Consider the following 226,251-nt stretch of genomic DNA (forward strand, 5'->3'; position numbering starts at 1 on the left):
GCCTGGCCATGGATGTTGGTGGCAACGCCGCCCATCATGTAGTGGCAGGTTGGAACGACCGGCACCGGCGCGACCACAGGGTCGACGTGGGCGAAGGTCTTGGACAGTTCGCAGATGCCTGGCAGGCGGCTGTGCAGGACTTCCTCGCCAAGGTGGTCGAGCTTCAGCATCACGTGGTCGCCGTTAGGGCCACAGCCGTTGCCGGCGATGATTTCCTTGACCATGGAACGGGCAACCACGTCGCGACCCGCGAGGTCTTTCGCGTTCGGAGCGTAACGCTCCATGAAACGCTCGCCGTGCTTGTTGATCAGGTAACCGCCTTCACCACGGCAGCCTTCGGTGACCAGTACACCTGCGCCGGCGATGCCGGTCGGGTGGAACTGCCACATCTCGATGTCCTGCACCGGAACGCCGGCACGCAGGGCCATGCCGACGCCGTCACCGGTGTTGATCAGGGCGTTGGTGGTCGAAGCGTAGATGCGACCGGCACCGCCGGTAGCCAGTACGGTGGCCTTCGAACGGATGTACTGGGTTTCGCCGGTTTCGATGCAGATCGCGATCACACCGACGAACGCGCCGTCCTGGTTCTTCACCAGGTCAACCGCGTAGTACTCGTTGAGGAAGGTGGTGCCTGCCTTCAGGTTGCCCTGGTACAGGGTGTGCAGCAGCGCGTGACCGGTACGGTCGGAAGCGGCGCAGGTACGGGCAGCCTGGCCACCCTTGCCGAAGTCCTTGGACTGGCCGCCGAACGGACGCTGGTAGATACGACCGGTTTCGGTACGGGAGAACGGCAGGCCCATGTGGTCCAGTTCGAAGACCGCGGCCGGACCTTCCTGACACATGTATTCGATAGCGTCCTGGTCACCGATGTAGTCGGAACCCTTGACGGTATCGTACATGTGCCAGCGCCAGTCATCGTTCGGGTCGGCCGAAGCGATGGCGCAGGTGATGCCGCCCTGTGCCGACACGGTGTGCGAACGGGTCGGGAAGACCTTGGTGATCACCGCGGTCTTGTGGCCGCCCTGTGCCAGCTGCAGCGCAGCGCGCATACCGGCACCGCCGCCGCCGACAATGATGGCGTCGAAAGAAATCGTTGGAATGATAGCCATGAATCAGATACCCCAGAGAATCTGCACACCCCAGACGAAGTACGCGAACATCGCGACACCACATACCGCCTGGAACAGGAAACGAATCGCAGTCGCCGACTTGCCGAACGCCATAGGGGTCAGGTAGTCGGTCGCAATGGTCCACATGCCGACCCAGGCGTGAGCGCCCAGGGCAACCAGTGCCAGCAGACTGAAGATACGCATCGCGTTATTGGAGAACAGAGCGTGCCACTGGGCATATTCGATGCCAGGGTGCGCTACCAGGTAGCCGATCAGGAAAATGAAATAAGCCGCGAGAACGACCGCAGAAACGCGCTGCGCCATCCAGTCATAGAGGCCCGAACGCGAGAGGTTCGTGACGTTGGTTACCATATCCAAACTCCTGCCAGCACGATCACCACCACGGAGATGACGATGACGATTTTCGAGCCCAGCTTACCGCCTTCCAGCGTCTCGCCGATGCCCATGTCCATGATCAGATGGCGCACACCGGCCACCAGGTGATACAGCAAGGCGGACAGCAGAGCCCAGAACACGAACTTGGCCAGCGGACTGGTCAGACACGCCTTCACCTCGCCAAAGCCTTCCTCGGAACCCAGGGATTTGCCCAATGCATAAAGCATGATGGCCAGGCCCAGGAACAGGATGACGCCGGAGATGCGGTGAAGAATGGACGTGTAAGCAGTGATCGGGAGTTTGATGGTCCTTAGGTCTAGGTTTACAGGTCGTTGGCTTTTCACGGCTTTTTTCACACTGAAGAGCCCCTAGCAAGCAGGGCAAAGTTGTTGGTAAGTGTACTGGTCAGGTACCCACCACCCAGGGAGCGGCGACCCCCAGTCAGACGGGCGCGGATGCCCCTGGCGGTCGGGTGCCGAGTATAGACAGTTAGGCTACTAATGACAACGTGAAGGGGTAGCCCAAATAGCGCATTGCCTTTATCGAACAAAAGGCGTAAACGGGCGACATTTTCGAGGAAAAACAGGGCCTAAACCCCATTACAACCGTGCTTTAGGCAAATTGACATTCGAATTTATCTCACTATAGTGGTGCGGGCCCTGCGTGGGGGGTCTGTCAGATGATTTCAAGCATTAATAGGAGGCCACATGGCTGACAAAAAAGCGCAGTTGGTCATCGAGGGCGCAGCCCCCGTCGAGCTGCCCATTTTAACCGGCACCGTTGGTCCAGATGTTATCGACGTCAGAGGGTTGGGGGCCACGGGTCACTTCACTTTCGACCCTGGTTTCATGGCGACCGCATCCTGCGAGTCGAAGATCACCTACATCGACGGCGACAAGGGCATCCTGCTGCATCGTGGCTACCCGATCGAACAGCTCGCCGAGCAATCCGACTACCTCGAAACCTGCTACCTGCTGCTCAACGGCGAACTGCCGAACGCCGAGCAGAAGGCCCAGTTCGTCAGCACCGTGAAGAACCACACCATGGTGCACGAGCAGTTGAAGTCCTTCTTCAACGGCTTCCGCCGCGACGCCCACCCGATGGCCGTAATGTGCGGCGTGGTCGGCGCCCTGTCGGCGTTCTACCACGACTCGCTGGACATCAATAACCCGCAGCACCGGGAAATCTCCGCCGTTCGCCTGGTCGCCAAGATGCCGACCCTGGCCGCGATGGTCTACAAGTACTCCATGGGCCAGCCCATGATGTACCCGCGCAACGACCTGTCGTATGCGGAAAACTTCCTGCACATGATGTTCAACACCCCGTGCGAGATCAAACCGATCAGCCCGGTGCTGGCCAAGGCAATGGACCGGATCTTCATCCTCCATGCCGACCACGAACAGAACGCCTCCACCTCCACCGTGCGCCTGGCCGGCTCCTCGGGCGCCAACCCGTTCGCCTGTATCGCCGCCGGTATCGCTGCACTGTGGGGCCCTGCCCACGGCGGTGCGAACGAGGCCGTGCTGACCATGCTGGACGAGATCGGCGATGTGTCCAACATCGACAAGTTCATCGCCAAGGCGAAGGACAAGAACGATCCGTTCAAGCTGATGGGCTTCGGTCACCGCGTCTACAAGAACCGTGACCCGCGCGCCACCGTGATGAAGCAGACCTGCGATGAAGTCCTGCGCGAGCTGGGCATCACCAACGATCCGCAACTGGAACTGGCGATGCGCCTGGAAGAGATCGCCCTGACCGATCCGTACTTCATCGAGCGCTCGCTGTACCCGAACGTCGACTTCTACTCGGGCATCATCCTCAAGGCGATCGGCATTCCGACCAGCATGTTCACCGTGATCTTCGCCCTGGCGCGGACCGTCGGCTGGATCTCGCACTGGAAGGAAATGCTCTCCAGCCCTTACAAGATCGGCCGCCCTCGCCAGCTGTACACCGGCTACGAGTCCCGCGACCTGGTCAAGCTGAAAGACCGCAAGTAAGCTTCGGCCGAACGCAAAAAGGCTGCCATCCGGCAGCCTTTTTTATTGCCCTGTGGGAGCGGGTTCACCCGCGATTGCTATGGGGAACTCACTACCGCAATCGCGGGTAAACCCGCTCCCACAGGGTCGCGGCACTTTCTAGCACCAGACAGTTGCCGGTCAGCGAAGAAAACCCAACAACTGTTACGCCTCACTTCGCCGCTTCGGCTTTCTCCTTCAACGCCTTCAAGGTGTTGAACGGCGCCTCGACGACGAATTTGTTCGACAACCAGGACGGCACGCTACCACCCGGATCGGTGTGCAGCTGGTAGGTCACTTCGGTGGCATCGCCCTTGGGCACCAGCTTCCAGAAACCGTTGGCCGCCGCTACCCGCACAAAGTCCTTGTCCTGCGGCCGGTAGGTCGGCGCCGCCTCGATCGTGCGCGTTAGGCTGCCATCGGCGCCCTGCTCGGTAGTGATATGCAGCACCGAGTCCCGGGGGGTCACTGGCCACGGTGTATTGAACTGCGCATAGGTCCAGCTCTGGTTGCCTTCATGCTTGAGCAGCTTCTGCATCTTGCACTCGTGGATCCAGGCACAGGACCCCGCCACATCCTCCTGCAGCCTGGCAATGGTCGCCACCGGCGCCTTGATCAGGGCGACACCGCGATAAGCCTTGTACTTGGAGCCCGCCACATCACTGAGGGAAACCTGGATGCCCTGCTCGTTCTTCACCTCTTGCCATTGCTCGGCAAAGGCTACGTTCGACAAGGCAGTCAAACCTACGATTACAGCTACATGCTTGAACGATCTCATCCGCTTGTTTTCCTTATTGTCGAAGATCCGGCTTTCAGGCCGCAGTCATTTGCTCCCACCAGCCGATGATCCTGATTGCCTCGTCGCGATCGCTGCCACACACCTCGATATCCGCCTTGAAACCGGAACAGACCGCCGGACGCTCCGGCTGTCCGAACAGATTGCACAGGTTGACCGCGGAGAGATGAATGCAGCGCACGCCAGCCGGCTTGCCATCAGGCATGCCGGGAATGAACGAGCTGATCGATGGCGCTATGCAGCACGCGCCGCAGCCTTCTCGGCATTTCATGAATCAGAACCTCGGGGACGCAAATGGTGCGGATGAAAGGATAGTAACGACTAAAACAGGCGTTTGAAATTCCCGACAGAATGAAATATCGCTGACCGGTCGGTTCTCGTTTTCAGAGCCTTACTGCTTGAATTCAAAGTCAATGGCGGCGCCTTCGATTTCCTGCTGGCGCATATCGTTGCGCAGCTGCAACTGCATTTCGTTGCTGAGAAGCCGCCCGTTGAGCTGGAACGGGCTGTCGGCCTGCGATTTCTCCCCGAACATCGCTGGCAGCAGTGGCTTGCGCACCTCCGCCTCGATCTCCTCCACCGGCTTCATGCCCTTCATCAGATCAGGCGGGAGGCTCAGGTCCAGCCTGGCCTTGGGCAAGGGCGCAGCAATGGCGTCGGCTTTCTTGCGTGCGGGAGTCTTGCTGACCTTCACCGGCTTTTTGGTCGCTGTAGCAGGCTTGGCCGGCGATGCTTTCCTGGCAGTGTCATCCGCGGTTTTCTGGACCTGCGGCCTGGCCTCGGAAGCTGCCATTACCGGGTCCACCGAAGACACCGCGAGCAACCCCGCCAACACCAGGCCGACACAACGCAAGAGAGTCATAGGCAACGACAGACTACCAGGGGAAAGTGCCTATGCTCCCCGTTCCAGACCTGCCTGACAAGGTGCAGATTACAGATAGCCAGCACTGGCCGTTTCCTGGCACAGCTGGCTGGCCAGCATGCCCAGGGTCATCAGCGCCCTCTCCGCCTCGCGATTCCAGGGGATCCCGCAGTTGAGGCGAATGCAGTGGTTGAACTGCTCGGTATTGCTGAAGATCAGCCCCGGCGCAATGCTGATGCCCTGCTGCAAGGCCCGCACGTGCAGTTCCTGGGTATTGACCCTGCCCGGCAAACTGACCCAAAGAATAAAGCCACCCGTTGGTCGGGTCATTTGCGTGCCTTCGGGGAAGTACTGCTGCACGGCCAACTGATAAGCGCTGAGATTTTTCCGATATTCCTGGCGGATGAAGCGCAGATGACGGTCGTAACCTCCATTTTCCAGGTAGGCGGCCACCCCCATCTGGGTCACGCTGCATGCCGAGTGGGTGCTGAAGGTCTGCAGCCGCTGGATTTCCTGCTGGTAGTTGCCGGCGATCATCCAGCCGATGCGCACCCCCGGCGACAGGGTCTTGGAGAAACTCGAACAGTAGATGACCCGCCCCAGGCGATCGAAGGCCTTGAGTGACTTGGTCTTGCCTTGCTCGAACATCAGCTCGCCGTAGATATCGTCCTCGATGATCTGGATATTGAAATCCGACGACAGGCGCAACAGTTGTTTCTGCCGCTCTTCCGGAATCGTCCCGCCCAGAGGGTTGCTCAGGCGCGCCGTCAGCACCAGCGCCTTTATCGACCATTGGTTTGCCGCCAGTTGCAGTGCCTCGAGGCTGATCCCGGTGGAGGGGTCGCTGGGAATCTCGATAACCTTCAGGCCCAGCAGATCCGCCAGTTGCAGCAACCCGTAGTAGGTTGGCGATTCAGCGGCGATCAGGTCACCCGGCCGGGTCAGCACCCGCAGCGACATCTGCAAGGCATCGACGCACCCATGGGTAACCACCACCTCGGACGGATCGACCACCACCCCGGCGTCGCGCATGCGAATGGCAATCTGCCGGCGCAGCGGCTCGAAGCCAGGGCTGAACATATAGCTGAACGCCCGCGGGCTCTGGAAACGGGTGACCTTGGCCAGTTGCTGGTGCAACGCCCTCACCGGCAGATAGTCCACATGAGGCACGGCCGCCCCGAGCGGGAATACGCCATCGCGGCGGGCTTCGGTCAATACCTGCTGGATGATGCTGGCCCGAGTGACCAGGCCAGGCCGCTCGACCCGCGCGATATCGGGGGTGGAAGCGGTCAGCGCAGGGGTCTGGTGGACGTAATAACCGGACTGCGGTCGGGCCCGGATCAGACCCTGGTCTTCGAGATTGGCATAGGCCTGGAGCACCGTGGCATGGCTCACATTCAGTTGCGAGCTCATCTTGCGCACGGACGGCACACGCTCGCCCGGCTGGTAAACACCGCGACGAATGTCTTCGGCGAGCTGCTGGGCGATACGCTGGTAAAGCAACAGGTTGGTCATGGATCCTTCTCTCGACACGCAGGCAGTCCGGTTGTTCTTGTGTGATCTGCTGCTGAGAATACCGTAACAGTTGGCAAGTGTACTGGGACAGATTGCAATTCAGCAGACAATACAGCTGTGTCGCGGGGAAGCAAAGCGGCGCTTGGGTATAAAGGAACCCGACAAACATAACCAATGGTCTTGCGCGGACAGTGTGGGAGCGGGTTCCGTGGTGCTCTTTAACAGGCATTAAAAAACCCGGGACCTGTCGATCACCGGGTTTTCTTTAACAGTGGAAGCCACTCACCGCTCGGCGCCGAGCCTACCCTTCTCGTCGGAGAACACGATCTCCACCCGACGGTTCTGCGCCCTGCCCCGCTCCGAGGCATTGGCCTCGACAGGATACTGATCACCGTAGCCGATCACCTTGATGCGCTTCTCGTCGACGCCCAGGTCCACCAGCATGTCGGCCACCGACTGCGCGCGATCCCGCGACAGCTTGAGGTTGTCATCGGGGTTGCCGGTGCTGTCGGTATAACCCTCGATACGCACCACGCGCCTGGGGTTCAACTGAAGAAACTGCACCAGCTTCAGCACGGTACGGCTGGCCGAACTCTTCAGCTCCGCCTCACCGGTATCGAACAGCACATCCCCCAGGGTCATCACCAGGCCACGATCGGTGTCGTTGGTGGCCAGGCTGACGATCTGTTCCTCCAGCCACTTGCCCTGCTGTTGCACACTGGCCAGCTTGGCTTCGCGCAAGGCCAGTTGCAGGCGCTGGCGCTCCAGCTCCAGCTTGGCCTGGCGCTCCTGGTTGAGCACCAGGTTGCTATGCTCGCGGGCGATCTGGCTGTAGCGCTGGCTCAGGTAGGCGTAGTGGCGCACATCGCTGCCCGTTCCCCAGTAGGTGGCCAGTCGCTCGGCCTTGGCCAGCGACTCGCCTGCCCGGATCACATCCCGTGGCGCGCTGCGCAACACGTTGGAATCGTCCTTCACCGACTGGAAGGCCGTGCTCGCCTGATCCAGTGCCTCTTCGCTGCGCTGGCTGGCGCAACCCTGCAAACCGAGAACGCCGGCAATCGCCAGCACCGCCAAAGGCTTGATCGAACTCACCGCTGCTCCCCCAATTGCTTGCGAAGACGGTCCACCCGGGATTGCAGCAGGGTCAGTTGCTCCTGGCTCTTCAGGGTCAGCACCTTGGCTTCGGCCAGGCGCGCATCCAGCTCGGACTGTTCGGCGCGCATCCGCGCATCGCGGAATGATTCGCTCAGCATGTTGGAACGGGCACGCTCCAGCTTTTCTTCGGCCAGCTTGAGCTCGGCGACGTCGTCGGTGGCACCGACGGCCTTGGCCTGCTCCAGCGCCTGCTCGGACAGGCGCATCTGCTCGTGGGGGGCCGGGTCACTGGCACAACCGACCAGGGCCAGCAGCGCCAGGGCGGCGAATAGCGATTGGATTCTCACAGGGTATTCCTACTGTTTTTGGGCATCGAGCGGCGCCTGCAACTGCGCCTGCCAGCGCTCGACATTACGTTGCACCGCCGCCTGGACTACGCCAGAAGCCGGCAATTCTGTCAGCTTTTTCGCCAACTGTCCGCGTAACCAGGCGTCGTTGCAGGCGGAATTGTGCGACAGCGCCAGGAACAACCCCGGATGATCGAGGGCCTGGCCACGAGCCACGAGGTCATCGGCCATGCCCAGGCTACGCGCCATGGCCATGCCCGAGTAGCGCCCGGCAAGCACGTAGTCCACCTGGCCAAGCAGGAGCTTCTGCATGGCCTGGGTCAGGTTGGGCACCTGCACCAGCTTCAGTTCGGCCTTGCTGAACGCCGCGAATTCCGGGGTCAGCCGGGACTTTTCGGAAATGGCGCCCTGGTGCTTGTGCAGGTCGGCCAGATTGTCATAGACCAGCGTGGAATCATGCCGGGTCCAGACCACGTACTCGTTCTGCAGCACAGGCGGATGAATGTAATCGACCGATGTCAGCTCGCTCACTGCCAGCGGCGCGTCGACCAACAGGTCGATGCGCCCGCTGCGCACCTCGTCCTGGGCCTCGCTGCGCTTGCCGGAATAGAGCACTTCGACCTTGAGGCCCAACTCGCCGGCGACCTGCTTGAGCAGATCGACGCTGGCACCCATCAAGTGGCGTGGGTCCTGCGGATCGCGCCACGAATACGGCGGCGCATCCGGGCTGCCCGTCGCCACCAGCCGCTCGCATTTGCCGGCTGCCATCGCCAGCGACGGCAGGCACGCCAATCCGAGCATTGCCAGCATTCCCGTTCGAGCAAACCGCACCATCACACGCCCCTTCTTCGACCGCAAAAAAACAAAAGCCCGGCTGCCCGGAGCGTAGCACCGTGGAAAAACCACCGTGCACGCCCCGCACAACCGGGCCCTTTATAAGTGAAGCGACTGGATTAAACCAGCTTCTCCAGCTCAGGAACGGCTTCGAACAGATCCGCCACCAGGCCGTAGTCGGCCACCTGGAAGATCGGCGCTTCTTCGTCCTTGTTGATCGCGACGATGACTTTCGAGTCCTTCATGCCGGCCAGGTGCTGGATCGCGCCGGAGATACCGACGGCGATGTACAGCTGTGGCGCAACGATCTTGCCGGTCTGGCCGACCTGCATGTCGTTCGGTACGAAACCTGCGTCGACTGCAGCGCGGGAAGCGCCGACTGCCGCGCCCAGCTTGTCGGCCAGGGCGTACAGGTGCTTGAAGTTGTCGCCGTTCTGCATGCCGCGGCCGCCGGAAACGACGATCTTGGCAGCGGTCAGCTCAGGACGGTCGGACTTGGCCAGCTCTTCGCCAACGAAGGACGACTTGCCCGCGTCGTGGGCAGTAGCAACGGCTTCCACGGCAGCCGAACCACCCTCGGCGGCAACGGCGTCGAAGCCGGTGGCGCGAACGGTGATGACCTTGACCGCAGCGGTCGATTGCACGGTGGCAATGGCGTTGCCGGCGTAGATCGGACGCTTGAAGGTGTCGGCGGACTCAACCGAGATGATCTCGGAGATCTGGTCGACGTCCAGCAGTGCGGCAACGCGTGGCAGTACGTTCTTGCCGTTGGAGGTGGCAGGTGCCAGCACGTGGCTGTAGCCCTTGCCAAGCTCAGCTACCAGTGGCGCTACGTTCTCTGGCAGGAAGTTGGCGTAGGCAGCGTTGTCGGCAACCAGCACCTTGGCCACGCCAGCGATTTTGGCAGCAGCTTCGGCTACGCCACCGACGTTCTGGCCAGCGACCAGGACGTGGATGTCGCCACCGATCTTGGCGGCAGCGGCAACGGTGTTCAGGGTAGCGGGTGCAATGGCACCGTTCTCGTGTTCAGCGATAACCAGGATAGTCATTTAGATTACCTTCGCCTCGTTCTTCAGTTTCTCGACCAGTTCAGCAACCGACTTGACCTTGATGCCCGCGCTGCGTGCAGCAGGCGCTTCGACTTTCAGGGTCTTGTTGGTCGAGGCGGTGGAAACGCCCAGCGCGTCCGGAGTGACGGTCTCCAGCGGCTTCTTCTTGGCCTTCATGATGTTCGGCAGCGACGCGTAGCGCGGCTCGTTCAAACGCAGGTCGGTGGTGACGATCGCCGGCAGGTTCAGGGCGACGGTCTGCAGGCCGCCGTCGATTTCACGGGTGACGTTGACCTTGTCGCCAGCGACTTCGACCTTGGAGGCGAAGGTGCCCTGGGCGAAGCCGGTCAGCGCAGCCAGCATCTGGCCGGTCTGGTTGTTGTCGCTGTCGATGGCCTGCTTGCCGAGGATGACCAGCTGAGGCTGTTCCTTGTCGACAACGGCCTTGAGCAGCTTGGCAACGGCCAGGGAAGTCAGTTCTTCGGCGGATTCGACCAGCACGGCGCGGTCGGCACCCAGCGCCAGGGCGGTACGCAGTTGTTCCTGGGCAGTGGCAGGACCGACGGTAACGACGACGATCTCGCTGGCCACGCCTTTTTCTTTCAGGCGTACGGCTTCTTCGACGGCGATCTCGCAGAAGGGGTTCATGGACATTTTGACGTTGGCGAGGTCGACGCCGGAGTTGTCCGCCTTGACGCGAACCTTGACGTTGTAGTCGACCACTCGTTTGACAGCTACAAGAACCTTCATGGATTCCTCGTTACTCTCCGGTGAAAAGAATATCGCCTGGGCCGGACCCGGCGATTGCACGGTACAAGGGCACCTCTAAAAACGCATCCGGAGGGACGAAGCCGGACTGACCGGGCAGTCCCGTTTCGACCCTTCATCGCAAAACCCGTGGGTCATTTCTTGTGGTGACGTGTAGACTTCACTACAAAACCCCGGTTTGGCGTAACTGCCCTGCGTTTAGCCAGGTCTTTAGGGGTGCTCCTGCATCCGACGGTAAGCCTACGGCGAGCGTAAAACCGCCCGTATCTTGACCGTAACGCCCAATCCGGTCAATACGGCAAAACCGCCAGCTTCAAGCCGCGCCACTTTGATTTTACTGGGCTTCGGCAAATTCAAACAAACGTTTGTATTGGACCGCGCAAGTGGTGTAGATATAATGCGCGGCCAAGAGAAAGTGGTGTAGTACGTCATCCCCCGAAGCTACAGAATCGCCCCTTCGATGTGACCGCCTTGCACCCCATTAGAAAAAACCGAGAGCCTTGAGTAGGAGAGAACCTGTGGAACGCGAATACATGGAATTCGACGTGGTCGTCGTCGGCGCAGGCCCGGCGGGCCTGTCCGCCGCCTGCCGACTGAAGCAGAAGGCCGCCGAAGCCGGTAGCGAAATCAGCGTCTGCGTGGTCGAGAAAGGCTCCGAGGTCGGTGCGCATATCCTCTCCGGCGCGGTATTCGAACCGCGCGCATTGAACGAATTGTTCCCGGACTGGAAAGAACTCGGCGCGCCGCTGAACACCGAGGTCAAGCGCGACGATATCTACGTGCTCAAGGACGGCAGCAGCTCGATCAAGGTCCCTGACCTGTTCGTGCCGAAAACCATGCACAACCAGGGCAACTACATCATTTCCCTGGGCAACCTGTGCCGCTGGCTGGCCCAGCAGGCCGAAAACCTGGGCGTCGAAATCTACCCGGGCTTCGCCGCCCAGGAAGTGCTGTTCGACGAGAACGGCGTAGTCCGCGGGATCATCACCGGCGACATGGGCGTCGATCGCGAAGGCAATCCCAAGGACGGCATGTACACCCCGGGCATGGAATTGCGCGGCAAGTACACCCTGTTCGCCGAAGGCTGCCGTGGCCACCTGGGCAAGCAACTGATCAAGCGCTTCAACCTCGACAGCGACGCTGATACCCAGCACTACGGCATCGGCCTCAAGGAAATCTGGGAAATCGATCCGGCCAAGCACGAGCAAGGCCTGGTGGTACACACCGCCGGCTGGCCGCTGGACGTGATGAAAAAGGAAAACACCGGCGGCTCCTTCCTCTATCACCTGGAAAACAACCAGGTGGTGGTCGGCCTGATCGTCGACCTGTCCTACAGCAACCCGTTCCTTTCGCCGTTCGACGAATTCCAGCGTCTCAAGCACCATCCGGTGATCAGCCAGTACCTCGAAGGCGGCAAGCGCATCAGCTACGGCGCCCGCGCCCTGGCCAAGGGCGGCATCAACTCGCTGCCGAAGATGGTGTTCAACGGCGGCGCCCTGATCGGTTGCGACCTGGGCACCATGAACGTGGCCAAGATCAAGGGCAGCCATACCGCGATGAAGTCCGGCATGCTCGCCGCCGAAGCGGTGGCCGACGCCCTGCTCGCCGGCAGCGAAGGCGGCGACCAGCTGAACAGCTATGTCGATGCCTTCAAGGCCAGCTGGCTGCATGAAGAACTGTTCGCCAGCCGCAACTTCGGCCCGGCCATGCACAAGTTCGGCCCGATGCTCGGTGCAGCGTTCAACTACATCGACCAGAACTGGTTCGGCGGCAAGCTGCCGTTCACCCTGCGCGACACCAAGCCGGACTACGCCTGCCTCAAGCTGGCCGCCGACTCGACCCGCATCGATTACCCGAAACCCGACGGCAAGCTGAGCTTCGACAAGCTCAGTTCGGTGTTCCTCTCCAGCACCAACCATGAAGAAGAACAGCCTTGCCACCTGAAGCTGGCTGACGCCGGCATCCCGATCGGCACCAACCTGCCGCTGTACGACGAACCGGCGCAGCGCTACTGCCCGGCCGGCGTGTACGAAGTGATCACCCAGGAAGACGGCAGCAAGCGCTTCCAGATCAACGCGCAGAACTGCGTACACTGCAAGACCTGCGATATCAAGGATCCCTCGCAGAACATCACCTGGGTTACCCCGGAAGGTGCTGGCGGGCCGACCTACCCGAACATGTAAGTCACCGGCCAGTAAAAAGCCCCTCTGCCGCAAGGCACGAGGGGCTTTTTACTAGCGACGCGTACCCTGTGGGAGCGGGTTCACCCGCGATTGCGTCGGTGAATTCACTACCGTAATCGCGGGTAAACCCGCTCCCACAGGGGCCGAGTCGCCTCAGCTATTGGCCAGGGCCAGGTCTTCCTCGGTACTCAGCTGTTCCCGCGCCCCGAAGTACATCGCCGTCAGCACCCCGACCAGGCCCATCGCCGCGCAGAACGCCACGCACACCCACGGGCTCCAGGGCATCAGCGCGATCAGCATCAGCGGCGTGGTACTCGCCCACAGCGCATAGGCGACGTTGTAGGTGAAGGAAATGCCCGACACGCGGATCCGCGCCGGGAACAACCCGACCATCACCGAGGGCACCACGCCGACCACACCACAGGCCAGGCCGGCCAGGGCATAAGCGATGCCGACGCTGTCCCAGCCCGCCACCAGGCTGCCATACAAGGCACCGATCCCCAACGGCAGCAACAGCGAATAGAGGATCAATGCCCGCCAGGCACCGATGCGATCCACCAGCATCCCGGCCAGCACGCAGCCGATATTGAGGAAGACGATGCCGATGCTGCTCAAGGCGAAGGTATGCCCCGCGCTCATGCCGAAACGTTGCTGCATAACGGTCGGGGTGATCACCACCAGCACCACCACCGCCGAGGTCAGCACGCAGGTCAGCAAGGCGGCGGGCACCAGCGCCCGGCGATGCTCGCGCAGCACCGCGCGCAGGGGAAACTCCACCGGCCTGTCGCTGCGCTGGCGTTCCAGGGCCAGGAAGATCGGCGTCTCGCTCAACCAGCGGCGCAACCACACGCCGATCACGCCGAACACCCCGCCGAGCAGGAACGGATAGCGCCAGGCGAAATCGAGGATCTCCTGCGGGGTAAAGACTTTTGCCAGCAGGGTCGCGGTCAGCGCGCCGAGCAGGTAGCCGAAGGTCAGCCCGGCCTGGAGGAAGCCCAGGGCGTAGCCGCGCCGGCCGACCGGCGCATGTTCGGCAACGAAGGTCCAGGCACTCGGCACCTCGCCGCCGACCGCCGCCCCCTGCAGGATGCGCAGCGCCAGCAGGATCAGCGGCGCGGCATAGCCGATGTCCGCATAGGTCGGCATTACCCCGATCAGCAGGCAAGGCAGTGCCATCATCAGGATGCTCAAGCTGAACACCTTCTTGCGTCCCAGGTGGTCGGCAAAATGCGCCATGAGGATGCCGCCCAGCGGACGCGCCAGGTAACCCGTAACGAAGATCCCGAAGCTTTGCAGCAGGCGCAGCCACTCGGGCATTTCCGGCGGGAAGAACAGCTGGCTCAGGGTCAGGGCGAAGAATACGAAAATGATGAAATCGTAGATTTCCAGCGCACCACCCAGGGCCGCCAGGCCGAGGGTCTTGTGATCGCCACGGGATAGCCGCGTGGAGTCGTTGGCAGTCATAGGGATTTCCGCAGCAATGGACAGGGTCGCGCGAACGAGCGGCAGAGCATATCAAAAATGCGCAGGCGTGCTGGCGTCTCAGGAGGATCGGGAAAACACCGTCTGCCCAAGGTTCTGCAAGCGCTTGGCCGGCCCGCGCAGGCCTGGCTTGCCCGGCGGTCGCAACTGGCCGATCACCCGCGGTGTGTCCACCAGCGCCATGAAGGCCTGCAGGGTCTCGTCATCGGGCACCCTGGGCAGGCTGATGTTCAGGGCCTGGCGCTGGCCCGGCGGCACTGCCGGTATCTTCAGGTGCTGGGACTCGTAGAGCAGCGCATGCTGGATCTGCACATTGACCCGGCAGAAGCGTTCCAGGTCCACCCCGGCATGGCTGGCAAGATCGATGTTGCCGATCAGCAGGTTGAAGGGCAGCAGCGCGTTGTGCACCAGATGCTGCAGGTCGTCGAAGGACTGCACCGGGGCGATGCGGAAATAGCCCATGCCATTGAGCATCTTCTCCAGTTGCAGAAGTTGCATCGGATGCGCGTCGGCGAGGAGGATTCGCAAGGACTTGTCGGGCATCGTCGGTGACCAAGGGCAGTGGTTGAGGGTGAACGATCCTTGGTCGATTCGCCGCAGGAAGCGGCTTTCCCTGGCAGCTTTCCTTGATAGTTGACGGGAAACCGTCGGAAATCAAGGAAGCGTCAATATATTGTTTAAACGGGGTCTGCGTTTCGACCGGCGTACTCGCCTGCACGGGGTAAATAAGCGCACAAGTGCTTCGTCTACCTGGGAGCCCCTCCCCGCGCTGTCGCCCCTGTGCGCGGGCCGAACCCTTCGGCTGGAACCCGCCATGAGACGTCCCGCATTCAAATACCGCCTGCTGCTCTGCGCCCTTGGCCTGGCCAGCCTCGGCGCTCTGGCCGCCTGGAAGACCCTGCCCGGCCAGGACACGCTGAACACCGTCACGGTCACCCGCAACACAATCGAAAGCAGCGTTACCGCCCTTGGTACCCTGCAACCGCGCCGCTACGTGGATGTCGGCGCCCAGGCCTCGGGACAAATCCGCAAGCTGCACGTCGAACCCGGGGACCAGGTCGAGGAAGGCCAACTGCTGGTGGAAATCGATCCCTCTACCCAGCAGGCCAAGCTCGACGCCGGGCGTTACTCCATCGACAACCTCAAGGCCCAACTGGCCGAGCAGCAGGCCGAGTACCGGCTTGCCGAACAGCAGCTCAAGCGCCAGCAAAGCCTCGCCACAGGCGGCGCTACCCGCGAGGAAGACGTGCAGACCGCGCAAGCGCGGCTCAAGGTGACCCAGGCACGCATCGACATGTACCGCGCGCAGATCCTCCAGGCCCAGGCCAGCCTGCGCAGCGATGAGGCGGAGCTGGGCTACACGCGGATCTATGCGCCGATGTCCGGCACCGTGGTCGCGGTGGACGCGCGCGAAGGCCAGACCCTCAACGCCCAGCAGCAGACGCCGCTGATCCTGCGTATCGCCAGGTTGTCGCCGATGACCGTCTGGGCCCAGGTATCGGAAGCCGATATAGGCCATGTCAAACCGGGCATGCAGGCCTGGTTCACCACCCTCGCCGGCGGCAAGCGACGCTGGGTCAGCACGGTACGGCAGATCCTGCCAATCCCGCCCAAGCCCCTCGATCCGTCGATGCAGAGCAGCGGCGGCAGCGTTACAGGCAGCAGCGGCAGCAGTGGTGGCAAGGTGGTGCTCTATACCGTGCTGCTCGACGTGGACAACCCGGACAACAGCCTGATGGCGGAAATGACCGCCCAGGTGTTCTTCGTGGCCGGCCAGGCCAGCAATGTTCTGACCGCGCCCCTGGCGGCACTTGAAGAAGACGGCGACCAGCCCGACCAGCGCCTGGCCCAGGTGCTGGGGCGCGACGGCCAGGTGCAGCAGCGCCATGTGCGTACCGGCATCAGCGACCGCCTGCGGGTGCAGATCCTCGACGGCCTGGCCGAAGGCGAGCGCCTGCTGATCGGCGCGCCTGTTGCCAGTGGGGGTTGAATGAGCATCCCGCTGATCGAACTGCGCGACATCCGCAAATCCTACGGCGGCGTCGACACCCCCAAGGTCGAGGTGGTGCGCGGCATCGACCTGGCCATCCACCCGGGTGAATTCGTCGCTATCGTCGGCGCCTCCGGTTCCGGTAAATCGACGCTGATGAACATCCTCGGCTGCCTCGACCGTCCCACCAGCGGCCAGTACCTGTTCGCCGGCCGGGATGTCGCCGGGCTGGACAGCGACGAACTGGCCTGGCTGCGCCGCGAGGCCTTCGGTTTCGTCTTCCAGGGCTACCACCTGATCGCCTCCGGCTCGGCCCGGGAGAACGTCGAAATGCCGGCAATCTACGCCGGCCTTCCGGCCGAGGAGCGCCATGCCCGTGCCACCGCCCTGCTGGAGCGCCTGGGCCTCGGCGAGCGCACCGGCAACCGCCCGCACCAGCTCTCGGGCGGCCAGCAGCAACGGGTGTCCATCGCCCGCGCGCTGATGAACGGCGGCCATATCATCCTCGCCGACGAACCCACCGGCGCCCTCGACAGCCAGAGCGGTGCCGAGGTCATGGGCTTGCTCGACGAACTGGCCAGCCAGGGCCACGTGATCATCCTCATCACCCACGACCGCCAGGTGGCTGCCCGCGCCCGGCGCGTGATCGAGATCCGCGACGGCCTGGTGATCAGCGACTCGATCAACCCGCAAGGCGAGCGCGAACCCGCCAGGGCCGGCGCCCAGGCCGAGGAGCTGCGCCAGCACCTGGACCGCGGCGCCACCCAGACCGGCGCCTGGAAGGGCGAGCTGCTGGAAGCCCTGCAGGCGGCCTGGCGAGTCATGTGGATCAACCGCTTCCGCACCGCCCTGACCCTGCTCGGCATCGTCATCGGCGTTGCCTCGGTGGTGGTCATGCTCGCCGTCGGCGAGGGCAGCAAGCGCCAGGTGGTGGCGCAGATGGCCGCCTTCGGCTCGAACATCCTGTACCTGAGCGCCAAGTCCGCCAGCCTTCACGAACCGGCAGGCATCGTCACCCTCGACGATGTCGAGGCGCTGTCCGGGCTGCCGCAGGTAAAGAAGATCATGCCGGTGATCGGCAGCGAGCTGACCGTGCGCTATGGCAATGCCAGCCATAGCTTCTATGTCGGCGGCAACAACACCTATTTCCCGGGGATCTTCAACTGGCCGGTGGTGGAAGGCAGCTTCTTCACCGACGCCGACGAACGCAGCGCTGCCGCCGTGGCGGTGATCGGGCAGAAGGTCCGGGAAAAGCTGTTCGCCGAGCGCAACCCCATCGGCCAGTACATCCTGATCGGCAAGGTGCCGTTCCAGGTGCTCGGCATCCTTGCCGCCAAGGGTGCCAGCTCCGGCGACACCGACAGCGACGGGCGCATCGTGGTGCCCTACTCCGCCGCCTCGATCCGCCTGTTCGGCAGCCGCGATCCGGAATACGTGACCATCGCCGCAGTCGATTCGGCCCGGGTCAAGGAAACCGAAGCGGCCATCGACCACCTGATGCGCAAGCTGCACCACGGCAAGCAGGACTACGAACTGACCAACTTCGCCGCGCTGATCCAGGCCGAAGCGCGTACGCAGAACACCCTGTCGCTGATGCTCGGCGCGATCGCCGCGATCTCCCTGTTGGTCGGTGGCATCGGGGTGATGAACATCATGCTCATGACCGTGCGCGAACGTACCCGTGAAATCGGCATACGCATGGCCACCGGCGCACGGCAACGCGACATCCTGCGCCAGTTCCTCACCGAGGCGGTGCTGCTGTCGATGGTCGGCGGGGTCACCGGCATCGTGCTTGCCGCACTGATCGGCGGTGGCCTGATGCTGGCGGACATCGCCGTGGCCTTCTCCCTCGGCGCCGTGCTCGGCGCCTTTACCTGCGCCGTGATGACCGGCGTGGTGTTCGGCTTCATGCCGGCCCGCAAGGCGGCCCGGCTCGATCCGGTCAAAGCCCTGACAAGCGAATAAACGATGAACGCCAGCCGCCTCAGTCTTCTCACCCTTGGTTTGCTCCTCGCCGCGTGCTCCAGCCCCCGGCCGGACAACGCACTGCCAGTGGTGCCGGCCCACTGGCAAGGCCCGGCGCAGGCCGGCCCGACGATCGCCGACGGCCCTTGGTGGCAGGCCTTCGCCAGCCCGCAGCTGGATGCCCTGATCGAACAGGCACGGGTCAACAGCTTCGATCTTGCCGCCGCCATGGCCCGGGTCCGCCAGGCCCAGGCCAGCGCGGTGATCGCCGGTGCTCCGCTGCTGCCGCAGGTGAAGTACGGTCTCGATGCCAGCCGCCAGCGCCTGCTGCACGGCAAGGGCTACAACGGCATCGACGCCAACGACGGCGATCGCACCTACAGCTCGTATGGCACGGCATTGAGCGCCAGCTATGAAGTGGACTTCTGGGGCGGCAAGGCAGCGGCCCGGGACAGTGCCCGCTACAGTCTCGATGCCAGCCGCTTCGACCGGCAGACCGTGGAGCTGACCCTGTTCAGCGGGGTCGCCGGCAGTTACCTGCAAAGCCTGGCCCTGGTCGAACAACTGCAGATCGCCCGGCTCAACCTGGCCAACGCCAAGGACGTGCTCAAGGTGGTGCAGACCCGTCATGCCGCAGGTTCGGCCACGGCCCTGGAACTGGCCCAGCAGCGCAGCCTGGTGGCGGCCCAGGAACGGCAGGTGCCGTTGCTGGAGCAGCAATTGCAGGAAACCCGCATCACCCTGGCGACCCTGCTTGGCGAGCCGGTGCAACGATTGCCGGCCACTGGCGAACGCTTCGAAGCCATTCGCTGGCCGGACATCGGCGCCGGCGTGCCCAGCGACCTGCTCGGCCGACGGCCCGACATCGCAGCAGCCGAGGCCAGGCTGGCAGCGGCGCAGGCCAACGTGCAGGTGGCCCGGGCGGCGATGCTGCCGAGCCTGACCCTGGGCGCCAATCTCGGCTCGGGGGCGCAGCTGTTCGATCAACTGCTGCGCAGCCCCTATTACAGCCTCACCGCCGGGCTGGCGGCGCCGATCTTCGACAATGGACGACTGGGTGCCGAGCGCGACAGGGCCGTGGCCCAGCGCGAAGAACTGCTGGCGACCTATCGCGGCAGCATCGTTTCGGCCTTCGCCGATGTGGAAAAGGCCCTGAACGGAATTGACGGGGTGGATCGCCAGCGCGAATGGCAGGATGAAGAGGTGCGTCAGGCACGCACGGCGTTCGAGCTGGCGCAGAGTCGCTACCGGGCCGGAGCAGAGACGCTGCTGACCGTGCTGGAGACCCAGCGGACCTTGTACCAGGCGCAGGATCAGCAGGTGCAGTTGCGGTTGGCGCGGGTGCAGGGGAGCGTGGCGCTGTACAAGGCTCTGGGGGGTGGCTGGCAGGTAGCTACCAGATAAAACGCGGACTCTGTGGGAGCGGGTTCACCCGCGATTGCGTCGGTGGATTCACTATCGTCATCGCGGGTAAACCCGCTCCCACAGGGTCCGTGCAAACTTCATAAACTTCAGGCAATCCCTTTCATCGACAGGTGCCGCGCATACCAAGGCCGCTGCGGTACCCGCTTGAACAGCGGCTCCAGCCCATCATCCTTGGCGAACACGATGCGCAGCGCCAGTTTCATGGTCTCGACATCCATTTCCACCGACTTGCCCGGGAACATCCCCGGCGTGGTACTGCAGCCATGGGTGTCGGGCCCCAGCCAAGGGTCTTCCACTTCGTTCCAGCGGCCCTTGGCGAACCACTCCACGCCGTTGACCTGCAAGCGTCGCACCTGCCCGGGATTGTGCCGCTCATGGGCGCGGTACCAGTCTTCGATACGGTCGTCGATCCAGCCGTGGAAGCCCCAGAACACCGGGTTCACATGGGAGGAAAACGGGTCGCCGAGGAAATCGTTTTCCGGCCCGTACCAGCGCGCGGCGAAGTCCGCGGGATCGCGGGCGAACGGCACCGGCGCGCCGTTGGAGGGATCACGCGGCACCGATGCCCAGCACATGTGCAGCCAGTCATGCAGGTTCATCTCAAGTTCCGAACCCAGCTCGCCCAAGGTCATTTTCGACAGGTACAGCGGGTCCTGGTATTGCGACTCCCAGACCTGGAAGTTGGAGCAGAAGGTTTCCTGCGCCTTGATCGCCGCGACCCATTGGGTGTAGTCGTTGTCCCCCGGCGCGCGCCAGGTCGGCGGGACGCTGTAGCCATCATGGTTGTCGAAGTAGCGGGCGAAGCCGTGGCGATCGTATTCCACGTTCGGCTGCGGCAAGGGGAAATGCGGCCAGGACGGCAATGGCTGGATGGCCCGGGCGGCATCGAGCATGTGCCGGTGCATGAACAGGAAGTCCACGCCCGAGCCGTTGCGGTGCTTTTTCGGCCCCCGGGCATCGCGCTCCTGGCCACGCGGGCCAGGTTGCCAGCCAAGGCCGCGCAGCGCGCCGTGGCGCTCTTCGGAAAGGCGATGCCATTTGTCCCGGGTCACATGCCAGAGCTGGTGGAACAGCCGGTGTTCGGGGCTGATCAGCCAGGCGCGCAGCTCGGGGGTATAGACGATGCGCTCGCGGGCTTCAGGGAACATCCGCTTGACCGCGACGAAATGGCTGTCCTGGACGGGCAGCGCCATGGAGCGGTCGAGGGGCTGCATGCGCCCGGAGAGGGTGCCGCTGCCGGCATTGCCGTACTCGCCCCAGACCTCGTCCAGGGTGGCGATGCACTCGAAGCCGGGACCGCCCTGGTTGCTCAACAGGCGCCAGCGCACCTGGGCGCTGGAGGCACCGACCAGATCGCCAAGCACGCGATACATGGCGGGGCCGGGCTGCTCGAGGTTTTCCCGAGTACCCAGCACACCACGCAGGCCTCGGCCCTTGGCGGCGATGTCGAGGTAGAGCTGGATGCCCTCGCGGGGCAAGCCTGGCAAACCGCCGTCGGCACCGGTGAAACGAATATCCCAGACGCCGCGCAGTTGGTTGGCCAGTTGCTGGCCGGCACTGTCGGCCAGCTCGACGCTAGCTTCGCCGGGGGTGACGATATCGTCCTCGGGGTCGTGGGTCAGCTTCTTGTGGGCGTAATACACCGCCGGCACCGCCGCGCCCGTCACCGCCAGACCTGCCAGGAACCCCCTGCGCGATATCGTCATTCCCCACCCGTGTCAGCCATGGAAACTGCTTATGTCCAAGCTAGAACGTTGGGTCAGGGAGAAAATTTAGGGCATGGGATGGATGTTGTTACGGAGGGCCTCATCGCCGGCAACGCCGGCTCCCACAAGTTATGCGGCGCACACAATTACCTGTGGGAGCCGGCGTTGCCGGCGATTAGGGCCTTGCGTGCAACTCAAGCAGAGGCCTTCAATGGCATCCTCAGCAACACCCGCAGCCCGTCGCTGCGGCTGTCGAAGTCGAGCGAACAGGCGCAGCGCTGCACGATGGCCTGGACGATCGCCAGCCCCAGCCCGCTGCCCTCGCTGTGCCCGTTGCGCCAGAAACGCTGGGTCAGATGTTGCAGGTCCTGCTCGGGAATCCCCGGTCCGTGATCGCGGACGAGGAAGCCGACGCCCGCTTCTTCCACCCGCACCTCAAGCTCCACCGGCGCTTCGCCGCTGCTATGGCGCAGGGCGTTGTCCAGCAGGTTGCGCAACGCCGCCACCGCCAGTGCACCGGGCATGTCCAGCTGTGCCTTGGCCGCCTGCAACGGAGCATTGAGCACGATCCGACGATCATCACCGGTGTCCTGGATCGCCTGGCGCGCCACCTGGTCGGCACTGCACTGCACGCCATCGTCGAACGACAGGCTACCCTCGACCCGCGCCAGCAGCAGCAATTGCTCCAGGGTCCGGTGAAGGCGGTCGGCGCCTTCCTCGGCGTGGGCCAGGGCGTGCTCGCGCACCTGGCCATCGGTCATCCGCGCCACCTGCAGATGGGTCTTGATCGCCGTCAGCGGGCTGCGCAGTTCGTGGGCGGCGTCGCCGGTCAGGCGGCGCTCGCGCTCGATGGTCTGGCCGATGCGCTGCAACAGCTGGTTCTGGGTATCCAGCAAGGGCTGCAGCTCGCTGGGCACCGCCTTGATCTGCAGCGGCTCGACCGAGTCCGGGCTGCGCCTGCGCAAGGCTTCGCGCATCCAGTTCAGCGGCGCCAGGCCCTTGCCGATACCGATCCACAGCAGCCCGAGACTGCCGAGCAGCGCCACCAGCACCGGCGCCGAGGCCGCCAGCAGGATCGAGCGGTTGAGCGCCTCGCGTTCCAGGTGGCGGTCCGCGGTGGTGATGCGAATATCGCCATGGGCGAAGGTGAAGCTGCGCCAGCGCGCACCGTCGATCATCTGGTCGTGGAAGCCGCCACGACCGTCGTCCAGGTGCTGGTCGGCATTCTGATGGCTGCGCGCAAGGATCTCGCCACGCAGGGAAGTGACCTGGCAGGCCATGCCGTCCGGTACGCTGAGCTGGTCGGCGCTGAGGTGGGTGCCCTCGCCCTTGCTGGTCAGGGGTTGCGGCAACTGGTCGATCAGGCCGGCGACCATGCGGGCCGAAGCCACCAGGCGCTGGTCCAGGGAGAACATCATCTGCTGGCGCAGGTCGCGCAGCATCCAGGCGGCGGCCAGCGCCCAGATCAGGACGAAGGCGGTGCCCAGGATCAGGCTCAGGCGCAGGCGCAGGCTCATTGCCCGGCCTCCTCGGGCAGGCGCGCCGGGCCAAGACGGTAGCCCAGGCCGCGCACGGTCTCGACGATGCCGTTGCCCAGCTTGCGCCGCAGGTGATGGATATGCACGTTGAGCGCGTTGCTCTCCACCTCGTCGCTGAAACCGTAGACGCTGTCCTTGAGCTGTTCGCTGGACAGCACCCGCCCCGGATTGTTGAGCAGTGCCTGCAGCAGCGCCTGTTCGCGACGGGAAAGATCGACCGGCTGCCCGCCAAGGCTGACCTCGCAGTTGCTCGGATCGAAACTCAGCGGCCCGTGCTCGATGATGTTCACGCAACGCCCGGCAGTACGCCGCACCAGGGTGTGCAGGCGTGCGGCCAGTTCACGCAGGTCGAAGGGCTTGAGCAGGTAATCGTCGGCCCCCGCCTGCAGGCCATCGACCCGGTCGGTCACCGCATCGCGGGCGGTCAGGATCAGCACCGGCAGGCTGTGGCCCTGCTGGCGCAGGCGCTGAAGGAGCTTGAGGCCGTCTTCGTCGGGCAGGCCGAGGTCGAGCACCATCACGTCGAAATGCGCGGCCTGGAGCATGGCCCGCGCCGCGCTGGCGTTGGCCACCCGGTCCACGTTCAGGCCCTGGGCACTGAGCCCGGCAATAATGCCGCTGGCGATCAGGTCGTCGTCTTCACAGAGCAGTACATGCATGGGTGCGATTCGGTCATGGGCGGGGAAGCCCGCATTGGGCCACGGCAGGATTAACCGAGGATTATGCCCTGCCCCACGGGCCCCGTCGCCTGCCGGCCGACGGCTTAACCTTGCTTTAATCCGCCCGGGTCAGCCTTGGCCGCTCATGACATCCAAGGCTTCGACATGCGTGCATTGATCCTGGCGTTTCTCTGCCTGTTCGGTTCCCTGAGCCAGGCGCAGGACTTCGCCAATCCCTTCGCCCAGGGCGACTTCCTCCCGGTGGAAAAGGCTTTCGTCTTTACCAGCGAGCGCCTGCCTTCGGGAGAAACCCGCCTGCACTGGGCAATCACCGAGGGTTACTACCTTTATCAGAAGCGCCTGAAATTCGATGGCCTGACGCCGGAACAGACGCCGCCGCTGCCTCCTGCTGTCGATCATCACGACGAATTCTTCGGCAACCAGCCGGTCTATCGCGGCGCCCTGGAGCTGATCCTGCCTGCCTCGGCCAGGGGGACGCTGCGCATGGGCTGGCAAGGCTGCGCCGATGCCGGGCTGTGCTACCCGCCGCAAACCTCCGTGGTCGACCTGGGCGGCGCGGCCGCGAGCGCGGCCCAGGCCGACGACCAGGTCCTGGCCGGCACCCTGCAACAGGGCCGACTGGCCTGGGGGCTGCTGGTGTTCTTCGGCCTCGGCCTGCTGCTGGCGTTCACCCCTTGTTCGCTTCCGATGTTGCCGATCCTCGCCGGGCTGGTGATGGGCAGTAACGTCAGCAGTCGCCGTGGCTGGGTTCTGGCCGGCACCTATGTGCTGAGCATGGCGCTGGTGTATGCCGCCCTCGGGGTGATCGCCGCACTGCTCGGTGCCAATCTCCAGGCCTGGCTGCAACAGCCATGGCTGCTCGGCAGCCTGGCGGCGCTGTTCATCTTGCTGGCGCTGCCGATGTTCGGCGCTTTCGAACTGCAATTGCCGATGGCCCTGCGTGATCGCCTGGAACGTGCCGGCAGCAAGACACGCGGCGGCAACCTGGCCGGTGCCGCCGTGCTCGGCGCGCTGTCCGGCCTGTTGATGGGCCCGTGCATGACCGCACCGCTGGCCGGCGCCCTGCTGTACATCGCCCAGAGCGGCAACGCCGTGCATGGCGGCCTGGTGCTGTTCAGCCTCGGCCTGGGCATGGGCCTGCCGCTGCTGTTGCTGGTCACCGTGGGCAATCGCTACCTGCCGCGCCCCGGCGCCTGGATGAACCTGGTCAAGGGCCTGTTCGGCTTCGTCTTCCTCGGCATGGCCCTGTACACCCTGCGCGTGGTCCTGGCGCCGAGCCTCTGGCTGGCGCTGGCCGGCGCCTGGCTGCTGGCCCTGGCGTGGAGCGCCTGGCCAGCCCTGAAGGGCTTGCGTGCGCTGCAGCCGGTGATGCTGGTCGCCGGTTTGTGGGGCGTGCTGGCACTGGTCGGTGCAGCGGGTGGCGGTAGCGATCCGTGGCGCCCGCTCGCGCCGTTCAGCGGCGCCGGCGCCAAGGTCGTGGCCGACGAAGAGGCCTTCACCACGGTGAGCACGCCGCAAGCCTTGCAGGCCGAACTGGACGCCGCGCGCAACCAGGGCCAGTGGGTGTTCCTCGACTACTATGCGGATTGGTGCGTGTCCTGCAAGGTCATGGAAAAGCAGGTGTTCGCCCGTCCTGACGTCCTTGCGGCACTGGCCGGGGTCCGCCTGGTGCGCCTGGATGTCACCGCCGACGCCGCCCCCGCCCGCGAGCTGCTCAAGCGCTACCAGGTCCCGGGCCCGCCGAGCATGCTGTGGATCGGCCCCGATGGCGAGGAACGCCGTGCCCGGCGCATCGTCGGCGAAGTGGACGCCACCACCTTCCTGCAACACTGGAACAGCACCCGGAGCGACGGCTGATGTTGACGGTGAATATCGGCCCGGTCGCCCTGGCCCTCGACCACCTGCTGCTGCTTCTGGCCCTGGGCCTGGCGACCCTGGTCGGCTGGCGCGTGGCCAGGCGCGGCGGCGACAACCCCGAGTCGTCGCTGTTCAACCTGTTCATCGCCGGGCTGCTCTGCGCGCGGATCGGTTTCGTCGCTGCCTACTGGCCGCTGTACCGTGACGACCTGCTGCAGATCGTCGATATCCGCGACGGCGGCTTCCGGCCCTGGACCGGCGCCCTCGCTGTGCTGATCGGTGCACTGTGGATCGCCTGGCGCAAGCCGGGCCGGCGCCGTCCGCTGGGCTGGGGCCTGGCCAGCGGAGCGCTGTTCTGGCTGCTGGCCAGCTGGGCCAGCCATCTTTACGAACAAGGCACGCAACTGCCGCACCTGAGCCTGAAGAACGCCCAGGGCCAGGAAGTGGCGCTGGACAGCCTGCGCGGCAAGCCGCTGGTGATCAATATCTGGGCGACCTGGTGCCCGCCGTGCCGGCGTGAAATGCCGGTGCTGCAACAGGCCCAGCACGAGTACCCGCAGGTCACCTTCCTGTTCGTCAACCAGGGCGAGACGCCGCAGATCGTCACCAACTTCCTCGCCACCACCGGGCTCAACCTGTCCCACGTGCTATTCGACGCCGGCGGCCACCTGGCCACCGCCGTCGGCTCGATGGCCCTGCCCACCACCCTGTTCTACGACGCCGACGGGCGCCTGGTGGGCAGCCACCTGGGCGAACTGTCCCGCGCCAGCCTGCATCACGCGCTGCAATCCCTCGATGAAGACTTGCGCCGCGCTCCCGCTCCCGCAACAAGGAATGCACCATGAGAATCCCGCTTTACCTGAGCCTGGCCGCGAGCCTGACGGTCAGCCCCCTGCTGGTGGCCGAAGAGCTGCCGCCGGCCGTGCGCCAGATCGAAGCCAAGGGTGCCGAGGTGGTCGGCCGCTTCGATGCACCCGATGGCCTCAAGGGCTATGCCGCACGCTTCCAGAATAGAGGTGTGGCCCTGTACCTGACCCCGGATGGCAAGCACGTACTGGTGGGCAGCCTGTTCGATGCCCAGGGCCGGGACCTCAGCGAGCCGCAACTGGAAAAGCTGGTGTATGCGCCAATGGCCAAGGAGGTCTGGGCGAAGATGGAGAAAGCCGCCTGGATCGCCGACGGCAAGGCCGATGCTCCGCGCATCGTCTACCTGTTCAGCGACCCGAATTGCCCGTACTGCAACATGTTCTGGGAGCAGGCGCGGCCGTGGGTCGAATCCGGCAAGGTGCAGTTGCGGCATATCATGGTCGGCATCATCCGCGCCGACAGCCCGGGCAAATCGGCGGCCCTGCTCGCCGCCAAGGACCCGCAGAAAGCCCTGCTGGAACATGAACGGGCCGGCAAGGCGAGCACGCTCAAGGCCCTGGAGCAGATTCCCGCCGAGGTCCAGGCCAGGCTCGACGCCAACCAGGCCCTGATGGACGAGCTTGGTCTGTCCGCCACCCCGGCGATCTTCTACCTCGACGAACAGCAGCGCCTGCAACAGCAGCAAGGGGCGCCGCGCCCGGAATTGCTGGGCAAGATCCTCGGCAAGCGCTGAGCCCTCCTCCCGTCCGGAGCGAGCCCAGCCCGCGCTCCGGTTCGTTTGACCGCCCCATGCAGGCGGTCTTTTTTTGCCCGTGACGCACTCGAACGCCAGCTAGCCAGGCTCTGCGTCGGGCTTAGATCTAAATCGCAGGATCTATTACCAACTTTCGCATTTGACAATAATTATCATTAATACTAGTTTGTCGCACGTCGCAGTGAACGGCCCCGTAAGGCCGTTCGCTATCCACTTAGAGAAAAGGTGATTTCCATGGCGGAACAACTATCCACAGGTAAGTGCGATTCACCGTTACTCCAAGCGTTCGTCGACAATCGCAACATCCTCGTCAAGATCGCGGCCCGCATCACCGGCTGCCGCTCTCGGGCCGAGGATGTCGTCCAGGACGCTTTCTTCCGTCTCAATTCCGCGCCGCAGATCACCTCGTCGTTCAAGGCGCAACTGAGCTATCTGTTCCAGATCGTGCGCAACCTGGCCATCGACCATTACCGCAAGCAGGCAATGGAAATGAAGTACTCGGGAAGCGAAGAGGAAGGCTTGAACGTGGTGGTCCAGGGCGCCTCGCCCGAGGCCGCGCATATCAACTTCGCCACCCTCGAACATATTGCCGATGCGTTGACCGAACTGCCGCCGCGCACCCGCTACGCCTTCGAGATGTACCGCTTGCACGGCGTTGCGCAAAAGGACATTGCCAAGGAACTCGGCGTGTCCCCGACCCTGGTCAACTTCATGATCCGCGACGCCCTGGTGCACTGCCGCAAGGTGTCCAGCGCGCGCAGTGCCGGCTCGACCCACTGAATCACCGGGCGGGCGTAGCGGTCACCTGGATCTGGTAGGGCTGGAAGATCCTCGTCAGCTCGCCGCTGGCCCGTAACTGCTCGAGCAGCGCGGCGAATTCCTCGCCGCTGATCTTCGCCTGCGGACGCAGCAACGCGTAGTGGTGATAGACCTGGTCGATGCGCTGCGAGGCGAGCAACTCATCGGCGCTGCCCGGGTTGCGCACCATGTAGTCGCTCAGGTACGAGCGGGTGACCAGGGCGATGTCGGCACGGCCGCGCTGCACCATCAGCAGGTTGCTGTCGTGGGAATAGGTGAGCGTGGCGTTGTAGGTGGTGGCCAGGTAGCGCGGATCGGGATTGAAATTGGCGAAAGCGTAGTGATAACCGCTGAACAGGGCCAGGCGCTTGCCCTTGAGGTCGTCGAAGTAACGCTGATCGCGTCCTTCGGTACGGTGGGTGACGAAGACCTCGGCATCCTCCAGGCCCATGTCCACGCTGACGTGGGCGATGTTCTGCCAGCCCCAGTCCGGGTTTTCGAAGATCGCCACGTCCACCCGCCCCTGTTCGAAATCACGAAAGCGCCGCGGAATCGAGGTGGGCACCAGGACAAAATGGAAGCGTTGCTGCGCCTTGTTCAGCGCTTCGGCCAGTTGCGGCAGCAAACCGGTATCCGCGCCCTGCTCGGGGCGCACGGTATAAGGCGGAAAATGCGCCGCGCCGATCTTGATATCGACGCTTTCCCCGGCGAAAACCGCCTCTGCCTGCCAGGTCAGGAAAAGACACGACAACGAAAGCAATACCCGTGGTATTGGCGCTGGGATCAAGGGCAACACTCTCAAGGATTTCCGGCCTGAATCCAACTAAGCTAGGGGTTTTCCCGAGGTAACACAACCCGCTGCTTGCGCCATTTTCGCGCACTGGGGGCAAAATGCCATGGGATACCGGCGACGGCCGGGTTTGGCTACGCTTGAGCCTTATCTTGTCAGGGAAACAGTTATGGGCCATTGGTTGGTGATCGACCTGGAAGCCACCACCGATGACGGCGGTTGGCCGATCACGGAAATGGAAATCATCGAAATCGGCGCGAGCCTGGTCAATCGCGAAGGCCGCGAGGTGGATCACTTCCAGCGCTTCGTCAAACCGCGGCGGCGTCCGCAATTGACGGCGTTCTGCCGCCAGTTGACCCATATCACCCAGGCCAACGTGGATGGCGCGGCGCCCTTCGCCGACGTCTGGGAACAGTTCGAGCGCTGGCTGGGCAACTACCAGCCACGCCTGGAGGGCTGGACCAGCTGGGGCGACTACGATCGCAAGCAACTGCTCCAGGAATGGCAGGCCAATGGCATCGACAGCCTGCTGGCCCGGGTTCCCCACCTCAACCTCAAGCAGCGCTTCGCCAAGGCCCGCCACCTGAGCCGGCCGCCGGGGCTCAACGGCGCGTTGCAACTCGCCGGATTGCAGTTCCAGGGGCAACAGCACCGGGCCCTGGAAGATGCGCGCAATACCGCGCGTTTGCTGCCGCTGACCCTGCCGTTGCAGGGCACCTGAAAGCGGATGACGAGACCAGCCGGCTTGGGCATACTGGCCGGCCTTTTTGGTCCCTTTCTTTTCAGGAGTCGCCCATGTTCAAAGTCAACGAGTACTTCGATGGCACGGTCAAATCCATCGCCTTCACCGGCGCTGAAGGTCCGGCCACTATCGGCGTCATGGCCCCGGGCGAATACGAGTTCGGCACTGCCCAGCGTGAAATCATGCACGTGGTCTCCGGCGCCCTGACCGTCAAGCTGCCAGACAGCGACAACTGGGAAACCTTTTCCGCCGGCAGCCAGTTCAATGTGCCGGCCAACGCCAAGTTCCAGCTGAAGGTCGCGGTGGATACCGCTTACCTCTGCGAGTACCGCGACTGAGCTATTCCTGAGGGTTGATGCTGTTGCTAATGGCCTCATCGCCGGCAACGCCGGCTCCCACAAGTCAGGCGGCGTACACCAACCTGTGGGAGCCGGCGTTGCCGGCGATGAGGCCCTGACAGCCACGAAAGATTCAGCCCAGGAACGCCGCGACCCGCTGCGCCGCCGTCTGCATATGATCGGCATGAGTAAAGCCTGAAGCCTTCAACGGCTTGAGGTCATGATCCCCCGCCTCCAGCCAGCACAGCTCGATCGCCGGCGACAGTTCGTAGTTTTCCACCGCCTCCCGGTTCCCCAGGGCATCCCGCGTCCCCTGGATGATCAAGGTCGGCGTCTTCAGCCCGGCCATATGCGCCACCCGCGGCTTCTCCGGCTTGCCCGGTGCATAGAAGGGATAGCCCAGGCACACCAGAGCGTCCGCCCCCAGCTCGTCCGCCAGTAGACTGGCCATGCGCCCGCCCATGGACTTGCCGCCAACCGCCAGCGGCCCAGCGACCAATGGTCGCACCTCGCGCCACACCTCACGCCAGCTCTCCAGCAAAACCGCCTGGGGATTCGGCGGCCTTTTGCCACCAGTGGCGCGGCGCTGCGCCATGTACGGGAACTCGAAGCGCAGCACGCCAACCCCTTGCCCGGCGAGCCTTTGCGCGATGTCGTCCATGAACCCGCTGTCCATCGGCGCACCCGCCCCATGGGCAAGCACCAGGCAGCCGCGAACCCCGCCATCTGCCTGATTTTGCGGGGCATTCCACAGCCACCCGCGCACGTTCGCCCTGTTCGCCAATTGATCCCCGTCAATACCGGCGACCTGCCCATTAATCATGCTTGCCTCGCTTTCTAGCCTGCCTATAACCGTGGATGGGAACCCATACATGAACACAACCAGCAGTACCGCCTACAACTACAAGGTGGTCCGCCAATTCGCCATTATGACGGTGATATGGGGAATCGTCGGGATGGGGCTCGGCGTTTTCATCGCCGCGCAACTCGTCTGGCCCGCCCTCAACTTCGACCTTCCCTGGACCAGCTTCGGGCGCCTGCGCCCGCTGCATACCAACGCGGTGATCTTCGCCTTCGGTGGGTGCGCGCTGTTCGCCAGCTCGTACTACGCGGTCCAGCGAACCTGCCAGACCACCCTGTTCGCGCCCGCGCTCGCCGCGTTCACGTTCTGGGGCTGGCAACTGGTGATCCTGCTCGCCGCCATCACCTTGCCGCTGGGCTACACCAGCTCCAAGGAATACGCCGAGCTGGAATGGCCGATCGACATCCTCATCACCGTCGTCTGGGTGGCCTATGCCGTGGTGTTCTTCGGTACGCTGATCAAGCGCAACACCAAGCACATCTACGTCGGCAACTGGTTCTTCGGCGCCTTCATCCTCACCGTGGCGATGCTGCACATCGTCAACAACCTGGAACTGCCGGTCAGCCTGACCAAGTCCTACTCGCTGTACAGCGGCGCCACCGACGCCATGGTCCAGTGGTGGTACGGCCACAACGCCGTGGGCTTCTTCCTGACCGCCGGCTTCCTGGGGATGATGTACTACTTCGTGCCGAAACAGGCCGAGCGTCCGGTGTATTCCTATCGCCTGTCCATCGTGCACTTCTGGGCGCTGATCACCCTGTACATCTGGGCAGGTCCGCACCACCTGCACTACACCGCCCTGCCCGACTGGGCCCAGTCCCTCGGCATGATCATGTCCCTGGTGCTGCTGGCGCCAAGCTGGGGCGGCATGATCAACGGCATGATGACCCTCTCGGGTGCCTGGCATAAGCTGCGCTCCGACCCGATCCTGCGCTTCCTGGTGGTGTCCCTGGCGTTCTACGGCATGTCGACCTTCGAAGGCCCGATGATGGCCATCAAGACCGTCAACGCCCTGTCCCACTACACCGACTGGACCATCGGCCACGTACACGCCGGTGCCCTCGGCTGGGTCGCGATGATCTCCATCGGCGCCCTGTACCACATGATCCCGAAAGTCTTCGGCCGTACCCAGATGCACAGCATCGGCCTGATCAACGCGCACTTCTGGCTCGCCACCATCGGCACCGTGCTCTACATCGCCTCGATGTGGGTCAACGGTATCGCCCAGGGCCTGATGTGGCGTGCGGTCAACGCCGACGGCACGCTGACCTACTCGTTCGTGGAAACCCTGGTGGCCAGCCACCCGGGCTTCATCGTGCGCTTCGTCGGCGGTGCGATCTTCCTGACCGGCATGCTGCTGATGGCCTGGAACACCTGGCGCACCGTGCGTGCCCCGGTTGCGGCCACCGCAGACGCTTCCGCGCAGCTGGCCTGAGGAGTACGAGATGAAACACGAAGCCATTGAAAAGAACGTCTTCCTGCTGGTTTTGCTGATGGTGTTCGCCGTGAGCATCGGCGGCCTGACCCAGATCGTTCCGCTGTTCTTCCAGGACGTCACCAACAAGCCGGTCGAAGGCATGAAGCCCTACACCGCGCTGCAACTGGAAGGCCGCGATATCTACATCCGCGAAGGCTGCGTCGGCTGCCACTCGCAGATGATCCGTCCGTTCCGCGCCGAAACCGAGCGCTATGGCCACTACTCGGTGGCCGGTGAAAGCGTCTGGGACCACCCGTTCCTCTGGGGCTCCAAGCGTACCGGCCCTGACCTGGCCCGCGTGGGCGGCCGCTACTCCGACGACTGGCACCGTGCGCACCTGTACAACCCGCGCAACGTCGTGCCCGAGTCGAAGATGCCGGCCTACCCATGGCTGGTCGCCCAGCAGGTGGATACCCGCCACACCGAAGCCAAGATCAAGGCCATGCGCACCCTCGGCGTGCCGTACAGCGACGACGACATCAGCGGTGCCGTCGCCTCGGTCAAGGGCAAGACCGAAATGGACGCCCTGGTCGCCTACCTGCAGGTGCTCGGCACCGCGATCAAGAACAAGAGGTAAGCGCCATGGATTTCAGTCTGGATATCGGCCAGTTGCGCGGCCTCGGCACCCTGGTGGTGGCGATCGCCTTCATCGGCCTGTCGCTCTGGGTCTTCAACCGCCGGCGTGACCGCGAGTTCGCCGAAGCGAGCCTGCTGCCCTTCGCCGACGACCGCCTGCCCAACGCCGAACAAGAAAACGCCACGAGGAGTAATCGGCAATGACCACCTTCTGGAGTACGTATATCAGCGTACTGACCATCGGTAGCCTGATCGGCCTGACCTGGTTGCTGCTGTCCACCCGCAAGGGCGAGACACCCGGCAGCACCGACCAGACCATGGGCCACGCCTTCGATGGCATCGAGGAGTACGACAACCCGCTGCCACGCTGGTGGTTCTGGCTGTTCGTCGGCACCCTGGTGTTCGCCGCCGGCTACCTGGTGCTCTACCCTGGCCTGGGCAACTGGAAAGGCATCCTGCCCGGCTATGAAAATGGCTGGACCGGCGCCAACGAGTGGCAGAAGGAGATGGAGCGCGCCGATGCCAAGTACGGGCCGATCTTCGCCAAGTTCGCCGCCATGCCGGTGGAAGAAGTGGCCAAGGACCCGCAAGCGCTGAAGATGGGCGGCCGCCTGTTCGCCTCCAACTGCGCCGTGTGCCACGGTTCCGACGCCAAGGGTTCCTACGGTTTCCCCAACCTGACCGACAAGGACTGGCGCTGGGGCGGCGAGCCGGAAACCATCAAGACCACCATCATGCTCGGTCGCCACGGTGTGATGCCGGCCTGGTCGGAAGTGATCGGCGAGCAGGGCGTGGCCGACGTGGCCGCCTTCGTGCTGACCAAGCTGGATGGCCGCAGCGTGCCGGAAGGCACCAAGGCCGACCCGGCCAACGGCGAGAAGATCTTCGCCGCCAACTGCGTGGCCTGCCACGGTGCGGAAGGCAAGGGTACGCCAGCGATGGGTGCGCCCAACCTGACTCACCCGCAGGCGTTCATCTACGGTTCGAGCTTCGCCCAGTTGCAGCAGACCATCCGTTATGGCCGCCAGGGCCAGATGCCTGCCCAGCAGGACATCCAGGGCAACGACAAGGTCCACTTGCTGGCCGCGTACGTCTACAGCCTTTCGCAGGAAGGCGACAAGACTTCTGCACAGTAAGACTTCGATCCATCTGAGGATTGACTGAAACCGCCGCACCCGAACCGGGAGCGGCGGTTTTTTTCGCGCCTGCGGCAGAGTGTCGCATCCCTTCCGCGTACCTCCTTGCACCCCCTCCGAACGGGACTAAGCTTGTTGCCACATGGGGCTTCAGGCGATGTCGACCCTACACCCCTGTCGGGTGATCTCACTTCGCCACAGCCGCGCAAACGCCGATGGCCCTTTGCTTTCCCCTAGTTTTCGCAGGGAGAAAGCGTGGCGTCTCGACGGGAATCGGTGCCTTGTTGGGCGTGCAATCCACAATAAAAATGGTGCACATAAATAATTGATTATTGTGTACAATTTGCGCGGTAGTTGGGTCGGAAGGGCCGCAGCAATGGCCCTGGAGAGCCGTGGGACGGTACCCCTTGCGTTGCAATACCCACACTCCCTGTAGATACTTGCGCCGATTTCTCTACCTACAAAAACACCTAAAAACCGTGGAACCTTAGAATGAGCACAGCAATCAGTCCGACTGCTTATAACTATAAGGTCGTCCGCCAGTTCGCCATCATGACGGTGGTCTGGGGGATCCTTGGCATGGGCCTCGGTGTCTTCATCGCCTCGCAACTGGTCTGGCCGCAGCTGAACCTTGACCTGCCATGGACGAGCTTTGGACGCCTGCGCCCCTTGCACACCAACCTGGTGATCTTCGCCTTCGGCGGGTGTGCGCTGTTCGCCACTTCCTACTATGTCGTGCAGCGAACCTGCCAGACCCGACTGATCTCCGACAGCCTCGCGGCCTTCACCTTCTGGGGTTGGCAAGCGGTGATCGTCAGCGCACTGATCACCCTGCCCATGGGCTACACCACCACCAAGGAATACGCCGAGCTGGAATGGCCGATCGCCATTTTGCTGGCCATCGTCTGGGTAACCTACGCGGTGGTGTTCTTCGGCACCATCGTCAAGCGCAAGACCAAGCACATCTATGTCGGCAACTGGTTCTACGGTGCCTTCATCCTGGTCACCGCGATGCTGCACATCGTCAACCACATCTCGCTGCCGGTGAGCTTCTTCAAGTCGTACTCGGCCTACGCCGGCGCCACCGACGCGATGATCCAGTGGTGGTACGGGCACAACGCCGTGGGCTTCTTCCTGACCACCGGCTTCCTCGGCATGATGTACTACTTCGTGCCCAAGCAGGCCGAGCGGCCGATCTACTCGTACCGCCTGTCCATCGTGCACTTCTGGGCGCTGATCACCCTGTACATCTGGGCAGGTCCGCACCACCTGCACTACACCGCCCTGCCCGACTGGGCCCAGTCCCTGGGCATGGTGATGTCGATCATCCTCCTGGCACCCAGCTGGGGCGGCATGATCAACGGCATGATGACCCTCTCGGGCGCCTGGCATAAGCTGCGCACCGACCCGATCCTGCGCTTCCTGGTGGTGTCCCTGGCGTTCTACGGCATGTCGACCTTCGAAGGCCCGATGATGGCCATCAAGACCGTCAACTCGCTGTCCCACTACACCGACTGGACCATCGGCCACGTGCACGCCGGTGCCCTCGGCTGGGTGGCGATGATCTCCATCGGCGCCGTGTACCACATGATCCCGAAACTCTACGGTCGCGCGCAGATGCACAGCATCGGCCTGATCAACGCGCACTTCTGGCTCGCCACCATCGGCACCGTGCTGTACATCGCCTCGATGTGGGTCAACGGCATCACCCAGGGCCTGATGTGGCGTGCGATCAACGATGACGGCACCCTCACCTACTCCTTCGTCGAAGCCCTGCAAGCCAGCCATCCGGGCTACATCGTCCGCGCCCTGGGCGGTGCGTTCTTCGCCTCGGGCATGCTGCTGATGGCCTGGAACGTCCTGCGCACCGTACGCGCGTCGAAACCGGCCGAGGCTGCGGCCGCCGAACAGATCGTCGTCGTGGGAGCGCACTGATGAAGCACGAAGTAGTCGAGAAGAATATCGGCCTGCTGGCCTTCTTCATGGTCATCGCCGTGAGCATCGGCGGCCTGACCCAGATCGTTCCGCTGTTCTTCCAGGACGTCACCAACAAGCCGGTCGAGGGCATGAAGCCGCGCACCGCGCTGGAACTGGAAGGCCGCGACGTGTACATCCGCGAAGGCTGCGTCGGCTGCCACTCGCAGATGATCCGTCCGTTCCGCGCCGAGACCGAGCGCTACGGCCACTACTCGGTGGCCGGCGAAAGCGTCTGGGACCACCCGTTCCTCTGGGGTTCCAAGCGCACCGGGCCGGACCTGGCCCGGGTCGGCGGTCGTTACTCCGATGACTGGCACCGCGCGCACCTGTACAACCCGCGCAACGTCGTGCCCGAGTCGAAGATGCCAGCCTACCCGTGGCTGGTGGAAAACAAGCTCGATGGCAAGGACACCGCGAAGAAGATGGAAGTCCTGCGCACCCTCGGCGTGCCGTACACCGACGCGGATATCGCCGGTGCCCGCGACGCGGTCAAGGGCAAGACCGAAATGGACGCGCTGGTCGCGTACCTCCAGGGCCTCGGCACCATCATCAAAAGCAAACGGTGACTGCGATGGATATCGGGATGATTCGTGGCCTGGGCACCGTCGTGGTGATGGTGGCCTTCGTGGGCCTGGCGTTGTGGGTGTTCAGTTCTCGGCGCAAATCCGAGTTCGACGAAGCGACCATGCTGCCCTTCGCGGATGATCCCGAGGCCAGCAAGCACGTCGAGCAAGCGCAAGAGAAAGCGTCTAGGAGTAACAACGAATGACTACCTTCTGGAGTCTGTACGTCACCGTTCTGAGTCTGGGCACCATCTTCGCCCTGACCTGGCTGCTGCTCTCCACCCGCAAGGGCCAGCGCAGCGAAACCACCGAAGAAACCGTCGGCCATTCCTTCGACGGCATCGAGGAATACGACAACCCGCTGCCGAAATGGTGGTTCATGCTGTTCGTCGGCACCATCATCTTCGCCCTCGGCTACCTGGCGCTGTACCCGGGCCTCGGCAACTGGAAGGGCATCCTGCCGGGCTACCAGTACCTGGATACCGAAAAGCAAGTGCAGTTCGCCAACGGCCAGGCCGGTTGGACCGGCGTGCACGAGTGGGAGAAGGAAATGGCCCGCGCCGATGCGAAGTTCGGGCCGATCTTCGCCAAATTCGCCGCCATGCCAATCGAAGAAGTGGCCAAGGATCCGCAAGCGCTGAAGATGGGCGGCCGCCTGTTCGCCTCGAACTGCTCGGTCTGCCACGGTTCCGACGCCAAGGGTTCCTACGGCTTCCCCAACCTCACCGACAACGACTGGCGCTGGGGCGGCGAACCGGAAACCATCAAGCAGACCATCATGGCCGGTCGCCATGGCGTGATGCCGGCCTGGGCCGAAGTCATCGGCGAGCAGGGCGTGGCAGACGTCGCCGCGTACGTGCTGACCAAGCTCGATGGCCGCACCCTGCCGGAAGGCACCAAGGCCGACCCGGCCAACGGGCAGAAGATCTTCGCCGCCAACTGCGTGGCCTGCCATGGTCCGGAAGGTAAAGGCACCCCGGCGATGGGCGCACCCAACCTGACCCACCCGCAGGCGTTCATCTACGGTTCGAGCTTCGCCCAGCTGCAGCAGACCATCCGTTATGGCCGCCAGGGCCAGATGCCGGCGCAGCAGGAAATCCAGGGCAACGACAAGGTCCACCTGCTGGCGGCCTACGTCTACAGCCTGTCGCACAAGGATGAAAAGCCGGCCGAGGCGCAGTAAGGCCCGGCGGTAGACAAGGCCCCGTCAGTGCAGGCTGGTGGGGCCTTTTTTCTTGGCAACGGATGCAAGGGTGTACGCGGACCCTGTGGGAGCGGGTTCACCCGCGATTGCGGTAGTGATGCCACCGACGTCATCGCGGGTGAACCCGCTCCCACAGGGCCCGCGTCAACCCGGCGAATTACGTGCGCTAACAGGCCACTTCATGACCTGCATCAATTGACATCGCCATTACACCATTGCCAGCTGCAAACCAACGCGACCTAAGGTCGCACCCGCGCCCCGGGCCCCCTGCACAGGCGTATGATGCGGGCCAGAGCAGCAACACTTCTGACTGCGGTCGGCATGCACTGGCCGCGGCATTTTTCCACTGCCGTGGGACTGTAGACGATGAGCAAGCAGATTCCTGTACAAGACATCACCCCGCCTGCCAAGAACAAGAAAGACACTGGCGTCGACCTCTACGCTGCCCGGGAGAAGATCTACACCCGGGCCTTCACCGGTATCTTCCGCAACCTGCGCATGGCGGGCGGGGCCCTGCTGTTCCTGCTCTACTTCGGCACCGTGTGGCTCGACTGGGGTGGACGCCAGGCCGTCTGGTGGGACCTGCCGGAGCGCAAGTTCTACATCTTCGGCGCGACCATCTGGCCCCAGGACTTCATCCTCCTCTCCGGCATCCTCATCGTCGCCGCCTTCGGCCTGTTCTTCATCACCGTGTTCGCCGGCCGTGTCTGGTGCGGCTACACCTGCCCGCAAAGCGTGTGGACCTGGATCTTCATGTGGTGCGAGAAGATCACCGAAGGCGACCGCAACCAGCGCATGAAACTGGACAAGGCGCCGATGAGCAGCAACAAGTTCCTGCGCAAGTTCGCCAAGCACAGCCTCTGGCTGCTGATCGGCTTCGTTACCGGCATCACCTTCGTCGGTTACTTCGCACCGATCCGCGAGCTGCTGGTGGACTTCTTCACCGGCCAGGCCGACGGCTGGTCCTATTTCTGGGTCGGGTTCTTCACCCTCGCCACCTACGGCAACGCCGGCTGGCTGCGCGAACAGGTGTGCGTGTACATGTGCCCCTACGCGCGCTTCCAGAGCGTGATGTTCGACAAGGACACCCTGATCGTCTCCTACGACCCGCGTCGCGGCGAGAACCGTGGCCCGCGTAAAAAGGACGTGGACTACAAAGCCAAGGGCCTCGGCGACTGCATCGACTGCACCATGTGCGTCCAGGTCTGCCCCACCGGCATCGACATCCGCGACGGCCTGCAGATCGAGTGCATCGGCTGTGCCGCCTGCATCGACGCCTGCGACAGCATCATGGACAAGATGAACTACCCGCGCGGGCTGATCAGCTACACCACCGAGCACAACCTGTCCGGGCAGAAGACCCACCTGCTGCGCCCGCGGCTGATCGGCTACTTCGTGGTCCTGCTGGCGATGATCGGCCTGCTGGCCACGGCCTTTCTCATGCGCCCGCTGGTCGGCTTCGACGTCAGCAAGGACCGCGTGCTGTACCGCGAGAACGCCCAGGGCTGGATCGAGAACGTGTACAGCCTGAAGGTCATGAACAAGGACCAGCGCGACCACGTCTACGTCCTCGAAGCCCAGGGCCTGCCGAACCTGCGCCTCGAAGGCGCCAGGGAAATCCGCGTCGCGGCCGGCGACATCGTCAGCCTGCCGGTGCAGCTGTCGGTCTCGCCCGAGCAGTTGCCGTCGACCACCAACGAAGTCACCTTCATTCTCCGGGACGCCGACGACAGCGCTTCGGAAGTCGAAGCCAAGAGCCGCTTCATCGGCCCGCAAATCCGTTAAGAGAGCACGCCAATGCCTGCAACGAACACCGTTCACAGCGTCTGGTACAAGAACCTCTGGCCCTGGATCATCATCGGCATCCTCGCCACCTCGGTGACCCTGAGCCTGACCATGGTCAGCATCGCGGTGAACAACCCGGACAACCTGGTCAACGACAACTACTACGAGGCCGGCAAGGGCATCAACCGCTCGCTGGACCGCGAGCTGCTGGGGCAGACCCTTAAGCTCAAGGCCAATGTGCACCTGGATGAAGTCACCGGTGAAGTGGAACTGCGCCTGACCGGCGACAGCCAGCCACAGGCCCTGGAACTGAACCTGATCTCGCCCACCCAGCCGGAGAAGGACCGCAAGATCGCCCTGGCCCTGAGCAGCGAGCCGGGACGGTACCTGGGGCAACTGGAAGACAAGGTGGAAGGCCGGCGCTTCGTTGAACTGCTGGGGACGGAAAAGGGGCAGACCTGGCGGTTGTTCGAGGAAGAGGATGTGGCCCATGGGGCGACCCTGGTGCTGGGTGATGAAGAGCTGAAGGGAGCCGAGCACCTGGATAAATAGACGCCTCGATCCCCTGTGGGAGCGGGTTCACCCGCGATTGCGGTAGTGCATTCACCACCGCCATCGCGGGTGAACCCGCTCCCACAGGGTCCGTGGCGAACCACCGAAAGACCTGCGATAAGACAGTCATGACCACCCCCACGCCTTGCTATCACTGCGCCCTGCCCGTCCCCGCCGACAGCCACTTCACTGCCATCGTGCTCGGCGAACCCCGGCCATTCTGCTGCCCCGGCTGCCAGGCGGTGGCCGAGGCCATCGTTGCCGGCAAGCTGGAGAGCTATTACCAGCACCGCAGCGAAGCCAGCGCCAACCCCGATGCCCTGCCCCGCCAGTTGGCCGATGAACTGGCCCTGTACGACCGCGCCGATGTCCAGCAACCCTTCGTCCGCCATGAAGGCGAGCTGGCCGAAGCCACCCTGCTGGTCGAAGGCATCAGCTGCGCCGCCTGTGGCTGGCTGATCGAGAAACGCCTGCGCAGCCTGCCCGGGGTCGCCGAAGCACGCCTGAACCTGTCCAATCACCGCTTGCTGGTGAGCTGGGCCGACAGTCAGTTACCACTGTCCAGCCTGCTCGCCGAACTGCGCCGGATCGGCTACGCCGCCCACCCCTACCAGCCCGACCGCGCCGCCGAGCAACTGGCCGAGGAAAACCGTACCGCCCTGCGCCAGCTCGGCGTGGCCGGCCTGCTGTGGTTCCAGGCGATGATGGCGACCATGGCCACCTGGCCCGAATTCAACATCGACCTCAGCCCCGAAATGCACACCATCCTGCGCTGGGTAGCGATGTTCCTGACCACGCCCATCGTTTTCTACAGTTGCGCGCCGTTCTTCCGTGGCGCCGCCCGCGACCTGCGCACCCGCCACCTGACCATGGACGTTTCGGTGTCGCTGGCCATCGGCCTGGCCTATGCCGCCGGGATCTGGACGGCCATCACCGGCAGCGGCGAGCTGTATTTCGATGCGGTGGGCATGTTCGCCCTGTTCCTGCTCGCTGGCCGCTACCTGGAGCGCCGCGCCCGCGAGCGCACTGCCGCGGCCACCGCGCAACTGGTCAACCTGCTGCCAGCCTCGTGCCTGCGCCTGGATGCCGCCGGCAACAGCGAGCGCATCCTCCTGCGCGAACTGCAGATCGGCGACCGCGTGCAGGTCCGGCCAGGCGCGGTGATACCGGCCGACGGGCGCATCGTCGACGGCCAGTCGAGCATCGACGAATCCCTGCTGACCGGCGAATACCTGCCCCGCCCGCGGCAGACCGGCGACAGCGTCACCGCCGGCACCCTCAATGTCGAAAGCGTACTGACCGTGGAGGTCCAGGCCCTGGGCCACGACACCCGGCTTTCCGCCATCGTCCGCCTGCTGGAGCGGGCGCAGTCGGAAAAACCGCGCCTGGCGGAAATCGCCGACCGCGCCTCGCAATGGTTCCTGCTGTTCAGCCTGCTCGCCGCCCTCGGCATCGGCCTGCTGTGGTGGCAGATCGACGCCGAGCGGGCCTTCTGGATCGTCCTGGCGATGCTGGTGGCGACCTGCCCTTGCGCCCTGTCCCTCGCCACCCCGACTGCCCTCACCGCGGCCACGGGCACCCTGCACCGCCTTGGCCTGCTGCTGACCCGCGGCCATGTGCTGGAAGGCCTGAACCAGATCGACACGGTCATCTTCGACAAGACCGGCACCCTCACCGAAGGTCGCCTGACCCTGCGCGCCATCCGCCCGCTGGCCGGGCTCGATGCCGATCACTGCCTGCGCCTTGCCGCTGCCCTGGAAAACCGCTCCGAACACCCGATCGCCCGCGCTTTCGGCCGCACCACCGCAGTGGCCGAAGCAGTGCAAAGCACCCCGGGCCTGGGCCTGGAAGGCCAGGTCGAAGGCCGCCTGCTGCGTATCGGCCAGGCTGCCTTCAGTTGCGAGCCAAGCGGCGCGCCAGTGCCGCCGATGCCCGACGAACCCGGCCAATGGCTGCTGCTCGGTGACCAGCAAGGCCCGCTGGCCTGGTTCGTCCTCGACGACCGCCTGCGCCACGACGCCGCCGACCTGCTCGACGCCTGTCGCGCCCGTGGCTGGAGAACCCTGCTGCTGTCCGGCGACAGCTCGCCAATGGTCGCCAGCGTCGCTGCCGAACTGAACATCGACCAGGCCATCGGCAGCCTGCGCCCGGACGACAAGCTGCAGCGCCTCAAGGCCCTGCAGGCCGAAGGGCGCAAGGTGCTGATGCTGGGCGACGGGGTCAACGACGTGCCGGTGCTGGCGGCGGCGGATATCAGCATCGCCATGGGCTCGGCCACCGACCTGGCCAAGACCAGCGCCGACGCGGTGCTGTTGTCCAACCGCCTCGACAGCCTGGTGCAGGCCTTCGTCCTGGCCCGCCGCACCCGGCGGATCATCATCGAGAATCTGTGCTGGGCCGCGCTCTACAATGGCCTTATGCTGCCGTTTGCCGCCCTTGGCTGGATTACCCCGGTGTGGGCGGCGGTCGGCATGTCGGTCAGTTCGCTGATCGTGGTGCTCAATGCCCTGCGCCTGACCCGGCTGCGCGGCAGCGTGGCGGCGCAGCCCGCACCCGCCGCGCCCCATGCCGCGCCCGCCTGAGGAACTGCCATGCCCGCACTCTACGTGATGATTCCCGCCGCCCTGGTCCTGGTCGGCATCGCCGTGTACATCTTCTTCTGGGCGGTGGACAGCGGCCAGTACGAGGACCTCGACGGCCCGGCCCACAGCATCCTGTTCGATGACCAGGACCCCAAGCACCAGGCCGCGGTAAAAGGCGAGCAAGCCGCTACGGACGACAAGCCGGAGCCGCCTGCCCGTGGTTGAACTGCTGCCCCTGCTCGGCTCTGCCCTGATCCTCGGCCTGCTCGGCGGCGGCCATTGCCTGGGCATGTGCGGCGGCCTGATGGGCGCCCTGACCCTGGCCATCCCGCCCGAACAGCGCGGCCGCCGCCTGCGCCTGCTGATCGCCTACAACCTGGGCCGCGTGCTCAGCTACGCCAGCGCCGGCCTGCTGCTGGGCCTGGCCGGCTGGGCCCTGGCCGGCAGCCCGCTGGCCACGGCGATGCGCGTGCTCGCCGCGCTGCTGTTGATCGCCATGGGCCTGTACCTGGCCGGCTGGTGGAGCGGCCTGACCCGCGTGGAAGCCCTGGGGCGTGGCCTATGGCGGCATATCCAGCCAGTGGCGACGCGCCTGCTGCCGGTGTCCAGCCTGCCCCGCGCCCTGCTGCTGGGCGCCCTGTGGGGCTGGCTGCCCTGCGGCCTGGTCTACAGCACCCTGCTCTGGGCCGCCAGCCAGGGCAGCGCCATCAACAGCGCCCTGCTGATGCTGGCGTTCGGCGTCGGCACCTGGCCGGTCCTGCTCGCCACCGGCCTGGTCGCCGAGCGTAGCAACGCCCTGTTGCGCCAGCGCGGGGTGCGCATCGCCGGTGGCCTGCTGGTGATCCTGTTCGGCCTGTGGACCCTGCCCGGCCCGCACCAGCACTGGCTCATGGGCCACTGAAGCGGGCTTGATGCAAATCAACACCGATGTACGTGGCGCTCCCTAGACTCCGGACACTGCCGTAATTCCTGGGACTGCCACCATGTACGACGCCCTCCAATGGGACTCTGACCTGATCCGCCGCTACGATCTGGCCGGCCCGCGCTACACCTCCTACCCGACCGCAGTGCAACTGCACAGCGAGATCGGCTCCTTCGACCTGCTCCATGCCCTGCGCGACAGCCGTCGCGCGGCGCGTCCGCTGTCCCTGTACGTTCATGTGCCGTTCTGCGCCAACATCTGCTACTACTGCGCCTGCAACAAGGTCATCACCAAGGACCGCGCCCGCGCCCAGCCCTACCTGCAACGCCTGGAGCAGGAAATCCAGCTGATCGCCTGCCACCTCGACCCGGGACAGACCGTGGAGCAGTTGCACTTCGGCGGTGGCACCCCGACCTTCCTCAGCCACGTTGAACTGCGCGAACTGATGGCCCACCTGCGCCAGCACTTCAACCTGCTGGACGATGATTCCGGCGACTACGGCATCGAGATCGACCCGCGCGAGGCCGACTGGTCGACCATGGGCCTGCTCCGCGAACTGGGCTTCAACCGTGTCAGCCTCGGCGTGCAGGACCTCGACCCGGCCGTGCAGCGAGCGATCAACCGCCTGCAGAGCCTGGAGCAGACCCGCACCATCATCGAAGCGGCACGCACCCTGCAATTCCGCTCGATCAACCTCGACCTGATCTACGGCCTGCCCAAGCAGACCCCGGAAGGCTTCGCCCGCACCGTAGAGGAAGTGATCAAGCTGCAGCCCGACCGCCTCTCGGTGTTCAACTACGCACACCTGCCGGAACGCTTCATGCCCCAGCGGCGCATCGACAGCAGCGACCTGCCGGCCCCTGCGGCCAAGCTGGAAATGCTCCACCGCACCATCGAGCAACTGACCGGCGCCGGCTACCGCTACATCGGCATGGACCACTTCGCCCTGCCCGACGACGAACTGGCCATCGCCCAGGAAGAAGGCACCCTGCAACGCAATTTCCAGGGCTACACCACCCACGGCCACTGCGACCTGATCGGCCTGGGCGTGTCGTCCATCAGCCAGATCGGCGACCTGTACTGCCAGAACAGCAGCGACCTGGCCGACTACCAGAACGCCCTCGACGCCGCGCAACTGGCAACCCGTCGCGGGCTGATCTGCAACCAGGACGACCGCGTGCGCCGGGCCGTGATCCAGGACCTGATCTGCCATTTCGAACTGGATTTCGAGCGTATCGAACAGGCCTTCACCATCGACTTCCACGGCTACTTCAAGGAGCTATGGCCGGCATTGAAAGTGATGGCCAAGGACGGTCTGATCGAACTGCGCAGCGACGGCATCAGCGTGCTGCCGGCCGGCCGCCTGCTGGTGCGCTCGGTGTGCATGGTGTTCGACGCGTATCTGGACCTGACCAACCGCCAGCGTTTCTCGCGGGTGATCTAGACCAGCAGCTTCATGGCCTTGCCGACCTGGTCCGGTGTCAGATCGGCCTGGCTCATGGCCCGGACCAGTCCGAAATTGACGGTGTTCAACGACGCGGACAAGGCGCTGACCCGGGCCTGCAAGGCGGCGGTCTTTTTCTGCATTTCAACCGGATCGAGGGAACGATCGCGCATCAACGCCTGGAGCTGGCGGTTGGCCTCGGCCAGTTCCCTTTGCAGTTTGCGGATCATCTTGAGCAACTGACGAACGGACTCGGGCAGCCCGCTTTCGTCGATATCGGCGTCGCCCTGCTGTTTGCTGGCGACTTCCAGGCCCTTGAGGGACAGGTCGACCTTGATCCCCTCGGACGGCGCGGAACCGCTCTGGCGCGCCTCTTCAGCCTGTTTGGCGGAGGTTTGCGCCTGATTGGCGAGGATTGCCTGGCGAGTGCTCTTGATATCGACGGTCAGCATGGCGCGGCCTGCCTGGGGAAAAAGATCCATGACGGTGTATCGGCGGCAAAGCCGCGAACTTGAGCGGAAGACGCACCAAAACAGAGCAAGCTGGCCTACAGTAGCCCGGCTGGGTTACCCTTGCATTCTATGTGTGCTTTCCCACAAGGATCGATGAAATGTCTGAGCCAGTTAAACTGCGCCCTCACAACCAGGCTCATTGCAAGGATTGCAGCCTGGCGCCCCTGTGCCTGCCGTTGTCGCTGAACCTGGAAGACATGGACGCACTGGATGAAATCGTCAAACGCGGGCGACCCCTGAAGAAAGGCGAGTTTCTGTTCCGGCAGGGTGACAACTTCGGCTCTGTCTACGCGGTGCGCTCCGGCGCCCTGAAAACCTTCAGCCTCAGCGATGGCGGCGAAGAGCAGATCACCGGCTTCCACCTGCCCAGCGAACTGGTCGGGCTGTCCGGCATGGACACCGAAGCCTATCCGGTCTCGGCCCAGGCCCAGGAAACCACCTCGGTGTGCGAGATTCCGTTCGAGCGCCTGGACGAGCTGTCGGTGCAACTGCCGCAATTGCGTCGCCAGTTGATGCGGGTGATGAGCCGGGAGATTCGCGACGACCAGCAGATGATGCTGCTGCTCTCGAAGAAAACCGCCGACGAACGCATCGCCACCTTCCTGGTCAACCTCTCCGCACGCTTCCGCGCCCGGGGTTATTCGGCCAACCAGTTCCGCCTGAGCATGTCGCGCAACGAAATCGGCAATTACCTGGGCCTGGCGGTGGAAACCGTATCCCGCGTGTTCACCCGCTTCCAGCAGAACGGCCTGATCGAGGCCGAAGGCAAGGAAGTGCGCATCCTCGACCCGATCCAGCTCTGCGCGCTGGCCGGTGGCGCACTGGAAGCCTGATTCCTCGCGCGAACGGGTATACTGGCGGGCGTTTTGCCCATCAGGATACCCGTTCCATGCCCAGCGACAGCTTTGACCTCAAATCCCTCATCCGCCCGGTCGTGGACTTCCCCAAGCCCGGCGTGATCTTCCGCGACATCACCCCGCTGTTCCAATCACCCCGCGGGCTGCGCCATGTCATGGACCAATTCATCGAGCGGTATGTCGAGGCCGACTTCAGCCATATCGGCGCCATGGACGCCCGTGGCTTCCTGATCGGCTCGATCATCGCCCATGAACTGAACAAGCCGCTGATCCTGTTCCGCAAGCAGGGCAAGCTGCCGGCCGACGTCATCAGCCAGGGCTACCAGACCGAATACGGCGAAGCCTTCCTGGAAGTGCATGCCGACAGCCTGTGCGAAGGCGACAAGGTACTGATCTTCGACGACCTGATTGCCACCGGCGGGACCTTGCTGGCGGCGGCGAGCCTGGTGCGGCGCATGGGCGCTGCGGTGTATGAAGCGGCGGCCATCATCGACCTGCCCGAGCTGGGCGGCTCGCAGAAACTGCGCGATGCGCAGGTGGAGACGTTCTGCCTGACCGAGTTTTCGCTTAGCGAATACTGACCGGCTTGAGGGCCCTATCGCCGGCAACGCCGGCTCCCACAGGTATCGAGGTTGACACTGAACCTTGTGGGAGCCGGCATTGCCGGCGATGGGGCCCTCAGCAACAACACAATGCTCAGAGGGAAATCGGTTTGCGCCCGGCAAACGAGTGAGCCAGCGTCCCACCATCCACCAGCTCCAGTTCCCCGCCCAGCGGCACCCCATGGGCGATCCGCGAGGCCACCAGGCCCTTGTCCGCCAGCAGCTGGGCGATGTAATGCGCCGTCGCCTCGCCTTCCACCGTCGGGTTGGTGGCCAGGATCACCTCGGTAAAGGTGCCCTGCTCCTCGATCCGCGCCATCAACTGCGGAATGCCGATCGCCTCCGGCCCCAGGCCATCCAGCGGCGACAGATGCCCCTTGAGCACGAAATAACGCCCGCGATAACCGGTCTGCTCCACCGCGTAGACGTCCATCGGCCCTTCCACCACGCACAGCAGCGTGTCGTCACGGCGCGGATCAGCGCATTGCGGGCACAACTCCTGCTCGGTCAGGGTGCGGCACTGACGGCAATGGCCGACCCCTTCCATGGCCTTGGTCAACGCCTCGGCCAGGCGCGTACCGCCGCTGCGGTCGCGCTCCAGCAGTTGCAAGGCCATGCGCTGGGCGGTTTTCTGGCCCACGCCCGGCAGGGTGCGCAAGGCGTCGATCAACTGGCGAATCAGGGGACTGAAGCTCATGGTAAAAGGCCCGGCAAATCATCGAATGGGAGAAACGACGGTGGGAGCGACGACCTCAAGGCCGTGCTCCCACCGTGGGTACAGCGGATGCCGCCTTAGAACGGCATCTTGAAACCAGGCGGCAACTGCATGCCTGCGGTCATGCCGCTCATCTTGTCCTGGCTGTTCTGCTCGACCTTGCGCACGGCGTCGTTCACGGCGGCGGCGATCAGGTCTTCCAGCACTTCCTTGTCTTCCTGCATCAGGCTGTCGTCCAGGCTGATGCGCTTGACGTCATGACGACCGGTCATGACCACGCTGACCAGGCCGGCGCCGGATTGACCGGTCACTTCGGCGTTGGCCAGTTCTTCCTGCATCTTGGCCATCTTTTCCTGCATCTGCTGCGCCTGCTTCATCAGGCCGGCCATGCCACCTTTCATCATGAGAAATCACCTCGGTAGTTGTATGACTCACCGCACACCGGGCGCGGCGCTGGATAGGGGTTATTCGCCTTGGGTCACCACGGCGTCGACAGGTTCAATAGTATCGTGGCGCACGCTGGCACCGAACTTCTGGATCATCTGCTGGATGAACGGGTCGTTCTCGATCGACTGCTCGGCCTCGCGCTGGCGGTTGGCCCGCTTGCGTGCCGCGGCCTGGGCCGGGGTTTCCTGCTCGGGGCGGATCAGCTCGATGCTCAGGTTCAGGGTGCGGCCCAGGTGCTGGTTCAGCGCCTCGTTCAGGCGGCGCTGCTGGGTGGCGTTGAACAGGGCACTGTGGTTCGGGTCCAGGTGCAGCAGCCAGTTGTCGCCTTCGGCGCTGACCAGGGTGCAGTTGGCCGCGATGCTCCCGGTCATGCCGGAAATCGGCAGGTGCGGGAACAGCTCCAGCCATTGCAAGGCCAGGCCCGTGGCCGGTTGCGCAGCGGGCTCGGGCTCCGGCTCCGGGGCCGGCTCGGCGCTGAGTTCGGCGGCGTGCTCGGTGGCCAGTTCGTCCAGGTAGCTGTAGCCGGCCGGGTCCACTTCGCCCATGTAGTAATCGTCGTCCGGCGGCGGCTCGTCGTCGCGGTCCATGCCGGCGGGGGCGTAGGCCTGGTCGTCGTGGGGCGGTTCTTCGCGCGGGGCGGCAGGCGGCGCGGCGGCGACAGGGGCCGGGGCTGGCTCGGGTTCAGGTGCAGCGACGGCCACGGGAATCGGGTCTTCCCAGGGCAGGTCGGTGACTTCCTCGATTTCCGGCTCGGGCTCGGCTGCGACAACGGGCTCGGGTTCCGGTTCGGGTTGCGGCGCTGGCTCGGGCGCGGGCTCAGGCACCGTCTCGACGACCGGAGCGGGAGCACTGACAGGCTCCGGGGCGGGTGCGGCGATCGCAACCGGGGCCACCGGTGCCGGGGAATCAGTCGTGGCCTGGCTGATCCCCACTGGCTTTAGCGTCGTGCCCGGGGCATCGCCGCTGTCCGCCGGACGGAACGCCAGCATGCGCAGCAACACCATCTCGAAGCCGCCACGCGGGTCCGGCGCCAGGGGCAGGTCACGCCGGCCGATCAGGCCCATCTGGTAGTAGAACTGCACATCCTCGGCCGGCAGGGCCTGGGCCAGCGCCAGTACCTTGTCGCGATCGCCCTGGCCGTTGTCCACCGCCTCGGGCAGCGCCTGGGCGATGGCCACGCGGTGCAGCACGTTGAGCATTTCCGACAACACACCGTTCCAGTCCGGCCCCTGCTCGGCCAGATGGCGCACGGCCTCCAGCAGCGCCCGGGCATCGCCTTCCAGCAAGGCCTGGAGCACGCCGTAGACCTGGCCATGGTCGAGGGTCCCGAGCATCGCCCGCACATCGGCGGCCAGGACCTTGCCCTCGCCAAAGGCGATGGCCTGGTCGGTCAGGCTCATGGCGTCGCGCATCGACCCGTCGGCAGCGCGGCCGAGCAACCACAGGGCATCGTCCTCGAACGGCACGTTCTCCACACCGAGCACATGACTCAGGTGCTCGACCACCCGCTCGGGGGTCATGTTCTTCAGGGAGAACTGCAGGCAGCGGGACAGGATGGTCGCCGGCAGCTTCTGCGGGTCGGTGGTGGCCAGGATGAACTTGACGTAGGGCGGCGGCTCTTCCAGGGTCTTCAGCAGGGCGTTGAAGGAATGGCTGGAAAGCATGTGCACTTCGTCGATCAGGTAGACCTTGAAGCGCCCGCGGCTCGGCGCGTACTGCACGTTATCCAGCAGTTCGCGGGTGTCCTCGACCTTGGTCCGGCTCGCGGCGTCGATCTCGATCAGGTCGACGAAGCGGCCCTCGTCGATCTCCCGGCACACCGAGCAGGTGCCGCAGGGGGTCGAGGTGATGCCGGTTTCGCAGTTCACGCACTTGGCGATGATCCGCGCGATGGTGGTCTTGCCGACCCCGCGGGTGCCGGTGAACAGATAGGCATGGTGCAGGCGCTGGTTATCGAGTGCGTTGATCAAGGCCTTGAGCACGTGGGTCTGGCCGACCATTTCGCGGAACGAGCGCGGACGCCATTTACGTGCAAGGACCTGATAACTCATGAAAAACGTCGCAACCTGAACGAGCGGGGAGAGACCGCTAATGCTAGCGGAGCGGGGGCAAAATTGCATCCTGCCATTCATTAGCGCCGCGAACCCTGTGGGAGTCCGCCCAGCCTTTCAGGCTGGGCTGTCGCGCAGAGAACAGTTTCCAAAGCACGACGCGTACTCTGTGGGAGCGGGTTCACCCGCGATTGCGGTAGTGGGTTCACAATAGCAATCGCGGGTGAACCCGCTCCCACAGGGTTCGCGGTGCTCTTTAGTTAGAGGAGGCCTGCAACCGCCCAAGCGGCCAGGAACAGCCCGCAGCCGAACACCACATGCGTCATCAAACTCCGCCCCCGGTTCCGCCACGGCGTCGGCGTTTTACTGGCAAAGAACCCCGCCCCCATCGCCGGCTGCATCACGCACCATGGCGCCAGCACCGTCGCAACTCCGAAGAGCAAGGCCGGAGCCAGTGTCGGCTGACGCAACCACCCTTCTCCCACCAGCCCCACCAACCCGGCCGCGAACAGCAGCCCTATCGCATAATGCAGCACCCAGCCCCAGGCCAGCTCGTGGGCCACCGGTTCACTCTTGGCAATCCCCTGATGATGCACGCGCCCCTTCAACAAATGCCCGGCCCAGCGCCCGAGCATGGCGTAATTCAGGGTGGCGACCCCAAGCCGCTTGAGCAACAGCGTCCACAGGTCCATGACCAGCGTGGCACCCACCCCGATCAACACAATGGAAAACATGGCAAATCCCCTCGGCACGTTGACGAAATCGAAACATGCCGCGCAGGATAGAAGTTGAAGTCAACTTCAAGTCAAGGGTTCGCCAATGGACATTGCCGACGTCGCCAAACGCACCGGAGTACCGGCCTCGACGCTGCGTTACTACCAGAAGATCGGCCTGCTCCAGTCCCTCGCCGGCCACGGCCAGCGGCGCCAGTTCGCGGCGGACGTGGAAGACCGCCTGGCCCTGATCGCCCTGGGCCAGACGGCGGGGTTTTCCCTGGATGAGGTGGGCGCGATGCTGGTGGACCTGCAGGTGGACCGGCACATGCTGGTGGCCAGGGCCGACGAGATCGATGCGCAGGTCAAGCGCTTGCAGGCGATGAGCAAGGGGCTGCGGCATGCGGCGCAGTGTCCGGAGAAGGATCACCTGGCGTGTCCGACGTTTCGGCGGTTGATGAAGGTGTCGTTGCTGAAACGCTAGTGGCTGGCGAGGTCGGTCAAAGCAGTCTTGCCAGAAACATATGGAAATACGTATATTCGATTTTCCATATGTATAGGCGCCCCCATGATTTCCCCGCCCGACGTCTTCAAGTGCCTCTCCGACGAAACCCGCGCTCGCGCGACCCTGTTGATCGCCAGCCTGGGCGAGCTTTGTGTGTGCGAGCTGATGTGCGCGCTGGACGATAGCCAACCCAAGATCAGCCGCCACCTCGCCCAGTTGCGTAGCAACGGCCTGTTGCTGGACCGCCGGCAAGGGCAATGGGTGTATTACCGCCTCAACCCGGAGCTTCCGGCCTGGGTGCACGAAATGCTGCAGGTGACCTTGCAGGCCAACACGTCGTGGCTCGCCGATAACGCCCTCCGACTCAAGAACATGGACGGTCGCCCCGTCCGTGATGCCGCCTGCTGCTGATCACCAAGCGAGAAACCTGGATGCTGGTCGCCATTGCTGTCTTCGTTTTTACCCTTGCGCTGGTCATCTGGCAGCCCAAAGGACTCGGTGTGGGCTGGAGCGCCTCGCTGGGGGCGATCATTGCCCTGGCGGCAGGGACGGTTTCCCTGCACGACATCCCGACTGTATGGGCCATCGTTTGGAACGCTACCGCCACGTTCATCGCGGTCATCGTCATCAGCCTGCTGCTGGACGAGGCCGGCTTCTTCGAATGGGCTGCGCTGCATGTCGCACGATGGGCGAAGGGCAGCGGCTACCGTCTGTTCGCCTTTTGCATACTGCTCGGCGCCGCCGTATCGGCACTGTTCGCCAACGATGGCGCGGCGCTGATACTGACGCCCATCGTCATGTCCATGCTCCTGGCACTGCGCTTCTCGCCTCCAGCCACCCTGGCGTTCGTGATGGCCGCCGGCTTCATTGCCGACACGGCAAGCCTGCCGCTGGTGGTTTCCAACCTGGTGAACATCGTCTCGGCCGACTACTTCAGCCTCGGTTTCGCAGAGTACGCCTCGGTCATGGTGCCGGTGAACCTGGCCAGCGTGGCCACCACCCTGCTGGTGCTGTTCCTGTTCTTCCGCCGCGATATCCCCAGGCATTACCCGCTTGCTGCCTTGAAACAGCCCAGCGAAGCCATCCACGACCACGACACCTTCAACATCGGTTGGTGGGTGCTGCTGGCGCTGCTGGCCGGCCTGTTTGTCCTTGAACCCTTGGGCATCCCCATCAGTGCCGTGGCTGCGCTCTGCGCACTGATCCTTTTCGCCGTCGCAGCACGTGGCCGGCGCATCTCCACCCGCCGGGTGCTGCGCGAAGCACCATGGCAGGTAGTGGTGTTCTCCCTCGGCATGTACCTGGTGGTGTACGGCCTGAAGAACGCCGGTCTCACCGATTTGCTCACCCATCTTCTGGACCGGCTTGCAGAACACGGGCTATGGAGCGCCACGCTCGGTACCGGCGTGATTTCCGCACTGCTGTCTTCGGTAATGAACAACATGCCCAGCGTGCTGGTCGGCGCCCTGTCGATCCAGGCCAGCGGTGCAGAAGGTGTGGTGCGTGAAGCGATGATCTACGCCAACGTCATCGGCTGCGACCTCGGCCCGAAAATCACCCCCATCGGCAGCCTCGCCACGCTGCTCTGGCTCCACGTGCTGGAGCGCAAGGGCATGCGCATCACCTGGGGTTACTACTTCAGGGTCGGCATTGTGCTGACACTGCCGGTATTGCTGGTCACCCTCTCGGCCCTGGCTCTGCGCCTGAGCCTCTGACGTCCGCCGCCAGGCGAAGGAGCTTCCCATGCGAGTCTTGTTCATGTGCACCGCCAACAGTTGTCGCAGCATCCTCTGCGAAGCGCTGTTCAACCACCTGGCGCCGCCGGGGTTCGAGGCGATCAGTTCGGGCAGCTTCCCCCGCGGGCAGGTATTGCCCCGCACGCTCGGTGCGCTGCGCCAGGCCGGTATTTCCACTGCGGGCCTGAGCAGCAAGGGCAACGACGCGTTCGAAGGCAACCCGCCGGACATCGTGATTACCGTCTGCGACAAGGCCGCCGGCGAAGCCTGCCCGGTGTATTTCGGGCCTGCCGTGAAGTCGCACTGGGGGCTGGAGGATCCTTCGGATATCAACGCGGACGAGGCGCTGATCGATGCCGCTTTCCGCGCCACGCTGGCCCGCATCGATGTTCGCTGCCGGGCCTTCTTCGGGTTGCCGTTCGACCGGCTTGACCGAGAGCAGCTCAAACGGGAGCTGGACCGGATTGGCGAGCTATGAGGAGCGAGAGTGCGCCGCCGGATTCGCCACGCCACTATTCATCCACATGCCAACAGCCTAAGGACCCCGCATGATCTTCAAGTCCGATGACGAAGCCATCGCCGAACGCTATTTCCGCTCTTCCCAGGACATCGGCTCGCTGTTCGCGATCAGTGCCGGCCTGACCTGCCTGCAATTCCAGGACCCACGACCTTTCGCCATGATCGTCACGGCCTTGTTCTTCCTTTGGGCGTTTCTCTCGGGCGGCGCTTATCGTCGAATCGCCAAGGCGTACCTGAAGCAGTATCCCGGTGTTCTCGGTGGGGTTCGGTTTGCTGTCACCAAGTTGCCACTGGTGCTGTGCAGCCTGACGTTTCTCACCCTGATCATGATGGGCGTGCTGACTGCGGAGCGTATTCTGCAATTCGGCAAGCTTCTACCGGTCTCTCCGTTCTGAAAAAGGGAACGGTTCGGCTCCATTCGGCAACGCTATCCAGCGGCGAAGGCTCAGGAGGTGGTCAGGGGCGATGCGTTCAGTTTGATGAGGCGAATCAGCTCAACCGAATAGCCCGCGAAGTAATAGTGGTCATCGGGGCCAGAGGCAGGAGTGGGAAAATCAGCCATCGATGCCGTAGCGGGCTTTCACGGCTGCTACGAGCTCTGCCGAAGAAATGCGCCCTTTCTCGTAGTCCACCATCTTGGAGGACATATAGGCACTCACGCGAACGCCCTCGAGGTTATTGGTGGCCTGGACGTGGGCTACGCGGGAGCTGCGCTGAGCTGCTTCGTGTGCTGTTGTCATGGATCCTCCAACTTCATTGGTCCGTTCGGATCACGTTATACGGCGGGACGCTTCAAAACCAGCCAAAAGCGACCGACACCCTTGAGAGTTATAGGGCGTCACGACGATTGAACCCCTTTTGCTTGGGTATCACCTCCCCGGCTGCTTGACCAAGAGGCGCTGGATTGATGTAGCGTTGGACACCCTCACAGCCAAGTGCCCCACCTCTTCTCGACGCAGGTTCAGCGAATGCCCCTGAGTTTTTACAAGATGCACGCCAACGGCGACGACTTTGTAATCGTCGACGCCAGAACCGCCCAAGTCCCGATCACCGAACACCTCGCCCGCAAAATGGGTGACCGCAACCGGGGTGTCGGCTTCAATCAACTGGCCCTACTGCGCGCCTGTGATGACGCCGATGCGCAGCTGCTGTTCTGGAATGCCGACGGCTCCCCCCTGGACACCTGCGGAAGCGCAACCCGCGGTGCCGCCGATATCCTCATGCGCGAAAGCGACACCTCGTCCGTAGTCTTGCGAACCAACCGTGGCCGCCTCACCTGCGCGCGAACCGCCACCGGCGAGATCTCGGTCAGCATGGGGCAACCGATGCTCGACTGGGCCGATATCCCTTTGGCGCGAGAACTGGATACCGCCTCCTTGCCCATTGCCGGCAATCCTGCCGCCGTGAGCATGGGCAACCCGCACTGCACCTATTTTGTGGACGACCTGGCGGCGGTGGACGTTGCCGCCGTTGGGCCTGCGCTGGAAAAGAACCTGCTGTTTCCCGCCAGGACAAATGTGCACTTCGTCCAGGTCATCAACCGACAGCACATCCGGTTGCGTATCTGGGAGCGAGGCGGAGGCGTGCCCCAGGGTTCAGGCTCGTGCTCATGTGGCGCTGCGGTGAATGGCATTCGCCGTGGGTTGCTGGATAACGTGGTCAGGGTCGAATGTGATGGCGGGAGTGTCACGGTTCAGTGGGATGGGGTCGGCGCCGTGGTGCTGACTGGCCCGGTGGAAATGTTGTTCTTCGGGAAACTGGCGGAGGGCTTCTTGAACCGCTGATACCCGGCTGATACACATCGCTAAAAAATGTCGCATTTAGCGGCAAAACTTCCTCGATTTCCGACTTTCTTGTAGGCAATTTCCCAAGCATACTCCCCGACCCGCTTATTAGTTGCTTCCCTTGGAATCACTGCCTAGTCTGCGTCGGTCGTTGAACACAACGACCGGTTGTGACAGGCCGGGTTTCTTGAGGATCGCTAGTCGTTATGGCGGCTGTGCGTGTGGGCGCATTCGTGCGCGCCAGGTTGTCCTCAAGTCCTGGTCTGTCAACCCGCGCACAGTTGCCACCCTCCTGTTTGACAGCAGGTTTTCAATCGCTTCACTACTTGAGGAAATACGATGAAAAAGCTTGTTCCCGATCCACCACCCACTCTTTGCGTAGGTCCTGGCCTCTCTCATGAAGAGGCCATCAAGCGGGCTTCAGAACATCTCAACAGAGCGATACTCAGGGCTGCCTATCTGCCCGATCCGCCCGATGCACGGCATCGGGAAATGCTCAGTGATGCGGTGCTGAACATGAGGATTTCTAAAGCGCTGCTGGCGCTTGCAGTGGCGGCGTCGCCGTTGACCGTGGCTGTATAAGTCAAGGCCGCGGAGCCCAGCTCCGCGGTCTTTTTTGTATCCCCGCCCACATCCAACCAAGGACCATGGTTGCTAGGGAGAATGGTTAATTTTCCAACTGAAAATAAGCCTGCCCCCGCTTCCCGGACGAAATCCAGAGCATGTCAAGCGATACTATTCAACCCACCCCCTTTTCCCGTTCCTGCAACAGCCGCATGATCGCCGAATTTTCAATTGAGATATAGAACAACCTCAGTTGCAAGATTGATAAACAGCAAAATATAGCGAAATAGAAACCCACTCTAACCGCCACCGCTACTATCAGCTAAGTATGCAAAAAATTTTGAACAACCCGCTCCAACGAAACCTGACAGCTTCTGACATGCTTATGGGACTTAACTTCCGCAGGCAAGGTCTTAATACGCGCCACAACATCCTCGCAAAAGCGAGAAATATCAGCCTTATGACCGTCTGAAAGCTCCGCAAGATGTACAGAAATAAAGTCAGAAATAGATGCTGCCACTCTATAAGGATAATGTTTCTTTTCGTGAAGCATCTGCTTCAACAAAATCCCCTTTGACTCTCGATACAATTCAATCGAGCTTGCCACATCCTTTTCCCTAGAGGCTTTAACCAAAAGGAATCGCGCATAATGGTTATCAATCTGATAAGTATCATAATTAATACTTTGCGCAAATTTATATGCCGATTGAAAATACGGCGAAATCTCGTCAACATTATCCTCAAACGACAGCCTTGCAATCGCATACTGCAGCCAATAATGTGGATTTTTACGCGTAAACTTTAAATTCTGGATTGATTCATAAAAGAATATAGTTGAATTTCGCAGACCTGTCCGGGGAAGCATTTTCTGAAGCGAAGAGAAGCTCATCAGGCTTCGCATAAAGGACTCAAACTCAGGACCAAGCTCTGTTTTATTATGAGCCTGCAAGAACATCTCAATAAGAATCTCTACAACCTCCGAAGCTTCCGAGAGATTAGTAAGATAGTACTCAGCAAGAACGGATGACTTGAGACGAATCCTCCCTGTTGTGTCATCCCAAAAAAGCTTAACGGCAGCTCTATCTGCATTCGACAGCTTAATCAAGGGAGCGCCAACAAGTAACTCATTAATCATTGTCCGATCGCTACTAAAACCAGCAGCACTGAGTATAAAAACGCCAATGATCACACGTCTTACATCGTCGCTCAACGAGCCAAATATTTCCGATATCCGCTCAGAGATCTGCGGGGAATTATAGATCTTCAACAACACTTGATGAAGCTGCGCATCGCAACCTTTAGATACCAGATGATACTTATCAGAATCTGAATACGCGGAGTACTCGCCCCACAACCCGTAACTGTCAATCAAAGATATTACTGAATTTATCTCAATACGAGAAAGCCGATTAATATCAACTTCTAAAATTTCAGTGGTGCCAAGCGCCACCTCGAGACGATCTCTAAATGCTTCGTGCACATGAGACCGAGCCGTTAGCAAAAACCTAATCGGCCTTCCAGTCCGCCTCATACTGACGAAGTCGATGAAGTCAAGGTATGGCACATAGTTATCGATAACAATGATTGTAGGTACATCATTCCTCAATAAAGTGCCAACTTCCTTGCGAGCCGCTTTATTGTCAGTACTAAAGCGATAAACCTTAGCACCTCTTGATGCAAGCTCATGAATAACCTGCTCCACTGCTACACTTTTACCATTCCCAAGGTCAGAAGTTAGCACGACATCATGTCTTGTCATGACGAATTCAGGTATATCAACCAACGACTGCCGCGCTGCGATATATGACCTACCCTCTACTGCCGAAAGGTGATAACCAATAAGAGAGCTTTCAACATCACCATACAAGAATAACTTTTCAACATCAGAGTTAGAGGGCTCTCTTACTGTCACAGACGGGTTAAACTCTTTGAGTGACAGAAACGTCGTTGGTGGAGGCAGTGGACTATGAGTATTCTTTAGCGAATTCAGAGCGCTCGCAGCAGCTTGCACCCCTATAGGAAATAATTCACCAAAAATTGGCAGCAACGCCTCGTCAACCTCATCAGGAGAAGGAGCAGTAATAAATATACATTTCGACCTTACATCTTCCGAATGAAGCACCCTCTGTATATCAAGATCATAAAGCGAGTAACCAATGAAGATGACCGCTTGCGCCATTATGATATCTTGACGGAAGACCGTACACCACTTCGAATTAGTGAAATTATCTGTGAGATAGCTTTCCGAAGTCAACTTGAAAGTCGACCTTAGATTATTTGGAGCAAGGGTATTAATGAAACCATTTAAGTGAACACAAGTGCGAGGATTAGGAGCATGATTTTCCGGAGCATCCTCAAGTGTAACTGACGTCAAAGCCCTTGAATTCTCAGCAGAGCTTTTCTCGATTAAATCATCATAGTTTGTTGTATAAATTCTTTGCCAAGGAATAGACAAAAAATCTATATGGTGAGATGCCGCCCTCTTTATCGTGAACGAATCACGACACAGCTCAGCCAAACTAGGCGCACCAAATTTTTTTATATAAAACTGGGATGCAATAGCAAGATTATCATTACTAGAACTCAGGCCACACAACGCATTAAGATGCTTTGCAAAACCAGTACCTGACAAAGGCGATTCATTTTTCAAGTTTTCCGACAAGTAGGAAAACCCAGAACCCGCAAAAAGAACAGCATTACCATTCAAAGCGTGAGTCAAAGCGGTATTCAAATCCATGAACAATACTCTAAACAATTATGAAATTGATAATACTTTGCTATAGAGGCTTTAGCAGGACCCTGCTGGCGGATTTTGGTTGATACCCGATAAGTCACACGCCGTCCGCTCTCAGCTCAGACGTCACATACTAGTAGCACTGAGCCATTATGGCAATTACCAACCCCTTCGAAAAATCAGGAAAAAACACAGTTCCGCAAAGTCCAGACGTAAAGGTCAATGCGTGCGGAGATGCGCAGGGGGAAGAAACTCTGGCGAGAAACCGCAATGGCACTAGAATTTGTGACTACATGCATAGCCTAGGTGATCCAGGCACTCTCACACTCAGAGATTTCTGAGCGAGAAATCCTCGAGAATTCAAGGACCTAAAATGGAGGCGGCCCCACCAGCCACACCCCGGCACACAATGTTCCCGCTATGGCTGCTCCCTTCCGGGCCTGACCAGGTTTACGGGTAATCGTTGCGGGGGGACCGATGGGGCCACCATTACGCAGCTCGCCATCTGGTGACGAGCCGCGCCATTGTACCGGTCTGAGGCAGAGTTACAACCTTTGGGTGAGAAAAAATCATCATTTCTCAAGGACTTGTCCGAAGCGAGGGGCTCGCTGCGTGACGCTGTCGGGGGGCCTGGGCGCCAGTTGTGCCAGGCATACCGGAATGGGGCTGGCTGTGAGGGCGGCGAGCCGCTGCGATCAGGAGGCTGAATTCATTGACGCAATCGCTGGCAAGCCAGCTCTCATAGAACAAAACATAACTCTTTGATTTGCAGGGCCCTTGTGGGAGCGGGTTCATCGGAGCGCCGAACCGCCGCGATTGCTATTGTGAATTCACTACCGCAATCGCGGCGGTTCGGCGCTCCGATGAACCCGCTCCCACAGGGTACGCGTCGTGCTTTGGAACTGTTCTCTGCGCGACAGCGCAGCCTGAAAGGCTGGGCGGACTCCCACAGGGTCCGCGAATCCTAGACGGCGATGCCCTGCCCAGCCAGAAATTCGATGAAGGCGTCCTCGTCCATTACCTTGACCCCCAGTTCGTTGGCCTTGGTGAGCTTGGAGCCGGCACCCGGCCCGGCCACTACGCAGTGGGTTTTGCCGGAGACGGATCCGGCGACCTTGGCGCCGAGGCTTTCCAGTTTGTCCTTGGCGATGTCGCGGTTCATGCGCTCCAGGGTGCCGGTGAGGACCCAGGTCTGGCCTGCCAGTGGCAAGCCTTCCGCCGTTTTCTTTTCGCTGGCCCAGTGCATGCCGAATTCCAGCAACTGCGCTTCGATGGCCCGGGCGAGGTCACGGTTGGCTTCGACCAGGAAGAATTCACGCACAGCATCCGCCTGCTTGGTGGCCAGGGCCTGGCGCAGGTCGATGCCGTCGGCTTCGATGATCTTGTCCAGGCTGCCGAGCTTGGCGACCAGCTTTTCGGCGCCGGTAGGCCCGACCGAGGAGATGTCGAGCTTGGCGATCATGCCGGCCAGGGTGGTGCTGGCGGCAAATTCTGGGCTGAGTTCGCCTTCGTCCTGCAGTTGCATGCCGCAGTCGAGCAGTTGCTGGATGACGTTGCGGTTGTGCTCGTCTTCGAAGAAGTTGTGAATCTCGTATGCCACTTCCAGGCCGATGTCCGGCAGGTAGGTGAGCACTTGCGGCAAGGCCTTCATCACCCGTTGCAGCGAGCCCAGCGAGCGGGCGAGGACCTTGGCGGTTTCTTCGCCGACATCCGGGATGCCGAGGGCGTAGATGAAGCGCGCCAGGCTCGGGCGCTTGCTGGCTTCGATGGCGGCGAGGAGCTTGTTGCTGGAGACTTCGGCGAAGCCTTCAAGCTCGACCACTTGCTCGTAGGTGAGGCGGTAGAGGTCCGCCGGGGAGGCGATCAGGCCTTCGTCCACCAGTTGCTCGACGCTCTTTTCACCCAGGCCGTCGATGTCCATGGCGCGGCGCGAGACGTAGTGGATGATCGCTTGCTTGAGCTGCGCGGCACAGGCCAGGCGGCCGACGCAGCGGTACACGGCACCCTCGCTGACGGTTTCCTTGCCCTTGCTGCGCTTGACCAGTTGGGTGCGTTCGACCTGCGAGCCGCATACCGGGCATTCGGTGGGGATCTGCACCGGGCGCACGATGTTCGGGTCGCGGCGTTCCAGTACCACTTGCATGACCTGCGGGATGACGTCGCCGGCGCGGCGGATGATCACGGTGTCGCCAATCATCACGCCCAGGCGCGCGACTTCGTCCATGTTGTGCAGGGTGGCGTTGGCGACGGTGACGCCGGCGACCTTGACCGGCTTGAGCCGCGCCACCGGGGTAACGGCGCCGGTGCGGCCGACCTGGAATTCGACGTCGAGGACTTCGGTGAGCTCTTCCATGGCCGGGAATTTGTGGGCGATGGCCCAGCGTGGTTCACGGGCGCGGAAGCCGAGTTCGCGCTGCGAGGCGAGGCTGTTGACCTTGAATACCACGCCGTCGATTTCGTACGGCAGGTCGTTACGCCGGGCGCCGATGTCGTGGTAGTAGGCCAGGCATTCTTCGATGCCGGCGGCGTGCTTGAGCTCGCGGCTGATGGGCATGCCCCAGGCCTTGAGCTGTTCGAGGATGCCGATATGGGTGTCGCCCACCGGTGCGGACACCTGGCCGATGCCGTAGCAGCAGAATTCCAGCGGGCGGCTGGCGGTGATCTTCGAGTCGAGCTGGCGCAGGCTGCCGGCGGCGGCGTTGCGCGGGTTGGCGAAGGTCTTGCCGCCGATCTCGGCCTGGGACGCGTTGAGCTTTTCGAAGCCGGCCTTGCTCATGAAGACTTCGCCGCGCACTTCCAGCACCTCCGGCCAGCCCTCGCCGTGCAGCTTGAGCGGGACGTTGCGGATGGTGCGGACGTTGACGCTGATGTCTTCGCCGGTGGTGCCGTCGCCACGGGTGGCGCCCTGGACCAGTTGGCCGTTGCGGTAGAGCAGGCTTACGGCCAGGCCGTCGAGCTTGGGTTCGCAGCTGTAGTCGATCGGGGCGCCGCCGCCGAAGAGGTCGCCGGCCGGCAGGTCGAGGCCTTCGACGACGCGGCGGTCGAACTCGCGCAGGTCGGTTTCCTCGAAGGCGTTGCCGAGGCTGAGCATGGGGATTTCATGGCGAACCTGGGTGAAGGCCGAGAGCGCGGCGCCACCGACGCGCCGGGTCGGGGAGTCCTCGGTGACCAGCTCCGGATGCTCGGCTTCCAGGGCCTGGAGCTCGCGGAACAGGCGGTCGTACTCGGCGTCGGGGATGCTGGGTTCGTCGAGCACGTAGTAGCGGTAGTTGTGCTGGTCGAGTTCGGCGCGCAGTTCGAGGATTCGGGTTTCGGCATTCATGGTTCTGGGTCTCTTGCTATGAAGAGCAGTCGGGCGATGGTCTGCTGGAAAGGAGAGCCTTGGGGCAGCGCGGACCCTGTGGGAGCGGGTTTACCCGCGATTGCGGTGGTGAATCCAGCATCGCAATCGCGGGTGAACCCGCTCCCACAGGGTTCAGTGGTGGCTTTACTATCGCTATCGCTGGCAAGCCAGCTCCCACAGGGTTCGCGTCGGGCTCTCGATCTCTGTAAGCACAAGGGCCGCTAAGCGGCCCCTGTGGTATCAACTGCGTGTTTCAGCGTTTCTGGGTCAGCGCGCGGCGCTCGAATTCGACGATGCGCTGGCGGTAGTGTTCGATGGTCTGCGCGGTCATGACGCTGCGCTGGTCATCCTTGAGTTCGCCATTGAGTTCGTGGGCCAGCTTGCGTGCGGCAGCCACCATGACGTCGAAGGCCTGCTTCGGATGACGCGGGCCCGGCAGGCCGAGGAAGAAGCTGACGGCGCGGGTGCTGAAGTGGTCGATGTCATCCAGGTCGAAGACGCCCGGCTTGACGGCGTTGGCCATGGAGAACAGGACCTCGCCGTTGCCGGCCATGCTTTCGTGACGGTGGAAGATGTCCATTTCGCCGAAGCGCAGGCCGCTTTCGAGGATGTTCTGCAGCAAGGCCGGGCCCTTGAAGCCGCTTTCGTCGCGGGAGATGACGCTGATCACCAGCACTTCCTCGACCGGTGGCAGTTCCTTGCCTTCCGCAGCAGTACCGTAGCCGGTGGTCGTGGTGGTGCGGGTGTTTTCCGCCGGGAAGTCGTCTTCGGCATCGGCGAACAGGTCAGGCTCGCGCGGTTCGGCGCTGAGGGCGAGGTCGCCCTGCAGCGGCTCGCCGCGCTTGCCACGCTTGCCGGCCTTGCCCGCCTTGGGCTCGCGCGCCGGGGCGCTCATCGAAGGCAGGTCGTCCTCGTCGAGTTGCGGTTCCTGGTGCGTGTCCAGCACGCGGGACGGGCCGAGCACTTCGGCGTTGCTGTCGTCGTCAGGAAGATTGGAGAAGCTGCGGTCCAGACGGAATTTCAACTTGCCCTTGCCACCGCGCATGCGGCGCCAGCCGTCGAAGAGAATACCGGCGATAACTATGATGCCGATGACGATCAGCCATTCGCGCAGACCGATTTCCATGTAATCCCGTGCCTCTGTAAAAAATGCTGAAAAATAAAAGGGTTAAAACCCTTTAAAACGTGGCGCCAACTCTATGTTCTGACTGACGTTTTACCCACGCACGAAAAATTGACATTAAGCTAGCACGACCAAAGATAACTTTACACCGTCTAGGCCACTTGACCGGCGCATTTGCCCAAAGATCGTGCATAAACTCCCGTTTCAGGCGTCGACCATGGCCATCGCCTCCTCCACATCCACAGCCACCAGCCGCGAACAGCCGGGTTCATGCATGGTCACCCCCATCAGTTGATCGGCCATTTCCATGGCGATCTTGTTGTGGGTGATATAGATGAACTGGACGGTCTGGCTCATCTCCTTGACCAGCCGCGCATAGCGGCCGACGTTGGCATCGTCCAGCGGCGCATCGACTTCATCGAGCATGCAGAACGGTGCCGGGTTCAATTTGAAAATGGCAAATACCAGGGCCAGGGCGGTCAGCGCCTTTTCACCGCCGGAGAGCAAATGAATGGTGCTGTTCTTCTTGCCTGGCGGCCGCGCCATGATCGTTACCCCTGTATCGAGTAAATCTTCGCCCGTCAGTTCCAAGTAAGCGCTGCCGCCACCGAAAACTTTCGGGAAAAGTGCCTGCAATCCGGCATTTATCTGATCGAAGGTATCCTTGAAGCGGTTGCGGGTTTCCTTGTCGATCTTGCGGATGACGTTCTCGAGGGTGTCCAGGGCTTCCACCAGGTCGGCGTCCTGGGCATCGAGGTAGCGTTTGCGCTCGGATTGCTGCTGGTATTCCTCGATGGCCGCGAGGTTGATCGCGCCCAGGCGCTGGATGCGGCCGTCGAGGCGCTCCAGTTCGGCTTCGGCCTCCTGCTCGCTGGCCTCCGGGGTCAGGGTGGCGATCACGCCGTCGAGGTCGTAGCCGTCGGCGTGCAGTTGTTCTTGCAGGGTCTTGCGCCGCACGCTGAGGCCCTGCCATTCCAGGCGGTGCTGTTCGAGCTGGCCGCGCAGCAGTTGCGATTGCTGCTCGGCCTGGCTGCGGCGTTTTTCGGCGTCGCGCAGCTGGCGGTCGGCGTCGTCCATGTGCAGGCGCGCCTGACGCATTTCCTCGTCGACGCTCATGCGTTTTTCCAGCAGCTCTTCCAGCTTCAGGCGCAGCTCTTCCAGCGGCGCCTCGCCCTCCTCCAGGTTGAGGCTGAGCTGTTCGCGCTTTTCAGTGAGGCGTTCGGATTGCAGCTCCAGGCGTTCCAGGGCCTGGCGCGTGGAATCGTGCTGGGCCCGCAGGGAGCCGAGGCGCACGGCCAACCGGTGGGCGTGGTCCTTGTGCTGGCGGGCTTCCTGGCGAACCCGGTCGAGGTGCTCGCGCAGGCCGTCGCGCTGGGCCAGCAGCAGCTCGCGCTGCTCGGTGTCCTGGGCCATGAGCTCCAGGGACTCCTGCAGGATCAACCGGGACTCACCCAGTTGCTCCTGTTCGATCGCGCGTTGCCCGGCAGCCTCGGCCAGTTCGTCTTCAAGACGCTGGCGGCGCAGGTTGAGCTGTTCGGCGCGGGCCTTGCCGGCGGACAACTTCGCTTTCAATTCACCTTGCTGGCGGGCTTCTTCCTGGGCACGACGGCGCAGTTGCTCGCGGCTGTCTTCCAGGTGACGCTGCTGCTCGCGCAGTTCCCCGAGCTGCTCGTCAAGCTGGGCCAGGCGCGCCTCCTGTTCCTCTTGCTCCAGCCCCAGGCGCTCCAGTTCCTGGCCACGGGCAAGCACACCGCCCTGGGCATCGCTGGCCCGGCTGACCCGCAGGAAGTGCCGCCCCACCCAGTAGCCGTCACGGCTGACCAGGCTTTCGCCCTCGCCCAGTTGCCCGCGCTGGGCCAGGGCCTGGTCCAGGGTTTCCACCGGGCGTACCCGGCCCAGCCATGGCGCCAGGTCCACCGCGCCTTCGACCTTGTCCAGCAGGCTGCCGGGCAGGCGGGTCGCGCCGGCCTGGGCGTCGAGCAGGCGCAGTTCGCCCTGGTCGAAGCCGTCGAAGGCCAGGGTGTCGAAACCGTCCACCAGCACCGCTTGCAGATCGGCGCCGAGCACGGTTTCCACCGCCAGCTCCCAACCGTTTTCGACCCGCAGGCCCTCGGCCAGGCGCGGACGCTGTTCCAGCCCCTGCTCACGCAGCCATTCGGCGGCGCCTTTGCCCGGTTCCAGGGCCGCCTGCTGCAAGGCCTCCAGCGAGGCCAGCCGGCCGCCGAGGCGCTGCAATTCGCCCTGGGCCTGCTGCTGGGCCTGGGTCGCCTGTTGCAGTTGCTCGCGCAGCGTGTCGAGACGCTCCGCAGCCTGTTGTTCTTCCAGTTGCAGGTCTTCCAGCGCCAGTTCGCTGGCGGCGACCTGTTCGGCCAGTTCGAGAATGGCCGCGTCTTCCGGGTCGGCGCTGAGCTGATCGCGCTCTTCGCCCAGCTTGCGCTGGCGCTCGGAGAGGCGTTCGATGCTGTGCTCCAGTTGCTGGATCCGCGACTGCTGCACCTCGGCCTGGCGCCGCGGCTCGGCGGAGCGGGCGTTGAAGGCGTCCCACTGTTCCTGCCAGCCGTGCATGGTGGTTTCCGCTTCCTCGAGGGTCGCGGCAGCTTCCTCGGCGGCGGCCAGGGTCATTTCCTGTTCCGGCTCGAGCATTTCCAGCTCTTCGCCGAGGGTCGCCAGCAAGGTGCGGTCGTGGCCGAGGTGGGATTCGGTTTCCTGGCGCGAGCGCTCGGCTTCCTTGAGGTCGTCCTGCAACTGGCGCAGGCGCTGCTGGCCGTGCTGGATGCTTTGCTCGATGCGCGCGATATCGCCGCCTACCGAATAGAAGCGCCCCTGCACCAGATTGAAGCGCTCGGACAGCTCATGGTGCCCGTCACGCAGCCTTTCGATGCTGGCGTCGGCGTTGCGCTGGTCCGCCACCAGCGCCTCGAAGGACACTTCCTGGTCGCCGATCACGCTTTCGCGCTGGCGTACCTGCTCGTCCAGCGCACGCCAGCGCAGGGCCGCCAACTGCGCCTTGAGCTGGCGTTCCTCGGCCTTGTATTCGGTGTATTTTTCCGCCGCCTGGGCCTGGCGATGCAGGCGCTCCAACTGGCGCTCCAGCTCTTCGCGCAGGTCGGTCAGGCGCTCGAGGTTTTCCTGGGTGCGGCGGATGCGGTTCTCGGTTTCGCGGCGGCGCTCCTTGTACTTGGAGATGCCCGCGGCTTCCTCGATGAAGTTGCGCAGCTCTTCCGGCTTGGCCTCGATCAGCTTGGAGATCATGCCCTGCTCGATGATCGAGTAGCTGCGCGGCCCCAGGCCGGTGCCGAGGAAGATGTCGGTGATGTCCCGGCGCCGGCATTTGGTGCCATTGAGGTAATAGGTGTTCTGCCCGTCGCGGGTCACCTTGCGGCGGATCGAGATCTCGGCATAGGCGGCGTATTCACCCACCAGGGTGTTGTCGCTGTTGTCGAAGACCAGCTCGATGCTCGCCTGGCTTACCGGCTTGCGGCTGGTGGAGCCATTGAAGATGACGTCGGTCATCGATTCGCCGCGCAGGTTCTTCGCCGAGCTTTCGCCCATCACCCAACGCACCGCGTCGATGATGTTGGACTTGCCGCAGCCGTTGGGCCCGACCACGGCGGCCATGTTGCTGGGGAAGTTGACCGTGGTCGGGTCGACGAACGACTTGAAGCCCGCCAGGCGGATGCACTTGAGGCGCATGGTCAGTCGGCCACCAGGGCCGAGAGCACCAGTTCGCAGCTGCGGCTGCAGTAGGTACTCAACACCTCGCGGACCTTGGCCAGGTCACGGGCGACCACGGCCTGCAGCAACTGGGCAAACAGCACCAGGAAGTCGTTCATCTGCGCCTTGCGCCGGTCCAGCGCCAGGTAATAGGCACGGCTCATGGCCGGCTGCAGGTTCTCGACGGTTTCCTGCAGGTAGGGGTTGTTGGCGAAGGGATAGGCGGCGCGCATCACCGCGAAGCTTTCCTCGACGAAGGTCTGGATGTCCTTGCGCGCGCAGGCCTCGGTGAGCCGTTGCTGGATGCCGAGGAACGGCGCCAGGTCGGCCTGGCTCTGGTGCCCGGTGGCGACCGAGTTGCCCAGCAGGATGTACAGCTCGCCCATCAGCGCGCAGAGGCTGCGCAGGTTGTGCTCGTTGAGTTCGGTCACGTGGGCGCCACGGCGCGGCAGGATGGTCACCAGGTGACGGCGTTCGAGGATCAGCAGCGCTTCGCGCACCGAACCGCGGCTGACATTCAGCGCCTGGGTGACCTTCTGTTCCTGGATGCGTTCGGCAGGCTTGAGTTCGCCCCGGATGATCCGCTCGGCCAGATAGTGGGCAATTTGCTCGGAGAGGCTGTCCGGCGCCTTGAACGTCATGGTTGTCCTTCGCAATCGTTGAACGGCTAAAAACCCGGAAGTGTACCGCAAATGCCCTTTGCCAGCATGAAAGACGCCGTCAACCTGCACGAGCTTTTCGTGCCTGGCGTACGACTTTTCATGGGTCCGAGGGCATTCCTCAGCGTACGCCCGACTCCCCGCGAAGAATTCAGTCAAGGCTAGTCGAGGATCGGGCATGCTGCTTGCAAACGTTCACTCATCCATCTCAGCGTTTTCCTACGTGATCGGTGCTTAACTGAAGACAGGGAAAAGTGCTGCGGATGACCGTGCGCGGAAAATTTCCTGACCCTTAAGTCAGAAAATCATTGACCGGAAAGTCAAGGCTGAATACATTCCGCCTCAGTCCGCTCAACAACAATAAATTCGCTTGTGAGGCCCTTCCGTGATCCAGTTTCTCTTGAACCAGGAATTGCGCAGTGAGCATGCCCTGGATCCCAACATGACGGTGCTCGACTACCTGCGCGTGCACCTGGGCAAAACCGGCACCAAGGAGGGCTGCGCCAGCGGTGACTGTGGTGCCTGCTCGGTGGTGGTGGCCGAGCTCGATACCGATGCCCAGGGCAAGGAAAGCCTGCGTTACCGCAGCCTGAACTCCTGCCTGACCTTCGTTTCCTCGCTGCACGGCAAGCAGTTGATCAGCGTCGAGGGCCTCAAGCACCAGGGCAAGCTGCACAGCGTGCAACAGGCCTTGGCCGACTGCCATGGCTCGCAGTGCGGCTTCTGCACCCCGGGCTTCGTCATGTCGCTGTTCGCCCTGCAGAAGAACAGCGACGCGCCGGACCTGCACAAGGCCCAGGAAGCCCTGGCCGGCAACCTCTGCCGCTGCACCGGCTACCGCCCTATCCTCGCCGCCGCCGAGCAATCCTGCTGCCAGGCCAAGCCTGACCAGTTCGATGCCGCCCAGGCGCAGACCATCGAGCGTCTGAAAGCCATCGCCCCGAGCGAAACCGGCGAACTGAACAGCGGCGACAAGCGCTGCCTGGTGCCGCTGACCGTGGCCGACCTGGCCGACCTCTATGGATCGCACCCGGAAGCCCGGCTGCTGGCCGGCGGTACCGACCTGGCGCTGGAAGTGACCCAGTTCCACAAGACCCTGCCGGTGATGATCTACGTGGGTAACGTCGCCGAACTCAAGCGCATCGAGCACTTCGACGACCGCATCGAGATCGGCGCCGCCACCCCGCTGACCGACTGCTACGACGCCCTCAGCGCCGAGTACCCGGACTTCGGCGAACTGCTGCACCGCTTCGCCTCGCTGCAGATCCGCAACCAGGGCACCCTGGGCGGCAACATCGGCAACGCTTCGCCGATCGGCGACTCGCCCCCCTTGCTGATCGCCCTCGGCGCGCAGCTGGTGCTGCGCAAGGGCGAGAGCACCCGCACCCTGAAGCTGGAAGACTATTTCATCGACTACCGCATCACCGCGCGCCAGGACAGCGAGTTCATCGAGCGCATCATCGTGCCCAAGGCGCGCAGCCACTGGGCGTTCCGCGCCTACAAGGTGTCCAAGCGCCTGGACGACGATATCTCGGCGGTGTGCGCGGCCTTCAACCTGCGCATCGAGAATGGCGTGATCGAGCAGGCCCGGGTGGCGTTCGGCGGCATGGCGGCGATCCCGAAACGCGCCCGTGCCTGCGAGGCGGCGCTGACCGACAAGCCGTTCAACCAGGCCACCCTGGAGAAGGCCTGCCAGGCCCTGGGCGAAGACTTCACCCCGCTCTCGGACTTCCGCGCCAGCAAGGAATACCGCCTGCTGGGCGCGCAGAACCTGCTGCGCAAGTACTTCATCGAACTGCAAACACCGCACATCGAGACCCGGGTGACCGCTTATGTCTAACCATCATCACGTGGCCAAGAGCCAGGCCGAACTGGCCGAACTGTTCAGCCAGGACCTGACCACCGGGGTCGGTCGCAGCGTCAAGCACGACAGCGCGGACAAGCAGGTGTCCGGTGAAGCGGTGTATATCGATGACCGCCTGGAATTCCCCAACCAGTTGCATGTGTACGCCCGTACCGCGGACCGCGCCCATGCGCGCATTCTGAAGATCGATACCAGCCCGTGCTACGCCTTCGAGGGCGTGCGCATCGCCATCACCCACGAGGACATTCCCGGCCTCAAGGACATCGGCCCGGTGGTGGCCGGCGACCCGCTGCTGGCCATCGACAAGGTGGAGTTCTTCGGCCAGCCGGTGATCGCCGTGGCCGCTCGCGACCTCGACACCGCGCGCCGTGCGGCAATGGCGGCAATCATCGAGTACGAGGACCTGGAGCCGGTGCTCGATGTGGTCGAGGCCCTGCGCAAGAAGCACTTCGTGCTCGATAGCCACACCCACCGGCGCGGCGACTCGGCCAGCGCCCTGGCCAGCGCCCCGCACCGCCTGCAGGGCACGCTGCACATCGGCGGCCAGGAACACTTCTACCTGGAAACCCAGGTGTCCTCGGTGATGCCCACCGAAGATGGCGGGATGATCGTCTACTGCTCCACCCAGAACCCCACCGAAGTGCAGAAGCTGGTGGCCGAGGTGCTGGACGTGCCGATGAACAAGATCGTCCTCGACATGCGCCGCATGGGCGGCGGTTTCGGCGGCAAGGAAACCCAGGCGGCCAGCCCGGCCTGCCTGTGCGCGGTGATCGCTCGCCTCACCGGCCAGCCGACCAAGATGCGCCTGCCGCGGGTCGAGGACATGACCATGACCGGCAAGCGCCACCCGTTCTATGTCGAGTACGACGTGGGCTTCGACGACAACGGCCGCCTGCACGGGATCAACTTCGACCTGGCCGGCAACTGCGGTTACTCGCCCGACCTGTCGGGCTCGATCGTCGACCGCGCGATGTTCCACTCCGACAACGCCTACTACCTGGGCGATGCCACGGTGCACGGCCATCGCTGCAAGACCAACACCGCGTCGAACACCGCCTACCGCGGCTTCGGCGGGCCGCAGGGGATGGTCGCCATCGAGGAAGTGATGGACCGCATCGCCCGGCACCTGGGGCTCGACCCGCTGGCGGTGCGCAAGGCCAACTACTACGGCAAGACCGAGCGCAACGTCACCCACTACTACCAGACCGTCGAGCACAACCTGCTCGAAGAAATGACCGCCGAGCTGGAGGCCAGCGCCGACTACGCCGAGCGCCGCGAATCGATCCGGCGCTTCAACGCCAACAGCCCGATCCTCAAGAAAGGCCTGGCGCTGACCCCGGTGAAGTTCGGCATTTCCTTCACCGCCAGCTTCCTCAACCAGGCCGGTGCGCTGATCCATATCTACACCGACGGCAGCATCCACCTGAACCATGGCGGCACCGAGATGGGCCAGGGCCTGAACACCAAGGTGGCGCAGGTGGTGGCCCAGGTGTTCCAGGTGGACATCGAGCGCATCCAGATCACCGCGACCAACACCGACAAGGTGCCCAACACCTCGCCGACCGCCGCCTCCAGCGGTGCCGACCTGAACGGCAAGGCGGCGCAGAACGCGGCCGAGACCATCAAGAAGCGCCTGGTGGAATTCGCCGCACGGCACTTCAAGGTTACCGAGGAAGACGTCGAGTTCCGCAACAACCATGTACGGGTGCGCGACGAGATCATCACCTTCGAAGCGCTGATCCAGCAGGCGTACTTCGCCCAGGTGTCGCTGTCCAGCACCGGTTTCTACCGCACGCCGAAGATCTTCTACGACCGCAACCAGGCACGTGGCCGGCCGTTCTACTACTTCGCCTTCGGCGCGGCGTGCTGCGAAGTGATCGTCGATACCCTGACCGGCGAGTACAAGATGCTGCGCACCGACATCCTGCATGACGTCGGCGCCTCGCTGAACCCGGCCATCGACATCGGCCAGGTCGAGGGCGGCTTCGTCCAGGGCATGGGCTGGCTGACCACCGAGGAACTGGTGTGGAACGCCAAGGGCAAGCTGATGACCAACGGCCCGGCCAGCTACAAGATCCCGGCGGTGGCGGACATGCCGATCGACCTGCGGGTGAAGCTGGTGGAAAACCGCAAGAACCCGGAGGACACGGTGTTCCACTCCAAGGCCGTGGGCGAGCCGCCGTTCATGCTGGGGATCGCCGCCTGGTGCGCGATCAAGGATGCGGTGGCGAGCCTGGCCGATTATCGCGAACAGCCGAATATCGACGCCCCGGCGACACCGGAGCGGGTGTTGTGGGGTTGCGAGCAGATGAGGAAGAAGATGGCGCAGCGACAGGCTTCGGTCGAGGTCGAGGCGGTCACCGAGTAACGGGCTGGCCTGTTTGTGAAGGCTGCCGGCCTCATCGCCGGCAACGCCGGCTCCCACAGGGTTCGGCGGTGTACGCGATACCTGTGGGAGCTGGCGTTGCCAGCGATGAGGCCGGCACAAGCACCACAAGATTCCTTGAGAGGACATCAATCATGCACCAATGGATCAACGCCCTCGCCGAGTTGCAGGCCCAGGGCGAGCCCTGTGTCCTGGTGACCATCATCGAGGAGCGCGGCTCCACCCCGCGCAACGCCGGTTCGAAAATGGTGGTCAGCGCCTTCCAGCTGTACGACACCATCGGCGGCGGCCATCTGGAGTTCAAGGCCATGCACATCGCCCGCCAGATGCTCGCCGAAGGCCGCGAAGCGCCCCACCTCGAACGCTTCAGCCTGGGCGCCAGCCTCGGCCAATGCTGTGGCGGCGCCACCGTGCTGCTGTTCGAACCCATGGGCGCGGTGCAGGCGCAGATTGCCGTGTTCGGCGCAGGCCATGTCGGCCGCGCTCTGGTACCCTTGCTCGCCGCCCTGCCCTGCCGGGTGCGCTGGATCGACTCGCGCGAGCAGGAATTCCCCGCGACCCTGCCCGCCGGGGTCAGCAAGATCGTCGCCGACGAGCCGGTGGACGAGGTCGATGAACTGCCCCCGGGCAGCTACTGCATCGTCATGACCCACAACCATCAGCTCGACCTGGAACTTACCGCCGCCATTCTCAAGCGCAACGACTTCACCTGGTTCGGCCTGATCGGCTCGAAGACCAAGCGCGCCAAATTCGAACACCGCCTGCGCGACCGCGGCTTCGATGCCCAGCGCCTGCAGCGCATGCGTTGCCCGATGGGCCTGGCCGAGGTCAAGGGCAAGCTGCCGATCGAGATCGCCGTGTCCATCGCCGCCGAGATCATCGCCACCTACAACGCCAGTTTCGGCCAGCACAACCCGGCCGCGAACGCCGAACCCATTGCTCAATTGCTGCCGCCCTCACGGCGCAGCCAAGCCATTTGACGAGACCGTTATGAGTGCAACCCGCAAAGCCTACCGTTCCGCCATTCTGCACAGCATCGCCGACCCTGCGGACGTCGGCATCGAGGCCTCCTTCGAGTATTTCGAGGATGGCCTGCTGGTGGTGGAAAACGGCAGGATCAGCCGTGTCGGCCATGCCGGCGACCTGCTGCCGACCCTGCCCGCCGATATCGAAGTGGTGCATTACCAGGACAAGCTGATCACCCCGGGCTTCATCGACACCCACATTCACTTCCCGCAGACCGGCATGATCGGCTCCTACGGCGAACAACTGCTGGACTGGCTGAACACCTACACCTTCCCGTGCGAGAAGCAGTTCGCCGACAAGGCCCATGCCGACAAGGTTGCCAGGATCTTCATCGAGGAACTGCTGCGCAACGGCACCACCACCGCCCTGGTGTTCGGCAGCGTGCACCCGGAGTCGGTGAACGCCTTCTTCGAAGAGGCCGAACGCCTCGACCTGCGCATGATCGCCGGCAAGGTGATGATGGACCGCAATGCCCCGGACTACCTGACCGACACCGCCGAATCCGGCTATGCCGAAAGCAAGGCGCTGATCGAACGCTGGCACGGCAAGGGCCGCCTGCACTACGCGGTCACCCCGCGCTTCGCCCCGACCAGCACCCCGGAACAGCTGCAACTGGCCGGGCAACTGCTGGGCGAATACGACGGCCTGTACATGCACACCCACCTGAGCGAAAACCTCAAGGAAATCGACTGGGTGAAGTCGCTGTTCCCCGAGCGCAGTGGCTACCTGGATGTGTACGACCACTTCAAGCTGCTCGGCGAGCGCTCGGTGTTCGCCCACGGTGTGCACCTGTGCGATGCCGAATGCCAGCGCCTGGCGGAGACCGGCTCGGCCGTGGCGTTCTGCCCGACATCCAACCTGTTCCTCGGCAGCGGCCTGTTCAACCTGCCGCAGGCGGAGCAGTTCAAGGTCAAGGTCGGGCTGGGTACCGACGTGGGAGCCGGCACCAGCTTCTCGCTGCTCAATACGCTGAACGAGGCGTACAAGGTGATGCAGTTGCAGGGTGCTCGCTTGCATCCGTTCAAGTCGCTGTACCTGGCGACCCTGGGTGGGGCGCGGGCGCTGAGCCTGGATGACCGGATTGGCAGCCTGAAGGCCGGCAACGATGCCGACTTCGTGGTGCTGGACTACAAGGCCACGCCGCTGCTGGATTACCGCCTGCAGCAGTCAAACAGCATCGAGGAGACGCTGTTCGTGCTGACCACCCTGGGCGATGACCGCACCATCAGCCAGACCTTTGCAGCGGGTGTTTGCGTACATCAGCGCTCGTAAGAGCACCGCAAAACAATGTGGGAGCGGGTTCACCCGCGATTGCGATAGTGAATTCACTATCGCAATCGCGGGTGAACCCGCTCCCACAGGGTCCTGCGGTGCCCACGAAAAAGGGGCTCTTGCTTGAGCCCCTTCTTGTTTGTCAGCCCTTGGCCGACACCGCCCCACCACGCTTCTTGCTCTGCAACAGATGCGAGAACACCGCATGCAGATCATCCGAAGCGCTTTCCTCGTCCAGGTTCAGCTTGCTGTCGATGTGGTCCATGTGGTGCATCATCAGGTCCACCGCCTTGGCCGCGTCGCGGGCCTCGATGGCGTCGATCAGTTGCATGTGCTCGTCATAGGAACAGTGCGAGCGGTTGCCGCTTTCGTACTGGGCGATGATCAGCGAGGTCTGCGACACCAGGCTGCGCTGGAAGCTGATCAGCGGCGCATTGCCGGCCGCCTCGGCGAGCTTGAGGTGGAATTCGCCGGAGAGACGGATACCGGCGCCACGGTCGCCACGGGAGAAGCTGTCGCGCTCCTCGCGCACCATCTCGCGCAGTTCATTCAATTGCTCGGCCGTGGCGTGCTGCACCGCCAACTCGGTGATCGCCCGCTCCACCATGCGCCGGGAGAAGAACACCTGGCGCGCTTCCTCGACGGTGGGGCTGGCCACCACCGCACCGCGGTTGGGCCGCAGCAGCACCACGCTTTCGTGGGCCAGGCGCGACAGGGCACGGCGGATGATGGTGCGGCTGACGCCGAAGATTTCGCCCAGTGCTTCCTCACTCAACTTGGTACCCGGGGCCAATCGCTGTTCGAGAATGGCTTCGAAGATATGCGCGTAGACAATATCGTCCTGGGTGCCGCTGCGACCGCCGGTCTTGCCGGCCCGCGGGGCTTTCTTGAGGGGTTGTAACTGTTCGTTCATGGGCACTCGCGCACGAAGATTCACCTATCGGGCCTCGACTGTAATACCAGCCAGTGGGGCGATGGCAAGTCCTGGGTAGAAAAATGACGGCATAAGGTATTGCCGCATTGTACACAGCAATTGGCATTTCCGCAGGTGCCATCATTCGTTATAGCCCTTGTGACAAACAAACTGCGCACATCAAATAAAACAGTATTTGCATTCTTTGTATACAAAAGCATAATCCAGCGGGCAACTTCCTGACCCAGAAGTCAACTCAGGATCCGGAGTCGCCGACACCTTCCCTCGCAGAGCCCCCAGTCAACGTGCAGGACCAGCTCTGAAAAACAAGAAAGACTTGAGGAGTACTCGCTGTGGAAAGCCGCAAATCCGACGCCCCTACGCTGGATCTTGCTCCACCGCTCGAAACGAGCTGGCTGGAACGGATTTTCAAACTCAAGCAACACGGCAGCACCGTCAAGACCGAGATGATCGCGGGCCTGACAACCTTCATCACCATGGCCTACATCATCTTCGTCAACCCCAACATCATGGCCGATGCCGGCATCGATCACGGTGCGGCGTTCGTCGCCACCTGCATCGCCGCCGCCCTCGGCTGCCTGCTGATGGGGCTGTACGCCAACTGGCCGGTGGGCCTGGCGCCGGGCATGGGGCTCAACGCCTTCTTCACCTACACCGTGGTCGGGACCATGGGCTACACCTGGGAGGCCGCGCTGGGCGCGGTGTTCGTGTCCGGGGTGCTGTTCATGTTCCTCACCCTGTCCCGCGTGCGCGAGTGGCTGCTCAACAGCATCCCGGTCAGCCTTCGCCACGCCATGGGCGCCGGCGTCGGATTGTTTCTCGGACTGATCGGCCTCAAGACCGCGGGCATCGTCGTCGATAGCCCGGCCACCCTGATCAAGCTCGGCCACCTCAACGAGCCCGGCCCGCTGCTGGCGGCGCTGTGCTTCCTGATGATCGCGGTGCTCAGCTATCACCGGGTGTTCGGCGCGATCCTCATCAGCATCATTACCGTGACCCTGGCCGGCTGGGGCCTGGGCCTGGTGGAGTACGGCGGGGTATTCTCGCTGCCGCCAAGCCTGGCGCCGACCTGGATGGCCATGGATGTGGCCGGGGTGTTCAACGTCAGCATGATCGCGGTGGTGCTGGCCTTCCTCTTCGTGCACATGTTCGACACCGCCGGCACCCTGATGGGCGTGGCCCAGCGCGCCAACCTGGTGAATGCCGACGGGCGCATCGAAAACCTGTCCCGCGCCCTCAAGGCCGATAGCGCCTCCAGCGTGTTCGGTGCAGTGGTGGGCGTGCCGCCGGTGACCAGCTACGTGGAAAGTGCCGCAGGCGTCGCTGCCGGCGGGCGTACTGGGCTGACCGCCGTGGTGGTGGGCGTACTGTTCATCGCGGCGATGTTCTTCGCTCCGCTGGCCGGCATGATCCCGGCCTATGCCACGGCCGGTGCGCTGATCTATGTGGCGATGCTGATGATGGGCAGCATGGCCCATATCGAATGGGACGAAGCCACCGACAGCATTCCGGCGATCGTCACCGTGATCATGATGCCGCTGACCTTCTCGGTGGCCGACGGCATCGCCCTGGGCTTCATTACCTATGTGGTGCTCAAGGCCTTCACCGGCAAGCACAAGGAGATCTCCGCCAGCCTGTGGGTGCTGTGCGCGATCTTCATTGCCAAGTTCATCTTCCTGTAAGGGTTGGATGCAGGGCAGAGAGCCTCACCTTCGGGTGGGGCTTTTTTGTGGGTGCTCTCCCGGGCCTCATCGCTGGCCAGCTCCCACAGGGCAATACAGACCCTGTGGGAGCTGGCTTGCCAGCGATGAGGCCCGGAAGAACACCACAAAAACAGCAGACGAAAAAAAGCCCGCCAGTGTGAGCGGGCCAAGGACCTACGAAGATTCTTCTAGCGACCAACTAGCTTCCACGATAGGTCGAGTAACTGTAGGGCGAGATCAGCAGCGGCACGTGGTAGTGATCCTGCTTGTCGTTGATGCCGAACCGCAGCACCACCACATCGAGGAACGCCGGCTCGGGCAGTTGCACGCCACGGGCGCGGTAGTAGTCGCCAGCGCTGAACTGCAGTTGGTAGACGCCACTGCGGTAGTCATCGCCCTGCAGCAGCGGCGCGTCGACACGGCCGTCGCTGTTGGTCAGCGCGGTGGTCACCAGCTCCAGTTGCTGGCCTTCGACGCGGTACAGCTCGACCTTGATCGAGCTGCCAGGGCAGCCATGTGCGGCATCCAGTACATGCGTGGTCAAACGTCCCATTGCTTGATCGCCTCGTGTTCACTCTATGGGCAAAAAATACCCGCCTGCACCAGAGGGAAACACAGTGGCAGGCGGCGGTGGAAGCATTAAGACATTTTATCGAAAAATTGTACACAATTTTTCTGGCAATTTTACGATTCAGCGCTACACACCCCCGGCAACCCTCCATTATTCGCCAGGCCACGCCCGATAAAGATGCCAGCGTCATTAGCTGACCAATCAGGCAGGTTTCTTGCTAGGCATATAGAGCAGGGTGCGACGAAGAAATGGGAAAAAACAGGCTTACAAATCGTAAATAAAGTTGTATACAATCACTCCATCGTCGTGGCCCGCCGCAAACCTGCGCATGCCACCACCCTCCGTTTTCACGTACAAGAAGGAAGACTGCAGTGAGCGCTGATTATCCTCGCGACCTGATCGGTTATGGCAATACCCCTCCTCATCCGCACTGGCCGGGGAATGCGCGCGTCGCGTTGTCTTTCGTGCTCAATTACGAAGAAGGTGGCGAGCGCAACGTCCTCCACGGCGACAAGGAATCCGAAGCCTTCCTCTCCGAGATGGTCGCCGCCCAGCCGCTGCAGGGCGTGCGCAACATGAGCATGGAGTCGCTCTACGAATACGGTAGCCGCGCCGGCGTGTGGCGCCTGCTCAAGCTGTTCAAGGACAGCGGCGTACCACTGACCATCTTCGCCGTGGCCATGGCCGCCCAGCGCCATCCGGACGTGATCCGCGCCATGGTCGAGGCCGGCCACGAGATCTGCAGCCACGGCTACCGCTGGATCGACTACCAATACATGGACGAGGCCCAGGAGCGCGAGCACATGCTCGAAGCCATCCGCATCCTCACCGAACTGACCGGCGAGCGTCCGCTGGGCTGGTACACCGGCCGCACCGGCCCGAACACCCGGCGCCTGGTGATGGAAGAAGGCGGTTTCCTCTACGACAGCGATACCTACGACGACGACCTGCCCTACTGGGAGCCGAACAACCCGACCGGCAAGCCGCACCTGGTAATCCCCTACACCCTGGACACCAACGACATGCGCTTCACCCAGGTCCAGGGTTTCAACTGCGGCGAGCAGTTCTTCCAGTACCTGAAGGACGCCTTCGACGTGCTCTACGAAGAAGGCGCAACCGCGCCGAAGATGCTCTCCATCGGCCTGCACTGCCGCCTGGTCGGCCGTCCGGCACGCCTGGCCTCGCTCAAGCGCTTCATCGACTACGCCAAGAGCCACGACCAGGTCTGGTTTGCCCGTCGCGTGGACATCGCCCGCCACTGGCACGCCACCCACCCTTTCAACGCCGAGATTTCGCAATGACCGCTTTCAAGACCCTGACTCCCTCGACCCTGGACCGCGCCGCGTTCGTCAAGGCGTTCGCCGACATCTACGAGCATTCGCCCTGGGTGGCCGAGAAGGCCTACGACCTCGGCCAACTCCAGGAGTTGGACCAGATCGAGAACCTGCACCAGCGCATGAGCGACATCCTTCTCAGCGCCGATCACGCCGCCCAGCTGGCGCTGATCAACGCTCACCCGGACCTCGCCGGCAAGGCCGCGATCCAGGGCGAGCTGACCGAGTCGAGCACCAACGAGCAGGCCGGCGCCGGCATCCACCAGTGCACCGCCGAAGAGTTCGCCCGCTTCACCGAGCTCAACGACGCCTACAAGGCCAAATTCAAGTTCCCCTTCATCATGGCGGTGAAAGGCAGCAACCGGCACCAGATCCTCGCCTCCTTCGAGACCCGCATCCATAACAATGCCGATACCGAATTCAAGGAAGCCCTGGCGCAGATCAACCTGATCGCCCTGTTCCGCCTGCTGCAACTGTAAGACCCGCGCCGCGGCGCCTGACGACATACAACACAGAATTCAGAGAATAAAAGCATGCGTACTCTAGTGATCGAGCCCCTGACCAAAGAAGCCTTCGCCCCCTTCGGTGACGTGATCGAAACCGACGGCAGCGACCACTTCATGATCAACAACGGCTCGACCATGCGCTTCCACAAGCTGGCCACGGTGGAAACCGCCCAGCCGGAAGACAAGGCGATCATCAGCATCTTCCGCGCCGACGCGCTGGACATGCCGCTGACCGTACGCATGCTGGAACGCCATCCGCTGGGCAGCCAGGCCTTCATTCCGCTGCTCGGCAACCCCTTTCTGATCGTGGTCGCGCCACTTGGCGATGCACCTGTATCAGGTCACGTCCGTGCCTTCGTCAGCAATGGCAGGCAAGGCGTCAATTACCATCGCGGCGTCTGGCACCACCCGGTGCTGACGATCGAAAAGCGGGATGACTTCCTGGTGGTTGATCGCAGTGGTTCCGGCAACAACTGCGACGAGCATTTCTTTACCGAGGATGAGCAACTGATCCTCAATCCCCACCAATAAGAGAAGGCCGAACACCGTATTTCGGTGGCCGGCAAGAGGTACGAGACTGTGGAAGCACATCTGTTGGAATGGCTGAACCTGAGCGTGCGCTGGGTTCACATGATCACTGGCGTGGCCTGGATCGGCGCGTCGTTCTACTTCGTCTGGCTGGAAAACAACCTGAACCGCGCCAACCCGCGGGACGGGCTGTCGGGTGACCTTTGGGCGATCCACGGTGGCGGTATCTACCACCTGGAGAAGTACAAGCTGGCACCGCCGAAAATGCCGGAGAACCTGCATTGGTTCAAATGGGAAGCCTACTTCACCTGGATGTCCGGCATCGCCCTGCTGTGCCTGGTGTTCTACTGGCAGCCGACCCTTTACCTGCTAGCTCCGGGCAGCACCCTGACCGGCTTCGAAGGCGTGGCCATCGGTGTCGGCTCGCTGATCGCCGCCTGGTTCATCTACGACTTCCTCTGCGACTCGCCACTGGGCAAGCAACCCGCCCTGCTCGGCCTGGTCCTGTTCGTGCTGATCATCGCGGCCTGCTACGGCTTCAGCCAGGTGTTCAGCGGTCGTGGTGCGTACCTGCACACCGGCGCCATCATCGGCACCATCATGGTCGGTAACGTGTTCCGCATCATCATGCCGGCCCAGCGCCAGCTGGTGGCGGCGATCGAAGCCAACCAGACCCCGGATCCGGTGCTGCCGGCCAAGGGCCTGCTGCGCTCGCGGCACAACAACTACTTCACCCTGCCGGTGCTGTTCATCATGATCAGCAACCACTTCCCGAGCACCTACGGCAGCAAGTACAACTGGGCGATCCTGGCCGGTATCGCGGTCGCGGCGGTGCTGATCCGTCACTACTTCAACACCCGCCACGACAGCAACAAGTACGCCTGGGCCCTGCCTGCCGGCGCACTGGCGATGATCTGCCTGGCCTATGTCACCGGTCCTGCCCGGGTACCGAGCACGGCGCCGGAGCAAGCTGCGGCGAAGATCGAATACCAGCCGCTGCCGGAAACCGCACTGGGTGGCAAGACCGCCGCCGAGCGTGCCGAGGAAGAAAAGGCCGCCGCCTGGCAAGCCGCACAGGCCAAGCCCGCCGAACCGGCCGCGCCAGCCGCCCCGGCCGAAGCCCCTGCGCAAGCCACCGCCGCTGCCGGCGGTGCCGGTTTCGACAAGATCCATAACGTCATCCAGCAACGCTGCACCGTGTGCCACTCGGCCAAGCCGACCAGCCCGCTGTTCAGCGCCGCACCTGCCGGCGTGATGCTCGACACCCCGCAACAGATCCAGGCCATGGCCCCGCGCATCCAGGCCCAGGCCGTCGCCAGCCAGATCATGCCGCTGGGCAACATCACCCAGATGACTGCCGAAGAACGCAAGCTGGTCGGTGACTGGATCGCCAACGGCGCCAAGGTCAACTGATCCACCCCGCAACACGCGTAACACCGCTGCAAGCTTCACGCGGCGCCCCGGACGGGAACCACGGGCCGAAAGGCCTGCCGCCCGGGCGCTGCGGCTCAAAAAAATAACAACAAAACTCGAGGTGCTGCATGTCCGAGTCTCGCCAGGCGTACATCCCCGATGCGCCGCCACGACAGCCGCTGCCCCTGCTGCAACTCATCCTCGTGGGTCTGCAGCACGTATTGCTGATGTACGGAGGCGCCATCGCGGTGCCGCTGATCATCGGACAGGCTGCCGGACTCTCCCGAGAAGAAGTCGCTTTCCTGATCAATGCCGATCTGCTGGTCGCCGGTGTCGCCACCATCGTCCAGTCGTTCGGCATTGGTGCTGTCGGCATCCGCATGCCGGTGATGATGGGTGCCAGCTTCGCCGCCGTGGGCAGCATGGTGGCCATGGCCGGGATGCCCGGCGTCGGTTTGCAGGGGATCTTCGGGGCGACCATCGCCGCCGGGTTCTTCGGCATGCTGATCGCGCCCTTCATGTCCAAGGTGGTGCGTTTCTTCCCGCCGCTGGTCACCGGTACGGTGATCACTTCCATCGGCCTGTCGCTGTTCCCGGTGGCGGTGAACTGGGCGGGTGGCGGCGTCGAGGCGTCCACCTTCGGCTCGCCGATCTACCTGACCGTCGCCGGCCTGGTGCTGGCCACCATCCTGCTGGTCAACCGCTTCATGCGGGGCTTCTGGGTCAATGTGTCGGTGTTGATCGGCATGGGCCTGGGCTACATCCTTGCCGGCTCCATCGGCATGGTCGATCTCACCGGCCTGGACCAGGCGCCCTGGCTGCAAGTGGTCACCCCGCTGCACTTCGGCATGCCGACCTTCAGCCTGGCGCCGATCCTGTCCATGTGCCTGGTGGTGGTGATCATCTTCGTCGAGTCCACCGGCATGTTCCTCGCCCTGGGCAAGGTCACCGACCGCGAAGTGACCCCGGGCATGCTGCGTCGCGGCCTGATGTGCGACGCCGGTGCGTCGTTCGTCGCCGGGTTCTTCAACACCTTCACCCACTCCTCGTTCGCCCAGAACATCGGCCTGGTGCAGATGACCGGCGTGCGCTGCCGTTACGTAACGGTGGTGGCCGGTGGCTTGCTGATCCTTCTGAGTCTGCTGCCGAAAGCGGCCTTCCTGATCGCCTCGATTCCTCCGGCGGTTCTGGGCGGTGCCTCGATCGCCATGTTCGGCATGGTGGCCGCTACCGGGATCAAGATTCTCCAGGAAGCCGATATCAGCGACCGGCGCAACCAGTTGCTGGTGGCCGTGAGCGTCGGCATGGGCCTGATTCCGGTGGTCCGTCCGGAGTTCTTCGCGCAGATGCCGCAATGGATGGAGCCCATCACCCATAGCGGCATTGCCATGGCGACGGTCAGCGCGCTGGTGCTGAACCTGCTGTTCAACATCCTCGGCGGCGCCGAACGCGCCTCGCACAACCAGGCCGCCGCGCACCATTGAGGCTTTAGGGGTGGCGCATGGCCACCCCGCACTCCCCGAGCAACACGCAGTACCGCCGACCCGTGGGAGCGGGCCGGTCGGGGCGCTTCGCGCCGAAGAAAGCGCAACGAACAACAATAATTAGCCGGGAATCACAACATGAAACGCACCACCACTTCCCTTCTCCTGGGCAGCAGTTTGCTGGCGAGCCTTCCAGCGGTAGCGGGGGATCTTCTGCTGTGGCAATCCAACAGCCTCAGCTATTTGTACGGCAAGGACTTCAAGGTCAACCCTGCGATCCAGCAGACCATCACCTTCGAACACGCCAACAAGTGGAAGTACGGCGACACCTTCCTGTTCGTCGACAAGATCTTCTACAACGGCCAGGCCGACCGCGGCAAAGGCTACCGCACCTACTACGGCGAGTTCACCGAGCGCTTCTCCTTCGGCAAGATCTTCGACCGCAAGATCGAGCTGGGCCCGATCAAGGATGTGCTGCTGGCCCTGAGCTACGAGTCCGGCGAAGGCGACAACGAGGCCTACCTGATCGGCCCCGGCTTCGACCTGGCGATTCCCGGCTTCAACTATTTCACCCTGAATTTCTACAACCGCCACACCGAAGGCAGCCGTGCCGGCGATAACGTCTGGCAGATCACCCCGACGTTCTCCTACACAATCCCCGTGGGTTCGTCCGACATCCTGATCGACGGCTACATGGACTGGGTGGTGGACAACGACGAGACCAAGCGCCGCGGCACCTACCACGCCAACCTGCAGTTCAACCCGCAGGTCAAGTACGACCTGGGCAAGGCCCTGAAACTCGGGGCCAAGCAGCTCTACGTGGGTATCGAATACAGCTACTGGAAAGACAAATACGGCATCGAGAACAGCGACCGGCTCGATACCAACCAGAGCGTGACCAGTGCGTTGATCAAAGTGCACTTCTAAAAAAACCTGATCTGCGTCAGGTGCTTCTGGAGAGGGGCACTTGAGGGCCAGCGCGCAAGCCAGTAATCTGCGCGCCCCCTCGACCCGGGCGGAGGGATTCCGCCCGCGTTTGCTGACCGTCCAGTCAATGAAAACGGGCGGTTGGCCAGCGCAAGCGCCAACAGTCGTAACCGTTGTGAACTGTTCAGAAAGACGTCGAGCAGGATTGCTGCACCCTTCCGGGAAGGTGGGACCAGCGCTTGCCCTTTTTTCGTGGGCGATCGCAAAAAGCTGACCCGAAAGACAACACGCTCAACCCGACGACGCCGACTCAAGAGCGTTGCTAACAGAATCGATCAAGGGAGCTACCCGATGCGCTTTACCAACCGCCTGATCCTCGCCGGGGGCCTGCTGGCCGCCAGTTCCGCGATGGCCGACGACCTGCTGCAGTGGCAGAACAACAGCCTGACCTACCTGTACGGCAAGGATTTCGCCGTCAACCCGGAAATCCAGCAGACCTTCACCTTCGAGCACGCCGATGCCTGGAAGTACGGTGACAACTTCCTGTTCATCGACAAGATCTTCTACAACGGCCAGAAAGACCCGAACAACGGCCCGAACAGCTACTACGGCGAGTTCAGCCCGCGCCTGTCGTTCGGCAAGATCCTCGGCCAGGACCTGTCCTTCGGCCCGGTCAAGGACGTGTTGCTGGCCATGACCTACGAGTTCGGCGAAGGCGATACCGAGGCCTACCTGATCGGTCCGGGCTTCGACCTGGACGTGCCGGGCTTCGACTACTTCCAGCTGAACTTCTACAACCGCCACACCGAAGGCAGCCGTGCCGGCGACAACGTCTGGCAGATCACGCCGGTCTGGGCCTACACCCTTCCCGTGGGCAAGTCCGACATCCTGATCGACGGCTTCATGGACTGGGTGGTGGATAACGACGAGAACAGCCAGGGCACCTACCACGCCAACCTGCACTTCAACCCGCAGATCAAGTACGACCTGGGCAAGGCCCTGAGCTTCGGCGAGAAGCAACTGTACGTCGGTATCGAGTACGACTACTGGTCGGACAAGTACGGCATCAAGGACAGCAAGTTCTTCGATACCAACCAGAACACCGCCAGCCTGCTGGTGAAAGTGCACTTCTAAGAGCATATGCGGGTCCGGACACGGACCCTTTGGGAGCGGGCTCAACCGCTCCCATCCAGCCCCGCCGACACAACATCGGTCACTCCTTCCGAGCCAACGAAACACGGACGAAACTTTCATCTTTCGTCCACGTGACATTTACGTTTCTTTCTCTTTTCCCTTGTTAATTTCCCGCGCCAAGCTTGCCAGTACCTGCCAAACAAGGCCGTTGCAGGTAATGGACTATTCAAATAAAGGGAATTCACGATGCACACCCCCAAAACAGCGCCCATGCGCTATCTCTTGCTGCTGTCCGCCGTCTGGCTCGGCGTTTTCCTGCTGACCCGCGCGGCCCTGATGTTCAGCCACCTGGATGAAGCCGGACATGCGTTCTTTTCGGTCTTCACCGTGGGCCTGCTCAACGACCTGGTGTTCCTGGTCTATGCCGCCCTGCCCCTGAGCCTGTTCGTCCTGCTCTGCCCGCGCCGGCTGTGGCAGGCGCGGGTGACCCGCTGGCTGCTGGTGGGCATCCTCGCGATCAGCCTCTACATCATGCTGTTCACCGCGGTGGCCGAATGGCTGTTCTGGGACGAGTTCGGGGTGCGCTTCAACTTCATCGCCGTGGATTACCTGGTGTACTCGGATGAAGTGCTGAACAACATCCTCGAGTCCTACCCGATCGCCCTTCTGCTGAGCATCCTTGGCCTGCTGACCCTGGCCCTGGTCCTGGCCTTGATCAAGCCGCTACGCTGGGTCTTCGAGGCGCCCTACCCGAGCCTGCGCCAGCGCGCCTTGCAAACTGCCGGCATCGCCGTCGCGGCCCTGCTGTGCGTGCAGTTCGCCGACCAGGACAGCCTGCGCAGCCAGGGCGGCAATACCTACCAGCGCGAGCTGGCGAGCAACGGCCCGTACCAGTTCTTCGCCGCCTTCCGCAACAACGAGCTGGACTACCAGCAGTTCTACAGCACCCTGCCCGAAGCGGTCACCGCCCGGCAGATGCGCGACGAACTGAACGAGCCGGGCGTGACCTTCATCGGCAATGAGCCGCTGGACATCCGCCGTACCGTGAGCAACCCGGGCACAGCACGTACGCCGAACATCATCCTGGTCACCATCGAAAGCCTCAGCGCCAAGTACCTGGGCAGCAACGGCGACCCGCGCAACCTGAGCCCCAACCTCGACGCCCTACGCAAGCAAAGCCTGTACTTCAACAACTTCTATGCCACCGGCACCCGCACCGACCGCGGCCTGGAAGCCATCACCCTGTCGATCCCACCAACGCCCGGGCGCTCCATCGTCAAGCGCATCGGCCGTGAAGGCGGCTTCGCCAGCCTTGGCCAGCAACTGAGCGAGGTGGGTTACGACGCCGTATTCGTCTACGGCGGGCGCGGTTACTTCGACAACATGAACGCCTTCTTCAGCGGCAACGGCTACCGCATCGTCGACCAAAGCAGCGTCGACGAGCAGGACATCAGCTTCAAGAACGCCTGGGGCATGTCCGACGAAGACCTGTACAAGCAGGCGATCAAGCTGGCCGATGCCGACCACGCCAACCAGGTGCCGTTCCTGCTGCAACTGATGACCACCTCCAACCACCGGCCCTACACCTACCCTGACGGGCGCATCGACATTCCGTCAGGCAACGGCCGCGACGGCGCGGTGAAGTACACCGACTACGCCATCGGCAAGTTCCTCGCCGAGGCGCGGACCAAGCCCTGGTTCGACAACACGATCTTCGTCTTCGTCGCCGACCACACTGCCGGCAGCGCGGGCAAGGAAGACCTGCCGGTGCAGAACTACCAGATCCCGCTGTTCGTCTACGCGCCGAAGCTGATCGAGCCGCGCGAAGAAGGCAAGCTGGCCAGCCAGATCGACCTGGCGCCGACCCTGCTCGGCCTGCTGAACATGAGCTACACCTCGACCTTCTACGGACGCAACCTGCTGCTGGAAGACGCGTTGCCGCCGCGGGTGCTGATCGGCAACTACCAGCACCTGGGGCTGTTCGATGGCCAGGACCTGGCGATTCTCAGCCCACGCGGCGGCCTGCGCCTGCACCAGCAGGCACTGGGGGAAAGCCGGGAGATTCCGGGCGAGGTGGAGAATCCGCTGATTACCCGGGCGATCGCCTATTACGAAAGCGCCAGCTACGGGTTCAAGCAGCGGCTGCTGGAGTGGGTGCCGGAGAGCCATGAGGCGCCGCGGGAGCAGGCGGGGCTGGGGCAGTAACAATCAACAAGGATTGAGCCTCGACGCGGTCAATGTGGGAGCGGGTTCACCCGCGATTACTGTAGTGAATTCACCGTCGTAATCGCGGGTGAACCCGCTCCCACATTGACCGCGTCCGACCAGAAAGGACTCGACGGTCTTACGCTCCCCGCACTGCCTTCCACAACCTGCCGACCACGCTGACCAGCGCCAGCACCACGGCGCCGGCGACGATGCCGAGCACACCATTGACCAGGGCGCTGGTCAGCGCTCCGCCATTGCCCTGGCTGAACGCCTCGACCGCATAATGCAGCGGCGCGACGCCATGCACGAGGATCCCGCCGCCGACCAGGAACATCGCCGCCGTGCCCACCACCGACAGGGTCTTCATCAGGTACGGCGCGGCGCGCAGGATGCCGTGGCCGATGCGCTTGCCGATGCCCTTGCGGGTTTCGGTCATCCACAGGCCCAGGTCGTCCAGCTTGACGATCCCCGCCACCAGGCCATACACGCCGATGGTCATGACCAGGGCGATGCCCGAGAGCACGATGATCTGCTGGGTCAGCGGTGCATCGGCGACCGTGCCGAGGGTGATGGCGATGATTTCCGCAGAGAGAATGAAGTCGGTGCGGATCGCGCCCTTGATCTTGTCCTTCTCGAAGGCCACCAGGTCTATTGCCGGATTGGCGGCGGCTTCGCTCAGCGCGGCATGGTTCGCCTGCTTTTCCTCGGTGCCATGCAGAAACCTGTGCGCCAGCTTTTCGAAGCCCTCGAAACACAGGTATGCGCCGCCGAGCATCAGCAACGGCGTCACCGCCCAGGGGATGAACGCGCTGATCAGCAGCGCCGCCGGCACCAGGATCAGCTTGTTCAGCAACGACCCCTTGCACACCGCCCACACCACCGGGATCTCCCGCTCGGCGCGTACCCCGGTGACCTGCTGCGCGTTGAGCGCCAGGTCATCGCCCAGGACGCCGGCGGTTTTCTTGGCCGCCACCTTGGTCATTACGGAAACGTCATCGAGTACCGTGGCGATATCGTCGATCAATACCAGAAGGCTGCTTCCTGCCATGTGTCCTGTCTCGCGCAAAGGATAGTTACAAAAGGATAGCGGGTTGACCATGCAAATACCCATTGGTGCCATCGCGAGCAGCGCCGGGCCGCTGCCTTGAGCCCCTCGCGAGCCCGGTGCTACCATGCGCCACCGCCTGCCCGGCCTGCCCGGGACGAGACCAAGGAACAGCGCCAACCATGAGCAGCATTCGCGAGCGCAACAAAGAACTGATCCTGCGCGCGGCCAGTGAAGAATTCGCCGACAAGGGTTTCGCCGCCACCAAGACCAGCGATATCGCGGCCAAGGCCGGCCTGCCCAAGCCCAACGTCTACTACTACTTCAAGTCCAAGGAAAACCTCTACCGCGAGGTCCTTGAAAGCATCATCGAGCCCATCATGCAGGCCTCGACGCCGTTCAATGCCGAGGGCGACCCGGAAGAAGTATTGAGCGCCTATATCCGCTCCAAGGTGCGCATCTCCCGCGACCTGCCGTTCGCCTCCAAGGTATTCGCCAGCGAGATCATGCACGGCGCCCCGCACCTGAGCCCGCGCCAGGTCGAGCAATTGAACGCCCAGGCCCGGCACAATATCGCCTGCATCCAGCGCTGGATCGACAAGGGCCGGATCGCCCCGGTCGACCCGCACCACCTGATGTTCAGCATCTGGGCCGCGACCCAGACCTACGCCGATTTCGACTGGCAGATCTCGGTGGTGACCGGGAAGGCGAAGCTGGACGAGAGCGATTACGAGGCGGCCACGCAAACGATTATTCGCCTGGTGCTGAAAGGTTGTGCTCCGGATGCCTGAGGGCGGCTGGCTGATGTTAACCGTTTTTTGACCCCTCCCCCCTCCTGATGTAGGCTCAACTCAATTTTCGACAAATTGAGTTGAGCATGGCCAGCATCAAGGTTCCCAAGCCCTACAAGGAAATTCTCGAGCTGCACGGCAGGGAGATTTTGGAGCTCATTCCTCGATTTTCTGCCGTTGATGAGAAGGGACGTTATCTGCACTGGCACGATTTCCGTCACCGGGTGCCTGCCGGCATCAATGCGAATGCTGCATGGGGCGCCGTCAAGCTTTCAAGAAGCGTGATTCTGAAGTCCATTGGCCTATACGCCGAAGACGGGCAGCCGTTCAAATATTGTCTTCCTGACTATGCCCATACGGTCATTCACGATATAGAGCACATCAATGCCAAGCTAGGTCTTGGCGTATCGAACACCTCTACGAACAACGAGAGCAATCTGTTTCTGGTCGAGTCGCTGATGATGGAAGAAGCAATTTCCAGTGCTCAACTGGAGGGCGCGGCGACCATCAGAAGGGTGGCCAAGGAAATGCTCGAAAAAGAACGCGAACCGGTCAATGACGACGAGCGGATGATCTTCAACAACTTCATGCTGATGAAGCTGGCGAAACACAGCAAGGAACTGCCGCTGTCGATCGAATTGGTCCGGCGCTTTCACGCCGAGGCCACGAGAGACATTCAGGTAGACCACGCCTGCCCGGGTGAAATTAGAAGAACCAATGACATCTACGTCAAAGGCCGTGACGAAGAAATCGTTCACCAACCTCCGGACGCAGGGCTACTGCTGGAACGCCTGGAAAAACTCTGTGAATTTGCTAACGAAAGCCATGACGGCCACGATGGCAGGATATTCATCCACCCTGCGGTAAAGGCGATCATCCTGCACTTCATGATCGGCTATGAGCACCCCTTCAATGATGGCAACGGCAGGACGGCAAGGTGCCTGTTCTACTGGTACATGCTGAAAAGCGGCTATTGGGCGTTCGAGTACATCTCGATCAGTGCGCTGTTGAAGCAAGCGCCGATGCAATATGGCGAGTCGTATCTATTCACTGAGACCGATGATTTCGACCTGACGTACTTCATCTGCTATCAGCTCAGAATCATCGAACGGGCTATGGCCGGGTTCCTTTCTCATATCGAGAACAAAAGGAAAGAGTTCTATGACGTCATGGGCCTGATTGCAGAGTCTGGTTTCAACAAGGATCTGAATTTCAGGCAGATTCACCTGCTGAAAAAAGTGCTGCGCAACCCCGGTCGGCTGTTCGTCGCGAAGGAAGTGAAGAATGACTTCGATGTCTCGGAGGGGACTGCGCGGGCTGATCTTGAGAAGCTGGTGAAGCTGAAGCTGCTGGCCAAGGTCAGGGAGGGCAAGACCTGGTGCTATGTGGCTAGAGGGGACGCAGCGGACCAGATCAGAAAAAAGTGAGGGCCCCATCGCTGGCAAGCCAGCTCCCACAGGGTCTGCGGCGCCGCTAACCCTGTGGGGGCTTGCCAGCGATGGGGCCATCAGTTACAGCACAGGCATCAGATCAAGCCGCAACCCCCGCATCCGCCCGCAGCCCCGCCTCCTCGATCGCACTGATCGCGCACTGTTCGTCGATATCCGACGTATCCCCGCTGATCCCGATCGCGCCCAGCACCACGCCCGCCTCATTGCGGATCAGCACGCCGCCCGGCGCAGGCACCACCGGGCTCTGGCCCAGGCCATTCAACGCGGCAAAGAATGCCGGGCGCTGCTGTGCGTCCAGCGCCAGCAAACGCGAGCCCTTGCCCAGGGCGATAGCTCCCCAGGCCTTGCCCATCGCCACCTGCGGACGCAGCAGGCTGGCGCCATCTTCCCGTTGCAGGGCCAGCAGGTGACCACCGGCGTCCAGCACCACCACGGTCAGCGGCGCGGCGGCGATCTTGCGCCCCGCGGCCAGCGCGCCATTCACCAGGCCGACGGCGACTTTCAAGCTCAATGCGTTCATGAAACGGTCCTCTTGTTGTTATGAAGCCCTGTGGGCAAGTGAAAATTGATAGACCAAATAGAACACAATGGTAAATGTTTTTGTATACAATAATTCGCACGCTGCGACCTTATGCCGCGCCAGGCCCGTTTCTACGGCGTTTCGACGAAAGCACAGGTCACGGACGAAAATGGATTGACCAGAGCCGCGTCCCGTGAATACACTCTGGCGCAAAGCATCTTGTATACAATTACAACATCAATGAGGCACAAAGCCATGAGCAAAATGAGAGCAATCGATGCAGCCGTTCTGGTGATGCGCCGCGAAGGTGTGGAAACCGCGTTTGGCATTCCTGGTGCAGCGATCAACCCGCTGTACTCGGCCCTGAAGAAAGTCGGCGGTATCGATCACGTCCTCGCTCGCCACGTTGAAGGCGCCTCGCACATGGCCGAGGGTTACACCCGTACCAAGGCCGGCAATATCGGCGTGTGCATCGGCACCTCGGGCCCTGCCGGCACCGACATGGTCACCGGCCTGTACAGCGCTTCCGCCGACTCCATCCCGATTCTCTGCATCACCGGCCAGGCCCCGCGTGCCCGCCTGCACAAGGAAGACTTCCAGGCCGTGGACATCACCAGCATCGTCAAGCCGGTGACCAAGTGGGCAACCACCGTCCTGGAGCCGGGCCAGGTGCCTTACGCCTTCCAGAAAGCCTTCTACGAAATGCGTACCGGCCGTCCGGGCCCGGTGCTGATCGACCTGCCGTTCGACGTGCAGATGGCCGAGATCGAGTTCGATATCGATGCCTACGAGCCGCTGCCTGTCACCAGGCCAGCCGCTACCCGCAAGCAAGCGGAAAAAGCCCTGGCCCTGCTCAATGAAGCCGAACGTCCGCTGCTGGTCGCCGGTGGTGGCATCATCAACGCCGACGCCAGCGACAAGCTGGTCGAATTCGCCGAACTGACCGGCGTGCCGGTGGTACCGACCCTGATGGGCTGGGGCACCATCCCCGATGACCACGAGCTGATGGTCGGCATGGTCGGCCTGCAGACCTCGCACCGCTACGGCAACGCCACCCTGCTCAAGTCCGACCTGGTGTTCGGCATCGGCAACCGCTGGGCCAACCGTCACACCGGTTCCGTCGACGTCTACACCGAAGGCCGTACCTTCATCCATGTCGATATCGAACCGACCCAGATCGGACGTGTGTTCACCCCGGACCTGGGCATCGTGTCCGACGCCGGCGCTGCCCTGGACGCCTTCCTCGAAGTGGCCCGCGAGTGGAAAGCCGCCGGCAAGCTGAAGTGCCGCGGCGAATGGCTGAAAGACTGCCAGGCCCGCAAGTCGAGCCTGCAGCGCAAGACCAACTTCGACAACGTGCCGGTCAAGCCACAGCGCGTGTACCAGGAAATGAACGAGGTGTTCGGCAAGGACACCACCTACGTCAGCACCATCGGTCTGTCGCAGATCGCCGGCGCCCAGTTCCTCCACGTCTACAAGCCGCGCCACTGGATCAACTGCGGCCAGGCCGGCCCGCTGGGCTGGACCATCCCGGCGGCCCTGGGCGTGGTCAAGGCCGACCCGAGCCGCAAGGTCGTCGCGCTGTCGGGCGACTATGACTTCCAGTTCATGATCGAAGAACTGGCGGTGGGCGCGCAGTTCAACCTGCCGTACGTCCACGTGCTGGTGAACAACGCCTACCTCGGCCTGATCCGCCAGGCGCAGCGTGGTTTCGAGATGGATTACTGTGTACAACTGGCGTTCGAGAACATCAACGCGCCGGACGTCAACGGCTACGGCGTCGATCACGTGGCCGTGGTCGAAGGCCTGGGTTGCAAGGCCCTGCGCGTGTTCACCCCGTCCGAGATCGCCCCGGCGCTGCTCAAGGCCCAGAAAATGGCCGAGGAGTTCCGCGTTCCGGTGGTGGTCGAGGTGATTCTCGAGCGCGTTACCAACATTTCCATGGGTACCGAAATCAACGCGGTCAACGAGTTCGAAGACCTGGCGCTGGTCGGCAACGACGCGCCAACCGCGATTTCGCTGCTCGACTGATCGTCTGCGAGGCCCCGCCCTTCAGGGTACGGGGCCCAACCCAGCAAGGAGACCACCATGCCACGCTTTGCCGCCAACCTGTCCATGCTGTTCACCGAACAGGACTTCCTGGCCCGCTTCAAGGCTGCTGCCGACGCCGGCTTCAGCGGTGTCGAGTACCTTTTCCCGTACGACTACGCCGCCACCGAGATCAAGCAGCAGCTCGACGCCCATGGCCTGACCCAGGTGCTGTTCAACCTGCCGGCCGGCGACTGGGCCAAGGGTGACCGCGGCATCGCCTGCGACCCGGCGCGGGTCGAGGAATTCCGCAGCGGTGTCGACCTGGCCATCGCCTACGCCCAGGTGCTGGGCAATACCCAGGTCAACTGCCTGGCCGGGATTCGTCCACAGGGCCCGGACTGCGCCACCGTGCGCAAGACCTTCGTCGACAACCTGCGTTTCGCCGCCGACAAGCTCAAGGCTGCCGGGATCAAGCTGGTCATGGAAATGATCAACACCCGCGACATCCCGGGCTTCTACCTGAACACCACCCAGCAAGCGCTGGAGATCCAGGCCGAAGTGGGCAGCGACAACCTGTTCCTGCAGTACGACATCTACCACATGCAGATCATGGAAGGTGACCTGGCGCGTACCGTGGAAAGCAACCTGGCGAAGATCAACCACATCCAGCTGGCCGACAACCCGGGCCGTCACGAACCGGGCACCGGCGAGATCAACTACCGCTTCCTGTTCGAGCACCTGGACCGCATCGGCTACCAGGGCTGGGTGGGCGCGGAGTACAAGCCCAGGACCACCACTGAAGAAGGTCTGGGCTGGTTGAAGACTCATAACGCGATCTGAGATCCCGTCTCGCCGGAACGGCTGGACACCGAACCTGTGGGAGCGGGTTCACCCGCGATGACGGCAGTGAAGCCACCATCGCAATCGTGGCGGTTCGGCGCTCCGATAAACCCGCTCCCACAGGGTCCGGCGGCGCTTTCGAGACCCAATAAATAAAAGAGGCACATTCTCATGGCTAAAATCGGATTCATCGGCACCGGCATCATGGGCCGCCCAATGGCGCAGAACCTGCAGAAGGCGGGTCACAGCCTGTTCGTTTCCACCCACCACGACGCCGCTCCGGCCGACCTGATCGCCGCTGGCGCCGTGGCCCTGGCCAATCCGAAGGAAGTGGCCCAGGAAGCCGAATTCATCATCGTCATGGTCCCCGACACCCCGCAGGTGGAAAGCGTCCTGTTCGGTGAAAACGGCGTCGCCGAAGGCGTCGGCCCGAACAAGATCGTGATCGACATGAGCTCGATCTCCCCCACCGCCACCAAGGCCTTCGCCGAGAAGATCAAGGCCACCGGCGCCGCCTACCTGGACGCCCCGGTGTCCGGCGGCGAAGTCGGGGCCAAGGCCGCGACCCTGAGCATCATGGTCGGTGGCTGCCCGAAAGCCTTCGAGCGCACCCTGCCGCTGTTCCAGGCCATGGGCAAGAACATCACCCGCGTCGGCGGCAACGGTGACGGCCAGACCGCCAAGGTCGCCAACCAGATCATCGTCGCCCTGAACATCCAGGCCGTCGCCGAGGCCCTGCTGTTCGCCGCGAAGAATGGCGCCGATCCGGCCAAGGTCCGCGAAGCACTGATGGGCGGCTTCGCCTCGTCGAAGATCCTCGAAGTGCACGGCGAGCGCATGATCAAGGGCACCTTCGATCCGGGCTTCCGCATCAGCCTGCACCAGAAGGACCTGAACCTGGCCCTGCAAGGCGCCAAGGAGCTGAACATCAACCTGCCCAACACCTCCAACGCCCAGCAGGTGTTCAGCACTTGCGCGGCCATCGGTGGTGCCAACTGGGACCACTCGGCGCTGATCAAGGGCCTGGAACACATGGCCAACTTCTCGATCCGCGACGACAAATAAGCAACACCTGCCAGCCCGCGGATCGAAGGGACCGCGCATCGTTTCCTTCAGCCCCTGAGGCTGGCAGTTGCACTAGAGCAACACCGCCCCTGGTTCAGCCTGCACGGAGGCCGTTCCAGGGGCGTTTTTGATTCTGCAGAACAATAAGATTTGGAGGCCTGAGATGTCGGTCGATCCGCAACACTTTCTCCGCGACCTGTTCGCCACGGCCATCGACGCCGCGCACCCGCGTCAGGTGCTTGAAGCCCATCTGCCTGCCGACCGCAGTGGTCGGGTGATCGTCATCGGCGCCGGCAAGGCCGCCGCCGCCATGGCCGAAGTGGTCGAGCGCGCCTGGCAGGGCGAGGTCCGCGGTCTCGTAGTGACCCGCTACGGCCACGGCGCCAGCTGCTCGAAAATCGAAGTGGTGGAAGCCGCCCACCCCGTCCCCGACGCCGCCGGCCTGGCCGTGGCCAGGCGCGTGCTGGACATGGTCAGCGACCTGAGCGCCGACGACCGAGTGATCTTCCTGCTCTCCGGCGGTGGCTCCGCCTTGCTGGCCCTGCCCGCCGAAGGCCTGACCCTGGCCGACAAGCAGCAGATCAACAAGGCCCTGCTCAAGTCCGGCGCCACCATCGGCGAGATGAACTGCGTACGCAAGCACCTCTCGGCGATCAAGGGCGGCCGCCTGGCCAAGGCCTGCTGGCCGGCCACCGTGTACACCTATGCGATTTCCGACGTGCCTGGCGACCTGGCCACGGTCATCGCTTCCGGCCCGACCGTGGCCGACCCGAGCACCTCGGCCGATGCCCTGGCGATCCTCAAGCGCTACAACATCGAAGCGCCGAAAGCCGTCATCGACTGGCTCAACAACCCCGCTTCGGAGACCGTCAAGGCCGACGACCCGGCCCTGGCCCGCAGCCATTTCCAGTTGATCGCCCGGCCCCAGCAGTCGCTGGAAGCCGCTGCGGTGAAAGCCCGCCAGGCCGGCTTCAGCCCGCTGATCCTCGGCGACCTGGAAGGTGAATCGCGGGAAGTGGCCAAGGTCCATGCCGGCATCGCCCGCCAGGTGGTCCTGCATGGCCAGCCACTGGCCGCGCCCTGCGTGATCCTTTCCGGTGGTGAAACCACCGTGACCGTGCGCGGCAACGGCCGTGGCGGGCGCAACGCGGAATTCCTCCTCAGCCTGACCGAAAGCCTCAAGGGCCTGCCGGGCGTGTACGCCATCGCCGGCGACACCGACGGCATCGATGGCTCGGAGGACAACGCCGGCGCCATCATGACCCCGGACAGCTACGCCCGCGCCGCCGCCCTGGGCCTGTCGGCCACCGACGAGTTGGACAACAACAATGGCTACGGCTACTTCGCCGCGCTCGGCGCGCTGATCGTCACCGAGCCGACCCGCACCAACGTCAACGATTTCCGCGCCATCCTCATTCTTGAGACTGCCCACCATGACGCCTGACAAGAAAGTCAAAATCCTCGCCACCCTCGGCCCCGCGACCAAGGGCATCGACGATGTCCGCCAGCTGGTGGAAGCCGGGGTGAACATCTTCCGCCTCAACTTCAGCCACGGCGAGCATGCCGACCACGCCATGCGCTACCAGTGGATCCGCGAAGTCGAGGCCCAGTTGAACTACCCGCTGGGCATCCTCATGGACCTGCAAGGGCCGAAGCTGCGCGTCGGCCGCCTGGCCGAAGGCAAGGCCATGCTCAAGCGTGGCCAGGCCCTGCGCCTGGACCTCGACCCGACCCCGGGCGACGCCACGCGGGTCAACCTGCCGCACCCGGAGATCATCGCCGCACTGGAACCGGGCATGGACCTGCTGGTGGATGACGGTCGCCTGCGCCTGCGAGTGACCGCCAAGCATGCCGACGCCATCGACACCGAGGTGCTCAACGGTGGCGAGCTGTCCGATCGCAAGGGCGTGAACGTACCGCAGGCCGTGCTCGACCTCAGCCCGCTGACCGCCAAGGACCGCCGCGACCTGGCCTTCGGCCTGGAACTGGGCGTTGACTGGGTGGCGCTGTCGTTCGTCCAGCGTCCCGAAGACATCGCCGAAGCCCGCGAGCTGATCGGTGACCGTGCGTTCCTGATGGCCAAGATCGAGAAGCCATCGGCCGTCACCCAACTGCGCGAGATCGCCGAGCTGAGCGACGCGATCATGGTCGCCCGTGGCGACCTGGGCGTGGAAGTGCCGGCCGAGGCCGTACCGCAGATCCAGAAGAACATCATCGCTACCTGCCGCCAACTGGGTCGGCCGGTTGTCGTAGCGACACAGATGCTGGAGTCGATGCGCTTCTCCCCTGCCCCGACCCGCGCCGAGGTGACCGACGTCGCCAACGCCGTGGCCGAAGGCGCCGATGCGGTCATGCTGTCGGCGGAAACCGCCTCCGGCGACTACCCGCTGGAAGCGGTGCAGATGATGAGCAAGATCATTCGCCAGGTCGAAGCAGGCCCGGATTACCAGACCCAGCTCGACGTCGGCCGGCCGAAGGCCGAGGCGACCGTCTCCGATGCCATCAGCTGCGCGATCCGCCGCATCAGCGGGATCCTGCCGGTGGCAGTGCTGGTCAACTACAGCGAGTCGGGCAACTCGACCCTGCGCGCCTCCCGCGAGCGGCCACGGGCACCGATCCTCAACCTGACTCCAAACCTGGGCACCGCGCGGCGCCTGAGCGTGGTGTGGGGTGTGCACTCGGTGGTCAACGACCGCCTGCGCCAGGTCGATGAGGTTTGCTCCACCGCGCTGGAAATCGCCCAGGCCCAGGGCATGGCCAACCGTGGCGACACCCTGCTGATCACGGCCGGCGTGCCTTTTGGCCAGCCGGGATCGACTAACTCGCTGCGTATCGAAACACTGCTTTGACGTCTTCGCGAGGCAGGTTGGCGGCCACCGATTCATCCGCGTGAATCCGTGATCGCCGGCCTGCTTCGCGATCAATAACCGTGGGACAAGACCCGCCCAAAGAGGCGACCCGCTTAATCCAGACCTACTGCCATGTACACGAAAAACCTAGTCAATCCGTGCCCGGATTGGGCCACCGCGTTGCTCAACGGCTTCAGCCAGGTGCTGCTGCAGCGTAATCCGCTGTGCGGCCTGTGTTGCCTGCTGGCCATTCTTCTCACCGCGCCCCACCTGCTCGGCGGCGCACTGCTGGGCGCCCTCGCCGGCCTGCTCACTGCCCAGCGGCGCGGCTACAACCGCGCCGATCGCCAGGCCGGGCTGTACAGCTACAACGGCGTGCTGATCGGCCTGCTGTTCAGCTACCTGCTGCCCTGGTCGCCGCTCCTCCTGCCGCTGATCATCGCCGTCGCCGGGCTGAGCAGCATGCTGGTGCATCAATGGCTCAAGCGTGGCGGGTCGGTGCTGTTGCCGGCCTACACCCTGCCCTTCGTGCTGGCCGGCTGGGCGCTGTTGCTGATCACCGAACCGACGGCGCAGGCCAGCGGGCCGGTGCAGGCCAACCCGCTGGATGCCCTCGCCCGGGGACTGGGGCAGATCTTCCTGCTCGACCAGCCGCTGGCCGGGCTGCTGATCGCCCTGGGGCTGCTGCTAGCGGACCGCTATGCGGCGGCCTGGGCCTTCGTCGGCGCAGCGATCGGCGGCAGTGTTGCGCTGATCGGCGGGGAAGCCACGGCCGCGTACCTGGGGCTGTACGGCTTCAATGCAGCGCTGGCGGCCCTGGCCTTCAGCGGCACGCGCTCGCAGCCGTGGAAACCCTTGCTGGCGATCGTCCTGGCGATCGCGGTGCAGCCGCTGTTCAACCTGCTGCCGATCCCGGGGCTGACCGCACCGTTCATCGTGGCGTGCTGGATGGTGCGGCTGGGCGTGCAAAACCGCTATATCCAAGGCTGACGCAATGCCCCGTGGGAGCGGGGTCACCCGCGATTGCGATAGTGGACTCACCATCGTAATCGCGGGTAAACCCGCTCCCACAGGGTCCGCTGTCGTCTTTGCCGACTTGCATAGTTCCCGGAACCCACCCTAGGCTTCCCAGCATCACCCCCGCTCTTGGAACCACCACCTTTATGAACACCCCCCAGAGCCTGCGCCAGCGGCTCTTCGTCATCGTCTTCCAGACCGACACCGTTGCCGGACGCCGCTTCGACACCATCCTGCTGCTGATCATCCTGGCCAGCCTGGTTACCGTGATCCTCGACAGCATCGACGAAGTCCACCAGGGCTACGCCGGCCTGCTCGCCGCCATCGAGTGGGGCTTCACCGCCGTCTTCCTGGTCGAGTACCTGCTGCGCCTGTACTGCTCGCCCAGGCCCCTGCGCTACGCCTTCAGCTTCTATGGCCTGGTCGACCTGCTGGCGATCGTGCCCGGGATCATCGCCCTGTACTACAGCGACGCCCAGTACCTGCTGATCGTCCGGGTCATCCGCATGCTGCGGATTTTCCGCGTGCTCAAGCTCAGCCCCTACCTGAAACAGGCCCACTACCTGCTCGACGCCCTGCGCGGCAGCAAGCAGAAGATCATCGTGTTCCTGGTCAGCGTCTCGACCCTGGTCACGGTGTTCGGCACCCTGATGTATGTGGTCGAGGGTCCGGAACACGGTTTCACCAGCATTCCCAAGGGCATCTACTGGGCCATCGTGACCCTCACCACCGTGGGCTTCGGCGATATCGTGCCCAAGACGCCGCTGGGCCAGGTGATCTCGTCGATGGTGATGATCACCGGTTACTCGATCATCGCCGTGCCTACGGGTATCTTTACTGCCGAACTGGCCAATGCCATGCGCGGCGAGCAACTGCGCCACGATTGCCCGGTGTGCCGCAAGAACAGCCATGAACACGGCGCCGCCTTCTGCTCGCGCTGTGGCAACGCGCTGTTCCGGAAGGTGGAATAAGCAAAGTCGTTTTTAATCTTTTTGTGCCTAAGGGCCATTGGCTATAGTCGCTGGCACAATGCTGTTATCCCAACCAACTCCAACAAGGAATGCACAGTGAAAAAACTCTTTGGCGCCTCGCTCCTCGCCGCGAGCCTGGTCGTGGGCGGCCTCGCCCAGGCCGCTCCCGCACCGCTGCTGAACGTCTCCTACGACGTGATGCGCGACTTCTACAAGGACTACAACCTTGCCTTCCAGAAGCACTGGGAAGCCGAGCACAAAGAGAAGATCAACATCCAGATGTCCTTCGGCGGCTCCAGCAAGCAGGCGCGCTCGGTGATCGACGGCCTGCCGGCGGATGTCATTACCATGAACATGGCCACCGACATCAATGCCCTGGCCGACAACGGCCAATTGGTCCCGGACAACTGGGTCACCCGCCTGCCGAACAACAGCGCGCCCTTCACCTCGGCCACGGTGTTCATCGTGCGCAAGGGCAACCCCAAGGCCCTGAAGGACTGGCCGGACCTGCTCAAGGACGGCGTGCAGGTGATCGTGCCGAACCCGAAGACCTCGGGTAACGGCCGCTACACCTACCTGTCGGCCTGGGGCTACGTGCTCAAGACCGGCGGCGACGAAGCCAAGGCCAAGGACTTCGTCGGCAAGCTGTTCAAGCAGGCGCCGGTGCTCGATACCGGTGGCCGCGCCGCTACTACCACCTTCATGACCAACCAGATCGGCGACGTGCTGGTGACCTTCGAGAACGAAGCGGAAATGATCGCCCGGGAATTCGGCCGCGATCAGTTCGAGGTGATCTACCCGAGCGTCTCCGCCGAGGCCGAGCCGCCGGTGAGCGTGGTGGACAAGGTGGTCGACAAGAAAGGCAGCCGGGCGACCGCCGAGGAATACCTGAAGTACCTGTGGTCGCCTGAAGCCCAGGAAATCGCCGCCAGCAACTACCTGCGTCCGCGGGACGAGAAGGTCCTGGCCAAGTACACCGACCGCTTCCCGAAAGTGCAATTCCTCTCGGTGGAGAAGACCTTCGGCGACTGGCGCACCGTGCAGAAGACCCACTTCAATGATGGTGGGATCTTCGACCAGATCTATAGCGGCAAGTAAGCCCCGGCCTCGGGGTCTGACCCCAGGGCCTCATCGCCGGCAACGCCGGCTCCCACAAGGTTCAGCGGAGCACACGAACCTGTGGGAGCCGGCGTTGCCGGCGAAAGGGCCGCGAAGCGGCCTCAAAATCCCGAATCCAGCTCAGCAATCCCCGCCCGATCATTGTCTACCCTTTCCGTCACCCCACGGCTGAAGGAGTATCCCGTGATCCGCCCCCTGCTCACCGTTCTCTTCTGTACCCTGCTGAGCCTGCAGGCGCTGGCCGGCCCCCTGGCGGCCGTCACCGAGGAACAACCGGCCAAGGAACCGGAACCGGTCGTCCAGGGCGGTCTGCTCGGCACCCTCGCCAGCGGCCTCGACGATGTTTCCCAGGAACTGGACATCGATCACCACCTGCTCGACAACTGGCGGCTGCGCACCGACCGGGCGGCAAAGGAGGTCAACCAATTGGTCGACCGCCACGATGCCGACGACCTGATGGCGATGACCTGGGATTTCCTCATCCTCAGCGCCAGCTGGGCCGCGACCTTCGCCCTGCTGTGCTACCTCGGCCGTCTGGCCGCCCGCGCCAGCCAGCGTACCCGCCTGCTGCGCAGCCATCCGCGGCCGCAAAAGCTGCTGGCCTACCTGCTGCCCTACACCCTGCCGGCCATCGTCAGCCTGCCTGCGGCGCTGTTCGTCAGCCGTCAGCTCGATCCGTCGGTGGGCCGCGCGCTGGGCATGAGCCTGGCCTACGCCACCAGCAGCGGGATCTTCTCCACCACCCTGATCCTGTGCCTGATTACCCTGTTCGATGTCGGCCACAAGCGCACAGCGGTGCAGATCATCCGTGAGGCAGCGCCGCGGCCGCTGTTCCTGATCGGCTTCCTCGCCGCCTGGAGCGACGCCCTGACCAGCCCGCAGATTTCCCGCCAACTGGGCGGCAACCTGACCAGCAGCATCGCGGTGGTCACCGGCCTGCTGGCGACCCTGATCTTCGCCGTGGTGGTGTTGCGCTCGCGTCGTCCGATGGCGCACCTGATCCGCAACCGCAGCCTCAAGGACCGCCTGCAGCACCGCGCCGTGCAGGAAACCCTGCGGATCTTCTCGGCCATCTGGTACCTGCCGATCCTGATGATGATCCTGGTCTCGGGGATCAACCTGATCGGCGCCGGCGAGGAAAGCCAGCGCGCCCTGCAGAAGGCGTTGCTGACCACCGTGCTGCTGATCGGCACGGTATTCCTCAGCATCACCCTGCAGCACTTTCTCAACCCGCCGCGCAATCCGGAACAGCGCCTGCGTCCCTACAAGGAGCTGCTCTACAGCCTGGCCCATGCCCTGCTGCGCGTCGCCATGGCAGTAGCCTTTATCGAATTGCTCGGACGCATCTGGGGTTTCTCGGTGCTGGACTTTGCCCTGCGCAACAGCTTCGGCCGGGCGATCAGCGATTCGCTGAGCAGCATCGGCCTGATCCTGCTGGTGACCTGGCTGCTCTGGGTAGTGATCGACACGGCCATCCAGGAAGCGTTGAAGCCGACCCCGGGGCGGCGCAATACCCGCCAGCCCAGCACCCGCACGCGGACTATCCTGCCGATGCTGCGCAACGCCACCAAGGTGGTGCTGGTGGTGATCTGCACCATCACCACCATGGCCAACCTGGGGATCAACGTCGCGCCGTTCCTCGCCGGCGCCGGGGTAGTCGGCCTGGCCATCGGCTTCGGCTCGCAGCAATTGGTGCAGGATGTCATCACCGGCTTGTTCATCCTGATCGAGGACACCATCGCCATCGGCGACTGGGTGGTGCTCGACTCCGGGCATGCCGGCACCGTGGAAAGCCTGACCATCCGCACCCTGCGCCTGCGCGACGGCAAGGGCTTCGTGCACTCGGTACCGTTCGGGCAGATCAAGGCGGTCACCAACCAGTCGCGGCAGTTCGCCTATGCCTTCTTCTCGGTGCAGTTCAGCTATGACTCGGACGTGGACGTGGCGTTGAAGCTGATCCGCGAGGCGGGGCAGTCGATCAGCGAGGATCCGATCCTGCGCCACAACCTGCAGGGGCCGCTGCAGGTATTCGGCGTAGACAGCATGAACCTCAACGGGATGACCCTGACCGCACAATTCAGGACCACGTCGGGTGGGCAGTATGCGGTGAACCGGGCGTTCAACGAGCGGTTGAAGAAGCTGGTGGATCAAACCGATGAGGTGAGCTTCGCACAGTACAATCCGCTGCCGCAGAGAGTCGGAGATACCAGCGTCTGACTGAACGCGGACCCTGTGGGAGCGGGTTTACCCGCGATTGCGGTAGTGCGGCCACCATCGCAATCGCGGGTGAACCCGCTCCCACAGAGTCCGCGCTGAGTCCGCAAGTTATGCGATCTGTCGGAAAACCAAAGCCTTGAGCCCCCCGGCCACATCCACATCCGCAAACTCCGGCGGGTTTTCCAGGCGCTCGATGAACGTCAGGCCCGGCGCCTGCTCCGCCATGCCCTGGATCAGGAACTCCGGCCCGATCCCCGGATCGTTGACGCAGGCCAGTACCGTGCCGCCCTCGCTGAGCAGCTCCGGCAAGCGGCGCAGGATCTTCGCGTAGTCCTGGGTCAGGGCAAAGCTGCCCTTCTGGAAGCTCGGCGGGTCGATGATGATCAGGTCATAAGGCGCCGACTTGCGCACCTTGCCCCACGACTTGAACAACTCGTGCCCAAGAAACCCGACGCGGCCCAGGTCATGCCCGTTCAGCCGGTGATTATCACGCCCGCGGGACAGCGCGGCCTTCGACATGTCGAGGTTGACCACCTGCTGCGCCCCACCGGCAATCGCTGCCACCGAGAAGCCGCAGGTATAGGCGAACAGGTTGAGCACCCGCTTGTCCGCCGCGTGCTCGCGTACCCAGCGCCGGCCATAGCGCATATCGAGGAACAGGCCGTTGTTCTGTTTCAGGCCGAGGTCGAGCTGGTAGCGCAGCCCGTCCTCGTCGATGACCTTGTGCGTGCAGGGCTCGCCCAGCAGCCAGTAGCCCGGGCTGTCCGGCAGGTAGCGATGCTGGATCAGCACCGCCATGTCGCCCGTCGCCAACACGCGCAGCATGTCTTGCAGCGCCTCGAGCTGCCCCTCGGGCGGCTCGCGGAACAGCGCCACCAGCAGCACACCCTGCAGCCAATCCACGGTGATCTGCTCCAGTCCCGGCCAGCAACGCCCGCGACCGTGGAACAGCCGCCGGGTTTCACTCGGCGGCGGGTTCAGGGCGGTACGCAGGTGTTGATGCAGGGTGTCGATGGCAGCGGTCATGGCAGGTGTTCAGCAGGCTAAAGCGGCGCATTCTACGCCTTTGCGCTGCTGGCGCGGGCGGCGGATTTGAACCACCAGCCGCGCTGCATGCCGGCGGCCGCCAGCAGGATCGCCGACACACCCAGCCATTGCAGGGGTTCCAGGCGATGACCGAAAGCCACCCAGTCCACCAGGATCGCCGCGATGGGGTAGATGAACGACAGCGCGCCGGTCAGCGCCGTCGGCAGTTTCTGGATCGCCCCGTAGAGCAGCACGTACATCACGCCGGTGTGCACGATGCCCAGGGTGACCAGGCTGCCCAGCTCACCCGGAACCGTGGGCAGGCCACCGATATTGGCGAACGGCGCCAGCATGAGCACACCGGTGCTGACCTGGATCAGCGCGATCAGGTGCGGCGGCGTCCCGCTCAGGCGCTTGATGATCAGTGCCGCCACCGCATACAGAAACGCCGCGCCCAGGGCCAGGACGATGCCCAGCAGGTACTGGTCGCCGCTCTCGCCCTGGCTGCCATGGGCACTGACGATAGCCAGCATCCCGGCGAAGGACACACCGAGCCAGAACAGCTTGGGCAGGGTGATCTTCTCGCCGAGGAACAGCGCCGCCAGCCCCACCAGCATGAACGGCTGGACGTTGTACACCGCCGTTCCGATGGCGATGGACGCCCGCGAGTAGGAAGCGAACAACAGCACCCAGTTACCAACGATGGCCACGCCGCTGAGCACGGCCAGGGCGAAGGTCATGCGGGTCAGGATGCCCGGGCGCAGGAAACCCATGGCCGCGCAGATTGCCAGCAAGGTGACGGCACCGAACAGGCAGCGCCAGAACACAACGTCCAGCACCGGCTGCCCCGATACCAGGACGAACCAGCCGATGGTGCCGGAGATCAGCATGGCGCCGATCATTTCAAGGGAACCGCGACGTATCGAATTGTCCATGTCACACCTCCGAGAACTTTGTGACAAAGTATGCCGAGGGTGCTCCAGGCCGATCCAGTGGATAAATTAGGCCGGAATCCGCGCCTGCCTTTTTTATTTAGGCCATTCGCCTGATTCGCCTGACAGGAGCTTTTTCATGACCGATGCCATCGACCAGTTGCTGCTCAATGCCTTGATGGAAGATTCGCGGCGCTCGCTCAAGGCGCTGGCCAGCCTGACCGGACTGTCCTCGCCCAGCGTCAGCGAACGCCTGCGCCGCCTGGAGGAACGCGGGGTACTCAAGGGCTACACGGTGGAAGTGGACGCCCGCAGCTTCGGCTACCAGTTGCAGGCCATCGTGCGCATCCGCCCGTTGCCGGGGCAGTTACACGAGGTGGAACGGCAGATCATCGCCATTCCCGAATTCACCGAGTGCGACAAGGTCACCGGGGACGACTGCTTTATCGCGCGCCTGCATGTGCGCTCGATGGAACAACTGGACACCTTGCTGGACAAGCTCAACAGCCATGCCGAGACGAGTACGGCAATCGTCAAGAAGACCCCGGTGAAGCGGCGGTTGCCGCCGATGGATTGAGATTTGGAAGCTGGACGCGGACCCTGTGGGAGCGGGTTTACCCGCGATTGCGATGGTGGGAGCGCTACCGCAATCGCGGGTAAACCCGCTCCCACAGGGTCCGCGCCAGCATTCACCATTGTGTCCAATACAATATCCATATGAACAAGAAGTGTACACAAGCATGTAACCGAAAGTGCCTTTTTTGTGTGCAATCACCTCAACTGGCGCCCCATAGGGTTACATCGCTCCGCTCTAATAAGTTGACCAATTAATCAGAATTCTACTAACCAAAAAAATAAAACCTGTTTAATCGGTCAATTTATAAATTCAAATTTTCAGTAACTTATAAAAAATCCTAGAAACTTCAAAAATATAACGGCTCTTCCCTGCGACTTCCCGTGGCATGGATCTGGCTTTAGTGCATTCGTGCTTTGTATACAACTCAGCACGATCAAGAGCACACCCCAGATCCGCCCACCTGCCGTCGCCGGGTAGCGGAATGCCCCTAACCAATTGGTTCTCGTGGTTCACGACCAGGCGTCCCCACGCCACGAGTATCAGGAGCACGCCGGAATGAGCATGAGTCTCTACGACAAGACAGAACTGGACTTTTCCTCGTCTACCCCCGAACCGACGACGCACCCGCAACACCCCGTGACCCTGAGCCCGCGCCTGCACAACCACGACCTCGCCCCGACCAAGGCCGAGGGCCGCCGCTGGGGGCGCTACAGCATCTTTGCCCTGTGGACCAACGACGTGCACAACATCGCCAACTACTCCTTCGCCATGGGGCTCTACGCCATGGGCCTGGGCGGCTGGCAGATCCTCCTGTCGCTGGGGATAGGCGCGGCGCTGGTGTACTTCTTCATGAACCTGTCCGGCTACATGGGCCAGAAGACCGGGGTACCCTTCCCGGTGATGAGCCGGATCGCCTTCGGCATCCATGGCGCACAGATCCCGGCGCTGATCCGCGCGGTGATTGCCATCGCCTGGTTCGGCATCCAGACCTACCTGGCCTCGGTGGTCCTGCGCGTGCTCCTTAGCGCCATCGCCCCTGGCCTTGCGGCCTACGACCAGGACTCGATCCTCGGCCTGTCGAGCCTCGGCTGGGTGTGCTTCGTTGCCATCTGGCTGGTGCAGCTGGTGATCCTGGCCTACGGCATGGAAATGGTGCGACGCTACGAGGCCTTCGCCGGCCCGGTGATCCTGCTCACCGTGACCTGCCTGGCGGCGTGGATGTACATCCAGGCGGGCTTCGAGATCGCCTGGTCGGTGCGCGAACCGCTGACCGGCGCAGCCATGTGGCACAACATCCTGGCCGGCGGCGCGCTGTGGCTGGCGATCTACGGCACGCTGGTGCTGAATTTCTGCGACTTCGCCCGTTCCTCGCCGTGCCGCAAGACCATCCGTTCGGGCAACTTCTGGGGCCTGCCGGTGAATATCCTGGCCTTCGCGGTGATCACCGTGCTGCTGTGCGGCGCGCAGTTCAAGATCAACGGCCAGATCATCGACAGCCCGACCCAGATCATCGCCAGCATCCCCAATACGTTCTTCCTCGTGCTCGGCTGCCTGGCCTTCCTGATCGTCACCGTGGCGGTGAACATCATGGCCAACTTCGTCGCCCCGGCCTTCGTCCTCAGCAACCTGGCGCCGCGCCTGCTCAACTTCCGCCGCGCCGGCCTGATCAGCGCCACCCTCGCCGTGCTGATCCTGCCGTGGAACCTCTACAACAGTCCGCTGGTGATCATGTACTTCCTGTCCGGCCTCGGCGCCCTGCTCGGCCCGCTGTACGGGGTGATCATGGTCGATTACTGGCTGTTGCGCCGTGGCCGCATCAACGTGCCCGAGCTGTACAGCGAAGACCCCAAGGCCGCCTACCACTACCGTCGCGGGGTCAATCCCCGTGCCCTGGTCGCCTTCGTGCCGGCGGCGCTGCTGGCGATCGTCCTGGCCCTGGTGCCCAACTTCGAAACCATCGCGCCTTTCTCCTGGATGATCGGTGCCGGTATCGCCGGCCTGCTCTACCTGCTGTGCGCGCCGCGCAACCAGCAATACCTGGACGTGAGCGGCGAATCCATCGCCGTCGACAGCGCCAGCCACTGATTGCCTCTTGCGGCCCGGCACTGCCGGGCCGGTTCACTGCCTAGCGAGACCCGATATGCGAATCCTCATAGTCAACGTCAACACCAGCGAAGCCATCACCGAAGCCATCGCCCGCCAGGCGCAGGCAGTAGCCGCGCCGGGCACCGAGATCATCGGCCTGACCCCGTATTTCGGCGCGGAATCGGTGGAGGGCAATTTCGAAAGCTACCTGGCGGCCATCGCCGTGATGGACCGCGTGCTGGCCTACGACGGCCCCTACGACGCGGTGATCCAGGCCGGCTACGGCGAACACGGCCGCGAAGGCCTGCAGGAATTGTTGAACGTGCCGGTAGTGGACATCACCGATGCCGCCGCCAGCACCGCCATGTACCTTGGCCATGCCTACTCGGTAGTGACCACCCTGGATCGCACCGTGCCGCTGATCGAGGACCGTCTCAAGCTCTCCGGCCTGTACGACCGCTGCGCCTCGGTGCGGGCCAGCGGCATGGCCGTGCTGGAACTGGAAGAACAGCCAGAGCGTGCCCTGGAGGCCATTGTCGGGCAGGCGGAACGGGCAGTGCGCGAGGACAAGGCCGAGGTCATCTGCCTCGGCTGCGGCGGCATGGCCGGCCTGGACGAGAAGATCCGCCAGCGCACCGGCGTGCCGGTGGTGGATGGGGTCAGCGCGGCGGTGAAGATGGCCGAGTCACTGGTGCAACTGGGCCTGTCCACGTCCAAGAGCCGTACCTACGCCACGCCCAGGAGCAAGCGCATCGTCGGCTGGCCGGCGCGTTTCGGTCGTTGAGATCAACCCGGCAACATCTCTTTTCGAGGCGCGGCCTGATACCGACGCCTCGTTTTTTTTGCGCGAAATCAGGAAAAACCGAGGCGCCCTGAAAAAATGGCATTATTTTGCTATCACTCCCCTAAAGTTCGCCACGCGCCTGCCGTCATGTTGACCAGGTTTTTACTCTCACAAGGAAGTCTCGTGTCACGTATCCTTCTCCGGGCCACCACCCTGGCGGCCCTGTTGGCGATGACCGGCTGCGTGTCGTTCAACGTCACCGGCCCCATCGTTCCTCCTGCTCATCCAGTCAATGCCGCCAGCCCACGCACGGCGCAGATTGCCGATGTGGTGGTCTCCGCTCCGGGCCTCGACGAGGCCACGCGCAAGGCCGTCAGCCGATCGCTGACAGCCGAGCTCGACCGCTATGTCGACAAGGCCGGCTACTTCAAGGCAATGAGCCAATACCCCACGCGCCTCGACGAACAGGACGTGATGCTCAGGTTCGACATGACCTCGCTCAAGGGGCATCGCGCGCCGCACCCGGGTTACTTCCCCGGCGCCCTGCTGACCCTGACCCTGTGGATCTGGGTCAACGGCCCGATCTATGTCGACCGCTTCGACCTCGCCGGTGACCTGGTGATCCTCGACCGCAATGGTGTCGAACTGGCCCGCGCCCAGGACCAGATCAAGTTCGAGCACAACGTCGGCCTGTACGGCAGAGACTACTGGGCACCGACCGTCACGGGCAGCAAACAGCTCACGCAACTGGTCGGCGAACTGCTGGACAACGCCACCACGCAACTCGCCAAACGTTAATTCAGGAATCGTCCCATGCACCTTTCAAAACAAGCCCTGCTGCTGAGCGCAGTACTACTCGGCGGCTGCGTCTCCTATTCGACCGGCGACCTGGCCCCGGTCGGCACCTGGCCGCCTGCAGCCAGTGCCCCGGCAGCCAAGCCTAGCGCCTACCTGCAAACCACGTCGCTGTACCAGGTCAATGACTCTCCCGCCAATGCTGCCGGCGGCAAGCCGGCCGAGTTGTGGGAGCAGGCGATCAGCGAGACCTACCAGCAGTCCGGTCGCTTCGCCCGGGTCAGCACGCAAAAAGGCGAATCGGACCTGTACGCCGAATCGACCCTGACCAACCACGAGCAGTTCGTCCCGGTCTCGGCGTTCATCACCGGCTTCACCCTGTTCCTGATTCCCTCCACGGCGAAGAACACCTTCACCCTGGAAACCGTGTTCAAGGACAAGGACGGCAAGGAAATCGGTCGTGTCAGCAAGAGCGAGTCGGTACGCACCTGGATGCAACTGGTGCTGGTCGTCGGCCTGCCGTTCCAGGCCGACACTGGCGATGTCGTCCGTGCCCTGGCCCGCAGCACGCTGGACGAAGCGGTACAACGCAAGCTGCTGTAATCCCGCGAGCCGCCCGTGGCCATGGCCGCGGGCGCCCGGCCACTCTGTTGCGTGGGTCAGACCCCGGCCTTCGGACAGCTCGACTCACCACCATCCAGCCCCTGCTTCACATTCCGGCTCAGCATCGTCGCCTTGCCATCACGCCAGGTCAGGGTCAGCACATACAGCGAGTCGAAATCGCCGTTTTCCCAATCCCTGGTAATCACCCGCTCCTCGCCCAGGGCCTTGCCGGCCACGGCATTGATCAGTTCGGGGAGGTAGCCATGGGACCAGGCGGTATACACCGTCGAGTTACGGTACTTGTTGCTGGTCAGCTCGCGTGCCAGGGCGTTGGTGTCGTTGGCGCCGTAGTCGATGTTCACCGGCAGCCCGAGCTTGATCGCGCTCGGGCTGATGGTCATCAACGGCCGCAGGTAGCTGTAGCTGTCGTCGTTGCTGCCTTCCTCGACCTCGCGGGTCGGGTCGGCGGCAAACACATAGTCGGCCTTGCCGAATTTCTCCGGCAGCAAGGTCGCCAGGTCGAGGGCGCGGTTGAGGCCCTGGCAGTTCAGTTGGCCGAGGCCTTCACCGGGCTTTTCCGCATGGCGCAGGAACACCAGGGTCTGGGTGCCATCGACCGGTCTGGCCAGGCTGTCGAAGGTGGTGAATCCAAGGAGGGCGGCGCCTGCAACGAGCACGGTGCCGAGCAGCGCCTGACGGCGCGAAGGCAGGAATGCGGGGAACTTCATGATCACCCCTTGAGGACAAAGCTTGAGGACAAAGACAGTGAACCAACCCGCCAGTGCTGCCCCGCGGCCGAGGCCGCGGGGCATCCCTGTCTGTCGCTCCATCCGTGGATACGGGCATCCTTGAGAGTGCAGCAGGCCCGATTGGTTCTGTCCCTGGGGCGCTTGTCCTTAAGCTGGGAGTGAATCTACGCGTTCCCTGTTACGGAATTAAGACGCCTTTTCAAGCGCAATGAACCACTTCGGCTTGATGCGCCCGAAGTCCAGCCGGCGGTTGTGCTTCAGGGCTTTCTTAGAGTCCAGCACGTAGCTGTCTTGCCCCTCGCGCACGAACACCACCCAGTGCCAGAACGGCTGGCCACGCTCCACCCGCCATTTGATCGCTAGCAAGGCACGCTCGGGCAGGCTGCCCCAGCTCTCGAAAGGCCGTTCGTCCGCTGCCAGCTTCAAGCCCAGCGTCCCGGCCAGGCGGCGGACCGAATCGGTGGACGACCACAAACGGGGATCCTCGGCATGAATACCCAGGGCATTGGCCTGGGCCTTCGACTCGACATAGGTAATACCGGCCAGCGCCGCACAGGCGGCAATGCCACAACCGGAAATTTCCTCTTGAACCACAGCTTCCATGCATGAATCTCCTGGTCAGTCGTCGCGGGTCAGTACTTCGAGCACTTCAACTTCGAAATGCAGGTCCGAACCCGGCGGGATCGAACCCATCTTGCGCTCGCCGTAGCCCAGGTGCGCCGGGACGAACAGCGTGCGCTTGCCGCCGACCTTCATGCCCATCAGGCCGATGTCCCAGCCCTTGATCACCCGCCCGGTGCCGATCACGCACTGGAACGGCTTGCCGCGCTGGTGCGAGGAGTCGAAGACCGTGCCGTCGGCCAGGGTGCCGGTGTAATGGGTGGTGATCAGGGCGCCCTTGACCACTTCCTTGCCGTCGCCCAGGTGGACGTCGGTGATCTGCAATTCGTCGCTCATAACTGCCTCGCTGTCGGTCGTGCTGCCTTTTCTCAGGAATATCAGGGAATTGCAAGCAAAGGCAGAGCACGGCGCTATGGAGCGACTAGCTGAACTGCGCGACTACCTCGGCGCCGGTCATGTTCTGCGTCTGGTTGGAGAAACAGTAGAAGGACGGTTTTTCGTCGATATAGACCTGCAGGTCAAAGGTCCAGGCCTGATCGCCGTCCAGCAGGCCCACCGGGATGGCGAAGAAATTGCCGCCCTTGAGGCGGTAGAACAGATGGCTGCCGCAGCCGGGGCAGAAGCCGCGTTCGGCCCAGTCGGAAGAGTTGTAGACCGCAGGCTGGGCGCCGCTGAGGTGCGGGGCGCTGCTGCTGTGCACGGTCAGCAGCGGGCCGCCGTTCCATTTGCGGCACATGCTGCAATGGCAGGCGCCGACGCTGTTGTCGTCGAGGGTGACGGTGAGCTGGATGGCGCCGCAAAGGCAGCGGCCCTGGTGGGTTTGGCTGGACATGGGGGAGCTCCTTGCTGGCTGAGGTTGCTGAGTGTAGCCAAGATCCAGAGGCCCTGGAGATACCTGTGGGAGTCCACGCAGAGAACAATTCCTAAGCATGACGCGTACCCTGTGGGAGCGGGTTTACCCGCGATTACGTTAGTGAACCAACCATCGTAATCGCGGGTGAACCCGCTCCCACAGGATCCCTGCAAATCAAAGAGTTATGTTTTGGCAAGCCAGCTCCCACAGGGTATGCGGTGCTCTTACGAATTCACCGGGGTCAGGACCGGCTCGCCGGCGAAGAAGGCCTGCAGGTTCTTGAGCACCAACGCCACCATATCCCTGGCCGCTTCAGGCGTCTGCGCTGCCACATGGGGTGTCAGCACCACATTGCCCAACGCCTTCAACTCATCTGGCACCGACGGCTCGTCATCGAACACATCCAGCCCCGCCCCGGCGATCCGTCCTTCACGCAGCGCCGCGACCATCTCGGCGGTCGAGACCACACTGGCCCGCGCGATATTCACCAGGAACCCTTGCGGCCCCAGCGCATCCAGCACGTCACGCCCGACCAGCCCACGGGTATCGGCGCCGCCCGGGGTGGCGACGATCAGGAAATCCGACTCGCGGGCCAGCTCCAGCACGCTCTGGCAGTATTGGTAGGGTACGTCTCGCCGCGAGCGGCTGTGGTAACGCACCTGCATGTCGAAACCCAGTGCGCCACGCCTGGCAATCGCCATGCCCACCGCACCGAGGCCGAGAATGCCCAGGCGCTTGCCCGCCAGCGACGGGCTGATCACCCGGTTCCACTGCCCTTGTCGGGTGGTGGCGTCAGCCCGGCAGATATCCCGGACCACGGCGAACAGCAGGGCCATGGCATGATCCGCCACCGCCGAGGCATTGGCCCCGGCGCCGTTGGTCACGACGATACCGCGGGCCCGGGCAGCGTCCAGGTCCACCGCTTCATAGCCGGCACCGATCACGCAGATCAGGCGCAGCAACGGCAGCGCGGCGATTTCCTCGGCGGTGATACCCAAGGGCCCACGGGTCAGTACCACATCGATCTCGCCGCCTTGGCGGGCAATGGCCTCGGCCCGCAGCGCCGGCGTTTTCGCGTGGATCAGGCGGTAACCGTGTTCTTCCAGCAAGGGCAGGTAGTCATCGACCGTTTCGACCAGCACCAATACCGTCTTCGTCATCACATGCTCCCAGGCGTTCAGCGACGGAGCATTATGCCGGCATTACTGGGCGAACGCGCGCCCCAGGCCGCCTGGCACGCCACTGGAGTCGGTATCCTGCCAGGGTCCTTCGGGATTGGTGGCCCAGCTCCAGCCGTTGTTCCAGCGGTAGTAGGTGCGTTGGCGGTAGAAGGTGTTGGTCTTGCCTTCGAGCACATAGACCCCGAGCTTCGGATCCCAGTGGCTGGCGCCGCCCGGTGGCGGGGCGAAGCTGGCCGAGGTGCGCGGCATGGGTTTGGGCGTCGGGGTGACGGAGGGCTTGGGCGTACCCGGGCCCGGCTTGATCACCGGGCCCGGTCGGGGTGCCGTCTCGATCGGCGGCAAGGGTTCGCGCTCCGGCTCGCGCGGCTGCTGCACCGTACATGCGCTCAACCCCAGGGCCAGGGAAATCAGGGTCAGGCGTACGGTGCTGTTCATGAAGTCGCTCTCTTTTACTTGTCCGGATTGTCCGGGCTATCGATGGTCAGGTGTTGCGGCGTCCGGGTGTCGCTGGGCAGCGGCGAGCTGCGGCCGATCCACTCGCCCTTGCCGGGTTGACCGGCACGGGAGACGCGCGCCATCAGTTGGACTTCAGGGAAGTTCGACAGTTTCATGTTGGGCATCATCGCGTCGCTGTCGCTGAGCACCACCTCGATCGGCAACTGCGCCACGGTGATCCGCCTGGCCGCCAGCGGCAGGCTCGGACCGGACGCGGCGCGGGCGAAGATGAAGACCACGTCGTCCGGCCTGACCTTGTCCTTGAGCGCGTCGGCCAGTTCGACCTTGACCGTCAGGCTGGCAGCCGAGGCCGTGGCGACCGCTGCGGAGCCCTTGCCCTCGCCCGCTGCGATCTTCTCCTTGGCCCGTTCGATACCGCCCAGCAGCGCGGTACGCGAGCTGTCACCTTGCGGCAACTGGACCAGCAGGCGGTTCCAGTAGTCCACCGCTTCCTGGTAGCGCTCGCCCTCGAAGGCCGCGATGCCCAGCAAGCCGAGGCTGGTGACCTCGTTCGGATCGGCTTTCAGGGCTTCGTCGGTCAATGCCTGGGACTGTGCGGTCCATTGCTTGTTATTGGCGAAGTACAGGGCCTGGGCCCATTGCCCGAGCAGCTCGGGCGCACGGCCGGCGACGCCGACGGCACGCTCGAAGGCCTTGGCCGCATCGCCCGGACGCTCCTGGGCCATGTAGGCCCTGCCGAGGAAATACAGGCCCTCGGCATTGTCCGGCTGGGCGGCCACACTGCGCTCCAGGCGCGACGTCATTTCCTCGAGGCTCTGCGGCGCCGTGGCGAACTCCTGGGTCAGGGCGACCTTGTCGCTGGCGCCGAAGTGCAGGTACAGCCCCACGGCCATCGCCGGCACCAGGAAGGCCGCGAGGATCGGCAGCGCCTTGCCCAGCCGCGCGCTGCGCAACGGTTCGGCATTCTCGGTGTCGTCCAGCAGTTCGCGGGCCGCCTCATCGCGGCCACGGGCCAGTTGCTCGGCGTTCAGCACGCCCTCCGCCCCCTGGGCCTGGAGTTCGGCGACCCGTTCCTGATAGAGCGCGACGTTGAGGGCGGTACGGTCTTCTTCCTGCTGCGCACGACGGCCACGCAACACCGGAATCAGCAAAAAGCTCAGGGCTACCAGCAACAGCAGGCCTGAAGCGAGCCAGAAATCAGTCATGGGTCTGTTCTTTGTCCAGCAGTTTGGCGAGGCGCTCGCGCTCCTCGGGGGAAAGGTCGGCCGTCACGGTGCCCGCCGGGACCCGGCGCTTGCGCACGATCACTGCCATGACGCCGATACCGCCCAGCAGCAAGGCCGCCGGACCGAACCAGAGCAGCCAGGTTTTCGCCGTCAGGGCCGGCTTGTAGCGGACGAAATCACCGTAGCGATCGACCATGAAATCGACGATCTGCTGGTTGCTCTTGCCTTCGCCGAGCATGCGGAAGATTTCCCGGCGCAGGTCGGCGGCGATCGGCGCATTCGAGTCGGCGATGTCCTGGTTCTGGCATTTGGGGCAGCGCAGTTCCTTGGTCAGCTCGCGGTAGCGCTCGCGTTCGGCCTCGTCGGCGAACTGGTAGGTGTCGATGGCCGCCCTGGCCACGCCGGTCAGGCTCAGGCCAAGCACGGCGGCTGCAAGCCAGCGCTTCATTGCTTCGCCTCGTCGACCAGGCCCTGGTAGACCGGCGCCAGCTTTTCGCGCCAGACGGTTTCGTCGATCACCCCGACGTACTTGTCGCGGATCACACCCTTCGCGTCGATGAAGAAGGTTTCCGGCGCGCCATACACACCCAGGTCCAGGCCCAGGGCGCCCTGCTCGTCGCGGATATCCATCTGGTAGGGATTATGAAACTCGGCCAGCCATTTCAGCGCAGCAGCGTTGTCGTCCTTGTAGTTGACCCCGTAGATGTTCACGCCCTGCTGCGCCAGCTTGTTCAGCACCGGGTGCTCGACCTTGCACGAGATGCACCAGGTGGCCCAGACGTTGACCAGCGCCGGCTTGCCCTTCAGGTCTGCCTCGGTCAGGGTGCGGTCGCCCTGCACGTTGGCCAGGGAGAAGGCCGGGAACGGCTTGCCGATCATCGCCGACGGCAGTTCCGCCGGGTCCAGGTACAGCCCGCGGTAGAGAAACACCGCCACCAGCAGAAACACCGCCAGCGGTACAACCATGATCCAGCGCTTCATGCCGTCGCTCCTTGCAGGCCAAGGGCGTCGCGCACCTTGGTCTTGACCTTGATTCGATAACGCCGGTCCAGCGCCGCGAGCACACCACCCAGGCCGGTCAGCAGACCGCCCAGCCAGATCCAGCGCACGAACGGCTTGACGTGCACGCGCACCGCCCAGGCGCCGTTTTCCAGGGGCTCGCCCAAGGCGACATAGAGGTCGCGGGTGAAGCCGGCGTCGATGCCGGCTTCGGTCATCATCGACTGCTGCACGGTGTACAGGCGTTTTTCCGGGTGCAGCACGCTGATCTGGCGGCCGTCCTTCAGCACCCGCACGGTGCCTTTGTCGGAGGTGAAGTTCGGGCCTTCGTGGTGTTTCGCGCCTTCGAAGACGAAGTGATAACCGGCCAGTTCCACCGCGTCACCCGGCGCCATGCGCAGGTCGCGCTCGGCGCTGTTGTTGCTCGACAGCACCACGCCCATGGCGCACACCGCCAGGCCCAGGTGGGCCACGTGCATGCCCCAGTAGCTGCGGTTGAGGCCGCGAATGCCCTTGAGCAGGCCCTTGTGGCGGGTCTTGTCGAGGATGTCGCGCACCCCGCCAAGCACTATCCACGCCGCCAGGGCGAAGGTGGTCAACACCTGCCAGTCGAAGTCATCCACCAGCAGGCCGCAGATCGGCGCCAGCACCGCGCTGCCTACCAGCACCGGGGTCAGCATGCCGGCCAGCCAGCGGCCAGGGGTGTCTTTCCAGCGCACCAGCACACCCACCGCCAGCACCACCATCAGCAGGGCCATCAGCGGGATGAACAGGGCATCGAAGTACGGCGGGCCGACCGACAGCTTGGCGCCGCTCAGGGCATCGAGGATCAGCGGGTAAAGGGTACCGAGCAGGATCATCGACGCAGCCACCACCAGCACCAGGTTGTTGGCCAGCAGCAGGGTCTCGCGGGACCACAGGGCGAAGCCGACCTGGCTCTTGACCACCGGTGCGCGCAGGGCGAACAGGGTCAGCGAGCCGCCGACCACGATCAGCAGGAAGAACAGGATGAAGATGCCGCGCTCCGGATCGGAGGCGAAGGCATGCACCGAGGTCAGCACCCCGGAGCGGACCAGGAAGGTGCCGAGCAGGCTGAGGGAGAAGGCGGCAATGGCCAGCAGCACCGTCCAGCTCTTGAACACGCCACGCTTCTCGGTGACCGCCAGCGAGTGGATCAGCGCGGTGCCCACCAGCCAGGGCATGAACGAGGCGTTTTCCACCGGGTCCCAGAACCACCAGCCGCCCCAGCCGAGTTCGTAGTAGGCCCACCAGGATCCCAGGGTGATGCCGATGCCGAGGAAGGCCCAGGCGACGATGGTCCAGGGCCGCGACCAGCGTGCCCAGGCTGCGTCGAGGCGCCCGCCGAGCAAGGCGGCGATAGCGAAGGCGAAGGCCACCGAGAAGCCGACATAGCCCATGTACAGCATCGGCGGGTGGACGATCAGGCCGATGTCCTGCAGCAGCGGGTTGAGGTCGCGACCATCACCGGGCATCTGCGGCAGCAGGCGGCTGAACGGATTGGAGGTGACGATCAGGAACGACAGGAAGCCGACGCTGATCATGCCCATCACCGCCAGGACCCGGGCCAGCATCACCTGCGGCAACTGGCGGGAGAAGATCGACACGGCGAAGGTCCAGCCGCCGAGGATCAGCGCCCAGAGCAGCAGCGAGCCTTCGTGGGCGCCCCACACGGCACTGAACTTGTAGTACCAGGGCAAGGCGCTGTTGGAATTGCTGGCGACGTAGGCGACCGAGAAATTGTCGGTCATGAAGGCGTGGGTCAGGCAGGCGAAGGCGAAGGCCAGGAAGGCGAACTGCCCCCACGCGGCCGGGCGCGCCAGGCTCATCCACAGGCTGTCGCCGCGCCAGGCGCCGAGCAGCGGAACACTGGCCTGCACGCAGGCGAAGCAGATGGCCAGGATCATCGACAACTGGCCGAGTTCGGGAATGATCAGCGCGGCATTCATTGGGCGGGCGCTCCGTTGGCGGCCTGGCCGCTTTCCTTCAGGGCCTTGGTGACCTCCGGCGGCATGTACTTCTCGTCGTGCTTGGCCAGCACCTCATCGGCCACCACCACGCCCTCGCCATTGAGCTTGCCCAGGGCAACGATGCCCTGGCCTTCGCGGAACAGGTCGGGAAGGATGCCGCGGTAGGTGATCGGCACCGACTTGTTGAAGTCGGTGACCACGAAGCGCACGTCCAGCGAGTCGCTGGAGCGCTGCACCGAGCCCTTTTCGACCATGCCGCCGGCGCGGATGCGCGTGTCCAGCGGTGCCTCGCCGTTGGCGATCTGGGTCGGGGTGTAGAACAGGTTGATGTTTTCCTGCAATGCACTGAGGGCCAGGCCCACGGCGACACCCAGGCCGGCGAGCAGGCCGAGGATGATGAACAGGCGCTTCTTGCGTTGCGGATTCACTTGGCGTTCTCCCGGCGCAGGCGGCGCGCCTCTGCTTGCAGGTAACGACGGCGCGCCAGCAAGGGCGCGGCGACGTTGATGGCCAGCACCGCCAGGCAGATGCCATAGGCCGACCAGACGTACAGGCCGTGATGGCCCATGGCGAGAAATTCGCCGAAGGATGCGAAGCTCATCGTGCGCCTCCCAGGCTGTTCAGCACTTCTTCCCGGACCCAACTGGCGCGGGCTTCGCGCTTGAGCACTTCGAGGCGCATGCGCAGCAGCACCACGGCACCGAAGAAGCAATAGAAACCCAGCACCGTAAGCAGCAGCGGCAACCACATCTCCGCCGGCATCGCCGGTTTCTCGGTGAGGGTGAAGGTCGAGCCCTGGTGCAGGGTGTTCCACCATTCCACCGAGTACTTGATGATCGGGATGTTGATCACCCCGACGATGGCCAGCACCGCGCAAGCCTTTGCCGCGCTGTCACGATTGCTGATCGCGTGGCCGAGGGCAATGAGACCGAAGTACAGGAAAAGCAGGATGAGCATGGACGTAAGGCGGGCATCCCAGACCCACCAACTGCCCCAGGTCGGCTTGCCCCAGATGGCCCCGGTGAGCAGCGCCAGCGCGGTCATCCAGGCGCCGATGGGCGCGGCGCTCTGCAGGGCGACATCGGCGATCTTCATCTTCCACACCAGGCCGACCACGCCGCACACCGCCAGCATCACGTAGCAGGACTGGGCCAGCATGGCCGCCGGCACATGGACGTAGATGATCCGGAAGCTGTTGCCCTGCTGGTAGTCCTGCGGGGCGAAGGCCAGGCCCCAGACCACGCCGGTGCCGATCAGCAACACCGCGGCGACCGCCAGCCAGGGCAGCATGCGCCCGCTGATGGCATAGAACCATTTGGGGGAACCGAGCTTGTGAAACCATGTCCAGCTTATTGCGCTGCTTTTCATCACGGTACATCCAGGGTCTTTGCTGGGCGTGGCCCAGACCTCGTTATTCGCCGACGCTGATCTTCAGGCCGGCGGCTATCGCGAAAGGTGCAAGGGTGACTGCCAGGGCGGCCAGACTGCCGAGCCAGAGCAGGTATCCGGTTGCGGGCATAGCTTGCACTGCTGCTTGTAAGGCGCCACTGCCCAGGATCAATACCGGGATATATAACGGCAGAATAAGCAGCGCCAGAAGCAGACCACCACGTTTCAAACCAACGGTGAGCGCCGCTCCGACGGCGCCCAGCAGGCTCAGCACCGGGGTACCGAGCAAGAGCGATGCCAGCAGGACCGGCAGGCATTCCACTGGCAACCCAAGCATCACCGCCAGCAGCGGCGACAACAATACCAGCGCCAGCCCGGAAAAAATCCAGTGTGCCAGCACCTTCGCCAGCACCAGAAGCGGCAGCGGGTGCGGCGAAAGGACCCACTGTTCCAGGGAGCCATCCTCGAAATCGCTGCGAAACAGCCCGTCCAGCGAGAGCAGGACCGACAAAAGCGCGGCCACCCAGACTAACCCTGGAGACAAGATTTGCAACAATTGTGTCTCAGGACCGACCGCAAGTGGGAACAATGCGATGACGATCGCGAAGAACACCAGCGGATTGGCCAGTTCTGCCGGACGTCGGCAGAGCAGGCGCGCCTCACGGCGCAACAACAGGACAAATACACTCATGCGGCCCACTGCCCCAGGTTGATATCGCGATAACCGGAGGGCGTGCGCTCCAGCGTGTGGTGGGTGGTCAGCACGACCATGCCGCCCTGATCGCAGTGCCGGGCCAGGTGCGCTTCGAGCTGGGCAACCCCCTGCTTGTCGAGGGCGGTGAAGGGTTCGTCGAGGATCCACAGCGGCGGGCTGTCCAGGTACAGCCGGGCCAGGGCCACGCGGCGCTGCTGGCCGGCCGACAGGGTATGGCAGGGCACGTCCTCGAAACCGCGCAGGCCGACGGCTTCCAGCGCGCGCCAGATCGCCTCGCGGGAGGCCGGACGGTGCAGGGCGCAAAGCCAGGTGAGGTTTTCCTCGGGGGTGAGCAGGTCCTTGATCCCGGCGGCATGGCCGATCCACACCAGGCTGCGGGCCAGTTCGGCGCCCTGCTCCGCCAGCGGCTGGCCGTTGAGCAGGATCTGGCCCTGGGTCGGCTGCATCAGCCCGGCCAGCAGGCGCAGCAGGCTGGTCTTGCCGCTGCCGTTGGGACCGCTGATCTGCAGCATGTCGCCGGCTGTCACCTGCAGTTCCAGGTGTTCGAAGAGCATTCGCCAGTCGCGCTCGCAGGCCAGGCCCACGGCTTGGAGATGAGGAGTCACGGATTCGCCTTATTGGTTCGGAGACTGTCTCAAGTCGGTTCGACCCTGGCCGTTATAGAGACAACGAAAACCTGGCCGACCGGTCTGGTCGCGAGCGCCCGGATCCTGCGCTCGCGGGAGAAATCGGGCGGCATTATACATGTCATGTCCTACTGTAAAGAGGGCTATTTGAACAGGTCGCGAGAGCAATGACGGGCGAAATCAACAGCCTTGGCCCGCAGGCAGCGGGCAATCCGCAGGTCCGCGCCGCCGCCCTGAGCGGCGAGATGGTCAAGTTGCTGGATGCGCAGCCGGACCTGCTGGAAAAAGGCGAGACGGCCAAGGGCGAAGTGGTCTCCCTGCGCCAGGTCGGCGAGGAGTTCCAGATGCTCCTGCGCCTGCTGCGCGCCGGCGGCCAGCAGACCCTGGTGCAGACCAGCGCCAGCCAGCCCCTGCCCCTGGGCACCCAGGTCACGGTCACACAGCCCACTGCCGCCCAGCTGAATCTCGCCGTGCAGCAGGCGGCCGCCAACAACGTCACCACCCTGACCAGCCTCGATACCCGGCAATTGCCAGTGGGCACCCTGCTGCAGGGCAAGGTACTGACTACCCAGTTGCAGGCGCAGGCCGGCAACCTGCCGCCGGTGTACCGGTCGCTGGTGACCTTGCTCAATACCCTGCAGGCCGGCGCGACCCTGAGCATCGAATCGCCACGCCCGCTGCCGCTGGGCAGCCTGCTCAGTGCCAGGGTACTGGCCGAGCAGCAGATCCGCTTCGTGCCACTCAGCGGCCGTCAGGACCAGATGGCCATCGCCCAGAATCTCAGCGTCCAGCAGAACCGCCAGGCCTCCCTGCAAAACCTGCTCGGAGCGATGCAGCGCATCGCCAGCGACGACGGCCAGCCAGCGGAAATACGCGCCAGCATCGACAAGCTGCTGGCGAGCCTGCCGGATATCCGCCAGTTCGGTGACGCGCGCCAGGTTGCCCAGGCCCTGGGCAACAGTGGCACCTTCCTCGAAGCGCGCCTGTTCAATGGTGCAACCAGCGAGCTGGCGCCAGACATCAAGGCCCAGGTGGTGCGCCTGATCGCCCAGTTGCTGCCCAATGTGCCCGGTGGCACCCCGCTTTCCCCGACGCTGCAGGCGAGCCTGGCCCAGGCCCTGCCGGGGATGGTCCGCAGCTACCTCGGGGCCCTGGGCCAGGTTGCGCCCAGGCCGCACCCAACCGGATTCCCCCTGCCGACCCGCCTGTTGCAGAACCTGGAGCAGGAAGGTGATCTGCAGCACTTGCTGCGCCTGGCGGCGGCGGCCATATCACGGTTGCAGAGCCATCAACTGGCCAGTCTCGAGCAGACCGGCAACACTCCGGACGGCAACCTGCAAACCACCTGGCAACTGGAAATCCCCCTGCGCACCGGGCCGGAGTTCATGCCGGTGCAGGTCAAGGTGCAGCGCGAGGAAACCCCGGAACAGCAGGCCGACCCGGAACGCGAGCGGCGCGACCCGCTGGAAATGCTCTGGCGCGTGGACCTGGCCTTCGACCTGCATCCGCTGGGGCCGTTGCAGGTTCAGGCGCAGATCGTCCGCGGCAGCCTGTCCAGCCAGCTCTGGGCGCAGCGTCCGGAAACGGCCGAGCTGATCGGTCGCGAGCTCGACGACCTGCGCGCCCGCCTGGTCGCCCGCGGGGTGAACGTTGGCGAACTGCATTGCCACCAGGGCGTACCGCCGCAAGGGCCGAGAACCCATGTTGAACAACGCTGGGTGGATGAAAACGCATGAGCAAACGACCACCGCGCCAGGCCATCGCCCTCAGCTACGACGGCGCCCAGGCCCCGACCCTCACCGCCAAGGGCGACGACGAACTGGCCGAAGCCATCCTCGCCCTCGCCCGCGAGCATGAAGTGCCGATCTACGAGAATGCCGAGCTGGTGCGGCTGCTGGCACGGATGGAACTGGGCGACAGCATTCCCGAGGCGCTGTACCTGACCATTGCCGAGATCATTGCCTTTGCCTGGCAACTGAAGGGGAAAATGCCGGTGGGGTTCCATGATGAGCCGATCGGCGAGCGGGATATCACGCCGGAGCTGAAAGGGTTGCCGGGGGCGGAGTGATCGCTGGCCGGCGGACTGGTGTCCTTAGTCTTTAGGGTTTGTTGGTGCTGTATATCGTGTGTTGATCCATTCGCGGGGGCGACCCTGAGTCACCCTGGCAAACGGATCAAAACACAATACCCAGCACCAACCGTCCCTGCGCGATCCGACGATAAGACCCGGCAGAGCGATAAATAACTAACACTGCCCCCCAACCCCAAGCGCCTACCTTGACCGGCCCCACCGCCAACACAAGGCAGGCAACCATGCGCCACCCACAGATCAACGCCCAGGGCCAGCTTTTCGCCCGCGAACACTTCAACCACTTCCCCCGCCCCGACCAGGCCGCCAACCAGGCCCTGCGGCAGTGGGCCGCCAACCGCGGCCTGGATATCGATCCACAGCAGCTCGACGTGGTCAGCCTGCGCTACCAATGGTGGCCCGGGCGCGGCTGGCAGGGCGTGGTCACGCAGAAGATCGGACTCACCGAAGCCATGCTCAGCAACTGGCAAGGCGAGTCGAACAACGACTGGCTGGGCGCGCTGATCCATCAGCCCTGGGCAGGCCATCTGCTGGGGCGCATCAACCTGGTCGAGGCCCTGCATCCCGGCCCCTATTCCGTGTACAACGGCCTGTTCCGGCGCAGCCCCGCGCAACAATACAGCCCCGAGACCCGCATCGACATTTCGATCGAAGCCCTCCAGGACTTCATCTGGAATCTCGATTTCCATGCCACCTACCGCGCCCAACTGGACCACTACTGGGCGCAGGCCCGCAGCGGCCACCGCACCCTGGCCCAGATGGCATTCATCGCGGCCTGCAACCACCAGGTCGCCGAAGGCTCGCTCGACGAACCGGGACGCCTGCTGGCCTGGCAGGCCGCGAACCAGTTGCCGCGCAGCACCGGGTTCCGTGCCCGGCCCCTGAACATTTACGGTTACGCCGCTACCGACCTGATCTACCTGCAAGACCAGCAGTCGCCCCACGTCCTGCTGTATATCCCGGGCAATGCCTCGCCGCTGCACAGCTTCACCAGCGAGGCGGCGATGAAGGCGTGGATCGCCCAGCAATGCAAAACGCCAGAGGTCCGCGATGCACTCGCCCGCCATTTTGCCCTTGCCGACCAGCCCGACGGCCTGGACTTCAGCGGCCTGCGCACCGCCCTTGAAGGACTCGGCGCGTGGCCCGCCATCCACCGCCTGTCACCCGACCGTCCGGGATTCACCACCGATGGCCGCTGGTCTCCGGCCGATTACGTCAATTACCGTCCGGACACCTACAGCCCGGTGCTGGACGACGACCTGTTCGGCGCCTTGACCGAACGCCAGCGCCTGCGCACCCTGGCCGATGCCGACAGCCTGATCACAACGCGCAGCGATGTGCGCAAGGCCAACTGGCGCGATTACATGATGAACACCACCAACCTGCTGGCGCCGCTGGTGATCGTGGTGCCGGAACTGGGCCTGCTGCTCGCTGGCAGCAGCCTGGCACAGTTCTCCCTGGCGCTGGATGGGGTGGTCAATGGCCACTCGCTGCAAGAGCAGGCCGACAATGTCGAGGTCGCCAGCTTCGGGCTGCTTAATGCACAGCCGCTGATCTTCGACGGCGTACGCCGGGCCACCGCGCTGCTGCGTCGCTATGCAGCGGAATTCGTCGTCCCGGTGCACTTCAACGGGCGCCTGGGCTATCGCCTGAGCCCGCTGGAGCCGCCGCGGCTGCCGGAGGACCCGGCCCTGGGCTATTTCCATATCCCGAAAGACATCGCCCCGCTCGACGACGGCCATATCGCCACTGCCGGTGCGGTGATCCGCACGCCGCGCTATGACGGCAGTCCGGATCTGCTGCGGGCGAGCGTCGGCGGCTACCTCACCGATGTGGTCTACGACCTGGAGAGCGATGCGTTCTTCTGCGCCAGAGACCTCAATGAAATCGAGCCGCAGGCCTATGTCGCCCGCCAAGGCAGCCGCGCGCTGGTTCGCGCACCGGAGGGACGGCTGGTCGACCATGCGACGCGCACCTCCAGCCTGCGCGCATTGGGCGTCGACCTGCCGCTACCGGTCACCATCCCCGCGTCGCTCCCGCAAGCCAGCCTGCGCGAAATCCCGAAACATGCCATGAGCGTCTGGCTCGGCCACAAGACCCTCAGCGAAGAACTGCTGGCCAATATCGCCAACAATGCCGAGCGCCTGGACGAGGCGGGCTACACCTACCGCTTCTACCTGTCGCGCACCTGGCCGGAGGCATTCGAGCAGAACCTGCGCCTGCTCAAGCAACGCGCGCCGACGCTGACCGTGCTACCGCTGGAAGACCAGCCCGTCTATGAGTCCTTCACCCGCACCGAGGGCTACGCCCAATACCAGGCGGCAGTCGATGGCAATGGAGGGCGCGCGCGAAACTACTCGGCGGCCTCGGATGTACTGCGCTACCACCTGCTCTATCACGAGGGCGGCCTGTACATGGATGTGGATGACACCTTGCTCAAGGCGACTGCGCACAACCCGGCGTTGCGCGAGCTGCCGCTGAAGACCAGCGCCGACGGGCTGCTCCTGCATCCGCCGGTTTCCAACGAGCTGTTGGGGATGAACGTGGAATTCAACGGCAGCATGATCGGCAGTCACCGGGGCAATCCGGTATTGCTGGAGATCAGCAAGGAGCTGCGCCAGCGCTACCTGGCCAATCCGGATTTCTTCAACAGTCGACCAGACCGCGCCCTGGACCCGAAGGCCTTCCAGGCCTACAGCGCAACCCTGAACCGCCTGTGCGGGCCCGGCATGCTGACCGACGTAGCCACACGCCACCTGCCGGCCCTGCACACGCTGCGGGAGATCAACAACTTCATGGTAATGCCCAATTTCAATACCGCGCCGTTCATCGATCTACCGGCGTATGAAGCGGCAGTGCGCGAGTACCTTCCGCTGAACCGCATTGCGCGGATCGGCAGTGCCAATACCTGGGTGAGCACCTGAGGCTTTGTGTGATGCTTTCGGGCCTAATCGCTGGCAAGCCAGCTCCAACAGGGATCGCGTGCACCGCTGACCTGTGGGAGCAGGCCCTGGAGGCCGCTACAAGACTCAGTTCTTGTGCAACTTCCTCATCAACTCCGCCTCCGCCTGGGTCAGGCCGCAGGTCTGGGTCAGTTCATCGACGCTGGCGCCCATCCCCACCAGCCGGGCCGCCTGGGCGAACGACAGGCTGTTGGGGTCGCGCTGTTCGAGTTGCAGCAGTTTCTCCGGCAGCGGCGATACCGTCGCGCGCAGCTCGTGCAGGGCATCGCCCATCGACACCGACAGGTTCTGGTAATCGTCCAGGCGCTTGTTCAGGTCCTTGATGCGCTGGTCGCGCAGCGCATCACCCTGGGCCTGTTGCGCGACGATCTCGCGCTGGCGCTTGCTGTAGTTGACGAACAGCCAGGCACTGGCTGCCCAGAGCACCGCCAGGAATACGACCGCTACCTCCAGGATCAACTCAGATGTTCTCCAGCTCGGACCATTCTTCCTCGGTCATCATCTTGTCCAGTTCGACCAGGATCAGCAGCTCGCCGTTCTTGTTGCACACGCCCTGGATGAACTTGGCCGATTCCTCGTTGCCGACGTTCGGCGCGGTCTCGACCTCGGACTGGCGCAGGTAGACCACTTCGGCCACGCTATCGACCAGGATGCCCACCACCTGCTTGTCCGCCTCGATGATGACGATGCGGGTGTTGTCGGTGATATCGCTCGGCACCAGGCCGAAACGCTGGCGGGTGTCGATCACCGTGACCACGTTGCCGCGCAGGTTGATGATGCCCAGCACGTAGCTCGGCGCGCCCGGGACCGGAGCGATCTCGGTGTAGCGCAGCACTTCCTGGACCTGCATCACATTGATGCCGTAGGACTCGTTGTCCAGGCGGAAGGTAACCCACTGCAGGATCGGATCTTCGGAACCTTGTCCAGACGTCTTTTTCATTCCCCTAACCCTCAAGAACCGCCGTTGGCGGAGTGCTCAGTGCGACCGCGCCGATGCGCGACCGATCATTTGTTTCCCAACTGCATGTTGCGGACCGCGCCGCTGGCGATCAGCTCGGCCAGCTCGGCGACATCCAGCAACGCACACATATGTTCGATGACGGTGCCCGCCAGCCATGGCCGCAGGCCACGCTGGGAGCGCCACTTGATCTCGCTCGGGTCCAGGCGCAACGAGCGGCTGACCTGGTGCACCGCCAGCCCCCATTCGTAGCCCTGGACCGAAATCACGTATTGCAGGCCGTCTCGCAGATCGTCGCGGTAGCGCTCGGGCATGACCCAGCGCGCCGTATCCAGCACCTTCAGGTTGCCGGCCTGGCTCGGCAGGATCCCGAGGAACCATTCCGGCTGGCCGAACAGCGGCGTCAGTTCCTGGCCGGCCAGGGGGTAGATCGAACCCAGGCAGACCAGCGGCACCGCCAGGGTCAGCCCGGCGACGTCGAACAGCAGGCATTCGAATGGCTCGGCGGCCCACTGCGGACGGCCATCGATGGTTTTCGGCGGCGGTGGCGGTGCTGGCAGGTGCACGTCTACCAGCGGCTCGACCGGCTGCGCCGTCTCGACCCTGGCCTGGACCTTCTGCACCAGCGGCTCGGCCAGGATCACGGGCGCCACAGGAACGGCAGGAACGTCGGGAACCGCAGCAACCGCGACGGCTTCGCGGCGGGCATCACGGGCCTGCTCTTCCAGTACCGCGGCCTGGAACTCATCCAGGACTTCACTGCTGGCAGGCGCCTCGACCGGCGCAGGCACGACCGGGGCTGCTATTACTGGAGCCACTGGGGCCACCGGTGCCACAGGGGCCGGTGCGATCACCGTCTCCACGACAACTTCTTCGGTGGCCTCCTGCAACAGTCCGTCGAGATAGGACTGCAGGGCCAGTTGCGGCTTGGTCGCCAGGGGTTGCGGACGGTTCATCAAGCCACCTGCGCCACGGCTTTCTGCTGGGTCAGCAGGTGCTTGAGCAACGCCCGGTAGGCCACCACGCCACGGCTCTTGGCATCGTATTGCGACGGCGTGACTCCGGCCCGGCTGGCATCGCGCAGGCGGGTATCGACCGGGATGTAGCCCTGCCAGATAGTTTCCGGGTAAGCGTCGCGCAGCACCTTGAGGGTACCCATGGACGCCTGGGTGCGGCGATCGAACAGGGTCGGCACGATGTGGTAAGGCAGCGCCTGGCGGCGCGAGCGATTGACCATGGCCAGGGTGCTGACCATGCGCTCCAGGCCCTTGACCGCCAGGTATTCGGTCTGCACCGGAATCACCAGCTGCTGGCTGGCGGCCAGGGCGTTGACCATCAGCACGCCGAGCAGCGGCGGGCTGTCGATGATGGCGTAGTCGAAGTCCTGCCAGAGCTGCGCCAGACTCTTGGCGATCACCAGGCCCAGGCCGTTCTGCCCGGGGGACTGGCGCTCGAGCACGGCCAGCGCGGTGCTGGAGGGCAGCAGGGAGATCTTTTCATTGCTGGTGGGCAGCAGCAGCTGGCCCGGCAGGCCGTCGGGCACCGTACCCTTGTGCTGGAACAGGTCGAAGCTGCTGTGTTCCAGGGTGTCGGGGTTATGGCCGAAATAGCTGGTCATCGACCCATGGGGGTCGAGATCGACGACGACCACACGCCGGCCGGCGTCGGCCAGCAGGCCCGCCAGGGCGATGGAGGTGGTGGTCTTGCCGACCCCACCTTTTTGATTGGCTACTGCCCAGACTCTCATGCGCTGCTTCCTCCCGGTCAGACCGTGGCCAGCCGGGATCGATTAAAAGGTCGACGACGACGGGGTTTTGACGCTGTTGTTACCCGACGTCGGTGATACCGCTGGCGGTGCAGTTTGTGTGCCAGCACGCCTCAGTGCCGCATCCGGCTGCGCGTTGGCAGTGCCGGTTCCGGTCAGGCTGCGGCGCACGTCCAGGTTGCGCGAAATCACCAGGACGACCCGGCGGTTCTTCGCCCGGCCATCGGCGGTGGTGTTGCTGGCGATCGGCTGGAACTCGCCGTAGCCCACCGACGCCAGGCGCGCCGGGTTCACCCCTTCCATGGCCAGCAGGCGGACAATGCTCGCCGCCCGCGCCGAAGACAGCTCCCAGTTGGTCGGGTACTGCGCCGTGCGGATCGGCTGGTCGTCGGTGAAGCCCTCGACATGCACCGGATTGGCGAAGGGCTTGATGATGTTCGCCACCTTCTCGATCAGGTTGAACGCGATATCGCTGGGCATCGCGTCACCGCTGCCGAACAGCAGCGAGGAATTGAGCTCGATCTCGATCCACAGCTCGTTGCCGCGCACCGTCATCTGGTCGCTCTTGATCAGATCGCCGAAGGCTTCCATCACCTGGTCGGTAATGGTCTTGAGCGGATCGGCGCTGGACTGGGCCAGGCCGGCGTCGGTCTGCTCGCTGTCCTGCACCAGCGGCTGCGCCGGGCGGGTGCTGAGCGGGCGCTCCTCGCCGATGGGGATCGGCCGGGTGCTGCGCTCGGACTCGCTGAACACGCCGATCAGGGCCTGGGACATGATCTTGTACTTGCCCTCGTTGATCGAGGAAATCGAGTACATCACCACGAAAAAGGCGAACAGCAGGGTGATGAAGTCCGCGTAGGACACCAGCCAGCGTTCGTGATTCTCGTGTTCCTCGACCTTGCGACGACGGGCCATGCCTACTCCATGAAGCCTTGCAGCTTCAGTTCGATCGAGCGCGGGTTCTCGCCTTCGGCGATGGACAGCAGCCCTTCCAGGAGCATCTCCCGGTAGCGCGACTGGCGCATCACCTGTGCCTTGAGCTTGTTGGCCACCGGCAGCAGGATCAGGTTGGCACTGGCCACGCCGTAGATGGTGGCGACGAACGCCACGGCGATGCCGTTACCCAGTTGCGACGGATCGGCCAGGTTGCCCATTACATGGATCAGGCCCATCACCGCACCGATGATGCCGATGGTCGGCGCATAGCCGCCCATGCTTTCAAAGACCTTGGCGGCCTGGATATCCCGGGCCTCCTGGGTCAGGAAATCGACCTCGAGGATGCTGCGGATGGCCTCCGGCTCGGAGCCGTCGACCAGCAGTTGCAGGCCCTTGCGCGCGTACGGATCGGGTTCGGCATCGGCCACGCCCTCCAGGCCCAGCAGGCCTTCCTTGCGTGCGGTCAGGCTCCAGTTGACCACCCGGTCGATGCCGCCGGCCAGATCGACCCGCGGCGGGAACAGGATCCAGCCGAAGATCTGCAGGGCGCGCTTGAACGAACTCAGCGGCGACTGCAGCAGGGCCGCCGCCAGGGTGCCACCGAGCACGATCAGGGCCGCCGGGCCGTTGATCAGCGCACCGACGTGACCACCTTCGATCAGGTTGCCGCCGATGATCGCGACGAACGCGAGGATGATGCCGAGAAGGCTGAGGACATCCATCAGACGCACGCCTCGACCAGGTGGCGGCCAATGTCATCGAGGCCGTAGACCGCGTCGGCCAGGTTGGCCTTGACGATCGCCATGGGCATGCCATAGATCACGCAGCTCGCTTCATCCTGCGCCCAGACCTGGCTGCCGCCCTGCTTGAGCAGGCGCGCGCCTTCACGACCATCGGCGCCCATGCCGGTGAGCACCACGGCCAGCACCTTGTCGCCGAAGGACTTGGCCGCCGAACCGAAGGTGATGTCCACGCAGGGCTTGTAGTTCAGACGCTCGTCACCCGGCAGGATCTTCACCATGCCGCGGGCGTCGACCATCATCTGCTTGCCGCCCGGGGCCAGCAGGGCCAGGCCGGGGCGCAGCATGTCGCCGTCCTCGGCTTCCTTGACGCTGATCTTGCACAGCTTGTCGAGGCGCTCGGCGAACGCCTTGGTAAACGCCGCCGGCATGTGCTGGATCAGCACGATGGGCGCCGGGAAGCCGGCCGGCAACTGGGTCAGGACCCGCTGCAGGGCGACCGGACCACCGGTGGACGTACCGATGGCGAGCAGTTTGTAGGCCTTGCGCTTGGGCGCAGGCGAGTGGCTTGCAACCGGCGCAGGTACCGCAGCGGTGGTGCGCCCGGGCAGCGAGGATGGCGCGCGGGCCGTGCCGAGTGACGCAACCGGGCTCGACGAGCTACTGCTCACCGCGGGCAACGGGCTGGAGTAGCTGCTGAAGCGCCGGTTGCTGCGGGAGATGGTATGGACCTTCTCGCACAGCAGTTGCTTGACCTTGTCCGGGTTGCGCGAGATGTCCTCGAAGTTCTTCGGCAGGTAGTCCACCGCGCCGGCATCCAGGGCGTCCAGGGTGACCCGGGCGCCTTCGTGGGTGAGCGAGGAGAACATCAGCACCGGCGTCGGGCAGCGCTGCATGATGTGGCGGACCGCGGTGATGCCGTCCATGGTCGGCATCTCGTAGTCCATGGTGATGACATCGGGCTTGAGCGCCAGGGCCTGGTCGATCGCTTCCTTGCCGTTGGTGGCGGTACCGACCACCTGGATGGTCGGGTCCGCCGAGAGAATTTCCGAGACACGGCGGCGGAAGAAACCGGAATCATCCACCACCAGGACCTTGACTGACATAAACACTCCATTAGACGGCGCAACCGCGAGGCCGCGCCGTCGGGATCAGATTCGCCGCGCGGCGTAACGCTTGAGCATGCTCGGTACGTCGAGGATCAGCGCGATGCGCCCGTCACCGGTAATGGTGGCGCCCGACATGCCCGGGGTGCCCTGGAGCATCTTGCCCAGCGGCTTGATGACCACCTCTTCCTGGCCCACCAGCTGATCGACGACGAAGCCGATGCGCTGGGTGCCGACCGAAAGGATCACCACGTGGCCTTCATGCTGCTCTTCATGGGCGGCAGAACTGACCAGCCAGCGCTTGAGGTAGAACAACGGCAGCGCCTTGTCGCGCACGATCACCACTTCCTGCCCGTCCACCACGTTGGTGCGCGACAGGTCGAGGTGGAAGATCTCGTTGACGTTGACCAGCGGGAAGGCGAAGGCCTGGTTGCCCAGCATCACCATCAGGGTCGGCATGATCGCCAGGGTCAATGGCACCTTGATGACGATCTTCGAGCCCTGGCCCTTGGCCGAGTAGATATTGATCGAGCCGTTGAGCTGGGAAATCTTGGTCTTCACCACGTCCATGCCGACGCCGCGGCCGGACACATCGGAAATCTCGGTCTTGGTCGAGAAGCCCGGGGCGAAGATCAGGTTGTAGCAGTCCGACTCGCTCAGGCGGTCGGCGGCGTCCTTGTCCATCAGGCCTTTTTCCACGGCCTTGGCACGCAGCACCGCCGGGTCCATGCCCTTGCCGTCGTCGGAAATCGACAGAAGGATGTGATCGCCCTCCTGCTCCGCCGCCAGCACCACCTTGCCACCGCGGGACTTGCCTGCCGCTTCGCGTTCTTCCGGGGTTTCCACGCCGTGGTCGACGGCATTGCGCACCAGGTGGACCAGCGGGTCGGCCAGGGCCTCGACCAGGTTCTTGTCGAGGTCGGTTTCCTCGCCCACCAATTCCAGGTTGATCTCTTTCTTCAGTTGCCGGGCCAGGTCGCGAACCAGGCGCGGGAAGCGCCCGAAGACCTTCTTGATCGGCTGCATGCGGGTCTTCATGACCGCGGTCTGCAGGTCGGCAGTGACCACATCGAGGTTGGACACGGCCTTGGACATGGCCTCGTCGCCGCTGTTCAGGCCCAGGCGGACCAGGCGGTTACGCACCAGCACCAGTTCGCCCACCATGTTCATGATCTCGTCCAGGCGTGCGGTATCGACGCGCACGGTGGTTTCCGCTTCGCTGGCCGGCGGATGCTTGTCGCCAGCGGCAGCGGCTGGCGCGGCGGCCTGGCGGGCAGGCGCGGCCGCGGCCGGCTTGGCCGCTGGAGCAGGACGTGCGGCCGGCTTGGCGACTGCAGCGGCCGGCGCAGCGGCGGCAGCCGGTGCAGCGGTGGCGGCAGCGCCCACGGCATCGGCGGCGAACTTGCCCTTGCCGTGCAGTTGATCGAGCAGCGCTTCGAATTCGTGTTCGGTGATTTCGTCACTGCCTGCGGCAGCAGGCGCCGCTTCGACGGCCGTAGCGGCAGGCGCGGCAGCCGCCACACCGGGCAGCGAATCCACGGCGAAGGAACCCTTGCCATGCAATTGGTCCAGCAGCGCTTCGAACTCGGCATCGGTGATTTCATCGCTCGGTTCGGCCCCGGCTTCGGCAACCGGCGCAGGCGCGCTGGCGCCCTGCAGGTTGTCGGCGGCGAACTGGCCCTTGCCATGCAACTGGTCGAGCAGGGATTCGAATTCGGCGTCGGTGATTTCATCGCCGCCGGCCTCGGTCGCCGGTACGTCGTCAGGCATGGCACCCAGCGAGTCGAGCAACTGCTCGAACTCGCTGTCGGTAATGTCGCCCGACGCCGCCACCGGCTCCGGTTCGGCAGCGACCACCGGCTCGGCGGCAACCACCGGTGCGGCGGGCTCGGCACCGGCCGGCTCGGCCAGGCGCGCCAGGGCGCCGAGCAGTTCCGGGGTGGCCGGGGTGATGTCGGTACGCTCGCGCACCTGGCCGAACATGCTGTTGACCGTATCCAGGGCCTCCAGGACCACGTCCATCAGTTCGGCATCGACCCGGCGCTCTCCCTTGCGCAGGATGTCGAAGACGTTCTCGGCGATATGGCAGCACTCCACCAGCTCATTGAGCTGGAGGAAGCCGGCGCCCCCTTTTACAGTGTGAAAACCGCGAAAGATCGCATTGAGCAGGTCCGCATCGTCCGGGCGGCTTTCCAGCTCGACCAGTTGCTCGGACAGTTGCTCAAGAATTTCGCCGGCCTCTACCAGGAAATCCTGGAGGATTTCTTCATCGGCGCCGAAGCTCATCAAACGTGCTCCCTAAAAACCCAGGCTGGACAGCAGATCATCGACATCGTCCTGACCGGACACGACATCTTCACGTTTATCGGCATGAATCTGCGGTCCTTCACCCCGAGTCGGATGTTTACTTTCGTCTTTTTCAGCATGCAGCTCACGGCGGTCATGCTCGATACCGGCAAAGCGGTCGACCTGGCTGGCCATCAACACCAGCTTGAGGAGATTCTTCTCGACTTCGGTGACCAGCGAGGTCACCCGCTTGATCACCTGGCCGGTCAGGTCCTGATAGTCCTGGGCCAGGAGAATGTCGTTGAGGTAGCCACTGACTTTCTGGCTATCCTCGGCGCTGCGCGCCAGGAACCTGTCGACACGCTGGACCAGCTCGCGAAACTCCGAGGCGGCCACTTCCCGGCGCATGAAGCGCTGCCAGTCGGCATGCAGTGCACGGGCCTCGTCCCCCAGTTCGTTGACGACGGGCGCGCCTTGCTCGACCAGGTCCATAGTGCGGTTCGCCGCCGCCTCGGTGAGCTTGACCACATAGGCCAGGCGCTCGGTGGCGTCGGTGATCTGGGAAATTTCCTCGGCCTGCGGCATGTGCGTGTCGATCTGGAAACTGACGATCGCACTGTGCAGCTCGCGCGTGAGCTTGCCGACTTCCTGGTACAGGCCGCGGTCACGGGTCTGGTTCAGCTGATGGATCAGTTGCACCGCGTCGCCGAACTGGCCTCGTTCGAGGCTCTCGACCAGCTCCTGGGCATGTTTCTTCAGGGTGATTTCGAAATCGCCCAGAGATGATTCTTTATGGTCCATAGCGCCCCCGTTGACGCATCAAGCGTTGACGCGTTCGAAGATCTTTTCGATTTTCTCTTTCAGCACCTGGGCGGTGAAAGGCTTCACGACGTAGCCGTTGACCCCGGCCTGGGCGGCTTCGATGATCTGCTCGCGCTTGGCTTCGGCGGTCACCATAAGCACCGGCAGGTGCTTCAGGCGCTCTTCCGCGCGCACTTTGCGCAGCAGGTCGATACCGGTCATGCCGGGCATGTTCCAGTCGGTGACGAGGAAGTCGAAGTTACCGGTTTCCAGCATGGGCAGCGCGGTGGTGCCGTCGTCGGCCTCGTGCGTGTTGGTGAAGCCCAGGTCACGCAGCAGGTTCTTGATGATCCGCCGCATCGTCGAAAAGTCGTCGACGATGAGGATTTTCATTTCTTTGTTCAATTAGACCTCCAAGCAGTCTTTAACGCGCCCAGCGCTGAGCGCGCGTTCAATCATTCCGGCTACCACGTTGTAACGACTGCATCGAACCCGGGTTCAACGCGCCCGCCATTCCCCCAACCGGCTGCGCAGGCGGGCCGCGCACTGGCTATGCAACTGGCTGACGCGCGATTCGCTGACCCCCAGGACCTCACCGATTTCCTTGAGGTTTAGCTCTTCGTCGTAGTACAGCGCCAGGACCAGGCGTTCGCGTTCCGGCAGGTTGGCGATGGCATCGGCCAGGGCTGCCTGGAAGCGTTCGTCCTCCAGATCGCGCGAAGGCTCGAGCTGGGCACTGGCGCCGTCCTCGTGCAGCCCTTCATGCTCGCCGTCCTGCAGCAGGTCGTCGAAGCTGAACAGGCGGCTGCCCAAGGTATCGTTCAAAATCCCGTAGTAATCATCGAGACTCAATTGGAGTTCGGCAGCAACCTCGTGATCTTTAGCGTCACGGCCGGTTTTTGCTTCGATTGCCCGAATTGCGTCGCTGACCATGCGGGTATTGCGGTGCACCGAGCGCGGTGCCCAGTCGCCCTTGCGCACTTCATCGAGCATGGCGCCACGGATACGGATGCCGGCGTAGGTCTCGAAACTGGCGCCCTTGCTCGAGTCGTACTTGTTGGCGACTTCGAGCAGGCCGATCATTCCCGCCTGGATCAGGTCCTCCACCTGCACGCTGGCCGGCAGCCGCGCCAGCAGGTGGTAGGCGATGCGCTTGACCAGCGGCGCATAGCGCTCGATCAGCTCGTACTGGGCGTCACGCGAGGACTTGCTGTACATCCGGTAGCCGCTGGCGTTCATAGCACGGGTCCCGCACTGGTCGGCTGCACCAGACGTTCGACGAAGAATTCCAGGTGGCCGCGCGGGTTGGCCGGCAGCGGCCAGCTATCGACCTTCTGGGCGATCGCCTTGAACGCCAGCGCGCACTTGGAACGCGGGAAGGCTTCGTAGACCGCTCGCTGCTTCTGCACGGCCTTGCGCACGCATTCGTCGTACGGCACGGCACCGACGTATTGTAGGGCGACATCGAGGAAGCGATCCGTGACCTTGGTCAACTTGGCGAACAGGTTGCGCCCTTCCTGGGGGCTCTGCGCCATGTTGGCGAGGACGCGGAAACGGCTCATGCCGTAGTCACGGTTGAGCAACTTGATCAGCGCGTAGGCGTCGGTGATCGAGGTCGGCTCGTCGCACACCACCAGCAGCACTTCCTGGGCCGCGCGAACGAAACTGACTACCGAGTCACCGATCCCCGCAGCGGTGTCGATCACCAGCACGTCGAGGTTGTCGCCGATCTCGCTGAAGGCCTGGATCAGGCCGGCGTGCTGGGCCGGGGCCAGGTGCACCATGCTCTGGGTGCCCGAGGCCGCCGGGACGATGCGTACACCGCCAGGGCCCTGGAGCAGGACGTCGCGCAGCTCGCAACGGCCTTCGATGACGTCGGCCAGGGTGCGCTTGGGGGTGAGCCCGAGCAGTACGTCGACATTGGCCAGGCCAAGGTCGGCGTCCAGCAGCATGACGCGACGACCGAGCTCGGCCAGTGCCAGTGACAGATTCACCGACACGTTGGTCTTGCCAACGCCACCTTTGCCGCCGGTCACGGCGATCACCTGTACGGGATGCATGCTACCCATATTTGTTCTTTACCTTGTCTTGCTTAGACCGAGGCCACATGACGGGGCCGCGCTGGCTACAGCCATGACTTGCCACGCGATCCGTGTGATGTAGGTACTTTGCAACTGATACATATCCACCTCAGCCGACACGCTTGCCGTCACTGTGGTACAGGTCGGCGAACATATCGGCCATGGCCTCCTCGCTCGGATCGTCCTGCATCTGCACACTGACCGCGCGGCTTACCAACTGGTGCCGCCGCGGCAGGTGCAGGTCGTCAGGAATGCGCGGGCCATCGGTAAGATAGGCCACGGGCAGTTCGTGACTGATCGCCAGGCTGAGAACCTCGCCCAGGCTGGCGGTTTCATCGAGCTTGGTCAGGATGCAACCGGCCAGGCCGCAGCGCTTGTAGCTGTGGTAGGCGGCGGTCAGCACCTGTTTCTGGCTGGTGGTGGCCAGGACCAGGTAATTCTTCGCCTGGATGCCACGCCCGGCAAGGGTTTCCAGCTGCATGCGCAGCGCCGGGTCGCTGGCCTGCAGGCCGGCGGTGTCGATCAGCACCACGCGCTTGCGCAGCAGCGGCTCCAGCGCCTGGGCCAGGGACTGGCCGGGATCGACGTGGGTCACCGGGACGTTGAGGATGCGCCCGAGGGTCTTGAGCTGCTCCTGGGCACCGATACGGAAACTGTCCATGCTCACCAGGGCCAGGTTCTGCGCGCCGTACTTGAGCACATAGCGCGCGGCCAGCTTGGCCAGGGTGGTGGTCTTGCCCATGCCGGCCGGGCCGACCATGGCGATCACCCCGCCCTCCTCGATCGGCTCGACATCCGGCACATGGATCATCCGCGCCAGATGGGCCAGGAGCATGCGCCAGCCGTGGCGCGGGTCGACGATTTCCTGGGTCAGGTCGAGCAGGTCGCGGGCCAGCGGGCCGGACAGGCCGATGCGCTGCAGGCGGCGCCAGAGATTGGCCTGGTGCGGCTTGGCGCCCTGCAACTGGTTCCAGGCCAGGGAGCCGAGCTGGACTTCCAGCAGCTCGCGCAGGCCGGAAAGCTCGGAACGCATGGAATCGAACATACGCCGGTCGATGGCCGATGGCGCCGGGGCGGCCGGCGCAGGCGCCGGCTCTTCATGACGTGGCTCGACCAGCGGCTCGGAGGCCGTCAGCGGCAGGCCGGCGAACAGCTGGCGGTTGCCGCTGTCGCTGTCGTCGCGGGCGCTCAGTTCGGCCTGGGCAGTGGCGATGCGCGATTGGGTCTTGCGCAGCTCGTCTTCAAGCTCGGCGTTGGGCACCCGAGGCGCAAGGGCGGACAGCTTGTAGTCCAGCGCCGCCGTCAGCTCGACACCGCCAGCAATCCGTCGGTTGCCGATGATGGCGGCATCGGCCCCCAGCTCATCGCGAACCAGCTTCATGGCCTGACGCATATCGGCGGCGAAAAAACGCTTAACTTGCATAACCCACTACCTCAGCCGTTGGGGCCCACTGTGGCAACGATGGTGACTTGCTTGTTGTCAGGTATTTCCTGATACGCCAAAACATGCAAATTCGGTACGGCCAGGCGACCGAAACGCGAGAGCATTTGCCGGATCGGTCCTGCTACCAGCAGGATGGCCGGCTGACCTTGCATCTCCTGACGCTGGGCAGCCTCGATCAGCGAACGCTGAAGCTTTTCCGCCATGCTCGGTTCAAGAAGAACACCGTCTTCCTGACCTTGCCCGGCCCTTTGCAGACTATTGAGCAAGATCTGTTCCAACCTTGGCTCAAGGGTGATCACAGGCAGCTCGGACTCAGTGCCGACAATGCTTTGCACGATAGCGCGACACAATCCGACGCGGACTGCGGCGACCAGCGCGGCGGTATCTTGACTCTTGCTGGCATTGTTGGCGATCGCCTCGGCAATGCTACGGATATCCCTGACGGGAACCTGCTCCGCCAGCAGGGCCTGGAGCACTTTCAACAAACCGGACAGGGACAGCACCCCGGGGACGATTTCCTCTGCCAGCTTCGGCGAGCCCTTGGCCAGCACTGCCAGCAGTTGCTGGACCTCTTCATGGCCGATCAGCTCGTGGCAATGCTTGTAGAGAATCTGGTTGAGGTGGGTGGCGACCACGGTACTGGCATCGACCACCGTGTAGCCCAGGGACTGCGCCTGACTACGCTGGGCGACATCGATCCACACCGCTTCCAGGCCGAAGGCCGGGTCCCGCGCGGAAATACCGTTGAGCGTACCGAATACCTGGCCCGGATTGATGGCCATTTCCCGCTCGGGGAAGATTTCCGCCTCGGCCAGGATCACCCCCATCAGGGTCAGGCGATAGGTACTCGGGGCCAGGTCGAGGTTGTCGCGGATATGCACCGTGGGCATCAGGAAGCCGAGGTCCTGGGACAGCTTCTTGCGCACGCCCTTGATCCGCGCCAGCAACTGGCCACCCTGGTTGCGGTCTACCAGGGGAATCAGGCGGTAGCCCACTTCCAGGCCGATCATGTCGATCGGGGTGACATCGTCCCAGCCCAGCTCCTTGGTCTCGGCAGCGCGCGAGGGCGACGGCAGGGCTTCCTGCTGGCGCTGCAGTTCCTGGGCAGCCTTGACCTTGACCTGGTTCTGCTTCTTCCACACCAGGTAGGCGCCGCCGCCGGCCAGCAGGCCGAGGCTGATGAAGGCGATGTGCGGCATGCCCGGGACCAGGCCCATGACGATCATCAGTGCCGCCGAGACCGCCAGGGCCTTCGGCGAGTCGAACATCTGCCGATTGATCTGCTTGCCCATGTCTTCCGAGCCGGAAGCACGGGTCACCATGATCGCGGCGGCGGTGGACAGCAACAGGGACGGCAGCTGCGCCACCAAACCGTCACCGATGGTCAGCAGGGCGTAGACCCGGCCGGCATCGCCGAAGGTCATGCCGTGCTGGACCATGCCGATGGCCATGCCGCCGATCAGGTTGATGAACAGGATCAGCAGGCCGGCAATGGCGTCGCCACGCACGAACTTGCTGGCACCGTCCATGGACCCGTAGAACTCGGCTTCCTGGGCCACTTCGGCACGGCGTGCCTTGGCCTGGTCCTGGTTGATCAGGCCGGCGTTGAGGTCGGCGTCGATGGCCATCTGCTTGCCGGGCATGGCGTCGAGGGTGAAGCGTGCGCTCACCTCGGAGATCCGCCCGGCACCCTTGGTCACCACCACGAAGTTGATGATCATCAGGATGGCGAAGACCACGATACCGACCACGTAGTTGCCACCGATGACCACGTCACCGAAGGCCTGGATCACTTTACCGGCGGCACCGTGGCCATCGTGGCCGTGGAGCAGCACTACCCGCGTCGAGGCCACGTTCAGCGCCAGGCGCAGCAGGGTCGCCACCAGCAGGATGGTCGGGAACGCGGCGAAATCCAGCGGCCGCAGCGCGTACACGCAGACCAGCAGGACCACGATGGACAGGGCGATGTTGAAGGTGAAGAAGACGTCCAGCAGGAACGGCGGGATCGGCAACATCATCATGGCCAGCATGATCAGCAGTAATACCGGCACCCCGATATTGCCCCGGCCCAGGCTGCCGAGGTTGCTGCGCGCGCTGTTGATTAACTGAGAGCGATCCACCGGTCTTCCTCTTCAAGCAAAACTTTGACGCCACGGGGGCGCTTGGCGCTGCTCTTTGCAAGAAGCTTTCCAACTTTTTTCAAATGGAAAACTCGGAGTACAACGCGAACCCTGTGGGAGCGGGTTCACCCGCGATTGCGTCAGTGAGCCCACTACCGCAATCGCGGCGGTTCGGCGTTCCGATAAACCCGCTCCCACAAGGTCCGCGAACAACTGGAAATCAGGAATCGCGCCGCAGGTCCGGCGGAATCGGCAGATCCTTGAGCGGCTCGGGGGGCTTGCCCTTGCCCGCCTGGTACTGGCGGATCTGGTAGACGTAGGCCAGCACCTGGGCTACGGCGAGGTACAGCCCGGCGGGAATCTCTTCCTCCAGCTCCGTGGAGTGGTAGATGGAGCGCGCCAGCGCCGGCGACTCCAGCAGCTGGATGTTGTGCTGCACGGCGATCTCGCGGATCTTCAGGGCGATGAAATCGGTACCCTTGGCCAGCAGCAAGGGCGCCGAGCCCTTCTCCGGATCGTACTTGAGCGCCACCGCATAGTGGGTCGGGTTGGTGATGATGACGTCGGCCTCGGGCACCGCCGCCATCATCCGCCGCTGGGAAATCTCGCGCTGCACCTGGCGGATCCGCTGCTTGACCTCCGGCTTGCCCTCGGTGTCCTTGTATTCGTCGCGCACTTCCTGCTTGGTCATCATCAGCTTCTGCTTGGCCTGCCAGAGCTGGATCGGCACGTCCACCGCGGCGATCAGCAGCAACCCGCAGGCCATCCACATGGCGCTCCAGCCGACCACCTGGACGCTGTGGATGATGGCCTGGTCCAGCGGCTCGTTGGCGATCGCCAGGAGGTCGTCACGGTCGGCGGACAGCACCGCCAGGGCCACCACCAGGATCACGGTGAACTTGGCGATGGCCTTGAGCAACTCGGCCAGGGAATGCACCGAGAACATCCGCTTGATCCCCGCGAGCGGGTTCATCCGGCTGAACTTCGGCGCCAGGGTACCGGTGGCGAACAGCCACCCACCCAGGGCAATCGGGCCGAGCAAGGCGGCCAGCAACAGCACCAGCAGCACCGGCTGGGTGGCAAGGATCGCCAGCTTGCCCGAGGTCAGCAGGAAGATGCCCATGTAGCGCTCATCCATCAGCACCTCGCGCGACAGGCTGAAGTTGCTGCGCATGATCTCCATCAGCGCTTCGGCCAGATAGCCGCCGAAGGCCAGCAAGCCACCCGCCCCGGCAATCATCACGGCAACGGTGTTGAGCTCCTTGGAACGGGCGATCTCGCCCTTTTCGCGGGCGTCATTACGGCGTTTGTCCGTGGGGTCTTCTGTCTTGTCCTGACCGCTTTCGCTCTCTGCCATGCTCAGCGCGCCCGTGCCAGTTCACGCAGCCATTGCAGCGCCTCGGACGCCAACGACTGGTAATGGGAAAGAATGTCCGCCAGGCCGACCCAGAACAGCCCCATGCCGATCACCAGGGTCAGCGGGAAGCCGATGGCGAAGATGTTCAATTGTGGCGCCGCCCGGGTCATCACGCCAAAGGCGATGTTGATCACCAGCAACGAGGTGATCACCGGCAGCACCAGCAGCAGCGAGGCGCCCAGCACCCAGCCCATGCGTCCGGCCAGCTCCCAGAAATGGTTGACCATCAGCCCGCTGCCCACCGGCAGGGTGGTGAAGCTTTCGACAAGGACTTCGAAGACCACCAGATGGCCGTTCATCGACAGGAACAGCAAGGTCACCAGCATGGTCAGGAACTGGCTGATCACCGTGGTGTTGACGCCGTTGGCCGGGTCGACCATGGAGGCAAAGGCCAGGCCCATCTGGATCGCGACGATCTGCCCGGCAATCACGAAGGCCTGGAAGAACAGTTGCAGGGACAGGCCGAACAGCGCGCCGATGAGGATCTGCTCGCCAACCAGCAGCAGGGCGCTCATGTCCAGCGCCTCGACCGGCGGCATCGGCGGCAGCGCCGGGACGATCACCACGGTAATGGCCACGCCGAAATACAGGCGGATCCGCTGCGGCAGCAGCGAGGTACCGAATACCGGCATGGTCATCAGCACGGCCAGCACGCGGAACAGCGGCAGGATGAAACTGGCCACCCAGGTGGAAATCTGCGTGTCGGTCAGTTCGAGCACGGCGCGATCAGCCGATCAGCTGTGGAATGCTGCCGTACAGGTTCAGGATGTACTCCATGAACTTCTGCACCAGCCAGGGCCCGGCGACGATCAGGGTGACCAGCATCACCAGCAGGCGCGGGAGGAAGCTCAGGGTCTGTTCGTTGATCTGGGTGGCCGCCTGGAACATCGCCACCAGCAACCCCACCAGCAGGCTCGGCACCACCAGCACCGCCACCATGAGGGTGGTCAGCCACAGGGCATCGCGAAACAGGTCGACTGCGACTTCAGGGGTCATGCTGCTCTCCTGCGCGTCAAACGCCGCCGAAACTGCCGGCAAGGGTGCCGATGATCAAGGCCCAGCCATCCACCAGGACGAACAGCATGATCTTGAACGGCAGGGAAATGATCAACGGCGACAGCATCATCATGCCCATGGCCATCAGCACGCTCGCTACCACCAGGTCGATGATCAGGAACGGGATGAAGATCATGAAGCCGATCTGGAACGCGGTCTTCAATTCCGAGGTCACGAACGCCGGGACCAGGATGGTCAGCGGCACCTGGTCGGGGCCGGCGATGTCGGTGCGCTTGGACAGGCGCATGAACAGGTCGAGGTCGCTCTGCCGGGTCTGCGCCAGCATGAAGTCCTTCAGCGGCACCTGGGCCTTTTCCAGCGCCTGCGGCGCGGTCAGGGTCTCGGACAGGTAGGGCTGGAGGGCGTCGCGGTTCACCCGGTCGAATACCGGGCCCATGATGAACAGGGTCAGGAACAGCGCCAGGCCGATGAGGATCTGGTTCGACGGGGTCTGCTGCAGGCCCAGGGCCTGGCGCAGGATCGAGAAGACGATGATGATCCGGGTGAAGCTGGTCATCAGGATGACGAACGCCGGGATAAAGCTCAGCGCGGTCATGATCAGCAGGATCTGCAGGCTGACCGAGTACTCCTGCTGGCCATCCGCCCCGCTGGACAGGGTGATCGCCGGGATCGACAGCGGGTCGGCGGCCAGCGCCGCAGGTGCGGCCAGCAGCACCAGCAGCGTCAATATCGTTCGCAATGCGGCCATCACGGCTTGTCCTTCTGATCCTTGCCCAGCAGCTCCATCAGGCGCTGGGCGAATTCCGGCGTGGCCGGGCGGGCGCTGGCCGGCGCTTCGACGGGTGTGTTCATGACATGCAGGGCGGTCAGGCTGCCCGGGGTATGGCCGATGAGGATCTGCTCGTCGCCGACCTGCACCAGCAACAGCCGGTCACGCGGGCCAACCTGGCGACTGCCGACCACCTGGATCAGCTGGTTGGCGTTGGGCGCAGCGTTCTGCACCCGGCGCAGCAGCCAGGCGAGAAAGAAGATCAGCCCCAGCACCAGCAACAGGCCAAGAACCAGTTGGGTCAACTGGCCAGCGACGCTGCCGGACGTTGCCGGTGCCACCGTCGCCACGGCCGGCGTGGCGCCAACCTGCGCCGCCAGGCCCACGGGCATCCAGCACAGGCCGGCGGCGAGCGCCAGCAGGAGGAGAAAACGCTTCACTCAGCGCAGCTTCTTGATGCGTTCGCTCGGGCTGATCACGTCGGTCAGGCGGATGCCGAACTTCTCGTTGACCACCACCACCTCGCCATGGGCGATCAGCGTACCGTTGACCAGCACGTCCAGCGGCTCGCCGGCCAGGCGATCAAGCTCGATCACCGAACCCTGGTTGAGCTGCAGCAGGTTGCGGATGCTGATTTCGGTGCTGCCCACTTCCATGGAGATGTTCACCGGGATATCCAGGATCACGTCCAGGTTAGGCCCGTCCAGGCTGACCACTTCGCTAGGGCGTGGCGAGCTGCCGAATTCTTCCATCGGCAGACGGCTGGGGCCGCCGCTGGAGGCACCGCTGTCGCCGGCCATCAGCGCATCGATATCGGCCTGGCCGTCGCCGCTTTCGTTAAGGGCAGCGGCCCACTCGTCGGCCAGCGCCTGCTCTTCCATCGAAGTAATGTCGTTTTCGTTAGCCATCTTGTCCTCGACAAGCAATCAAATCGGTTAATGAGGGTCAGGCGCTCAGCGTCGCTCGATCGGCGCCTTGATCTGCAGGGCCAGGGTGCCCTTGTGCGAGCCCAGGCTGGCCTTGAACGACGGCACGCCGTTGGCGCGCACGACCAGGTCCTCGGGCAGTTCCACGGGAATCACGTCGCCTGGCTGCATGTGCAGGATGTCGCGCAGCTTCAACTGGCGCCGGGCCACGGTGGCACTGAGCGGCACGCTGACGTCCAGCACGTCTTCGCGCAGGGCCTTGACCCAGCGCTCGTCCTGGTCGTCCAGATCGGACTGGAAGCCGGCGTCGAGCATTTCGCGCACCGGTTCGATCATCGAATACGGCATGGTCACGTGCAGGTCGCCGCCGCCGCCGTCGAGTTCGATATGGAAGGTCGAGACCACCACCGCCTCGCTCGGGCCGACGATGTTGGCCATGGCCGGGTTGACCTCGGAGTTTATGTACTCGAAGTTGACCGGCATGATCGCCTGCCAGGCTTCCTTGAGGTCGACGAAGCATTGGTCGAGGACCATGCGCACGACACGAAGCTCGGTCGGGGTGAACTCGCGCCCCTCGATCTTGGCGTGACGGCCGTCGCCGCCGAAGAAGTTGTCCACCAGCTTGAACACCAGCTTGGCGTCGAGGATGAACAGCGAGGTGCCGCGCAGCGGCTTGATCTTCACCAGGTTGAGGCTGGTCGGCACGTACAGCGAGTGCACGTATTCGCCGAACTTCATCACCTGCACGCCGCCCACCGCCACGTCGGCGGAGCGCCGCAGCAGGTTGAACATGCTGACGCGGGTATAGCGGGCGAAACGCTCGTTGATCATTTCCAGGGTCGGCATGCGACCGCGGACGATGCGATCCTGGCTGGTCAGGTCATAGCTTTTGACGCTGCCGGGATCGGCGCTTGATTCGGTTTGCACCAGGCCATCGTCGACGCCATGCAACAGGGCATCGATCTCATCCTGGGACAGCAGGTCCTGCACGGCCATCTTCGGCTCCTACTGCAATACGAAATTGGTGAACAGCAACTGGTCGATGACCAGCTTGCCGACTTCCTTCTGCGCCACTTCCTGGACGCTGGCGGTGGCCTTCTGGCGCAGCATTTCCTGGCCGACCGGGGTCGCCAGCGACTCGAAGGACTGCCCGGAGAAGAGCATGACCAGGTTGTTGCGGATCACCGGCATATGCACCTTGAGCGCCTCGAGGGCGGCCTGGTCGCGGGCCTGCATGGTGATGCTCACCTGCATGTAGCGCTGGCGGCCGTTCTGGTTGAAGTTGACCACGAAGGCCGGCGACATGGATTCGTAGATGGCCGGTTGCTTGACGTTGGCCGCAGCCGCAGCAGGTTCGGCGGCAGGCTTGCTTTCGGACTTGTGCAGGAAGAACCAGGTAGCGCCAACCGACAGGCCGATGGCCAGCAACAGGGCCAGGACCAGCAGCAGGATCAGTTTGAGTTTGCCTTTAACGGCGGGGTCTTTGACTGCTTCGCTCTTCGCCATGCCAATAATCCGTCACTCACAGGAGGTTTGTTCCACTATGGCGTGTGGGCGAGCAAGTGTTATGCCAGTTTGCGGATAATAATTATCGACGCGGATCCTGTGGGAGCGGGTTCACCCGCGATTGCAATAGTGGTCTCACTACCGTCATCGCGGGTGAACCCGCTCCCACAGGATCCATACAGCTCTCAGACAACGTAGTCGACGGTACTGGAGCCGATGACGGTCTGCGGTTCCACGGCCGCCACATCACCTTCGGCCGCCTCGGCATTGCGCCGCGCCGCCACACCACTCATCTTCGGCGAATCGTCCTGGCTGGCGCTGTGCTGCTGGCGCTGCTGGTCGGCGACGTTGACGTCCGGCTGGGCCATGCCTTGCTGGCTGAACAGTTCGCGCAGGCGGTGCACCTGGCCCTCGAGGGCATCGCGCACCCCGGCGTGACCGCTGGCGAAGGTGATCTGGGTCGGTTGATCGACGGCCATGTTCACCTTGATGTCCAGGCGCCCGAGCTCCCTCGGCTCCAGCTGGATATCGGCAGACTTGAGGTTCTGGCTGGACAGGTACATGACCCGGTTGACCAGGCCCTCGGTCCAGCCCCCCTGGTTCATGGCCAGGGGTTGGTGCAGCGGCGCAGGTGCCACGGCATTGGCGGTCTTCGGCGTGACGGCCTGGGTCAGGCTGGCCAGGCGGTTGGCGAAATCGTCGACCCGGGTATCGCTGCTGGCGCCCTTGAGGTCCTTGAGGCCGTCGTCGATCAGGCCGGCAAAGGCCTTGTCGCCGCTTTCGGTCTGGCCAGCATCGGCGTCACCCGGCTGGAGCATCTGCGCCAGTGTATTGACAGCCGGTTGCTGGGCCTGAGCACCCTCCTGCCCCGGGGTCTTGCTGGCGTGGGCCGAGGTAGTGCCCTGGGCCTGGGCGTTCTGTTCCAGCGCCAGGCGCAGTACCGGCAGATCGGCCAGGGCATCCGCCTCCGGGTCGAAGGCCTGATCATCAGTGACCGCAGGGGTGACCGCCGCCGGCTGCTGGCTGGCCGCCTGGATCACCGGCGCCACCGCTTCGGCCTGGGCCTGGAGCAATTGCGCACCCTGTGCAGCATCGGTCAACTGACCGGCAACCAGGTTGGCGTCGAGGGGTGGCTGGGCATTGGCATTGGCATTGGCATCGACATCGCTCGCATCGCCGCTATCGCCCTGCCCGGTCGCGCCGGCCTGGACTTCATGTTCGTCAGGCAATTCCTTGCCGCCATCGGCAACCTTGCCGGATTCAGGCTCTTGCGCCTTGCCGCTGTTTGCCGCCGATTTGTCGACGCCTCCACGGCCTTGCGCGGCCACCTCGCTCTTGCCGGCAACCGGCTCCTTGGCCTGCTGCGAATAGACACGGGAAAAGTCCGAACCCTTGTCGTTCAAGCTCTGCGTGGCTTTGTCCAGGGTAGCGTTCTGGGACCGTGCGCTCTTGGCGGCAACGCTGGATTGCAGCAATGGGTTTGATGCGACGGGCATGAAAAGGTCTCCGCTACAGAAGCTTGGCATCACGAATAGCGAAGGTTACGCAAAAGTCGCGCCAGGTTTCGCCTGACGCGACATCGAAGAGCGCAGGCTCAGCTGACCTGCACCCGCTTGCACTCGTCACGGAAGATGTCGCGGACCTCGACAAACTCCCGCCGGATCTGGTTGATAAGGTGCTCGATGTCGAACAGCAAGTGCTGCTGCACCCGCTCTTCCACCTGGCGGCAAAGTTCTGCCAGCTCATGCGCCCCCATGTTGCTGGCACTGCCCTTGAAGCTATGCGCCGCCAACCGCAACTCATCGGCATTGCGGGCGCGAAAGAGGTCGTTCAGACGCCGCTCGGAGTCGTAGAGGAAGGTTTCCAGCAGCTTGAGGTAGTCGTCCCCCATGACGTCCTGGAGGTCGCTCAATACCTTGCGGTCAACATGAGAATCGGACACTTGTTCACTCCTTGATCAAGACTGCGATTATGCCAGAGCGTCCCAGGCGAACTCCACGCGCGCCCGGCGCCCGCCATCGCTCCATTCGGCATGCCGGCCCAGCCGGCGGACCAGATTCAGGCCACGTCCGCTCAGACGCTGCTCGACAGCAGGCAAGGCGCTCACTTTACCCATGTCGAAGCCGTCGCCGCTGTCCTCGACTTCAATAATGAGACGCCCTCCTCCCTTCCAGGGTTCCACGCGCAGGCTTACACGGATATGGCCGCTGTCCAGGCCCTGCAGGCGTCGGTCGCGCTCCTGGTAGTAGGTGGTGAAGCCCTGGGCGTCGCGCTTGAGCGCGGAGTCCAGGCCCAGCACGCCATGCTCCAGGGCGTTGGAATACAGCTCGTTGAGCACGCTGTACAGGGCACCGCTCTGCTTGCGCAGGCCGTGCACCTCCTGCAGCACCTGCATCAACCAGGGCAGCGGGTTGAAACGCTTGAGGGTCCGGGCACGGAACTCGAAGGACAGCGACCAGTCCAGCGGGCTCGACTGGCCGCTGTCGGAGTACATCAACGGCGCCGGCATCAGCCGCTCCGGGGCCACTACGGTGATTTCCAGCAGGCTGGCATCGTCCCGCGCGCGACCACGGAACGCTTCCAGGGCCAGCAGGACGTCGTCGAACAGATGCTCGGGGTGGCGATTTTCACTGAACACCCGCAGCAGGCGCTCGACGCCGAAAGGCTCGTCACTTTCATCGCAGGTTTCCACCACGCCATCGGTGAGCAGAAACAGGCGGTCACCCAGGGCCAGCGGCAGCACATCGGTACGTTCGTCGAAGCGTTCAGGCGACAACACCCCCAGCGGCAGGTGTCGCGACACCAGCGGCGTGGCCTGGTCGCCGGAAGCCGGCAATAGATAGCCGTCAGGCATGCCACCGTTCCAGACTTCCACCACGCGCCGCTCGAAGCTGAGGTTCAGCAGCAACGCGCAGCAGAACATGTCCACCGGCAGGATGCGCTTGAGCTTGGCATTCATCTCGCGCAGGGTTTCCGCCAGGCCGTAGCCCTTGGCCGTCATACCATGGAAGACTTCGGCCAGGGGCATGGCGCCCACCGCGGCCGGCAGGCCATGGCCGGTGAAGTCGCCGAGCAGCACGTGCATGTCACCGGTGGGCGTGAACGCTGCCAGCAGCAAGTCGCCGTTGAACAGTGCGTAGGGTGACTGCAGGTAACGGATGTTTGGCGCACCGAGGCAACCGGCATGGGCGATCTGGTCGAACACCGCCTTGGCCACGCGCTGTTCGTTGAGCAGGTGGTTGTGATGCAGGGCAATCTGGTCGCGCTGTTCCACTACCGTGGCCTGCAGGCGGCGCAGGCGATCCATGGCCTTGATCTTGGCTGCCAGCACCGCCGGGCTGTAGGGCTTGGCAAGAAAATCGTCGCCGCCGGCCTCCAGGCAGCGCACCAGGGCATCGTCCTCGGTCAGGGAGGTGAGGAAGATGATCGGCACAAGCTCCTCGCCGGCCAGCGCCTTGATCTGCCGCGCCGCTTCGAAGCCGTCCATCACCGGCATGACCGCGTCCAGCAACACCAGTTGCGGGCGCTGCTCGGCAAACAGGGCGACCGCCAGCTTGCCGTTCTCCGCGGTCAGCACCCTGTGCCCCTGCTTGCGCACGATGGTAGCCAGCAACAGCCGGTCGGTCGCGCCATCCTCGGCGATCAGGACAGTCAGGGTATGCCCGTCGCTCATGCTGGCGCTCAAGTGATATCGAAGAGTTTTTCGAAGTTGGAGATCGCAAGGATCTTGCGCACATCGGAGTTGGTGTTGATCACCCGGATATTCGAATTGTCGCCACCGGCGTGATCACGCAGCAGCAGGAGCATGCCCAGGGCGGAGCTATCCAGGTAGGTGGCGTCCTTGAGGTCGACATCGAAGCTGTCGGGGCGCACCGGCGTGCGCTCGTAGGAGTCGCGAAATTCCTGGTGCCTGCCGAAATCGAAACGACCCTTGATGCGGATCGTCAGCTTTTTCCCGTCCTGGGACAACTCGGTTTCAACAGCCATGTTGGCGCTTCCTTCGGAGGTGGCGAGTGCAGTCCTCTAGAAGGTTTAGCAGCCCGCCCGGAGCCCGGCAAGGCAGGCCGACCAGCGCGTGGTGTCAGAATCGATCGTGCCGCGGCAGGCGTTGCGACAGTTCGTCGAGAAGCTTCTGCTCACGCTTGTCCTCCAGCAGCCGGGCTTCCTCGATGTAGCGCTGGACCAGCTTGCGCAGCCCCTCGACCCGGGCGTAGGCCTCCTGCCAGGTGCCGCGGGCGCTATTGAGGTTGTTCTGGTGCCAGACCAGGCTCTGGTGCTGCTGCGCCACCGCCGTGTCGAGCTGGCCGAGGAAACGCTGGAAGCCCACCAGCCATTTGCCCGATACCCCCTGGCTGCCGCGCTGCATCCATTGCTGCTGATAGTCGCTGCGGAACTGGTCGAGCTCTGCCAGCTTGGCCTGGGCCTGGGCCACCTGCTGCTGGAAGTGCCCGAGACGCTGCGCGGCCTTGCGCTCGGCATCCTCGGCCATCTCCACCACCGGGGCCAGGCGCGCGGCACGACTGGGCTGGGCCATGGCCTATCAGCCTGCCGTGAGCGGCGTGAATACCGCTTCCAGCTGTTCGCGGCTCTGCTCCTGGCTGACGTTCTCGTCCAGCCCCTGGCGCAGGAAGTGCACCAGCCGCGGTTGCAGGGATATGGCCAGGTCGGTTTCCTTATCGCCGCCGGCCACGTAGGCACCGACGCTGATCAGGTCGCGACTTTGCGACAGCCGTGACCAAAGCTGCTTGAACTGCTGGGCCTGGGTCATCTGCTCGGGCGTGACCACCTGCGGCATGACCCGGCTGATGGAGGCCTCGATATCGATGGCCGGGTAATGCCCCTCCTCCGCCAGGCGCCGCGACAGCACGATGTGGCCGTCGAGCACGCCGCGCGCCGAGTCGGCGATCGGATCCTGCTGGTCGTCGCCTTCGGAAAGCACGGTATAGAAGGCGGTGATCGAACCGCCGCCGGCCTCGCCGTTACCGGCCCGCTCCACCAGCTTGGGCAGCTTGGCGAATACCGAAGGCGGGTAACCCTTGGTCGCCGGCGGCTCGCCAATGGCCAGGGCGATTTCGCGCTGGGCCTGGGCGAAACGGGTCAGGGAGTCCATCAGCAGCAGGACGTTCTTGCCCTTGTCGCGAAAATACTCGGCGATGCGCGTGCAATACATGGCTGCGCGCAGGCGCATCAGCGGTGCGTCGTCCGCTGGCGACGCCACCACCACCGAGCGCTTGAGGCCCTCGGTGCCGAGGATATGCTCGATGAACTCCTTCACCTCGCGTCCGCGTTCGCCGATCAGGCCGACCACGATGATGTCGGCCTCGGTGAAGCGGGTCATCATTCCCAGCAACACCGATTTACCCACGCCGGTGCCGGCAAACAGGCCCAGGCGCTGGCCGCGGCCGACGGTGAGCAGGCCATTGATGCTGCGAATGCCGACGTCCAGGGGCTGGCTGATGGGGTCGCGGTTAAGCGGATTGATGGTCGGGCCATCCATCGGCACCCAGTCCTCGGCCTTCATCCCGCCCTTGCCGTCCAGGGCGCGACCGGCGCCGTCGAGGACACGGCCGAGCATACTCATGCCCATCGGCAGGCGGCCGCTGTCGTCGAGCGGCACCACCCGTGCCCCCGGGGCGATACCGGCGACGCTGCCCACCGGCATTAGGAACACCTTGCCTCCGGCAAAGCCCATGACCTCGGCCTCGACCTCCACCGGGTGATAGCTGTCGTCATTGATGACCTTGCAGCGGCTGCCGACGGCAGCGCGCAGGCCTTCGGCCTCAAGGGTCAGGCCGACCATGCGCAGCAGGCGTCCTTCCACGACCGGCTGGTGGGGCAGGCTGATGGCGTCGGCGTAGGTACCCAGGCGCCTGGCGAAGCTGGTGCGGTCAAGGCGCATCGCTGGCTTCCGTTTCCTCGACCGGCGCTTTCTTGTCCTGCAGCTGGAAATGCAGGTCCGGCGCAGCCGGATGCAGCCCCTGGTCGTGCAATTGGTCGAACAGTTGCTTGAGCGCTTTCTCGAGGCGGGTTTCCATGGTCGCGTCGATACGGCTGTGGGCGGTCTCGATCCAGCAGCCGCCAGGCTGCAGCGAGTCGTCTTCGAGCAGACGCCAGTTTTCCTCATGCCGCGCGCGCAGGGCCTTGGCCAGCTCGAAATCCTGGGGATTGAGGTGAATGCGAATGTTCTCGGCGCCCATCGGCAACAGCTTCAGGGCTTCGCGCAGGACATGGGTGATCTGGCTGGAATCGGTCTTCAGCTCGCGGCCGACGACCTCGCGGGCAATATGGCTGACCAGGTGCACGAGATGCTTTTCGATCTGCGCGTCCTGCTCGGCGATGGGGTCGAGCAAATGGCCCATCAGTTGCTCAAGGCTTTCCAGGCGTGCATTCAGGGCCACTTCGGCCTCCTGGCGAACCTTGAGCTGGGTGCTATGGAAACCTTCGCGCTCGCCCGTGGCGAAGCCCTCGTTGTAGGCCTCCTGGCGAATGCTCTCGAGCTCTTCGAGGGTCAGCGGCTGGACTTCCTCCAGCGGCACTTCCTCGACCTCCTCGGCGACCTCCTCGGGCTCAGGCTCGGGTTCCGGCTCCGGCTGCGGGTCGAAACTGGGCAGTGCCCAGCGGTCGAAACCCTCGACGTCGCGGGCGCGGATCAGTTCACTAAGATGTTCGTTGGTCGACATGATTCCATGCGCTCTCAAGTCGGGTTACGGATGACAGAAGCCCAGGCACGGCCCGGGCTTAACGTCCAAACCCAGGCTGCCTGGCAATCGGCGCCGCCCCGCAGGCCGGCGCCGACGCATCAGATCATCTCTTCGGCACCTTTGCCGCCCAGCACGATCTCGCCGGCTTCGGCCATGCGACGGGCGATGGTGAGGATTTCCTTCTGCGCCGTCTCGACGTCGCTGACACGCACCGGCCCCTTGGCTTCCAGGTCGTCGCGCAGCAGCTCGGAGGCACGCTTGGACATGTTCTTGAAGATCTTGTCCTTGACCTTTTCGTCCGCGCCCTTGAGCGACACCACCAGCACATCGGAGGACACTTCGCGCAACAGGGCCTGGATACCGCGGTCGTCGACATCGGCCAGGTTGTTGAAGACGAACATGAGGTCTTCGATCTGCTCGGAAAGATCGCCGTCGATCTCGCGGATCGCGTCCATGAGCTGCCCTTCGACCGAACTGTCGAGGAAGTTCATGATGTCTGCGGCACGCTTGATACCACCGAGGGTGGTACGGGCGGCATTCGAGTTGCCGGAGAACTGCTTCTCGAGGATCTGGTTCAGTTCCTTCAACGCCGCCGGCTGCACGGTGTTCAACGACGAGACGCGCAGGATGATGTCCAGGCGCACCTTATGGTCGAAGTTGCCGAGGACTTCCCCGGCCTGGTCCGGATCGAGATAGGCCACGACGATCGCCTGGATCTGCGGGTGTTCGTAGCGAATGACGTCGGCGACGGCGCGAGGTTCCATCCATTTCAGGCTGTCCAGACCACTGGTATTGCCGCCCAGCAGGATGCGGTCGATCAGGCCGTTGGCCTTGTCCTCGCCGAGGGCCTGGGTCAGCATCTTGCGGATATAGCCGTCGGAGCCGACGCCCAGGCTGGTCTGGTCGCCGACGATCTCGACGAACTCGCTCATCACCTGCTCGACCTGCTCGCGATGGACGTTGCCCATCTGCGCCATGGCCACGCCCACGCGCTGGACCTCTTTCGGCCCCATGTGCCGAAGTACCTGCGCAGCGTCGGTCTCGCCCAGCGACAACAGCAGGATGGCTGCCTTGTCGACACGGGTCAGCTTGGAAGTCAGGGCTCGATTGTCACTCATCGGCGTTGATCCACTCTTTCACGACCTGGGCCACGCGACCCGGGTCTTCTGCCACCAGACTCTTGATAGCGTTGAGCTGGGCGTCATAGCCCTCGCTCGGACTAGGCAAGAGGATGCTTTGCGGACCACCCAGGCTGACACGGTCGCTCGGCATATCGCCGTCCAGCCCGATCATGCCGCCCAGTTCCATGTCGCTGTCGCTGCCGGACTGCTTGCCGCCGCCGGTGATGTTGTTGAGCACCGGCCGCAGGACCCCGAACACCAGCACGAGGATGAACAGCACGCCCAGCACTTGCTTGACGATGTCCCAGAACCACGGCTGCGAATAGAACGGGATCTCGGCGATGGCCTCGCCACGGTCGGCGGCGAACGGCACGTTGATCACGCTGACGCTGTCGCCGCGGCTGGCATCGAAGCCTACCGCGTCCTGGACCAGGCGGGTAAAGCGCGCCAGGTCCTCGGCGCTCCATGGCACCGTGGTGGCATTGCCGTTGGCCGGGTCGATCTTGACCTGGTCGTCGACTACCACCGCGACCGACAGGCGGGTCAGGCGACCCTGCTGCTGGCGGGTGTGGCTGATGGAACGGTCCAGCTCGAAGTTCTTGGTCGACTGGATGCGCTTGTCCGAAGGATACGGCGCCAGCATCGGCTGCCCGGTGGCCGGGTCCATGACCTGCTGGCCGTTGGCATCGAGCAGCGGCTGGCCCGGCTGGATCGCCGCGGCGGCACCGGCAGCAGCGCCACCGGTGGTCTGCGGCGCCGAAGCCGGCCCGGGAGGCTGGTTGCTCAACGCGCCGGGCACGCCCTGCGGACCGGAACTGCTGGAACGCTGCTCGTTGACCGACTGCTCGCTGCGCAAGGCCGGCTGGTCGGGGTTGAACTGTTCGGCGGTGGACTCGACGGCACTGAAATCGACGTCGGCGGAGACCTCGGCCTTGTAGCGATCGTTACCCAGGACAGGCTGCAGGATGTTGTGCACCCGCTGGGTCATCAGCCCTTCCATGCGCCGGGTGTAGTCGAACTGCTTGCCGGCCACGGTGAGCTCGGTGTTTTCCAGCTGGCTGGAGAGCAGGTTGCCCTTCTGGTCGACCACGGTGACCTGGGACTTGTCCAGCTCCGGAACGCTGGTCGCCACCAGGTTGACGATGGCCATCACCTGCCCGGCTTCCAGGGAACGCCCCGGATACAGCTCGACCAGTACCGATGCGCTTGGCTTGCGCTCGTCACGGACGAACACCGAGCTTTTCGGGATGGCCAGGTGCACGCGGGCCGCCTTGACATTGCTCAGGGCCGAGATGGTCCGCGCCAGCTCGCCTTCCAGGCCGCGACGGTAGCGGGTGGCTTCCATGAACTGGCTGGTGCCGAGGCCCTGTTCCTTGTCGAGGATCTCGAAGCCGACGTTGCCGTCGCTCGGCGCCACGCCGGCAGCGGCAAGCTTCAGGCGGGCACGGGAAATGTCATCGGCCTTGACCAGCAATGCACCGGAATTGGGCTCGACGTTGTAGGGGATGTCTGCGGCAGCGAGGGTTTCCATGACCTGCTTGGTGTCCATGCCGGACAGGCTGCCATACAGCGGACGGTAGTCCGGCTGCTGCGACCAGAGGACCACGGCGAAACCGATGGCCACGCTGGCGGCCAGGCCTACCAGCAGGCCGATCTGCCGCAGCATGGGCATCTGCGAAATGTTTTCCAGGAACGACATGCCGAACAGCGGCGGCTTGGGCGCTGGCGGGCTGCCCTTGGCGGGCACGTTATCGACGACTGCATCGGCCATGAATCAAATCCCGCCTTAAACCGGCATCTGCATGATGTCTTGATACGACTGCACGAGCTTGTTGCGCACTTGCGTGAGGGCCTGGAACGAGACGCTGGCTTTCTGCGAGGCGATCATCACGTCGGTCAGGTCGACGCCGCTCTTGCCGATTTCGAAGGCATTGGCCAGTTGGGTGGACGCCTGCTGGGTGTCGTTGACCTTGTTGATGGCCTGACCCAGCATATCGGCGAAACTGCTCTGGCCCAGTTCGGCAGGTGCCTGCACGGACTTCGAGCCCGACATGGCTTCCGCCTGCATGGCGCGCATGTCCAGCATCAACCGATTGAATTCAACACCTTGGCTCATGAACTTCTCTCTCCGGGGGCCCGCATTTTTTTGACACTCACGCAGCAGCTGAAACAGGACATAGCAACAAGAGTGCCAGCTAGCCCCAACGATTTTGCGAAACCATCACCAACATCCCTCAAAGCCCCGTGGCATAAAGGCTGGCCTCCACATCGAGGCCTGCATCGCGCATTTGTGCCAGTTTGTAACGCAAGGTCCGCGGACTGATCCCAAGACGCTCGGCAGCCTCCTTGCGCCGGCCACGCTCGGCGCGAAGGGTGTCGATGATCATCTGGAACTCATGCCGGCGCAAGTCGTCTCCCAACCCGCCCGCCTCGTCCGCCACGGCAACCGCCTGCGGCGCTGCAGGCCGCACCGCCTGCGGGGTCGAGGACAAAACCGGGAGTGCACCGGCAAGACAGAAATCCGCCGCTGCGATCACCCCACCCTGCTGCAGGATCAAGGCGCGCTGGATCGCGTTGTCCAGCTCGCGCACGTTGCCCGGCCAGGCATAGCCTTGCAGGCAGGCCCTGGCTTCCTCGGAGAGCCTAACCGGTGCGTGCTTCATTTTATTGACGTGGCGCAAGAGCAAACGCTCGGCCAATGGCAGAATATCGGCGCTTCGCTCCCTGAGCGGCCGCCAGGCCAGCGGGAACACCGACAGGCGATAGAACAGGTCTTCGCGGAAACGCCCCGCCGCGACTTCGCCCGCAAGGTCACGGTTGGTCGTGGCAACCACACGGATATCCAGGGCAATCGGCTTGCGCCCGCCGACCCGCTCCACTTCCCTTTCCTGCAACACACGCAGCAGCTTGGCCTGCAGGCCCAGGGGCATCTCGGAAATCTCGTCCAGCAACAGGGTACCGCCGTCGGCCTGCTCGAACTTGCCTGCCTGCGCCGCAATGGCACCGGTGAACGAGCCTTTTTCGTGACCGAACAGCGTCGCCTCGAGCATGTTGTCGGGGATCGCCGCGCAGTTGATCGCCACGAAAGGCTGCCCGGCCCGGGGCGACTGCTGGTGAATGTAGCGGGCCAGGACTTCCTTGCCGGTACCCGACTCGCCGGAAATCAATACGGTGGAATCGCTGCGCGCGACCCGCGCGGCCAGCTCCAGCAATTGCGCGCTGGAGGGCTCCAGGGCCACCGGGCCTTCGGCATCGGCGGCGCCGGCGGCACCGAGGGCATGACGCGCGACCAGCTCCAGCAGGGCCTTCGGTTCGAAGGGCTTGACCAGGTAATCGGCAGCGCCCTGACGCATCGCATCCACCGCCCGCTCCACCGCCGCATGGGCCGTCATCAGCAAGACCGGCAACTGCGGCTGGCTGGCGCGCAGGCGCGCGAGCAACTGGTGCCCGTCCATCCCGGGCATGTTCACATCACTGACCACCAGGTTGAACGGTTCGGCAGCCGCCATTTCCAGGGCATCCTCGGCGCAACCGGCTGCGCGCCAGGCGAAGCCGCCCAGCTCCAGGGTATCGCCCAGGGCCTGGCGCAATGCGCGATCGTCTTCAACCAGCAATACCTTGATCCCGCTCATGCCGACACCCCGCGCAGACCGTCGATCAGCGGCAGGCTGACAATCGCACAGGTTCCCCGGCCCGGACGCGAACGCAGCTGCAACTCGCCCTGGTGCGCCCTGGCAACCGCCTTGACCACCGCAAGGCCGAGGCCGGTGCCGGTGGCCTTGGTGGTCAGGAAAGGTTCACCGAGGCGTCGCAGCAATGCGCCGTCGATGCCGCTGCCGGCATCACTGATGCACAAGCGCAGCGTGGTGTCGCGACGGTACAGGTGGATTTTCAGGCGGGCGCTGCCGGAGCTGGCCTGCAAGGCGTTCTCCAGCAGATTGAGCAGCGCACCGACCAGGGTGTCGCGGTTGCACAGCAGCTCGCCCAGATGACTGTCGCACTGCCAGCGCACGCTGTGCCCCTGAACCTGGGTCTGTGCCGCCTGCTGCAAGGCCTGGAACAAGGCCTTCGGGGTCAGGCGGTCGGTCAGCGGCAGCTCGCCGCGGGCGAACACCAGCATGTCGCGCACCTGGTGCTCCAGTTCGTGCAGGCGCTCCTTGAGGCTGCCGGCGAAACGCTGGCGGGTTTCCAGGGGCAGGTCCTGCCCGGCCAGATGACTGGCGTAAAGCATCGCGGCCGAGAGCGGCGTACGGATCTGGTGGGCCAGGGAAGCGACCATGCGGCCAAGGGTGGAAAGGCGCTCGTGACGGGCCAGGCGGTCTTGCAGATGACGGGTCTCGGTCAGGTCGTTGAGCAGCACCAGCTGGCCGGGCTCGGCATCCAGGGAGCGGGTGGAAATGGACAGCCGGCGACCGTCGCGCAGGGAAATCTCGTGACCATCATCCTCGCGAGGCGCGAAGCAGCGGGCGATCACCTGGCGCCACAGCTCGCCGACCAGCGGCGCGCCGAGCAACTCGCAGGCTGCCGGGTTGGCTTCACGCACCAAGCCATGACCATCGATGACGATGACGCCACCGGGCAGCAGGTCGAGCAGGTTCTGCAGTCGGTTGGCCAAGCGCTCCTTTTCCGCCAGCTCGGCCATCCGCTGGGCGCTGACCACTTCAAGCTCGCCTTTGAGCTCGGTGACCCGTGCTTCGAGCAGGTTATAGGACTGGCTGAGCTGGGTGGACATCTGGTCGAACAGGGCAAACGCCTGCTCCAGGCCGACGCGGCCCTGCTGCTCGGCAGCATCCGGACGTTGCGGCTCGGGGGAAGTGATAGCGGCGTGGGGCATCGTGCTCTCTCGCATGGCTTACCGTCATAAAACGGTATGTTGAAAGCGGTATAGCAATAGCCATGCCGGAAACTTTTGCGGGATGCCCGGCGAAAACGACAAGGCCCGCATAGGCGGGCCTTTACCGGACAAAAAGAAAGGTTTTAACACAGCGGCCCCCGTTGGCCGCCAGAAGCAGGCGTCAATCCTCCGCCTGCTCGTCTCCATCGCGACGGCTCATGCCGTACTTGCGCATCTTTTCCACCAGGGTGGTGCGGCGAATGCGCAGGCGCTCGGCGGCCCGCGCGACGATGCCGCTGGCATCGTCCAGCGCCTGCTGGATCAGTCCTTGCTCCAGGCTGCCGAGGTAATCCTTCAAGTCAAGGCCTTCCGGCGGCAACATGGCATTGGTCGGGAAGCTCGGCGCATGGCCATTGATAACCACGCGCTCCTCCAGGTCGGAGCGCAGGCTGTCCACCAGTTGCTCGTCTTCGTCGTCGACATAGCGGAATTTTTTCGGCAGTTCGGCAACCCCGATGACACCGTAGGGATGCATGATCGCCATGCGCTCCACCAGGTTGGCCAATTCGCGGACGTTGCCCGGCCAGCCGTGGCGGCACAGCGACATGATCGCCGCCGAGTTGAAGCGGATCGAGCCACGCTTTTCATGCTCCATACGCGAGATCAGCTCGTTCATCAGCAGCGGGATGTCTTCCACCCGTTCGCGCAGCGGCGCCATCTCGATAGGGAACACGTTGAGGCGGTAATACAGGTCTTCGCGGAACGAACCCACTTCGATCATGCTTTCGAGATTCTTGTGGGTCGCGGCGATGATACGTACGTCGATGCTCTGGGTCTTGTTGCTACCGACCCGCTCGAAGGTGCGCTCCTGCAGCACGCGCAGCAGCTTGACCTGCATCGGCAGCGGCATGTCGCCGATCTCGTCGAGGAACAGGGTGCCACCGTTGGCCAGCTCGAAGCGTCCGGCGCGACTGGTGATGGCCCCGGTGAAGGCGCCCTTCTCATGGCCGAACAGCTCGCTTTCCAGTAGCTCCGCAGGGATCGCACCGCAGTTGACCGGCACGAACGGCGCTTCGCGGCGCTTGGAGTGGTAGTGCAGGTTGCGCGCCACCACTTCCTTGCCGGTTCCGGATTCGCCGAGGATCAGCACGCTGGCGTCGGTGTCGGCGACCTGCTGCATCATTTGCCGTACGTGCTGGATGGCCCGGCTGGTGCCCACGAGGCTGCGGAACAGGTTCGGCTCGCGTTGCCGCCCGCGCTCACGGGCCTGGTCGTACATCTCACGATAAACCTGGGCGCGGTGCAGCGAGTCCAGCAACTTGCTGTAGCTCGGCGGCATTTCGAGGTTGGACAGCACACGGCGACGCAGCTCTTCCGGAAGCTCCAGCGAAGAAAATTCACCTAAAAGCAAAACAGGAAGGAACTCATCCCATGCAGCCACTGTCTTAAGCAAGCCCAGAACGCTGGCCGGCGAATTTACAGCGCCAATGAGGACACAGAGGACTTCACGACTGGACGACAACGACTCGACAACCTGCTCCCAGTCATGACTGGAGCACGGCAGATTTTCTTCCCCAAGAAAATTCAACACCACCGCCAGGTCACGGCGGCGAGCACTATCGTCATCGATCAGGAGAATTTTGGTTTCACGCCACATGCAATAGCAACTTCCCTAGTCAACTCGAGGCCCGTCGAAGGGCATGCTCGACATCATTCCGACTGAACGGTCAGTGTTCCGACGTCTGAAATTAAAAAACAGCCACTAGTTAAGTCAAAAAACCTTTAATAGTCAAATTTATGGCGCATTGCTGATTTTCCATCAACGGTCAGCGGTACAGATGGTATACCTTTGTCGCCTGTTGCGCCTGCTTGATCTTTGACATCTCGTCGGCAATTGCCTGACGCTCTTCCGTCGCCACATCGATCAATTGCCGATACACCCCCAGCAAGTCCTGGAGGTTGTCGCGCAGCGCCTCCTCGTCGACCACTTCCGCGCTCATCACTTCGTCCATGCAGGCACGGCAAGCTTGGTCCAGCTCGCCCACCGCCTCCCAGTCGCGATTGGCCAATGCACCCACCAAGGCTTCCCGGGTTTCCTCGATACGCTTGAGTACGGCACTCATCACGACCTCCTCATCGCAACTGGTTATTGTGGGGCGACCGCGTCCCAGCCTTCCTTGACCGTGGTCAACAGATCGGTCACTTCGTCGAGGGCGCCGATGTCATTCTTGATGTTGGCATCGCTCAGACGACGAGTCATGTACAGGTAGAGGGCATCGAGGCGCTCCAGTTCCGCGGTCATGTTATCGCGGTCCAGGCCTTCGCGCAGGCCGCCGATGATGCCGATGGCCTTGCCGATGGCGATGCCCTTGCCGGCCAGGTCCTTGCGCTCCAGGGCGCCCTTGGCCTGGGCGATGCGATCCAGCCCGCCTTCCATGAGCATTTGCACCAGGCGGTGCGGGCTGGCTTCGGAGGTCTGCGCCTGGGCGCTGATTTTCTGATATTGCCGAAGGGCCAACATCGGATTCATGTTCGTACCTCAACACAATGGCTTGCTGTATGACCGGGTTATCGACCCGGCGTCAAAAAACTTTAGTCACCAAGAAAAAAGCCCGACATGCGGAGACGGCATTGTCGGGCTTTTGACGCCAGCAAAAAGTCAGGAGTTCTTCTGCTGCGCAGCCATGGCACTGAAGATGGACGTGATGTTGTCGCGCTGGGCGTTCAACTGACCCACCAGGGTATCCATGGTGTTGTACTTCTTGGTCAGCGAAGCCGTCAGCGAGGTGATCCGCGCATCCAGGTTCGACTGCTGGGTGGCCAGGTTCTTCTTGTTGCTCTCGAGGATCTTCGAACGGTCGGCGAGCAGTCCGTCGGACTGGGTGTAGGGTTCCAGCGCCTTGGTCAAACGGTTGGCGAGCCCCTCGTCACCCGAGAACATGCTCTGGATTTCGCCACCAAGCTTTTGGGTATCCAGCGCTGCCGTGAACTTGGTGCTGTCGAGTTCCAGCAGGCCGGTGCTTTGCACAGTGTTGATGCCCAACTGCGACAGCACTTTCAGCGAACCATTGCCGCCGGTGCTGGAGACCACCAGCTCGTTGCGCAGGGCCGAGAGCATGCCCCTGGCCAACGAGTCGCCCGCCAGCGCAGGCGCGGTACCCAGGCTGCCGTCGGCATTCTTCGGCGTCTGGCTCAGGCCGTTGATGGTGGTGATCAGTGCGTTGTAGGCATCGACGAAGCTCTGCACCGATTTTTTCAGACCGTCACTGTTGGTGGCTACGGTGATGGTGGTTTCGGCACCCTTGGCGACCAGTTCGAGGGTCAGGCCGCTCACCGCGTTCTCGACCTTGTTCGACTTGCTGGTCAGCACCATGCCATCGACCGAATATTCGGCATCGCGGGCCAGCGCGCTAATGAAGCCGGCGGCGCCTGCGTCCGTCATCTTGGTCGTGCCATCGATGACCAACTCGGGAATACCGGCGACGGAGATGTCCGAGCCCAGACCGGTCGTGGTGGACGTCAGCACCAGGCGCGAGCCTTGGCCATCATTGATGATGTTGGCACTGATGCCCTTGGCGCTCAGGGCACTGTTGATCGCGTCGCGGGTGGACTGCAGGGTCGCGTCGGCACCGATCTCGACCTTGTAGACGGTACCGTTCTGGGTGATTTCCAGGGTGCCCTGGCTGATCGCGTCGCTACTGCTGGCAAAACGCTGGCTGGCTACCTTGGAGGCGGTCGCCAATTCGTTGACCTTCACCGCGTAGCTGCCGCCGACCGCAGTACTGCTCGCCGTCGCCTTGACCAGCTTGTCGTCGGCCGAAGTGGCCGAGTAGCCAATGAACTGCGGCGTCGTGGTGCTGCCGAGCTTGCTCAGGGCGGTGGTGAAGGTGGTCAGCGCGCTCTTGAGGCTGCCGATCGCCGAAATCGAGGCCGTGTTGGCCTTGGTCTGCCGGTCGATCTGGTTCTGTTTGGGCGTTTTTTCGGCATCCGCCAGGGCCTTGACGATTGCAGAGGTATCCAGACCACTGCCGAGGCCGAGGGCAGGCAAAATCGGACTTGCCATTACATTCTCCTTTTCCTGGCTTGCGCCAAACGCTTGAACATTACCCGATGACGCGGTTTTGTATCAAATTTCGTACCGCTTTCAGACTTTCTCGTCGAAAAGCAGGCTGTTGACGTCTTGCAGGCTCTTCGCCAGTTCCAGGGCGGTTTCGGACGGAATTTGCCGAATCACTTCACCACTGTCACGGGCAACGACCTTGACGACAGTCGTTCCGGTGGATTCGTCCACCGAAAATTCCAGGTTGCGCTGCAACGACTGGACGTAATCCTGTAGACCCTTGACTGCTTCCTGCAGGCTGGTATCGGAGTCTTGCTTGTCTTTATCCACTGCCGCGAGTTCCGGCCTGGCGTGGACCTTTTCGGACGCACCCTGTTCAGCAGCTTTTTCCTGCTGGGCTGCAGCTGCCGCTGGAGCCGGGTAAGACGCGTTCAACCTGACGCTCATGTCCATCGCCCATCACCTCCAAAGTAAAAAGCGAGGGAATGCTCGCGCACCCCCTCGCTCTTCATCGTAGCTATTACTGAAGCAGTTTCAGTACAGCGGATGGCAGTTGGTTGGCCTGGGCCAGAACTGCGGTGGACGCTTGCTGCAGGGTTTGCTGCTTGGTCAGCTGAGCGGTTTCTGCGGCGAAGTCGGTGTCTTGCACGCGACCTTGGGCAGCAGCGGAGTTCTCGTTCATGCTCTGCAGGTTGTTGATGGTGCTCTGGAAGCGGTTCTGGATAGCACCCAGGTCCGACTTCTTGTTGTCAACGGTTTGCAGTGCGGCGTCGATGGCGGTGATCGCGCCGTCAACAGCGGTGTGAACGGCGGAGTCCGAAGTACCGGAGATCGCCAGAGCACCTGTACCTACACCCAGGGCGGTAGCCGCGAAGCTGGAGGTCATCGAGACGCTCAGGATCTGGCTCGAACCGGTCATTGCACCGACCTGGAACTCCATGGTGCCAGCAGTACCGTTCAGCAGTTGCTTGCTGGTACCGAAGGTGGTGGAGGTGGCGATACGGGTGATTTCGTCGGACTTGGCCGCGAATTCCTTGTTCAGCGCCGCACGTTCAGTGGTGCCGTTCGAGTCGTTACGGGCTTGCAGAGCCAGCTCACGCATACGCTGCAGGATGTTGGTGATTTCCGACAGAGCGCCTTCAGCGGTCTGGGTGATCGAGTTACCGTCGTTGGCGTTCTTGATCGCAACGGTGGTGCCGGTGACCATGGTTTGCAGCTTGTTGGCGATCTGCTGGCCAGCAGCGTCGTCTTTGGCGCTGTTGATGCGCAGGCCGGACGACAGGCGGGTCATCGAGGTGCTCAGCGCGTCGGAAGCTTTGTTCAGGTTCTTCTGCACGCCCAGCGAAGTGGTGTTGGTGTTAACGGTTAATGCCATGACGAATTCCTCGTTGGATGGATACTGCGGCTTCCGGCCCTGGCATCCGCCGGGTGTGGCCTAGAGAACCTTCGTAATGTTTATCGTCGTCTTGGCGGGTTGCTTTAGGGGTTTTTCAAAAAAAAATGCCATCACGCCGCCACCCCTTGTAAATCAGGCACTTGCCCCTGTTCGCAGGCACCCCTGGAGGCAAGGCCTGTGTGATGGCCATCACACTTCAGCGCGGAGCTGCCTGCTCGATCAGGTTCGGCAGTTCGTACTCGAGGCTGTCGGCCAGGGAGATCCAATCCTGGCGTTGCTGCGCTGCCAGCATTTCACTGAAAAGCGCGGCGAACGCTTCCTGGGTAGCCCCTGGCGCCAGCGCGAACAACGCCGGGGCTGCGGCGAACAGCTCCACCATCGCCACCGCCGCCTCGATATCCCGGCCCAGGCGAAACAGCCCGGCACACTGCCGGGCGCTTTCTTGCATCGTGCTCATTGGCAGAACGCCTCATCGAAGGTGGTACCGGCGATCAGCGCGCCGGCGCGACTGGTGTTGCGGAACGCCACCTCGGGATGACGAGCGATAAAACGCTCCAGCTCGATCAGGTAGCCACGGAAATTCAGCTGGGTCCGCACCCGCTGGCCATTGCCGTCCAGTACCCAGTGACGGGCCACGGATACTTGCGGGCCCAGCACGCCGTCGTCCCAACCGGTGTGGGTGCGATTACCGGGGAAGGCAAAGTCGGCGCCGAACAGCGTGATGCGGCGCATGCCCATCTTGACCGCCAGGTCGGCCGCCGGATGGATGACGCTGCCCCCCACGAACAAATGGCCCCGGGGAATCGCCTCGCGCACCCCGTCGTAGAGGGCACTGCCGGAGTAGGCGGCATAACGGGGACCGCGCCAGCCCGCCACGGTATCGACATCGAGCATCGGCATGTACACCAGCGAGGTGTTCGCCGAAGCCTCGGGCGGCAGATGATGCAGGCGGATCTTGTGGTCGACGCTGACCACGATATCCGGCTCGATGCCGGCTGCCAGCAGCGGCTTGTAGGCCGTATCGACGGCAATGAACAGCGGGCGCCCGGGCTCGGCATGAATACGCTTGAGCGCGGCCAGGTGGCCTTGCAGGGTCGGACCGGTGGCAATGACGAAGGCCTCCTGCCCTGCCCGGCTGCCGAACAGTTCGGCAACGTCCCGGTCGCTGCGCAATAGCGGCAGGCTTCTTTCCAGCAGCTCGACGAGATGCGGGTCAGCGGTATCGAAATTGGTGTTGTTGAACGCCAGGTGGGTTTCGCTCACCAGACGGTCGCGGATCTTGGCGTTGAAGTCGTCGGCCAGCGCCAGCTCCGCCGGCAAGGCGAAGTACGGCAGCGCGATTTCCTTGGCATCTGCAGCGTAGGCAAGCTCGACCCGTGGATCGGCGAGCCATGGACTCTGGTCCAGCAGGCGCAGGACCAGCGCGAACAGGGCGCCGTTGAGGATATGCACATGCAGGCGCTGCAAGCCAGGACGCTGCAACAGGGCGTTCTGCAGATCGCCCAGGCCGGTACCGTAGAGGTTGAGATGGGCGCTTTGGGGCAGGCTGTCGGCCTGGAACTGCGCCTCGGCCAGGCGATCATGACGGCTGCTGAGCTGGATGCCGTCGACACTCAGGGTCGAACCCAGGCCCTGGACCAGCACTGCATCGATGCCGTCGCAATCCTCGCGCGCGATGCGCTCGAACAGCGACGGCCAGCGAGCCTGGATGACTTCGGCGTTACGCTGGAAAAACTCGCTCATGGTGAGCATCCCTTGCCTGCGAAACGCCGAAGATTACCCTGCGCGGGATTTCAGGTCACGGTCGATGAAGAATCGCCGAGCCCCACGAAAGGCCCACGCCGAAACCGCTCACTGCAACCCGCTTCCAGGTAGTGTCCAGCGCGTGTTTTTCCAGGAGCAGGGGAATGCTCGACGACACGGTATTGCCGGTCTCGACCATGTCCTTGACGAACTTCTCCGGTTTGTCTTCGAAACGCCGCGCCACGGCATCGACGATCGCCGCGCTGCCCTGGTGGATGCAGAAGGCGTCGATATCGTCCGCCGCCAGCCCGGATTGCTCCAGCAACTCGTGCAGGTGCGCAGGCACCTTGAGCAAGGCGAAGTTGAATACCTGGCGGCCGTTCATGAAGAACACACCATCGGTGACCTTAAGGTGCGGCGCTCCGGAACCGTCGGTGCCGAACGCCGACTTGCCAAGGGCCCAGACCGGGTCCTCGCCCATCCAGGTGGCGGTGGCGGCATCACCGAAGAGCATGGTGGTATTGCGGTCTTCCGGATCGACGATTTTCGAATATGGATCGGCAGTGACCAGCAGGCCGTTCTTCAGGCCGGTGGCTTCCATGAAGCCCTTCAGCGCGTAGATGCCGTAGACATAACCGGAACAGCCCAGGGAAATGTCGAAGGCCGCGACACGGGTCGGCAGGCCGAGCTTGTCCTGGACGATGGCGGCGGTATGCGGCAGACCTTCGGCGTCGCCGTTCTGGGTGACGACGATCAGGGCGTCGATGGAATCGCGGGACAGGCCCGGGTTGGCGGCGAACAGGGCATTGACCGCCTCGACGCACAGGTCGGAGGTTTCCTGTTCGTCGGATTTGCGAGGCAGGAAGGCCGAGCCGATCTTGCCGAGGATGAACTCCTCATCCTTGCCGAACTTGGCGCCTTGTGCGTAGTTGTCCAGGCCGGCGGCCGGAACGTAGCTCGCAATGCTTTTTATGCCAATCATCATGGCTTCCCAATAAAGAACCGCTGAATATCACCGCTCGCATGATTCGAGGGGCGCCAGAAAACAGGAATTTGCGCCATCCGCTGGACTGGATGGCGATGGCAGCGCCGGTGACACGGCCCGTCGCTGCCGGTAACGATAGAGACACAGATGTCCGTCATGACCGATAGGTCACGGATTTTCACAGACAATGGCACATTTTCCTAGGGTCGCGGCTGGATTACGGTGGTGAAGCCACTATGGCTGTCGCTGGCAAGCCAGCTCCCACAGGTTTCTCAGCCAACCGCGGGCTTTGTGTTCGACACGGTCACTGTGGGAGCTGGCTTGCCAGCGATTGCGGTGGTGCGGCCACTAACACAATCGCGGGTGAACCCCACAGGGGCCGTAATGCTTATTCGACCAGCGACCAGTCCAGCGCCGTGCCGCGCTTGAGCGGTTGCCGGGCCTTGCGCCCGAGCAGGGAATCAAGGTGCTTGGGCGCCAGGCCCAGCCCCGGTCGAATGGCGCGCACGTTGTTGTGATCGAAACGCTCGCCGGCAGCCATGTCGCGCACCACGTACAGCGAGCGCCGGAAGCGTTTCGAGGCCTGCTCCGCCTGGCTCGCGCCGTAGTTCACCGAGCCCAGCGCCAGCCACGCCCGCTCGGTTTCCTGCACCAGCCCGGCCAATTCCGCAGGCTCCAGCGAAAACGCCGCATCCACACCGCCCTCGGCGCGGTCCAGGGTGAAGTGTTTCTCCACCACGCTGGCGCCCAGGGCCACCGCAGCCACGGCACCGCCGACTCCCAGGGTGTGGTCGGACAGCCCCACCTCGCAGCCGAACAGATCGCGCAGGTGCGGGATGGTCCGCACATTACTGTTTTCCGGGCTGGCCGGGTAAGTACTGGTGCACTTGAGCAGGACCAGGTCGCGGCACCCCGCCTCCCGTGCCGCGCGGACCGTCTCGTCCAGTTCGGCAAGGCTGGCCATGCCAGTGGAAATGATCAGCGGCTTGCCGGTGGCCGCCACTTTGCGGATCAACGGCAGGTCGGTATTTTCGAAGCTGGCGATCTTGTAGGCCGGCACGTCGAGGCTTTCGAGAAAGTCCACTGAGGTCTCGTCGAAAGGCGTGGAAAACGCCAGCATGCCCAACTGCCGTGCGCGCCGGAAGATCGGCTCATGCCACTCCCAGGGCGTATGCGCCTTTTCGTATAGCGAATACAGCGAGGAGCCGGCCCACAGGCTGGCGGGATCCTCGATGAAGAACTCGCCATGGTCCAAGTCCAGGGTCATGGTGTCGGCGGTGTAGGTCTGCAGCTTCAACGCATGGGCACCGGCTTGTGCCGCCGCTTCGACGATGCGCAAGGCTCGCTCCAGCGACTGGTTATGGTTGCCGCTCATCTCGGCGATCACCAGCGGCGCGACATCGATACCGACCCGACGCCGCCCGATGTTAAAACTGCTCATGTCGCGAATTCCTCACTATCCGTTCGAAATGGCACTCGGCCTGTGTATAACCGGCGCCGCGAAACAGCGCCAAGGACGGCGCATTGTGGGCCAGCACCTGGGCCTCGATGGCCTCCAGCGCCGGCCAGCGTCCGAGTAGCGCACGCTCCCCTGCGGCCAGCAGCGCCCTGCCCCAGCCAACACCGTAGCGGCCGTCGAACAGGTACAGGGAAACCCGCGCCCGGCTCGCCTCGAGCAGATCGTAGCGAAGCATCCCCAGTGGGCCATCGGTGGTTTCGCCGACCAGCAACAGGCGCTGCTGGCTAGCCAGGGTCGCGTCCAGCCAGCGGCAATGGCTGTCCCAGTCGAGGGGCGCGCTGTCCAGGGAATTCTGGCGTACCGCTTCGGCATTGCGACCGTCGAACAGCAGGCGCGCGTCCCCGGACGTCGCCGGGCGCACCTGCACCCCATCGGCAAGCAATGCCACGGCGACGCGACGCGCTCCCTGGCCATCGACCAGCGCACGACCGCGAGCGGCAAAATGTTGACGCAGGGGCAGATTGTCCAGCAGCACGGCGATGGCCTGGCGTAGCGCTTCGACCGAGACCATCGGCGCAGCGCCGAGATACAGGTGCACACCCGCCTGCCCGAGCGCTTCGGCATTCTCCAGCTGGTTATCGGCGACGCCAACGCACAGGCTCGGCAGGCCCATGGCCGCGCGCTCCCAGGTCGTCCCGCCGCCGGCACCGACGAACAGGGTCGCAGCGGCCATACGCTCGGGCAAGTCGTCGACGAAGCCGAGCAACTGCCAGCCCGGACGCGACGCCACCAACGCCTGCAACGCAGGAAGATCCGCACTGCCCTGCCCGGCGATGCACTGCACCTCGACCTGCTCGATGCCTGCCAGGGCCTGCAAGGCCTTCAAGGTCATGCCGGCCTGGTCGAAGCCGCCAAAACTCACCAGCACCCGCCGCGCCCGTTCGCTTTCGGCCTGCCTGGGCTGGCGGAAAGCAGGGCGCAACAGCGCATGCCGGGGCCCCGCCAGCAGACGGCATCGTGCAGGAACCCGCGGCTGGTAGCGTGCCGCGCTGGCGGTGAAATTCTGGTCCAGCAGCAGGTCGCAATCATGGGGCCGGTCGGCCAGGTCATCGATCACCATGATCCGCCGCGCCCATTGCCGCGCCGGGGTTTCCCAGCTGGCATCAAGGCCGTAGTGATCGACGATGAGCCAGTCGAAGCGGCAGCCGGCCGGCAGAACGGCCGCCAGGGCAGCGATATCGTCCTCCAGCGCTAGCGACAGGGGGAAAACCTGGTGCCCTGCAGCAGCGATCCGGGCCATCTGGTGGCCTGGCAGTTCACGGCAGGCAAAGGCCACCCGGGCGCCGCAAGCGACCAGTTCTGCGGCCAGGGTCAGGCAGCGGGCGACATGGCCGATGCCCAGGGCACTGCCGGCATCGACGCGAAACAACAGGTTCAATCCAGCAGTTCCCCGGCGGCATGCAGCGCGCTGTAAAGGTACTCGGCACGCCGCCAGTCTTCCTCGGTATCGATGTCCTGGACCAGATGACGGGGCAACGTCACCGGCAGGCTACGTTCGGAAAACAGCGGCTCGCCGCGCAACCAGGCCGCACTGCGCCCCCAATAGAACTGCGCGGCATCCTGATAGGCATGGGGCAGGTCCTGGGAACGGGTGTCGCGATACTGCGGGTACAACGGCGTCAGTGCGCCCTCATTGGTCAGGGTCAGGGCGCGCTGGACCGGAAAGCCGACACTGCACACGGAAAACGCGTAGTCCTTATGAGGATGGGCGACCAGGGTGTCATGCCCGGTTCGCAGGTAGCGCTTCTGCAACAGCGGTGCGGTGGCGTAGATGCAGCAGGCCAGGTCCGCCCAATACCCCTGCTCTTCCAGGGTTTGAAGGGCATGCACCACCACCGAAAGGGTGGTGGCATGATCGTCGGCCAGCGACGCCGGACGCACGAACGGCACATCGGCGCCGTAGGCCCGGGCAACTTCGGCGATCAGCGGGTCGTCGGTACTGACCACGACCCGCTCGAACAGGCCGCAGCCCAAGGCGGCACGAATCGAATAGGCAATGACCGGTTCGCCCTTGAACAGCTTGCGGTTCTTTCCAGGGATGCGCTTGCTGTCGCCACGGGCCGGAATGATCGCCACCGCCCCGCTCATGGACGGTACTCCATCAGCAGCTCGCGCAGGACTGCCACCACCCGGTCCTGCCGGGCCTCGCCCAGGTCCGGGTACAGCGGCAGGGTTATCGCCTGCCGGTAGTAGCGCTCGGATTCCGGGAAATCACCGCTGGCGAAGCCCTGGTCACGGTAGTACGGCTGCAGGTGTATCGGGATGTAGTGCAAGTTGACGTGGATGCCGGCAGCCCTGAGCCCATCGAACACTTCACGATGGCGGCCTTCGAGGTGCTCGTGCAAGCGCACCACGTACAGGTGCCAGGACGACTCGGCACCAGGCTGCGGCGTCGGCAACTGCAACGGCAACCCTGCCAGCAGTCGCTCGTAGCGTGCCGCCAGGGCCCGACGGCGGGCGAGGAATTCGTCCAGCCGGCGCATCTGCGACAGGCCCAGGGCAGCCTGGATATCGCACATGCGGTAGTTGAAGCCCAGCTCGGTCTGCTGGTAGTACCAGCCACCATGGGTGGGCTCGGTCATTTGCGCCGGGTCCCGGGTGATTCCGTGGCTGCGCAGGGCGCGCAGTTGCCTGGCCAGCTCCGGGTCCTGGCACAGGACCATGCCGCCCTCGCCGCTGGTGATGATCTTCACCGGGTGGAAGCTGAACACCGTCATGTCCGCATAGACACCACTGCCTACCGGCTCGCCGGCGTATCGGGCACCGAAGGCGTGAGCGGCATCCTCGATCACCCGGAACCCGTATTCACGGGCCAGGCGGTTGATTTCGCGCATGTCGCAGCTTTGCCCGGAAAATGCCACGGCCACCAGCACCTTGGGCAGGCGACCGAGGGCGCTCGCCTGTTCCAGCTTGCGCGCGAGGGCGCGCACATCGAGGTTCCAGGTCAGCGGATCGATATCGACGAAATCGACGCCGGCACCGCAGTAGCGCGCACAGTTGGCCGAGGCTACGAAACTGTTGGGGCTGGTCCACAGCCAGTCACCGGCACCAAGGCCCGCCGCCAGGCAGGCCAGGTGCAGGCCGGCGGTAGCATTGCTGACGGCCACTGCATGGCGCGCCTGGCAACGCTCGGCCACGGCCTGCTCGAAGCGCTCCAGGGTTGGCCCCTGGGTCAGCCAGTCGGAGCGCAGCACCTCGACCACGGCGTCGATGTCGGACTTGTCCAGGTGCTGCCGGCCATAGGGTATCGGCCGACCGTCGTCGACCACCTCCCGGACCGGCAACGGCGCGCCCACGCCACCTGCCAGATCGACAGGCGCGTTGAGCAAGGTACGGGCGAACGCGCCGTTACCGCCGCGGGTGAGGGGGGACTTGTCATCGAACATGCCGGAAATCCTGGCTGGAACTCGCAGTGGGCGGAGGCGGAAAGCAACGGTTTTCTGACCTCCGACCTGTTGAAACAGGGGCGAAGCAAGATGCAGGCCAGCAGGATTTTCATCACTGCCTGCCAGCGACGAGGCCATCAGCGACCCCATCGCCGGCCCCGCCTTCAACCGATCAGCGCTTTCCAGTCGAACGCCGCCTGCTCGGGCTTCAGGCTGCGACCATGGGCAGCGCTGCTCCACAGCCCGGCCCACTTGCCACGCAACGCCGCGAGGGCAACCTCGTCCTGCGGCAACTGCCCCGGATGCACCACCTGCACCTGTGGCGTCCACACCGTCAGCAGACCGGCTTCGGCCACTTTCAGGCACAGGTCGACATCGGCGTAGGCGTCAGCGAACCCGACCTCATCCAGCCCGCCCAGGGCGCGGAACACCTCGGTCCGCACCATCAGGCAGATGGCCGAGACCGCCGGGTAGTTCTGCTCCACCGCAGCCTGGCCGAGATAGCCGGTTTCTTCCTTCTTCAGACCAACATGCGCAGCCTGCACACCGTCCGCCGTCAGCATCAACCCGCCCTGGGTCACGTTGCCGGCAGCATCCACCAGCTTGGCGCCGACGATGCCGACCTCCGGCCGCTGGGCCTGGTTGAGCAACAGCTCCAGCCAGTTGGCATTGACCACCTCGGCGTCAGGGGCCAGCAGCACCAGGTACTCACCGTTCGCTTCGGCGCTGGCGGCGTTGATCAGGGCCGCTTCGCCAAGCCGCTGCGGGCTCTGCAGGACGCGTACGCGTCCACCGAGCTGCTGCAACTGCTCCAGCCATTGCAGGTGCGCCGGCGACTGGCTGGCGTTATCGGCGACCAGCACCTCGTAGCGCAGGTAGCGGGTACGCTGCAAAACGCTTTCCAGGCAACGCTGCAATGCTTCCTGGTTGTCCTCGCTGCGCAGGATGATCGACACCTGCGGTCGCTCCAGGTGGCGGTAGTCAATGCGCAAGGCCCCCGGCAGCGCCGAGCTGACCTGGGCCTTGTAGCCACGCGCGGCCAGATGCCGGGCCAGGGCCTGGCGGGCATGTTCGTTGTGCTTGAGCTCGGGCGCCCGGCTGATCAACAGCGGCTCGTCGAGGTGGGCGAGACCGTTCAGGCCGCCCTTCTCGATCAGGCGCAGGAGCAATTCGTATTCCAGCGCCTCGCTGAATTCGCTGGCGAAACCGCCCGCCTCCACCAGCACCTCGCGGCGTACCAGCCAGTGCCGCGCCATCAGCGGCGGCAGGCTTTGCAGCAGGTCGAGGTTGATGCCGGGGCGCAGCAGTTCACGCCAGGCACCGCCGGACAGTTGCTGGATCTCGTCCACCGCCACGGCACGGCAGTCCGGCGCGTCGAGCAGCTCCAGGCCGGCACGCAGCAAGCCGGTGGCGGTGAACTCGTCACCGGCCTCGGCGAGCATCAGCCAGTCGCAGCTACTCTGGCGGGCGATCTGGTTGATCTTGTCGACGTAGTCGTCCTTGCTCACCCGGACGAAATGCAGGGTGCTTTGCAGGCTGGTCATGGCCGGCAGCGGCCCGGTGGTGAAGACAATGATGCGGAACGAGCGGCTGACGCCGTTGATCAGGCTGTCGAAGGTGGCCTGCAGCCTGGCTTCGTCATGCTCGAGGTTGAGCAGGAGGATGCCGATCTGCGGGCCACCCTGATGCTGCTTGAGGTGCGCGGCGACGGCTTCGCGGCTGGCCGGGTCGGGCTGGCGCGCCTCCAGCCAGTCGAGCAGGCGTCCGGATGGCTGGGCGCCGAGCAGCGCGCGGCCGCCGTCGCTGGCCACGGCTTCCAGGCGCCGGGCCCATGCCTGCAACTTGCCGGCCTCTTCGGTCTCGCCATCGTCATGCAGCAAGTCAGCCAGGCGCTTGACGACCGCCAGGTTGTACGGCGCGGCCTTGAGCGCTTCGCGGGCGCGAGCGATCTGGCTGAACGCGTTGTCCTCGGGGTGCACGGCAAGCAGGCGTTCCTGCTGCAGCCAGATCGACTCCAGCTCTTCCTGCTGCACGCGGCCCGCCGGCAGGGCATGCAGGAGGAATTCGATTTCGCCCAGTCGGTCGAAGAACGCCTGGTTGTAGAACGGCAGGTTGACGTACTGGGTCGGCAGGAACTTGTAGGTCGATGCTTCGCCGGGCCCATTGACGTGGGAAGAGAAGACCGGCTCGATGATCAGCGAGCGACCACCGGCCAGGCCTTCGTACATCAGGGCGAAACTCTCCCGGGCCAGGGCGCGCAATTGTTCGCGCTCGCCCTTGAGCGGTGTCTCGAGGCCGGCCAGCACGTCGCTGAATTCCTCACGGCTGGCCACCGAGGCCGGGTCTGGCAGGGCCAGGGCGTAGGTGACCTCGGTATTGTGCTCGGAGGCGCCGTAGTTGGCTTCGCGCACCGCATAAGGGATCGGCAGCATGCGCGCCTTGGCACTGGCCAGCAGGAACCAGGTGTGGCTGACCTCCAGCCATTCGAAACGCAGGTTGTCGGGAATCTGCGCAGCCCAGTCCTGCAGCAGCGAGGTGCGGGTCACCGCGTAGAACGGCGGGATGAAGGCGTACAGGTAGTCGAGGATGCGCTGGCGCGGATCGTCGCTGGCGAAGTCCTCCTGGCCGATCTTCTTGTCGCGGCGGTAGTAGTTGATGTGCCCCGCCTGGGCCAGGTACATCATGCTGTAGCCCTGGCACATGCCGTAGTCCGGATGGGCTTCGAGGAAGTCCAGGGACTCGCCGATGGCATCGGGCAGGATGAAGTCATCGTCGGCGACCAGCGCCATGTAGGGCGTCGTCACCAGGCCCAGGCCGTGCTTGATCTTGGCCTGGAAGCCACGGTAGTCGAACTGCGGCAGGTGCCGGTAGTCGACCCGCGGGAAGCGCTCGGTGATACCGGCAGCCGGCTCCGGCGAGGAGTCGAGCACCAGCAGGGTGCCGGGAAAGTCCTTGTAGTACTGCAAGGCGCGGCGCAGGAAGCCGGGGCGCTTGTGGGTCAGCATGACCAGGGTGAACTGGTTGTTCAGGGCAGTGCTTGGCATGTGGGTACCTGACGGGAAATCTGCTGTGTGCTCTCGGGCCCCATCGCTGGCAAGCCGGGGCCATTAGGGTCGGTAAAAGTCAGCGCACCCGGCGCAGGTAGCCATCCGGCGCCACGCTGATCAGCAGCTTGTCCTGCATCTGCTGGTCGATTTCGAAATCGGCATTTTCCTTGAGGTATTCCCACACCGCGGTCTTCGGGTTGTCGCCCGGGCCCCAAGGACGGTCCGGGAAGAACTCCGGCGGCATGTCCTCGACCACGGTATCCATCACCACGCAGTAGCTGCCCACCGCCACCAGCGGTGCGTAGGCACGCAGTTCTTCGAGCACGTGCTCATGGGTGTGGTTGGAATCCAGCACCAGAATCACCTTCTTGCCTTCGGCGAAGGCGCGCACGCGCTCCACCACCGCCGGATCGATGCTCGAACCCTCGATCATGGAAATGCGCCTGGCCATCTGATGGCTTTCGATGGCCTCGCGGTTGTGCGGGCGGATGTCCAGGTCGATGCCCAGCACCTCGCCATGGCCCTGCAGTTCCAGCAACGAGGCGTAGTAGATGATCGAACCGCCGTGGGCGATGCCGCATTCGATGATCAGGTCCGGCTTGACCCGCCAGATGATCTCCTGCATCGCCAGCATGTCCTGGGGCAGCTGGATGATCGGCCGGCCCATCCACGAAAAGTGGTAGCTGTACTTGTGCTTGGCCGACTCGTTGAAGAAGTCCCGGGCCAGGCCCTTGAGCTGCTCGTCCTGGCCCTGGGCCTTGATGCCGGCCTCGCATTCGGCTTCGAAGGCCTTGATAACGTCGGTCATGGTGCTGTCTCTCCGGGAAGTCATTGAAATGCGGCGCTGTCGACGGCGTGGTAGACGAACCGGTCGGCGGTCATGCGGCGGATTTCTTCGAGGTAGTTGGAATTCATCACGAACAGGTTGGCGCCGTCGGGCAAGGCGGCCATGGCCTCCTGCGGCGACGAAACGCGCACGCCGCTCAGCGGCAGGTAGCGGCCCTGCTTGGCCGGGTTGATATCGACCACCTGGTCGACCGCCACCCCGGCACGCTGCAGGAACAGCGAATAGATCACGCCCTTGGACGACGCGCCCCAGATCGCCGAGCCCTTGCCGGCATCGCGCTGCACGATCTGCACCGCACGTGCCAGGCTGGCATTGAAATCAGCCGGCAGGCGCAGTGGCTCGGCCGCGCCATCGTCGAGGCGGCGCAGGCTGGCGAGGTCGGCGACCACGTACAGGTATTGCTCGCCGAACAGGCGCCCGGCCTCCAGCACACGGCCGAACAGGCGCTGCAGGTCAGAGAGGCGGAAATAGTTGACGTGCTCGTAGAACAGGTCGAACCAGGCCTTGTGCTCGATGATCCAGTCCAGGCACGGCACTTCGATGTAGATCAGGCCGGCGTTGCCGTTGGCCCGGGCGATCTCGTGGAGGAACCCCACCGGATCGGCGATATGCTCCAGCACATGGCGCAGCACGATGGCATCGGCGCGCAGGTCCAGTTCGGCGGTGAACGGCGCCTTGATCACGTCGGCGTTGTCGCCTTCATAGGCCGGATCGATACCGGTCACGGCATAGCCGCGTTCGCGCAGCAGTTCGAGGAAGTACCCCTTGCCGCAGCCCACTTCGATCAGGCTGTGGCCCTTGAAATGGCGGGCAACGATGGCCTCGACATCGTTCAGATGACGCTGGAACTGCCCGGAATGGGCCTGCTCGTTCTGGTAGTCGCTGTCGTAGCTGAGCTTGTCGGCATCGAAGGCATCGTTGAACACCAGGCCGGTGCGAGCATCCTGCACCAGGCGCATATCGGCGCTGGCACTGGCCCGGGCGCTGGCGGCATCGGCGAATGTGCGGTTCTGCAGCACCGGCAAGGCATCGGCGCGGTACAACTCATGCTTCATGTTCTGCTCCCAGCAAGGTATGCAGGCATCGGGCATCGCCCCAGAAGGCCATGGGCTCGTGCGCCGGATAAGGGTAGTGCCCCAGGTTCAGGGCGATCCGCGAATCCCGCGCGGCGCGGTGGCGCTCCACCAGGCTGCGTACCGCTATCGGCTGGCCGCTGCAAATATTGACCACGCCACTGAAATCGCGCCGTTGCAGCAAAGTGGCGAGATGTGCGGTGGCCGTCTCGACGGGCAGGAAATCCCGCAATTGCTCGCCGCCCGACATGTCGAATTGCGCCTGCCCCGCGTCAATGGCCCGGTCCAGGGCCGCCAGCAGGCTGTTGGGGTTCTGCCCCTCGCCATGCAGGTAGAACAGCCGCGCCCATTGCAGGGTGAACGGCACCTGCTGGCGCAAGGTGTCGAGGAACAGATGCAGGCTGTGCTTGGCCAGGCCGTAGGCATTGGCCGGCCGGCATTCCAGGGTTTCGCTCAGCGGGCCGCTCTGCATGCCGTACTCGAAGCAGGTGCCGGTGACCTGCACCTGCCCTACCCCGGCCTCGACGGCGTGCTTGATGAAGCGGTAGTCGGCCATCAGGTTGTGTTCCAGATGGAACAACCCCTGGTAGTTGGGCAGGCCCGGCCATGCCAGGTGGACCAGGGCATCGACGCCTTCGCACAGGGCAGCGACATCGGTGCGCGGATCATGGATATCGGCGGCCACGAACCCGACCCGGTCGAACCATGGCAAGGCTCGCGCCGGCGCCTGGCGACGGGCCACCGCGCGCACCTGGCAACCACGGGCCAGCAATGCAGCGACCAGGTGCCGCCCGACAAAGCCGCTGGCACCGGTCACCAGTACGGTCATCGCAGTCACAGGATGGTCAGCTCCGGCACGGCGATGACGAAACGCCCGCCCCATTCACGCACCAGCGCCTGCTGCTCGCTGACTTCCTTGAGCAGGTTCCACGGCAATACCAGCACGTAGTCCGGCTGCTCGGCGGCCAGGCGCTCCGGTGCGACCACCGGAATGCGGCTCCCGGGGAGGAACTTGCCCTGCTTGTGCGGATTGGCGTCGGCCACCCAGGCCAGCAGGTCGGCGCGGACCCCGGCGTAGTTGAGCAGGGTGTTGCCCTTGGCGGCAGCGCCATAGCCAACCACGCGCTTGCCCTCGGCCTTGGCCTGGAGCAGGAAGCGCAGCAACTGGTGCTTGATGCGTTCGGCGGCCGGGGCCAGTGTCGCGTAGAAACCGGTGGTGGTTACGCCCACCCTGTCCTCCGTGTCGAGCAAGGCCTGCACCGCCGGCCGCGCCGCCTGCGGACCATCGGCACGCTGCACGTAGACCCGCAACGAGCCACCGTGGGTCGGCAGCTCCTCGACGTCGAAGATCTCCAGGCCGTTGCGCTGGCACAGGGTGCGCACCGCCGTCAGCGACAGGTAGGAATAATGCTCGTGGTACAGGGTGTCGAACTGGCTCTCGGCCATCAGGCTGAGCAGGTGCGGGAATTCGAAGGTGGCAACCCCCGACGGCTTGAGCAGCGTGGCGAAGCCGCGCAGGAAATCGTTGATGTCCGGAACATGGGCGAGCACGTTGTTGGCCGCCATCAGGTCGGCACTCCAGCCCTCGCCCACCAGTTGCGCGGCCGCCTGTTCGCCGAAGAATACCTCGCGAATGTCCAGGCCCTTTTCACGCGCGGCCTGGGCGGTGCTGCGGGTCGGCTCGACGCCGAGGCAGGGAATGCCGCGTGCGGCGACGTATTGCAGCAGGTAGCCGTCGTTGGCGGCGATTTCCACCACCCGGCTGTGCTCGTCCAGGCCGAAGCGCGCGCTCATGTCCTCGACGTACTGCCGGGCATGGGCCAGCCACGAACTGGAGTAGGAACTGAAATAGGCGTAGTCGGCATCGAACAGCGCGTCGGCGCGGGTGTAGTCCTCGGTCTGCACCAGCCAGCACGCCTGGCAGACGCCAACCTTGAGCGGCACCCAGGCCTCGGCAGCCGCCAGTTGCTCGACGCGCAGGTAGGCATTGGAAGGCGGCGCGGTGCCCAGGTCGATCAGGGGCAGGCTCAGCGCTGCGCCACAGCCACGGCAATTCATGCAGGCACTCCGGTGAAATGATGATCCAGCCAGGGATGGGCCTCATCCCGGGCCGACAGATTCTTGACAGGCAGCGGCCAGGCAATGGCCAGGCGCGGGTCGTGCACCGACAGTCCGCCTTCGCGTCCCGGCGCGTAGTCCGCACTGTGCAGGTAAAGCAGCTCGGCCTCTTCGCCGAGCACCTGGAAGCCATGGGCGAAACCGGCGGGGATCAGCAGGCTGCGACCGTCACCGGCCTTGAGGTGTTCGGCATGCCAGTGCAGGAAGGTCGGCGAGCCCTCGCGCAGATCCACCGCCACATCCCAGACTTCACCGCGCAGGCAGGTGATCAGCTTGGCTTCCGGCTGCTCGCCCTGCTGGTAATGCAGGCCGCGCACCGAACCCTGGCCGAGGGTGTGCGAGTGATTGATCTGGCGAATGTGCAACGGCACGCCCAGGCCGTCCAGGCTGCCTTCGCAGAACAGCCGGGAAAACTGCCCGCGGGCATCGCCGTGGCGCTTGTGCTGCACGCTGTAGAGCCCGGCCAGCGGCAGGGCATGGAGTTGCAGGTCGCTCACGACAGCTCCGCGTACAGGTTCAGCTGATCCAGGGTAACGGCGCGCATCTCGTCGCCACGCTTCCACGCCAGGTGCCATTGCAGGGTGTGCTCCAGGCACTCGCGCAAGGACCAGCGGGTGCGCCAGCCGAGCAGTTGCCGGGCACGGCCGCTGTCCAGGCGCAGCACGCCGGCTTCATGCAGGTCGCTCGGCTCGACGCGCATGCCCGGCGAGTCCGGCCATTGCCGCGACAGGTGCGCGACCACATCGCCAACGCTGCACATATCGCCTTCGGCCGGGCCGAAGTTCCACGCACCGGCGAAAACCGGGCCCTCGGTATACAAGCGATGGGCCAGCAGCAGGTAGCCCGCCAGCGGTTCGAGAGCGTGCTGCCAAGGGCGGACCGCCTGGGGATAGCGCAAGGTCACCGGATGCCCCGCATCCCAGGCCTTGAGCACATCGGGAATAAGGCGTTCGGCAGCGAAATCGCCGCCGCCGAGCACATTGCCGGCCCGCGCCGTGGCCAGGGCGAGGCCATGCTCGGCGTGGCTGGCCGGCGGGAAGAAGGACGCCGCGTAGGATTGCGCCAGCAGTTCGCAGCAGGCCTTGCTGCTGCTGTACGGATCGTGGCCGCCGAGGGCTTCGTTCTCGCGGTAGGGCCATGGCCATTCCTGGTTGGCGTAGACCTTGTCGGTGGTGACCAGCACCACCGAGCGCACGCCGCCGACCTGGCGAATGGCTTCGAGCAGGTTGAGCGTGCCCATCACGTTGCTGGACCAGGTGCCCAGCGGATCGCGATAGGCCTCGCGCACCAAGGGCTGCGCCGCCAGGTGCAGGACGATTTCCGGCTGCGCCTCGGCCACCACTTCGAGCAGGGCGCCAAGGTCGCGCAGGTCGCCACGGGCGTCCTTGATATCGCGGCCGACCTGGGCCAGCTCGTACAGGTTGGGGCCGGGTTGCGGATCGAGGGCGAAGCCGGTGACTTCGGCGCCCAGTTCCCGCAGCCAGAGTGCCAGCCAACTGCCCTTGAAACCGGTGTGACCGGTCAGCAGTACGCGCTTGCCGTTCCAGAATTCGGCATTCAGGCCCACTGTTTCCATGGGGCCTCCCCGCTCTGCCATAACTGTTCGAGATGATTCTTGTCGCGCAGGGTATCCATCGGATGCCAGAAGCCATCGTGCTGGAAGGCGTTCAGTTGGTCCTCTGCCGCCAGCCGGGCCAGGGGCTCGGATTCCCAGGAGGTGTGATCGTCGATGATATAGGGCAGGACCTTCGGCGACAGCACGAAGAAACCGCCGTTGATCCAGCCGCCGTCGCCGCGGGGTTTCTCGATGAAGCCGCTGACCTTGTCACCGTCGCGCTCAAGGGCGCCGTAGCGTCCCGGCGGTTGCACGGCGGTGACCGTGGCGAGCTTGCCATGGCCCATGTGGAAGTCCACCAGGGCGCCGATATTCAGGTCGGACACACCGTCGCCGTAGGTGAAGCAGAAGGCCTGCTCGTCTTCCACGTAGCGGGCGGCGCGGCGCAGGCGGCCACCGGTCATGGTTTCCTCGCCGGTGTCGATCAGGGTGACCCGCCACGGCTCGCTGTAGTTCTGGTGCACGTCCATGCGATTGGCACGCATGTCGAAGGTGACATCGGAGGTATGCAGGAAATAGTTGGCGAAGAAATCCTTGATCGCATAGCCCTTGTAGCCAAGGCAGATGACGAAATCGTGGATACCGTGGGCCGAGTACTGCTTCATGATGTGCCAGAGAATTGGCTTCCCGCCGATCTCGATCATCGGCTTGGGCTTGAGGTGCGATTCCTCGCTGATGCGGGTACCCAGCCCACCGGCCAGAATTACTGCCTTCATGTCCTTCCCCTGTCGTCGCGCACGGCTGCAGCGCGGGATTTATGGCGATGAGAGGGGGACTTGCAGGAAACGCGCCAGATTTGCAGCGCCCTTTCGGGCCTCATCGCTGGCAAGGCCAGCTCCCACAGGGTTCGGCGTTGTCCGCGATACCTGTGGGATTACCCCGGCATCCAGCCGTCATACCACACCTGCACATGCTCCGGCCGCAGCACGTAGTTGCGCATGACCTCGTCGTGCAATTGGTCGCCCATGCGGTAGCTGGCGTCAGGGTCGGCCAGATGCATGCGGATCGCTTCCAGCCATTCCTCGGTGGAGTTGGTCTTGACCCGCGTGCACGGCAGGTAGCCCCGGTAGGCGGCGGTGTCGGTGACGATCACCGGGTAGCCGCAGGCGCCGTACTCCAGCAAGCGCAGGTTGCTCTTGCAGTCGTTGAAGATGTGGAACTCCAGCGGCGCCAGCGCCAGGTCCAGGTTGAGGCTGGACAGCTTGGCCGGGTAGGCACCCAGGCCCACCGGCGGATGGAATTCGTGGATGTAGGGGCGCAAGGCCGGCGGGCACATGCCGAAGAAGATCCACTCCACCTCGTTGGCCAGGGTCTTGATCACCTCGGCAATCACTTCCAGGTCGCCGGTATGGCTGGTACCGCCGCCCCACCCTACCCGCGGCTTGCTGGAGGTACGGCGCCGGGCGCGCTGGCCGACCCAGAGTTCCTCGGCCAGCATGTTGGGCAGCACGCGGATGTCGCGGTGGGTATCGCTCAGGGCATCGGCCAGCGGCTCGGTGGACACCACCAGGCGGTCGCAACGGGCAATGCCGCGGCGCAGCGAACCCTCCAGGTCGCGTGGGGTGTGCTTGAGGTGGCCGTTCTTCTTCGGCACCTTGACCACGTAGTCGTCCAGTTCGTAGATGACGAAGCCCTTCGAGTAGGTCTTGAGCCGCTCGATTTCCTTGATGAAACCTTCGGTGTAGCGCCCCTGCAGGATTGCCACGTCGGGGGCGCTGCGCGCGAGCTCGACGTTGGTGGGAATCTCGAAGTACTGCTGCTGCGTCACCCAGCCCGCCGCCTCCAGCTCGGTCAGCGGCTTGATGACCCGGTAGTGGCCCACCGCGGTCTTGTTCATCGGCAAGGCGAGGATGTGCGGCAGCGAACGCCCGACGAAAGGCTGCCAGCCGTCCTTGAGCCCAGGCTCGAGACGGAACGCCGCCTCCTTGAGCGAGAGGTTCACGTTATACGCCGGATCCCGGGCAATCACCGGCATCCAGGCCTGCTGGAAGGCCTCGTGCTGCTGGACCAGCACGGCCTGGCGCTCGGCTTCCTTCTGCGGGTCCGGCGCCGGGCCCGGCGGACGGTCCAGCACCAGGCGCGCACGCGGCGTCCAGACACAGAGATAACCGGCCTGGCGCATGCGCAGCCCCAGGTCGACATCGCTGAAGGCAGCGCTGAAAACGGCGTCGTTCAAGCCGCCCAGTTCCAGCAGCAACTGCTTGCGCACCAACAGGCAATCGGCGCCCAGGGCCGAGTAGTTCTGCGCCACCTGCAGCCGTTGCATATAGCCACCGGCCTGGCTCGCCTCGCCCACGAACGGCGAATACACCGCGCCACGCATGCCCAGGATGCCGCCGGCATTGACCACCAGGCCATGGGCGTTGACCAGTTCGGCACCGACCATGCCGACTTCGGGACGCTGGCCATGGGCCAACAGCTCATCCAGCCAGTCACCTTCGGTTATCACGGTGAAGACGTCGAGCATCACCAGGTATTCGCCCCGGGCCTGCCCCGCCGCCAGGTTCTGCTGGGCGGCGAACGAGCTTTCCTCGTCCAGCTCCAGTACCCGCAGGCGCGCCCCCATCTGCGCCATGGCTGCCAGCCAGGCTCGCGACTCCTCGCGCTGGCTGGCGTTGTCGATCACCAGCACTTCGTAGTTCGGGTAGGTGGTCTTGGCAAATACGCTTTCCAGGCAACGCTCCAGCGCGGCGACCTGGTCGCGGAAACTGAAGACCAGGGTCACCAGTGGCTGCGCCGAATGCAGGTAGCGGATCTGGTTGATCGCGCTGCCCATCTCGTTTTCCAGGCGATAATCCATGCCCAGGCGGCGCAGGTGGGCATCGAGCACCCGCGGATTTTCCGCAACCACGGCCGGCGACGACAGCCAGGCGGCGAAGCCGAAGGCCGACTCCACCAGGACTTCCGGAACATGTTCGACCACCTGCGGGCCGTGGCTTTCCACCAGGCGCCAGAGCAGGTCATGGGGCGCCAGTTCCCGGTAGCCGCCGGCAAAACCGCCCGCCGCCAGGTAATGAGCACGCGAGAACGCCAGCACCCGCCCGGTGAAGGGATAGGCCCGCTGCAGGTCGAGGTTGAAGTCGGGCTTGAACACCGGCTCGCTGGAAACCTCGTCATCCAGCCCGCCTTCGTCACCGTAGAGGCAGGCGATTTCGCCCAGGTGCACGATGCGCTCGGCCATCAGCATCAGGCTGAACTCGCTGAGGCGATCACCGGCGCGCAGCAGGCAGAACCAGTCGATGCCGTCCAGCTCGGCCAGCACTTCGTTGAGCTGCAACGCCCAGTCGTCCTGCAACGCCCGGCCGATCAGGCTTTCATCGAGGCTGGCCGGCAGCCGGCCGGCACTCAGCAACAGGGTGCTCGCGGCGCCGTAGCATTGGCGCTGGATGCTGTCCAGGGTGCGCTGGCGTGCCTGACTCTCGCCCTCGCTGTCGAGTACCACCACGGCAATCCGCGGCTGCCGTTCCCAGTGCTCGCTCAGGCGCATCAAGCGGCGCAGTACCAGCGGGTCCTGGCGGCAGCCGAGCCATTCCTTGTAAAGCTCGGCGAAGGTATCGCTGTGGTCGCCGACCTGGGACTCCTGGATCGCCTGCAAGCTGCGCAAGACATGGACCAGGAACAGGTTTTCCCAGACACGCTCGACGCTGGCGCCATCCACCGGCAGGACATGGATCTTCACCCAGCCGGAGAACGACTCGCTGGCCGGCGGACGGGCGGCGAACATGCTGCGCAGCCATTGCAGCTCGTTGGCGCGCGAGGCTTGCAGGTCCGCCTGGCGGCGCAACTGCTCGGGATGGATGCGCTCGATGCAGTTGATCTGGGCGGTCACCGCCAGGTTGCCGCGCCGCAGCAGGCAGACGAACAGCGCGAAATCGATATGGGCGTGGAACCCGGCCTCGACCAGCGCTGGCAGCAACTCGTTCAGGTCCTTGGCGCGCATCAGGGTGTTGCTGAAACCGCCGATGAAGTTCAGCGGATTGCTTTCGAAGAAGTCCAGCAGGTCGTTGCCGTGGTAGACCGTGTCACCCCAGGTGAACCAGCTGTTTTCCAGGCGCTGGGCCAGGGAGAAATCCTCGCCGTCCACCAGGCTGCGGCGAGTGGTGACCAGGCTGACGTCGTCATTGGCCAGGTACAGCTTCAGCTCGCTGCTGATGCAGTCGGCCAGCAGGCGGTCGTCGTCGCAAAGGAACTGTACGTATTCACCACGGGCCAGCTCCAGCCCCGCCAGCAGGTTGTGCGGCAGACCGAGGGGCCGGGCGTTGCGCTGGTAATACAAGGGGCAGCGCGCCAGGGGCTCCAGCTCGTCGACGATGGCCTTGATCTCGTCGTCGCGCCCTTCGTCGCAGACGATCACTTCGAGGTGGTCATGGCTCTGCGCCAGGGCGCTGACCAGGGCCGCGCGGAAATAACGGGCGTTGTTGGCGGGAATGACAAGGCTGACAAGAGGTGCTGGATTCACGGGAAGACTCTCGACCAGGAACCGCCCTCGGGTGAAACGGAACAGCCTGGCACTGGGGGAATGGCGGCTGTGCCGCGCCGCGCCCGCAGCGGGGACGCGGCGCAAGCGCAGGTTTTACAGGCTGTTGAACAGGCTCAGCTGGCTGATCCGGCTGAAGGCCATCTGCGACGCCTGGAGCATGGTCTGTTGCAGGGTCAGGCGGGTCATGACCTCGGCCGGGTCCGAGTCGCGGATCGACGACTGGGTGCTGGCGTTGGCGATGCTCAGGCTCTCGTTGGCCAGTTCCTGCAGGTCCAGGGCCTTGCCCCGGCCACCGATGGAAGTCACGGTGTAGCCAAGTTGGTCCTGCCCGCTGCTGATGTTGGAGATGGCCGCATCGAGGGCTTCGCGCAGTTGCTGCTGGCCGGCGGTGCTACCGTCGATCGGCTGTTCCAGGGCCTGGCGCAATTGGGCGACGGTGTCGAGGATGTTTTGCGTCTGGTGCTTGTTGACCTGCACCACGTACTGGTCACCGGAAGCAGGCGCTGCGCTGAAGTCGAACTGCACACCGGCAGCGGTGGCCGTCGGCGGCGTACCGGCCAGGGTACCGTTGGCCACCGGACGGCTGTCGGCGGTTACCGGCGAGGCGTACAGCTCGAAGTCGGTGGCGCTGGTGAACTTGATCACCGCACCACCGGATGGGAACGCCTTGGCGTATTTGTCGGCATCCACCACCTGGGTCGAGCTGACCTGGGTGCTGGAGGCGTTGCCTGGGCTGCGCACGCCGGTGATGGTGTCCGGCTTGCTCTCCAGGGTAAAGGTGTGCCCGGCCACCACGGCATCCGGGTTGGTGTCACCGGCCTGCAGGTTGATGTTCAGGCGCAGGTCGACGCCACGGAAGCTGACCGAAACGCCACCCGTGGTGCTCGGATCGAAGGTCCCGGCATTGGTCGCATCGGCGGTGACATCCGTCCCCGAGGCATCGGTGACCTTGAACTGGGTGCTGCTGAGCATGGTGATGGTGTAGGGCTGACCGCTGCGGAACTGGTCGTTGTAGCCCGAGGCGCTGGACATCTGCCCGTCGGTGAAACGCACACGACCGTCATCCGGGGTGGGTGCGGTCAGGGTGGTCTGGGTACGGTTGGTGTTCAACGCCTGCTCGAAGGTCTTGGCCCCGCTGTTGGTGGCGGCCATGGTCAGCATGTCGCCGACCTGCAGTTTCAGCTCGCCCTCGTCGCCCATGTAGCTGTAGGTGCCGTCGGCGTTGCGCACGAAGGGCTGGGTATCGCTCTTGGAGCCGGAGAACAGGTACTGGCCGTTCTCGTCGCGGGTGTTCATCAGGCTCAGCAACTGCTCTTCGAGCTTGCCCAGCTCGGTGGCGGTGGCCTTGCGCTCGGTATCGGTAAAGCCGGCGTTGCCCGCCCCCAGCGCCAGCTCATTGACTCGCTGCAACAGGGTGTTGATCGAGTTCAGGGTGGTTTCCGCCTGGCTCAGGCTGTTGCGCACCGACGTGGTGTTGGTGGCGTACTGCTCGAGCATCGAGCTCTGGTGGTCGAGCTGCAACAGGCGCGCCGCGCCTACCGGGTCATCGGCGGCGGTGCGCACGCGGATCAGGTCGCTGGCTTCCTCGCCGGTCTTGACTACGTTGGAATAGTTGCGCTGGTAGTTGGCGGCGCTGGATTCGTAGTACTGGGAAGTGGAAATACGCATGCTCTACGACTCCTTAAAGCGCACTGATCAAGGTGTTGAAGACTTCCTGCGCCGCCTTGATGATCTGCGACGAGGCGGTGTAGTACTGCTGGTACTTGACCAGGTTGCCGGCCTCTTCATCCAGCTGCACGCCGGAGAGCGAATCCCGGGAAGCCTTGGCCTGGGTCAGGATGACCTCGGTCGCCGCGCTGTCCATCTTGGCTTGCTGGGTCTTGGCCCCGACGCTTTCCACCAGCTTGCCGTAGGCATCGCTGATGCTGACGCCCTTGGTGGTGCTACCGACGTCGACGGTCTGCTTGTTCTGCAGTTCCAGCAGGCTCAGGCCGTTGCGGTTGTCCGAGGACGAAGCACCGGTCAGGGACACGGTGTAGCTGTCGTTCTTCTTCGGCGCGCCGCTGATGTCCATCTGGAAGGCGAAGGTCTTCTGCACGCCACTGCCGTCCAGCACCGGCGCGCCGGAGGCATCGACCATCGGCACGTTGATCTGCAGGGTGTTGTTCTGCCCGGGAATGAAGGTGCCGCTGCCGATGGCGTTGCCCTTGGCATCGACCACCGAGTAGGTCTGCGGCGAGGCGGTTTCGTCGCCGAACACCAGGCGCACCGGCGTTCCGTACTTGATGCCGTTCTGCAGTTCCAGGCGCTGGGCCGGGTCGGCGATATCCAGGACCGAGGTCAGGACCGGCTGGGAGATCACCCCGGTGCCGGTGTTGCTGCCGCCGGCGGTAGCGCCCAGCGGCGCAGCCATGGCCAGTTTCTTCGAGTCGGTCATGACCACGTCGAGGTTCGCCGCGCCGTTGCGCGTCGGCGTGATCTTGAAGCTGTCGCCGGCACTGAGCGCACCGCCGTTGAGGTTCAGGCTGAAACCATCGATGACCGGCTGCGGATCATCAGTGAGGTCGAAGCTGCCCATGCTGGTGTTGTCCGGCAGCTTGCGCACGGTGTAGCTGGTGGCGCTGGTGAAGGTCACCTGGTAGTCGCTGGTGCTGAGCAGGCTGGTGTCCTTGATCACCACGTCGAGGTTGCCGGAGCCGGTGCTGTTGCCGTTCATGGCGATGCTGCGTCCGGCCATGGACAGGGCGCTGTTGATGTCGTTGAACAGCGCCGAACCGAATTCACCGTTCTTGTCGATCCCCTGGGCCAGCTGGGTGTTGACCTTGTCGGCCATGACCAGGGCCAGGCGGCCGATCTCGTTCTGGGCCGGGATCAGGGTATCCTTGCGGTAGCGCAGCAGGCCGCCGATCTCGCCACCGGTGAGGGAGTTGGTCACATCCACGGTGGTGTTGTTGTAGGCCAGCTTGATCGACACCTGGCTCGGGTCGGTGGTGCTGGTGACCACGCTCAGGGCATTGACGCTGGTGCCCAGGACCAGCGACTGGCCGTTGGCCAGGGTCACGTCGATGTTGCCGTTGCGGTTGGTGGTCTGCACGCCGACCAGCTCGTTGAGCTGGCGGATGGTCTCGTCGCGCTGGTCGAGCAGGTCGTTGGGCTGGCCATTGACCGCGCCGACCTTGGCGATCTGCTCGTTCAGCGACGCCACGGTCTTGGCCAGGTTGTTGACCTGTTCGGTCATCGACTTGAGGTTGCCGTTGATGTTGCTGTTCTGTTCCTTGAACTGCGCAGCGATGGTGTTGAAGCGGTTGGCCAGGGCTTCGGCGTTGGTCAGCAGCAACTGCCGCGAAGCATCGTCGTTGGGCTTGGCAGACAGGCCCTGCAGCGCGCTGAAGAAGCTCTTCAGGGCGCCGGTGACGCCGGTGTTGGCGTCGGACAGCAGGTTGTCCACCGAGGTGATCTGGTTCAGGTACGACGCGGCGTCGCTGTTCAGCGACGTGCTGGTCTGCAACTGGTTGTCGAGGAACGCGTTGTACACCCGGCGCACGTCGGCCAGGGTGGTACCGGAACCGATGTACACCTGGCCGTAGCGGATCGAGCCGTTGGTGGTCTGGATGTTCTGCTGGCGCGAATAGCCGGCAACATCGGCGTTGGCAATGTTGTTACCCGTGGTATGCAGGCCCGACTGGGCGGCCCCAAGTCCCGACATCCCGATGCTGATCAAACTCGCCATGGTTCAAACCTTATAGTTTCGTCGTTGGGCTCATCGCCGCGTAGCTGTCGTACGACTTCATCTGTTTTGCGATCTGCGAGATCTTGCTGGCGTAGTTCGGGTCGGTGGCGTACCCGGCCTTTTGCAGCTCTCGCACGAATTGTTCTGGGTTATCGGCCGACTTCACCGCTTCTTGATAGCGACTGTTGTTCTGCAACAGGCTGACCAGGTCGTGGAAGCTGTCCTGGTACGAGTCATAGGAGCGGAACGCCGCGGTCTCCTTGACGAACTGGCCGTCGCGGAACTCGCTGGTGATCGCCCGCGCCGAATCCCCTTCCCAGTTGCCGGTGGCCTTGATGCCGAACAGGTTGTGACTGCTGCTGCCGTCGGAGGCGCGCATGACCGACTTGCCCCAACCGGTTTCCAGCGCCGCCTGGGCCACCAGGTAGCGCGGATCGACGCCGATCCGCCTGGCCGCCTGCTCGGCCATCGGCAGCATGGTGGCGACGAAGTCGTCGCTGGAATCGAAGGCTTTCTTCGCCGGCGCCAGGGGCGGCTGGGCCACGGCGCGACCGTAGATGCGCATGGAAGAACCGGGCGCGGCGAAGGTTTGTGCCGGCTCCCAGTCACCCTTCACTACCGCGTCGGTCATGGCCGTGGTACGTCCGGGAATCGCTGCGGTATTGGTGGTGGCCGCGTTGGCATTGGCCGACGGCACGATGCCCGCCAGCAAGCGATCGGTGAGCTTGCCCGGCAGGGCCAGGCGCCGTGAATTGAGGGCGGCGACATCGTTGCGGGTGCCGGCGCCAGCCTCGCTGCTGCGCACCGGCTCGGCGACCTTGCTGGCCCACAGCGCCTTTTGCTCGACATCGACCCGCGGGAACGGGCTGGTGTTGACGCTGCTCGACTTTTGCTTGGACAACTGGCGCATCAGCACGTCCTGCAGCCCGATACCCCCACCCTCGCGGGACAGGCTCACCGCCAGCTGCTGGTCGTACATCGACTGGTACTGCTTGGTGGTCTCGGTATTGAGCGGGTTGTCCTTGGCCAGCACGTCGGTGGCCGAACGCACCGACTTGAGCATTTCATTGAGGAACAGCGACTCGAATTCCTGGGCCACCTTGCGCAGGTTGCCCTCGCTGTCGCGGTCGCCGACCTTGAGCGAATTGAGGCGATTGAGGTCGGTATAGGCACCGCTGTCGGCGGTGCTGAACATGGCGCTCTTGGGCAGATCCATCGGTTGCGCTCCTCAGATCACGATCAGGTCGGCCTGCAACGCGCCGGCCTGCTTCAGTGCTTCAAGGATCGCCATCAGGTCGCTGGGCGCGGCGCCCACCTGGTTGACGGCACGGACGATCTCGTCGAGCGTGGTGCCCGGGCCGAACTTGAACATCGGCTTGGCTTCCTGCTGGGCGTTGACCCGGGAACGCGGCACCACCGCGGTCTGGCCGTTGGAGAACGCCCCCGGCTGGCTGACGATCGGGTCTTCGGTGATGGTCACGGTCAGGCTGCCGTGGGTCACGGCGGCCGGCGATACCTTGACGTTCTGGCCGATCACGATGGTACCGGTACGCGAATTAATGATGACCTTGGCCACCGCCTGGCCCGGATCGATCTCGAGGTTTTCCAGGATCGACAGGTAATCGACGCGCTGGCCCGGATCCAGGGGCGCAGTGACCCGCACCGAACCGCCGTCGACCGCCTGGGCCACACCCGGGCCGAGCAGTTCGTTGACCTTGTCGACGATGCGCTTGGCGGTGGTGAAGTCAGGACGGTTGAGGTTCAGGGTCAGGCTGTTGCCCTGGTTGAAACCGCTGGGCACGGCGCGCTCCACGGAAGCGCCGCCGGGAATCCGGCCCGCCGACGGAACGTTGACGGTGATCTTCGAACCGTCACGGCCCTCGGCATCGAAGCCGCCTACCACCAGGTTGCCCTGGGCGATGGCATAGACGTTGCCGTCGATACCCTTGAGCGGGGTCATCAGCAGGCTGCCGCCGCGCAGGCTTTTCGAGTTGCCGATGGAGGACACGGTGATGTCCACCACCTGCCCCGGCTTGGCGAACGGCGGCAGGTCGGCATGCACGGAAACCGCCGCGACGTTTTTCAACTGCACGTTGCCCGACCCTGGCGGCACCTTGATACCGAACTGCGAGAGCATGTTGTTGAAGGTCTGCAGGGTGAACGGGGTCTGGGTGGTCTGGTCACCCGTACCGTTGAGCCCCACCACCAGGCCATAGCCGATCAACTGGTTGGAACGCACGCCGGAAATGCTGGCGATGTCCTTCAGCCGCTCGGCCTGGGCGCTGCACGCCGCGGCCAGGAGAAGGGTCGCGGCAACGAACTGCTTGAACTTGAGCATGGTCACCCGAACCTAGAACGGGAAAAGCGGACTGAGGAAGAAGCGGTCGAACCAGCCGGGCTGGCTGGCATCGGCGAAGGCCCCGGTACCGGAATAGGTAATGCGTGCATCCGCCACCCGGGTGGAAGACACGGTGTTGTCGGTGCTGATGTCATCGGCGCGGACCAGGCCGGCGATACGCACCAGCTCGTCGCCGGTGTTCAGGGTCATCCACTTTTCCCCGCGCACGGCGATGATGCCGTTGGGCAGCACGTCGGCCACGGTCACGGTGATCGAACCGGTCAGGGTGTTGCTCTGCGCCGACTTGGCATCGCCCTTGGTGCCGCGGTCGCCCTTATAGCCGGCACTGAGGCTCAGGTCGTTGCTGCCGATCGGGTTGTTGGTGGTCAGGCTGGAGCCGAACAGCGAGGTCAGGCCGATGTTCGCGGTGCTGTCCTTGTCGATCTGCGAGTTGGCATTCTTGCTGGCCTGGGTCCGCTCGTTGAGGGTGATGGTGATGATGTCACCGACCCGGAACGCCTTTCGGTCGCTGTACAGGTTCTGCTCGAACCCGGCCTGGTAGATCGAGCCGTTGTTGGCGGCCGCCGGCAGGGGCGTACGCGGCAGCACCGGCGCGTAGTACGGATCGTTGGGCTTGGGCGTCGGCGCGACGCAACCAGCCAGCAACACCGCCCCCCCCAGGGCGACAACAGACAACAAACGGCTCATGACTCTGACCTCACGGTGTAACGAGTAGCGAAATAGCGACCTTGGTCACGTCAGTTACAGGTTCTGGGTAACGTACGAGAGCATCTGGTCGGCGGTGGAAATCACCTTGGAGTTCATTTCGTAGGCACGTTGGGTGGTGATCATGTTGACCAGCTCTTCCACGGTGCTGACGTTGGAGTTTTCCAGGGTCTGCTGCATGGTGGTACCGAAGCCGTTGAGGCCCGGGGTACCGATCTGCGGCGCGCCGCTGGCGGCGGTTTCCAGGAACAGGTTGCCGCCCTGGGCCTGCAGGCCGGCCGGGTTGATGAAGTCGGCGGTCTGGATGTTGCCGATGATCTGCGCCGCCGGGTTGCCGGCAGTGGTGATCGACACGGTGCCGTCCTGGCCGACGGTGAAGGTCTGGGCATCCGGCGGCACGACGATGGCGGGTTCCAGGGCAAAACCGTTGGCGGTGACGATCTGGCCGTCGGAGTTCAGGTGGAAGGTGCCGTCACGGGTGTAGGAGACGGTGCCGTCCGGCTGCAGGATCTGGAAGAAGCCACGGCCGTTGACCGCGAGGTCCAGCGGGTTCTCGGTGGTCTGCAGGCTGCCGGTCATGAAGTTCTTCTGGGTGCCGACGATGCGCACACCGGTACCCACTTGCAGGCCCGACGGCAATTCGCTGTCCTGGGTAGACTGGGCACCGGGCTGGCGCTTGACCTGGTAGAGCAGGTCCTGGAATTCGGCGCGATCCCGCTTGAAGCCGGTGGTCGAGACGTTGGCCAGGTTGTTGGAAATCACGGTCAGGTTGGTGTCCTGGGCGGACAGACCGGTTTTACTGACCCAAAGAGCCGGAAGCATGCTGTTCTCCTCGTACGCCTGTTTTTCGGCGCTACGCCTGTGTCATTAGCTGATTTGCAAAACCCGAGCCATGGCTTCGTCGCCTTCCTTGGCCGTGTTCATCATCTTTACGTGCAACTCGAACTGCCGGGCCAGCGCCAGCACGGAGGTCATTTCCTCCACGGCATTGACGTTGCTGGCCTCGAGGAAACCGGACACCACCTGCACGTTGGCATCGGCCGGGGCAGGCTGGCCGCTCTTGGTGTGGATCATCCCGTCCAGGCCCTTGGTCATGGTCTTCAGGTCGGGGTTGACCAGCTTGATGCGATCGACCTCGGCCAGTACCCGCGGGCCTTCGCCCATGGCGCGGATGGTGATGGTGCCGTCCTGGCCGATCTCGATCTTCTGCTCCGGCGGCACGGCGATGGGGCCGCCGTTACCCATCACCGGCATGCCGTTGCCGGCACGCAGGACACCGACCGCGTCGACGTTCAGGCTGGCGGTGCGCACGTAGGCTTCGCTGCCGTCCGGCGCCTGTACGGCAATGAAGCCGTCGCCGCCGATGGCGATATCCAGGTCACGGCCGGTTTCCTGCAGTGCACCGGGGCTGAAATCGGTGGCTGGGCGCTCGGTCATGGCATAGGCCCGCGCCGGAAAGCTGTCACCGAATACCGGCATCGAACGGGCCTGCTCCAGGTCACGCTGGAAACCGCTGGTGGAAATGTTCGCCAGGTTGTTGGCATGGGCCTTCTGCGCCAGCGCGTTCTGGCTGGCGCCGGTCATGGCCACGTAAAGCATCTTGTCCACAGTCTTCCTCCGCTGGGCTGGCGAACACTTGCCGTTCACCGCTGCTGTCGAGCGATGAAAGCAATTTTCGAACCAGATTTTGCCAAGGCGGGAAAAGCCCTGTGTTTTCGGGGTTTTGCTGGTTTTGCGGAGGGTTGTTGCGGAGGGGGAAGACAAATTATCGGCGGTGGGTTTGCCGGAGGGCGGCAAGATCCCGCCTCAAGGGAAAAGCAAAAGCACCGCGGACCCTGTGGGAGCGGGTTCACCCGCGATTGCTATGGTGAGTCCACTACCGTAATCGCGGGTGAACCCGCTCCCACAGGGTCCGCGGCATCCTTCTATTCCATCAAGGCCGGCACCCGGCATTATTGAACGGCCCGGCAAAACGCTTCCAGCCCTCACCCGGCGCCTGCTGGGCGCAGACCAAGCGCCCGTCGGCCTGGCTTTCCCAGCGGTACCACGGGGCCATCGCCGCCACCGCCTGGCTTGCCAGCACGAACAACACTCCAGCCAGCACAAAACGCTTCATTTCCACCTCGCTGAAACGACAAACCCCCGCCCGGATCGGGAAGGGGCTCGCGTGATCACACTACCCAGCCAACATCAGGTCATCTGGATGATGGTCTGCATGATGGAGCTCTGGGTGGAGATGGTCTTGGCGTTGGCCTGGTAGTTGGACTGCGCCTTGACCAGCTCGACCAGTTCCTGGGTCAGGTTGACGTTCGATTCTTCCAGGGAGTTGGAAGAGATCGAGCCGAGCGTACCGGTCTTCGGCGTGTCGATGCCCGGGATGCCCGAGGCGTAGGTTTCCTTCCAGCGGGTGCCGCCCTGCTGCTCCAGGCCCTGCTCGTTGGCGAAGCTGGCGATGGCCAGCTGGCCGATGGCACGGGACTGCTGGTTGCTGAAGCTGGCGAACATGACGCCGGTGGAGTCGATGCTCAGGCTCGACAGGATGCCGGTGGCATAACCGTCCTGGGACTGGGACAGGCGCGCCGTCTCGGTGTTGTACGAGGTGGTCGAGTTCATGTCCAGGCGGATGCCGTCCGGGTTCGCGGCCGAACCATTGGGCGACCAGGTACCGGTGGTGGAGTTGTACGCCGACGGAATCCAGCCCTTGACCGTGAACACGTTGTTGACCACGGCGAAGCTGTCGTCCGGCGCGACCGAGCCGGTCATGCTGTTGACGCTGCCGTCGGACTTGAAGGTCATGGTGCCGGTCAGCGGCGTGGTGCTGGCCGGGTTCTGCGGATTGCGGCCGTCGATCAGGGTGTACATGGTCCAGGTGTTCTGATCGGTCTTGCGATAGTACTGCTCCATGGTGTGCTTGTTACCCTGGCTATCGTAGATCTCGGTCGAGAACTTCTTGCTGTAGGTGGTTTCGTCGGTCGGCACGAAGGCCGGGCCGGTCGGCGCCAGCGGAATGCTGTCGGCCGAGGAATTCAGGTTGATGCCCTGGTCGATCAGGCTGGTGGCCTTGGGCGCCAGCGCCGAGGTGTCGATCTTCAGGTCGGTCAGGCCGGACTTGATGATCGTGCCGTTCTCGTCGGCGGCATAACCCTGCAGGCGCAGGCCATCGGAGGTGACGACGTAGTTGTCCTTGTTGGTCTGGAAGGCACCGGCACGGGTGTAGCTGAGCGAGCCGTTGTCGCTGAGGATGAAGTAGCCCTGGCCCTGGATGGCCATGTCCAGCACGTTGCCGGTGTTGTTCACGTCACCCTGGCCGAACTGCTGGGACACCGCCGCCAGGCGCACGCCGTTGCCGACGGTCTTGCTGCCGACGCCGAGCTTGCTTGCCGAGTACACGTCCTCGAACTCCGCGCGCGAGGATTTGAAGCCGGTGGTGGCAACGTTGGCGATGTTGTTGCCGGTAACGTCCAGCTGCTTGCTGGCTGCATAGAGACCGCTAAGGCCGATATTGAAGGACATCTTTCACTCCTGTGCCGTTAGCCGGCTCTATATACCGATGGTTTGCACTTTGGACAGCGCGACGCTGCCCTGACCGGCGAGGTTGAGCATCATCTCGCCCCCTGTCTGGCTGATGGTGACGCTGCTGACGGTGGCCGGGAGCAGGGTGTACATCTCCATGGCCTTGCCGTCGACGGTGGTGGTCGCCTTGAACGAGTAGGTATCCGGCGAAACCACTTCACCCTTGTCGTTCTTGCCGTCCCAGACGAACGAGGCGTTGCCGGCCTTCTGTTCGCCCAGTTGCAGGGTGCGCACGGCGTTGCCGTCCTTGTCGGTGATGGTGACGGTGACGCTGCTGACCGACTGCGGCACCACTACCGAACCGTTGAGGCTCTTGGTGGTATCGACCACCGCCTTGTCGGTCTGGGCGATCACCGAGCGACCGACCAGGGACGAGGCCTGCAGGGCCTGGGACGATTTGTAGTTGCCGGAAATCGCATTGACCGACTCGTTCAGCGAGGTAATGCCCTCGAGGCTGCTGAACTGGGCGAGCTGGGCCACGAATTCGCTGTTGTCCTGCGGATCCAGGGGGTTCTGGTGCTGCATCTGGGTGACCAGGAGCTGCAGGAACGCATCCTTGCCCAGGGTCTGGCCGCCGGTGGAGCTGTTGGTGGCGGAGGCGACGCCGGTCTGCGAGGTACTCTTGGTCCCCGAGGCCTTGATGACGTCGTTGAGGTTCACCCCTGCTGTCGTATCGTTGACGCTAGCCACTGGCGTAATCCCTTATCACTGACCCAGGGTCAGTACTTTCTGCATCATGGTCTTGGCCGTGTTCATCAACTCGGCGTTGGTCTGGAATGAACGGCTGGCCGAGATCATGTCGGCCATTTCCTCGACCACGTTGACGTTCGGGTAGTAGACGTAGCCGTCCTTGTTCGCCGCCGGATGGTTCGGCTCGTAGCGCGCTTCGAGGTTGCTCTGGTCTTCGACCACACCGAGCACCTGCACGCCCTGCCCTGCTGCGTCCTGGTCCTGGAACAGCGACTGGTTGCCGTTCTGCGCCTGCTGGAAGGTAGTGGCGAACACCGGGTGGCGCGCGCGGTAGGTCTGATCGATGCTCGACGAGACGGTCTCGGCGTTGGCGATGTTCGAAGCGACGGTGTTCAGACGGGTGGTCTGGGCGCTCATGCCGCTACCGGCGATGTTGAAAACACTGGCGAGGGACATGACTTACTCTCCGCGCAGGGCCGAAACCAGCCCTTTGAATTTACTGTTGAGCAGCGTGAAGCTGGCCTGGAAACCCACGGCGTTTTCCGCGTAGCTCGATTGCTCGAGCTGGGCATCGACGGTGTTCTGGTCGATCGAAGGCTGCATCGGCGTGCGGTACTGAAGCGACTCGTCGCTGAGGGTCACGCCCTCGGCCTCGATATGCCGGGCGTTGGTCCGGTCCAGGGCGAAATGGCCGCCGTTCTGGGTCTTCTCGGCTTCGGCGGCGAGCACCTTGGAGAAGTCCATGTCGCGCGCCTTGAAGTTCGGCGTATCGGCGTTGGCGATGTTGTTGGCCAGAACCTCGGCGCGCTGGGCGCGGAAGCTCAGGGCCTTTTCGTGGATACCGAGCGCTTTGTCGAAGCTGATGCTCATGTCGGGGAAACCTTCGAAGGTTGACCGGATGGTTCGTTGGCGATGAGAGAGCAAGTCCCATGCCAACAGGCGAAACCCCAATGAAACCGGGGTCTTTGCGGTTTTGCCGGAGGCGGCAATGCCAGAAAAGCGGCAACCGGCTTCCGCTGCCTGCCGCTGGCGGCAGAAAAAAGCGGCAATCGGCCACGGGAATCCGGCGCCAAAATGATGTCATTTTGACCTCAGGTCCTTTAACATGCCGCCGCCCATTGCATGGCAGTTAGCCATCAATCCGATCTGCCAGTCGCCGTGCAAGGAGCGCACCGAGATTTCAAACACGTTTAAGGACTGAACCGTGGCTTCGATGCTTTTCCGCAAGACCCTGCTCGCCCTGGCGGTGGCCACCACTGCCCTGCCGGCCCACGCCCAGACCGTGCAACTGACCAATAGCGGTTTCAAGAGCGAAAACCAGACCTATGCCGATTCCCTGGAAATTACCGGGAGCTACAGCGGCACCGCCGGCGAAAACGACCCGATCGAATTCAATGGCAGCCATCTGCAACAGGACCTGATCCTCAACGCCACCATCAACAGCACCGGCGACTTCGCCGGCGGCGTGGACATGGACGCCTACGAAACCCCGACGGCCTGGATCAACAACCGTATCGACGGCAACCTGATCCACAAGGGCAGCATCAGCGCGGTCGGCGGCGGCGCCAATGCCTTGCGCATCGACCCGGCGGTCATCGGCGGCAGCGTCATCAACGAAGGCTTGCTGTCAGCCAAGGGCGAACCGCTGCAAGACGGCGACGCGGTCGATATTGCCACCGGTATCGATGTCAGCGGCTCCACCTACATCGTGGGTGACCTGGTCAATGCTGCCAGCGGCAGGATCATCGTCAGCGGCGAGGACGCCACTGGCATCTACCTCACCGGCGGACGGATCTTCGGCAAGGTCATCAACCAGGGCCGGATCGAAGCCACCGGAGAAGATGCTGTCGGCCTGGAAATCGCCGGCGGTTTCAATGGCCCGCTCTATGACCGTACCGACCTGGGCGGCATCGAAAACCACGGCATTATCATTGCCAACGGCGAGGACGCTACCGGCATCCGCATCGAAGCGGCCAGTTTCACCAGCGATGGCCCTCACATCGTCAATACCGGCACCATCCAGGCCCAGGATTCGGCCATTTATGTCAATGCCTATGACATCGACAGCGAAGCTCGCCAATACTCGCCGCTGCGCATCGTCAACAGCGGCAAACTGATTGCCGGCGAGGAGGCGGTGGACGCCAGCGCCTCACGCTTCGTTTTCGGCAACGACGTGTACCTCGAACTGCAAGACGGCAGCCAGGTCACCGGCAACCTGATCGACCTCGCCGACATCTACGTCACCGGCAATGTCGATTTCACCGGCACCAACACTGATGAAGACGGCTACAACATCCGCCTGAAGGATGCCAATTTCGACTGGCTGGATGTGGGCAGCGTTTCCGACAAAGCGCCTGCGCAGTTGAACCTGCTGGGCAAGCACACCAGTGTGGAAGGCAACCTCTACGTTGCCAGCAACTCGGCCCTGGGTTTGAACCTGTACCGCGATACCAACCCGGACAGCGCAGTCCTGAGCGTCACCGGCATCGCCCAGTTCGGCCAGGACGCACAGATCAAGCTGGCCGCCCAAGGCAGCGACTTCTCTGCCAACGGCACCCGGTACAAACTGATCCAGGCAGGCGAATTCCAGGTGTTGGACGCCAGCGGCGAGAATATCGACCCGAACGGCAAGCTGAACCTGACGAGCTCCTCCGCCCTGCTCAACATCGACAGCTACACGCTTGAAGACAACACCCTGGTCGCCACCGTGACCGCCAAGGGCCAGGAGCAAGTCGAGGAAATCGTCGTCGGCAACGGCGGCTCCGCCAACGGCCAGAAGGCCATCGGCAGCCTGGTCAACGATGGCGTGATCAACCGTATCCGCGAGCAGAACCCCAACGATCCCTTCCTGCAAACCCTGCTCAACACCAGCGAAGCCGACCTGGCCCGCATCGCCGAGCAGCTGACTCCGGAAACCAACGGCGGCGCCACCCAGGCAGCCACCACCAGCCAGAACCTGGTCAGCAACGTCACCGGCAGCCGCACCAGCAGCCTGCGCGGCGCATCGTCGGGCGATGCCTTCAAGGAAGCCGGCGTGTGGGTGCAGAGCCTCTACAGCGACGCCACCCAGGACCTGCGCGACGGCGTGGCCGGCTACAACGCCTACAGCCGCGGTGTCGCCGTAGGTGCCGACGGCAAGCTGAACGACCAACTAACCCTGGGCCTGGCCTACAGCTTCATCAACACCGACGTGAACGGCAAAAGCGGCAACAAGACCGAAGTCGACAGCCACGCCTTCACCTTCTACGGCGGCTATGAGCTGGGCAACTACTTCCTCGACGGCAGCCTGACCTACGGCGTCAACGACAACGACAGCAAGCGCCGGATCGCCGGCACCCAGGCCAAGGCCAGCTACGACAGCGACCTGCTCGGCCTGAACCTGGTCGGCGGCTACACTTGGAAGATCAACCCGCAAATGCTGGTCGAGCCACGGCTGGCGGCGCGCTACAGCCAGGTGAACATCGATGGCTACCGCGAGAAGGGTTCGTCGGCCGCATTGAAAGTCGAGGACCAGCGCTACGAAGCCATCGAGCTGGGCGCCGGTGTGCGTGTTGCCGGCAGCTTCAACCTCGGCGCCGGCACCCTGGAGCCGCAGGTCAGGCTGATGGCCTACCACGACTTCGCCGCCGACGAGGCCAGCAGCACCTCGACCTTCCTGCTCGGCAGCACCCCGTTCGTCACCAGCGGCGCCAAGGCCGTGCGCAACAGCTACGAAGCCGGTATCGGTACTGACTACAAGCTGGGCGCAGTGACCCTGGGCGTGAACTACGACTACATCGGCAAATCGGGCTTCGATGCCGATGTGTTCAGCGCCAAGGTGCGGTACGACTTCTGATCGCCTGAAATGAAAAGCCCCCGGTCGTGAGGCCGGGGGCTTTTTCTTGGGCTAAAACACCGATCCCACTGGATCCACCGGACCTTGTGGGAGCGGGTTCACCCGCGATTACGGTGGTGTGCTCGCTGACGTAATCGCGGGTGAACCCGCTCCCACGGGGCCCGTGGCGTTACTTGGCCTGGTAGATGATCCCCGGGCTGCACTGCACCATCTGGTACAGATCCGGCAGGCCATTGAGTGCCTCGGACGCCCCGAGGAACAGGTAACCACCCGGCTTCAGCGTGGCATGGATGCGGGTGAGGATGTCCTTCTTCACCTGCGCCGAGAAGTAGATCAGGACGTTGCGGCAGAACACGATATCGAACTTGCCCAGCGCGGCGTAGCTGTCCAGCAGGTTGAACGAGCGGAACTCCACACGGCTGCGGATCGGCGCCTTGATTGCCCAGCGCCCCGGCCCCTTCGGATCGAAGTAGCGCTGCAGGCGCTCCTGGGACAGGCCGCGGGCGATCGCCAGGCTGTCGTATTCGCCGGTCTTGCAGTTAGCCAGCATCGCGCCGGAGAGATCGGTCGCCACGATCTGCGCGCCCATCTTCAACTGGCCGACGTTGGTCCGCTCGAACTCGTCGAGGGTCATGGAAATCGAGTAGGGCTCCTGCCCGGACGAACAGGCCGCCGACCAGATGCGCAGGCGCTGCCCGGGGCTGTTGCGCAGCATCTCCGGCAATACCTTGTTCTTCAACACTTCGAAGGGATAGGTATCGCGGAACCAGAGGGTTTCGTTGGTGGTCATGGCGTCGACCACCTGCTCGCGCAAGCCGCTGCGCGGCTGGCTCTGGATGCGCTGCACCAGCTCGGTCAGCGTCTTGATGCCTTGCTGCTCCATCAGCTTGTTGAGACGGCTGGAAACCAGGTACTGCTTATTTTCGCCCAGCAGGATGCCACAGGCTTTTTCCAGGAAGACCCGGAACTGTTCGAAATCCAAATTACCCGTAGACAATGGTGCCGCCTCTTAAATCGTGTACAACGCCAGGGGCCTGCGCCCCCGGCAATTAGTGTGTGGCATTGATCCGGTCGACCACCCGCTGGGCCAGGTCGTCCGGACGGAACTTGGCGAGGAAGTCGTCGGCGCCGACCTTCTTCACCATGGCCTGGTTGAATACCCCGGACAGCGAAGTATGCAGGATGATGTGCAGGTTTTGCATGCGCGGATCGTTGCGGATCTCCGCGGTCAGCGTGTAACCGTCCATCTCCGGCATCTCGATGTCGGAGATCATCATCAGGAACTCCTCTTCCGGGCGCTTGCCCTCGTCGACCAGTTTCTTCAGGTACTCCAGTGCCTGGCGTCCGTCATTCAGCGCGACCACCTCCACACCGACCGTCTGCAGGCAGCGACTGACCTGCTTGCGCGCCACCGACGAGTCGTCCACGGTCAGCACCCGCAGCGAAACGGCCTTGCTGTGCACCTCGGCATTGACCACGCCGGTGGACACCGACTCGGAGGCAGGCGCCACCTCGGCGAGGATCTTCTCGACGTCGATGATCTCGACCATCTTGTTGTCGACCCGGGTCACCGCCGTAAGGTAGTGATCGCGCCCGGTGCCCTTGGGTGGCGGGTGGATCTCTTCCCAGTTCATGTTGACGATGCGCTCTACCGAGTGCACCAGGAAGCCCTGGGTCTTGGTGTTGTACTCGGTAATGATGACGAAGCTCTTGCTCGGGTCCTGGTTCTCCAGGGGAGGCAGACCCGTCGCCATCGCCAGATCCAGGATCGGGATGGTCGCCCCACGAATATTCGCGACACCGCGCACGACCCGACTGGCCTTGGGCAGAAGTGTCAGGCTCGGGCATTGCAGCACTTCCCGTACCTTGAACACGTTGATCCCGTACAACTGCTCGCCGCGCAGGCGGAACAGCAGCAGTTCGAGACGATTCTGTCCTACCAGTTGCGTGCGCTGGTTCACCGAATCCATTACACCAGCCATGCCAGACTCCTCAAACGAAGCATTAGGGCAGCGCGCAGATAGGCACGCGCCTTGCTTTTCTACTTTCATGAATACGAAAACGACATTTTTCCGACGCCTGCACCGCCATCTGCCCGGCTTCCTTGCTGCGCTGTGCCTGTTGACTCCCGGCGCTCGAACTCTGGCTGACACTTTCACCTTGCCTGAAGTGCTTATCGGTGTCACCCAGGGGTTTCTTGAGTTTTCCGTAGAAGACTATTTGCAAAAGAGCCAGACCGAAGGCCGCTACGAGATCCAGGTGAACAACCTCGACCCGCGGCTGCGCATGCCGCTGTGCAGCGAGCAGCTCGGCGCCAGCCTGGAAAGCCCGGCCCAGCCACTGGGCCGGGTGACCGTGCGGGTGCGCTGTGATGGCAGTTCGCCGTGGACGGTATTCGTGCCGGCCCAGGTCAAGCTGTTCCGCGATGTCGTGGTGGTCAGCCGGCCACTCAAGCGTGACGCCGTGGTCCAGGAACAGGACGTGACCCTGCGCGAACGCGACGTCGGCCTGCTGGGCCAGGGCTTCCTCGCCAGCCTCGACCAGGCCATAGGACAGAAAGTCGTCCGACCAATGGTCATCGACCAGGTCATCACCCCCGTTCATCTGGAACAGGCCGAGGTGATCCGCAAAGGTGATCATGTGGTCATCGTCGCCCGCAGTGGCACGCTGGCCGTGCGCATGCCCGGCGAAGCGCTGAGCAAGGGCGGGATGAGCGAGCAGATACGGGTACGCAACCTCAACTCCAAGCGGGTGGTCAAGGCCAGGGTAACCGGTCCCGGCGAGGTGGAGGTTTCGATGTGACCTTGTGACACAGGCCACCGCGCGACGAATCAGCGCTGGCGATCAGGAAGCGCATTTTCTAGACTGTGCGTATTACGGAATGACGACCTTGTCACGAATGCCTGTCAATTCGTGCCTAAAGTTTTTTTCGGGTCGGCCGAAAAAAGGGCAAGCGTCCTATTTCCGAGAGGTTTTCTGATCATGGTCATCGACTTCAGTCGTTTGAATAACTCCCCGTCAGTGACGGGCGGCCTGCGCACCGGCACCAGCCAGGAAAGCGCCGCCAGCAATCGCGCAGGCCAGTCCGACGCGGCAGCCGTTACCGCACAGAGCGGGGAGACCGTACACCTCAGCCATGAGGCCCAGCAGTTGCAACAGGTCAGCGACAAGCTGCGCGACCAGCCCATCGTCAACAGCGACCGCGTGGCCGCGTTGAAACAGGCCATCGCCGACGGTAGCTACCAGGTCGACGCCAACCGCGTGGCCAGCAAACTGCTCAATTTCGAAGCCCAGCGCTAGCCCTCGGCGCGCTGACTTCAAGGACGCCAAGACCAAGAGCCAGCCATGCACGATACGACCCTGCTGCAACTGATCGAAGAAGATATCGGCCCGGCCGAGCAACTGCTGCAGCTGCTGCGGGACGAATACGTCGCCCTGCACGGCCGTGACATGCCGGCACTGGAAGATATCCTGGCCTACAAGCAGTCGCTGGTAGTCCTGCTCGATCAGCACGGTCGTCGGCGCAGCGAGCTGCTCGCAAGCCTCGGCCTGACCCCGGATCGCGCCGGCGTCGAGGCCCTGGCCAGCCAGTCGCACCTTGGCCCGCAATTGCTCCAGCAACTCGACGTACTGGGCAACCTGCTCAACGAGTGCAAGACGGTCAACGAGCGCAACGGCGAATCCATCACGCTTCAGCAGGCCACCACGGCCAACCAGATCAGAATCCTCATGGGCGGCGAAGCCCCTTCGCTATACGACAGCCGGGGCTCGACCTCGCCGCTTGCCAAGCCTCGTGCGCTCAGCCAGGCGTGACCCTCTATCAAGCCATAGCGCATACTGGCAAAATGCCTTGTGCGTGTGTCGTTTTTGCCTGGAGATTCATCAACCGTGTTCAATGACGTAGAAGCTCCGCAGCCTCCGAAGGTGTTCAACACGCCTTTGGAAATTGCCGCCAACCTGCGGATGCTGCAAGAGAGCCATGATCCGCTGATCATTACCTTCCATGAGCGCAGCCAGCGTTTCCAGAGCTACGTGGTCGAGGTCGACCGTGACAACAACGTCCTGGCCCTGGATGAAATGATCCCCCGCGACGGCGAGCGCTTCCTGGAAAACGGCGAGCCCTTTCGGGTCGAAGGTTTCCATGACGGCGTGCGGATCGCCTGGGAATGCAACCAGCCACTGACCATCGACTCTTCCGGCGACGTGCGCTGCTACCGCGGCACCCTGCCCGAGGAAGTGACCTACCATCAGCGCCGCAATGCCTTCCGTGCCGCCCTCAAGCTCTCGCAACTGGTCGACATCGTCCTTGACGGCGACAAGCTCAAGGGCGTGGGTGCCATCCGCGGCAAGCTTCTGGACATCTCTGCCACCGGCTGCAAGCTGCGCTTCGAAGGCAATATCGAAGAGCGCCTGCAACTGGGCCAGGTCTACGACAAGTTCGCCGCCAGCGGGCCCCTGAGCCTGACCCAGATGTCGGTGGAACTGCGCCATCTGCATTTCGAGGAGCGCCTGAACGCCACCTTCGCCGGCGTGCGCTTCCATAACCTGACCGGGCAGATGCAGCGCAAGATCGAGAGTTTCGTCTATCAATTGCAGCGCGAAGCGCGACGCTTCGACAAAGACGACTACTGACAGGAAAACGGGGACCGCATGCGGTCCCCGTTTCGTTTCAAAGCGGCTTGGCCGGTTCCTCGACCACCTGCCCGTCCTTGACCTCCCCCGCCTCGTCCTCGGCTTCGGTATCCTCGGCCGCTACCGGCGTCTGCATCTGCTCCTGGACCACCTGCTCGTTGACCCGCGGGTCGAGGGCAGCGGCCAGGGGCGAGCTGGCTGCCGGCATGGCCACGTGGGACAACGGCGCATCTTCCACCTGGTGCAACCCGGTGACCGCATCGGGACGAATGCGCCAGACCAGCACCAGAGCGAAGAAGGTGAAGAAGGCATAGAGCATCTGGTCGCCAAAGGCCTTCATCAGCACCCCTGCCGCCAGTGGCCCGATACTCGCGCCGACGCCATAGGTGACCAGCAGCATCGCCGTCAGCGAGACCCGCCGCTCGCTTTCCACGTGGTCGTTGGAGAACGCCACGGCCAGCGGGTACAGGCAGAACTGCAGCAGCGAGACCAGGAAGCCGGCCGCGAACAGCACCGCCATCGGCACCCCGGGCAGGATCGCCAACGGCAGCGAGGCGATCGCCAGGCCGATGGCCACGCTGCGGATCAGCACGGCACGGTCGTAGCGGTCCGACAACCAGCCCAGCGGCCACTGCACCAGCAGGCCGGCGAAGATGCACACGCCCATGAAGATACCCACCTGCTCGGTACTCAGGCCCTGCTTCGAGGCATAGAGCGGTGCCAGGCCATAGAACGAACCGACGATCAGCCCCGAGCCCAGCACCGTGCTCAACGACTGCGGCACCCGCTTGATAAAGAAACGCGGCTCCATCGGAGCCGGCCGCAGCGGCGCCGGGTGGATGCGCCGGGTCAGGGCCACCGGCACCAGGCACAGGGCAAAGCACATCGCCACCAGCATCAGCAGCTCGGGGCCCAGTTGCGGATGGACCACGAGGATCAACTGGCCCAGGACCAGGCCCAGGTAGGAGGCGATCATGTAGCCGCTGAACACCGCGCCACGATGCTTGGCATCGGCCTGCTCGTTGAGCCAGCTCTCGATGACCATGTACTGGCACATCATCCCGAGGCCGACGATGACCCGCAGGAACAGCCACGCCGGCAGGAAGCTGACCAGGCCATGGCCCAGTACCGCGGCACCGACGATCCCGGCGCAGGTGGCATAGGCGCGGATATGCCCGACCCGGGCGATCAGGCGGTGACCGATCTTGCCACCCAGGGCAAGGCCGAAATAGTTGGCAGCCATCAGGGCACCGACCCACAGGCTGTCGACCTGGTCGGCGCTAAGGCGCAGGGCAAGGTAGGTGCTCAGCAGGCCGGAGCCGATCAACATCATCAGAGCAGCGAAGTACAACGCGCGAAAAGACTTCCAGATAGTGCGCATCAGCGTCCCGAACGACCTCTTGGGCTGGTGGAAAAACTGCGTGAAAGCATAAGTGATTATTCCCGCCGCGCGGCCGGCACCGGCGAAAAAAACAAAAGGCCGATTACGCCAGGAACCCGCGTAATCGGCCTTCTATTCCGTGGATTGCCGGTCAGGCCTGGGCCGCCAGCACGCGCCGCTCCCAAGGGGTGATCTCGTCGAAGAAGCTGGTCAGCTCCTGGGTCTTGGTGGCGATATAACCGGCGATGAACTCCTCGCCGAACAGCTCACGCGCCAGGCTGCTGCGCTTGAGGCGATCCAGCGCCGCATGCAGCGTGCACGGCAGCGACAGGTGATCCGGCACCGCGAACTCACCCTGGATCGCCGGGGCCGGTTGCAGGCCGTTCTCGATGCCATGCAGGCCGGCGGCGAGGCTGGCGGCGATGGCCAGGTAGGGGTTGGCATCGGCCCCCGGCAAGCGGTTTTCCACACGCCGGGCCACGGGTGAACTGGCCGGAATGCGCAGGCCGGCGGCGCGATTGTCCTCGGACCAGCAGGCGTTGTTCGGCGATGCGTAGGGATGGCACAGGCGCTGGTAGGAGTTGACGTTCGGGGCGAACAGTGCGGTGAAGTCGGCCATGCACGCCTGCTGGCCACCGATGAAATGCAGGAAGGTATCGGTGGGCTTGCCGCCGGCATCGCTGAAAACGTTCCGGCCGCTGCCAATCTCCACCACGCTCTGGTGAATGTGCATCGAGCTGCCCGGGGTATGTGCCAGCGGCTTGGCCATGCACACCACGGTCAGGCCATGCTTGAGCGCGACCTCCTTGAGCAGGTGCTTGAACAGGAAGGTCTGGTCGGCCAGCAGCAGCGGATCGCCATGCAGCAGGTTGATCTCGAACTGGCTGACACCCATCTCGTGCATGAAGGTATCGCGCGGCAGCCCGAGCGCGGCCATGCAGCGGTACACCTCCTGGAAGAACGGGCGCAGGCCGTTGTTGGAACTGACGCTGAACGCCGAATGGCCATCTTCGCGGCGCCCGTCCAGGCCCAGCGGAGGCTGGAATGGCCGGGTCGGGTCGGTGTTGGGCGCGAAAACGAAGAACTCCAGCTCGGTCGCCACCACCGGCGCCAGGCCGCGTGCGGCATAGCGGGCGATCACTGTCTTGAGCAGGCCGCGGGTGGACAGGCCGGAACGTTCGCCGCTCAATTCGTCGGCACCGCAGATGGCCAGGGCGCGGGGTTCGGCGCTCCAGGGCAGGCGGTGGATCTGCGCCGGATCGGCGACCAGCGCCAGGTCGCCATCGTCGCCGCCATAGAAGCGCGCCGGCGGGTAGCCGCCCATGATGCATTGCAACAGCACGCCTCGCGCCAGTTGCAGGCGTCGGCCTTCGAGGAAGCCCTCGGCCGTCATCACCTTGCCGCGCGGCACGCCGTTGAGATCCGGCGTAACGCATTCGATTTCATCAATGCCCGTCAAGCGCTCTTCCAGGGAACGCTGAACATTGGTCGTCATGACTCTGTCCTTGTTGTTTTCGCATGCCGGAAACGGCGACCCGGACAACATACTCAGGGGCTGTTCAAAATATCAAGCGGTGATGGCGGCGATTGATCGTGATTTTCTACACCCTGTTGATAGGACGCGGACCCTGTGGGAGCGGGTTCACCCGCGATTACGTCGGTGAATTCACCATCGTCATCGCGGGTGAACCCGCTCCCACAGGATAGGCGGTGCTCTTTCTAGCGTGGCTCTCGCAGGGTCAACCCATTGGCCGGCAACGGCAGCGCCGTCTTGTACCTGACCTGTTTCAAGGCAAAGCTCGAACGAATATTCGCCACCCCCGGCAACCGCGTCAGGTAATCGAGAAACCGCTCCAGCGCCTGGATGCTCGGCAACAACACCCGCAGCAGATAATCCGGGTCCCCGGTCATCAGGTAGCACTCCATTACCTCGGGCCGTTCGGCGATTTCTTCCTCGAAGCGATGCAGCGACTGCTCCACTTGCTTCTCCAGACTGACGTGAATGAACACGTTGACGTCCAGCCCCAGTACCTCCGGCGCCAGCAAGGTCACCTGCTGGCGGATCACGCCGCATTCCTCCAGCGCCTTGACCCGGTTGAAGCAGGGCGTCGGCGACAGGTTCACCGAACGCGCCAGTTCGGCGTTGGTGACCCGCGCGTTTTCCTGAAGGCTGTTAAGAATGCCGATGTCAGTGCGATCCAGTTTGCGCATGAGATAAATCTTCCCGCCTTTTGTTCTTTTGCAGAATATTTATCCGTCCGCTCGAACAAAGGCAACGAACATCAGAAAAATATTCTTCCGGGGCCGGAATATCATTAAGACAAGACTGACTTCCCGGTCACAAGCCGGGTCCCAGTAGCTACTGCGTCAAAGCTCAACAAAAACACAAGACAGAGCGAGCGTAAAAAGCATGAACGAGTACGCCCCCCTGCGTTTGCATGTGCCCGAGCCCACCGGCCGGCCAGGCTGCCAGACCGATTTCTCCTACCTGCGCCTGAATGACGCAGGGCAAGTCCGCAAACCCGCCATCGACGTCGAACCTGCCGATACCTCGGACCTGGCCTACAGCCTGATCCGCGTTCTCGACGCCGAAGGCAATGCCGTAGGCCCCTGGGCCGAGGGCATCGACCCGCAGGTCCTGCGCCAGGGCATGCGGGCAATGATGAAGACCCGCCAGTTCGACAGCCGCATGGTGGTCGCCCAGCGCCAGAAGAAAATGTCCTTCTACATGCAGAGCCTGGGCGAGGAAGCCATCGGCAGTGCCCAGGCCCTGGCCCTGAACCGCAGCGACATGTGCTTCCCGACCTATCGCCAGCAGAGCATCCTGATGGCCCGGGAAGTGTCGCTGACCGAGATGATCTGCCAGTTGCTGTCCAACGAGCGCGATCCGCTCAAGGGTCGCCAGTTGCCCATCATGTACTCGGTGCGCGAGGCCGGCTTCTTCACCATCAGCGGCAACCTTGCCACCCAGTTCGTCCAGGCGGTCGGCTGGGCCATGGCCTCGGCGATCAAGGGCGATACCAAGATCGCCTCGGCCTGGATCGGCGACGGTGCTACCGCCGAATCCGATTTCCATACCGCCCTGACCTTCGCCCACGTCTACCGCGCCCCGGTGATCCTCAACGTGGTCAACAACCAGTGGGCCATCTCCACCTTCCAGGCCATCGCCGGTGGCGAAGCCACCACTTTCGCCGGCCGTGGCGTGGGCTGCGGAATCGCCTCGCTGCGGGTGGACGGCAACGACTTCGTCGCGGTGTACGCCGCCTCGCGCTGGGCCGCCGAACGCGCCCGCCGCGGCTTCGGCCCGACGCTGATCGAGTGGGTCACCTACCGCGCCGGCCCACACTCCACGTCCGACGATCCCTCGAAATACCGCCCCGCCGACGACTGGATTCACTTCCCCCTGGGCGATCCGATCGTGCGCCTGAAACAGCACCTGATCGCCAACGGCCATTGGTCCGAAGAAGAGCACCAGCAGGTCAGTGCCGAGCTGGACGCGGAAATCATCGCCGCGCAGAAGGAAGCCGAGCAGTACGGCACCCTGGCCGGCGGCCAGATGCCGAGCCCGGCCTCGATGTTCGAGGACGTCTACAAGGAAATGCCCGCGCACCTGCGCCGGCAGCGCCAGGAACTGGGGATCTGACATGAACGACCACAACACTTCCATCCAGGTTGAAACCGCCATGTCGACCACCACCATGACCATGATCCAGGCCCTGCGCTCGGCCATGGACATCATGCTCGAGCGCGACGACAACGTGGTCATCTACGGCCAGGACGTCGGTTACTTCGGCGGCGTGTTCCGCTGCACCGAGGGCCTGCAGAGCAAGTACGGCAAGTCCCGGGTGTTCGACGCGCCGATTTCGGAAAGCGGCATCGTCGGCACCGCCGTGGGCATGGGCGCCTACGGCCTGCGCCCGGTCGTGGAAATCCAGTTCGCCGACTACTTCTACCCCGCCTCCGACCAGATCGTCTCCGAGATGGCCCGCCTGCGCTACCGCTCGGCCGGTGAGTTCGTTGCCCCGCTGACCCTGCGCATGCCCTGCGGCGGCGGTATCTACGGCGGCCAGACCCACAGCCAGAGCCCCGAGGCGATGTTCACCCAGGTCTGCGGCCTGCGCACGGTGATGCCGTCCAACCCCTACGACGCCAAAGGCCTGTTGATTGCCTCGATCGAATGCGACGACCCGGTGATCTTCCTCGAACCCAAGCGCCTGTATAACGGCCCCTTCGACGGCCACCATGATCGCCCGGTAACCCCTTGGTCGAAGCATGCGGCCAGCGCCGTGCCGGACGGCTACTACACGGTGCCGCTGGACAAGGCGGCGATCACCCGTCCGGGCAACGACGTTACCGTGCTGACCTATGGCACCACGGTCTACGTGTCCCAGGTCGCCGCCGAGGAAACCGGCGTCGATGCCGAGGTCATCGACCTGCGCAGCCTGTGGCCGCTGGACCTGGAAACCATCGTCGAGTCGGTGAAGAAGACCGGCCGTTGCGTAGTGGTGCATGAAGCCACGCGCACCTGCGGCTTCGGTGCCGAGCTGGTGTCGCTGGTCCAGGAACATTGCTTCCACCACCTGGAAGCGCCCATCGAACGCGTCACCGGCTGGGACACCCCCTACCCGCACGCGCAGGAGTGGGCGTACTTCCCTGGCCCTTCGCGGGTCGGTGCGGCATTGAAACGGGTCATGGAGGTCTGAATGGGCACGCACGTCATCAAGATGCCGGACATCGGCGAAGGCATCGCGCAGGTAGAGTTGGTGGAATGGTTCGTCAAGGTCGGTGACACCATCACCGAGGACCAGGTGGTGGCCGATGTCATGACCGACAAGGCCACGGTGGAAATTCCTTCGCCGGTCTCCGGCAAGGTCCTGGCCCTGGGCGGCCAGCCCGGCGAGGTCATGGCGGTGGGCAGCGAGCTGATCCGCATCGAAGTCGAAGGGGCCGGCAATCATCAGGAAAGCGCCGGCAAGCCGGCACCGGTGGTTGCAGCAGCACCCGAGCCGAAACCGGCTCCAGCTCCGGCAGCGGTGGAAGCGCCGGCGGCCAAACCGCACATCGCCGCCGCAGCGGTCGAGAAGGCACCGATCGTACCCCGTGGCGCCAATGAAAAACCCCTCGCCTCCCCCGCCGTGCGCAAGCGCGCCTGGGATGCCGGGATCGAACTGCGTTACGTCCACGGCAGCGGCCCGGCCGGGCGCATTCTCCACGAGGACCTCGACGCCTTCCTCACCCAGCCGACCCGCAGCGGCAACGGCGCCCCGGGCGGCTACGCCAAGCGCGAGGACAGCGAGCAGATCCCGGTGATCGGCCTGCGCCGCAAGATCGCCCAGCGCATGCAGGACGCCAAGCGCCGCGTCGCCCACTTCAGCTATGTGGAAGAGATCGACGTCAGCGCCCTGGAAGAACTGCGCCAGCACCTCAACGGCAAATACGGCGAAAGCCGCGGCAAGCTGACCCTGCTGCCGTTCCTGGTGCGCGCCATGGTCGTGGCCCTGCGCGACTTCCCGCAGATCAACGCCACCTATGACGACGAAGCCCAGGTCATCACCCGCCACGGCGCGGTGCACGTGGGCATCGCCACCCAGGGCGACAACGGCCTGATGGTGCCGGTGCTGCGCCACGCCGAAGCCGGCAGCCTGTGGCATAACGCCAGTGAGATCTCGCGCCTGGCACAGGCCGCACGCAGCAACAAGGCCAGCCGCGACGAACTCAGCGGCTCGACCATCACCCTGACCAGCCTCGGCGCGCTGGGCGGCATCGTCAGCACGCCGGTGGTCAACACCCCGGAAGTGGCGATCGTCGGGGTCAACCGCATCGTCGAGCGGCCCATGGTGGTCAACGGCCAGATCGTCATCCGCAAGATGATGAACCTCTCCAGCTCCTTCGATCACCGGGTGGTCGATGGCATGGACGCCGCACAATTCATCCAGGCCGTGCGCGGCCTGCTCGAACAACCCGCCAGCCTGTTCGTGGAGTAAGCATGCAGACCCTGGACACCACCCTGCTGATCATCGGCGGCGGCCCCGGCGGCTATATCGCCGCGATCCGCGCCGGGCAACTGGGCATCCCCACCATCCTGGTCGAAGGCCAGGCCCTCGGTGGCACCTGCCTGAACATCGGCTGCATTCCGTCGAAGGCGCTGATCCATGTGGCCGAGCAGTTCCATCAGACCGAGCTGCACAGCCGCAAATCCACGCTCGGCATCAAGGTCGCCACGCCAAGCCTGGATATCGGGCAGAGCGTGGCCTGGAAGGACGGCATCGTCGACCGCCTGACCACTGGCGTTGCCGCCCTGCTGAAGAAAAACGACGTCAAGGTGATCCACGGCTGGGCCAGGATCATCGACGGCAAGCTGGTGGAAATCGACGGGCAGGACCTGCGCATCCGCTGCGAGCACCTGTTGCTCGCCACCGGTTCCAGCAGCGTCGAATTGCCGATGCTGCCGCTGGGCGGCGCGGTGATCTCCTCCACCGAAGCCTTGTCGCCCAAGGCCCTGCCCAAGCGCTTGACCGTGGTCGGCGGCGGCTATATCGGCCTGGAGCTGGGCATCGTCTACCGCAAGCTCGGCGTGGAGGTCAGCGTGGTGGAAGCCCGCGAGCGCATCCTGCCGACCTACGACGCCGAACTGACCCAGCCGGTGGCCGAATCGCTGAAGAAGCTTGGCGTGCAGCTGTACCTCGGGCACAGCGTCGAAGGCTTCGACGCCGCGACCAAACACCTGAAGGTGCGCACGCCGGATGGCGAGGAGTTGTCCCTGGAAACCGACCAGGTGCTGGTCGCCGTGGGACGTCGTCCGCGGACCAGAGGCTTCAACCTCGAAGCCCTGGACCTGAAGATGAACGGCGCCGCCATCGCCATCGACGAGCGCTGCCAGACCAGCATGCGCAACGTCTGGGCCATCGGTGACGTGGCAGGTGAGCCGATGCTGGCGCACCGGGCCATGGCCCAAGGCGAGATGGTCGCCGAACTGATCGCCGGCAGGCAGCGGGCCTTCGCGCCTGCCGCCATCGCGGCGGTGTGCTTCACCGATCCTGAGGTCGTGGTGGCAGGCAAGACCCCGGAAACTGCCAAGGAAGAGGGACTGGATTGCCTGGTGGCGCAGTTCCCCTTCGCCGCCAATGGCCGGGCCATGACCCTGGAATCGAAGAGCGGCTTCGTGCGCGTGGTGGCACGGCGTGACAATCACCTGATCGTCGGCTGGCAAGCGGTGGGCGTCGGGGTTTCCGAACTGTCCACGGCCTTTGCCCAGTCACTGGAGATGGGCGCGCGGCTGGAGGATGTGGCGGGGACCATCCATGCACACCCGACACTGGGTGAGGCGGTGCAGGAAGCGGCGCTGCGGGCGTTGGGGCATGCGCTGCATATCTAAAGCGGGACGCGGACCCTGTGGGAGCGGGTTCACCCGCGATTGCGGTAGTGAGTTCACAATAGCAATCGCGGGTGAACCCGCTCCCACAATGTCCGCGTACAAACAAAGAAGGCCGCTCAATGAGCGGCCTTCTTGTGTTCCAGCAGTCCATTCAGACGCGGAAATACCCCACCGAAGAATCGAACGGCAAACGCTTCAGCTCCACCTTGTTCAGGTCCAGCACATCACGCAGCGCGGCAGTCTCGCCGGGGAAGTTGCGATAGGCGACTTCGTCCAGGACCACGATGGCGCCCTTCGGCATGTACGGCAGGAAGGTTTCCAGGGCGACCTTGGTCGACGAGTACAGGTCGGTGTCAAGGATCAGCATGGCCACTACCAGGTCCGGGCGGGTCTTGACGAAGGCCGGTACGGTTTCAAGGATGTCGCCCTTGACGATCTCGCAACGCGGGATGCGGTTGACCGGACGCACCAGGTCGTTGGCATCGATCATGTCCTGGATCAGGCTTTCGTCGGTGTCGGAGAACATGCTTTCGTTGATGTCCGCCGGGTCTTCCTTGGCATCGATGCTGGCAAAGCCCTGGAAGGTGTCGAAGCCGATGATCGAACGGTTGATCGCATACGGCTCGAGGATCATCGACAGCTGCATGTAGAGCATCAACGAGTTGCCCTTGTACACGCCGCATTCAACGATGGCGCCAGGGATGTCCTGGACCATCTTGAACAGTTCGATCCGCGACAGCGCCGCAGTCACGGCGATGCGGTTGGCGAAGACGAAGGGGGCATCGGCCACGTATTGGGCATCGACACGGCTCAGCACGCTGGCGCGCTTTTCGTTGTACTCGACCTCGGCAGCGGTCAGACGACGCTTGGTCATGGGTTAACTCCCTGGAATTGCGAAAAGTCGCTGGCATGGAAAAGGTCTTTGAAGCCGGCTTCCACGTCGAAACAACCGTTGTCGACATTCGGCGCGCCGCGCTTGTGAATCAGGTCCTGCAGGTGGATCAGGCGGAAGTCCACGCTGAAGCGGATGCGGTCGGTGTGGTTGGCCACGGTACCGTGCAGGTGGGCGCCGGAGAACATCAGGATCTCGCCGCTGTTGCCGGCGATGCGCAGTTCGGCACTGGTGTCGATCTCTTCCAGGGGCACGGGGTGCACACGGCTTTCCTGGGTGATGTTGTCCTTGGCCTTGAGGCGCTGGTTGCTGATCCAGTCGGTCAGGCTCCAACTGGGGGACGAGTTCTGCACCGGCCTGGTGAAGTACGCCGGGTTGATCATCATGGTCTGCCCGGGCTCGATGCTGTAGATCGGCATCCAGGTATTGAGCTGGCAATCGACGCTGCCATACCAGGTATCGCGGTGAGGCTTGTAGGCATAGCTGACGCCGGCGTGCAGGTAGTCGTAGTTGGGGACCACGCGCACCCGCGGGACGTCGAAGATGTAGTCGTTCGGGTCGGCACCGATTTCCAGGATGTAGTCGCGGATCAGCGCCTTGGCCTGTGGCCCGTTGGTGAACTTGCGCTTGAGCCGGGTGACGTGCTCGACGAAGGTTTCCACCGGCATCTTCTTGTGCAGCGACAGGTGGTCGGTCTCGCCGTCGAAGGCTTCGGTGATGCTGTGCCGGGCCAGGGCGCAAAGCTCATGGGCGCTGCGCAGATGGGTATCGAGGAAGATGTCGCCCGCATAGACCTGCTCGCGGAATGCCGGCTTCTTCTGCAACTGGTTGATGTAGAGATTCATGGGTGCCTCTTCCTCATTAAGACTGATGCCCGCCGGGCGGGCCATGAATTGAAGTGGACGCAAGGCGACGTCCCCCTGCCCGACCGGCAGGGAACTCCAACCGCATGGGCTGCCGGGTCATGGCCCGGCTGTAGTGATCTTGTGATCGGCATCACGCAGGCAAACTTTAATGCCGCCCGGCTTGCCGCAAGCGGCAAGGGGTTTCCGCACGGAGGCACAGCGGCGCACCCTTTGGAGGATCAAAGCCCCGGGACACAGGGGTTTGACCAGACTGGCACAGCTATTGCCCGTACTGGTGGTCCCATTCAAGGAGATCGATCCTGTGAGCATCATCAATGGCCATGGCTGGCAGAACGCTGCCGTCCAGCAACAGCGAAACCTGCCCGCCGTCAGCGGCGTGGACGAGCAAACCTATCAGGTGCAGACAGCCAACGTGTCGCTGCTTTCCACCGTCGCCAGTGCGGCGGCAACACGCAACGCTTCCAGCTCCACCTACCAGGATGCCAAGGACGCGCAGGACGAAGCGTTCGCCAAGCTCAAGGTAGCCTTGCAGAACCCCGCCGACAGCGACGCGACCAGCCGCAGCGCAGCCCAGGAATTCCGTGACTACATGGCGCTTTCGCCAGCGGAGAAGATCCGCCTGAAGATGCTCGGCGAGCTGGGCCTGACCGAGGCAGACTACGAGGCCCTGCCACCCGAGAAGAAGGACGCGATCGACAAGCAGATCGCCTTGCGCCTGAAGGAAGAAAGCGAGATCAAGTCCATGGCCGGGATGGAGCCGCAGATGCAGGCGGCAGTGGCGGCACAGACCTTGATCAGGCCGCTGAGCGAGGTGGAAGCAACAGACCCGGCGCAGTTGCGCAAGGACAAGGAGGATCGGGAGGATCCGCTGAATGTCTAGAAGCCGGTGCCCGCCGGAACCATGTGAGCGAACACGCTGATCGCGGCAAGGTGCAACGGATAGAACGCCCAGGCCCACCGCCCCACCGGCGGCACCGGGCCGGGCCATTCGTGGCGCAGCAAGGCCAGGCCGAGCGACACCGCCATGAACGCGGTACCGGCTACCATCAGCGAAACCGGCGCCAGCGGATGCTGGAACAGCCAACCATTGGTGAAATTCCCGGCGACCGCCAGTAATCCTGCCAGCCAGGCAAACCGCCGCTCTTTCAACGCGATCAGCAACGCCGCCGGCAGCAGCACGCCCGGCAGACCGTACATCAGCCAGGCGCTGCCCAGCGTCGCGACAAACGCAGCCACCAGCGCCAGCCATGTCGCGGCACGGGTGCGCAGATGCACACCCCAGGCGAGCAGCAGGCCAAGGCCCAGGGTCGGCATCACGTTCAGGGTCGGCGAGCCGTTGTCGAGCCAGCGATACGGCACCTCGGACAGCAGCGAAAACCCCAGGAACCACCACAGGTATCGCCACTGGATAGTCGTCGCGCGCAGCACATTCGCCGCCAGCGCCAGGCAGAACAACGGGAACGCAAGGCGCCCGGGGATGAACAGCCACTCCTGCTGCGGCCACAGGTAACGCAGGTGATCACCGATCATGCTGACGATCGCCAGCCACTTGAGCAGATCGAGGGACGCCGAGCGAGCCATCAACGCGACCGGAACGCCGCCGGGGTCACCCCGACCACCTTCTTGAAGGCGCGGGTCATATGGCTCTGGTCGAAGAAGCCACAGGCCAGGGCCGTCTCGGCCAGGTCGGTACCCAGGCGCAACAGCGCCTGGGCCCGCGCCACTCGCTTCTGGATCTGGTAACTGTGCGGTGCCACCCCGACCTCGCGCTTGAACACGCGGATCAGGTAGAGCGGGTCCATCCCGGCATCCAGGCCAAGGGTTTCCAAGGACAGGTTGTGCTCCGCCTCATGGTCAAGACGCCTGCGAATGCGCCGCACCGCTTCGCGCTCGGGACGACCGGGGCGAGCCAGGTCATGCCCGTGCCGTTCGAACAGAGCGGCTAGCGTCTCGACCAGCAGCGTCTCGCGCTCCAGCGGCAACAGCGAATCGGCGAGGCGACCATGGGCCGAGAGCAGGCACCGGGCAAGCGCCGGATCATCGCTCATCGGCGCGCGAAACAGGTGCACGTACTGGCTGGCATGACGTCCGGCCAGCACATGCTCGTTCAACCAGCAAGGATCGACATACAGCATGCGGTAGACCCACCCAGCCTGGTCCACCGGCACCCCGTCATGGATCTCCCCCGGGCTCAGGGTCACCACGGTGCCACTGCCGCCGAGGTGGTGGGCGCCACGGTAATACAGCTTTTCCACCCCGTGGGTGATCACCCCGAAGGCATATCGATCATGGGCATGCCTGCCGAAATGCTGCTGGCTGTAGCGCGCGCTGAGCAGCTCGCAGCCCCCTTCGGGAATGCGCAGGAAACGGCAAAAGTCCTTCTCGTGCGGCGTCATTGGCTGTCCAGTTTCGTCCAATCGTTGCGAAGGCAGGCCTGATAGGTTCTGCGTTCCCAAGCAAACCTGCAAGCGATGCCTTCCACATGCAAAACAAACGTGCCCTCCTGGAACTCACCACTGGCGGCCTGATGCTCAGCCTCTCGGCACTGGCCGTGGCCTTCGCCGATATCGGCGCGGGTGGTGCCGGTTTCTACCGCATGCTATTCGCCTCGATCCTGTTCTACCTCTGCCTGAAATGGCGCCGGGTACCGGTACGCCTGCCATCGGCGGCGGCCGTGCGCCTCACTGCCCTCGCCGGCCTGTTCCTGGCCATCGACCTGATCCTCTGGCACCACAGCATCTACATCGTTGGCCCGGGGATCGGATCGATCCTGACCAACTGCCAGGTGTTTTTCATGACCCTGCTGGGCCTTTGGTTGCTCAAGGAAAAACCGTCGCTGAACTTCAGCCTCGCCATCGGCCTCGCGTTCTTCGGCCTGTACCTGCTGCTGGCGCCGGAGATGAGCAGCGAAGCCGGCGTACGCGGCGTACTGTTCGGGATTGCCTCGGGCCTGGCCTACGCGGTCTGCGTCTACTACCTCAAGGCCGCCAGCCAATTGCCCTGCGGCGGCGGCGACAAGCTCGCGCAGATGCTCAACCTGAGCCTGTGGGCCGGACTGGTGATGCTGGGCTATGCGCTGCTGCGCGGCGAGAGCCTGGTTATCGCTGACGGGCAGACCTTGCTGATGCTGGTGATCTACGGGGTGATGGTGCAGTTCGCAGGCTGGCTGCTGGTGAACCGCTCGATCGGACATATCAGCCTGGGGCTGGCGGGGTTGATCCTGCTGCTGGAACCGGTGATCACCTATTTCGTGGATGTCGCCCTGCTGCAGAAACCCAGTTCCGCAGTCCAGATCGGTGGGGCGTTGCTCACGGTGGTGGCGGTGTATATCGGGTCGTTGCGGCCGCCGGAGAAGGTGTGCGTAACGCACTGAAGGCTTGACGCAAACCGCTGGAAGCAGCGGCCGCGCAGCGCAGCCGCTGTCCAGTCGAGGCGTGACCTAGCGCCTGGCAATACGGTTACGCTCGTGGCGAATACAGCCATCGTAGTAGGTCTTCTTCACCGAGGCCGGTTGCAGGCGGCTGCGGCTGGCGTAGGTCTGCTCGGTGATGCCCACGGCCATCCGCGGCATCCATCGTTCCGCGTACTTGCGCGTCTTGAGATTCTCCCGGGCCCGCCACAGGGTGGTCCCGGAGAGCTTCGAGTGCTGTGCCGAGCGGGCCACTTCCGAGCCCCAGCGGCACATTTCGATCTGTTTCCTGTTCAACTCCCTGGCCTGGGCCGAGGTCATCACCGACATCAGCACCAGGGCCACCGCACCTGCATATCCGAATCGCATCTGGAAAAAGGTCCCACTGTCCAAGAAGCGAAAAATGCTATGCGAAAACAAGGGGTTGAAAGGGCCATCACGGCGTTACGACTTGAACCGCCCCACCAGTTGATGCAATTCCTGCGACAGCTCCGAAAGCCGTCCCGAATCCTCCCGAGCAGAGCCTGCCAGTTGCTCCACCACCCGCGCCTCGTCGTAGATCTGCTGGATATGCCGGTTGATCTCCTCGGCGACGCTGTGCTGCTCTTCGGCCGCTGCCGAGATCTGCAGGTTCTGGTCGCGGATCTCGTTGACCGAAAGCTGGATGCCTTCGAAGCTGTCCCGCGCATTTTCGATGGACGAGACACTGGCCCGGGACAGGTCCAGGCAGCTTTCCATCTTCTCCGAGACTTCCTGGGTCTTGCTGCCGAGGCTGTTGAGCAATTGGTCGATTTCCCCGGTGGAATCGGAGGTGCGCTTGGCCAGCGCGCGTACCTCGTCGGCGACCACGGCGAAGCCCCGGCCCTGGTCTCCCGCCCGCGCAGCCTCGATGGCCGCGTTGAGCGCCAGCAGGTTGGTCTGCTCGGCGATACCGCGAATGGTACCGAGGATCTGGTTGATGCTGCGGCTGCCGGCCTCCAGTTCGAGCATGGCTTGGGACGACTCCACCAGGCGGCTGCCCAGGCGGTTGACGTTCTCGGTGGTCTGCTCGATCTGCTGCTTGCCTTCGGCCACCCGGCGATGGCCGTTCTCCGCGGAGTCGGCCGCGCTGCTGCAGGAACGTGCCACTTCATTGGCGGTGGCGACCATTTCGTTGAACGCGGTGGACACCAATTCCACGGCCTCGCGCTGGCGACCGGCGGCCTCGTTCATGTTCCCGGCCATCTCGCTGTTGGCCCGGGACGCGTCATGCAGGTTGGTGGAGGCTGCGCCGATGCGCTGGATCAGTTGACGGATCGCCGCGAGGAACTTGTTGAACCAGCCTGCCAGTTCGGCGGTTTCGTCCTTGCCGTGGACGCGCAGGTCCTGGCGCAGGTCGCCCTCGCCCTCGGCAATCGACTGCAGGCCGCTGCTGACCTGGCCGATCGGCTTGACGATAACCCGCGAGAAGGCCGCCGCGATCACCGCGAACAGCAAGCCCAGCACGATCACGATGCCGGCGGTGAGCCAGGTCATGCGCGTGGCCGTGGCCATCACTTCCTGCTCCTCGATCAGGCCGACGAAGCGCCAGCCCAGGCCGGGCGAGGTCCAGACATTGGCCATGTAGCGGGTCCCGCCGATCTCCACCGCCGTCGAGCCCTGGGTGGTCGCGGCCAGCCTGGCATAAGGTTCGCCCAGGTCCTTGAGCGGCTTGAAGCTGTGGGCGCTGTCACGCGGGTCGACCAGCACGATGTCGTTTTCGATCAGCATCACGTAGCCGCTGTCACCCAGCTTGATGCTCTTGACCAGTTCGGTGAGGTTTTTCAGGGAAACGCTGACCACGAACACACCCTTGGCCTTGCCAGCCTCGTCGAGCATGGCGCGCGCGGTGCCGACCAGCGCGACATCGTCCTTGTCGTAGTAATACGCGCTGGTGCGTACGGTCCTGTCGGGGCTGGCCATGGCCGCCTTGTACCAGGGACGGGTGCGCGGGTCGTAGTTGGCCAGTTTCGGATCATCCGGCCACTTGGCATAGCTGCCGTCTTCCAGGCCGATGGACAGGATGGCCGCGGCCGGGTGGGTCTCGCCGTACTGGGCGAAGCGGGCGATCACTTGCCTGGCGGATTCCGGCAACGGCTGCTGCGCAGCATCCGGGCCCTGGTAATGTTTCAGGCTGGCGACAGAGGTGTATACAGGATCCTTGGCCATCTGATCGACGTTCTGCTGCGTTCCGTCGAAGAACTGCCGCATGTTGCCGTCGATCTGGCGGATTTCACGGGTGCTGCTGTCGAGGAACTGGCTCACCGCGTCAGACCGGGTATTGCTTACGGCCATGATGCCGACCAGGCTGACAGGGAGGATGGCTACGGATATGAAGGCAAGGGCAAGCTTGGTTTTTATTCTCATGAAAGAGTCACGATCCAGGCAGAAGTTGATCCATTGGTCAGATAATGGCACCTTGCCATCTATTGGTTTTCGGCCGAAGCATCGTGAATCTTTAGGGTTGATTTTGTGTACAAGTTATCACTCTAGTGAATCCACAGATTGAGCTGCTCGTCCTGGTGGATTTCCAGGGCCTGGAGTGACTGGCCCAGGCAAGGGCCCAGCAGGCAGGAACCGTCGGCGGGATCGAACAGCGCGCCGTGGGCGAAACAGACGATGTGCTGGCCGTCGCCGGACATGAAACGGTCCTTGCGGTATTGCATGGCGACGTCGAGGTGCGGGCACAGGTTGCGGTAGGCCTTGATCTTGCCCTTCCACTTCAAGGCGAGGACGGTGTCGCGGCCCTGGTGCCAAGGGTCGAAGCCGCGGGCCTGGCCTTCTTGCAGATGGTGTTCGTGGCATAGCAGAACAGGAACGTTCGACACACTTGCTTCCTTCCACATGACTCATGGATTTACGCGGACTCTGTGGGAGCGGGTTCATCGGAGCGCCGAACCGCCGCGATGACGTCAGTGAATTCACTAGCGCAATCGCGGGTGAACCCGCTCCCACAGAGTCCGCGTAACGCTGTTCAGATCGGCTCGGCCGTGCGCGCCAGCATCGCCTTGGTCAGCCCGACCCGGTCGAACCCGGCATCCCGGGCCATTTCCCGTTCGCCAGCCAGGATCGAGTTTTCGGCGATGTACTTGCAGCGGTCGAAGCGGCGCATCATGAAGCGTTGCAAGCGGGTCCGCAGGTCACCGTCGCCGAACAGTTCCTCGGCCAGCACCAGGGCATCCTCGATGGCCATCCCGGCACCCTGCCCCAGGTGCGGCGTGGTGGCATGGGCCGCATCGCCGATCAGGATCACCCGGCCCTTGAACCACGGGTCATCGACGAACAGCACCTCCATCGGCTTGTAGACCACCTGGCTGTCATCGGTGATCTGCTCGCGCAGCTCGCCGACCAGCCCGCCGATTCCGGCGATGCGGTCGCGCATGGTGGCCGCCAGTTGGTCTTTCTCGAACCAGGGGTTTTCCGGCTCATGGGAGGTAGAGAACATGTACATCAGGCCGTCCGACAACGGCACCAGCCCGGCATTGCCTTCGGCGCCGGTGTAGCTGGCCAGGTGGTCGATGGAGGGATGCCGGGGGAAGTTGTAGCGCCACACGGCCTGGCCGGTGAAGCGCGGGGTATAGGTATCCCCGTAGAGCAGGCCGCGGATCTTCGAATACACGCCGTCGGCACCGATCATCAGGTCATAGCGGCCACTGGAGCCGTCGGTGAAACTCACATTGAGGTCGAGGGGAAATTCTTCATAGGAAGCCACGCTGATGCCGAGGCGTACCCGGGTACCGAGTTCGATGGCGGTATCGCTCAGCACCTGGTGCAGGGCCAGGCGCGAGATGCCGACGTTGGCCGGGTATTGCGGACCGGCCAGGCGCTGCCCGGGAATGCGCGCCAGGGCCTTGCCCTGCAGGTCGTAGATGCCGACGTCCTCGAAGGGGTAGGCAGCGTCCAGGTAGCGATCGAGCACCCCGAGGCGGGCCATTTCCCGGACCACGTTGCTCTGCTGGATGATGCCGACGCCGTACACCGTCCACTCCGACTTGATCTCCACCAGGTCGACCTCGACCCCTTGGCGCCGCAGCGCGATCGCTGCGCACAGGCCGCCGATGCCGCCGCCCACGATCAATACTCTGTTGATATCGCTCATGCGTATTTCCCTTGTTCTTGTTGTCTGGATCAGCCCTCGGGCAGGAGGCTGGAAGCACAGGCTAGGAACCGGGGAAGGATTTGACTAATCGTTACTGGGGATGCAGGGTATCGCGAAAATAAATACAACAACGAGATGCCTGCCATGCGCTTCAAACACCTGGACCTGAACCTCCTGGTGGCGCTGGATGTCCTGCTCGAAGAGCAGAACATCACCCGAGCCGCCGAACGTCTGCACATGACCCAATCGGCCACCAGCGGGGTGCTGGGCAGGCTGCGCACCTACTTCGAGGACGACCTGCTGGTCCAGGTCGGGCGCAAGATGATGCTCACTCCACTGGCCCGCGACCTGGAAATTCCGGTGCGCGAAGTGCTGCTCAAGATCCAGACCTCGATCACCGCCAAGCCGGTGCAGGACATCGCCGAAAGCAAACGGCATTTCCGCATCATGGCCTCCGACTACCTGATCAGCGTGCTGTTCGCCGAAGTCATCCGCGAGATCAACCGGCACGCGCCGCTGATGACCTTCGAACTGATCAGCCCTGGCGAAACCGCACGGGAAATGCTGATGCGCGGGGAAGTGGACCTGATGATCGCGCCGGACCACTACATCGTGAAGGAGCACCCGTCGCAGTTGCTCTTCGAAGAGCAGCACGTCTGCGTGGTGTGCCAGGACAACCAGGCGGTGGGCGAGCGCCTGACCCTGGAGCAATACCTGGAGCTGGGGCATGTCTCGGTGGTATTCGGGCGCAGTCGCACGCCGGGGATCGAGGAATGGTTCATGAGCGAATACGGCTGCAAGCGCCGGCTCGAAGTGATCACCCACGACTTCAACACCCTGCCGCAACTGGTGATCGGCACCCAGCGCGTGGCCACGGTACACGGCCGCCTGGCCCGGCTGTATGCACGCAACCTGCCGCTGCGCATCGTCGCGCCACCGGTCAACCTGCCGGCGATGCAGGAGTACATGAGCTGGCACCGCAGCCTCGACCGGGATCCGGTGCTGGCGTGGCTACGGGGGAAATTGCTGGAAATGGCGAGCGCGACACCGTTGGCGGCCTGACGCTTCCTTCAAAACCGACTCGGCCCCCTGTGGGAGTCCGCTCAGCCTTTCAGGCTGCGCTGTCGCACAAAGAACAGTTCCAAGGCACGACGCGTACCCTGTGGGAGCGGGTTTACCCGCGATTGCTATGGTGAATTCACTACAGCAATCGCGGGTAAACCCGCTCCCACAGGAGACGCGTGAAGCTAAAGACCAGTGCTCGGCACGGAGCACCCAACGTCTCCCCCCGCTCCAACTCCCCCTCCGCGCCATGTATCGCGTCACCGGATAGCTGCCATCCGAACAAGCGATTTGTCCGATTCCCGGAGCCCATGCGAGTTTGCAACGGCTGCCCGAAGGGCGGTCGCCGCGTGCTTCGGCAGATCTGCAGCGCAGGCCGGCGACGTGCATAACAAGAAGGAAAACAACCATGTTCCGTTACTTCCCGAGCAACTACGTGTGGAACCTCTCGGTCAACCTGGCCATCGAGATGGGCGCCCGCATCGGCGAAATCGTCGAGATGTGCGAGCCGCTGCAAGAGGCCGCGAAACAGCCTGATGCCGAAGGCACCCGGGCCTTCCGCGAGACCTGGGCGAAAATGGCCGACAAGCTTTGCGAGCTGGCTGCCGAGGACGAAGCCCGCGGCCGGCTGCTGTCCGCCGGCGAGAAATACAACCGTGCGGCCACCTACTACCTGACCTGCGAACGCCTCCAGGCCCACGGCGCCCCCGGGCGCATGGCGCTGTACCAGCGCTTCCTCGACACCTTCGCCCGCGGCATCACGCTGTCGAAGGAGAATTGCGAACGGGTCGAAATTCCTTATGAGGGCAAGGTGCTCTCCGGCCTCTACGTGCGCGCCGAAGGGGTCAGCGGCCCGGCACCGGTGCTGGTCCAGCTCAACGGCCTGGACTCGACCAAGGAAATGAAATACCGCGTCGGCCTGCCCGCATGGCTGGCCAGGCGTGGCGTGGCCTCGCTGCTGATCGACCAGCCCGGCACCGGCGAAGCCCTGCGCCTGCATGACCTGAAGGCGCGCTACGACGCCGAGCACTGGGCCAGCCGCGTGGTGGACTGGCTGCAGGACCGCGCAGACATCGATCCCAAGCGCATCGGCTGCGAAGGCGTGTCCCTCGGTGGCTACTACTGCCCGCGCGCAGTGGCCTTCGAACCGCGCTTCGCCTGCGGCGTGGTGTGGGGCGCCAACCATGACTGGCGCGATGTGCAGAAACGCCGCCTGGAGCGCGAAGGCAGCTTCCCGGTGCCGCATTACTGGGAGCATGTGCGCTGGGTCTGGGGCGGCAAGGACATCGAGGCGTTCATGCAGATCGCCGAGAACGTCCACCTCGATGGCGTCGTCGAGAAGATCCGCGTGCCCTTCCTGGTCACCCATGGCGAGCAGGACTCGCAGATCCCGCTCAAATGGGCACACCGCACCTACGAGCAACTGGTCAACAGCCCCAAGCGCGAGCTGAAGATCTTCACCTCCCGCGAAGGCGGCGTACAGCACTCCAGCTTCGACAACTCCATCAATGCGGGCCAGTACATCGCCGACTGGGTCGCCGAAACCCTCGGCGGCCGCACCGCCTGAACCCTGGATAGAACACCATCATGAACATCATCGGACCCGATTACCTGGTCTTCGGCGTGGACAACGTCGCCGACTGCGTGCAGTACATGACCGACTACGGTCTCAAGCCTTGCGATATCGACGAAAGCGGCGGCTGGCTCGAAGCCCTCGATGGCACTGGCGTGCTGATCCGCCCTCGCCACGACCCGCGTCTGCCGCCGGCCATGGAAACCGCCACCACCCTGCGCGAAACCGTGTACGGCGTCGCCGACGAAGCTACCCTGCAGGCCATCGAGGCCGAGCTGGGCAAGGACCGCGAAGTGCAGCGCGGCGAGGATGGCGTGCTGCGCTGCGTGGACGACATGGGCTTCGCCCTCGGCTTTCGCATCACCCGGCGCCGTACCCTCGACCTGCCGGGCGAAGCCAGCCATGCTCCGGGGGCGCCGGCAGCGCGTGCGGTCAATGCGCTGGGTGCGAGCAACGACATGCCGGCCTTGCCGCGCAGCCTGTCCCATGTGGTGTATTTCGTGCCGGATCCGGACCGGGCCGAGGCGTTCTACCAGCGCCTGGGCTTCGTCTGCACCGACCGTTTCGCCGACACCGGACCGTTCCTGCGGCCCGGCGGCACCCAGGACCATCACACCCTGTTCCTGATCCAGACCCCGCCGTTCATGAAAGGCATCGAGCACTTCACCTTCCATATGGGCGGGCCGACCGAAGTGCTGGTGGCTGGGACGCGGTTCGTCGAGAAAGGCTACGAGTCGTTCTGGGGCCCGGGACGGCACCAGTTGGGATCGAACTGGTTCTGGTACTTCAACAGCCCCATGGGCTGCCATGTGGAATATGACGCCGACATGGACCTGCACGACGAGCAATGGACGGCCCGCGTGGCCGCGCCAGGGGCGGATAACTCGCAGTATTTCCTGTTCCACTACCAGGAGAAATGGTTCCCGGGCGGGCCGCCGGCCAAGCATTGAGGGAATGCAAAAAGGGGGTGTCGGATGACACCCCTTTTCCTTGACGCGGACACTGTGGGAGCGGGTTCACCCGCGATTGGGATGGTGAGTCCACTACCGTAATCGCGGCGGTTCGGCGCTCCGATGAACCCGCTCCCACAGGGGACTGCGTCAATCTGCCGTGTTTTGCGGTGGGAAGACCACCCCAACCTCCCTCGCATACACCTGCCACTGCCGCTTCAAGCGCTCGAACACCTCGGGCTCGCGCGCGGCCAGGTCCTCCAATTCACCCCGGTCCCGCGCCACATCGAACAGTTGCCAGCGCGTGGGCTGCGGCGCCTGCCCCGGCATCGCCCAGGGGCGCAGCCCGAGCAGCTTCAGGTTGCCTTCGCGGTAATACAGGCTGCCAAACAACTCCCCGGCCAACGGTCGTTCCAGCGCACCCTTGCCCTCCAGCATCGGCAGCATCGAACGCCCGGTGATCGGGTGCTTGCCCTGCTCTTCGGGAACCGCCAGCCCGGCTATCTCGAGGAACGTTGGCGCCAGGTCGTCCACCCGCGCCACGCCATGTTCCACACCCTGGCGTGCCAGCGAACGAGGCATGTGCACGATCGCCGGCACGCTGATCCCGCCCTCCGCGGTGCTGCCCTTGAACAGGCGCAGCGGCGCCGCACTCACCTCGGCCCAGCGCAGCCCGTAGTCGATCTGCGAGCCACGCTGCCCCAGGTTCTCCAGGCTGTTATCGGTATGGGCGCCCGCCGGGTAGAACTGCTCGTGCCGCTCCCCTGCCGCGCCGTTGTCGGACATGAACACCACCAGGGTGTTGTCGTATTGCCCGGTGCTTTTCAGGTAGTCCAGCAGGCGCCCGATGTTGTAGTCGAGGTTGCCGACCATGGCGGCGTAG

The 226,251-nt window shown here is 63.7% G+C and carries 213 protein-coding genes, 1 other RNA gene and 1 pseudogene (2 of these 215 only partly in view); 80 read left to right on the forward strand and 135 right to left on the reverse strand.

The window, feature by feature from the left end; all coding sequences use genetic code 11:
• The 3 genes in view from sdhA to sdhC are tightly spaced (at most 3 nt apart) and all read right to left on the reverse strand, a layout consistent with a single transcriptional unit that may run on beyond the window.
• Positions 1 to 1,109, reverse strand: the 5' portion of a protein-coding gene (sdhA, locus tag ACPFMA_RS19050) for a succinate dehydrogenase flavoprotein subunit (RefSeq protein ID WP_009396298.1). It extends 664 nt beyond the left edge of the window; 1,109 of the gene's 1,773 nt are visible here — the first part of the coding sequence; the start codon lies at positions 1,107 to 1,109; its stop codon lies beyond the left edge, outside the window.
• Positions 1,110 to 1,112: 3 nt separating this feature from the next.
• Entirely contained in the window at positions 1,113 to 1,481 is a 369-nt protein-coding gene (sdhD, locus tag ACPFMA_RS19055; RefSeq protein ID WP_009396297.1) for a succinate dehydrogenase, hydrophobic membrane anchor protein, read from the reverse strand.
• Entirely contained in the window at positions 1,475 to 1,861 is a 387-nt protein-coding gene (sdhC, locus tag ACPFMA_RS19060; protein WP_170394861.1) for a succinate dehydrogenase, cytochrome b556 subunit, read from the reverse strand. Before sdhC ends, sdhD begins: the two co-directional genes overlap by 7 nt.
• Positions 1,862 to 2,212: 351 nt before the next feature.
• On the opposite strand from sdhC, the gene gltA reads away from it, so the two are divergent.
• Positions 2,213 to 3,502, forward strand: a complete 1,290-nt coding sequence (gene gltA, locus ACPFMA_RS19065) for a citrate synthase (RefSeq protein ID WP_425928472.1) — start codon at positions 2,213 to 2,215, stop codon at positions 3,500 to 3,502.
• A gap of 190 nt (positions 3,503 to 3,692) precedes the next feature.
• Here the strand turns inward: gltA and ACPFMA_RS19070 are convergent, their stop codons facing one another.
• From ACPFMA_RS19070 to ACPFMA_RS19110, 9 genes are all read right to left on the reverse strand, one after another.
• The gene (locus ACPFMA_RS19070) at positions 3,693 to 4,298 is read right to left on the reverse strand and encodes an START domain-containing protein (protein ID WP_425928473.1); all 606 of its coding nucleotides are present in this window, start codon (positions 4,296 to 4,298) and stop codon (positions 3,693 to 3,695) included.
• A 34-nt stretch (positions 4,299 to 4,332) separates the two neighbouring features.
• Positions 4,333 to 4,587, reverse strand: a complete 255-nt coding sequence (locus ACPFMA_RS19075; protein ID WP_064301826.1) for a YkgJ family cysteine cluster protein — start codon at positions 4,585 to 4,587, stop codon at positions 4,333 to 4,335.
• A 120-nt stretch (positions 4,588 to 4,707) separates the two neighbouring features.
• A complete protein-coding gene (locus ACPFMA_RS19080) occupies positions 4,708 to 5,178 on the reverse strand; it encodes a translation initiation factor 2 (protein ID WP_420057065.1) in 471 nt (156 codons plus the stop codon).
• Between the two features lie 69 nt (positions 5,179 to 5,247).
• Positions 5,248 to 6,693 (reverse strand): PLP-dependent aminotransferase family protein, encoded by a 1,446-nt coding sequence (locus tag ACPFMA_RS19085; protein ID WP_064301828.1) that lies wholly within the window; start codon positions 6,691 to 6,693, stop codon positions 5,248 to 5,250.
• A 282-nt stretch (positions 6,694 to 6,975) separates the two neighbouring features.
• Positions 6,976 to 7,785: an OmpA family protein gene (locus tag ACPFMA_RS19090; protein ID WP_064301829.1), complete on the reverse strand. Its 810-nt coding sequence runs from the start codon at positions 7,783 to 7,785 to the stop codon at positions 6,976 to 6,978.
• The gene (locus ACPFMA_RS19095) at positions 7,782 to 8,135 is read right to left on the reverse strand and encodes a DUF4398 domain-containing protein (RefSeq protein ID WP_009396281.1); all 354 of its coding nucleotides are present in this window, start codon (positions 8,133 to 8,135) and stop codon (positions 7,782 to 7,784) included. The genes ACPFMA_RS19090 and ACPFMA_RS19095 overlap by 4 nt, the downstream gene beginning before the upstream one ends.
• Before the next feature lie 9 nt (positions 8,136 to 8,144).
• Positions 8,145 to 8,936: a substrate-binding periplasmic protein gene (locus ACPFMA_RS19100; protein WP_425928474.1), complete on the reverse strand. Its 792-nt coding sequence runs from the start codon at positions 8,934 to 8,936 to the stop codon at positions 8,145 to 8,147.
• Between the two features lie 152 nt (positions 8,937 to 9,088).
• The gene (locus tag ACPFMA_RS19105; RefSeq protein WP_420057025.1) at positions 9,089 to 10,018 is read right to left on the reverse strand and encodes an electron transfer flavoprotein subunit alpha/FixB family protein; all 930 of its coding nucleotides are present in this window, start codon (positions 10,016 to 10,018) and stop codon (positions 9,089 to 9,091) included.
• Positions 10,019 to 10,768, reverse strand: a complete 750-nt coding sequence (locus tag ACPFMA_RS19110; protein ID WP_009396278.1) for an electron transfer flavoprotein subunit beta/FixA family protein — start codon at positions 10,766 to 10,768, stop codon at positions 10,019 to 10,021.
• Between the two features lie 536 nt (positions 10,769 to 11,304).
• Between ACPFMA_RS19110 and ACPFMA_RS19115 the strand changes: the two genes are divergently transcribed.
• Positions 11,305 to 12,969, forward strand: coding sequence for an electron transfer flavoprotein-ubiquinone oxidoreductase (locus ACPFMA_RS19115; RefSeq protein WP_420057026.1), 1,665 nt, complete (start codon positions 11,305 to 11,307; stop codon positions 12,967 to 12,969).
• A 153-nt stretch (positions 12,970 to 13,122) separates the two neighbouring features.
• Here ACPFMA_RS19115 and ACPFMA_RS19120 read toward each other — a convergent pair whose 3' ends face one another.
• Together ACPFMA_RS19120 and ACPFMA_RS19125 are read right to left on the reverse strand one after the other, a co-directional pair.
• Positions 13,123 to 14,433 (reverse strand): MFS transporter, encoded by a 1,311-nt coding sequence (locus ACPFMA_RS19120; RefSeq protein ID WP_009396274.1) that lies wholly within the window; start codon positions 14,431 to 14,433, stop codon positions 13,123 to 13,125.
• Between the two features lie 78 nt (positions 14,434 to 14,511).
• Positions 14,512 to 14,994, reverse strand: a complete 483-nt coding sequence (locus ACPFMA_RS19125; protein ID WP_064301834.1) for a hypothetical protein — start codon at positions 14,992 to 14,994, stop codon at positions 14,512 to 14,514.
• A gap of 271 nt (positions 14,995 to 15,265) precedes the next feature.
• Between ACPFMA_RS19125 and ACPFMA_RS19130 the strand changes: the two genes are divergently transcribed.
• Genes ACPFMA_RS19130 through ACPFMA_RS19140 form a run of 3 tightly spaced genes read left to right on the forward strand, consistent with a single transcriptional unit; the run spans position 15,266 to position 19,810 of the window.
• Entirely contained in the window at positions 15,266 to 16,441 is a 1,176-nt protein-coding gene (locus ACPFMA_RS19130; protein WP_279900216.1) for an efflux RND transporter periplasmic adaptor subunit, read from the forward strand.
• A complete protein-coding gene (locus ACPFMA_RS19135) occupies positions 16,442 to 18,406 on the forward strand; it encodes a MacB family efflux pump subunit (RefSeq protein ID WP_425928475.1) in 1,965 nt (654 codons plus the stop codon).
• A gap of 3 nt (positions 18,407 to 18,409) precedes the next feature.
• The gene (locus ACPFMA_RS19140) at positions 18,410 to 19,810 is read left to right on the forward strand and encodes an efflux transporter outer membrane subunit (RefSeq protein WP_425928476.1); all 1,401 of its coding nucleotides are present in this window, start codon (positions 18,410 to 18,412) and stop codon (positions 19,808 to 19,810) included.
• Between the two features lie 107 nt (positions 19,811 to 19,917).
• On the opposite strand, the gene ACPFMA_RS19145 is transcribed toward ACPFMA_RS19140, so the two are convergent.
• The 3 genes from ACPFMA_RS19145 to ACPFMA_RS19155 all read right to left on the reverse strand — a co-directional run bounded on the left by ACPFMA_RS19145 (position 19,918) and on the right by ACPFMA_RS19155 (position 23,734).
• Positions 19,918 to 21,537, reverse strand: a complete 1,620-nt coding sequence (locus ACPFMA_RS19145; RefSeq protein ID WP_425928477.1) for a twin-arginine translocation signal domain-containing protein — start codon at positions 21,535 to 21,537, stop codon at positions 19,918 to 19,920.
• Between the two features lie 194 nt (positions 21,538 to 21,731).
• Entirely contained in the window at positions 21,732 to 23,054 is a 1,323-nt protein-coding gene (locus ACPFMA_RS19150) for an ATP-binding protein (protein ID WP_425928478.1), read from the reverse strand.
• The gene (locus ACPFMA_RS19155) at positions 23,051 to 23,734 is read right to left on the reverse strand and encodes a response regulator (RefSeq protein ID WP_009396254.1); all 684 of its coding nucleotides are present in this window, start codon (positions 23,732 to 23,734) and stop codon (positions 23,051 to 23,053) included. The genes ACPFMA_RS19150 and ACPFMA_RS19155 overlap by 4 nt, the downstream gene beginning before the upstream one ends.
• Before the next feature lie 165 nt (positions 23,735 to 23,899).
• Between ACPFMA_RS19155 and dsbD the strand changes: the two genes are divergently transcribed.
• The 4 genes from dsbD to ACPFMA_RS19175 all read left to right on the forward strand — a co-directional run bounded on the left by dsbD (position 23,900) and on the right by ACPFMA_RS19175 (position 28,013).
• A complete protein-coding gene (dsbD, locus tag ACPFMA_RS19160) occupies positions 23,900 to 25,612 on the forward strand; it encodes a protein-disulfide reductase DsbD (RefSeq protein ID WP_420057031.1) in 1,713 nt (570 codons plus the stop codon).
• Complete coding sequence (locus ACPFMA_RS19165; protein WP_420057032.1) at positions 25,612 to 26,457, forward strand: prolipoprotein diacylglyceryl transferase family protein; 846 nt, start codon at positions 25,612 to 25,614, stop codon at positions 26,455 to 26,457. The genes dsbD and ACPFMA_RS19165 overlap by 1 nt, the downstream gene beginning before the upstream one ends.
• Complete coding sequence (gene dsbG, locus ACPFMA_RS19170; RefSeq protein ID WP_420057033.1) at positions 26,454 to 27,212, forward strand: thiol:disulfide interchange protein DsbG; 759 nt, start codon at positions 26,454 to 26,456, stop codon at positions 27,210 to 27,212. Before ACPFMA_RS19165 ends, dsbG begins: the two co-directional genes overlap by 4 nt.
• A gap of 255 nt (positions 27,213 to 27,467) precedes the next feature.
• Positions 27,468 to 28,013 carry an RNA polymerase factor sigma-70 gene (locus tag ACPFMA_RS19175; protein WP_009396246.1) on the forward strand — a complete coding sequence of 182 codons (546 nt, stop codon included), beginning with the start codon at positions 27,468 to 27,470 and terminating at the stop codon, positions 28,011 to 28,013.
• Between the two features lies 1 nt (position 28,014).
• Here the strand turns inward: ACPFMA_RS19175 and ACPFMA_RS19180 are convergent, their stop codons facing one another.
• Positions 28,015 to 28,818, reverse strand: a complete 804-nt coding sequence (locus ACPFMA_RS19180; RefSeq protein WP_425928479.1) for a substrate-binding periplasmic protein — start codon at positions 28,816 to 28,818, stop codon at positions 28,015 to 28,017.
• A 172-nt stretch (positions 28,819 to 28,990) separates the two neighbouring features.
• On the opposite strand from ACPFMA_RS19180, the gene ACPFMA_RS19185 reads away from it, so the two are divergent.
• Both ACPFMA_RS19185 and ACPFMA_RS19190 read left to right on the forward strand, forming a co-directional pair.
• Positions 28,991 to 29,542, forward strand: coding sequence for an exonuclease domain-containing protein (locus tag ACPFMA_RS19185; protein WP_009396234.1), 552 nt, complete (start codon positions 28,991 to 28,993; stop codon positions 29,540 to 29,542).
• 74 nt (positions 29,543 to 29,616) lie between these two features.
• The gene (locus tag ACPFMA_RS19190) at positions 29,617 to 29,901 is read left to right on the forward strand and encodes a pyrimidine/purine nucleoside phosphorylase (RefSeq protein WP_009396232.1); all 285 of its coding nucleotides are present in this window, start codon (positions 29,617 to 29,619) and stop codon (positions 29,899 to 29,901) included.
• A gap of 133 nt (positions 29,902 to 30,034) precedes the next feature.
• Here ACPFMA_RS19190 and ACPFMA_RS19195 read toward each other — a convergent pair whose 3' ends face one another.
• Positions 30,035 to 30,724 carry an alpha/beta family hydrolase gene (locus ACPFMA_RS19195; protein WP_425928480.1) on the reverse strand — a complete coding sequence of 230 codons (690 nt, stop codon included), beginning with the start codon at positions 30,722 to 30,724 and terminating at the stop codon, positions 30,035 to 30,037.
• Between the two features lie 49 nt (positions 30,725 to 30,773).
• On the opposite strand from ACPFMA_RS19195, the gene ccoN (ACPFMA_RS19200) reads away from it, so the two are divergent.
• From ccoN (ACPFMA_RS19200) to hemN, 14 genes are all read left to right on the forward strand, one after another.
• Positions 30,774 to 32,198, forward strand: coding sequence for a cytochrome-c oxidase, cbb3-type subunit I (ccoN, locus tag ACPFMA_RS19200; RefSeq protein WP_425928481.1), 1,425 nt, complete (start codon positions 30,774 to 30,776; stop codon positions 32,196 to 32,198).
• Between the two features lie 10 nt (positions 32,199 to 32,208).
• Positions 32,209 to 32,817 carry a cytochrome-c oxidase, cbb3-type subunit II gene (ccoO, locus tag ACPFMA_RS19205; RefSeq protein ID WP_420057036.1) on the forward strand — a complete coding sequence of 203 codons (609 nt, stop codon included), beginning with the start codon at positions 32,209 to 32,211 and terminating at the stop codon, positions 32,815 to 32,817.
• 5 nt (positions 32,818 to 32,822) lie between these two features.
• On the forward strand, positions 32,823 to 33,020 hold the full coding sequence (locus ACPFMA_RS19210; protein WP_009396225.1) for a cbb3-type cytochrome oxidase subunit 3: 198 nt from the start codon (positions 32,823 to 32,825) through the stop codon (positions 33,018 to 33,020).
• The gene (ccoP, locus tag ACPFMA_RS19215) at positions 33,017 to 33,952 is read left to right on the forward strand and encodes a cytochrome-c oxidase, cbb3-type subunit III (RefSeq protein ID WP_279900227.1); all 936 of its coding nucleotides are present in this window, start codon (positions 33,017 to 33,019) and stop codon (positions 33,950 to 33,952) included. The genes ACPFMA_RS19210 and ccoP (ACPFMA_RS19215) overlap by 4 nt, the downstream gene beginning before the upstream one ends.
• A 492-nt stretch (positions 33,953 to 34,444) precedes the next feature.
• A complete protein-coding gene (ccoN, locus tag ACPFMA_RS19220) occupies positions 34,445 to 35,887 on the forward strand; it encodes a cytochrome-c oxidase, cbb3-type subunit I (RefSeq protein WP_009396220.1) in 1,443 nt (480 codons plus the stop codon).
• On the forward strand, positions 35,887 to 36,495 hold the full coding sequence (ccoO, locus tag ACPFMA_RS19225; RefSeq protein ID WP_009396219.1) for a cytochrome-c oxidase, cbb3-type subunit II: 609 nt from the start codon (positions 35,887 to 35,889) through the stop codon (positions 36,493 to 36,495). The genes ccoN (ACPFMA_RS19220) and ccoO (ACPFMA_RS19225) overlap by 1 nt, the downstream gene beginning before the upstream one ends.
• Before the next feature lie 5 nt (positions 36,496 to 36,500).
• Entirely contained in the window at positions 36,501 to 36,698 is a 198-nt protein-coding gene (locus ACPFMA_RS19230; protein ID WP_009396218.1) for a CcoQ/FixQ family Cbb3-type cytochrome c oxidase assembly chaperone, read from the forward strand.
• Entirely contained in the window at positions 36,695 to 37,675 is a 981-nt protein-coding gene (gene ccoP, locus ACPFMA_RS19235; protein ID WP_009396217.1) for a cytochrome-c oxidase, cbb3-type subunit III, read from the forward strand. Before ACPFMA_RS19230 ends, ccoP (ACPFMA_RS19235) begins: the two co-directional genes overlap by 4 nt.
• Positions 37,676 to 38,062: 387 nt before the next feature.
• Positions 38,063 to 39,481, forward strand: a complete 1,419-nt coding sequence (gene ccoG, locus ACPFMA_RS19240; protein ID WP_425928482.1) for a cytochrome c oxidase accessory protein CcoG — start codon at positions 38,063 to 38,065, stop codon at positions 39,479 to 39,481.
• Between the two features lie 12 nt (positions 39,482 to 39,493).
• Positions 39,494 to 40,033 (forward strand): FixH family protein, encoded by a 540-nt coding sequence (locus ACPFMA_RS19245; protein WP_009396215.1) that lies wholly within the window; start codon positions 39,494 to 39,496, stop codon positions 40,031 to 40,033.
• Positions 40,034 to 40,161: 128 nt separating this feature from the next.
• A complete protein-coding gene (locus ACPFMA_RS19250; RefSeq protein ID WP_425928483.1) occupies positions 40,162 to 42,615 on the forward strand; it encodes a heavy metal translocating P-type ATPase in 2,454 nt (817 codons plus the stop codon).
• Between the two features lie 9 nt (positions 42,616 to 42,624).
• On the forward strand, positions 42,625 to 42,840 hold the full coding sequence (gene ccoS, locus ACPFMA_RS19255) for a cbb3-type cytochrome oxidase assembly protein CcoS (protein WP_064301847.1): 216 nt from the start codon (positions 42,625 to 42,627) through the stop codon (positions 42,838 to 42,840).
• A complete protein-coding gene (locus ACPFMA_RS19260) occupies positions 42,833 to 43,516 on the forward strand; it encodes a sulfite exporter TauE/SafE family protein (RefSeq protein ID WP_009396206.1) in 684 nt (227 codons plus the stop codon). The genes ccoS and ACPFMA_RS19260 overlap by 8 nt, the downstream gene beginning before the upstream one ends.
• Positions 43,517 to 43,598: 82 nt before the next feature.
• Positions 43,599 to 44,981, forward strand: coding sequence for an oxygen-independent coproporphyrinogen III oxidase (hemN, locus tag ACPFMA_RS19265; protein ID WP_279900229.1), 1,383 nt, complete (start codon positions 43,599 to 43,601; stop codon positions 44,979 to 44,981).
• On the opposite strand, the gene ACPFMA_RS19270 is transcribed toward hemN, so the two are convergent.
• Positions 44,978 to 45,463, reverse strand: coding sequence for a hypothetical protein (locus tag ACPFMA_RS19270; RefSeq protein ID WP_158487703.1), 486 nt, complete (start codon positions 45,461 to 45,463; stop codon positions 44,978 to 44,980). The two genes, hemN and ACPFMA_RS19270, sit on opposite strands and share 4 nt — an antisense overlap.
• 128 nt (positions 45,464 to 45,591) lie before the next feature.
• On the opposite strand from ACPFMA_RS19270, the gene fnrA reads away from it, so the two are divergent.
• Positions 45,592 to 46,326 carry a Crp/Fnr family transcriptional regulator FnrA gene (fnrA, locus tag ACPFMA_RS19275; RefSeq protein ID WP_009396203.1) on the forward strand — a complete coding sequence of 245 codons (735 nt, stop codon included), beginning with the start codon at positions 45,592 to 45,594 and terminating at the stop codon, positions 46,324 to 46,326.
• Positions 46,327 to 46,382: 56 nt separating this feature from the next.
• The gene (locus ACPFMA_RS19280) at positions 46,383 to 46,931 is read left to right on the forward strand and encodes an adenine phosphoribosyltransferase (protein ID WP_064301849.1); all 549 of its coding nucleotides are present in this window, start codon (positions 46,383 to 46,385) and stop codon (positions 46,929 to 46,931) included.
• A gap of 115 nt (positions 46,932 to 47,046) precedes the next feature.
• Here ACPFMA_RS19280 and recR read toward each other — a convergent pair whose 3' ends face one another.
• The 4 genes from recR to ACPFMA_RS19300 form a co-directional block, all read right to left on the reverse strand.
• Positions 47,047 to 47,649: a recombination mediator RecR gene (recR, locus tag ACPFMA_RS19285; RefSeq protein WP_009396200.1), complete on the reverse strand. Its 603-nt coding sequence runs from the start codon at positions 47,647 to 47,649 to the stop codon at positions 47,047 to 47,049.
• A 95-nt stretch (positions 47,650 to 47,744) separates the two neighbouring features.
• Positions 47,745 to 48,071 carry a YbaB/EbfC family nucleoid-associated protein gene (locus ACPFMA_RS19290; RefSeq protein WP_009396198.1) on the reverse strand — a complete coding sequence of 109 codons (327 nt, stop codon included), beginning with the start codon at positions 48,069 to 48,071 and terminating at the stop codon, positions 47,745 to 47,747.
• A 60-nt stretch (positions 48,072 to 48,131) separates the two neighbouring features.
• On the reverse strand, positions 48,132 to 50,165 hold the full coding sequence (dnaX, locus tag ACPFMA_RS19295; protein WP_425928484.1) for a DNA polymerase III subunit gamma/tau: 2,034 nt from the start codon (positions 50,163 to 50,165) through the stop codon (positions 48,132 to 48,134).
• A 260-nt stretch (positions 50,166 to 50,425) separates the two neighbouring features.
• Positions 50,426 to 50,899 carry a DUF2938 domain-containing protein gene (locus ACPFMA_RS19300; RefSeq protein ID WP_425928485.1) on the reverse strand — a complete coding sequence of 158 codons (474 nt, stop codon included), beginning with the start codon at positions 50,897 to 50,899 and terminating at the stop codon, positions 50,426 to 50,428.
• Between the two features lie 85 nt (positions 50,900 to 50,984).
• Between ACPFMA_RS19300 and ACPFMA_RS19305 the strand changes: the two genes are divergently transcribed.
• The 5 genes from ACPFMA_RS19305 (at position 50,985) to ACPFMA_RS19325 (ending at position 54,033) form a co-directional block, all read left to right on the forward strand.
• Positions 50,985 to 51,362: a helix-turn-helix domain-containing protein gene (locus ACPFMA_RS19305; RefSeq protein ID WP_425928486.1), complete on the forward strand. Its 378-nt coding sequence runs from the start codon at positions 50,985 to 50,987 to the stop codon at positions 51,360 to 51,362.
• 84 nt (positions 51,363 to 51,446) lie between these two features.
• Positions 51,447 to 51,794, forward strand: coding sequence for a metalloregulator ArsR/SmtB family transcription factor (locus ACPFMA_RS19310; protein WP_064301853.1), 348 nt, complete (start codon positions 51,447 to 51,449; stop codon positions 51,792 to 51,794).
• Between the two features lie 20 nt (positions 51,795 to 51,814).
• The gene (locus tag ACPFMA_RS19315) at positions 51,815 to 53,098 is read left to right on the forward strand and encodes an arsenic transporter (RefSeq protein WP_425928487.1); all 1,284 of its coding nucleotides are present in this window, start codon (positions 51,815 to 51,817) and stop codon (positions 53,096 to 53,098) included.
• Positions 53,099 to 53,126: 28 nt separating this feature from the next.
• Positions 53,127 to 53,597, forward strand: a complete 471-nt coding sequence (locus ACPFMA_RS19320) for an arsenate reductase ArsC (RefSeq protein WP_420057043.1) — start codon at positions 53,127 to 53,129, stop codon at positions 53,595 to 53,597.
• A 70-nt stretch (positions 53,598 to 53,667) separates the two neighbouring features.
• Positions 53,668 to 54,033 carry a hypothetical protein gene (locus ACPFMA_RS19325; RefSeq protein WP_425928488.1) on the forward strand — a complete coding sequence of 122 codons (366 nt, stop codon included), beginning with the start codon at positions 53,668 to 53,670 and terminating at the stop codon, positions 54,031 to 54,033.
• 159 nt (positions 54,034 to 54,192) lie between these two features.
• Here ACPFMA_RS19325 and ACPFMA_RS19330 read toward each other — a convergent pair whose 3' ends face one another.
• A complete protein-coding gene (locus ACPFMA_RS19330; protein WP_064301857.1) occupies positions 54,193 to 54,378 on the reverse strand; it encodes an antitoxin VbhA family protein in 186 nt (61 codons plus the stop codon).
• Between the two features lie 228 nt (positions 54,379 to 54,606).
• Here ACPFMA_RS19330 and dapF point away from each other — a divergent pair, with 228 nt between their 5' ends.
• Together dapF and ACPFMA_RS19340 are read left to right on the forward strand one after the other, a co-directional pair.
• A complete protein-coding gene (dapF, locus tag ACPFMA_RS19335) occupies positions 54,607 to 55,422 on the forward strand; it encodes a diaminopimelate epimerase (RefSeq protein WP_425928489.1) in 816 nt (271 codons plus the stop codon).
• A 339-nt stretch (positions 55,423 to 55,761) separates the two neighbouring features.
• On the forward strand, positions 55,762 to 56,004 hold the full coding sequence (locus ACPFMA_RS19340; RefSeq protein WP_425928490.1) for a hypothetical protein: 243 nt from the start codon (positions 55,762 to 55,764) through the stop codon (positions 56,002 to 56,004).
• Positions 56,005 to 56,308: 304 nt separating this feature from the next.
• On the opposite strand, the gene ACPFMA_RS19345 is transcribed toward ACPFMA_RS19340, so the two are convergent.
• From ACPFMA_RS19345 to ACPFMA_RS19370, 6 genes are all read right to left on the reverse strand, one after another.
• Positions 56,309 to 58,723 carry an SIR2 family protein gene (locus ACPFMA_RS19345; RefSeq protein WP_425928491.1) on the reverse strand — a complete coding sequence of 805 codons (2,415 nt, stop codon included), beginning with the start codon at positions 58,721 to 58,723 and terminating at the stop codon, positions 56,309 to 56,311.
• Between the two features lie 380 nt (positions 58,724 to 59,103).
• An RNA gene (gene ffs / locus ACPFMA_RS19350) (signal recognition particle sRNA small type) lies at positions 59,104 to 59,200 on the reverse strand.
• 484 nt (positions 59,201 to 59,684) lie between these two features.
• Complete coding sequence (gene ligA / locus ACPFMA_RS19355; RefSeq protein ID WP_425928492.1) at positions 59,685 to 62,042, reverse strand: NAD-dependent DNA ligase LigA; 2,358 nt, start codon at positions 62,040 to 62,042, stop codon at positions 59,685 to 59,687.
• A gap of 274 nt (positions 62,043 to 62,316) precedes the next feature.
• Positions 62,317 to 63,189 carry a cell division protein ZipA gene (gene zipA, locus ACPFMA_RS19360; RefSeq protein WP_425928493.1) on the reverse strand — a complete coding sequence of 291 codons (873 nt, stop codon included), beginning with the start codon at positions 63,187 to 63,189 and terminating at the stop codon, positions 62,317 to 62,319.
• Positions 63,190 to 63,390: 201 nt separating this feature from the next.
• Positions 63,391 to 66,879, reverse strand: coding sequence for a chromosome segregation protein SMC (smc, locus tag ACPFMA_RS19365; RefSeq protein ID WP_425928494.1), 3,489 nt, complete (start codon positions 66,877 to 66,879; stop codon positions 63,391 to 63,393).
• A 2-nt stretch (positions 66,880 to 66,881) separates the two neighbouring features.
• Positions 66,882 to 67,541 carry a GntR family transcriptional regulator gene (locus ACPFMA_RS19370; protein WP_009396167.1) on the reverse strand — a complete coding sequence of 220 codons (660 nt, stop codon included), beginning with the start codon at positions 67,539 to 67,541 and terminating at the stop codon, positions 66,882 to 66,884.
• A 403-nt stretch (positions 67,542 to 67,944) separates the two neighbouring features.
• Between ACPFMA_RS19370 and xdhA the strand changes: the two genes are divergently transcribed.
• The 4 genes from xdhA to guaD all read left to right on the forward strand — a co-directional run bounded on the left by xdhA (position 67,945) and on the right by guaD (position 74,107).
• Positions 67,945 to 69,399 (forward strand): xanthine dehydrogenase small subunit, encoded by a 1,455-nt coding sequence (gene xdhA, locus ACPFMA_RS19375; RefSeq protein ID WP_064302576.1) that lies wholly within the window; start codon positions 67,945 to 67,947, stop codon positions 69,397 to 69,399.
• Complete coding sequence (gene xdhB, locus ACPFMA_RS19380) at positions 69,392 to 71,791, forward strand: xanthine dehydrogenase molybdopterin binding subunit (protein ID WP_420057054.1); 2,400 nt, start codon at positions 69,392 to 69,394, stop codon at positions 71,789 to 71,791. The genes xdhA and xdhB overlap by 8 nt, the downstream gene beginning before the upstream one ends.
• Before the next feature lie 152 nt (positions 71,792 to 71,943).
• On the forward strand, positions 71,944 to 72,789 hold the full coding sequence (xdhC, locus tag ACPFMA_RS19385) for a xanthine dehydrogenase accessory protein XdhC (RefSeq protein ID WP_009396161.1): 846 nt from the start codon (positions 71,944 to 71,946) through the stop codon (positions 72,787 to 72,789).
• Between the two features lie 10 nt (positions 72,790 to 72,799).
• The gene (gene guaD / locus ACPFMA_RS19390; RefSeq protein ID WP_425928495.1) at positions 72,800 to 74,107 is read left to right on the forward strand and encodes a guanine deaminase; all 1,308 of its coding nucleotides are present in this window, start codon (positions 72,800 to 72,802) and stop codon (positions 74,105 to 74,107) included.
• 142 nt (positions 74,108 to 74,249) lie between these two features.
• Here the strand turns inward: guaD and ACPFMA_RS19395 are convergent, their stop codons facing one another.
• On the reverse strand, positions 74,250 to 75,020 hold the full coding sequence (locus ACPFMA_RS19395) for a GntR family transcriptional regulator (RefSeq protein WP_009396159.1): 771 nt from the start codon (positions 75,018 to 75,020) through the stop codon (positions 74,250 to 74,252).
• Positions 75,021 to 75,487: 467 nt separating this feature from the next.
• Between ACPFMA_RS19395 and ACPFMA_RS19400 the strand changes: the two genes are divergently transcribed.
• The gene (locus tag ACPFMA_RS19400; protein WP_240160561.1) at positions 75,488 to 76,723 is read left to right on the forward strand and encodes an NCS2 family permease; all 1,236 of its coding nucleotides are present in this window, start codon (positions 75,488 to 75,490) and stop codon (positions 76,721 to 76,723) included.
• Positions 76,724 to 76,943: 220 nt separating this feature from the next.
• Here ACPFMA_RS19400 and uraH read toward each other — a convergent pair whose 3' ends face one another.
• Complete coding sequence (gene uraH, locus ACPFMA_RS19405; protein WP_009396156.1) at positions 76,944 to 77,297, reverse strand: hydroxyisourate hydrolase; 354 nt, start codon at positions 77,295 to 77,297, stop codon at positions 76,944 to 76,946.
• A gap of 389 nt (positions 77,298 to 77,686) precedes the next feature.
• Here uraH and puuE point away from each other — a divergent pair, with 389 nt between their 5' ends.
• The 8 genes from puuE (at position 77,687) to ACPFMA_RS19445 (ending at position 86,846) form a co-directional block, all read left to right on the forward strand.
• A complete protein-coding gene (gene puuE, locus ACPFMA_RS19410) occupies positions 77,687 to 78,616 on the forward strand; it encodes an allantoinase PuuE (protein ID WP_009396154.1) in 930 nt (309 codons plus the stop codon).
• Positions 78,613 to 79,128, forward strand: coding sequence for a 2-oxo-4-hydroxy-4-carboxy-5-ureidoimidazoline decarboxylase (uraD, locus tag ACPFMA_RS19415; protein ID WP_425928496.1), 516 nt, complete (start codon positions 78,613 to 78,615; stop codon positions 79,126 to 79,128). Before puuE ends, uraD begins: the two co-directional genes overlap by 4 nt.
• A gap of 54 nt (positions 79,129 to 79,182) precedes the next feature.
• Positions 79,183 to 79,686: an ureidoglycolate lyase gene (locus ACPFMA_RS19420; protein ID WP_009396150.1), complete on the forward strand. Its 504-nt coding sequence runs from the start codon at positions 79,183 to 79,185 to the stop codon at positions 79,684 to 79,686.
• Positions 79,687 to 79,734: 48 nt separating this feature from the next.
• Positions 79,735 to 81,096, forward strand: a complete 1,362-nt coding sequence (locus tag ACPFMA_RS19425) for a urate hydroxylase PuuD (protein ID WP_425928497.1) — start codon at positions 79,735 to 79,737, stop codon at positions 81,094 to 81,096.
• 128 nt (positions 81,097 to 81,224) lie between these two features.
• A complete protein-coding gene (locus ACPFMA_RS19430; RefSeq protein ID WP_009396146.1) occupies positions 81,225 to 82,580 on the forward strand; it encodes a nucleobase:cation symporter-2 family protein in 1,356 nt (451 codons plus the stop codon).
• Positions 82,581 to 82,718: 138 nt separating this feature from the next.
• A complete protein-coding gene (locus ACPFMA_RS19435) occupies positions 82,719 to 83,507 on the forward strand; it encodes an outer membrane protein OmpK (RefSeq protein WP_064302570.1) in 789 nt (262 codons plus the stop codon).
• 351 nt (positions 83,508 to 83,858) lie between these two features.
• Complete coding sequence (locus ACPFMA_RS19440) at positions 83,859 to 84,641, forward strand: outer membrane protein OmpK (RefSeq protein WP_425928499.1); 783 nt, start codon at positions 83,859 to 83,861, stop codon at positions 84,639 to 84,641.
• A 246-nt stretch (positions 84,642 to 84,887) separates the two neighbouring features.
• The gene (locus ACPFMA_RS19445) at positions 84,888 to 86,846 is read left to right on the forward strand and encodes an LTA synthase family protein (RefSeq protein ID WP_420058706.1); all 1,959 of its coding nucleotides are present in this window, start codon (positions 84,888 to 84,890) and stop codon (positions 86,844 to 86,846) included.
• Between the two features lie 139 nt (positions 86,847 to 86,985).
• Here ACPFMA_RS19445 and ACPFMA_RS19450 read toward each other — a convergent pair whose 3' ends face one another.
• A complete protein-coding gene (locus tag ACPFMA_RS19450) occupies positions 86,986 to 87,897 on the reverse strand; it encodes a DUF808 domain-containing protein (RefSeq protein ID WP_425928500.1) in 912 nt (303 codons plus the stop codon).
• Positions 87,898 to 88,076: 179 nt separating this feature from the next.
• Here ACPFMA_RS19450 and ACPFMA_RS19455 point away from each other — a divergent pair, with 179 nt between their 5' ends.
• Positions 88,077 to 88,685, forward strand: coding sequence for a TetR/AcrR family transcriptional regulator (locus ACPFMA_RS19455; protein WP_064302566.1), 609 nt, complete (start codon positions 88,077 to 88,079; stop codon positions 88,683 to 88,685).
• 86 nt (positions 88,686 to 88,771) lie between these two features.
• Positions 88,772 to 90,112, forward strand: a complete 1,341-nt coding sequence (locus ACPFMA_RS19460; RefSeq protein WP_420058704.1) for a Fic family protein — start codon at positions 88,772 to 88,774, stop codon at positions 90,110 to 90,112.
• Positions 90,113 to 90,215: 103 nt separating this feature from the next.
• Here ACPFMA_RS19460 and ACPFMA_RS19465 read toward each other — a convergent pair whose 3' ends face one another.
• Positions 90,216 to 90,656, reverse strand: coding sequence for a GlcG/HbpS family heme-binding protein (locus tag ACPFMA_RS19465; protein ID WP_064302564.1), 441 nt, complete (start codon positions 90,654 to 90,656; stop codon positions 90,216 to 90,218).
• A 255-nt stretch (positions 90,657 to 90,911) separates the two neighbouring features.
• Here ACPFMA_RS19465 and gcl point away from each other — a divergent pair, with 255 nt between their 5' ends.
• The 9 genes from gcl to ACPFMA_RS19510 all read left to right on the forward strand — a co-directional run bounded on the left by gcl (position 90,912) and on the right by ACPFMA_RS19510 (position 102,765).
• The gene (gcl, locus tag ACPFMA_RS19470) at positions 90,912 to 92,687 is read left to right on the forward strand and encodes a glyoxylate carboligase (protein ID WP_009397628.1); all 1,776 of its coding nucleotides are present in this window, start codon (positions 90,912 to 90,914) and stop codon (positions 92,685 to 92,687) included.
• A 57-nt stretch (positions 92,688 to 92,744) separates the two neighbouring features.
• Entirely contained in the window at positions 92,745 to 93,527 is a 783-nt protein-coding gene (hyi, locus tag ACPFMA_RS19475) for a hydroxypyruvate isomerase (RefSeq protein ID WP_420058703.1), read from the forward strand.
• A 171-nt stretch (positions 93,528 to 93,698) separates the two neighbouring features.
• Positions 93,699 to 94,592 (forward strand): 2-hydroxy-3-oxopropionate reductase, encoded by an 894-nt coding sequence (locus ACPFMA_RS19480; RefSeq protein ID WP_009397636.1) that lies wholly within the window; start codon positions 93,699 to 93,701, stop codon positions 94,590 to 94,592.
• A gap of 163 nt (positions 94,593 to 94,755) precedes the next feature.
• A complete protein-coding gene (locus tag ACPFMA_RS19485; RefSeq protein ID WP_425928501.1) occupies positions 94,756 to 96,036 on the forward strand; it encodes a glycerate kinase type-2 family protein in 1,281 nt (426 codons plus the stop codon).
• The gene (gene pyk / locus ACPFMA_RS19490; protein ID WP_064302560.1) at positions 96,026 to 97,441 is read left to right on the forward strand and encodes a pyruvate kinase; all 1,416 of its coding nucleotides are present in this window, start codon (positions 96,026 to 96,028) and stop codon (positions 97,439 to 97,441) included. The genes ACPFMA_RS19485 and pyk overlap by 11 nt, the downstream gene beginning before the upstream one ends.
• A gap of 132 nt (positions 97,442 to 97,573) precedes the next feature.
• On the forward strand, positions 97,574 to 98,431 hold the full coding sequence (locus ACPFMA_RS19495) for an urea transporter (RefSeq protein ID WP_425928502.1): 858 nt from the start codon (positions 97,574 to 97,576) through the stop codon (positions 98,429 to 98,431).
• 173 nt (positions 98,432 to 98,604) lie between these two features.
• Entirely contained in the window at positions 98,605 to 99,429 is an 825-nt protein-coding gene (locus tag ACPFMA_RS19500) for an ion transporter (RefSeq protein ID WP_425928503.1), read from the forward strand.
• Between the two features lie 96 nt (positions 99,430 to 99,525).
• Entirely contained in the window at positions 99,526 to 100,527 is a 1,002-nt protein-coding gene (locus ACPFMA_RS19505) for a sulfate ABC transporter substrate-binding protein (RefSeq protein ID WP_009397646.1), read from the forward strand.
• 204 nt (positions 100,528 to 100,731) lie between these two features.
• A complete protein-coding gene (locus tag ACPFMA_RS19510; protein ID WP_420058700.1) occupies positions 100,732 to 102,765 on the forward strand; it encodes a mechanosensitive ion channel family protein in 2,034 nt (677 codons plus the stop codon).
• Positions 102,766 to 102,873: 108 nt separating this feature from the next.
• Here the strand turns inward: ACPFMA_RS19510 and ACPFMA_RS19515 are convergent, their stop codons facing one another.
• Positions 102,874 to 103,791 (reverse strand): class I SAM-dependent methyltransferase, encoded by a 918-nt coding sequence (locus ACPFMA_RS19515; RefSeq protein ID WP_420058699.1) that lies wholly within the window; start codon positions 103,789 to 103,791, stop codon positions 102,874 to 102,876.
• A 32-nt stretch (positions 103,792 to 103,823) separates the two neighbouring features.
• On the reverse strand, positions 103,824 to 104,726 hold the full coding sequence (locus ACPFMA_RS19520) for a DMT family transporter (protein ID WP_064302555.1): 903 nt from the start codon (positions 104,724 to 104,726) through the stop codon (positions 103,824 to 103,826).
• 136 nt (positions 104,727 to 104,862) lie between these two features.
• Between ACPFMA_RS19520 and ACPFMA_RS19525 the strand changes: the two genes are divergently transcribed.
• The 5 genes from ACPFMA_RS19525 (at position 104,863) to ACPFMA_RS19545 (ending at position 109,567) form a co-directional block, all read left to right on the forward strand.
• On the forward strand, positions 104,863 to 105,300 hold the full coding sequence (locus tag ACPFMA_RS19525; protein WP_009408720.1) for an Lrp/AsnC family transcriptional regulator: 438 nt from the start codon (positions 104,863 to 104,865) through the stop codon (positions 105,298 to 105,300).
• 555 nt (positions 105,301 to 105,855) lie between these two features.
• Positions 105,856 to 107,385: an NCS1 family nucleobase:cation symporter-1 gene (locus ACPFMA_RS19530; protein ID WP_420058698.1), complete on the forward strand. Its 1,530-nt coding sequence runs from the start codon at positions 105,856 to 105,858 to the stop codon at positions 107,383 to 107,385.
• A 55-nt stretch (positions 107,386 to 107,440) separates the two neighbouring features.
• Positions 107,441 to 108,169, forward strand: coding sequence for an aspartate/glutamate racemase family protein (locus tag ACPFMA_RS19535; RefSeq protein ID WP_064302553.1), 729 nt, complete (start codon positions 107,441 to 107,443; stop codon positions 108,167 to 108,169).
• 183 nt (positions 108,170 to 108,352) lie between these two features.
• Positions 108,353 to 108,967, forward strand: coding sequence for a hypothetical protein (locus ACPFMA_RS19540; protein ID WP_425928504.1), 615 nt, complete (start codon positions 108,353 to 108,355; stop codon positions 108,965 to 108,967).
• A 15-nt stretch (positions 108,968 to 108,982) separates the two neighbouring features.
• Positions 108,983 to 109,567: a hypothetical protein gene (locus ACPFMA_RS19545; protein ID WP_425928505.1), complete on the forward strand. Its 585-nt coding sequence runs from the start codon at positions 108,983 to 108,985 to the stop codon at positions 109,565 to 109,567.
• 56 nt (positions 109,568 to 109,623) lie between these two features.
• Here the strand turns inward: ACPFMA_RS19545 and ACPFMA_RS19550 are convergent, their stop codons facing one another.
• The 15 genes from ACPFMA_RS19550 to ccmA all read right to left on the reverse strand — a co-directional run bounded on the left by ACPFMA_RS19550 (position 109,624) and on the right by ccmA (position 120,349).
• Positions 109,624 to 110,295, reverse strand: a complete 672-nt coding sequence (locus tag ACPFMA_RS19550) for a hypothetical protein (protein ID WP_064302550.1) — start codon at positions 110,293 to 110,295, stop codon at positions 109,624 to 109,626.
• 207 nt (positions 110,296 to 110,502) lie between these two features.
• Entirely contained in the window at positions 110,503 to 110,919 is a 417-nt protein-coding gene (locus ACPFMA_RS19555) for a hypothetical protein (protein ID WP_425928506.1), read from the reverse strand.
• Positions 110,920 to 110,934: 15 nt separating this feature from the next.
• A complete protein-coding gene (locus ACPFMA_RS19560; protein ID WP_420058694.1) occupies positions 110,935 to 111,273 on the reverse strand; it encodes an FKBP-type peptidyl-prolyl cis-trans isomerase in 339 nt (112 codons plus the stop codon).
• An 85-nt stretch (positions 111,274 to 111,358) separates the two neighbouring features.
• Positions 111,359 to 111,769, reverse strand: coding sequence for a GFA family protein (locus ACPFMA_RS19565; protein WP_425928507.1), 411 nt, complete (start codon positions 111,767 to 111,769; stop codon positions 111,359 to 111,361).
• 245 nt (positions 111,770 to 112,014) lie between these two features.
• Complete coding sequence (locus ACPFMA_RS19570; protein ID WP_420058692.1) at positions 112,015 to 112,950, reverse strand: 2-hydroxyacid dehydrogenase; 936 nt, start codon at positions 112,948 to 112,950, stop codon at positions 112,015 to 112,017.
• A 42-nt stretch (positions 112,951 to 112,992) separates the two neighbouring features.
• The gene (locus ACPFMA_RS19575) at positions 112,993 to 113,406 is read right to left on the reverse strand and encodes a hypothetical protein (protein ID WP_009399916.1); all 414 of its coding nucleotides are present in this window, start codon (positions 113,404 to 113,406) and stop codon (positions 112,993 to 112,995) included.
• A gap of 14 nt (positions 113,407 to 113,420) precedes the next feature.
• Complete coding sequence (gene ccmI, locus ACPFMA_RS19580; protein ID WP_425928508.1) at positions 113,421 to 114,632, reverse strand: c-type cytochrome biogenesis protein CcmI; 1,212 nt, start codon at positions 114,630 to 114,632, stop codon at positions 113,421 to 113,423.
• Entirely contained in the window at positions 114,625 to 115,101 is a 477-nt protein-coding gene (locus ACPFMA_RS19585) for a cytochrome c-type biogenesis protein (RefSeq protein WP_009399920.1), read from the reverse strand. The genes ccmI and ACPFMA_RS19585 overlap by 8 nt, the downstream gene beginning before the upstream one ends.
• Positions 115,098 to 115,634: a DsbE family thiol:disulfide interchange protein gene (locus ACPFMA_RS19590; RefSeq protein ID WP_425928509.1), complete on the reverse strand. Its 537-nt coding sequence runs from the start codon at positions 115,632 to 115,634 to the stop codon at positions 115,098 to 115,100. The genes ACPFMA_RS19585 and ACPFMA_RS19590 overlap by 4 nt, the downstream gene beginning before the upstream one ends.
• Positions 115,631 to 117,604 carry a heme lyase CcmF/NrfE family subunit gene (locus ACPFMA_RS19595; protein ID WP_205884595.1) on the reverse strand — a complete coding sequence of 658 codons (1,974 nt, stop codon included), beginning with the start codon at positions 117,602 to 117,604 and terminating at the stop codon, positions 115,631 to 115,633. The genes ACPFMA_RS19590 and ACPFMA_RS19595 overlap by 4 nt, the downstream gene beginning before the upstream one ends.
• 11 nt (positions 117,605 to 117,615) lie before the next feature.
• Positions 117,616 to 118,068 (reverse strand): cytochrome c maturation protein CcmE, encoded by a 453-nt coding sequence (ccmE, locus tag ACPFMA_RS19600; RefSeq protein WP_009399924.1) that lies wholly within the window; start codon positions 118,066 to 118,068, stop codon positions 117,616 to 117,618.
• Positions 118,065 to 118,241: a heme exporter protein CcmD gene (gene ccmD / locus ACPFMA_RS19605; RefSeq protein WP_009399925.1), complete on the reverse strand. Its 177-nt coding sequence runs from the start codon at positions 118,239 to 118,241 to the stop codon at positions 118,065 to 118,067. The genes ccmE and ccmD overlap by 4 nt, the downstream gene beginning before the upstream one ends.
• On the reverse strand, positions 118,238 to 119,008 hold the full coding sequence (locus ACPFMA_RS19610; protein WP_425928510.1) for a heme ABC transporter permease: 771 nt from the start codon (positions 119,006 to 119,008) through the stop codon (positions 118,238 to 118,240). Before ACPFMA_RS19610 ends, ccmD begins: the two co-directional genes overlap by 4 nt.
• A gap of 43 nt (positions 119,009 to 119,051) precedes the next feature.
• On the reverse strand, positions 119,052 to 119,720 hold the full coding sequence (gene ccmB, locus ACPFMA_RS19615) for a heme exporter protein CcmB (RefSeq protein WP_009399927.1): 669 nt from the start codon (positions 119,718 to 119,720) through the stop codon (positions 119,052 to 119,054).
• A complete protein-coding gene (gene ccmA / locus ACPFMA_RS19620; protein ID WP_425928511.1) occupies positions 119,717 to 120,349 on the reverse strand; it encodes a cytochrome c biogenesis heme-transporting ATPase CcmA in 633 nt (210 codons plus the stop codon). Before ccmA ends, ccmB begins: the two co-directional genes overlap by 4 nt.
• 188 nt (positions 120,350 to 120,537) lie before the next feature.
• Between ccmA and ACPFMA_RS19625 the strand changes: the two genes are divergently transcribed.
• The 3 genes from ACPFMA_RS19625 to ACPFMA_RS19635 all read left to right on the forward strand — a co-directional run bounded on the left by ACPFMA_RS19625 (position 120,538) and on the right by ACPFMA_RS19635 (position 125,383).
• A complete protein-coding gene (locus tag ACPFMA_RS19625; RefSeq protein WP_425928512.1) occupies positions 120,538 to 122,106 on the forward strand; it encodes a flagellar hook-length control protein FliK in 1,569 nt (522 codons plus the stop codon).
• The gene (locus ACPFMA_RS19630) at positions 122,103 to 122,438 is read left to right on the forward strand and encodes an EscU/YscU/HrcU family type III secretion system export apparatus switch protein (RefSeq protein WP_064302542.1); all 336 of its coding nucleotides are present in this window, start codon (positions 122,103 to 122,105) and stop codon (positions 122,436 to 122,438) included. The genes ACPFMA_RS19625 and ACPFMA_RS19630 overlap by 4 nt, the downstream gene beginning before the upstream one ends.
• A gap of 245 nt (positions 122,439 to 122,683) precedes the next feature.
• Positions 122,684 to 125,383 carry a dermonecrotic toxin domain-containing protein gene (locus ACPFMA_RS19635; RefSeq protein ID WP_425928513.1) on the forward strand — a complete coding sequence of 900 codons (2,700 nt, stop codon included), beginning with the start codon at positions 122,684 to 122,686 and terminating at the stop codon, positions 125,381 to 125,383.
• Positions 125,384 to 125,488: 105 nt separating this feature from the next.
• On the opposite strand, the gene ACPFMA_RS19640 is transcribed toward ACPFMA_RS19635, so the two are convergent.
• From ACPFMA_RS19640 to flgB, 68 genes are all read right to left on the reverse strand, one after another.
• Entirely contained in the window at positions 125,489 to 125,881 is a 393-nt protein-coding gene (locus ACPFMA_RS19640; protein WP_064302540.1) for a DUF2802 domain-containing protein, read from the reverse strand.
• A 1-nt stretch (position 125,882) separates the two neighbouring features.
• On the reverse strand, positions 125,883 to 126,362 hold the full coding sequence (locus ACPFMA_RS19645; RefSeq protein WP_009399945.1) for a chemotaxis protein CheW: 480 nt from the start codon (positions 126,360 to 126,362) through the stop codon (positions 125,883 to 125,885).
• A 65-nt stretch (positions 126,363 to 126,427) separates the two neighbouring features.
• The gene (locus ACPFMA_RS19650; protein ID WP_420058687.1) at positions 126,428 to 127,336 is read right to left on the reverse strand and encodes a CheW domain-containing protein; all 909 of its coding nucleotides are present in this window, start codon (positions 127,334 to 127,336) and stop codon (positions 126,428 to 126,430) included.
• A complete protein-coding gene (locus ACPFMA_RS19655) occupies positions 127,336 to 128,127 on the reverse strand; it encodes a ParA family protein (RefSeq protein ID WP_064302538.1) in 792 nt (263 codons plus the stop codon). The genes ACPFMA_RS19650 and ACPFMA_RS19655 overlap by 1 nt, the downstream gene beginning before the upstream one ends.
• Positions 128,128 to 128,169: 42 nt before the next feature.
• Positions 128,170 to 129,060, reverse strand: a complete 891-nt coding sequence (gene motD / locus ACPFMA_RS19660) for a flagellar motor protein MotD (RefSeq protein ID WP_009399951.1) — start codon at positions 129,058 to 129,060, stop codon at positions 128,170 to 128,172.
• Between the two features lie 2 nt (positions 129,061 to 129,062).
• A complete protein-coding gene (locus tag ACPFMA_RS19665) occupies positions 129,063 to 129,803 on the reverse strand; it encodes a flagellar motor protein (RefSeq protein WP_009399953.1) in 741 nt (246 codons plus the stop codon).
• Positions 129,803 to 130,927: a protein-glutamate methylesterase/protein-glutamine glutaminase gene (locus tag ACPFMA_RS19670; protein ID WP_425928515.1), complete on the reverse strand. Its 1,125-nt coding sequence runs from the start codon at positions 130,925 to 130,927 to the stop codon at positions 129,803 to 129,805. Before ACPFMA_RS19670 ends, ACPFMA_RS19665 begins: the two co-directional genes overlap by 1 nt.
• Before the next feature lie 45 nt (positions 130,928 to 130,972).
• The gene (locus ACPFMA_RS19675) at positions 130,973 to 133,213 is read right to left on the reverse strand and encodes a chemotaxis protein CheA (RefSeq protein WP_064302536.1); all 2,241 of its coding nucleotides are present in this window, start codon (positions 133,211 to 133,213) and stop codon (positions 130,973 to 130,975) included.
• A gap of 12 nt (positions 133,214 to 133,225) precedes the next feature.
• Positions 133,226 to 134,014, reverse strand: a complete 789-nt coding sequence (locus ACPFMA_RS19680; protein ID WP_064302535.1) for a protein phosphatase CheZ — start codon at positions 134,012 to 134,014, stop codon at positions 133,226 to 133,228.
• An 18-nt stretch (positions 134,015 to 134,032) separates the two neighbouring features.
• The gene (locus tag ACPFMA_RS19685) at positions 134,033 to 134,407 is read right to left on the reverse strand and encodes a chemotaxis response regulator CheY (protein ID WP_205884592.1); all 375 of its coding nucleotides are present in this window, start codon (positions 134,405 to 134,407) and stop codon (positions 134,033 to 134,035) included.
• A gap of 105 nt (positions 134,408 to 134,512) precedes the next feature.
• The gene (gene fliA, locus ACPFMA_RS19690; protein WP_009399963.1) at positions 134,513 to 135,253 is read right to left on the reverse strand and encodes an RNA polymerase sigma factor FliA; all 741 of its coding nucleotides are present in this window, start codon (positions 135,251 to 135,253) and stop codon (positions 134,513 to 134,515) included.
• A complete protein-coding gene (gene fleN / locus ACPFMA_RS19695) occupies positions 135,250 to 136,083 on the reverse strand; it encodes a flagellar synthesis regulator FleN (RefSeq protein WP_009399964.1) in 834 nt (277 codons plus the stop codon). The genes fliA and fleN overlap by 4 nt, the downstream gene beginning before the upstream one ends.
• A 121-nt stretch (positions 136,084 to 136,204) precedes the next feature.
• Positions 136,205 to 137,518 (reverse strand): flagellar biosynthesis protein FlhF, encoded by a 1,314-nt coding sequence (gene flhF / locus ACPFMA_RS19700; RefSeq protein ID WP_009399967.1) that lies wholly within the window; start codon positions 137,516 to 137,518, stop codon positions 136,205 to 136,207.
• A gap of 11 nt (positions 137,519 to 137,529) precedes the next feature.
• Positions 137,530 to 139,659 carry a flagellar biosynthesis protein FlhA gene (flhA, locus tag ACPFMA_RS19705; protein ID WP_009400024.1) on the reverse strand — a complete coding sequence of 710 codons (2,130 nt, stop codon included), beginning with the start codon at positions 139,657 to 139,659 and terminating at the stop codon, positions 137,530 to 137,532.
• Positions 139,660 to 139,879: 220 nt separating this feature from the next.
• Positions 139,880 to 141,016 carry a flagellar biosynthesis protein FlhB gene (gene flhB, locus ACPFMA_RS19710; protein ID WP_064302533.1) on the reverse strand — a complete coding sequence of 379 codons (1,137 nt, stop codon included), beginning with the start codon at positions 141,014 to 141,016 and terminating at the stop codon, positions 139,880 to 139,882.
• A gap of 2 nt (positions 141,017 to 141,018) precedes the next feature.
• Positions 141,019 to 141,795: a flagellar biosynthetic protein FliR gene (fliR, locus tag ACPFMA_RS19715; protein ID WP_279897717.1), complete on the reverse strand. Its 777-nt coding sequence runs from the start codon at positions 141,793 to 141,795 to the stop codon at positions 141,019 to 141,021.
• A gap of 7 nt (positions 141,796 to 141,802) precedes the next feature.
• Entirely contained in the window at positions 141,803 to 142,072 is a 270-nt protein-coding gene (fliQ, locus tag ACPFMA_RS19720) for a flagellar biosynthesis protein FliQ (RefSeq protein ID WP_009400027.1), read from the reverse strand.
• A 16-nt stretch (positions 142,073 to 142,088) separates the two neighbouring features.
• Entirely contained in the window at positions 142,089 to 142,841 is a 753-nt protein-coding gene (fliP, locus tag ACPFMA_RS19725; protein WP_009400028.1) for a flagellar type III secretion system pore protein FliP, read from the reverse strand.
• Positions 142,841 to 143,302 (reverse strand): flagellar biosynthetic protein FliO, encoded by a 462-nt coding sequence (fliO, locus tag ACPFMA_RS19730; protein WP_064302531.1) that lies wholly within the window; start codon positions 143,300 to 143,302, stop codon positions 142,841 to 142,843. Before fliO ends, fliP begins: the two co-directional genes overlap by 1 nt.
• A complete protein-coding gene (gene fliN, locus ACPFMA_RS19735) occupies positions 143,303 to 143,770 on the reverse strand; it encodes a flagellar motor switch protein FliN (RefSeq protein WP_064302530.1) in 468 nt (155 codons plus the stop codon).
• A 45-nt stretch (positions 143,771 to 143,815) separates the two neighbouring features.
• A complete protein-coding gene (fliM, locus tag ACPFMA_RS19740; protein WP_009400032.1) occupies positions 143,816 to 144,784 on the reverse strand; it encodes a flagellar motor switch protein FliM in 969 nt (322 codons plus the stop codon).
• Positions 144,785 to 144,793: 9 nt separating this feature from the next.
• Positions 144,794 to 145,294, reverse strand: coding sequence for a flagellar basal body-associated protein FliL (fliL, locus tag ACPFMA_RS19745; protein WP_009400033.1), 501 nt, complete (start codon positions 145,292 to 145,294; stop codon positions 144,794 to 144,796).
• Positions 145,295 to 145,479: 185 nt separating this feature from the next.
• Positions 145,480 to 146,790: a flagellar hook-length control protein FliK gene (locus ACPFMA_RS19750; RefSeq protein WP_425928518.1), complete on the reverse strand. Its 1,311-nt coding sequence runs from the start codon at positions 146,788 to 146,790 to the stop codon at positions 145,480 to 145,482.
• A gap of 98 nt (positions 146,791 to 146,888) precedes the next feature.
• Positions 146,889 to 147,236: an Hpt domain-containing protein gene (locus ACPFMA_RS19755; RefSeq protein WP_420058680.1), complete on the reverse strand. Its 348-nt coding sequence runs from the start codon at positions 147,234 to 147,236 to the stop codon at positions 146,889 to 146,891.
• Positions 147,237 to 147,263: 27 nt separating this feature from the next.
• Positions 147,264 to 148,967, reverse strand: a complete 1,704-nt coding sequence (locus tag ACPFMA_RS19760) for an ATP-binding SpoIIE family protein phosphatase (protein ID WP_420058679.1) — start codon at positions 148,965 to 148,967, stop codon at positions 147,264 to 147,266.
• An 8-nt stretch (positions 148,968 to 148,975) separates the two neighbouring features.
• Positions 148,976 to 149,281, reverse strand: coding sequence for an STAS domain-containing protein (locus ACPFMA_RS19765; RefSeq protein ID WP_009400039.1), 306 nt, complete (start codon positions 149,279 to 149,281; stop codon positions 148,976 to 148,978).
• A 94-nt stretch (positions 149,282 to 149,375) separates the two neighbouring features.
• Entirely contained in the window at positions 149,376 to 149,828 is a 453-nt protein-coding gene (gene fliJ / locus ACPFMA_RS19770) for a flagellar export protein FliJ (protein WP_009400041.1), read from the reverse strand.
• Positions 149,829 to 149,834: 6 nt separating this feature from the next.
• Positions 149,835 to 151,193 (reverse strand): flagellar protein export ATPase FliI, encoded by a 1,359-nt coding sequence (gene fliI, locus ACPFMA_RS19775; protein WP_064302526.1) that lies wholly within the window; start codon positions 151,191 to 151,193, stop codon positions 149,835 to 149,837.
• Complete coding sequence (gene fliH / locus ACPFMA_RS19780; RefSeq protein ID WP_064302525.1) at positions 151,183 to 151,974, reverse strand: flagellar assembly protein FliH; 792 nt, start codon at positions 151,972 to 151,974, stop codon at positions 151,183 to 151,185. Before fliH ends, fliI begins: the two co-directional genes overlap by 11 nt.
• Before the next feature lie 119 nt (positions 151,975 to 152,093).
• Complete coding sequence (gene fliG / locus ACPFMA_RS19785) at positions 152,094 to 153,113, reverse strand: flagellar motor switch protein FliG (protein WP_009400046.1); 1,020 nt, start codon at positions 153,111 to 153,113, stop codon at positions 152,094 to 152,096.
• Entirely contained in the window at positions 153,106 to 154,887 is a 1,782-nt protein-coding gene (fliF, locus tag ACPFMA_RS19790) for a flagellar basal-body MS-ring/collar protein FliF (protein ID WP_420058677.1), read from the reverse strand. Before fliF ends, fliG begins: the two co-directional genes overlap by 8 nt.
• 15 nt (positions 154,888 to 154,902) lie before the next feature.
• Complete coding sequence (gene fliE / locus ACPFMA_RS19795) at positions 154,903 to 155,232, reverse strand: flagellar hook-basal body complex protein FliE (RefSeq protein WP_009402338.1); 330 nt, start codon at positions 155,230 to 155,232, stop codon at positions 154,903 to 154,905.
• 118 nt (positions 155,233 to 155,350) lie between these two features.
• Entirely contained in the window at positions 155,351 to 156,748 is a 1,398-nt protein-coding gene (locus ACPFMA_RS19800) for a sigma-54-dependent transcriptional regulator (RefSeq protein ID WP_420058676.1), read from the reverse strand.
• Positions 156,745 to 157,950 (reverse strand): sensor histidine kinase, encoded by a 1,206-nt coding sequence (locus ACPFMA_RS19805; protein WP_064302523.1) that lies wholly within the window; start codon positions 157,948 to 157,950, stop codon positions 156,745 to 156,747. The genes ACPFMA_RS19800 and ACPFMA_RS19805 overlap by 4 nt, the downstream gene beginning before the upstream one ends.
• Before the next feature lie 181 nt (positions 157,951 to 158,131).
• Positions 158,132 to 159,607, reverse strand: a complete 1,476-nt coding sequence (locus ACPFMA_RS19810; RefSeq protein WP_064302522.1) for a sigma-54 dependent transcriptional regulator — start codon at positions 159,605 to 159,607, stop codon at positions 158,132 to 158,134.
• Positions 159,608 to 159,776: 169 nt separating this feature from the next.
• On the reverse strand, positions 159,777 to 160,073 hold the full coding sequence (gene fliT / locus ACPFMA_RS19815; RefSeq protein WP_064302521.1) for a flagellar protein FliT: 297 nt from the start codon (positions 160,071 to 160,073) through the stop codon (positions 159,777 to 159,779).
• A gap of 23 nt (positions 160,074 to 160,096) precedes the next feature.
• Entirely contained in the window at positions 160,097 to 160,480 is a 384-nt protein-coding gene (gene fliS, locus ACPFMA_RS19820) for a flagellar export chaperone FliS (RefSeq protein ID WP_064302520.1), read from the reverse strand.
• A gap of 129 nt (positions 160,481 to 160,609) precedes the next feature.
• Positions 160,610 to 162,013 carry a flagellar filament capping protein FliD gene (gene fliD / locus ACPFMA_RS19825; protein WP_420058674.1) on the reverse strand — a complete coding sequence of 468 codons (1,404 nt, stop codon included), beginning with the start codon at positions 162,011 to 162,013 and terminating at the stop codon, positions 160,610 to 160,612.
• 81 nt (positions 162,014 to 162,094) lie between these two features.
• The gene (locus ACPFMA_RS19830) at positions 162,095 to 162,463 is read right to left on the reverse strand and encodes a flagellar protein FlaG (RefSeq protein WP_009402885.1); all 369 of its coding nucleotides are present in this window, start codon (positions 162,461 to 162,463) and stop codon (positions 162,095 to 162,097) included.
• Positions 162,464 to 162,530: 67 nt separating this feature from the next.
• Positions 162,531 to 163,385: a flagellin domain-containing protein gene (locus ACPFMA_RS19835; protein WP_064302518.1), complete on the reverse strand. Its 855-nt coding sequence runs from the start codon at positions 163,383 to 163,385 to the stop codon at positions 162,531 to 162,533.
• Between the two features lie 217 nt (positions 163,386 to 163,602).
• Positions 163,603 to 163,863: a hypothetical protein gene (locus ACPFMA_RS19840; RefSeq protein WP_064302517.1), complete on the reverse strand. Its 261-nt coding sequence runs from the start codon at positions 163,861 to 163,863 to the stop codon at positions 163,603 to 163,605.
• The gene (locus ACPFMA_RS19845; protein WP_420058673.1) at positions 163,860 to 165,149 is read right to left on the reverse strand and encodes a motility associated factor glycosyltransferase family protein; all 1,290 of its coding nucleotides are present in this window, start codon (positions 165,147 to 165,149) and stop codon (positions 163,860 to 163,862) included. The genes ACPFMA_RS19840 and ACPFMA_RS19845 overlap by 4 nt, the downstream gene beginning before the upstream one ends.
• A 55-nt stretch (positions 165,150 to 165,204) precedes the next feature.
• On the reverse strand, positions 165,205 to 166,131 hold the full coding sequence (locus ACPFMA_RS19850) for a ketoacyl-ACP synthase III (protein ID WP_064302515.1): 927 nt from the start codon (positions 166,129 to 166,131) through the stop codon (positions 165,205 to 165,207).
• Between the two features lie 391 nt (positions 166,132 to 166,522).
• Positions 166,523 to 167,575 (reverse strand): pseudaminic acid synthase, encoded by a 1,053-nt coding sequence (pseI, locus tag ACPFMA_RS19855; RefSeq protein WP_420058672.1) that lies wholly within the window; start codon positions 167,573 to 167,575, stop codon positions 166,523 to 166,525.
• Positions 167,562 to 169,031 (reverse strand): UDP-2,4-diacetamido-2,4,6-trideoxy-beta-L-altropyranose hydrolase, encoded by a 1,470-nt coding sequence (gene pseG, locus ACPFMA_RS19860; RefSeq protein ID WP_425928519.1) that lies wholly within the window; start codon positions 169,029 to 169,031, stop codon positions 167,562 to 167,564. Before pseG ends, pseI begins: the two co-directional genes overlap by 14 nt.
• Entirely contained in the window at positions 169,028 to 169,741 is a 714-nt protein-coding gene (gene pseF, locus ACPFMA_RS19865; RefSeq protein WP_064302512.1) for a pseudaminic acid cytidylyltransferase, read from the reverse strand. The genes pseG and pseF overlap by 4 nt, the downstream gene beginning before the upstream one ends.
• On the reverse strand, positions 169,738 to 171,039 hold the full coding sequence (pseC, locus tag ACPFMA_RS19870; protein ID WP_420058671.1) for a UDP-4-amino-4,6-dideoxy-N-acetyl-beta-L-altrosamine transaminase: 1,302 nt from the start codon (positions 171,037 to 171,039) through the stop codon (positions 169,738 to 169,740). Before pseC ends, pseF begins: the two co-directional genes overlap by 4 nt.
• 164 nt (positions 171,040 to 171,203) lie before the next feature.
• Positions 171,204 to 174,083, reverse strand: a complete 2,880-nt coding sequence (locus ACPFMA_RS19875; RefSeq protein WP_420058670.1) for a TIGR00180 family glycosyltransferase — start codon at positions 174,081 to 174,083, stop codon at positions 171,204 to 171,206.
• A gap of 79 nt (positions 174,084 to 174,162) precedes the next feature.
• Positions 174,163 to 174,894, reverse strand: coding sequence for a cephalosporin hydroxylase family protein (locus ACPFMA_RS19880; RefSeq protein ID WP_009402908.1), 732 nt, complete (start codon positions 174,892 to 174,894; stop codon positions 174,163 to 174,165).
• Between the two features lie 20 nt (positions 174,895 to 174,914).
• A complete protein-coding gene (locus tag ACPFMA_RS19885; protein ID WP_425928520.1) occupies positions 174,915 to 175,988 on the reverse strand; it encodes a class I SAM-dependent methyltransferase in 1,074 nt (357 codons plus the stop codon).
• Positions 175,978 to 176,835, reverse strand: coding sequence for an NAD-dependent epimerase/dehydratase family protein (locus ACPFMA_RS19890; RefSeq protein ID WP_425930611.1), 858 nt, complete (start codon positions 176,833 to 176,835; stop codon positions 175,978 to 175,980). Before ACPFMA_RS19890 ends, ACPFMA_RS19885 begins: the two co-directional genes overlap by 11 nt.
• Positions 176,836 to 176,840: 5 nt before the next feature.
• Positions 176,841 to 178,064, reverse strand: coding sequence for a methyltransferase domain-containing protein (locus tag ACPFMA_RS19895; RefSeq protein WP_425928521.1), 1,224 nt, complete (start codon positions 178,062 to 178,064; stop codon positions 176,841 to 176,843).
• The gene (locus ACPFMA_RS19900; protein WP_425928522.1) at positions 178,061 to 178,621 is read right to left on the reverse strand and encodes a dTDP-4-dehydrorhamnose 3,5-epimerase family protein; all 561 of its coding nucleotides are present in this window, start codon (positions 178,619 to 178,621) and stop codon (positions 178,061 to 178,063) included. The genes ACPFMA_RS19895 and ACPFMA_RS19900 overlap by 4 nt, the downstream gene beginning before the upstream one ends.
• Positions 178,618 to 179,700: a CDP-glucose 4,6-dehydratase gene (gene rfbG / locus ACPFMA_RS19905; RefSeq protein ID WP_064302506.1), complete on the reverse strand. Its 1,083-nt coding sequence runs from the start codon at positions 179,698 to 179,700 to the stop codon at positions 178,618 to 178,620. Before rfbG ends, ACPFMA_RS19900 begins: the two co-directional genes overlap by 4 nt.
• Positions 179,682 to 180,455 carry a glucose-1-phosphate cytidylyltransferase gene (gene rfbF / locus ACPFMA_RS19910; RefSeq protein ID WP_009402915.1) on the reverse strand — a complete coding sequence of 258 codons (774 nt, stop codon included), beginning with the start codon at positions 180,453 to 180,455 and terminating at the stop codon, positions 179,682 to 179,684. The genes rfbG and rfbF overlap by 19 nt, the downstream gene beginning before the upstream one ends.
• A gap of 158 nt (positions 180,456 to 180,613) precedes the next feature.
• Positions 180,614 to 184,198, reverse strand: coding sequence for a glycosyltransferase (locus tag ACPFMA_RS19915; RefSeq protein WP_425928523.1), 3,585 nt, complete (start codon positions 184,196 to 184,198; stop codon positions 180,614 to 180,616).
• A gap of 114 nt (positions 184,199 to 184,312) precedes the next feature.
• Positions 184,313 to 185,887, reverse strand: coding sequence for a flagellar hook-associated protein 3 (locus tag ACPFMA_RS19920; protein ID WP_425928524.1), 1,575 nt, complete (start codon positions 185,885 to 185,887; stop codon positions 184,313 to 184,315).
• 13 nt (positions 185,888 to 185,900) lie between these two features.
• Positions 185,901 to 187,949, reverse strand: coding sequence for a flagellar hook-associated protein FlgK (gene flgK / locus ACPFMA_RS19925; protein WP_064302503.1), 2,049 nt, complete (start codon positions 187,947 to 187,949; stop codon positions 185,901 to 185,903).
• A gap of 10 nt (positions 187,950 to 187,959) precedes the next feature.
• Entirely contained in the window at positions 187,960 to 189,165 is a 1,206-nt protein-coding gene (gene flgJ / locus ACPFMA_RS19930; protein WP_279897694.1) for a flagellar assembly peptidoglycan hydrolase FlgJ, read from the reverse strand.
• A 12-nt stretch (positions 189,166 to 189,177) separates the two neighbouring features.
• Positions 189,178 to 190,287 (reverse strand): flagellar basal body P-ring protein FlgI, encoded by a 1,110-nt coding sequence (locus tag ACPFMA_RS19935; protein WP_009402924.1) that lies wholly within the window; start codon positions 190,285 to 190,287, stop codon positions 189,178 to 189,180.
• 12 nt (positions 190,288 to 190,299) lie between these two features.
• Entirely contained in the window at positions 190,300 to 190,995 is a 696-nt protein-coding gene (gene flgH, locus ACPFMA_RS19940; protein WP_064302501.1) for a flagellar basal body L-ring protein FlgH, read from the reverse strand.
• 54 nt (positions 190,996 to 191,049) lie between these two features.
• Positions 191,050 to 191,835, reverse strand: a complete 786-nt coding sequence (flgG, locus tag ACPFMA_RS19945) for a flagellar basal-body rod protein FlgG (RefSeq protein ID WP_009402928.1) — start codon at positions 191,833 to 191,835, stop codon at positions 191,050 to 191,052.
• 45 nt (positions 191,836 to 191,880) lie between these two features.
• Complete coding sequence (locus ACPFMA_RS19950; RefSeq protein ID WP_009402930.1) at positions 191,881 to 192,621, reverse strand: flagellar basal body rod protein FlgF; 741 nt, start codon at positions 192,619 to 192,621, stop codon at positions 191,881 to 191,883.
• Positions 192,622 to 192,946: 325 nt separating this feature from the next.
• Positions 192,947 to 193,129, reverse strand: a complete 183-nt coding sequence (locus ACPFMA_RS19955; RefSeq protein ID WP_064302500.1) for a hypothetical protein — start codon at positions 193,127 to 193,129, stop codon at positions 192,947 to 192,949.
• A 74-nt stretch (positions 193,130 to 193,203) separates the two neighbouring features.
• On the reverse strand, positions 193,204 to 194,526 hold the full coding sequence (flgE, locus tag ACPFMA_RS19960; protein WP_064302499.1) for a flagellar hook protein FlgE: 1,323 nt from the start codon (positions 194,524 to 194,526) through the stop codon (positions 193,204 to 193,206).
• 27 nt (positions 194,527 to 194,553) lie between these two features.
• Positions 194,554 to 195,276, reverse strand: coding sequence for a flagellar hook assembly protein FlgD (gene flgD, locus ACPFMA_RS19965; protein WP_037061276.1), 723 nt, complete (start codon positions 195,274 to 195,276; stop codon positions 194,554 to 194,556).
• A gap of 15 nt (positions 195,277 to 195,291) precedes the next feature.
• On the reverse strand, positions 195,292 to 195,732 hold the full coding sequence (flgC, locus tag ACPFMA_RS19970; RefSeq protein ID WP_064302498.1) for a flagellar basal body rod protein FlgC: 441 nt from the start codon (positions 195,730 to 195,732) through the stop codon (positions 195,292 to 195,294).
• 3 nt (positions 195,733 to 195,735) lie between these two features.
• Positions 195,736 to 196,146, reverse strand: a complete 411-nt coding sequence (gene flgB / locus ACPFMA_RS19975; RefSeq protein WP_425928525.1) for a flagellar basal body rod protein FlgB — start codon at positions 196,144 to 196,146, stop codon at positions 195,736 to 195,738.
• 343 nt (positions 196,147 to 196,489) lie between these two features.
• Between flgB and ACPFMA_RS19980 the strand changes: the two genes are divergently transcribed.
• Entirely contained in the window at positions 196,490 to 199,111 is a 2,622-nt protein-coding gene (locus ACPFMA_RS19980) for an autotransporter outer membrane beta-barrel domain-containing protein (RefSeq protein ID WP_425930612.1), read from the forward strand.
• Between the two features lie 169 nt (positions 199,112 to 199,280).
• On the opposite strand, the gene cheR is transcribed toward ACPFMA_RS19980, so the two are convergent.
• Positions 199,281 to 200,108: a protein-glutamate O-methyltransferase CheR gene (gene cheR / locus ACPFMA_RS19985; protein WP_009402946.1), complete on the reverse strand. Its 828-nt coding sequence runs from the start codon at positions 200,106 to 200,108 to the stop codon at positions 199,281 to 199,283.
• A gap of 52 nt (positions 200,109 to 200,160) precedes the next feature.
• Positions 200,161 to 201,093 (reverse strand): chemotaxis protein CheV, encoded by a 933-nt coding sequence (locus ACPFMA_RS19990; protein WP_009402947.1) that lies wholly within the window; start codon positions 201,091 to 201,093, stop codon positions 200,161 to 200,163.
• A gap of 67 nt (positions 201,094 to 201,160) precedes the next feature.
• Between ACPFMA_RS19990 and flgA the strand changes: the two genes are divergently transcribed.
• The 4 genes from flgA to ACPFMA_RS20010 all read left to right on the forward strand — a co-directional run bounded on the left by flgA (position 201,161) and on the right by ACPFMA_RS20010 (position 203,743).
• Positions 201,161 to 201,913 carry a flagellar basal body P-ring formation chaperone FlgA gene (gene flgA, locus ACPFMA_RS19995; RefSeq protein ID WP_064302495.1) on the forward strand — a complete coding sequence of 251 codons (753 nt, stop codon included), beginning with the start codon at positions 201,161 to 201,163 and terminating at the stop codon, positions 201,911 to 201,913.
• Positions 201,914 to 202,093: 180 nt separating this feature from the next.
• A complete protein-coding gene (flgM, locus tag ACPFMA_RS20000; protein WP_009402949.1) occupies positions 202,094 to 202,411 on the forward strand; it encodes a flagellar biosynthesis anti-sigma factor FlgM in 318 nt (105 codons plus the stop codon).
• Positions 202,412 to 202,456: 45 nt separating this feature from the next.
• Positions 202,457 to 202,924 (forward strand): flagella synthesis protein FlgN, encoded by a 468-nt coding sequence (locus ACPFMA_RS20005; protein ID WP_425928526.1) that lies wholly within the window; start codon positions 202,457 to 202,459, stop codon positions 202,922 to 202,924.
• 75 nt (positions 202,925 to 202,999) lie between these two features.
• Positions 203,000 to 203,743, forward strand: coding sequence for a flagellar brake protein (locus ACPFMA_RS20010; protein WP_009402952.1), 744 nt, complete (start codon positions 203,000 to 203,002; stop codon positions 203,741 to 203,743).
• A 37-nt stretch (positions 203,744 to 203,780) separates the two neighbouring features.
• On the opposite strand, the gene ACPFMA_RS20015 is transcribed toward ACPFMA_RS20010, so the two are convergent.
• The 3 genes from ACPFMA_RS20015 to bkdR form a co-directional block, all read right to left on the reverse strand.
• Positions 203,781 to 205,124, reverse strand: a complete 1,344-nt coding sequence (locus ACPFMA_RS20015) for an MFS transporter (RefSeq protein WP_064302492.1) — start codon at positions 205,122 to 205,124, stop codon at positions 203,781 to 203,783.
• Positions 205,125 to 205,275: 151 nt separating this feature from the next.
• Entirely contained in the window at positions 205,276 to 206,517 is a 1,242-nt protein-coding gene (locus tag ACPFMA_RS20020; RefSeq protein ID WP_425930613.1) for a glutamine synthetase family protein, read from the reverse strand.
• Between the two features lie 326 nt (positions 206,518 to 206,843).
• On the reverse strand, positions 206,844 to 207,335 hold the full coding sequence (gene bkdR / locus ACPFMA_RS20025) for a Bkd operon transcriptional regulator BkdR (RefSeq protein ID WP_420058662.1): 492 nt from the start codon (positions 207,333 to 207,335) through the stop codon (positions 206,844 to 206,846).
• Between the two features lie 199 nt (positions 207,336 to 207,534).
• Here bkdR and ACPFMA_RS20030 point away from each other — a divergent pair, with 199 nt between their 5' ends.
• From ACPFMA_RS20030 to lpdA, 4 genes are read left to right on the forward strand one after another with little or no spacing between them, the layout of a single operon-like run.
• Complete coding sequence (locus ACPFMA_RS20030) at positions 207,535 to 208,767, forward strand: 3-methyl-2-oxobutanoate dehydrogenase (2-methylpropanoyl-transferring) subunit alpha (protein WP_064302490.1); 1,233 nt, start codon at positions 207,535 to 207,537, stop codon at positions 208,765 to 208,767.
• Between the two features lies 1 nt (position 208,768).
• On the forward strand, positions 208,769 to 209,827 hold the full coding sequence (locus ACPFMA_RS20035; RefSeq protein WP_064302489.1) for an alpha-ketoacid dehydrogenase subunit beta: 1,059 nt from the start codon (positions 208,769 to 208,771) through the stop codon (positions 209,825 to 209,827).
• Positions 209,828 to 211,108 carry a dihydrolipoamide acetyltransferase family protein gene (locus ACPFMA_RS20040; protein ID WP_009402969.1) on the forward strand — a complete coding sequence of 427 codons (1,281 nt, stop codon included), beginning with the start codon at positions 209,828 to 209,830 and terminating at the stop codon, positions 211,106 to 211,108. It abuts the gene before it with no gap.
• Positions 211,109 to 211,110: 2 nt separating this feature from the next.
• On the forward strand, positions 211,111 to 212,499 hold the full coding sequence (gene lpdA, locus ACPFMA_RS20045) for a dihydrolipoyl dehydrogenase (RefSeq protein ID WP_425928527.1): 1,389 nt from the start codon (positions 211,111 to 211,113) through the stop codon (positions 212,497 to 212,499).
• A gap of 151 nt (positions 212,500 to 212,650) precedes the next feature.
• Here the strand turns inward: lpdA and ACPFMA_RS20050 are convergent, their stop codons facing one another.
• Both ACPFMA_RS20050 and ACPFMA_RS20055 read right to left on the reverse strand, forming a co-directional pair.
• The gene (locus ACPFMA_RS20050; RefSeq protein ID WP_009402974.1) at positions 212,651 to 213,373 is read right to left on the reverse strand and encodes a TylF/MycF/NovP-related O-methyltransferase; all 723 of its coding nucleotides are present in this window, start codon (positions 213,371 to 213,373) and stop codon (positions 212,651 to 212,653) included.
• Positions 213,370 to 214,236 (reverse strand): hypothetical protein, encoded by an 867-nt coding sequence (locus ACPFMA_RS20055; RefSeq protein ID WP_425928528.1) that lies wholly within the window; start codon positions 214,234 to 214,236, stop codon positions 213,370 to 213,372. Before ACPFMA_RS20055 ends, ACPFMA_RS20050 begins: the two co-directional genes overlap by 4 nt.
• Before the next feature lie 322 nt (positions 214,237 to 214,558).
• On the opposite strand from ACPFMA_RS20055, the gene ACPFMA_RS20060 reads away from it, so the two are divergent.
• Positions 214,559 to 215,137, forward strand: a complete 579-nt coding sequence (locus ACPFMA_RS20060) for a hypothetical protein (protein ID WP_420059588.1) — start codon at positions 214,559 to 214,561, stop codon at positions 215,135 to 215,137.
• Here the strand turns inward: ACPFMA_RS20060 and ACPFMA_RS20065 are convergent.
• Together ACPFMA_RS20065 and ACPFMA_RS20070 are read right to left on the reverse strand one after the other, a co-directional pair.
• On the reverse strand, positions 215,134 to 215,838 hold the full coding sequence (locus tag ACPFMA_RS20065; RefSeq protein ID WP_425928529.1) for a TraX family protein: 705 nt from the start codon (positions 215,836 to 215,838) through the stop codon (positions 215,134 to 215,136). The genes ACPFMA_RS20060 and ACPFMA_RS20065 overlap by 4 nt on opposite strands.
• Positions 215,838 to 216,653, reverse strand: a complete 816-nt coding sequence (locus tag ACPFMA_RS20070) for an AraC family transcriptional regulator (RefSeq protein ID WP_425928530.1) — start codon at positions 216,651 to 216,653, stop codon at positions 215,838 to 215,840. The genes ACPFMA_RS20065 and ACPFMA_RS20070 overlap by 1 nt, the downstream gene beginning before the upstream one ends.
• Positions 216,654 to 216,739: 86 nt before the next feature.
• Between ACPFMA_RS20070 and ACPFMA_RS20075 the strand changes: the two genes are divergently transcribed.
• Positions 216,740 to 217,630, forward strand: coding sequence for a DMT family transporter (locus ACPFMA_RS20075; RefSeq protein WP_425928531.1), 891 nt, complete (start codon positions 216,740 to 216,742; stop codon positions 217,628 to 217,630).
• A 66-nt stretch (positions 217,631 to 217,696) separates the two neighbouring features.
• Here ACPFMA_RS20075 and ACPFMA_RS20080 read toward each other — a convergent pair whose 3' ends face one another.
• The 5 genes and pseudogenes from ACPFMA_RS20080 to ACPFMA_RS20100 form a co-directional block, all read right to left on the reverse strand.
• Positions 217,697 to 218,035, reverse strand: a complete 339-nt coding sequence (locus ACPFMA_RS20080; RefSeq protein WP_425928532.1) for a hypothetical protein — start codon at positions 218,033 to 218,035, stop codon at positions 217,697 to 217,699.
• Positions 218,036 to 218,110: 75 nt separating this feature from the next.
• The gene (locus ACPFMA_RS20085; RefSeq protein ID WP_376699766.1) at positions 218,111 to 218,890 is read right to left on the reverse strand and encodes a methyl-accepting chemotaxis protein; all 780 of its coding nucleotides are present in this window, start codon (positions 218,888 to 218,890) and stop codon (positions 218,111 to 218,113) included.
• Between the two features lie 75 nt (positions 218,891 to 218,965).
• Positions 218,966 to 220,051 (reverse strand): annotated as a pseudogene (locus tag ACPFMA_RS20090) (cache domain-containing protein); the annotation flags it as partial.
• 122 nt (positions 220,052 to 220,173) lie between these two features.
• The gene (locus ACPFMA_RS20095; RefSeq protein WP_425928533.1) at positions 220,174 to 220,512 is read right to left on the reverse strand and encodes a Rieske (2Fe-2S) protein; all 339 of its coding nucleotides are present in this window, start codon (positions 220,510 to 220,512) and stop codon (positions 220,174 to 220,176) included.
• A 146-nt stretch (positions 220,513 to 220,658) separates the two neighbouring features.
• Entirely contained in the window at positions 220,659 to 221,783 is a 1,125-nt protein-coding gene (locus ACPFMA_RS20100) for an FAD-dependent oxidoreductase (RefSeq protein ID WP_064302478.1), read from the reverse strand.
• Positions 221,784 to 221,927: 144 nt separating this feature from the next.
• On the opposite strand from ACPFMA_RS20100, the gene ACPFMA_RS20105 reads away from it, so the two are divergent.
• From ACPFMA_RS20105 to ACPFMA_RS20115, 3 genes are all read left to right on the forward strand, one after another.
• The gene (locus tag ACPFMA_RS20105; protein ID WP_009402986.1) at positions 221,928 to 222,845 is read left to right on the forward strand and encodes a LysR family transcriptional regulator; all 918 of its coding nucleotides are present in this window, start codon (positions 221,928 to 221,930) and stop codon (positions 222,843 to 222,845) included.
• Positions 222,846 to 223,254: 409 nt separating this feature from the next.
• Positions 223,255 to 224,412: an alpha/beta hydrolase family protein gene (locus tag ACPFMA_RS20110; RefSeq protein WP_425928534.1), complete on the forward strand. Its 1,158-nt coding sequence runs from the start codon at positions 223,255 to 223,257 to the stop codon at positions 224,410 to 224,412.
• Between the two features lie 20 nt (positions 224,413 to 224,432).
• Entirely contained in the window at positions 224,433 to 225,368 is a 936-nt protein-coding gene (locus ACPFMA_RS20115; RefSeq protein ID WP_009402994.1) for a VOC family protein, read from the forward strand.
• Between the two features lie 150 nt (positions 225,369 to 225,518).
• Here ACPFMA_RS20115 and ACPFMA_RS20120 read toward each other — a convergent pair whose 3' ends face one another.
• Positions 225,519 to 226,251, reverse strand: the 3' end of a protein-coding gene (locus ACPFMA_RS20120; protein ID WP_425928535.1) for an arylsulfatase. 893 nt of this gene lie beyond the right edge of the window; 733 of the gene's 1,626 nt are visible here — the last part of the coding sequence; its start codon lies off the right edge, out of view — the gene reads right to left on this strand; it ends in the stop codon at positions 225,519 to 225,521.

The sequence above is a fragment of the Pseudomonas sp. NyZ201 genome (assembly GCF_049860765.1).
GTDB lineage: Bacteria > Pseudomonadota > Gammaproteobacteria > Pseudomonadales > Pseudomonadaceae > Aquipseudomonas > Aquipseudomonas bharatica.

Excerpts from the sequence above, each read along its gene's own strand:
- fliG (WP_009400046.1), bottom strand. The coding sequence starts at position 153,113 with ATGAGTGACAATCGAGCCCTGACTTCCAAGCTGACCCGTGTCGACAAG.
- ACPFMA_RS19165 (WP_420057032.1), top strand. The coding sequence starts at position 25,612 with ATGTTGACGGTGAATATCGGCCCGGTCGCCCTGGCCCTCGACCACCTG.
- ACPFMA_RS19630 (WP_064302542.1), top strand. The coding sequence starts at position 122,103 with ATGAGCAAACGACCACCGCGCCAGGCCATCGCCCTCAGCTACGACGGC.
- ACPFMA_RS19370 (WP_009396167.1), bottom strand. The coding sequence starts at position 67,541 with ATGACGTTCAAGGCGCCGGACAGCCTCTCCGAGCAAATTGCCCACTAT.
- ACPFMA_RS19625 (WP_425928512.1), top strand. The coding sequence starts at position 120,538 with ATGACGGGCGAAATCAACAGCCTTGGCCCGCAGGCAGCGGGCAATCCG.
- xdhC (WP_009396161.1), top strand. The coding sequence starts at position 71,944 with ATGCACCAATGGATCAACGCCCTCGCCGAGTTGCAGGCCCAGGGCGAG.
- ACPFMA_RS19315 (WP_425928487.1), top strand. The coding sequence starts at position 51,815 with ATGCTGGTCGCCATTGCTGTCTTCGTTTTTACCCTTGCGCTGGTCATC.
- lpdA (WP_425928527.1), top strand. The coding sequence starts at position 211,111 with ATGCAGACCCTGGACACCACCCTGCTGATCATCGGCGGCGGCCCCGGC.
- guaD (WP_425928495.1), top strand. The coding sequence starts at position 72,800 with ATGAGTGCAACCCGCAAAGCCTACCGTTCCGCCATTCTGCACAGCATC.
- ACPFMA_RS19890 (WP_425930611.1), bottom strand. The coding sequence starts at position 176,835 with ATGACCGTACTGGTGACCGGTGCCAGCGGCTTTGTCGGGCGGCACCTG.
- ACPFMA_RS19830 (WP_009402885.1), bottom strand. The coding sequence starts at position 162,463 with ATGGACATGAGCGTCAGGTTGAACGCGTCTTACCCGGCTCCAGCGGCA.
- ACPFMA_RS19460 (WP_420058704.1), top strand. The coding sequence starts at position 88,772 with ATGGCCAGCATCAAGGTTCCCAAGCCCTACAAGGAAATTCTCGAGCTG.
- fnrA (WP_009396203.1), top strand. The coding sequence starts at position 45,592 with ATGTCTGAGCCAGTTAAACTGCGCCCTCACAACCAGGCTCATTGCAAG.
- fliF (WP_420058677.1), bottom strand. The coding sequence starts at position 154,887 with ATGGCCGATGCAGTCGTCGATAACGTGCCCGCCAAGGGCAGCCCGCCA.
- ACPFMA_RS19455 (WP_064302566.1), top strand. The coding sequence starts at position 88,077 with ATGAGCAGCATTCGCGAGCGCAACAAAGAACTGATCCTGCGCGCGGCC.
- rfbG (WP_064302506.1), bottom strand. The coding sequence starts at position 179,700 with ATGGAAACAGTGGGCCTGAATGCCGAATTCTGGAACGGCAAGCGCGTA.
- ACPFMA_RS19070 (WP_425928473.1), bottom strand. The coding sequence starts at position 4,298 with ATGAGATCGTTCAAGCATGTAGCTGTAATCGTAGGTTTGACTGCCTTG.
- ACPFMA_RS19155 (WP_009396254.1), bottom strand. The coding sequence starts at position 23,734 with ATGCATGTACTGCTCTGTGAAGACGACGACCTGATCGCCAGCGGCATT.
- ACPFMA_RS19850 (WP_064302515.1), bottom strand. The coding sequence starts at position 166,131 with ATGATTGGCATAAAAAGCATTGCGAGCTACGTTCCGGCCGCCGGCCTG.
- ACPFMA_RS19300 (WP_425928485.1), bottom strand. The coding sequence starts at position 50,899 with ATGTTTTCCATTGTGTTGATCGGGGTGGGTGCCACGCTGGTCATGGAC.
- ACPFMA_RS20075 (WP_425928531.1), top strand. The coding sequence starts at position 216,740 with ATGCAAAACAAACGTGCCCTCCTGGAACTCACCACTGGCGGCCTGATG.
- dnaX (WP_425928484.1), bottom strand. The coding sequence starts at position 50,165 with ATGAGTTATCAGGTCCTTGCACGTAAATGGCGTCCGCGCTCGTTCCGC.
- flgE (WP_064302499.1), bottom strand. The coding sequence starts at position 194,526 with ATGTCCTTCAATATCGGCCTTAGCGGTCTCTATGCAGCCAGCAAGCAG.
- fliQ (WP_009400027.1), bottom strand. The coding sequence starts at position 142,072 with ATGACCCCTGAAGTCGCAGTCGACCTGTTTCGCGATGCCCTGTGGCTG.
- ACPFMA_RS19835 (WP_064302518.1), bottom strand. The coding sequence starts at position 163,385 with ATGGCATTAACCGTTAACACCAACACCACTTCGCTGGGCGTGCAGAAG.
- ACPFMA_RS19515 (WP_420058699.1), bottom strand. The coding sequence starts at position 103,791 with ATGACCGCTGCCATCGACACCCTGCATCAACACCTGCGTACCGCCCTG.
- dsbG (WP_420057033.1), top strand. The coding sequence starts at position 26,454 with ATGAGAATCCCGCTTTACCTGAGCCTGGCCGCGAGCCTGACGGTCAGC.
- ccmD (WP_009399925.1), bottom strand. The coding sequence starts at position 118,241 with ATGAGCTTCGCATCCTTCGGCGAATTTCTCGCCATGGGCCATCACGGC.
- recR (WP_009396200.1), bottom strand. The coding sequence starts at position 47,649 with ATGAGCTTCAGTCCCCTGATTCGCCAGTTGATCGACGCCTTGCGCACC.
- ACPFMA_RS19270 (WP_158487703.1), bottom strand. The coding sequence starts at position 45,463 with ATGGATCTTTTTCCCCAGGCAGGCCGCGCCATGCTGACCGTCGATATC.
- ACPFMA_RS19250 (WP_425928483.1), top strand. The coding sequence starts at position 40,162 with ATGACCACCCCCACGCCTTGCTATCACTGCGCCCTGCCCGTCCCCGCC.
- ACPFMA_RS19320 (WP_420057043.1), top strand. The coding sequence starts at position 53,127 with ATGCGAGTCTTGTTCATGTGCACCGCCAACAGTTGTCGCAGCATCCTC.
- ACPFMA_RS19450 (WP_425928500.1), bottom strand. The coding sequence starts at position 87,897 with ATGGCAGGAAGCAGCCTTCTGGTATTGATCGACGATATCGCCACGGTA.
- fliD (WP_420058674.1), bottom strand. The coding sequence starts at position 162,013 with ATGGCAAGTCCGATTTTGCCTGCCCTCGGCCTCGGCAGTGGTCTGGAT.
- ACPFMA_RS20080 (WP_425928532.1), bottom strand. The coding sequence starts at position 218,035 with ATGCGATTCGGATATGCAGGTGCGGTGGCCCTGGTGCTGATGTCGGTG.
- uraD (WP_425928496.1), top strand. The coding sequence starts at position 78,613 with ATGACCGCTTTCAAGACCCTGACTCCCTCGACCCTGGACCGCGCCGCG.
- smc (WP_425928494.1), bottom strand. The coding sequence starts at position 66,879 with ATGCGCCTCAAGTGCATCCGCCTGGCGGGCTTCAAGTCGTTCGTCGAC.
- ACPFMA_RS19990 (WP_009402947.1), bottom strand. The coding sequence starts at position 201,093 with ATGGCTGGTGTAATGGATTCGGTGAACCAGCGCACGCAACTGGTAGGA.
- ACPFMA_RS19345 (WP_425928491.1), bottom strand. The coding sequence starts at position 58,723 with ATGGATTTGAATACCGCTTTGACTCACGCTTTGAATGGTAATGCTGTT.
- ACPFMA_RS19765 (WP_009400039.1), bottom strand. The coding sequence starts at position 149,281 with ATGGCTGTTGAAACCGAGTTGTCCCAGGACGGGAAAAAGCTGACGATC.
- ACPFMA_RS19645 (WP_009399945.1), bottom strand. The coding sequence starts at position 126,362 with ATGAAAAAGACGTCTGGACAAGGTTCCGAAGATCCGATCCTGCAGTGG.
- ACPFMA_RS19485 (WP_425928501.1), top strand. The coding sequence starts at position 94,756 with ATGTCGGTCGATCCGCAACACTTTCTCCGCGACCTGTTCGCCACGGCC.
- pseI (WP_420058672.1), bottom strand. The coding sequence starts at position 167,575 with ATGAGCAGTTTTAACATCGGGCGGCGTCGGGTCGGTATCGATGTCGCG.
- ACPFMA_RS19675 (WP_064302536.1), bottom strand. The coding sequence starts at position 133,213 with ATGAGCTTCGGCGCCGATGAAGAAATCCTCCAGGATTTCCTGGTAGAG.
- ccoP (WP_009396217.1), top strand. The coding sequence starts at position 36,695 with ATGACTACCTTCTGGAGTCTGTACGTCACCGTTCTGAGTCTGGGCACC.
- ACPFMA_RS19120 (WP_009396274.1), bottom strand. The coding sequence starts at position 14,433 with ATGACTGCCAACGACTCCACGCGGCTATCCCGTGGCGATCACAAGACC.
- ACPFMA_RS20110 (WP_425928534.1), top strand. The coding sequence starts at position 223,255 with ATGTTCCGTTACTTCCCGAGCAACTACGTGTGGAACCTCTCGGTCAAC.
- ccoO (WP_009396219.1), top strand. The coding sequence starts at position 35,887 with ATGAAGCACGAAGTAGTCGAGAAGAATATCGGCCTGCTGGCCTTCTTC.
- ccoO (WP_420057036.1), top strand. The coding sequence starts at position 32,209 with ATGAAACACGAAGCCATTGAAAAGAACGTCTTCCTGCTGGTTTTGCTG.
- ACPFMA_RS19800 (WP_420058676.1), bottom strand. The coding sequence starts at position 156,748 with ATGAGCGGGATCAAGGTATTGCTGGTTGAAGACGATCGCGCATTGCGC.
- ACPFMA_RS20115 (WP_009402994.1), top strand. The coding sequence starts at position 224,433 with ATGAACATCATCGGACCCGATTACCTGGTCTTCGGCGTGGACAACGTC.
- ACPFMA_RS19280 (WP_064301849.1), top strand. The coding sequence starts at position 46,383 with ATGCCCAGCGACAGCTTTGACCTCAAATCCCTCATCCGCCCGGTCGTG.
- ACPFMA_RS19175 (WP_009396246.1), top strand. The coding sequence starts at position 27,468 with ATGGCGGAACAACTATCCACAGGTAAGTGCGATTCACCGTTACTCCAA.
- ACPFMA_RS19535 (WP_064302553.1), top strand. The coding sequence starts at position 107,441 with ATGCGAATCCTCATAGTCAACGTCAACACCAGCGAAGCCATCACCGAA.
- ACPFMA_RS20020 (WP_425930613.1), bottom strand. The coding sequence starts at position 206,517 with ATGACGGCCGAGGGCTTCCTCGAAGGCCGACGCCTGCAACTGGCGCGA.
- flgG (WP_009402928.1), bottom strand. The coding sequence starts at position 191,835 with ATGCTTCCGGCTCTTTGGGTCAGTAAAACCGGTCTGTCCGCCCAGGAC.
- motD (WP_009399951.1), bottom strand. The coding sequence starts at position 129,060 with ATGGCCCGTCGTCGCAAGGTCGAGGAACACGAGAATCACGAACGCTGG.
- ACPFMA_RS19080 (WP_420057065.1), bottom strand. The coding sequence starts at position 5,178 with ATGACTCTCTTGCGTTGTGTCGGCCTGGTGTTGGCGGGGTTGCTCGCG.
- ACPFMA_RS20085 (WP_376699766.1), bottom strand. The coding sequence starts at position 218,890 with ATGGCCGGGAACATGAACGAGGCCGCCGGTCGCCAGCGCGAGGCCGTG.
- ligA (WP_425928492.1), bottom strand. The coding sequence starts at position 62,042 with ATGAATGCCGAAACCCGAATCCTCGAACTGCGCGCCGAACTCGACCAG.
- ACPFMA_RS19150 (WP_425928478.1), bottom strand. The coding sequence starts at position 23,054 with ATGAGCCTGCGCCTGCGCCTGAGCCTGATCCTGGGCACCGCCTTCGTC.
- ACPFMA_RS19125 (WP_064301834.1), bottom strand. The coding sequence starts at position 14,994 with ATGCCCGACAAGTCCTTGCGAATCCTCCTCGCCGACGCGCATCCGATG.
- ACPFMA_RS19750 (WP_425928518.1), bottom strand. The coding sequence starts at position 146,790 with ATGCCCGTCGCATCAAACCCATTGCTGCAATCCAGCGTTGCCGCCAAG.
- ACPFMA_RS19875 (WP_420058670.1), bottom strand. The coding sequence starts at position 174,083 with ATGCCAAGCACTGCCCTGAACAACCAGTTCACCCTGGTCATGCTGACC.
- ACPFMA_RS20015 (WP_064302492.1), bottom strand. The coding sequence starts at position 205,124 with ATGCGCACTATCTGGAAGTCTTTTCGCGCGTTGTACTTCGCTGCTCTG.
- ACPFMA_RS19100 (WP_425928474.1), bottom strand. The coding sequence starts at position 8,936 with ATGCTCGGATTGGCGTGCCTGCCGTCGCTGGCGATGGCAGCCGGCAAA.
- ccoN (WP_425928481.1), top strand. The coding sequence starts at position 30,774 with ATGAACACAACCAGCAGTACCGCCTACAACTACAAGGTGGTCCGCCAA.
- ACPFMA_RS19955 (WP_064302500.1), bottom strand. The coding sequence starts at position 193,129 with ATGAAGCGTTTTGTGCTGGCTGGAGTGTTGTTCGTGCTGGCAAGCCAG.
- gcl (WP_009397628.1), top strand. The coding sequence starts at position 90,912 with ATGAGCAAAATGAGAGCAATCGATGCAGCCGTTCTGGTGATGCGCCGC.
- ACPFMA_RS20005 (WP_425928526.1), top strand. The coding sequence starts at position 202,457 with ATGCACGATACGACCCTGCTGCAACTGATCGAAGAAGATATCGGCCCG.
- gltA (WP_425928472.1), top strand. The coding sequence starts at position 2,213 with ATGGCTGACAAAAAAGCGCAGTTGGTCATCGAGGGCGCAGCCCCCGTC.
- ACPFMA_RS20040 (WP_009402969.1), top strand. The coding sequence starts at position 209,828 with ATGGGCACGCACGTCATCAAGATGCCGGACATCGGCGAAGGCATCGCG.
- ACPFMA_RS19545 (WP_425928505.1), top strand. The coding sequence starts at position 108,983 with ATGCACCTTTCAAAACAAGCCCTGCTGCTGAGCGCAGTACTACTCGGC.
- ACPFMA_RS19305 (WP_425928486.1), top strand. The coding sequence starts at position 50,985 with ATGGACATTGCCGACGTCGCCAAACGCACCGGAGTACCGGCCTCGACG.
- ACPFMA_RS19185 (WP_009396234.1), top strand. The coding sequence starts at position 28,991 with ATGGGCCATTGGTTGGTGATCGACCTGGAAGCCACCACCGATGACGGC.
- fliH (WP_064302525.1), bottom strand. The coding sequence starts at position 151,974 with ATGTCGACCAACGAACATCTTAGTGAACTGATCCGCGCCCGCGACGTC.
- ACPFMA_RS19760 (WP_420058679.1), bottom strand. The coding sequence starts at position 148,967 with ATGAGCGACGGGCATACCCTGACTGTCCTGATCGCCGAGGATGGCGCG.
- dapF (WP_425928489.1), top strand. The coding sequence starts at position 54,607 with ATGCCCCTGAGTTTTTACAAGATGCACGCCAACGGCGACGACTTTGTA.
- ACPFMA_RS19680 (WP_064302535.1), bottom strand. The coding sequence starts at position 134,014 with ATGGACCATAAAGAATCATCTCTGGGCGATTTCGAAATCACCCTGAAG.
- flgB (WP_425928525.1), bottom strand. The coding sequence starts at position 196,146 with ATGAGCATCAGCTTCGACAAAGCGCTCGGTATCCACGAAAAGGCCCTG.
- ACPFMA_RS19440 (WP_425928499.1), top strand. The coding sequence starts at position 83,859 with ATGCGCTTTACCAACCGCCTGATCCTCGCCGGGGGCCTGCTGGCCGCC.
- ccoN (WP_009396220.1), top strand. The coding sequence starts at position 34,445 with ATGAGCACAGCAATCAGTCCGACTGCTTATAACTATAAGGTCGTCCGC.
- ACPFMA_RS20035 (WP_064302489.1), top strand. The coding sequence starts at position 208,769 with ATGAACGACCACAACACTTCCATCCAGGTTGAAACCGCCATGTCGACC.
- ACPFMA_RS19195 (WP_425928480.1), bottom strand. The coding sequence starts at position 30,724 with ATGATTAATGGGCAGGTCGCCGGTATTGACGGGGATCAATTGGCGAAC.
- ACPFMA_RS19520 (WP_064302555.1), bottom strand. The coding sequence starts at position 104,726 with ATGGACAATTCGATACGTCGCGGTTCCCTTGAAATGATCGGCGCCATG.
- ACPFMA_RS19555 (WP_425928506.1), bottom strand. The coding sequence starts at position 110,919 with ATGGAAGCTGTGGTTCAAGAGGAAATTTCCGGTTGTGGCATTGCCGCC.
- ACPFMA_RS19340 (WP_425928490.1), top strand. The coding sequence starts at position 55,762 with ATGAAAAAGCTTGTTCCCGATCCACCACCCACTCTTTGCGTAGGTCCT.
- ACPFMA_RS20030 (WP_064302490.1), top strand. The coding sequence starts at position 207,535 with ATGAACGAGTACGCCCCCCTGCGTTTGCATGTGCCCGAGCCCACCGGC.
- flgH (WP_064302501.1), bottom strand. The coding sequence starts at position 190,995 with ATGAGCCGTTTGTTGTCTGTTGTCGCCCTGGGGGGGGCGGTGTTGCTG.
- ACPFMA_RS20065 (WP_425928529.1), bottom strand. The coding sequence starts at position 215,838 with ATGGCTCGCTCGGCGTCCCTCGATCTGCTCAAGTGGCTGGCGATCGTC.
- ACPFMA_RS19135 (WP_425928475.1), top strand. The coding sequence starts at position 16,442 with ATGAGCATCCCGCTGATCGAACTGCGCGACATCCGCAAATCCTACGGC.
- ACPFMA_RS19435 (WP_064302570.1), top strand. The coding sequence starts at position 82,719 with ATGAAACGCACCACCACTTCCCTTCTCCTGGGCAGCAGTTTGCTGGCG.
- ACPFMA_RS19140 (WP_425928476.1), top strand. The coding sequence starts at position 18,410 with ATGAACGCCAGCCGCCTCAGTCTTCTCACCCTTGGTTTGCTCCTCGCC.
- ACPFMA_RS19655 (WP_064302538.1), bottom strand. The coding sequence starts at position 128,127 with ATGAGAGTCTGGGCAGTAGCCAATCAAAAAGGTGGGGTCGGCAAGACC.
- zipA (WP_425928493.1), bottom strand. The coding sequence starts at position 63,189 with ATGGAAATCGGTCTGCGCGAATGGCTGATCGTCATCGGCATCATAGTT.
- hemN (WP_279900229.1), top strand. The coding sequence starts at position 43,599 with ATGTACGACGCCCTCCAATGGGACTCTGACCTGATCCGCCGCTACGAT.
- fliI (WP_064302526.1), bottom strand. The coding sequence starts at position 151,193 with ATGCGCCTTGACCGCACCAGCTTCGCCAGGCGCCTGGGTACCTACGCC.
- ACPFMA_RS19130 (WP_279900216.1), top strand. The coding sequence starts at position 15,266 with ATGAGACGTCCCGCATTCAAATACCGCCTGCTGCTCTGCGCCCTTGGC.
- ACPFMA_RS19575 (WP_009399916.1), bottom strand. The coding sequence starts at position 113,406 with ATGAACAGCACCGTACGCCTGACCCTGATTTCCCTGGCCCTGGGGTTG.
- ACPFMA_RS19085 (WP_064301828.1), bottom strand. The coding sequence starts at position 6,693 with ATGACCAACCTGTTGCTTTACCAGCGTATCGCCCAGCAGCTCGCCGAA.
- ACPFMA_RS19670 (WP_425928515.1), bottom strand. The coding sequence starts at position 130,927 with ATGTCAGTCAAGGTCCTGGTGGTGGATGATTCCGGTTTCTTCCGCCGC.
- ACPFMA_RS19685 (WP_205884592.1), bottom strand. The coding sequence starts at position 134,407 with ATGAAAATCCTCATCGTCGACGACTTTTCGACGATGCGGCGGATCATC.
- ACPFMA_RS19445 (WP_420058706.1), top strand. The coding sequence starts at position 84,888 with ATGCACACCCCCAAAACAGCGCCCATGCGCTATCTCTTGCTGCTGTCC.
- ACPFMA_RS19810 (WP_064302522.1), bottom strand. The coding sequence starts at position 159,607 with ATGTGGCGTGAAACCAAAATTCTCCTGATCGATGACGATAGTGCTCGC.
- ACPFMA_RS19430 (WP_009396146.1), top strand. The coding sequence starts at position 81,225 with ATGTCCGAGTCTCGCCAGGCGTACATCCCCGATGCGCCGCCACGACAG.
- pyk (WP_064302560.1), top strand. The coding sequence starts at position 96,026 with ATGACGCCTGACAAGAAAGTCAAAATCCTCGCCACCCTCGGCCCCGCG.
- fliM (WP_009400032.1), bottom strand. The coding sequence starts at position 144,784 with ATGGCCGTGCAGGACCTGCTGTCCCAGGATGAGATCGATGCCCTGTTG.
- ACPFMA_RS19290 (WP_009396198.1), bottom strand. The coding sequence starts at position 48,071 with ATGATGAAAGGTGGCATGGCCGGCCTGATGAAGCAGGCGCAGCAGATG.
- fliJ (WP_009400041.1), bottom strand. The coding sequence starts at position 149,828 with ATGGCCCAGCCCAGTCGTGCCGCGCGCCTGGCCCCGGTGGTGGAGATG.
- ACPFMA_RS19075 (WP_064301826.1), bottom strand. The coding sequence starts at position 4,587 with ATGAAATGCCGAGAAGGCTGCGGCGCGTGCTGCATAGCGCCATCGATC.
- pseC (WP_420058671.1), bottom strand. The coding sequence starts at position 171,039 with ATGTTCGATGACAAGTCCCCCCTCACCCGCGGCGGTAACGGCGCGTTC.
- ACPFMA_RS19105 (WP_420057025.1), bottom strand. The coding sequence starts at position 10,018 with ATGACTATCCTGGTTATCGCTGAACACGAGAACGGTGCCATTGCACCC.
- flgA (WP_064302495.1), top strand. The coding sequence starts at position 201,161 with ATGAATACGAAAACGACATTTTTCCGACGCCTGCACCGCCATCTGCCC.
- ACPFMA_RS19550 (WP_064302550.1), bottom strand. The coding sequence starts at position 110,295 with ATGAAGTTCCCCGCATTCCTGCCTTCGCGCCGTCAGGCGCTGCTCGGC.
- ACPFMA_RS19480 (WP_009397636.1), top strand. The coding sequence starts at position 93,699 with ATGGCTAAAATCGGATTCATCGGCACCGGCATCATGGGCCGCCCAATG.
- fliE (WP_009402338.1), bottom strand. The coding sequence starts at position 155,232 with ATGAGCCAAGGTGTTGAATTCAATCGGTTGATGCTGGACATGCGCGCC.
- ACPFMA_RS19230 (WP_009396218.1), top strand. The coding sequence starts at position 36,501 with ATGGATATCGGGATGATTCGTGGCCTGGGCACCGTCGTGGTGATGGTG.
- ACPFMA_RS19570 (WP_420058692.1), bottom strand. The coding sequence starts at position 112,950 with ATGACGAAGACGGTATTGGTGCTGGTCGAAACGGTCGATGACTACCTG.
- ACPFMA_RS19325 (WP_425928488.1), top strand. The coding sequence starts at position 53,668 with ATGATCTTCAAGTCCGATGACGAAGCCATCGCCGAACGCTATTTCCGC.
- fliL (WP_009400033.1), bottom strand. The coding sequence starts at position 145,294 with ATGGCGAAGAGCGAAGCAGTCAAAGACCCCGCCGTTAAAGGCAAACTC.
- ACPFMA_RS19840 (WP_064302517.1), bottom strand. The coding sequence starts at position 163,863 with ATGAGCACGATGCAAGAAAGCGCCCGGCAGTGTGCCGGGCTGTTTCGC.
- ACPFMA_RS19665 (WP_009399953.1), bottom strand. The coding sequence starts at position 129,803 with ATGGATGTCCTCAGCCTTCTCGGCATCATCCTCGCGTTCGTCGCGATC.
- flhB (WP_064302533.1), bottom strand. The coding sequence starts at position 141,016 with ATGGCAGAGAGCGAAAGCGGTCAGGACAAGACAGAAGACCCCACGGAC.
- flgC (WP_064302498.1), bottom strand. The coding sequence starts at position 195,732 with ATGTCCCTCGCCAGTGTTTTCAACATCGCCGGTAGCGGCATGAGCGCC.
- ACPFMA_RS19495 (WP_425928502.1), top strand. The coding sequence starts at position 97,574 with ATGTACACGAAAAACCTAGTCAATCCGTGCCCGGATTGGGCCACCGCG.
- ACPFMA_RS20105 (WP_009402986.1), top strand. The coding sequence starts at position 221,928 with ATGCGCTTCAAACACCTGGACCTGAACCTCCTGGTGGCGCTGGATGTC.
- ACPFMA_RS19400 (WP_240160561.1), top strand. The coding sequence starts at position 75,488 with ATGATCGCGGGCCTGACAACCTTCATCACCATGGCCTACATCATCTTC.
- fliP (WP_009400028.1), bottom strand. The coding sequence starts at position 142,841 with ATGGCCGCATTGCGAACGATATTGACGCTGCTGGTGCTGCTGGCCGCA.
- ACPFMA_RS19310 (WP_064301853.1), top strand. The coding sequence starts at position 51,447 with ATGATTTCCCCGCCCGACGTCTTCAAGTGCCTCTCCGACGAAACCCGC.
- flhF (WP_009399967.1), bottom strand. The coding sequence starts at position 137,518 with ATGCAAGTTAAGCGTTTTTTCGCCGCCGATATGCGTCAGGCCATGAAG.
- hyi (WP_420058703.1), top strand. The coding sequence starts at position 92,745 with ATGCCACGCTTTGCCGCCAACCTGTCCATGCTGTTCACCGAACAGGAC.
- sdhD (WP_009396297.1), bottom strand. The coding sequence starts at position 1,481 with ATGGTAACCAACGTCACGAACCTCTCGCGTTCGGGCCTCTATGACTGG.
- ACPFMA_RS19465 (WP_064302564.1), bottom strand. The coding sequence starts at position 90,656 with ATGAACGCATTGAGCTTGAAAGTCGCCGTCGGCCTGGTGAATGGCGCG.
- ACPFMA_RS20055 (WP_425928528.1), bottom strand. The coding sequence starts at position 214,236 with ATGAATCTCTACATCAACCAGTTGCAGAAGAAGCCGGCATTCCGCGAG.
- xdhB (WP_420057054.1), top strand. The coding sequence starts at position 69,392 with ATGTCTAACCATCATCACGTGGCCAAGAGCCAGGCCGAACTGGCCGAA.
- flgK (WP_064302503.1), bottom strand. The coding sequence starts at position 187,949 with ATGGCGAGTTTGATCAGCATCGGGATGTCGGGACTTGGGGCCGCCCAG.
- ACPFMA_RS19210 (WP_009396225.1), top strand. The coding sequence starts at position 32,823 with ATGGATTTCAGTCTGGATATCGGCCAGTTGCGCGGCCTCGGCACCCTG.
- flgJ (WP_279897694.1), bottom strand. The coding sequence starts at position 189,165 with ATGGATCTGCCCAAGAGCGCCATGTTCAGCACCGCCGACAGCGGTGCC.
- ccoP (WP_279900227.1), top strand. The coding sequence starts at position 33,017 with ATGACCACCTTCTGGAGTACGTATATCAGCGTACTGACCATCGGTAGC.
- fleN (WP_009399964.1), bottom strand. The coding sequence starts at position 136,083 with ATGGGTAGCATGCATCCCGTACAGGTGATCGCCGTGACCGGCGGCAAA.
- ACPFMA_RS19500 (WP_425928503.1), top strand. The coding sequence starts at position 98,605 with ATGAACACCCCCCAGAGCCTGCGCCAGCGGCTCTTCGTCATCGTCTTC.
- ACPFMA_RS19565 (WP_425928507.1), bottom strand. The coding sequence starts at position 111,769 with ATGTCCAGCCAAACCCACCAGGGCCGCTGCCTTTGCGGCGCCATCCAG.
- ACPFMA_RS19145 (WP_425928477.1), bottom strand. The coding sequence starts at position 21,537 with ATGACGATATCGCGCAGGGGGTTCCTGGCAGGTCTGGCGGTGACGGGC.
- ACPFMA_RS19895 (WP_425928521.1), bottom strand. The coding sequence starts at position 178,064 with ATGAATTGCCGTGGCTGTGGCGCAGCGCTGAGCCTGCCCCTGATCGAC.
- ACPFMA_RS19560 (WP_420058694.1), bottom strand. The coding sequence starts at position 111,273 with ATGAGCGACGAATTGCAGATCACCGACGTCCACCTGGGCGACGGCAAG.
- ACPFMA_RS19190 (WP_009396232.1), top strand. The coding sequence starts at position 29,617 with ATGTTCAAAGTCAACGAGTACTTCGATGGCACGGTCAAATCCATCGCC.
- ACPFMA_RS19395 (WP_009396159.1), bottom strand. The coding sequence starts at position 75,020 with ATGAACGAACAGTTACAACCCCTCAAGAAAGCCCCGCGGGCCGGCAAG.
- ACPFMA_RS19845 (WP_420058673.1), bottom strand. The coding sequence starts at position 165,149 with ATGAGCGAGTTTTTCCAGCGTAACGCCGAAGTCATCCAGGCTCGCTGG.
- fliS (WP_064302520.1), bottom strand. The coding sequence starts at position 160,480 with ATGAATCCGATGTTGGCCCTTCGGCAATATCAGAAAATCAGCGCCCAG.
- ACPFMA_RS19110 (WP_009396278.1), bottom strand. The coding sequence starts at position 10,768 with ATGAAGGTTCTTGTAGCTGTCAAACGAGTGGTCGACTACAACGTCAAG.
- ACPFMA_RS19525 (WP_009408720.1), top strand. The coding sequence starts at position 104,863 with ATGACCGATGCCATCGACCAGTTGCTGCTCAATGCCTTGATGGAAGAT.
- ACPFMA_RS19420 (WP_009396150.1), top strand. The coding sequence starts at position 79,183 with ATGCGTACTCTAGTGATCGAGCCCCTGACCAAAGAAGCCTTCGCCCCC.
- fliT (WP_064302521.1), bottom strand. The coding sequence starts at position 160,073 with ATGAGTGCCGTACTCAAGCGTATCGAGGAAACCCGGGAAGCCTTGGTG.
- ACPFMA_RS19650 (WP_420058687.1), bottom strand. The coding sequence starts at position 127,336 with ATGAACCGTCCGCAACCCCTGGCGACCAAGCCGCAACTGGCCCTGCAG.
- ACPFMA_RS19920 (WP_425928524.1), bottom strand. The coding sequence starts at position 185,887 with ATGCGTATTTCCACTTCCCAGTACTACGAATCCAGCGCCGCCAACTAC.
- ACPFMA_RS19610 (WP_425928510.1), bottom strand. The coding sequence starts at position 119,008 with ATGAAAAGCAGCGCAATAAGCTGGACATGGTTTCACAAGCTCGGTTCC.
- ACPFMA_RS19330 (WP_064301857.1), bottom strand. The coding sequence starts at position 54,378 with ATGACAACAGCACACGAAGCAGCTCAGCGCAGCTCCCGCGTAGCCCAC.
- ACPFMA_RS19530 (WP_420058698.1), top strand. The coding sequence starts at position 105,856 with ATGAGCATGAGTCTCTACGACAAGACAGAACTGGACTTTTCCTCGTCT.
- uraH (WP_009396156.1), bottom strand. The coding sequence starts at position 77,297 with ATGGGACGTTTGACCACGCATGTACTGGATGCCGCACATGGCTGCCCT.
- ACPFMA_RS19885 (WP_425928520.1), bottom strand. The coding sequence starts at position 175,988 with ATGAAGCATGAGTTGTACCGCGCCGATGCCTTGCCGGTGCTGCAGAAC.
- ACPFMA_RS19805 (WP_064302523.1), bottom strand. The coding sequence starts at position 157,950 with ATGCCCCACGCCGCTATCACTTCCCCCGAGCCGCAACGTCCGGATGCT.
- ACPFMA_RS20070 (WP_425928530.1), bottom strand. The coding sequence starts at position 216,653 with ATGACGCCGCACGAGAAGGACTTTTGCCGTTTCCTGCGCATTCCCGAA.
- rfbF (WP_009402915.1), bottom strand. The coding sequence starts at position 180,455 with ATGAAGGCAGTAATTCTGGCCGGTGGGCTGGGTACCCGCATCAGCGAG.
- fliA (WP_009399963.1), bottom strand. The coding sequence starts at position 135,253 with ATGAACGCCAGCGGCTACCGGATGTACAGCAAGTCCTCGCGTGACGCC.
- bkdR (WP_420058662.1), bottom strand. The coding sequence starts at position 207,335 with ATGCGCAAACTGGATCGCACTGACATCGGCATTCTTAACAGCCTTCAG.
- ACPFMA_RS19935 (WP_009402924.1), bottom strand. The coding sequence starts at position 190,287 with ATGCTCAAGTTCAAGCAGTTCGTTGCCGCGACCCTTCTCCTGGCCGCG.
- ACPFMA_RS19635 (WP_425928513.1), top strand. The coding sequence starts at position 122,684 with ATGCGCCACCCACAGATCAACGCCCAGGGCCAGCTTTTCGCCCGCGAA.
- dsbD (WP_420057031.1), top strand. The coding sequence starts at position 23,900 with ATGCGTGCATTGATCCTGGCGTTTCTCTGCCTGTTCGGTTCCCTGAGC.
- flgM (WP_009402949.1), top strand. The coding sequence starts at position 202,094 with ATGGTCATCGACTTCAGTCGTTTGAATAACTCCCCGTCAGTGACGGGC.
- ccmI (WP_425928508.1), bottom strand. The coding sequence starts at position 114,632 with ATGACTGATTTCTGGCTCGCTTCAGGCCTGCTGTTGCTGGTAGCCCTG.
- ccoG (WP_425928482.1), top strand. The coding sequence starts at position 38,063 with ATGAGCAAGCAGATTCCTGTACAAGACATCACCCCGCCTGCCAAGAAC.
- pseF (WP_064302512.1), bottom strand. The coding sequence starts at position 169,741 with ATGAGCGGGGCGGTGGCGATCATTCCGGCCCGTGGCGACAGCAAGCGC.
- ccoS (WP_064301847.1), top strand. The coding sequence starts at position 42,625 with ATGCCCGCACTCTACGTGATGATTCCCGCCGCCCTGGTCCTGGTCGGC.
- ACPFMA_RS19585 (WP_009399920.1), bottom strand. The coding sequence starts at position 115,101 with ATGAAGCGCTGGCTTGCAGCCGCCGTGCTTGGCCTGAGCCTGACCGGC.
- ACPFMA_RS20050 (WP_009402974.1), bottom strand. The coding sequence starts at position 213,373 with ATGACCAAGCGTCGTCTGACCGCTGCCGAGGTCGAGTACAACGAAAAG.
- ACPFMA_RS19245 (WP_009396215.1), top strand. The coding sequence starts at position 39,494 with ATGCCTGCAACGAACACCGTTCACAGCGTCTGGTACAAGAACCTCTGG.
- ACPFMA_RS19590 (WP_425928509.1), bottom strand. The coding sequence starts at position 115,634 with ATGAAGCGCTGGATCATGGTTGTACCGCTGGCGGTGTTTCTGCTGGTG.
- ACPFMA_RS20100 (WP_064302478.1), bottom strand. The coding sequence starts at position 221,783 with ATGAGCGATATCAACAGAGTATTGATCGTGGGCGGCGGCATCGGCGGC.
- ACPFMA_RS19980 (WP_425930612.1), top strand. The coding sequence starts at position 196,490 with ATGCTTTTCCGCAAGACCCTGCTCGCCCTGGCGGTGGCCACCACTGCC.
- ccmB (WP_009399927.1), bottom strand. The coding sequence starts at position 119,720 with ATGAGTGTATTTGTCCTGTTGTTGCGCCGTGAGGCGCGCCTGCTCTGC.
- fliN (WP_064302530.1), bottom strand. The coding sequence starts at position 143,770 with ATGGCTAACGAAAACGACATTACTTCGATGGAAGAGCAGGCGCTGGCC.
- ACPFMA_RS19880 (WP_009402908.1), bottom strand. The coding sequence starts at position 174,894 with ATGACCGACGTTATCAAGGCCTTCGAAGCCGAATGCGAGGCCGGCATC.